This window comes from Streptomyces sp. CNH189, assembly GCF_000527195.1.
The window spans coordinates 56528-284631 of the sequence record NZ_AZUS01000006.1; the positions used below are offsets into that span (position 1 = coordinate 56528).

Consider the following 228104-nt stretch of genomic DNA (forward strand, 5'->3'; position numbering starts at 1 on the left):
CGCCGCGGGTCCCTGCTGGAGGCCGACCGCATCGGCCGCGACGGGCTCGCCGAACCCCTGACCCCCGGCGCGCTGCTCGCCGAGGAGCGCCGCCTGTTCTACGTCGCCGCCACCCGCGCGCGTGACCGCCTCGTGGTGACCGCCGTGAAGGCCCCGTCCGACGACGGCGACCAGCCCTCCCGATTCCTCACCGAGCTCGGCGTCGAACCGAAGGACGTCACCGGACGCCCGCGCCGCCCGCTGTCCGTCGCCGCGCTCGTCGCGGAACTGCGCGCCACCACGGTCGACCCCCGGGTCTCCGACGCCCTGCGCGAGGCCGCCGCCCGGCGGCTGGCCCGGCTCGCCGCGCTCGCCGACGAGGACGGCCGCCCCCTGGTGCCGTCCGCGCACCCCTACCGGTGGTGGGGCATGCACGACCCGACCCGCAGCAAGGTGCCGCTGCGCGACCGCGACCAGCCGGTCGTGCTCTCCGGCAGCGCCCTCGACCAGCTCGCCAACACCTGCGCCCTCCAGTGGTTCCTCGGCCGCGAGGTGAAGGCCGACGCGCCCGCCACCGCCGCCCAGGGTTTCGGCAACGTCGTCCACGTCCTGGCCGACGAGGTGGCCTCCGGGCACACCCCCGCCGACCTCGCGGTCCTCATGGAGCGCCTGGACTCCGTGTGGAACGCGCTCGCCTTCGACGCGCCGTGGAAGTCGGCCCAGGAGAAGGAGAACGCGCGCGTCGCGCTGGAACGCTTCCTGGAGTGGCACGTCATGGACCGCACCGGCCGCACCCCGGTGACCAGCGAGCACGACTTCGACGTCACGCTGGACTCCGGCGACCTGCGGGTCCGCATCCGGGGCCAGATGGACCGCGTCGAGGCCGACGCCGAGGGACGCGCCTACGTCGTCGACTTCAAGACCGGCAAGCAGGCGCCGAGCTCCAAGGAGGTGGAACGCCACCCCCAGCTCGCCGTCTACCAGCTCGCCGTCCGTGAGGGAGCCGTCGACGACGTCTTCGACGGGGTGCGCCCCGAACCGGGCGGCGCCGAGCTCGTGCAGCTGCGCCAGGGTGCCGCCAAGCGGGACGGCGGCGAGACCCTGCCGAAGGTGCAGGCGCAGGAGCCGCTGGAGGGGGAGTGGGTCGGCGACCTGCTGGCCACCGCCGCGGGCAAGGTCCTCGACGAACGGTTCACCCCGACCGCCGGCCAGCACTGCGCCCACTGCGCGTTCCGCGCCTCGTGCAGCGCCCGCCCCGAGGGCCGCCATGTCGTCGAGTGACGGGCGTGACGCATCGCACCACCCCGTCTGACCTGTGCTTTTCCTCTCCCGCCGGGCTCAGGACGCCCCCGGTGTCAGCGCCCGCCGCTAGATTCGGTGTGTGACCGCCCGTATCACCGATCCCGACCAGCTCAAGGAGCTCCTCGGGATCCCGTTCACCCCGGAGCAGACGGCCTGCATCACCGCGCCGCCCGCCCCGCAGGTGATCGTGGCCGGAGCCGGCTCCGGCAAGACGACGGTGATGGCGGCGCGCGTGGTCTGGCTGGTCGGCACCGGCCAGGTCGCCCCCGAACAGGTCCTCGGCCTCACCTTCACCAACAAGGCCGCCGGGGAGCTCGCCGAACGCGTCCGCACCGCCCTGATCAAGGCCGGCGTCACCGACCCGGATGCCCTCCCGTCACCCGACCACCACCCCTCATCGACGACGCTTCGCGCCGGCCCCTACCTGTCGGACCCGGACAACCCCCCGGGCGAGCCGGTGATCTCCACGTACCACGCCTTCGCCGGCCGTCTGCTCACCGACCACGGGCTGCGCATCGGGCTGGAGCCCACCTCCCGGCTGCTCGCCGACGCCACCCGCTACCAGCTCGCCGCGCGCGTACTGCGGGAGGCCCCCGGCCTCTACCCGGCCCTCACGCGCTCCTTCCCCGACCTGGTGGGCGACCTCCTCACCCTCGACGCGGAACTCTCCGAGCACCTGGTGCGGCCCGAGGACCTGCGCGCCCACGACGCCGAACTGCTCCGCGCCCTGGAGAACACCAAGCTCACCAACGCCGACCTGCGCAAGGTCCCCGAGGCCGCCGGCGCGCGCCGCGAACTCGCCGAGCTGGTGCTGCGATACCGGGACGCCAAGCGCGAGCGCGACCTGCTCGACTTCGGCGACCAGATCGCCCTGTCCGCGCGGCTCGCCACGCTCCCCGAGGTGGGCCGTGTGCTGCGCGACGAGTTCCGGGTCGTCCTCCTCGACGAGTACCAGGACACCTCCGTCGCCCAGCGCGTCCTCCTCGCCGGGCTCTTCGGGGGCGGCACCGGCCACCCGGTGACCGCCGTCGGCGACCCCTGCCAGGCGATCTACGGCTGGCGCGGCGCCTCCGTCGCCAACCTCGACGACTTCCCCGAGCACTTCCCGCATGCCGACGGCCGCCCCGCCACCCGCCAGTCGCTCAGCGAGAACCGCCGCAGCGGAGGCCGGCTGCTCGACCTCGCCAACGGCCTCGCCGAGCCGCTGCGCGCCATGCACGCGGGCGTGGAGGCGCTGCGCCCGGCACCCGGCGCCGAGCGCGACGGCACCGTGCGCTGCGCCCTGCTGTCCACCCACGCGGAGGAGATCGACTGGATCGCGGACTCGATCGCGCACCTCGTGAACACCGGCAAGGCGCCCGGCGAGATCGCCGTCCTGTGCCGCACGGCGACCGACTTCGCCGAGATCCAGTCCGCTCTGGTCGCCCGGGACGTCCCCGTCGAGGTCGTCGGACTGTCCGGGCTGCTGCACCTGCCCGAGATCGCCGACCTCGTCGCCGTCTGCGAGGTCCTCCAGGACCCCGGCGCGAACGCCTCCCTCGTCCGGCTGCTGACCGGCCCGCGCTGGCGCATCGGCCCCCGCGACCTCGCCCTGCTCGGCCGGCGCGCCCGCCGCCTGGTGTCCCACACGCGCGTGGACGGCGACGACGACCCCGACCGGCGGCTCGCCGAAGCCGTCGAGGGCGTCGACCCCGCCGAGGTGATCTCGCTCGCCGACGCCCTCGACACGTTCCTGGAGACCCCGCTGGAGGGCGGCGGGGACGAGGACGGGCTGCCCTTCTCACCGGACGCGCGCGTGCGTTTCGCCCGCCTCGCCGCCGAGCTGCGCGATCTGCGCCGGTCCCTCGCCGACCCCCTCATGGACGTCCTGCACCGCGTCCTCGCCGTCACCGGACTCGAGGTCGAGCTGTCCGCGTCCCCGCACGCCCTGGCCGCCCGGCGCCGCGAGACCCTGTCCAACTTCCTGGACATCGCCGCGTCCTTCGCTGCCGGCGACAACGAGGCCACCCTGCTCGCCTTCCTCGGTTTCCTGCGCACCGCCGCCCAGTACGAGAAGGGCCTGGACAACGCGCTGCCAGGAGGCGAGAACACCGTCAAGGTGCTCACCGCGCACAAGTCCAAGGGCCTGGAGTGGGACGTCGTCGCCGTGCCCGGGCTGGTCACCGGCACCTTCCCCAGCGACCGGGGCCGCGAGAAGTGGACCGCCCAGGGCAAGGTGCTGCCGCACCGGCTGCGCGGCGACGCCGACACCCTGCCCGACGTGCCCTCCTGGGACTCGCGGGGACTGAAGGCCTTCCACGAGGCCATGAAGGAGCACCAGCACACCGAGGAGCTGCGCCTCGGTTACGTCACCTTCACCCGCCCCCGCTCCCTGCTGCTCGGCTCCGGCCACTGGTGGGGCCCCAGCCAGAAGAAGCCCCGGGGGCCCTCCGCGTTCCTGCTCGCCCTGTACGAGCACTGCGCCGCCGGATACGGCGAGATCGAGGCGTGGGCGGACGAACCCGCCGAGGACGAGGAGAACCCGGCCCTGCGGCGGGCCGGCGACGACCAGGCCTGGCCGCTGCCCCTGGACGACGCGGCCCTCGCCCGGCGCCGTGCCGCCGCGGCGACCGTCCTCGCCCATCTGGACCGTCTCGCCGCCCACCCGGACGGCGGCGCGGCGGCCGTGCACGACCCGGAGACCTACGACGACCCCGACTGGCCGCCCCCGCCGGACGACGAGGAGTTCCTTCCGGAGGACCTCCCCGACGACTACCTCGACGACTCTGCCGACGACTTCGCCGAGGACGGGCCCGGTGCGGACGCCGACCCGGGCGACTGGGACGCGTGGACCACCGAACGCCCGGTCGTCCCGCACCAGGCGACGGCCCCTGACGCGCCCCGCGCGCAGCCCCGAGGCGTGCCCGGCGGCCCGGACCTGCCGGCGCCCGCGCCCGCGGAGCCTCGCGTCACGCCCCAAGAGCCCCGACTCACGCCCCCGGACGCCCGCCTCACCCCCGAGGAGGCCCGAACCGTCGCCTCCTGGGACCGCGACCTGGACGCCCTCACCGGGGAGCTGCTGCGCGCCCGCGACAGCGTCACCGAGGTCCGGCTGCCCGCCTCCCTCACCGCCTCCCAGCTGCTCCGGCTGGCTGAAGACCCCGACGGCTTCGCGCGGGAGCTGGCCCGTCCCATGCCCCGGCCGCCCCAGCCCGCCGCCCGCCGCGGCACCCGGTTCCACGCCTGGGTCGAGGCACGCTTCGAAGAGCTGACCCTGCCGATGCTCGACCCCGAGGAGCTGCCCGGAAGCGACGCCGAGATCGCCGACGAGCGCGACCTGGAGGCCCTCAAGGAAGCCTTCGAACGCACCGCGTACGCCCACCGCACCCCCCACCGCGTGGAGGCGCCGTTCCAGCTGTCGATCGCCGGACGCGTCGTCCGCGGCCGCATCGACGCCGTCTACCGGCACGAGGGCGGCGAGGGCGAGGACGGCGGCGCGGTCACGTACGAGATCGTCGACTGGAAGACCGGCCGGGGCCGCACCGCCGACCCGCTGCAGCTCGCCGTCTACCGGCTCGCCTGGGCCGAGCAGCAGGGCGTCCCGCTGGACGCCGTCAGCGCCGCCTTCCTCTACGTGCGCACCGGCGAAGTGGTGCGTCCCGAGCGCCTCCCCGGCCGCGCCGAACTGGAGCGACTGCTGCTGGAGGATCCGTACGGTGAGATTCCGCACTCCGAGGACACCCCCGCGGGCCGATAGGCTCGTAGGTATGAGCCAGCCCGTTGACAATGCCGTCGACGCCGTCCGTACCTATATCGCAGACCACCGCGCGGCGTTCCTCGACGACCTTTCCGCCTGGCTGCGTATCCCCTCCGTCTCGGCCCAGCCCGACCACGCCCCCGACGTGCGCCGCAGCGCCGACTGGCTCGTCGCCGCCCTCAAGGACACCGGCTTTCCCACGGCCGAGATCTGGGACACCCCCGGCGCCCCCGCCGTCTACGCCGAGTGGCCGGCCGACGACCCCTCCGCGCCGACCGTCCTGGTGTACGGCCACCACGACGTGCAGCCCGCCGCGCGCGAGGACGGCTGGGACAGCGACCCCTTCGAACCGGTCGTCCGCGGCAACCGCCTCTACGCGCGCGGTGCCGCCGACGACAAGGGCCAGGTCTTCTTCCATACCCTCGGCGTGCGCGCCCACCTCGCCGCCACCGGCCGCACCACCCCCGCCGTCCACCTGAAGCTGCTGATCGAGGGCGAGGAGGAGTCCGGCTCCCCGCACTTCCGGGCGCTCGTCGAACAGCACGCCGACCGGCTCGCCGCCGACGCCGTGATCGTCTCCGACACCGGCATGTGGTCCGAGGACACCCCGACCGTGTGCACCGGCATGCGCGGCCTCGCCGAGTGCGAGATCCGGCTGTACGGCCCCGACCAGGACATCCACTCCGGCTCCTTCGGCGGCGCGGTGCCCAACCCCGCCACCGCCGTGGCCCGGCTGGTGGCCGCCCTGCACGACGAGGACGGCCGGGTCGCGATCCCCGGCTTCTACGACGGCGTCGTCGAGCTCACCGACCGCGAGCGCGACCTCTTCGCCCGGCTGCCCTTCGACGAGGAGCGGTGGCTGCGCACCGCCCGGTCGCACGGCACCGGGGGCGAGGCCGGATACAGCACCCTGGAGCGCATCTGGGCGCGACCCACCGCCGAGGTCAACGGCATCGGCGGCGGCTACCAGGGCCCCGGCAGCAAGACGATCATCCCGTCCTCCGCCACGGTGAAGCTGTCCTTCCGGCTGGTCGCCGGCCAGGACCCCGCACAGGTACGGAACGCGGTCGGCGCCTGGGTGCCCGGGCGGCTGCCGGAGGGCATCCGGCACGAGATCACCTTCAGCCCCGCCACCCGTCCCTGCCTCACCCCACTCGACCACCCCGCTCTGCGGTCCGTGGTCCGGGCGATGGGGCGTGCCTTCGACAAACCCGTGCTCTTCACGCGCGAGGGAGGATCCGGCCCGGCCGCCGACCTCCAGGACGTCCTCGGGGCGCCGGTGCTCTTCCTCGGCATCTCCGTCCCCTCCGACGGCTGGCACGCCCCCGACGAGAAGGTCGAGCTGGACCTGCTGCTCAAGGGCGCCGAGACCAGCGCCCACCTCTGGGGCGACCTCGCCGAGCACTGGCGGCACGCCCCCTGACCACCCACGCCGTCCGGAAACGCCCGCCCGCGCGCGGCACACTGGAGAAGCCGCGCCTCGCGCCCGCCGGACCCGGTCCCTCCCGCTTTCGTCCGCCAGACCGCCCGCCGACCCGATCCGTTCCCCCGGGGGAGTTGGAAGCACCCGTGACCACCAGGACCGACCACACCGCCGACCGCCCCATCTCGCTCACCGCCCCGAGCGGCATCGACCGCGCCGCCCACCACCGGCTCGACGAGGCATGGCTCGCGGCGGCGTGGAGCCACCCCTCGACCCGCTGCTTCGTGGTCTCGGGCGGCCAGGTCCTCATCGACGAGACGTCCGACGGGCGCACCGAACTCGTCATGACCCCCTCCTTCGAGGCCCCGCTCACCGAGGCACACCGCTACTTCCTGGGCACCGACGAGGACGGCGTCAGCTACTTCGCGCTGCAGAAGGACGCCCTGCCCGGGCGCATGGACGACTCCGCCCGTCCCGCGGGCCTGCGCGAGGCGGGGCTGCTCCTGTCGCCGCGCGAAGCGGGCCTGATGGTGCACGCCGTCGCCCTGGAGAACTGGCAGCGGCTGCACCGCTTCTGCTCCCGCTGCGGCGAGCGCACCGTCATCGCCGCGGCCGGCCACATCCGCCGCTGCCCCGCCTGCGGTGCCGAGCACTACCCGCGCACCGACCCCGCGGTGATCATGGCCGTGATCGACGACCAGGACCGCATCCTGCTCGGCCGCCAGGTCCACTGGCCCGAGGGCCGCTTCTCCACGCTCGCCGGATTCGTCGAGCCGGGGGAGGCCATCGAGCAGTCGGTGCGCCGCGAGGTCCACGAGGAGGTCGGCATCGGCGTCGGCGAGGTCGAGTACGTCGCCAGCCAGCCCTGGCCCTTCCCCTCCAGCCTCATGCTCGGCTTCGTCGCCCACGCCACCTCACAAGAGATCAACGTGGACGGCGACGAGATCCACGAAGCCCGTTGGTTCTCCCGCGACGAGCTCCGCGCCGCCTTCGAGTCCGGCGAGGTGCTCCCGCCCTACGGCATCTCGATCGCGGCCCGGCTGATCGAACGCTGGTACGGCGAGGACCTGCCGATGCGCAACGCCTTCTGACCGCCGTCCGACACGACGGAGCGGGGTGGCCAATCCCGTGAGGGACAGCCACCCCGCTCCGTCGTGTGCGGGACGCTCGCTCAGGCGCCGATCTTCTGCTTGACCTGCGCCAGCGACGGGTTGGTGAGCGTCGAGCCGTCGGCGAAGAGGACGGTGGGCACCGTCTGGTTGCCGCCGTTGGCCTTCTCCACGAAGGCCGCGGACTCGGGGTCCTGCTCGATGTTGATCTCGGTGTACGCGATGCCCTCGCGGTCCATCTGGCTCTTCAGCCGGCGGCAGTAGCCGCACCACGTGGTGCTGTACATCGTCACAGTGCCCTGCATGCCTGTCGCGCTCCTTCGGCGGCTCGGGGAAGTCCTCGGTGTGGGGGGAACGTACTTGAAAGCGCAGGCATTCCCGCCGCCGGGCCCGTCGATCATGGTCCCGGGACGTGACGCTTGCCGCATTCGTACGACTGCGGGGCCTTCCCTGTGGACAACCGGCTCACCCGTCCCGGGCGACCTGGCAGCATGGCTGTGTGACAGCAGCAACGCACTCCACCCTCTTCCCGCAGGTACCGGACTCGGCCGACGCGGTGCTCGAAGGGCTCGACCCCGAGCAGCGCGCCGTGGCGACCGCGCTGCACGGACCGGTGTGCGTGCTGGCGGGCGCCGGCACCGGCAAGACCAGGGCGATCACCCACCGCATCGCCTACGGGGTGCGGGCGGGGATCCTCCAGCCCTCCAGTGTGCTCGCCGTCACCTTCACCAACCGCGCCGCGGGGGAGATGCGCGGCCGGCTGCGGCAGCTCGGCGCGGTGGGTGTGCAGGCGCGTACGTTCCACTCCGCGGCGCTGCGCCAGCTCCAGTACTTCTGGCCCAAGGCGGTCGGCGGCTCCCTGCCCCGCCTGGTCGACCGCAAGGTTCAGCTGGTCGCCGACGCGGCCGCCGCCTGCCGCATCCGGCTCGACCGGGGTGAGCTGCGGGACGTCACCGCCGAGATCGAGTGGTCCAAGGTCACCCAGACCGTCCCCGCGGACTACCTGGCCGCCGCGGCCAAGGCCGGCCGGGAGGCGCCCCGCGACCCCGCCGAGATCGCCCAGCTGTACGCCGCCTACGAGGAACTCAAGCGCGAGCGCTCCGTCATCGACTTCGAGGACGTACTGCTCCTCACGGTCGCCGTCCTCCAGGACCGGCAGGACGTCGCCGAGCAGGTCAGGGCCCAGTACCAGCACTTCGTCGTCGACGAGTACCAGGACGTCAGCCCGCTCCAGCAACGCCTGCTGGAGCTGTGGCTCGGCGACCGGGAGAACCTGTGCGTGGTCGGCGACGCCAGCCAGACGATCTACTCGTTCACGGGAGCAACCCCCGACCATCTGCTGGACTTCCGTATCCGTCACCCCGGGGCCACCGTCGTCAAGCTGGTCCGTGACTACCGCTCGACCCCCCAGGTGGTCCGCCTGGCCAACGGCCTGCTCGGCCAGGCCCGGGGCCGGGCCGCCGACCACCGCCTGGAGCTGGTCTCCCAGCGCGCCGCGGGGACCGACCCGGTCTTCGCCGAGTACACCGACGAGCCCGCCGAGGCCGAGGGCGCCGCGCGCCGCATCCGCGAACTGATCGACTCCGGGGTCCCGGCCGGCGAGATCGCCGTCCTGTTCCGCACCAACTCCCAGTCCGAGATCTACGAGCAGGCCCTCGCCGACGCGGGCGTGCCCTACCAGCTGCGCGGGGCCGAGCGGTTCTTCGACCGTCCCGAGGTGCGCAAGGCGATCACCGCCCTGCGCGCGGCGGCCCGCTTCGGCGGCAACGACGCGCTCCTCGACGACGCCCCCGACCTGCCCTCCCAGGTGCGAGCCGTGCTCTCGGGCGAGGGCTGGACGCCGCAGCCGCCGGCCGGTTCCGGCGCGGTCCGTGAGCGTTGGGAGTCCCTGGCCGCCCTGGTGCATCTCGCCCAGGACTTCACCGCCGCCCGGAGCGGCGCCACGCTCGCCGATCTCGTCGTCGAACTCGACGAGCGGGCCGGCGCCCAGCACGCGCCCACGGTCCAGGGCGTCACGCTCGCCTCACTGCACTCGGCCAAGGGCCTGGAGTGGGACGCCGTCTTCCTGGTCGGTGTCGCGGAGGGCATGATGCCGATCACCTACGCGAAGACCGACGAGCAGATCGAGGAGGAGCGCCGTCTCCTCTATGTCGGCGTCACCCGCGCTCGCGAGCGGCTCCACCTCTCCTGGGCGCTCGCCCGCTCGCCGGGCGGCCGGCCCAACCGGCGTCCCAGCCGGTTCCTCGACGGACTGCGCCCGGGGTCGAACACCCCCGCGGGCCGCGCGGGCACGGCCGGTGCGGGAAGCGTGGAGCGCGGCACCTACACCAGGACGCCCGCCGCGACCGAGCCGGCGCCGCGCCGCAGACAGCGCACCCCCGCCCGCTGCCGGGTCTGCGGCCGCACGCTGACCGACGGCGGCGAGATGAAACTGATGCGCTGCGAGGACTGCCCCTCCGACATGGACGAGGGACTGTACGAGCGGCTGCGCGACTGGCGCGCCGACCAGGCCCGGCGCAGCGGACAGCCCGCCTTCTGCGTCTTCACGGACAAGACACTGATCGCCATCGCGGAGGCCGTCCCCGACGACGAGCAGGAACTGGCCCGGATTCCCGGCGTGGGGATGCGCAAGCTACGCCGGTACGGCGACGACGTTCTGGCCCTCTGCGCGGGCGGCGACCTCGCCGAGGGACAAGATCAGGACTGATCCGAACTCGTCGGAAAAATAGTTTGCGCATGCCCCGGGAATCCCCATAGGTTCTTAGGCACGGGGACGGTGGCCTTCTCGGAGGCCCTGATTCCGTGTTGTACTTGCATATCCGCGGACCGGTTCGCCCGGTCCCCCAGACGCCGAGAGGAGGCGAGTCCAGTGATCAGCATCAACATCAGCACCAGCGTCAAACTGACCGATCGCTCGGCCGTCTCCCTGTGCATGCTCGGCGCCTCCAACCGGGGCACCGGTCTGTCCGGCATTCCTGCCGTGCGTCCGGCGTCCTCCCCCGCCTCCGCGGGCCTTGTGGTCCGTGAGCGCGATGAGCGACCGACCAAGGCACTGGAAGCAGCAGTAGCGGCACAGGCGCAGGCCTATGCCTTTGCGGCGGCCGGTGCCGGATTCCGGAAGCAGACGACGCAGCACCACCTGATGTGGGCCTTCCGTGGGCCAGAACCCTGGAGTGATCCAGCCTGATTCGATCAGGCCGGCGCCTTCAGGGCCGCGGAACCCCATCCGGGATCCGCGGCCCTTCTGTTTTCCCTGAACGGGGAGGCAGAGCAAGGCGCCTCGGGACAAGAAAAAAGAACCCGGTACCAGCCGCCACCCGGCCGACCGGCCGGACACGACCAGACGAGGAAGACGACCCGTGCAACTCGAAGCGCACGTCCCGTCCGTACCGCCTTCCGACACGATCCCCAAGCCCGGCTCCACGGAGGACCCGACCTTGACTCCGCTCACCGCGCTCACCGCGCTCGACGACGCCATCGAGAACCTCGGCGTACCCGTCCCGTGCCGCTCCTACGACCCGGAGGTCTTCTTCGCGGAGTCGCCCGCGGACGTCGAGTACGCCAAGTCCCTCTGCCGTACCTGCCCGCTGGTCGAGGCCTGCCTCGCCGGCGCCAAGGAGCGGCGTGAGCCCTGGGGCGTCTGGGGTGGCGAGCTGTTCGTCCAGGGCGTCGTCGTCGCCCGGAAGCGGCCGCGTGGCCGCCCGCGCAAGAACCCGGTCACGGCATGAACACCCCCGGAACGATCGACCGTCCCCTCACGCACGACCCCCAGAAGCAGGCCCCGATGACGCCGTCCACTCACGAGCCCGCAGGCTCCGCGACCGAAGACTTCACCACCAGCGGTGCGAACGACTCGCGCCAGAACAGGACCCGAGAGATGCAACTCATCCCAGAAGCCCTGGCCCGTGCGCATATGCACGAGCGACTGCAGGAGGCGCAGCGGGAACGTCAGGCCAGCGGCCTGGTGACCGCGCGCCGGATGCAGCGCCGGGCCGAGCGAGCCTCGCGGCGCGCCCGCCGCGCGCTCGCCATGGCGGTCATGCAGTAAGGCGTACGTCCGCCTGAAGCGACGGCCTCCCAGCCGGAGGCCCGATCTCCCGCGGGGGCCGGTCCGTGTGAACGGACCGGCCCCCGCGGTGCGTTGGCCGGACGGCGCCTTCCGCACGGGGTTATCGTCGCCGGGTGACGAGTCATCCCGGTGGCAGTGACGACGACGGCCCCGTGACGGAGCCCGAGCCGCTGGTCTGCGCCCGCTGCGGTCTGCGCGCAGCAGCCCCGCAGCCGGCCTGGACCCTCTCCGTGGAGGACGGCGCCCGCCTGCACTACTGCGAGCGCTGCTCCCGCGAGAACCTGCGCGCGATCGAGGGCCGGCTGGACCCGCAGTGGTGGTGACCCGGTTCGCCACGCCCGCCGCGTCCCGGTCACACCGGCCGCTCCGGTCGGTCAGGCCTGCGCCGCCTCGTCCTCCACGCCCGGCTCCTCGGGGAGGAACGACGGCAGCCAGTCCTCCAGCTCCTCCCGCAGCCGGACCGTGGCACCCAGCTGGCACAGCACGCCGATGGTGCTCAGCGTCACCCGGTGGATCAGCAGGTAGGCCGGCGGCAGATTGAGCTGCTTGGCCAGCTGGTACGCCGGGGAACGGGGATCCGCTATCCGGGCCGCCTGACTGCGCATCCAGCCGCGGGTGAAGGTGAACGTGTCGGCGCGCGCCGGTTCGATGATCGGCGAGAGGTAGTCGAGGACGGCGTCGGGGTCCAGCTCCACGGACTCCTTGACGAAGCCCTCCGCGCAGAGCATCTCGTAGACGGCCTCCGCCTCGCCGTCCAGCGTCATGCGCAGCGCCTCGCCGATGGGGGCGGGCAGCCCGTCGGGCAGCCGGTCGACGGTGCCGAAGTCCAGGACGCCCAGACGCCAGTCGTCCTCACCCCCCGGACCCCCGGGAAGCAGACGGAAGTTGCCCGGATGCGGGTCCGCGTGCAGCAGGCCGGTGCGGGCGGGACCGGAGAACAGGAAGCGGGCCAGGAGCTGTCCGGCCCGGTCGCGCTGCTCCTCGGTGCCGTCGGCGATGATCTCCGACAGCGGTGTGCCGTCGATCCACTCGGTGATCAGTACCTGCTCGCACTGGTGGACCACGTCCGGGACGACCACGTCGGGATCGCCGGCGAACTCCTCGGCGTGCGCCCGCTGTGCCTGCGCCTCCAGGCCGTAGTCCAGTTCCTCGGAGACACGGTCCTTGAGCTCTGTGATCAGCGGCTTCACGTCCATGCCGGGAACCAGGGGGCCCAGCAGACGGGCGAAGCGACTCAGCTGGTTGAGGTCGGACAGCAGCGCCTCGCCGGCGCCGGGGTACTGCACCTTGACCGCGACCTCGCGGCCGTCGTGCCACACCGCCCGGTGCACCTGGCCGATCGAGGCGGCCGCGGCCGGCTTGTCCTCGAACTCCTGGAACAGTTCCGGCCAGTCCTCACCCAGCCGCTCCTCGAGCACCGCGTGCACCGTGCGGGTCGGCATCGGCGGGGCGGCCTCCTGCAGCTTGGTCAGGGCCGCCCGGTAGGGACCGGCGACCTCCTCCGGCAGGGCCGACTCGAAGACGGACAGGGCCTGGCCGAACTTCATGGCGCCGCCCTTGAGCTCGCCCAGCACCTTGAAGAGCTGCTCGGCGGTGCGCTGCTGGAGTTCGCGGCCGACGAGCTCCGCGGACTCGCCCACGATCCGCTTGCCGAGTCCCCAGGTCGCCCGCCCGGCGAAGCCGAGCGGGAGAGCGGCCAGCTTGGCGGTCCGGGTGACCGCCTTGCGGGGAAGATCAGACATGCGCCCTCCAGGTCCTTGCCGGCCGCTCCGTGTCCGCCTGACGGCGGGACTCCTTCGACGACCCGTGCCCGGCCATTGTCTCGTGCGACCCCCCGTCGGCGGGGGTGTGTTCTCCCTTACCTTTGTCCGGGTCCGCGTCAGCGGCCCCGCACAGGCAGTGACGGTGCGGGGCCACCGGACGGGGCTGCCAGTGCAGCTGAGGGAGGGACACCTCCCAGCGCGCACCCGCACTGGACGGCATCCGCCCGTCGAGGAAGGCCAGCGCGTGCGCGGCGGCGAGCCCCGCCACGGTGGCGGCCAGCGCCAGATCGCAGGCACCCACTCTGCGCTGACGGCCCGAGCGCCACTGGGCCACCAGCCGCGGCCACGCCGGGTCCCGGTCGACGCGGCCCTGTTGGAAGCAGCCGGCGCAGCCGGTCTCGCCGGGCAGGACGAGCGGTCCGACCACACCGGTGCCCTCCACCACCCCGGCGTAGAGATGGGGCGTGCCCGACGACATGAGGGACTCGGCGGACGACGGGTCCGGCGCGTGCACGGCGACGTCGTCCCGCGGGGCGAGCACCACCAGGGAGTGGCCGGGATCACCCTGGGAGAGAGGGGTGCGGGCGGCGCGGCGCGGCGGCCGGTCCGGCGCGCACCGGCGCACGGCCCGCCGGGCCGCCACCTCCCGCCGCTCGCCGACCGCCTCCGCGGGCAGTCCGCCGGGCGCCACGTCCCACGGCTCGACCTGTCCGACGTCCCGCACCTCGACCTCGCCGACGCCCGCCCCGGACAGCAGCGACGCCAGTGCCGCCCCCACCCGGCCCGCTCCTCTGACCTGCACCCGCATGCTGCGACGCGCCGCCAGCACCAGGGGCGGCTCGCCCGGCTCGACGGTGGTCAGACCGAGCGAGGCCAGGTCCGGGCGGAGCCGGTCGAGGACGCCGGACTTCGCGCGCAGGGCGTCGGCGGCCGGGCCGCCACCCCGGGAGTCGTCCAGCAGCCCGGCACGGGACAGCCGCCGCACCAGCCGGTCGACGTGGCCGTCGGGCAGCTCCATGCGCCGGCCCTCCTCGCGCAGCAGATCCAGTCCCCGGGTGCCGTCGAGCAGGTCCAGCAGGCTGCCCGTGGCCGTGTCCACCGGCCCCAGCGTCAGCGCGTGCGCCGGTGTCATCCCGAACTGCACGGTGCTGCGATCGCGCCAGCCGCGCCGAAGGGCGGGCTTGATCATCGGATGCATGACGGACCCCCGTATGTCCTGGAACGTGCCTGTGACCGGGCCGGTCCGCTCGCGGTCCGGCCGGCGCTGCCAGCATGCCTGGGGTCGCCGAAAGGCGGCCGAAAGTTGTCCACAGGAGCCCGAATTCGTCGTACAAATCCGGCGCCCGGTGACGGGATCGCCGGAGAACCGTCCCGGAGCCGGGACTTCCCCGGGTGCAGCGGGTACGGTCGGGGCGTGCCCGCCGACCCACTGCACCGCGCCGGAACACCACAGCGCAGCGCGACGAGCCAGCCGACGGACGGCTCACGGGCGAGCGCGATCGAGGTCCGCAGGAGCTCCCGCAGACGTAGAACGGTCTCCGCGTACCGCGAGGGCGATCGCACCGTCGTGCTCATCCCCGCCCGGATGTCCGAGGCCGAGGAGCAGCGCTGGGTGAGCGTCATGCTCGACAAGCTCGCCGCCCAGGAGAGCAAACGCACCCTCGGCGACGCCGAGCTGGCCGAGCGCGCGCGGCGACTGTCGGAGCAGTACTTCGACGGCCGGGCCCGCCCCGACTCGGTGCGCTGGGTGACCAACCAGAACACGCGCTGGGGCTCGTGCACGCCGGCCGAGGGGAGCATCCGGCTGTCCCACCGGCTCCAGGGCATGCCGGAGTACGTCGTCGACTACGTGCTCTGCCACGAGCTGGCCCACCTCCTGGTCCCCGGGCACGGCCCCCGCTTCTGGCGGCTGCTGGAGGCCTACCCCCGCACCGAACGGGCCCGCGGCTACCTCGAGGGCGTGGTCGCGGCCGAGCGGCTGCCGCACGTCCCGGGCGCCCGGGACGAGTGACCCCCGCCCGAGGTGAACGCGGCGCGAGGGCGCCCGCGCGTTGTGTACCGGGTCTGTACCGACTGCTTCCGGTGTCCGGGATTGCCGTTAGCCTGGCGCGACGCACTCACATTCGGGATGGGGGACGGTCGTACGCATGGCCAGGGAATTCCAACGCGGCCACAAGGCCAGGATCAGTGACCTCACCGCGGGTACGGACCTGTACGTAGGAGTACAGGTCTCCGGCCCGGGGCTCAGCTTCGACATCAGCTGCTTCGGGCTCGACGCCGACGAACGGCTCTCCGACGACCGGTACTTCGTCTTCTACAACCAGCCGAAGTCCCCCGAGGAGTCCATCCAGCTCCTGGGTGCCCAGGCGGGCGACACGGAGTCCTTCCGCGTCACGCTGGACCAGATTCCGCAGCAGATCCGGAAGCTGTCCTTCACGGCGACGATCGACGGCGCCGGGCAGATGTCGCAGGTCGGGCCCGGGTACATCCGTATCGTCGCGGGCGGCGAGGAAGTGGCGCGGTACCCGTTCAGCGGCTCGGAGTTCTCCACCGAGCGGGCCGTGATGCTCGGCGACTTCTACTTCAAGGACGTGTGGCGGTTCGCCGCCGTCGGCCAGGGCTTCGACGGCGGGCTGGACGCGCTGCTGCGCAACTTCGGCGGCGAGGTGGCCGACGACGAGCCCGCTGCGCCCGAGCCGCAGCCGGCCCCGCAGCCGCAGGCCCGGCAGGCCGCGCCCGGATTCGCCCCGCCCGCGTTCGGCGTCCCCGGAGGCGCAGCTCCCGCCCCGGCCCCCGCGCCGCAGCCCGCCGCTCAGGGCTTCGCACCCCCGCCGGCCCCCGCGCCCGCCGCGCCGCCGCCGCCGGTGCATTCCGCGCCCACGATCGTCGCGCCCATGCACACGCCGCCCGGAGGCGCGCCGGTGCCGCCCCCGGCCCCGGCTCCCGCCCCCCTCGGCCAGACGCCCCCGGGCTACGGCCAGCCACCCGCGCCGCCGCAGGCCGCGCCGCCCCCGCCCGGCTACGGCCAGCCCGCGGCGCCTCCGGGAGCCCCCGCGCCGCCGCCGGGCTACGGTCAGCCGCCCGTCGCCCCCCAGGCTCCCGCCCCGCCGCCCGGTTACGGCCATCAGCCCCCGCCCGGCCAGGTGCCCCACCAGCAGGCCCCCTACGGCGCGCCCCAGGGCATGCCGCAAGGGATGCCGCAGGGTGCCCCGCAGGCCGCCGGTGTGCTCGGCGCGCTCCAGACGTACAAGGAGACGCCCACCGGACAGCGCTGGACCCAGCAGAACAAGAAGCTGGTCCGCGCCGACCTCGGCATCGGCGGCCAGCCCGTGCTCGCCCGGCAGGGCAGCATGGTGCTCTACCAGGGCAAGGTCGACTTCAGCTACAAGGGCGCCGGCTTCACCGGCCGCCTCGCGGGCAACGCCACCGGCCAGGAGATGCAGCTGATGCGCTGCACCGGCCAGGGACAGGTGTTCTTCGCCGAGAACTCCACGATGCTGCACCCGATCGAGCTCCAGGGCGACGCCGTGTGCGTCTCCGCGGAGAACGTCCTCGCCTTCGACGAGGGCCTCCAACACGAGATCCGCCGCATCGAGGGGCACGGCATCCCCGGCGGCGCGCTGTTCACGATGCAATTCCAGGGCACCGGCACGATCGTCGTGAAGACGCACGGCACGCCCGTGGTGCTGCCGGTGACACCCACCACGTTCGCCGACTGCAACGCCGTGGTCGCCTGGTCGGCCGCCGCCCAGGTGGTCGTCTCCAGCCAGGTGCGGATGCGCCGCAACTCCTACCCCGGCGACACCGGGGAAAGCGTGAACCTGCAGTTCCGGGGCGCCCCCGGCAACTTCATCGTCGTCCAGCCGTACGAGATCTGAGGGAGCCCGTCATGAACCAGCCACTCGCGGGCTACGCCCCCGCCCCCGTCACCGCCCGCATGGAGAACCACGGCAACCACATGCTGAAGGTCGCCATGCAGACCGGGAACGACCTCCTCGCGCGCGTCGGGTCGATGGTCGCCTACGAAGGGTTCGTCCAGTACGAGCCCAACCCGCCGGCCGTCCGCCAGATCGCGAAGGACTGGCTCACCGGTGAGGGCGCGCCCCTGATGAAGTGCTCCGGCGACGGCCTGCTCTACCTCGCCGACTACGGCGCCAACGTCGTCGTGATCAACCTCAACGGCGACGGCATCTCCGTCAACGCCACCAACCTGCTCGCCTTCGACGCCCACCTCACCTGGGGTGTGGAGCGGGTCAAGGGCCTGGCCAAGTTCGCCGGGCAGGGCCTGTGGAACACCAAGATCTCCGGCCAGGGCTGGGTCGCGCTGACCTCGCGCGGCAAGCCCATCGTCGTCGACTGCGGAGGCGGCGAGGACGAGACGTACGTCGACCCGGACGCCCTGGTCGCCTGGTCCCCGAACCTCAAGGTGAAGGGCAAGCGCAGCTTCCGCGCCCAGTCGCTGATCGGCCGCGGCAGCGGCGAGGCCTACCAGATGGCCTTCTCCGGTCAGGGCATCGTCGTCGTCCAGCCCAGTGAGGACAGCACCGACCGTCTTCGGTTCCGGGGCTGAGGGGGAGCAACCACACCATGCAGAGCCCAATTTTCGCCTACAACGACCAGCAGACCCAGGAGCGCTGGAGTCTGCAGAACCAGCAGATGCTGCGGGTCGGCCTCGAGGGCCACGACGACGTCCTCGCCCGCAAGGGCACCATGGTCGCCTACCAGGGACTCGTCGAGTTCGACGCCGAGTTCCAGGGCAACAGCGCCGCCCGCGCGCGAGCGCACACGGGTGAGGGCCTTGACCTGATGCGCTGCCACGGGCAGGGCACCGTCTACCTCGCCAACCTCGCCCAGCGTGTCCACATCATGGACGTGGACCAGGACGGCCTGACCGTCGACAGCAGTTACGTCCTGGCGATGGACTCCTCGCTGCACCACGAGGTCATCGCCGTCGACAGCCTGTACGGCATCTCGGGTTCCGGGAAGTACCAGCTCAACATCACCGGCCGCGGCAAGGTCGCGCTGATGACCTCGGGCATGCCGCTGCTGCTCCAGGTGACGCCGGACAAGTACGTCAACTGCGACGCCGACGCCATCGTCGCCTGGTCCACGTCACTGCGGGTGCAGATGCAGGCCCAGACGCACTCCTCCGGGGTGTGGCGCCGCCGCGGCAACACCGGCGAGGGCTGGGAGCTCAGCTTCATGGGCAACGGGTTCGCGTTGGTCCAGCCGAGTGAACTGCTGCCTCCGCAGAACGCCCAGATCGGCGGCGGCCTCGCCGCGCAGTACGGCATGGGCCAGCAGGGCGCCCGCGGCCAGAACCAGGGCAACGTCTGGAGCTGAGAGCCCCGGACACACGAGAAGGGCCGCGCCCAGGGAGGGGGCGGCCCTTCGTCCGTGTCAGGCCCCGAGTCTCGCGCGGGTCGCGTCGAGCAGCCGTACGACCGAGTCGTCCGCCACGGACGGCACCTCGTCGTACGGGAACCAGCGCACGTCGAGGGACTCGTCGCTGACCGCGTGGACGGCGTCCGGGGCGGCCAGGGCCGCGTACTGGACGTCGAAGTGGCAGTGGCAGGGCGGCGGGATGGGATGCCGGTCGAGCCGCACGGGACCGCCCGCGAGGAGCGTCAGCCCCGTCACGCCGGACTCCTCGGTCGCCTCCCGCAGGGCCGCCGCGGCCAGCGTGGCGTCGCCGGGCTCGCAGTGGCCGCCCATCTGCAGCCACATCCGCAGCTTGCGGTGCAGGGTCAGCAGGACCCGGCCGCGCTCAGGGTCGACCACCAGGGCGCTCGCCGTGACGTGACCCGCCCCGCACGCCTTCCACAGGCCGTCCGGATGCGCGGCGAGGTGCTCCAGGTAGGCGTCCCGCAGTTCGGGCTGGTCCTCGTACGCCTTGAGGACCAGCACCGCGTCGTCGTACAGGCTCACTCGGTGTCGTCGCCCTTGCTCTCGTCGCCCTTTCCGCCCTCGTCGCTCTGGTCCGTGGCGTCCGCGTCCGTGGCGTCTTCCGCGTCCTTCTTGCGCAGGTCGGGCTTGCCGGCGGCCTCACCGAGCATCTTGTCCAGCTCGGAGAAGTCGATCTGCTCCCGGTGCACGAAGCCGTCCGGGTCGTCCAGGTCGGTGGCCGTCGGCAGCATGTCCGGGTGGGCCCACAGGGCGTCCCGGCCGTCGACCCCGCGTGCGTCGGTGAGCGAGGCCCACAGGCGCGAGGCGTCGCGCAGCCGCCGCGGACGCAGCTCCAGACCGATCAGCGTGGCGAACGTCTGCTCGGCGGGACCGCCCGAGGCGCGCCGGCGGCGCAGGGTCTCCCGCAGGGCGTCCGCCGACGACAGCCGCGGCTTGGCCGCCGCGTGCACGACCGCGTCCACCCAGCCCTCGACGAGGGCCAGCGCCGTCTCCAGCCGGGCCAGGGCCGCCTTCTGCTCGGGCGTGTCCTCAGGCTGGAACATGCCCTGCTGAAGGGCCTCCTGCAGCTGCTCAGGGTTCTGCGGGTCGAACTGGCCGACCACGTCCTCCAGCTTGCCGGTGTCGACCTTGATGCCCCGGGCGTAACCGTCGACCGCGCCGAACAGATGCGACCGCAGCCACGGGACGTGCGCGAAGAGCCGCTGGTGGGCGGCCTCGCGCAGGGCGAGGTACAGCCGGACCTCCTCCTTCGGGACGCCCAGGTCCTTGCCGAAGGTCTCGATGTTCAGCGGCAGCAGCGCGGCCCGGCCGGCCGGACCCAGCGGCAGGCCGATGTCGGACGAGCCGACGACCTCACCGGCGAGCACGCCCACGGCCTGCCCGATCTGCGTGCCGAACATGGCGCCGCCCATGGAACGCATCATGCCGATCAGCGGGCCGGCCATGGCCTGCATCTCTTCCGGCAGGACGTCGCCCATGGCGTTGCCGACACGCTCGGCGACCGGGTCGACCAGCTCACGCCAGGCCGGCAGGGTCGCCTCGACCCACTCCGCGCGGCTCCAGGCCACGGCGGAGTTCGCGCCGGACGGCAGGGAGGTGGCGTCGTCCAGCCACAGGTCGGCCAGACGGACGGCGTCCTCCACGGCCTTGCGCTCGGCCGGGCCGACGCTGGCGTCCTTGGAACCCTGGGAGGTTCCCTGGGCGACCGTCTGCCGGGCGATCTGCTTGGCCATGTCCCAGTTCACCGGCCCGCCCTCGTAGGAGAGCATCTGGCCGAGCTGCTGGAACGCGGCTCCCAGGTCGCCAGGGTTCATCGACCCGAACATCGCGGCGAACGGATTGTCCGCGCCCGGGCCGCCAAAGCCGCCCGCTCCGGGCATGCCGAAGCCGAACGGGTTGGCCGGGCCCTGACCACCGCCGCTCTGCGGGTCCTTCTTCTTGCCTTCGTCGCCGTCGTCCGGCTCCTCCGGCGGAAGGCCGAATCCGAATGGGGTGTCACTCACGGGTTTCCTCGGCTTGTAGGGCCACCGGTTCTTTCCGGCGGCACGGCTGCCCGACAACACCACCCAGCGTAGACACCTGAAGCGGTTCGGGCCTCGGTGCTTCGCCGACAGAGGGCCTGCGGCAGGATGGATGCCACCTGGTACGTACGCGTCGCCCGCGCTCGTACTGAAGACAACCGCTGGAGACGCCCGGTGAGTTCCCCAGATCCGCAGGTTCGCGCAGCGCGAAACAAGTCAACCAGTCCTCCGCCCCGCGGGCCCGTCGTCGCGGTCACCGGAGCGGCTTCCGGCGTCGGCGCCCTGCTGACCGCGCGGCTCGCCGCGTCAGAGGAGGTCAAGCAGGTCGTCGCCATCGACGAGCGGCGCGGCGAGTGCGCCGAGGCCGAGTGGCACATCCTGGACGTCCGGGATCCCGCGATCGCGGACCGGCTGCGCGGGGCCGACGTGGTCGTCCACCTGGCCCTCGACCTGGACCTGGAGACCGACGCCGCCGCCCGGACGGCCTACAACGTGCGCGGCACGCAGACGGTGCTGACCGCCGCCGCGGCCGCCGGTGTGCACCGGGTGGTGCTCTGCACCTCGACCATGGTCTACGGCGCTCTGCCGGACAACGAGCTGCCGCTGGCGGAGGACGCGGAACTGCGCGCCACCGCGGAGGCCACCGGCGTCGGCGACCTCCTGGAGATCGAACGGCTGGCCCGCCGGGCGCCCCGCGCGCATCCCGGGCTCAATGTCACCGTGGTCCGCCCCGCCGTGCTGGTGGGCGGCACCGACACCGCGCTGACCAGGTACTTCGAGTCGCCCCGGCTGCTGGTGGTGGCGGGCTCGCGGCCCGCGTGGCAGTTCTGCCACGTCGACGACCTGTGCAGCGCCCTGGAGTACGCCGTGCTGGAGAAGGTCGACGGCGAGCTGGCCGTCGGCTGCGACGGCTGGCTGGAACAGGAAGAGGTCGAGGAGCTCAGCGGGATCCGCCGGATGGAGCTGCCGTCGGCGGTGGCGCTCGGCGCGGCGGCCCGGCTGCACCGCATCGGGCTCACCCCGTCCCCGGCCGGGGACCTGGCCTACACCATGTACCCCTGGGTGATCAGCGGCAGCAGGCTGCACGACGCCGGGTGGCGTCCGGCGTACACCAACGAGGAGGTGCTCGCGCAACTGCTCGACGAGGTCTCCGGGCGGCACACGGTCGCGGGCCGCCGGCTGGGCCGCAAGGACGCGACGGCCGCGGGCGCGGCGGGGGCCACGGTGGCGCTGCTCGGCGCCGCGGCGGTGGTGCGCCGGGCCCGGAAGGCGCGCCGGCGGATCTGACCCGACCGGCCCCCTCGCGGGAGCCTCCGCACCGCGCGTTCGGAGAACCCTCCGAAGCACCACGCGCGCGTACCGGGCGATCCGGCGGTTCCGCGCTGTCGGCGGGGTGGGGCACGATGGGGGCATGGCACCCGTGACGGACCACCCCGGTGAGCAGCCCGCCCAGGACCCGATCAAGCTGATCGCGATGCGCGACACCGCGCTGTCGGTGGACGAGATCCTGCGCGCGGTCGGCGACGACGCGGCCGGCGGCACGGCGCTCTTCGTGGGGACCGTGCGCAACCACGACGGCGGCGCCGACGTGGACGAGCTCGGCTACTCCTGCCATCCGAGCGCCGAGGACGAGATGCGGCGGATCGCGGAGAAGGTCGCCGCGGACTTCCCCGTGCGGGCCCTGGCCGCGGCCCACCGGGTGGGGGACCTGAGGATCGGGGACCTCGCCGTGGTCGCCGCCGTGTCGTGCGCGCACCGGGGTGAGGCGTTCGAGGCCTGCCGCCGGCTCGTCGACGACATCAAGCACGGGGTGCCCATCTGGAAGCACCAGCGTTTCTCCGACGGCACCGAGGAGTGGGTCGGCGTCTAGTACGCCCGTTCTGTGCGGTTGCGTAACCGCACCCCTGAGGTGAGCGTTGTCACTGCGGATGGTTAATCTGCTGATCAGTCAGTGTTGCGGACGCTCATGGGGTTGGGAGGTCGGCATGGCGGCGCTTGCCTGGTTGCTGATTCCGCTGGTGGCCGCGATAGGAGCGGGACTGTGGGGCAGTTGGGCCAACCGGACCCGCAAGGTACGCGGTGACGGCCCGGAACTCATCGGATATGCCCGTTTCCGGGAGGCCATGGAGAAGCCCCGCTCGGGCGGCTGAGCGAGGGAACGGCGGGTCGTGACCGGTGGCGTGGTCGGGGCCGCCCGTCCGGGCGGCCCTGACGGTGCGCTGACAGGTCCGTCCCGTACTGTCGAGGCATGCCACGCCGTACGGCGACGATGCTCGCCTCCACCCTGATGCTGATCGCGCTCCTGTGCGTGGGAGTCTTCATCCCGGTGCCCTACGCGGAGATGTCGCCGGGGCCGACGGTGAACACGCTGGGTGAGCACGACGGCGAGCCGGTGCTGCAGATCGCGGGGCACAAGACCTACCCGACGGACGGTCACCTCAACATGACCACCGTGCGGGTCACCAGCGCCGAGTACCGGATGAACCTCGTCGAGGCCGTCTACGGCTGGCTCGCGCACGACACCAAGGTCGTCCCCCACGACACCCTCTACCCGGACGGTAAGACGGAGGAGGAGTCGACCCAGGAGAACGCCGAGGAGTTCAGCCAGTCCCAGGAGAGCGCCAAGGTCGCGGCGCTGAAGGAACTCGGCGTCCCGGTGAAGTCCTGGGTGATCGTCTCGACCGTCGTCAAGGACGCGCCCGCCGAGGGCAGGCTGCACGCGGGCGACGTGATCAAGGCCGTCGACGGCAAGGCCGTGAAGGAGCCGACCGACGTCGCCGAGCTGGTGACCGAGCACCGGCCGGGCGAGGACGTGGTCTTCACGATCGTGCCGGCCAAGGAGCAGGCGGCCGCCGAGAAGGAGAAGCGGACGGCGACGCGGACCGAGAAGGTGACGATCACCACCCGCGCCTCCGACGACGCAGGCGAGAAGCGCGCCGTCGTCGGTATCTCGGCGGGTACCGACCACACCTTCCCGTTCTCCGTCGACATCAAGCTCGCCGACGTCGGCGGCCCGAGCGCCGGTCTGATGTTCGCCCTCGGCATCTACGACAAGCTCACCCCCGGCAGCTTGACCGGCGGTGAGTTCGTCGCGGGCACCGGCACGATCGACGACGACGGCAAGGTCGGGCCGATCGGCGGCATCGAGATGAAGACGGTCGGCGCGCGCAGCAAGGGCGCCGAGTACTTCCTCACGCCCGCCGAGAACTGCGCGTCCGCCGCCGAGGACACCCCCGAGGGCCTCACCCTGGTGAAGGTCGCCACCATCGACGACGCCCTGGGCGCCCTGAAGGACATCCGCGCGGGCGACACCGCCGACCTGCCGTCGTGCTCCGCGTCCTGACCGGACCGGCTACTCCTCGAACGTCGCCGTCAGGGCCTGCGCCAGACCCGGCACCAGATCGGAGCCGGTGAGCACCTCGGTGGGGGAGTCCTTCTCCCGCAGCCGCAGCGCCGACTCGCGCGCGCCGTCGCGCAGCACCGCGACCGTCATCCGCACCTCCTGCCGCTCCGGGTGCTCGGCCACCCACTTGGTGAGCGCGGCCTCGTCGAGGCCCTCGGGGACCTGGGCCTCTGCGGACGGCGGCAGCATCAGCCGCTCCACGGTGAGGGCGCAGCCGGTCACGGCGTCAGGCCAGGCGATGGTGCCGAGGAACTCGTCGAGGGGTTTGCCCGTCGGGATCTCGTCCTGCTCGATCGGGGTGAGGGCGGCGGACTCCTGCTCGCCGTCCAGGCCGAGCTTGCCCGCGAGGGAGGGCTGTTCCGCCCGAAGCCGGGCAGTGTCTACGAGTGCGAACAGGCGGGCGGGCTGGTCCCAGCCCAGTCCGGAGACGTACTCGTCGATCTCGAGTACGGCCCGGGTGAGCGGGTTCGCGGCCATGGGTGTGTTGGACATGGTCACAATCCTCTCTCGTTCCCGGCCGGAATCGGGAACCGAGTAAAGCGTGAGTAAGTTGCATAGGTGTGGGCCCACGATCACGGGGGGCCACGAACGGTCCGTGAAGACGCGGGCTCGACGAATCAACAGCGAACTTCGAGGTGCCTACCTTGGCTTTCCAGATGCCGGACCGCGGCGGAGGCCCGACGGGGCCACGGATCAGAGTGGGCCGGCCGTCCCGACGGGTCCGGACCTTGCTCATGACACTGGGCGTCCTTGCCGTCCTCGGCATGGTGTTCACCATGTTCGCGGGGTTCTGGACCGACTGGCTGTGGTACCGCTCGGTCAACTACTCGTCGGTGTTCACCACGACCCTGTGGACCAAGATCGGGCTTTTCCTCGTCTTCGGTCTGCTGATGGCCGTCGCGGTCGGCTTCAACATCTGGCTTGCACACCGCCTGCGGCCGCCGCTGAGCGCCATGTCGATGGAGCAGCAGAACCTCGACCGGTACCGCATGGGCATCGCCCCGTACAAGAAGTGGCTGCTGCTCGGCATCACCGCGCTGGTGGGCCTGATCGCGGGTGCCTCGGCGTCGAGCCAGTGGCGCACCTGGCTGATGTGGGTCAACGGCGTGTCCTTCGGGCAGAAGGACCCCCAGTTCCATCTGGACGTCTCCTTCTACGCCTTCGACCTGCCCTGGTACCGGTTCCTGCTCGGCTTCGGCTTCGCGGCCGCCATCCTGGGCCTGATCGCCGCCGCGCTCACCCACTACCTGTACGGCGGGCTGCGCATCACGAGCCCCGGCGCGCGCGCCACGGCCGCGGCCACCGGGCACCTGTCGGTGCTGCTCGGCATCTTCGTCGCGCTGAAGGCCGTCGCGTACTGGCTCGACCGGTACGGACTGGCCGTGAAGTCCAGTGACTTCAAGGCCACCGACAGTTGGACCGGCCTGCGGTACGTCGACGCCAACGCCTACCTGCCGGCCAAGACGATCCTGTTCTGCATCGCCGTGATCTGCGCGCTGCTGTTCTTCGCCACCCTGTGGCGGCGCACCTGGCAGCTGCCGGTCATCGGCTTCGGCCTGATGGTGCTGTCGGCGATCCTCATCGGTGGCCTGTACCCGGCGATCGTGCAGAAGTTCCAGGTCCAGCCCAACGAGCAGGCCAAGGAAGCGCCGTACGTCGAGAAGAACCTCGCGGCCACGCGTGAGGCCTACGGGATCGGCGACTCGCAGGTCACCGACTACCCGGGCACGGCCACCACCAAGGACCAGGCCAAGCTGCGGGACGACGTGGCGGGCGCGGCCAGCATCCGCATCATGGACCCGAACATCGTGTCCCCGACGTTCCAGCAGCTCCAGCAGATCAGGAACTACTACGCGTTCCCGACCAACCTGGACGTCGACCGCTACCCCAAGGACGGCAAGGAGCAGGACACCGTCATCGGCCTGCGCGAGCTGAACTACAACGGCATCCCGAAGCGGAACTGGATCAACGACCACTTCCGCTACACCCACGGCTACGGTGCCGTGGCCGCGGAGGGCACCAGTGCCGACTCCGGCGGGCGCCCGGCGTTCACCGAGTCCGACCTGCCGTCCAAGGGCGATCTCGGCACGTACGAGCAGCGCGTCTACTACGGCGAGCGGACGACCACGTACTCCATCGTCGGCGGTCCCCAGAAGGAGATCGACTACTCCGACGACAGCGGCGAGAAGACGTACAGCTACCAGGGCGACAGCGGCGTCAACCTCGACAACCCGGTCAACCGGGCCGCCTACGCGGTGGCGTTCAGCGAGCCGCAGATCCTCTACTCCGGTGCCATCGGCGAGGGTTCGCGGATCCTGTACAACCGCACGCCCAAGGAGCGCGTCGAGGCGATCGCGCCGTGGCTGACCATCGACGGCGACGCCTACCCGGCGGTCGTGGGCGGCCGGATCCAGTGGATCGTCGACGCCTACACGACCACCAACGGCTACCCGTACGCGTCCCGTACGACGCTGGGCGACACCACGGCCGACTCGCTGACCGCGACCAACGACCAGCGGACGGTGGTGGCCCAGCAGAACCAGGTCAACTACATCCGCAACTCGGTCAAGGCGACCGTCGACGCGTACAGCGGCGAGGTCAAGCTCTACCAGTGGGACACCCAGGACCCCGTCCTCAAGACGTGGATGAAGGCGTTCCCGGACACCGTGGAGCCGCGGAGCGAGATCTCCCGGGACCTGATGGACCACCTGCGGTACCCGCAGGACCTGTTCAAGGTCCAGCGTGAGCTGCTCACCCGCTACCACGTGAAGGACGCCAACACGTTCCTCTCCGGCAGCGAGGTCTGGCAGGTGCCGGACGACCCGACGAACAAGACGGGCGAGACGGTCCCGCCGTACTACCTGAGCATGCGGATGCCGGACCAGCAGGAACAGGTGTTCTCGCTCACCACGACGTTCACGCCGAACGGCCGTGACAACCTGAGCGCGTTCATGGCGGTCAACGCCGATCCGGGCACCGAGGACTACGGCAAGATCAGAATCCTGAAACTGCCGACCAGCACCACGGTCTCCGGACCCAAGCAGGTGCAGAGCCAGTTCAACTCCCAGCAGGACATCGCCGAGACGATCAGGCTGCTGAGAGGCGGCGACTCCGAGGTCGAGTACGGCAACCTGCTGACCGTCCCGCTCGACGGCGGACTGCTCTACGTGGAACCGGTCTACGTCCGCGGTGGCGGGCTGAAGTACCCGCTGCTGCGCAAGGTGCTGGTGACCTACGGCGGCCAGACGGCGTTCGAGGACACCCTGGAGCAGGCGCTCGACAAGGTCTTCGGCGGCGAGGGCACACCCGTCGAGCCGCCGGCCGACGAGGGCGAGGACGAAGGCACGGACGAGGGCACCACGCCCCCGCCGAGCACGGAACAGCCCTCGACGGTCCAGGAGGCCCTGAACGACGCGCAGAAGGCCTTCGAGGCCGGCCAGGAAGCCCTGAAGAACAACGACTGGGAGGCCTACGGCCGGGCGCAGAAGGACCTCGAGGACGCGCTGCGCAGGGCCGAGGAGGCGCAGCCCGGCGGGGCCGGAGGGGCCGGCGGCGCACGGAGCAGCCCGAGCGCGGACCCGGGCTCGGGTCCACGGGCGAACAGCTGACCAGGAGACCTGGTCACAGGCCCACCCCGCGCCGTGCTACGGTTGCAACACAACGGCGCGGGGTGGAGCAGCTCGGTAGCTCGCTGGGCTCATAACCCAGAGGTCGCAGGTTCAAATCCTGTCCCCGCTACTGAAGTCGCGGAAGCGACATCAAAGGCCCGGATTCCCAAGGGAATCCGGGCCTTTGTGGTGGGCGAACGCATGTGCCCGCCTCTTCGACGGCCCTGCCGCCGACGGGAGTTGAGCGATCTGTGTTTGACTTGTCTCTCTGTGGGCATGTCGACAAAACGCTGAAGTGACCTCACTGACTGCGGTATACCAGGTGTACCCAGGTTGCAGGTGGTGCGACGATGGATGGTATGGGGGACAAGGCAACTCTGTTCGAGTCAGGGCGTTTTGTGCAGTCCTCCCCCCGGGAGGAAACCCCTCGCGAGACGGGGGAAGCGGCCGACGAGGCGGCGGAGGAGCTGCGCCGCCGGCTCGCCGCCGAGGCCGGCGACGTCGAGGCGATGAGCGTCCTCGGCGCGATGCTGCTGCGCCGTGGTGACCTCGACGGTGCCGAACCCCATCTGCGTGCCGCCACCGCCGCGGGCGACCGCGCCGCCGCCAACAACCTGGGCGTCCTGCTGCATCAGCGGGGCTACCCCGACGAGGCAGCCGGATGGTGGCGGATCGCCGCCGTCGCCGGTTCCACGGCGGCGGCCCACGCGCTCGGCCGCCACCACCGCGAGCGCGGGGACGAACCCGCCGCCGAGTACTGGCTGCGTCAGTCCGCCGAGCAGGGCCACACCCTCGGCGCGTACGCCCTCGCCGACCTCCTGGAGCACCGGGGCGACGCGGAGGGCAGCGAGCGCTGGATGCGGGCCGCCGCGGAGCGCGGACACCGGGAGGGCGCCTACCGGCTCGCCCGGGCCCTGGACCGCCGGGCCACGCGCGAGTCCGCCGACGCCGGGGCCGTGCTGGTCGAGGAGGCCGAGCAGTGGTACCGGCAGGCCGCCGCACGCGGCCACCGCCGGGCCGCCCTGCACCTGGGCACGATCCTGGAGAACCGCGGCGAGCTGAAGGAGGCCGGGCGCTGGTACCTGACCTCCGCCAAGGACGGCGAGCCGCGCGCCGCGTGCGCGCTGGGCTTCCTGCTGCGCGACGCCGGGGACACCGAGAACGCCGCCGTGTGGTGGCTGCGGGCGGCGCAGGACGGCGACGGCAACGCCGCCAACGCGCTGGGCGCGCTGCACGCGGAGCGGGGCGAGACGCAGACCGCCGAGCGGTGGTACCGGGCCGCCATGGACGCCGGCGACATCAACGGCGCCTACAACCTCGGGCTGCTCTGCGCCGACCAGGGGCGCACCACCCAGGCCGAGCAGTGGTACCGCCGTGCCGCCTACGCCGGTCACCGCGAGGCGGCGAACGCGCTGGCGATCCTGCTGCTGCGCGCCGGGGACGAGACCGGCGCGGAGCCGTGGTTCTCCAAGGCCGCGGAGGCCGGCAGCGTCGACGCCGCCTTCAACCTCGGCATCCTGCACGCCGGGCGGGGCGAGGAGCGGGCCGCGCTGCGCTGGTACGAGCGGGCGGCGGGTGCCGGGCACACCGAGGCGGCGCTCCAGGTCGGCATGGCGCGGCTGCGGGACGGCGAGGAGGGCGAGGCCGAGCGGTTCCTGCGGTGCGCGGCGGGCGGCGGCAGCGCGGAGGCGGCGTACCGGCTGGCGACGGTGCTGGACGCCCGCCGGCCGCCGGAGCCCGCGCACGAGCTGGGGGAGCCGGTGCACCGGCGCAGCGAGTGCGAGGAGTGGTACGAGCGGGCGGCCACCCAGGGGCACCGGCGTGCCCAGGTGCGGGTCGGCATGCTGGCCGCGGCGCGCGGGGACGTCGTCGAGGCGGCCCGGTGGTACCGGGAGGCCGCGGAGGCGGGCTCGCGCAACGGCGCCTTCAATCTGGGGCTGCTGCTGGCCCGGGAGGGGAGCGAGCCGGAGGCGGCGGTGTGGTGGACGCGGGCGGCGGACGCGGGGCACGGGCGTGCGGCGCTGCGGCTGGCTCTGGTGTACGCCCGCCGTGGCGAACTGGCGGAGGGGCAGCGGTGGGCGGACCGGGCGGCTGAGCTGGGGCCTCAGGCGGTCAAGGAACGGGCGACGCGGTTGCGGGACGCGCTTCGGGAGGAGCTGTCCGCCTAGCGCGGGCGGTTTCGGGGGCTCCGCCCCCTTGACCCCCTTCGCGCAGTTCCCCGCCCCTGTGGGGCGCCGTCCCGGGCCCTTCGCGCGGTTCCCCGCACCCCTGGAGGACTGAGCTGCCGGCCCCCTTACGCATAGGCCCGCGCCCCATGGGTGCTCCCTCAGGTAATGGATTTGCTTCTGTCGGGCACCTTGACGTAGGTTTGAGACATCGCCGCGGGGTGGAGCAGCTCGGTAGCTCGCTGGGCTCATAACCCAGAGGTCGCAGGTTCAAATCCTGTCCCCGCTACTGAAGGCCGAGGGCCGGAATCCGAAAGGGTTCCGGCCCTCGGTCGTATGCGTACGACAGCGGAGCGCTCGGCGCGAGCCCGACGAAAAGCCCCGGCACCCTCAGGGGGCCGAGGCTTCGTGCGTCGGGTGCGGGCTAGGCCGCCGCGCAGTTCGGGCAGAGACCGCGGTACGTCACCTCGACGTCGGACACCGTGAAACCGAACCGCTCCGTGGCGGGGAGGTCGGCCAGCGGGTTGCCGGTCGGGTGGACGTCGCGGATCGCTCCGCACCGCGCGCACACCAGGTGGTGATGGGGGCGGTGCGCGTTCGGGTCGTAGCGCTTGGCCCGCTTGTCCGTGGCGACCTCCAACACCTCGCCGAGCGAGACCAGTTCGCCCAGGGTGTTGTAGACGGTCGCCCGGGAGATCTCGGGCAGCTTGGCGACAGCTCTGGCGTGCACCTCGTCGGCCGTCAGGTGGACGTGTTCGCCGTCGAGGACCTCGGCCACCACACGGCGCTGCGCGGTCATCCGCCAACCACGTCCGCGAAGCCGTTCCAGAAGGTCACTCATAGGCACCAGCCTAACAGCAGGGGGGAGTCGAACCCCGAACGGGTGTGACTTTGGAGCTTTACTTGACTTAGACAATGTCCATTGTAGGATCGAGCTCGGCTTTAGCCAAGGCACAAGTTGCAGTAATGACGCAGGAGGCGCACGTGACGCAGGGACCGCTTACGACGGAGGCCGGAGCTCCGGTCGCCGACAACCAGAACAGCGAGACCGCGGGCGTCGGCGGCCCGGTCCTCGTCCAGGACCAGCTCCTGCTCGAGAAGCTGGCCCACTTCAACCGTGAGCGCATCCCGGAGCGCGTGGTGCACGCCCGCGGCGCCGGCGCGTACGGCACCTTCAAGGTGACCGCCGACGTCACGAAGTACACCCGGGCCGCGTTCCTGTCCGAGGTGGGCAAGGAGACCGAGGTCTTCCTGCGCTTCTCGACCGTGGCGGGCAACCTGGGTGCCGCCGACGCCGTGCGTGACCCGCGCGGTTTCGCGCTGAAGTTCTACACCGAGGAGGGCAACTACGACCTCGTCGGCAACAACACCCCGGTGTTCTTCATCCGGGACGCCATCAAGTTCCCCGACTTCATCCACACCCAGAAGCGCGACCCGTACACCGGCTCGCAGGAGGCGGACAACGTCTTCGACTTCTGGGGTCTGTCGCCCGAGTCCACGCACCAGGTGACCTGGCTGTTCGGTGACCGCGGCATCCCGGCGTCCTACCGCCACATGGACGGCTTCGGCTCGCACACCTACCAGTGGAACAACGAGGCCGGCGAGGCCTTCTGGGTCAAGTACCACTTCAAGACGGACCAGGGCATCAAGAACCTGACCGCCGAGGAGGCCGAGGTCCTCGCGGGCAAGGACCCCGACTCCCACCAGCGCGACCTGCGCGAGGCCATCGAGCGGGGCGAGTTCCCGTCCTGGACCGTGTCCGTCCAGATCATGCCGGTGGCCGAGGCGGCGACCTACCGCTTCAACCCGTTCGACCTGACCAAGGTCTGGCCGCACGCGGACTACCCGCTGATCGAGTTCGGCAAGCTGGAGCTCAACCGCAACCCGGAGAACGTCTTCGCCGAGGTCGAGCAGTCGATCTTCAGCCCCGCCCACTTCGTGCCGGGCATCGGTCCCTCCCCGGACAAGATGCTCCAGGGCCGTCTCTTCGCGTACGGCGACGCCCACCGCTACCGCGTCGGCATCAACGCCGACCACCTGCCGGTGAACCGCCCGCACGCCACCGAGGCGCGCACCCACTCCCGTGACGGCTACCTGTACGACGGCCGTCACAAGGGCGCGAAGAACTACGAGCCGAACAGCTTCGGCGGCCCGTTCCAGACGGACCGCGCGCTGTGGCAGCCCGTCGCCCTCAACGGGGTCACCGGCGAGACGGTCACGCCCGTCCACGCCGAGGACAACGACTTCGTCCAGGCGGGCAACCTGTACCGGCTGATGACCGAGGACGAGAAGGAGCGCCTGGTCAACAACCTGGCGAACGCCATCTCGGGTGTGACACGCGACGACATCGCAGAGCGCGCGATCAATAACTTCCGTCAGGCGGACGAGGACTTCGGCAAGCGGCTGGAGGCCGCGGTGCAGGCCCTGCGCGGCTGATTTCCAGCGCTGGACCGCTTGTCGATCGACGGGCCGGACTCCCTTCGGGGGTCCGGCCCGTTCCGCGTGCGGTCAGGCCGGCACCTGCTGGGCCGGCTGCCGCGCCGGTGCCCAGAGCCGGATGATGTCCCGGACCGAGACGATGCCCGCGGGCTCACCCCGGTCGAGGACGATCAGATGACGGAAGCCTCCGTGGGCCATGGCGCCCGCCGCCTCCTCGACGGTCCAGGAGGGGGCGGCGAAGACGACGTCGGTGGTGGTGTGGGCGTGGGCGCGTTCGGCGTCCGGATCCTGGCCGAGGCCGACGGAGTTGAGGACGTCCCGTTCGGTGAGGATGCCGATGCCGATGCCGTCGGGATCGAGGACCACGGCCGCGCCCACCCGGCGCGCGGACATCAGGGCGGCGGCCTGGCGGAGCGTGTGGGCGGGGCCGATGGTCAGAACCACGGTGCTCATGGCGTCACGGACGAGCATGGATGGAGCCACCTCCTACCGGAAAACACGAGGTCACGGGCCAGGTGGCCCGCTCGTTCGTGAATTCACAAGTTCACAAGTGGGGGAACTCTCAGAGTGGCAGGCAAAGCGGGGGTCAACAAGAGGGCGCACGCGGCCGGTCGGGAGCGCGTGCGCGATCTCCGGCCTGCTCAGTAGCGCTGGTTGAGATACCCCAGCAGCTCGTCGTGCAGCAGGCCGTTCGACGCGGCGGCGTTGCCGCTGTGCGGGCCCGGGCGGCCGTCGAGCCCGGTGAAGGTGCCGCCGGCCTCCGTCACCACGATCGCCGTGGCCGCCATGTCCCACAGCGACAGCTCCGGCTCCGCGCACAGGTCGACCGACCCCTCGGCGACCATCATGTACGGCCAGAAGTCGCCGTACGCGCGCGTGCGCCATACCTCGCGGGTGAGGTCGAGGAAGCCGTCCAGCCGTCCCTGCTCCTCCCAGCCGGTGAGCGAGGAGTACGCGAAGGAGGCGTCGGAGATGCGGGACACCTGGGAGACCCGCAGCCGGGTGGCCGACGACAGGCTGCGCCCGGCGTAGGCGCCGTGCCCCTTCGCCGCCCACCAGCGGCGGCCCAGGGCGGGGGCGGAGACGACGCCCACGACCGGCTGGAACCCGCCCTCGCCGGCCTCCATCAGGGAGATCAGCGTGGCCCACACGGGGACGCCCCGCACGTAGTTCTTGGTGCCGTCGATCGGGTCGATCACCCAGCGCCGCGGTCCGGTGCCCTCGACGCCGTACTCCTCGCCCAGGACCGCGTCCCTCGGGCGGGCGCGCTTGAGGTGGCCGCGGATGAGCTCCTCGGCGGCCTTGTCCGCCTCGCTCACCGGCGTCATGTCGGGTTTGGTCTCCACCTTGAGGTCGAGAGCCTTGAACCGGTCCATGGTCGCGGCGTCGGCGGCGTCCGCGAGGACATGGGCGAGACGCAGGTCGTCGAGGTAGTCGGGCATGCCCCGAACGGTATCGGCCGAGATCGGTTCCGGGCCACCGGGGGCCGGTTCCGCGACCCCTTGACAGTGCCCGACGGCGCGTCAAATCTAACCGCAGGGTCGGCCGCTCGCCCCGAGGGAGGCGATGATGCCCGCAGCGCGGGAATCTCTGCTGGACGCCGCGTACACCGCCCTGGCCCGTCGGCCGTGGGCCGCGGTGCGGATGGTGGACGTGGCCGCCGCGGCCGGGGTCTCCCGCCAGACGCTCTACAACGAGTTCGGCAGCAAGGGCGGCCTCGCCCGCGCCCTGGTGCGCCGGGAGGCCGACGGCTACCTGGCCGGCGTCGACCGCGCCCTCACCGCCCACACCGACCCGCGCGACCGGCTCACCGCGACCGCAGAGTGGACCACGGCGAGCGCCCGCGGGAACGCCCTGGTGCGCGCCATGCTCACCGGCTGCTGGAGCGAACGCCTGCCCGCGCCGGCCCTCGCGGCCGTGCCGTCCGGGTCCGCCCTGCCCGCGCAGCGCCGCGCCGACGGGCCCCTGCCCTCACCCGCCGACCTCGTCCACCTGGTCCGCGACCGGGCCGTCGCCGTGCTCGCGGGGCCCGGGTACGCGCGGGGCGACACCGCCGACCTGGCGCGGTCCTGCGAGCTCGTGATCCGCCTCGCGCTGTCCTGCGTCGTCGCGCCCCCGCCGGACGACGGGGTCGCCGAGTTGGTCCGGGCCGCCCTGCACCGCCACCCGGTGCCGTAAGAGGCCCTGCGGACGAATCATGCCAAAACAGGGGCACCGCTCAGTGCGCGGAGCCCGAGAGCTGCAGTCCGATCACACCGAGGATCACCAGGCTGATCGAGACGATCTTCAGCGTCGACACCAGGTCGTCGAGGAACACCATCCCGTAGATGGCCGTCCCCGCCGCCCCGATACCCGTCCACACCGCGTACGCCGGTCCCACGTCCAGCTTCTTCAGTGCCAGGGTCAGCAGTCCGAAGCTGCCGAGCGCGAACGCGCAGAAGGCGATGGTGGGCCAGAGCCGGGTGAAGCCGTGCGACAGCTTCAGACACACGGCGAAACCGGTCTCGAGCAACCCGGCGACGATGACCAGCAGCCACGCCATGTGAAGTCCTCCCGCATTCCCCGCGTACAGTGACCGCTTCGTCAGGTTCGTGTCCGGCTCGGTGCGATTATGCACTTACCGGCGGCGGGGCAGGGCAAACCCGGCGGAGGTCATTCCCCGTCGGCGTGGTGCCGCGAGGCGAGCAGCCGTCGCAGCGAGTACAGCCGGGCCGGGTCCGCGTGACCCTCCTCCACCCAGGCGTCCAGTGCGCAGTCCGGCTCGTCGTGGCTGCACGCGCGCGGACAGCCCTCCGTGCCCGGCTCCAGGTCGGGGAAGGCGTGGATCACCCGTGACGGGTCGACGTGCGCCAGCCCGAAGGACCGCACGCCCGGGGTGTCGATCACCCAGCCGTCGTCACCCGCGAGCGGCAGCGCCAGCGCGGACGTGGTGGTGTGCCGGCCGCGTCCGGTCACCGCGTTGACGTGCCCGGTGATCCGCCGCCGGTCCTCCGGGACGAGCGCGTTCACCAGGGTCGTCTTGCCGACGCCGGAATGCCCCACGAACGCCGTGATCCGCCCGTCGAGCTGCTCGCGCACCCGCTCCACCGCCTCGCCGCTCTCCAGCTCCGCGCGGCTGGTGACGACGTACGGGATGTCGAGCGCGCCGTACAGCTCCAGCAGCTTGTCCGGGGGCGCGAGGTCGGACTTGGTGAGGACCAGCAGCGGCTCGAGTCCGCCGTCGAAGGCGGCGACCAGGCAGCGGTCGATCAGCCGCGGCCGGGGCTCGGGGTCGGCGAGGGCGGTGACCACCGCGAGCTGGTCGGCGTTGGCCACGACCACCCGCTCGTAGGGATCGTCGTCGTCGGCGGTACGGCGCAGCACCGACGAGCGCTCCTCGATCCGCACGATCCTGGCGAGGGTGTCCTTCTTGCCGGACAGGTCGCCGACGATGGCGACCCGGTCGCCCACCACGGCCGCCTTGCGGCCCAGTTCGCGGGCCTTCATCGCGGTGATGACCCGGTCCTCGACCAGGCACGTCAGCCGGCCCCGGTCGACCGTGAGGACCATGCCCTCGGCGGCGTCCTCGTGCTTGGGCCGGATGTGGGTGCGCGGCCGGTTGCCCTTGCGGTTGGGGCGGGAGCGGATGTCGTCCTCGTCGGTGTGCTTGCCGTAGCGGCGCATGGTGTACCCCTACGCCCCGAGCATCCCGGTCCACAGCTCGGGGAAGTCCGGAAGGGTCTTCGCCGTGGTCGCCACGTTCTCGATCTGCACTCCCTCGACCGCCAGGCCGATGATCGCACCGGCGGTGGCCATGCGGTGGTCCTCGTAGGTGTGGAAGACGCCGCCGTGCAGCCGCCGCGGGCGGATGTGCAGGCCGTCGGCCGTCTCGGTGACGTCGCCGCCCAGCTCGTTGATCTCCTTGGTGAGCGCGGCCAGCCGGTCCGTCTCGTGCAGCCGCAGATGGGCCACGCCCCGCAGGGTCGAGGGGGAGTCCGCGAGGGCCGCGACGGCCGCGACGCCAGGCGTCAGCTCGCCGACCTCGCCGAGGTCCACGTCGATGCCGTGCACCGCGCCGGAGCCGGTGAAGACCAGCCCGTACTCGGTCAGCTCGCAGGAGCCGCCCATCTCGGTGAAGATCTCCCGCAGCCGGTCACCGGGCTGGGTGGTCCGCGCGGGCCAGTCGGGGATCACCACCTTGCCGCCGGTGACCAGCGCGGCCGCGAGGAACGGCTGCGCGTTGGACAGGTCCGGCTCGACGGTCAGGTCCCGGCCCAGCAGGGCACCCGGCGTGACCCGCCAGACGTTCGGCTCACCGCCCGCCTCGGGGGTGTCGACCTGGGCGCCCACCGTGCGGAGCATGTCGACGGTCATCCGGATGTGTGGCATCGACGGCAGCGTCGCGCCCGTGTGCCGGACCTCCACGCCCTGGTTGAAGCGCGGCGCCGACAGCAGCAGCGCGCTGACGAACTGCGAGGACGAGGAGGCGTCGACCTCCACGGTCCCGCCCTCCAGCGCGCCCCCGCCGTGCACCGTCATCGGCAGCGCGCCGCGGTCGTCGTCGTCGATCCGGGCGCCGAGCGTGCGCAGCGCGTCGATGACGCCGTTCAGGGGACGCTCGTGCGAGCGCGGGTCGCCGTCGAAGCGGACGGGGCCGTCGGCCAGGGTGGCCACCGGCGGCAGGAACCGCATCACCGTGCCCGCGTTGCCCACGTCCACGGTGGCCGGGCCGTGCAGGCCGGCCGGGACGACCCGCCAGGCCTCGCCGGTCCCGTCGGGCCCGACCCCCTCCTCGATCTCCACACCCATGGCCCGCAGCGCGTCCGCCATCAGCAGCGTGTCGCGCGAGCGCAGCGGGCGGCGCAGCCAGCCCGGCTCGGAGGCGAGGGCGGCGAGGACCAGGGCGCGGTTCGTGACCGACTTGGACCCGGGCACGTGGACCGTCGCGTCGACGGCTCCGCTCGCGTGCGGGGCGGGCCAGAGGGCGGTGTGCGTGGGATTCGGGGCCATGGGGCCACTTTATAAGGAGGTAAGGAGACAGGCCGCGCCGTGCCCGCCACCCGGAACACGCCCCGCCCACCGGCCCCCGCCACCGACCGGACCGCCCACCGACCGCCCACACGCGGCCCCGCCCACCCGTCCGGCCCCGGGCGCCGGCCTGTGGCGTCCTTGGTCACAGGCCCAGGAGCCAGCGGCCTCCGCCCAGGAGTGCGGAGAGGGACACCGCGTGGAACAGGAACAGCCACAGGCCCGCCGGTACGTGTGTCAGCCGGGACAGCTGGTCCGCGTCCGAGTCGCCGGCGCCGCCGTGGGCCCGCTTGGACTGGAGCTCGAACGCGGGGCGTACGCCGCCGAGCAGCAGGAACCACACCACCGCGTACGCGAACGCCGCCTGCACCTGGGGGCCCGTCAGCCAGGACACCAGGACGAACGTGGCCCCGGTGACCAGCACCGACACCGCCCCGTAGGCGTTGCGGATCATCACCAGCACCGCCAGCAGCAGCACCGTGGCCAGCCACAGCAGCAGCGTGATGCGGCCGGCGCCGAGCAGCGCGGCCCCGCCGAGGCCCAGCAGCGGGGGAGCGGTGTAGCCGGCGGCGGCCGTGAGGATCATGCCGATGCCCGTCGGCTTGCCCCGGCTCACGGTCAGGCCGCTGGTGTCCGAGTGCAGGCGTATCCCGGTCAGCGTGCGGCCGGTGAGCAGTGCCACCAGGCCGTGGCCGCCCTCGTGGGCGATGGTGACGGCGTTGCGGGCCAGCCGCCAGGGCGCCTGCGGCACGACCACGGCAGCGGCGGCCACCAGCGTCACGACGATCACCCACAGGTCCGGATCGGGCTGGGTGCCCGAGACCTCGTCCCACAGGGAGCCGAGGGACATCAAGGACACGGACGCGGTGCTGACCATGCTTGCCATGTGTTTCGGATCGCTCCCTCTGCGCGTTCGGAGTCTGGCAGTGTTGCACGTATGTGCGGACGGTATGCAGCGAGTCGGAGGCCCGAGGATCTCGCCGGGATCTTCGAGATCGAGAACTGGGAGCCCGAGGAGACCCTGGAGGCGGACTACAACGTGGCGCCGACCAAGGAGGTCTACGCCGTCCTCGACCGTGCCGTGAAGGACGCCGAGGACCCGCGCCCGGTTCGGCAGCTGCGCAAGCTGAAGTGGGGACTGGTGCCGTCCTGGTCCAAGACCCCCGAGGGCGGCGCCCGGATGATCAACGCCCGCGCGGAGACCGTGCACGAGAAGCCGTCCTACCGCCGCGCCTTCTCCTCCCGCCGCTGCATCCTGCCCGCCGACGGCTACTACGAGTGGGTCACCGGCAAGCAGGAGCGGGACCTGGAGGTCGAGGGAAAGAAGAAGCGGCCCCGCAAGCAGCCGTACTTCGTGACGCCGGCCGACGGCTCGGTGTTCGCCATGGCCGGACTGTACGAGTTCTGGCGGGACGGCACGCTGCCCGACGACCACCCCCAGGCCTGGTGGGTGACCTGCTCCGTGATCACCACCGAGGCGGAGACGAGCCCGCTGGCCGTGGCCCCGGCGGACGGCCCGCACGCCCTCGCCGAGATCCACCCGCGGATGCCGCTGATGCTCACCCCGGACCGCTGGGACGCCTGGCTCGACCCGGCCAGGACCGACCCCGACGACCTGCGCGCGCTGCTGGCCCCGCCGCCGCCCGGACTGATGCGCGCCTACCCGGTCGGCACCGCCGTCAGCAACGTCCGCAACAACGGACCGGAGCTGCTGAAGGAGCTGGCCGCGCCCGAAGAGGGCACACTCTTCTGACGTGACCAACGACACCACCGCGCCGACCCAGGACGTCGAGACCGACACGGGCACCGCCCGGATCACCTGGCACCGCGCGCCCGGCCGCGCCCGGCTCGTCCTCGCCGTGAGCCACGGCGCGGGTGGCGGCATCGAGGCCCGCGACCTCGTGGCGCTCGCCGCCGTCCTGCCCGCCCGCGGCGTGACCGTCGCCCTCGTCGAACAGCCCTGGCGCGTGGCCGGCAAGAAGCTCGCCCCGGCGCCGAAGACCCTGGACACCGGCTGGCGCGGGATCTGGCCCGCGCTGGCCGAGCCGGGAGTGCCGGTGATCTCGGGCGGCCGCAGCGCCGGGGCCCGCGTCGCCTGCCGCACCGCCACCGAGCTGGGCGCCCACGCCGTGCTCGCGCTCAGCTTCCCCCTGCACCCGCCGGGCAAGCCGGAGAAGTCCCGCGCGCCGGAGCTGCTGGGCGCGGGCGTGCCCACGCTCGTCGTGCAGGGCGGCAACGACCCCTTCGGCAAGCCGGCCGAGTTCCCCGAGGGGCCCCACGAACTGGTCGAGGTGGCGCAGGCCGACCACGGATTCGCCGTGCCCCGGCGGGCGGACCTCACTCAGGAGGACGCCCTGCGGGTCGTCACGGACGCGGTCGTGCGCTGGACCGGTTCCCTGCGCTGAGGCGCCCGGGACACCGGGGGCGGCACGGACACCGGGAATGCGAAGGCGGCTTCCGCTGTTGGGACGGTCGTATGTGCCGGTGACGGCACCGCCGCCGTAGGAGAGGAAGTCCACCGCATGGGTTCCACGTTCTGCCCGAGCCGCAGTGCCCGCGCCGACCTGGACTGGACGGTGCTGCACGCGGCCAAGACCGCCCCCATTCGGGCGGCGGGCGGACCGGATCGTCGTCTATCCTCCGATTCGGGTGAGGCCGGTCTCGGTCTCGCGACGACATTCGAGGAGGTGGGTCCGGTTCCCGGTACCGACGCAGGGACCGAACACGGCCAGGCGGAGCAGCCCGAGGGCCAGGGCGACAAGGGCGCGGAGTCGACCGCGGAGCGCAGTGCGCGCTTCGAGAGGGACGCGCTCGAGTTCCTCGACCAGATGTACTCGGCCGCGCTGCGCATGACACGCAATCCGGCCGACGCCGAGGACCTGGTGCAGGAGACGTACGCCAAGGCATACGCGTCCTTCCACCAGTTCCGCGAGGGCACCAACCTCAAGGCCTGGCTGTACCGGATCCTCACCAACACCTTCATCAACTCGTACCGCAAGAAGCAGCGCGAACCCCAGCGCAGCGCGGCCGAGGAGATCGAGGACTGGCAGCTGGCGCGTGCCGAGTCGCACATGTCCACAGGTCTGCGCTCCGCCGAGTCGCAGGCGCTGGACCACCTGCCGGACTCGGACGTGAAGCAGGCGCTGCAGGCGATCCCGGAGGAGTTCCGCATCGCGGTGTATCTCGCCGATGTAGAGGGCTTTGCCTACAAGGAGATCGCCGACATCATGGGGACACCCATCGGTACGGTCATGTCCCGGCTGCACCGGGGACGTCGTCAGCTGCGCGGCATGCTCGAGGACTACGCGCGCGAGCGCGGACTGGTCCCGGCCGGTGCCGGAGAGTCGAACGAAGCGAAAGGCTCGGGGTCATGAGCTGCGGAGAGCCGCACGAGACGGATTGCAGCGAAATCCTCGATCATCTCTACGAGTTCCTCGACCGTGAGATGCCGGATTCCGACTGTGTGAAGTTCGAGCACCACTTCGAGGAGTGCTCGCCGTGCCTGGAGAAGTACGGGCTCGAGCAAGCCGTGAAGAAGCTCGTCAAGCGGTGTTGCGGACAGGACGACGTGCCGGGCGACCTGCGGTCCAAGGTCATGGGCCGGATCGAGCTGATCCGCTCGGGTGAGTCCGTGCCCGACCAGGACGTCGCGACGGCCCCGCAGGAGTCCTGACCCCACGTCCCTCCCCGGACGCCGCGTCACCCGATTGTGCTAATCCGCGAGCGGTCCGCCCGCGGCGGCAGCCCCGTCCCGCCTAGGCTCCGAGCCTGGCAGGCGGCACATCGCGCGCGGCGCGGTCGGGGGAGGGGCTCATGGAAGCGTTACCGGCGCGGGCCCGGGTGTATCTGGTCTGCGTCACCCTTCTGGGTCTGCTCTGTCTGCTCCCCCTGCCGGGCCTGCCCCGGCCGGGGGTGCTGTCGTCCCTGCCCGACCCGCGTTTCCCCTGGTGGCCGGTCGTCCTGCTCGCCGCCCTGTACGCCGGCTGCGAGCGCCTCGCCCGGTCCCGGATCGTCGCCGGCCCGCACCCGGGTGGCACCTTCCACCCCGTGCTCCTCGCCGGGGCCTTCCTGCTGCCGCCGACCGCCGCGGCCCTGGTCGCGCTGCCCGGCGCGCTGCTGCTCCCCGTCGAGCACCGCCCCCGCCTCGCCCGCCGGCTCTGGCGCACCGGGCAGTTGGTGGTCGCCGTCTGGGCCGCGAGCCTGGTCCACCTCAAGACCGGGGGCCGGGACGCGGTCGCGCACTGCGACATGCCCGGCGCCCTCGCGACGGCCGGCGCCGCCGTGCTCGCGTTCTGCCTGGTCCTCACCCTGCTCGACGGCGGCGTCCTGGCTCCGGCCCCCGGAGGCCTCCCGCGCGGCCGGGCCGCCGCCGCCCCGGCCGCCTGGTCGCGGCTGTTCCTCGGCTCCCTCGCGCCACTCACCGTGCACGGCCTCGCCGGACTGATGATGGCCCTGCTGTGGCGCAGCCCGTACGGCCCGGTGGCGGCGCTGCTGGTGCTGCTGCCGATGGGCGTCTCGTGGTGGGCGTTCGCCCAGTACCACCGGGAGCGCGCCGCCCACCAGGCCACGATCCGCGCGCTGGTGCAGGCCGTCGACATCAAGGACGGCTACACACGCGGCCACAGCGAACGCGTCGGCCGGGCCTCCATGCTGATCGCGCGGGAACTCGGCATGGACGACGACCGCGTCGAGACGCTCAGGTTCGCCGGCATCCTGCACGACGTCGGCAAGCTCGGCGTGCCCACCCGGCTGCTCACCAAGAACGGCCCGCTCACCCCCGAGGAACGGCGGATCATCGAACTGCACCCCGAGTACGGGCACGAGATGGTGCGCGGCATCTCCTTCCTCGGCGAGGCCCGCGCGGCGGTGCTGCACCACCACGAGCGGCTCGACGGCACCGGCTACCCCTACGGCCTGGCGGGCGGTCAGATCCCCGAGTCGGCCCGGGTGGTCGCCGTCGCCGACGCCTTCGACGCCATGACCTCCACCCGCAGCTACAGCCGGGCGCGCCCGGTGCCGGTGGCGCTGGAGGAGCTCCAGCGGTGCGCCGGGACCCACTTCGACCCGCGGATGGTGCGGGCGCTGGTCCGCGCGATCGGCCGTGCCGGCTGGCACCCGGCGGTGACCGCCGACGAACCCCGGCCGACGGCCGTCCCCGGACCCGCCGCACCGGCCACCGGCCGCCCCGGGGCGCGCCGGTGAGGCCCCGGCTGCACACCGTCGTGCACCTGTGCGCCGCCGTCCTCGCCGCCGGGGCGCTGGGGATGACGCTCCACGACGGCATCGAGGACCGCGGCACGGCCCTGGCCTTCGGCACGCTGGTCGCCGTCGGCGAGCTCACCCGGCGGGGCGGCCGGGGCATCCGGGAGGCCGCGCCGCTCGCCGCCGCCGGCTCACTGGCGTACGCGCTGCTCGGTGAGACCGCGGGGCACGGCACCCACCACGGCGCCGCCCAGGTCGTCACCGTGGTGCTCGCCGCGTCGCTGCTCGGCAGCGTCCCGCACGTGGGGCGCGGCGACGGGCCCGCCCTGGACCCCGTGACCCGGCGGGTGCTGACCGTCGGCTTCGTCGCCGTGTGCTTCCAGCCGCTGCACGCCCGCGGCGCCTTCGACGACTTCAGCGGACCGTCGCACGCGCTGCTGCTCCTCGTCCTGCTGTCGCTGACCGCGCTGTGCGACGCCGTGCTCGCCGCCGCGCTGTCCCACTCCCGCACCGGCTGGCCCTTCCCGCCGCTGCTGCGCGACGAACTGCGGGCCGTGCCCGGGATCGGCGCCGCCGTCGTCGCCACGGGTGCCGTGATGGCGCTGGGCGTGGCGGTCGTGGGGCTGTGGGCGCTGCCGGTGTTCTCCGTGCCGCTGCTGCTCGCCCAGCTGTCGCACCGGCGGTACACCGCGGTGCGGGCCACCTACCGGCAGACCATCGCCTCCCTGGCGCGGGCCACCGAGATCGCCGGATACACCCCGCACGGCCACTCACGCCGGGTCGCCGCGCTCAGTCAGGCGGTGGGCCGGGACCTGGGCCTGACCGAACCGGAGCTGACCGTGCTGGAGTACGCCGCGCTCATGCACGACATCGGCCAGCTCAGCCTCGTCGACGCGGTCCCCGCGGGCGCCACCGCCGAGCTGCCGGTCACCGAGCAGCGGCGGATCGCGCTCCTCGGCGGCGCGGTGGTGCGCCAGACCGGTGTGGACCCCCGGGTCGCCGTGATCGTGGAACGCCAGGCCGACCCGCACCACGAGCAGCCGCCGGCCGCCCGGATCGTCCGGGTGGTGAACGCTTACGACGAGAAGTCCCGGGAAAGAGGGCCCGGGGGGCCGCTGACCGCGCTGGAGGAACTGCGGCTCAAGGCCGCCGGGGAGTACGCGCCGGAGGTCGTGGAGGCCCTGGCGAGGGTGCTGTCCCGGAACACGGAGGGGGCGCGTGAGCAGGTCGACCGGTCGTGGTGAGGGACCCGGGCGAGGCGGTCTGGCGGCCTGCCATGCTGGGTAACCCATGGGTAATGAGCGGCCTCGCGGCCGCACGTGGTTGGATGCGAAGGAGAGGGTGTCCGGGGGCGCCGACCGCTGCGGCCGGCCCACCGAACGGAACTGGCAGGCGGGAATCGTGAGGATCTTCGGCAAGGGACGTCACCGGCCCTCCGCCTCCTGGCGGCAGGCCACGGACCGCGCGTTCACGCTCATCGGCGACGGCCGGTACGAGGACGCGGGCGCGCTGCTGACCCGGGCCGCCGATCTGGAGCCCTGGCTGTCGGAGTCCTGGTTCAACCTCGCGCTGCTGCACAAGTTCCGGCACGACTGGGAGCAGGCGCGCGCGGCGGGACTGCGCGCCGTGGCCCTGCTCGACCGGGACACCGGTGCGCCGGACTGGTGGAACGTGGGCATCGCCGCGACGGCCCTGCAGGACTGGCCGCTGGCCCGCCGGGCCTGGCAGGCGTACGGCCTCAAGGTGCCCGGCTCCGCCACCGGCTCCGGCGAGCCTCTCGGCATGGACCTGGGCAGCGCGGCCGTACGGCTGTCCCCGGAGGGGGAGGCCGAGGTGGTGTGGGGGCGGCGGCTCGACCCGGCCCGCATCGAGGTGCTGTCCATCCCGCTGCCGTCCTCCGGGCGCCGCTGGGGCGAGGTCGTCCTGCACGACGGGGTGCCGCACGGCGAGCGGAGCACCGCCGCCGGGCACACCTATCCGGTGTTCGACGAGATCGAGTTGTGGGCGCCCTCGCCGGTGCCCACCTGGGTGGTGCTGCTGGAAGCGGCGTCCGAGGCCGACCGGGACGCGCTGGAACAGCTCGCCTCCGACGCCGGGTTCGCGGCGGAGGACTGGTCGTCGTCGGTGCGGCTGCTGTGCCGCATGTGCTCGGAGTCGCGGATGCCCTCCGACGAGGGTGACGGCGAGCATCTCGATCCTCACGACCACAGTGAGCCGGGGCATCCCGGACCGCTCGGGCACCGCACCGACGGGCAGTTGTGGGTGCCGGAGAGGGAATGCGGCATCGCCGCGCCCGCGGCTCTGGTGCGGGGGTTGCTGGACGGGTGGGTCGCCGACAGTCCGGACTCCCGGGACTGGCGGGATCTCGAAGAGGTCTGCTGAGGGCCGCGGCCCGGCTGCGGGTCGGCTGTGGCTTGTCGCGCCCACGCGGCGGAGCCGCACATCGATGCTGCCCCGCGCCCCTTCCTGGGGCGTTGCACTTACCCTTGTCACAGCATTCTCGGTCATCTCAGGAAGGCACACGTCGGTCATGGCTCAGCAGGACACCGATCAGCAGCACGCGGGCGTGCTCCCCGTCGACGACGAGGGCTACGTCATCGACACGGAGGACTGCGAGGAGCGCGAGGCGGCCTGGCGGGAGCGTGGCACCTCCCGCCCGATCACCGTGGTCGGCAACCCGGTGCTGCACAAGGAGTGCCAGGACGTCACGGACTTCGGTGAGGAGTTGCAGCAGCTGGTCGCCGACATGTTCGCCAGCCAGCGCACCGCCGAGGGCGTGGGCCTGGCCGCGAACCAGATCGGTGTCGACCTCAAGGTCTTCGTGTACGACTGCCCGGACGACGAGGGCGTGCGTCACGTCGGCGTGGTCTGCAACCCCAAGCTGGTCGAACTGCCCGCCGAGCAGCGCCGGCTGGACGACAGCAGCGAGGGCTGCCTGTCCGTGCCGACCGCGTACGCGCCGCTGGCCCGGCCCGACTACGCCGAGGTGACCGGCCAGGACGAGAAGGGCAACCCGGTCCGCGTGCGCGGCACGGGCTACTTCGCACGCTGCCTGCAGCACGAGACGGACCACCTCTACGGCTACCTCTACATCGACCGGCTGTCGAAGCGGGAGCGCAAGGCCGCGCTCAAGCAGATGGCCGAGAACGAGCCGCGCTACCCCGTGGTCGCCAACGACTGACGGCCGTATCACGGCTCACTCCACCCCGCGCGCACGGCGCCCGATCCGGCACATCCCGGACGGGCGCCGTTCGTCTGTGCGCAACCAAAGGTAGTGAAAGAAGCAAATCCGTTCCCAGAACGGTCGCTTGTGGTGCTGAATGGAGGTGCGGGGATACGCACGGCGTGCGCCCGGCTCGGGGGGCGGGCGCTCAACTGGCGGCTGAGAGGGGATTGTTCGTGCATGCTTTGTCACACGGCACCACATCGACACCGACCACCATCGCAGTTCCACCGGCGCTGTCTCTTCCGGTGATCGAGGCGGCGTTTCCCCGGCAACTCCACCCGTATTGGCCGAAGCTCCAGAGGGCGACCCGGGCATGGCTGCTCGAAAAGCGGCTCATGACCCCGGAGAAGGTGGAGGAATATGCCGACGGCCTGTGCTACACGGACCTCATGGCGGGCTACTACATAGGCGCGCCCGACGAGGTCCTGCAGGCGATAGCGGACTACAGCGCCTGGTTCTTCGTCTGGGACGACCGTCACGACCGCGACATCGTGCACGGCCGTCCCGACTCCTGGCGGCGCCTGAAGGACCTGCTGCACAACGCCCTCGACCGTCCCGGTGACCACCTCGGTCACGAGGACCCCGTGGTCGCGGGGCTCGCCGACAGCGTGCAGCGGCTGTTCACCTTCCTGCCGGGCGGCTGGAACGCCCGCTTCGCGCGCCACTTCCACACCGTCATCGAGGCGTACGACCGGGAATTCCACAACCGTACGGAAGGGATCGTCCCGACCGTCGAGGAATACCTGGAACTGCGCCGCCTCACCTTCGCGCACTGGATCTGGACCGACCTTCTGGAGCCGAGCGCGGGATGCGAACTCCCGGACGAGGTGAGGAAGAACCAGGTCTACCGGAAAGCGGCCCTGCTCAGTCAGGAATTCGCCGCCTGGTACAACGACCTCTGTTCGTTGCCCAAGGAAATCGCAGGCAATGAGGTGCACAATCTCGGCATCAGTCTCGTCACCCACGAGGGAATGACCCTCGAAGAGGCGATCGCCGATGTGAGGCGCCGCGTTGAGGAATGCGTCAACGATTTCCTGGACGTCGAGAAGGAGGCATTACGGTTCGCCGACCGTCTCGACGACGGGACGGTGGGCGGAAAGGAGACGAGCGCCGCCGTGCGCGCCTGCGTCGGCAACATGCGGAACTGGTTCAGTTCCGTCTACTGGTTCCACCACGAGTCCGGCCGGTACCGGGTCGACAGCTGGGACGACCGGTCCACGCCCCCGTACGTCAACAACGCAACGGAAGGTGAGAAATGACCGTCGAGTCGGTAGGAACCCCGAACGCCCCGACGACCGAACTGCGCGAGCCGCCCGTGGCCGGCGGCACCGTCCCGCTCCTCGGCCACGGCTGGCGGCTGGTGCGCGATCCGCTGGCCTTCCTCTCGCAGCTGCGCGACCACGGAGACGTCGTCCGGCTGAAGCTCGGACCCAAGACCGTGTACGCCGTCACGACCCCCGCCCTCACCGGCGCCGTGGCGCTCAGCCCGGACTACATCATCGCCGGACCCCTGTGGGAGTCGCTGGAGAGCCTGCTCGGCAAGGAGGGCGTGGCCACCGCCAACGGACCGCTGCACCGGCGCCAGCGGCGCACCATACAGCCCGCGTTCCGGCTCGACGCGATCCCCGCCTACGGCCCGATCATGGCCGAGGAGGCCTACGCGCTGGTGGAGCGCTGGCGCGCCGGCAAGCCGCTGGACATCACGGCGGAGTCCTTCCGCGCGGCGGTGCGCGTCACCGCCCGCTGCCTCATGCGCGGCAGCTACATGGACGACCGGGCCGAGCGCATATGCACGGACCTGGCCACCCTGTTCAGCGGCATGTACCAGCGCATGGTGGTACCGCTCGGGCCGCTCTACAAGGTGCCCCTCCCGTCCAATCGGGAATTCAACCGGGCGCTGGCCGATTTGCATGTCCTGGTGGACGAGATCATCGCCGACCGACGGGCAAGCGGTCAAAAACCGGACGATTTGCTGACGGCTTTGCTGGACGCGAAGGACGACAATGGCGACCCCATCGGGGAACAGGAGATCCACGATCAGGTCATCGCCATCCTGACCCCCGGCGCCGAAACCGTCGGATCCACGGTCATGTCCCTGCTCCTGGTTCTCACAGAGCACCCGGAACTCGGCGACAAGATCCGCGACGAGGTGAAATCGGTCGTCGGTGACCGGCCGGTCGCATTCGAGGACGTGCGTAAGCTGACGTACACCGCGAATGTCGTCACGGAGACCCTGCGGCTGTATCCGGCCGTATGGATTCTGACCCGCCGCGCGGTGGCCGACACAGAACTCGGCGGTTACCGCATTCCGAAGGGCGCGGACCTGATCTACAGCCCGTTCGCGATCCAACGCGACCGGCGGTCGTACGAGCGGAACGATGACTTCGACCCCGACCGCTGGCTCCCGGGGCGGTCGAAGGACGTGCCCAAGTTCGCGATGAGCCCGTTCAGCGTGGGCAACCGCAAGTGCCCGAGCGACCACTTCTCGATGGCGGAGCTCACGCTCATCACCGCGGTGGTGGCCACCGCCTACCGCTTCGAGCACGCGTCCGGGTCCGACGCCCGGCCGCGCATCGGCATCACCCTGCGGCCCCGCCGGCTGATGCTGCGGGCGCTGCCCCGCTGACCGGCCGAGCGGCGCGCGTTCAGGCGGCCTCCGGGCCCCTGAACGCGCGCCGGTAGGACTGCGGCGTGGTCCCCACCGCGCGGACGAAGTGGTGGCGCAGCGCGGCCGCGTTGCCGAAACCGGTACGGCCGGCGATCGCGTCCACCGTCTCGTCCGTCCGCTCCAGCAGGTGCTGGGCCAGCAGCACCCGCTGCCCCAGGATCCAGCGGTAGGGCGTGGTGCCGGTCTCCTGCTGGAAGCGGCGGGCGAAGGTGCGCGGGGACATGTGGGCGCGGGCGGCGAGCTGCTCGACGGTGACCTCCTCGTCGAGGTGCCGCTCCATCCACACCAGCACCTCGGCGACGGAGTCGCCCCCGGGCTGCGGCAGCGGGCGCTCGATGTACTGGGCCTGCCCGCCGTCGCGGTGCGGGGGCACCACCATCCGCCGGGCGATCCGGTTGGCCACCTCGGACCCCTGCTCCTTGCGCACCAGGTGCAGGCAGGCGTCGATGCCGGCGGCGGTGCCCGCCGAGGTGAACACCGGGTCCTCGTCGACGTAGAGCACGTCGGGCTCCGCCGTCAGATGGGGGTGCCTGCGGCCCAGTTCCTCCGCGTGCTTCCAGTGGACGGCGGCGCGGCGGCCCTCCAGCAGTCCGGCGGCGGCCAGCACGAACACCCCCGAGCACACGCTCAGCACCCGCGCGCCCCGGTCCACGGCCCGGCGCAGCGCGTCCAGCAGCTCGGGCGGGAACTCCCGCGACACGAAGGAGGCGCCGGCCGGCACGGTGATCAGGTCCGCCGTCTCCAGACGTTCCAGACCGTGCTCGACCTGGAGCGAGAAGCCGGTACTGGCGCGCACCGACGGCCCGTCCGCAGAGGCGACGGCGAAGTCGTAGACCGGCAGCCCGTCGTCGCTGCGGTCGATGCCGAACACCTCGCACACCACGCCGAGTTCGAAGGGGTTCACGCCGTCGAGGAGGACGGCCGCCACATTCCGGAGCATGCCTTCAGTGTGCCCCACGACTGGCAGTAAATCGAGGGTGTACGGCAGTCCTGCCACTGCCGGTCAGGAGTGTCCGGCGCGACAGTGGTGTACATGAACACGACGCAGATGGAAGCACTGATCTCGATGGTGGCCGTTCTCGGCCTGTTCGTCCTGATGACCGCGCCCGCCGTGATCGGCATCCTGCGCGACCGCCGCATCGACCGGCAGATCCGCCAGGCCCAGGCGGCCCCCGCCACCGAGCCGCCCGACCCGGCCGCGTCCCGCCCGCAGCACCGGGCCGCCTCCCGCCGTCACGCACGCGCGGCGTGAGACGGACCCGGCGCCCGGGCCCTAGAAGTCCTCGTCCAGGTCGACCGTGCCCTCCACGGCGACCTGGTACGCGGACGGACGGCGCTCGAAGAAGTTGGTCAGCTCCTGGACGCCCTGCAGCTCCATGAAGGAGAACGGGTTCTCCGACCCGTACACCGGCGGGAAGCCCAGCCGCACCAGCCGCTGGTCGGCGACGCACTCCAGGTACTCCCGCATCGACGCGGTGTTCATGCCCGGCAGCCCTTCGCCGCACAGGTCCCGCGCGAACTGCAGTTCCGCCTCGACCGCCTCGCGCAGCATGTCGGTGACCTGCCGGCCGAGCTCCTCGTCGAACAGCTCCGGCTCCTCCTTGCGCACGGTGTCCACCACGTCGAACGCGAACGACATGTGCATGGTCTCGTCGCGGAACACCCAGTTGGTGCCGGTCGCCAGCCCGTGCAGCAGGCCCCGGCTGCGGAACCAGTAGACGTAGGCGAACGCGCCGTAGAAGAACAGGCCCTCGATGCACGCCGCGAAGCAGATCAGGTTGAGCAGGAAGCGGCGCCGGTCGGCCCGGGACTCCAGCCGGTCGATCTTCTCCACCGAGTCCATCCACCGGAAGCAGAACTCGGCCTTCTCCCGGATGGACGGGATGTTCTCCACGGCTGCGAAGGCCGCCGCCCGGTCGTCCGGGTCGGGCAGATAGGTGTCCAGCAGCGTCAGGTAGAACTGGACGTGCACGGCCTCCTCGAACAGCTGCCGCGACAGGTACAGCCGCGCCTCGGGCGAGTTGATGTGCTTGTACAGCGTCAGCACCAGGTTGTTCGCCACGATCGAGTCGCCGGTCGCGAAGAACGCCACGAGCCGACCGATCAGATGCTGCTCCTCGGGGGTCAGCTTCGCCAGGTCGGCGACGTCCGAATGCAGGTCCACCTCCTCGACGTGCCAGGTGTTCTTGATCGCGTCCCGGTAGCGCTCGTAGAAGTCGGGGTAGCGCATGGGGCGCAGGGTCAGCTCGAAGCCGGGGTCGAGCAGGTTCTTCGTCGCGCTGGTGGTCACTGGCAGGCCTCGCAGGATTCGGGGTTCTCGAGGGAGCAGGCGACGGCCTCGGGATCGGCCGGCTGCTGGACGGGGACGGGTACGGCGGCGCGGGCCGCGCGGGCGATCCGGGTCGCCGGGCGGGAGCGCAGGTAGTAGGTGGTCTTCAGCCCCTGCTTCCAGGCGTAGGCGTACATCGACGAGAGCTTGCCGATGGTCGGCGTCTCCAGGAACAGGTTCAGCGACTGCGCCTGGTCCAGGAACGGGGTGCGCGCGGCGGCCATGTCGATCAGGCCGCGCTGCGGGATCTCCCAGGCCGTGCGGTACAGCCGCCGGACGTCCTCCGGGATCCACGCGAAGTGCTGCACCGAGCCGCCCGCCTCGCGCAGCGCCTCCCGGGTGCGCGCGTCCCACACGCCGAGCCGCTTGAGGTCCTCCACCAGGTACGAGTTGACCTGGAGGAACTCCCCGGACAGCGTCTCGCGCTTGAACAGGTTGGACACCTGCGGCTCGATGCACTCGTACACGCCCGCGATGGACGCGATGGTGGCGGTCGGCGCGACGGCCAGCAGCAGCGCGTTGCGCATGCCCGTGGCCGCGATCCGGACGCGCAGCGCCTCCCAGCGCTCCGGCCAGGTGAGCTCGACACCGTAGTGGTCGGGGTGCAGCACGCCCCGGGCCGTACGGGTCTTCTCCCAGGCCGGCAGCGGGCCGTGCCGCTCGGCCAGCCCGGCGGACGTCTCGTACGCGGCGAGCATGATCCGCTCGGCGATCCGGGTGGAGAGCGCCTTCGCCTCGGGGGAGTCGAACGGCATGCGCAGCCGGAAGAAGACGTCCTGCAGCCCCATCACGCCCAGACCGACCGGGCGCCAGCGGCTGTTGGACCGGGACGCCTGCTCGGTCGGGTAGAAGTTGATGTCGACCACCCGGTCCAGGAACGTCACGGCGGTACGGACCGCCGCGTCCAGGCGCTCCCAGTCCATGCCGTCCGGGCCGGCGAAGGCCGCGAGGTTGACCGACCCCAGGTTGCAGACCGCGGTCTCCCCGTCGTCGGTGACCTCCAGGATCTCCGTGCACAGGTTCGAGGAGTGGACCACCTGGCCGGGCTCGGCGGTCTGGTTGGCGGTGCGGTTGGCGGTGTCCTTGAAGGTCATCCAGCCGTTGCCGGTCTGCGCGAGGGTGCGCATCATCCGGCCGTACAGCTCGCGGGCCGGGAGCGTCCTGCGGGCCAGGCCCCTCGCCTCGGCGGCGCGGTAGGCCGCGTCGAACTCCTCGCCCCACAGGTCGACCAGCTCGGGCACGTCGACGGGGGAGAACAGCGACCACTCGGCGTCGGCGTCGACCCGGCGCATGAACTCGTCCGGCACCCAGTGCGCCAGGTTCAGGTTGTGCGTACGGCGGGCGTCCTCACCGGTGTTGTCCCGCAGCTCCAGGAACTCCTCGACGTCCGCGTGCCACGTCTCCAGGTAGACGGCGGCGGCGCCCTTGCGCCGGCCGCCCTGGTTCACGGCGGCGACCGAGGCGTCCAGCGTCTTCAGGAACGGGACGATGCCGTTGGAGTGCCCGTTGGTGCCGCGGATCAGCGAGCCCCGGGCGCGGACGCGGGAGAAGGACAGGCCGATGCCGCCGGCGTGCTTCGAGAGGCGGGCGACCTGGTGGTAGCGGTCGTAGAGGGAGTCCAGCTCGTCCTTGGGGGAGTCCAGGAGGTAGCAGGACGACATCTGCGGGTGGCGGGTGCCGGAGTTGAACAGCGTGGGGGAGGAGGGCAGGTAGTCCAGCCGGCTCATCAGCCCGTACAGGGCGGCGACCTCGTCCAGCGCCCGCTCGCTGTCGTCCTCCGCGAGTCCGCAGGCCACCCGCAGCAGGAAGTGCTGGGGCGTCTCGACGACCTTGCGGGTGACCGGGTGGCGCAGCAGGTAGCGGCTGTGCAGGGTGCGCAGCCCGAAGTAGCCGAAGCGGTCGTCGGCCGTGGTGTCGACCAGGGCGTCCAGGCGGGCGGCGTGCAGCCGGACGAGGGCCGCGGTCCGGTCGCCGATCAGTCCCTCCCGGTGGCCGGTGGCGACCGACCCGGTGAAGGAGGTGACGCCCTGCGAGGCGGCCTCGGCGCGGATGCCGAGGGTCAGCAGCCGGGCGGCGAGCCGGGAGTAGGCGGGGTCCTCGGAGATCAGGCCGGCCGCCGCCTCGGTGGCCAGTTCCCGCAGCTCCGCCTCGTCGGCGGCGGCGGACCGGCCGCGCAGCGCGGCCGCGGCGACCCGGCCGGGGTCGGCGTCGGGCAGGTCGGTGGTCAGCTCGGTCAGGGTCCGCAGCAGCGCGGCTCCGGGGCCGTCGCCCTCCTCGGTCACGCGGGTCGCTGAAGCCGGATCGGCTGGCGCGATGGTCACGTGGGGCTCTCCCTCGCTCGGCACGGGGGCCTCGAAGAGCGCAGGGGGCAGCACACGAGCGCACGCGGCGCCGCGTCCACCGGCCCATTCCGCGAGGCCCGGACGTCAGGGCACCCGGACCGGACGGGCCGGGCGCACTGTCGGCAGGTCCTCGGACTGACTCCCGTGCGCGCCCGTGGGCAGGCAGGGGTACACCGTTGCGGGACAGTTCCGGATTCGCACCGGATTCCCCTGCGGCGACAGCGAGCATGAGCATACATCTTGTGCCGGGTGCCGCCAGCAAGCCCATATGTTGTGTCGAGTCGGTGTCAGAGTGTCAGCTCATAGGTGAGGAGCATGATGTCGTCCAGCTCCGGCAGCGGGTTCCAGTCCCGCTCCGGGGCGCGGGTGAAGCCCAGCCGCTCATAGACGCGGTGGGCGGCGCGCATGGTGCGCTGGGTCGACAGCACGACCCGCGCGCGGCCCTCGGTCGCCCGTGCCCGGTCGACGCAGGCGCGCACCAGTGCCTCCCCGGCGCCCCGTCCCCGGCCGGACGCGGCCACCGCCAGCATCCGGATCTCCGCCTCGTCCGGCCGCGCCATGTCGGCCATCGGTCCGGGCCCCGGCACGAAGGTCACCCCGCCCAGCAGCGTGCCGTGCTCCACCGCGACCAGCACCTCGGCGGCGGCCGCCCGCTTCGCCACGTCCCTGAGCTCACCGAGGTAGGCGTCGCTCTCCCCGAAGTCCAGCAGGCCGTCCTGGAGATAGGCCTGCGCGGTGATCTCACCGAGTTCCGCGTGCTCGCCGGGCGTCACCGGCCGGATGACGATGTCCATGCGGGGGAGTCTGCCGCACGGGCACGACAGCGGGCCGCCGGTTTTCCACCGGCGGCCCGCTGCCCTGTGTCCCGCGACGTCAGTGCGCGCTGCCCGCCGTGGCCGGCGGGAGCTCGGTCCGGACGCCGGGGTCGCCCGCGTCCGCCGTGTAGTCCTCCGGCTTCGTCTCGTCGACGCCCTCGGGCGCCTTGAGGGCCCGCATGACGAATGTGAGCACCACCGTGACCACCACGTTGATCACGAAGGCGGTGAGACCGATGTAGCCGATCTCGCCGATCCCCGGGATCTCCTTGGCCGAGCCGCCGAAGTGCTTCTGCGTCGGCGACGCCACCCCGTACGCGGCGACCGTGCCGTAGATCATGCCGACCGCCCAGCCGCCGATCAGCGCCCAGCGGTGGAACCAGCGGGTGAACAGGCCGCCCACCAGCGCCGGGAAGGTCTGCAGGATCCAGATGCCGCCCAGCAGCTGGAAGTTGATGGCGACCGTCTTGTCCATGGTCAGGACGAAGGCCAGCGCGCCCACCTTCACCAGCAGCGACACGGCCTTGGAGACGGCGGTCTCCTGCTTCGGGGTCGCGTCCGGCTTGATGAAGTCCTTGTAGATGTTGCGGGTGAACAGGTTCGCCGCCGCGATCGACATGATCGCCGCCGGCACCAGCGCGCCGATGCCGATCGCCGCGAAGGCCACACCGGCGAACCAGTCCGGGAACATGTTCTCGAACAGCTGCGGGATGGCCAGCTGGCCGTTCTGTACCTTGACCCCGGCCGCGATCGCCATGAAGCCGAGAAGCGCCAGGAGGCCCAGCATCAGCGAGTACAGCGGCAGGATCGTGGTGTTGCGGCGGATCACCTCACGGCTGCGCGAGGACAGCGTCGCCGTGATCGAGTGCGGGTACATGAACAGCGCGAGCGCCGAGCCCAGCGCCAGCGTGGCGTACGTCCACTGGCCCGCCTCGCCCGGCACCAGGGCGCCGCGCGGGGCACCGGTGGCCGGGTTGGTCTCGCTGTACGCCTCCTGCGCGGAGGCGAAGATCTCGTCGAACCCGCCCAGCTTGATCGGGATGTAGATGATCGCCACCGCGATCACGATGTAGATCAGCGTGTCCTTGACGAACGCGATCAGCGCCGGCGCCCGCAGACCCGACGAGTAGGTGTACGCGGCCAGCACACCGAAGGCGAGGAGCAGCGGCAGGTCCTTGACGAACCAGTTGGTGTTCTCGCCGCCGCCGCCGACGCCCATCACGTCCAGCACGGCCTGGATGCCGACCAGCTGCAGCGCGATGTACGGCATCGTCGCCAGGATGCCGGTGACCGCGACGGCCAGCGACAGCCCCTTCGAGCCGAACCGCCCGCGCACGAAGTCGGACGTCGTCACATAGCCGTGCTTGTGCGACACCGACCACAGCCGGGGCAGGAAGGTGAAGATCAGCGGGTACACCAGGATGGTGTACGGCACCGCGAAGAAGCCGGCCGCGCCCGCCGCGTAGATCGCCGCCGGGACGGCCACGAAGGTGTACGCGGTGTACAGGTCGCCGCCCAGCAGGAACCAGGTGACCCAGGTGCCGAACGAGCGCCCGCCCAGGCCCCATTCGTCGAGGGTGTGCTCGTTGGCGGCCCTGCGCCAGCGCGCGGCCAGGAAGCCCATCACCGTGACGAGCACGAAGAAGAAGATGAAGACGGCGAGTGCCACGCCGTTCACGCCGTCGTTCACTGCTCCGCACCGCCCTTCGTGGCCGTACGGCCGCGCTGGTCACGCTGCCAGAGCTTGTACGCGGTCATCGTCAGCACGGTCGAGAGCAGCACCCAGGCCATCTGGTACCAGTAGAAGAACGGGATACCGATGAAGGCCGGGTCGGTCTTGGCGTAGGACCCGACCCACAGCATGGCCACGAACGGTGCGACGAGACAGAGGCCGATGACGACGCGCACGGGCGTCACCACCGGCTCTCGTGTTGTTTCTGGGGCTTGTGACATCAGACGGCTCCCGTCCCCTCACTGATCGCCGACGTTGGCTCGCGGCAATGTAGGTGAGGGGGCGGGGCGGTCGTAACCCCCCGTTGGAGGGGCGGTACTCAGCAGCCGCCCAACCGAGAGGCAACAGCAACGAAAATCCTGTCAACCACCCGGTCTGTCGGGTTTTGCGGCCGCCCCAGGAGGCCGTCCGGCGCCCGTCCGGTCTCGGTCCTGGGGGCGCGGGAACTCGGTCTTGGGGGCGCTCGGGGCTCAGTCCTGGGGGCGCTTGAGGCGCGCGACGAACTTGTACCGGTCGCCCCGGTACACCGAACGCACCCACTCCACCGGCTGCCCGCCCCGGTCGAGCGAGTGCCGCGACAGCATCAGCATCGGCAGGCCGACGTCGGTGCCGAGCAGGCCCGCCTCGCGCGGAGTGGCCAGGGACGTCTCGATCGTCTCCTCCGCCTCCGCGAGATGGACGTCGTACACCTCGGCGAGGGCGGTGTAGAGCGACGTGTACTTGGTCAGGCTGCGGCGCAGCGCGGGGAAGCGCTTGGCGCTGAGGTGGGTGGTCTCGATGGCCATCGGCTCGCCGTTGGCCATGCGCAGCCGCTCGATGCGCAGCACGCGTCCGCCGGCCGTGATGTCCAGCAGGCCGGCGAGCCGGTCGTCGGCGGTGATGTACCCGAGGTCGAGCAGCTGCGACGTCGGCTCCAGGCCCTGGGCGCGCATGTCCTCGGTGTAGGAGGTCAGTTGGAGCGCCTGGGACACCTTGGGCTTGGCGACGAAGGTGCCCTTGCCCTGGATGCGCTCCAGACGCCCCTCGACCACCAGCTCCTGCAGCGCCTGGCGCACGGTGGTGCGTGAGGTGTCGAACTCGGCGGCCAGGGTGCGCTCGGGCGGGACCGGGGTGCCGGGAGGTGCCGTCTCGGTCATGTCGAGCAGGTGTTTCTTGAGCCGGTAGTACTTGGGCACACGCGCCGTACGGACCGCGGTCCCACCCTCGTTCTCCGCACTGCTGACGTCGGTGCTCATGCTCTGCCTTCCCGGCTCCGGCTGCCGAAGCGGCCGACAGACCGTCGGCCACGGCTGACATCGTGGCACGGCTCGGGACGGGGAGGTGTCCCCCGTACGCTCCGTGATCCCTTTTGTATACCCCTGGGGCTGGTGCTGGTCCAGACCACGGGCGGTGGTCAGATCCCCTGCCACTCCGGCTTGTTGGCGTAGGTGTGCCGGAAGTAGTCGGCGAGCTTCAGCTTGGAGGCGGCGGCCTCGTCGACGACCACGGTGGCGTGCGGGTGCAGCTGAAGCGCGGACGCCGGGCACACCGCCGCGACCGGTCCCTCGACGGTGGCGGCGACCGCGTCCGCCTTGCCCTCGCCGGTGGCCAGCAGGACCAGGTGCCGGGCCTCCAGGATGGTGCCGATGCCCTGGGTGATGACGTGGTGCGGCACCTGGTCGATGTCGCCGTCGAAGAAGCGGGCGTTGTCCACCCGGGTCTGCTCGGTCAGGGTCTTGATCCGGGTGCGCGAGGCGAGCGAGGAGCACGGCTCGTTGAACCCGATGTGCCCGTCCGTGCCGATCCCCAGCAGCTGCAGGTCCACGCCGCCGGCCTCGGCCAGCTCCCGGTCGTAGCGCTCGCAGGCGCCCTGCACGTCCTCGGCGGTTCCGTCCGGGCCCAGGAAGGACTCCATCGGGATGCCGAGCGGTTCGAGGACCTCGCGGCGCAGCACCGAGCGGTAGGACTCGGGGTGGTCGGCCGGCAGCCCCACGTACTCGTCGAGCTGGGCGACCCGCGCCCGGGAGATGTCGGTGGCGCCGGAGCGGACCTTCGCCGCCAGCGCCTCGTAGACGGGCAGCGGCGTGGATCCCGTGGCCACGCCCAACAGGGCGTCGGGCTTGGCCCGCAGCAGCTGGGCCATGGCCTCGGCGACGGTCTCGCCTCCCGCCTTGGCGTCCGCAACGATGACAACTTCCACGGTGGGCCTGCCGATCTTCCGGTGGACTCGACTGGGACGGGTCCCGGGGTGCGGGACCATGTGGTTTAGACCAATCTCAATCTAGCAGAGCGGGGCCCGCCGACCGAGGTGACACGGGCCGTCGGGCGCGGTCGCGCCGAAATTCCCGCCGCGGCCGCCCCCGCGAGCCACCCGCTCGGGTTAGGCTGCGGTGCGGACGCGCCTGCGTCCAAGTGGACGCGGAGCGACGACAAAAGAACGGTGTTCCACGCATTTACAGGGGCAGTGGTCTAGTCCACAATGCGTAGCAGGACACACAAGCCTGCCTTCCCCGCACAGGAAGGCGGACCGAGGATCCGGAGCTCTCTGCCCTGACTGCCCCGGCTCCTCATCCTTCGGCCGACCGGGACCGCACACCCCACGGCCGATATTGCTCCGGGCTGCGGTGCCGGGAGGGTTGAGGGTCCCTCCCAGGCGCCGCGGCCCGCGGGTGTTTCCGGGCCCGACGATCCCGCGGGTACGCTCGCTGACGTGCCCTCCATGAACGAACTCGTACGCCAGCACACCGCCCTCGACGACACCGATCTCGAGTGGCTCCACCTGCTGGTGTCGGAGTGGCAACTGCTCTCCGACCTCTCCTTCGCCGACCTGGTCCTGTGGGTCCCCACGCGCGACGGCACCCGCTACGTCTCCGTCGCCCAGATGCGGCCCAACACCGGCCCCACCTCCTACCAGGACGACATGGTCGGGCACCTCGTCCCGCGCGGCCGCCGGCCCATGCTGGACGCGGCCCTGGACGAGGGCCGCATCGTGCGCGAGGGCGACCCGGAGTGGCGCGAGGAGGTCCCCGTCCGGGTGGAGTCCATCCCGGTACGGCGCGAGGGGCGGGTCCTCGGCGTCATCGCGCGCAACACCAACCTGCTCACCGTGCGCACCCCCAGCCGGCTGGAGCTCACCTATCTGCAGAGCGCCTCGGACCTGGCCCAGATGATCGCGGCCGGCTCCTTCCCGTTCGCGAACCAGCAGCTGGAGATGGACGCCTCGCCGCGGGTCGGCGACGGGCTGATCCGGCTCGACGCCGACGGGGTCGTGCAGTACGCGTCCCCCAACGCCCTGTCCGCCTACCACCGGCTGGGCCTGGCCGCCGACCTGGTGGGCCATCACCTCGGGCAGACCACCGCCGAACTGGCGCCCTCGCGCGGGCCGGTGGACGAGGCGCTGGCCAAGGTCGCCAGCGGCTGGGCGCCCCGCGAGTTCGAGATCGAGTCCGACGACGGGGTGATCCAGTTCCGCGCGATCCCGCTCAAGCCGAAGGGCACCCGCATCGGGTCGCTGGTGCTGCTCCGTGACGTGACCGAACTGCGCCGCCGCGAGCGCGAGCTGATCACCAAGGACGCGACCATCCGGGAGATCCACCACCGGGTGAAGAACAACCTCCAGACGGTGGCCGCGCTGCTGCGGCTCCAGGCCCGCCGGATCGGCTCCGAGCGCGGCCGGGCGGCGCTGGAGGAGGCCGTGCGACGGGTGGGGTCCATCGCCATCGTCCATGAGACGCTGTCTCAGAACCTGGACGAACGGGTGGAGTTCGACGAGATCGCCGACCGGGTGCTCGCGATGGTCGCCGAGATCTCGCCCGGCAAGGTCGCCGGCCGGCGCTCGGGCCGCTTCGGCATACTCGACGCCGAGGTCGCCACACCGCTGTCGATGGTGCTGACCGAGGTGCTGCAGAACGCCCTGGAGCACGGTTTCCGTGAGGGTGAGACCGGCACCGTCGAGGTGTCCGCGGTCCGCGGCGGCACGTCCAGGGAGGCGCGCCTGCTGGTCACCGTGCAGGACGACGGGGTTGGCCTGCCCGAGGGCTTCGACCCGCACACCGCCGGCAACCTGGGCCTGCAGATCGTACGGACCCTGGTGGAGGGCGAGTTGGGCGGCACCTTCGACATGGTCCCGGCCCCGGGCCGGGGGACCCGGGTGATCCTCGACATCCCGGTCCAGGGGGACGCGTAATCCCCGGACCTTCTCGGGGCCGGGTCCGCCGTACATGGCCCCGGACAGCAAAAGACCCCGGACCGGGGTCCGGGGCTGATGCTCGTTCCTTCGGGTTCCCCTGCTCGAACGGGGTCGGGCTTCGGGGGGAACCGCGCGCTGCGGCTCGGGGCGGGAGATGCGTGTGCGCCGTCCACGGAATCTTCCGGACGGGCGCACACGCGCCGCCAAGCTCAGGCTGTCACCAGGGGTGGGGTCGTCAGGCGGAGGCCTGACGCGCCCGGTTGCGAGCCGCGCGGCGCTTCATCGCGCGACGCTCGTCCTCGCTGAGACCACCCCAGACGCCGGAGTCCTGACCGGACTCGAGCGCCCACTGCAGGCACTGCTCGATCACCGGGCAGCGGCGGCAGACGGCCTTGGCTTCCTCGATCTGCAGCAGCGCGGGACCGGTGTTGCCGATGGGGAAGAAGAGCTCGGGGTCTTCCTCGCGGCAAACGGCGTTGTGACGCCAGTCCATGGCTGCTACCTCTCCTTGGTATTACTGCAAGTGCTTGTGAATGTGAACGCTTTCACGAATCCCCCAACAAGGGAAGGGCCGACCGCCAGGTTCCCTGGCGTGGTCCTTGGGTTTGAAGAGGGGTTCCGGTGATCTGTGGAGGCCGATGTTGCGGGCCGTCCCGATCGCCAAGAAGAGACTCGCAAACCTCGGCGGCGGATACAACCCCTTCCGAAAAGTTTTTTTTGATTCTTCGGTGTCGACTAGGTCACAGCCGTACTTCCATGGGGTGGACCCTGGCCTAAACGTTCGACTGAAAGGACTTTGGCCCTTTCTGCTCACACAATCACACGCAGTGCACGGCGTACGCCTGTGAACGTCACGCTGGTTCGCAGCCCGAGGTGGTCACCGTCCATCTGAAGGGGCAGCGGCACCTTCGAATGCAAGGTGAAGCGTGTCAAGTCGTGGCGGGACACCGCGTGTCTGCCGCGAGGCCCGCGCTCCGGGGACGAAGTGAGCAACTGGGTGCCATACCGGGCAACCGCGGTGGCGGACATCCGGCTCAGACCGAAGAGATCGAGTCCCGTGTCGAACGACGCCTGGGGCGACGCGTAGATCGGGCGGTTGCCGAGGAACGTCCACGGTGAGGTGTTCGAGACTATGGACAGCACCAGGTCCTCGACCGGGTCCTCGCCCGGGTGCTCCAGCGTGATCACCCCGCGCCGGCGGTGCGGGTCGCCCAGCAGCTGACGCACCACCTGGCGCATGTACAGCGCGTGCGTCGACTTCCGGCCCCGCTCCCGCTGCTGCTCCACCCGGCCCACCACGCCCGCGTCGAAGCCCAGCCCCGCGTTGAAGGTGAACCAGCGGGCCGGCACCGCCTCGTCCTCCGTACCCGGCGTGCCCGAGGTCAGGCCCAGGCCCACGGTCCGCTCCCGGCCCTCGCGCAGGGCGTCCAGCAGCACGCCGGTCGCCTCCACGGGCTGGTTGGGCAGGCCCAGGGCGCGGGCGAAGACGTTGGTGGAGCCGCCGGGGACCACGGCGAGACCGGGCAGGTGCTCCGGATCGGGGCCCGCGTGCAGCAGGCCGTTGACGACCTCGTTCACCGTGCCGTCGCCGCCGAGCGCGACGACCAGGTCGACCTCGCCGCTCTCCGCCGCCTGCCGGCCCAGGTCGCGCGCGTGGCCGCGGTACTCGGTGGTCACCGCCTCCAGCTTCATCTCGCTGGCGAGCGCGTGGATCAGCACGTCGCGCGTGCGCGCACTGGTGGTGGTTGCCGCCGGGTTGACCACGAGAAGTGCACGCATGACGTGCAGGGTACCTACTGAGCGGTACCTGGCCCAGACCGAGGTCCATCCCGCGGACCGGGCGGGGCGTGAACCTCGACACGGGGCGGCTCCCCGGCGCGGGCTACCCTGCAGGGGTGAGCAGCGAGCAGACCTCCACCACCGCCCCCGACGACGCCGGCACCCGCCCGCGCCGTCTGACGTACGCGGCGGCCCTGGCCGCGCTGGAAGGCCTCGCGCTGGTGGCCGGCGGGGTGTGGATGCTGGTCCTCGGGCTCACGGGCGAGCCGGACGACCGGCAGCAGGCCGTCACCGGCGGGGTCACGCTGATCGTCCTGGCGCTGCTGCCGCTGCTGGCCGCTCGCGGCCTGTTGGCCCGGCGCGGCTGGAGCCGCGGGCCCGCCGTCGTCACGCAGGTCATGGCGCTGCCGGTGGCCTACAACATGCTGCGGTCCGACGGGGTGGCGATCCCCGCCGGGATCGTGCTCGCCGTGGTGGCGGTGACCGCGCTGGTGCTGCTGATCAACGCCGAGACGACCAGGGCCCTCGGCATCCGCGGACCCGGGAACGCCGACGACGCCGTGAAGTGACGCGCCCGCGCGCGCTCGTCGCGGGCGGTCTCCCGCCGGGCGGTCGGGCGCTCACTCCTCCACGAGCAGCTTCTCCCGCAGCTGGGCCAGGGTGCGGGCCAGCAGCCGGGAGACGTGCATCTGGGAGATGCCGACCTCCTGCGCGATCTGCGACTGGGTCATGTTGCCGAAGAAGCGCAGCAGCAGGATCCGCTTCTCGCGCGGCGGGAGGTCCTCCAGCAGCGGCTTGAGCGACTCCCGGTACTCCACGCCCTCCAGCGCCTCGTCCTCGGCGCCGAGGGTGTCGGCGACCGCCGGGGACTCGTCGTCGGTGTCGGGGACGTCCAGGGACAGCGTGGAGTAGGCGTTCGCCGACTCCAGGCCCTCCAGGACCTCCTCCTCGGAGATGGCCAGCTTCTCGGCCAGCTCGTGCACGGTGGGGGAGCGGCCGTGCAGCTGGGACAGCTCGGCCGTGGCCGTGGTGAGCGCCAGCCGCAGCTCCTGCAGCCGGCGCGGCACACGCACCGCCCAGCCCTTGTCGCGGAAGTGCCGCTTGATCTCACCGACGACCGTCGGGGTCGCGTAGGTGGAGAACTCCACGCCACGGTCCGGGTCGAAACGGTCGACGGACTTGATCAGTCCGATCGTGGCGACCTGCGTGAGATCGTCAAGCGGCTCGCCGCGGTTGCGGAACCGGCGCGCCAGGTGTTCGACGAGCGGCAGGTGCATGCGCACCAGCCGGTTGCGCAGCTCCGCGTACTCCGGACTGCCGTCCTGCAGTGCGCGCAGTTCGAGGAAGAGGGCGCGCGCCCCGCTGCGGTCGTGCGGGGCGTGGTGCGCGTGCGTGCCCGGCACACCCGGTGTGCTCCGCGCGCCGGTGGCCGGCGGCGCCGCCCGGTCCTCGGCCTGTCGCTCGTGCTCGCTCATCGTCCCGCCCGTCGCCCTTCCCCGAGCGCTCGCCTCGTCCCCCGCCACCGGCTCGGCCCGGGCGGGGGCGTCCCCGCCGGGTGCGGCCGGTCCGGCCGCGGACGTGCCCCGCGCGGCGCCGTCGCCCTGCCCGCCGCCCGGCGGGACGCCCTCCGCGGGGTCGTCCTCCGGATGCGGCCGGGCCTGCTCGGGGATGCCGTCGATGCCGTCCGGCACGCGCTCGGCCGGCAGCTCCCGTGTGCCGCGTTCTTCGTCCCGCACCGGCCCGTCCTCGCTCCTCACGCCGGCCCGGGTCCCGCGCCGCGCTGTTTGTAGAGGCTGATCGACACGGTCTTGTCCTCGTCGACGGCGGAGGAGACCTTCCCCGCGAGCGCGGACAGCACGGTCCAGGCGAAGGTGTCCCGGGACGGGGCATGGCCGTCCGTGGTGGGCGCCGAGACGGTGACCTCGAGCGAGTCGTCGACGAGCCGGAAGACGCAACTGAGCACCGAGCCCGGCACGGCCTGCTGGAGCAGGATCGCGCAGGCCTCGTCGACCGCGATGCGCAGGTCCTCGATCTCGTCGAGGGTGAAGTCCAAACGGGCCGCGAGACCGGCCGTGGCCGTACGCAGCACCGACAGGTAGGCCCCCGCGGCCGGCAGCCGGACTTCCACGAAGTCCTGGGTCGCGGGCTCGCCTGCGATCTGGGACACCCTCACCTCCAAGGTGGTACAAGCGTTTCAGGGCCTGGTTTCGCCCCCGGGCAACGCGCTACGTGGTTCAGCGGTGACGCTATCGCGCTCCCGGCAATCCTGTCGCCGGGACCCCGACCCCGTTGCTGTCACTCATAGTAAAACTGCGAACACGCTCCGTGGCTAGGGGTCTGCGGCCGCCAAATGGGAAGTGCGCGCGCCGCATTGACGTACCCAGGCGTAGGACCGTCGAACCGTCCGGCACCGGGGCCCGCCGCGTCACGCCAGTACGTGGTCGACGAAGCACCAGCGCCACTCCTCGCCGGGTTCATGCGTCCGCATCACGGGGTGGCCGGTTTCCTTGTGGTGCTGCGTCGCGTGCCGGTTCGGCGACGAGTCGCAGCAACCGACGTGGCCACAGGTCAGGCAGACACGCAGCTGCACCGGGTCCGTGCCGTCCCGCAGGCATTCCGGACACGTCGTGCCGAGCGGGGCCGGCTCCGGGTGCGGCAACGCGTCGAGGTGCGTGCACTGTTTCATGATTGCCAGATTACGACGGGCGCGCGGACGACCGCGCGGAAAAACGAGGGTGGGCCCGACATGGACGTGATGCCCCTGCTGCTGCTCGTGGCGGGCAGCGCCGCGATCGCCGCCGTCGGCCGGCGGACACCCGTACCGCCGCCGCTGCTGCTGGTGGCGGCCGGCCTGGTGGTCAGCTATGTCCCCGGCGTGCCCGATTACGCGCTGGACCCGCACATCGTGCTGCCGCTGATCCTTCCGCCGCTTCTCTACACGGCGGCCGTGGAGAGTTCCTACCTCGACCTGAGGGCGCAGCTGCGGCCGGTTGCCCTGCTGTCCGTCGGGTACGTGCTGTTCGCGACCCTCGCCGTGGGGTGGTTCGTGCACGTGCTGGTTCCGGCGCTGCCGCTGACCGCGGCGCTGGTGTTCGGGGCCGTGGTGGCCCCGCCGGACGCCGTCGCGGCGACGGCGGTGGCGCGCAGGGTCGGCCTGCCCTCGCGGATCACCACGATCCTGCAGGGCGAGTCCCTGTTCAACGACGCCACCGCCATCACCGCGTTCCGGGTGGCCGTCGCCGCGTCCGTCGGCGAGGGCGTGAGCTGGGCCGGGGGAGTCGGCGAGTTCCTGCTGGCGGCGATCGGCGGCACGGTGGTCGGCCTGGTGCTGATGGTGCCGCTGCACTGGCTGCGCACCCACCTCAGGGAGTCGCTGCTGCAGAACACCCTCTCACTGCTGATCCCGTTCGTCGCGTACGCCGTCGCGGAGCAGGTGGAGGCCTCCGGAGTCATCGCCGTCGTCGTGGTCGCCCTGTACCTGGGTCACCGCGCGTGGGAGGTCGACTTCGCCACCCGGCTCCAGGAGGAGGCGGTGTGGAAGATGGTGGCGTTCGTCCTGGAGTCCGCCGTCTTCGCCCTGATCGGACTGCAGCTGCCGGTCGTCATGCGCGGGCTCGGCGAGCACGAGGGCATCGCCTCCGCCTGGTACGCCGTCGTCGTCTTCGTGGTGGTCGTCGTCGTGCGGTTCATGTGGGTGTACCCCGCGATCTGGCTGCCGTGGCTGCTCTCGGCACGGGTCCGGGCGCGGGAGCGGCGGCCCGGCTGGAAGGGCCCGTTCGTGATCTCGTGGGCCGGCATGCGCGGGGTGGTCTCGCTGGCGATCGCCTTCTCGATCCCGGTCACCGCCGAGGGCGAGGACTTCCCGCACCGCTATCTGCTGCTGTTCCTGACCTTCACCACCGTCATCGGCACCCTCGTCGTGCAGGGGCTGACCCTGCCCCCGTTGATCCGGTTTCTGAAGCTCCCGGGACGCGATCAGCAGGCCGACACCCTGGCCGAGGCCAACGCGCAGGCGCAGGCGTCCCGGGTGGCCGAGGAACGCCTCGACGAGCTGCTCGCCGACGAGCGCAACGCCCTGCCGGAGCCGCTGGCCGACCGGCTGCGCGGCGTGATGGAGCGCCGCCGCAACGCCGTCTGGGAGCGGCTCGGGCAGGTCAACCCCGTTACGGGCGAGTCGGTGGACGACACCTACCGGCGGCTGTCCCGGGAGATGATCAGCGCCGAGCGGGACGTGTTCGTCAAACTGCGCGACGGTCGCTACATCGACGACGAGATGCTGCGGACGCTGCTGCGCCGGCTGGACCTGGAGGAGGCCGCCGCCTTCCGGGAGACGGAGTAGGCGCGCCGCCCGTCCCGGGAGAGCGTCAAGGGCGCCGCCCGGTGGGAAACGGCCGGCCGGTGATCACCGCGGCGACCGTGCTGCCACGCGGGAAGGCGCCCTCTCCCGCGAGGGTGACAAGGGCATGAAGCAACTTGGCGACATAGAGACGTTCCACGGGGACGCCGTGACGCTGTTCGAAGTCGGCGGCGAACGCCTCCAAGGGAGCCGGGACGCGCGCGAAGCCGCCCGCGTGGAAGCGCTCGTCCAGGCTCCAGTCCCCGCGCGGGCCACCGAACGCCTCGGTCTGCAGCGCCCGTATGTCCTCGGTGAGGAAGCCGCCCCGGAGCACCGGTATGCCCAGCGTGCGCCCGGCCCCGGTGAACCCGGCGGCCAGCCCCGCGAGCGTGCCGCCGGTGCCGCAGGCCACCGCGGCCACGTCCGCCTTACCCGCCAGCTCCCGGCCGAGGTCCCGGCACCCGCGCACGGCCGCCGCGTTGCTGCCGCCCTCGGGCACCACGTACGCGTCCCCGGCGTCCGCCGCGCGCAGGACGTCCGTGAGGGTGTCAGGGTCGGTCCTGCGGCGGTACACCGACCGCGGGACGAAGTGCAGCCGCATGCCGTCGGCCGCGCACCGGGCCAGCGACGGATTGAGCGGCCGGCCGGCGAGCTCCTCGCCGCGCACCACTCCGACCGTGCGCAGGCCGAGCAGCCGGCCGGCGGCGGCCGTGGCCCGCAGGTGGTTGGAGTACGCGCCGCCGAACGTGAGCACCGTGCGCCCGTCCGCTGCCGCAAGGTTCGGCGCGAGCTTGCGCCACTTGTTGCCGACCAGCTCGGGGTGGATGAGATCGTCCCGCTTCAGCAGCAGCCGGACGCCGTGCTGCTCGAACCGCCCGTCGACGACCTCCCGCAACGGCGAGGGCAGCCGCGGGCGCAGGCCGGTCAGAACGTCGTGGCGGGGAGCGTCGGAGCTGGTCACGGGGGCCATTGTCGCTCGGCGCGGCGCACGGCCGCTGCCGGGCGGCCGCGGGCGGGCGGCTCCGGTCGTCCGGTGGCCGCCGTGGCGCGGGGCGGCGCCGGTGTTCCGCGTGGGGGGTGTCCGGAGGGGCGGAACACCGGCGGCGGGGATCCGCGTCGCCGGGCGGACGTGTCACTTCAGGCGGTCGCGGATCCGGTTGCGCATCGCGTTCATGGTGAACCCGCGCGGGTCCACCTTGCCCGGCTGCCACTCGAGGTGGCCGATGACCGACCTCTCGTTCCAGCCGTGAAACCGGCAGACCGCGGCCGCGGCCCGCTCGATGGCCTCCAGCTGAGCCGCCGGCCACGGGTCCTTGCCGTCGCCGAGGTTCTCGCACTCGAAGCCGTAGAAGTGCCGGTTGCCGTCGGTGTTGGCCTCGTTGTCGGACGGGAACGTCTTCTTCTCGGCGATCACTGCCCGCAGTACGTCGTCGTCGCCGAGCCCCGCGTGGTTGGCTCTGCCGTAGCCGACGAGGTGGACCCGGCCGTCCTTGGTGATGACGCCGTGGCACAGCGGTCCGGGCAGGCCGGAATAGCCCTTGCGGCAGATGTCCACCGTCGCGGCGCTGCCCTTGGTCACGGTGTGATGGATCATCACGCCGTGCACCGGGCCCCACGGGCCCTTGTGGTTGCGGTTGTGGTCACGCCAGTCGCCGACCTCGACGACCGTGAGGCCCTCCGCCTTGAGAGCGCGCAGGAACGCGCTCGCGGACATGGGTGGGGCCATGACCGCCCTCCTTCGTGCCGGCGACGGCCGCCGTGCGCGGCCGTCTGGTACAGGGCCTATAGCCGAAAGTCGGGAGTTCAAGTACTCGTTCGGCTGCTGTGCGAGTCGATCCGGACAATTTCCCTCCGTTCGACGGCCGTTGGGCGGCGCCTGAGTGTGCCCACCCCTCTCAAGATCCAACCCCGCTCGTTCGTGTAATGGCGCGGGCACGGTGGGTGAGGAACCCTTGATCACGCAGTGCGAACGCCCGGCGCGGCCGGGCGGAGATCTATTGGGGAGGGCAATTTCCTATGTCGGTAGGCGAAGAGGTCCGCGCGGAGCAGGCCAGGCAGCAGCAGAGCCTCGGTACGGCGGCGGCGCGGAACCTGGCCACCACGACCAAGTCCGTGCCTCAGATGCAGGAGATCAGCTCCCGCTGGCTGCTGCGGATGCTGCCCTGGGTCGACGTGCAGGGCGGTACGTACCGGGTCAACAGGCGCCTGACCTACGCCGTGGGCGACGGCCGGCTGACGTTCGTGAAGACGGGCGACCGGGTGGAGATCATCCCCGCGGAGCTGGGGGAGCTTCCGGTCCTGCGGTCCTACGAGGACGAGGAGGTGCTGTCCGAGCTGGCGTCCCGCTGCCGGCAGCGGGAGATCGAGGCCGGTCAGGTGATCGCCTCCTTCGGCAGCCCGGCCGACGAGGTGTACCTGCTGGCGCACGGCCGGGTTGAGCGCGTCGGCACCGGCCCCTACGGCGACGACGAGTCCCTCGGGGTACTGGCCGACGGTGCCTACTTCGGTGAGCAGGCGCTCCAGGGCGAGGACGCCATCTGGGAGTACACGGCCCGCACCCTCACCGCCTGCACCGTACTGGTGCTGCCGCGCGACGCCGTCGAACAGGTCGCCGAGCGCTCGGAGTCGCTGCGCGAGCACCTGCGCCGGAGCCTCGTCCCGGACGAGCGCACCAACAAGTACGGCGAGAAGGAGATCGACCTCGCGGCCGGCCACAGCGGTGAGCCGGACATCCCGCACACGTTCGTCGACTACGAGGCGCGGCCCCGCGAGTACGAACTGAGCGTCGCCCAGACCGTGCTGCGCATCCACACCCGCGTGGCCGACCTCTACAACCAGCCCATGAACCAGACGGAACAGCAGATCCGGCTGACCGTGGAGGCCCTGAAGGAGCGCCAGGAGCACGAGCTCGTCAACAACCGCGACTTCGGCCTGCTGCACAACTGCGAGTACGACCAGCGGATCCAGCCGCACGACGGGGTGCCCGGCCCCGACGACATGGACGAACTGCTCAGCAGGCGCCGGGGCACCAGGCTGCTGCTCGCCCACCCGCGCGCGATCGCCGCGTTCGGCCGCGAGCTCAACAAGCGGGGACTCGTCCCGGAGACGGTCGACGTGGGCGGCAACCGCATCCCGACCTGGCGGGGCGTGCCGATCTACCCGTGCAACAAGATCCCGGTGACCGAGGCCCGTACGACCTCGATCATCGCGCTGCGTACCGGGGAGGAGGACCAGGGCGTCATCGGTCTGCGGGCGGCCGGCATCCCCGACGAGATCGAGCCGAGTCTGTCCGTGCGGTTCATGGGCCTCAACGAACAGGCCATCATCAAGTACCTGGTCACGGCCTACTACTCGGCAGCCGTCCTGGTACCGGACGCGCTCGGCGTCCTGGAGAACGTCGAGATCGGCCGGTGGCGGTGACCGACCGCCGGCTCCCGTCGCCCGCGTCGTGTCCCCGCCCGTCCGGGCGGGTACATCACGGAGGAACGTGCTCGACAGGGGCAAAAGCGCCACCTCTCCGCTCCTCCACCGAGTCGCTCCCAGGGGGAAGCCGATGACGGAGTCCATGATCCAGCCGAAGGCGGGCCGGCCGGAGCAGCGCACGGCCCGTACCGCGCCGGAGAGCACCACCGCGCCGGAGCCCCACCCCGCGGACGGACATGAGGCGACGACCCTGCTGGAGCGGACGAGGGCCGCGGTCGATCCGGTGCTGCGGACCGCCCTCGGCTCGCTGCCCGCCCCGCTGCGCCGGGTCGCGCTCTACCACTTCGGCTGGCAGAACGCGGACGGTACCCCGGCCGACGGGGGCGCGGGGAAGGCGATCAGGCCCGCCCTGGTGCTCGCCGCGGCCTCCGCGCTGGGCGGCCCCGCCGCCCGGACGGCGACCTTGCGGGCGGCGGCCGCGGTGGAACTGGTCCACAACTTCACGCTCGTCCACGACGACGTGATGGACCGGGACACCACCCGCCGCCACCGCCCCACGGTGTGGACGGTCTTCGGGGACGCCGACGCGATCCTCGTGGGGGACGCCCTCCAGGCGCTCGCCCTGCGGCTGCTCGCCGAGGACCCCCATCCGGCGGCCCCGGCCGCGGCGGCCCGGCTCGCCCAGTGTGTGGTCGAGCTGTGCGCGGGGCAGCACGCGGACACGGCCATGGAGCGGCGCGCCCCCGACGAGGTCACCCTCGCCGAGACGCTCGCCATGGCCGAGGCGAAGACCGGGGCCCTGCTCGGCTGCGCCTGCGCCGTCGGCGCGCTGTACGCGGACGCGGGTGACGCGGAGGTGTCGGCCATGGACGCGTTCGGCCGGGAGGCCGGACTGGCGTTCCAGCTGATCGACGACGTGATCGGCATATGGGGTGACCCGCGCCGCACCGGCAAGCCGGCCGGGGCGGACCTCGCCGCCCGCAAGAAGTCGCTGCCGGTCGTCGCCGCCCTGACCTCCGGCACCCCGGAGGCCGCGGAGCTCGCCATCGCGTACGCCGCTGCGCACCGGGAGGAGGACGTCGAACACCTCACCCGGCTGGTGGAGTCGGCCGGCGGCCGGGACTGGGCGCAGACCCAGGCGGCCGACCGGATGGCCCGCGCGATGCAGGAGGTGGCCCGTGCGGTGCCGGACCCGGAGGCGGCGGACGGGCTGCTGGCCCTGGCCGAGTTCGTGACCCGGCGCAGCACCTGACGGGGCGGCCCCGGCCGTCACCCCGACCCCGGAGCCACGCACCGCCGTGCGGCCCTGACCCTCACGGCGGCGTGGTCCCGGCCTGGCGGGTCCCGCACTTCCCCACGGTGTGCGGGGCCCGCCTCCCTTCCACCACCCGCCCCGGATAGTCTCAACGCCCGCACGGACAGCGATGGTTGGGATGAAGGGACGGACATGGGCGTGGCGATCCGGACGGCCGGCGGCGACGACCGGGAGCGGGTGGTCCGGCTGCTGGACGAGGCGTTCCAGGACGATCCGGTCAGCAGCTGGGTGTTTCCCGGCGAGGAGTACCGCCGTACGACGCACCACCGGCTGATGGCCGCCTTCACCGACGTCACGCTCGCCGAGGGACGCGTCGACCTCGCGGAGGACGGCTCGGCGTGCGCCCTGTGGATGTCCGTGCCGGCGGACGACCCCGGCCACGGTGACGAGGGGCCCGACGGCGGCGAGTTCGCGGAGCTGCGCCGGGCCGTCGACCCGGACAACGAGCGGGTGGAGCTGATCGGCCGGCTCACCGCTGGCATCCACCCCCAGGGGCGGGCCCACGAGTACCTGTGGATGATCGGCGTGGATCCCGGCCGGCAGGGCGAGGGACTGGGCACCGCGCTCATCGGCACCGTCCTCGACCGCTGCGACCGCGAGGGGCGTCCCGCGTACCTGGAGGCGAGCAGCGAGCGCAGCGCGCGGCTCTACCGGCGCCTCGGCTTCGCACCGTGCGGCGAGCCCCTGAGGCTCCCGGACGGCCCGCTCATGTACCCGCTGTGGCGTGAACCCCGGTCCTCCGGACCCCAGGACTGACTCTCCGTCCGGCGCCCCTCCCGCCGCGGTGGGCCCCTCACCGCGGCGCTCGCCTGCCTGACCGGCCGGGGCACCCGCGCGACGGTGGGCCTCGCGCTGCTCGTGGCGGGACACGAGCAGCCCGCAAGCCCGGGAGCCGTCCGCGCACGGCGGGCGTTCAGTCCGCCGGGCGTTCCAGGAAGCGCACCATGTTCCCCGCCGGGTCGCGGAACGCGCAGTCCCGCACCCCGTACGGCTGGTCCACCGGCTCCTGCAGCACATCGGCGCCGGACGCCTGTACGCGCTCGAAGAGGGCGTCGCAGTCGGTGGTGGTGAAGTTGACCCCACGCAGCATGCCCTTGGCCAGCAGCTCGGCCATCGCCTGCTTGTCGGCGGGAGAGGAGTCGGGGTTCGCGGCGGGCGGCTCCAGGACGATCTCCACGTCCGGCTGCTCCGGCGAGGCGACCGTCACCCAGCGCATCCCCTCGAATCCCACGTCGTTGCGCACCTCGAGCCCGAGGACGTCGCAGTAGAAGGCCAGCGCCTTGTCGTGGTCGTCGACCGCGACGAAGCACTGCGCGAGCCTCACGTCCGTTGCCATGTCCATACCGTCCATGCCGTCCACGCTAGAAGGTTCCGCTCGGATCGGCCCGCCTGCGGACCCGGAGGGGCCGGGTGTACATGCGCGCCACACACGGCGGGATGACCGCGCTCTCCTCGTGCGAGCGCGCCCGGTAGGCACTCGGCGTCTCCCCGACCAGCTCGGTGAACCGGGAGCTGAACGACCCGAGGGAGGTGCACCCGACCGCCATGCACACCTCCGTCACCGTGAGGTCGCCCTGCCGCAGCAGCGCCTTGGCACGCTCGATCCGCCGGGTCATGAGGTAGGCGTACGGCGTCTGCCCGTACGCCGCGCGGAAGCTGCGCTGGAAGTGGCCGGGGGACATCAGGGCCGTCCGCGCCAGTTCCGCGACGTCGAGCGGCTCGGCGTACTCCCGGTCCATCCGGTCCCGGGCCCGCCGCAGCCGGACCAGGTCCTCGAGCTCCATCCGCCCAGCATCCCACGCCCTCCCCGGGCGTTCCCGGGAAACGTCCGTACCCCGCCCGGGAAGCCCGAAGGGGACCCGCCGCACGCTGCGGCGGGCCCCCTTCGGAAGAGCCCACGACCTGCGATGGTGCACCGACCGCCGGCCGTAAGGATCAGTCGGGCCGGTCAGGCCTTCTTGGTCTCCCAGAAGATCTTGTCGATCTGGGCGATGTAGTCCAGCGCCTTCTGGCCGGTGGCCGGGTCCGTCGACGCCTTGGCGGCCGAGAGGGCCTTCAGGGTGTCGTTGACCAGCTGGTGCAGCTCCGGGTACTTCTCGAAGTGCGGCGGCTTGAAGTAGTCGCTCCACAGCACGGAGACGTGGTGCTTCGCCAGCTCGGCGCGCTGCTCCTTGATGACCGTGGCGCGGGCCTGGAAGTGCGGGTCGTCGTTGCCGGCCATCTTTTCCTGGACGGCCTTGACCGACTCCGCCTCGATGCGGGCCTGGGCGGGGTCGTACACACCGCAGGGCAGGTCGCAGTGCGCGCTGACCTTGACCCTGGGGGCAAACAGGCGGGAAAGCATGAAGCGTTCCTTCCTCGTGATCGTCTTCTCACAGGGGACATTACTCCGTGACGGACGGCTTTTCGCGAGTGCCCCCGGGGGCTTAGGACAAAAGTCCGGGGTCAGACTGAGACTGGTGGAGGAAGAACCGGGGAGGTGCCGGGAGATGCCGGAGCTGTCGCAGGACGCCGAGCGGGTGAGGGCGCCGCTGCCCTTCGGGGTGGCCGAGGTGACCGGTCCGTCGATGGTGCCCACGCTGCACCACGGGGACCGGCTCCTGGTGCACTACGGGGCGCGGGTGAAACGCGGCGACGTGGTCGTGCTGCGCCACCCGTTCCAGCAGGACCTGCTCGTCGTCAAGCGGGCGGCCGAGCGGCGCGACGGCGGCTGGTGGGTGCTCGGGGACAACGCGTACGCGGGCGGCGACAGCACCGACTACGGCGTCGTCCCCGACGAGCTGGTGCTGGGCCGGGTCCGCTTCCGCTACCGCCCGCGCGGCTCCGGCCGGCGCTCGCCGCTGGCCGCGGTGGTCTGGGCGCTCACCTCGGCGCGGCCGGTGCTCTCCGGACGCTCCGCCTCCAGGCGCTTGCGGGCCCGGTAGGCGGCCACGTTCGCACGGGTGGCGCAGCGGTCCGAGCAGTAGCGCCGGGAGCGGTTGGTCGAGGTGTCCAGGTAGGCGTTGCGGCAGGGCGCGGCCTCGCACAGGCCCAGGCGGTCCACGCCGTACTCGGTGAGGTGGAAGGCCAGGCCCATCGCGGCGGTCGCGGCGTAGCCGGCGGTCGCGTTGGACGGATGGTCGGCCAGGTGCATGTGCCACAGCGGGCGGCCGTCGTCGTCGCGGAAGTCGTGGCCGGAGATCTGCGGGCTCACCGGGAACTCCAGCAGCAGGGAGTTCAGCAGGTCCACCGCGAGGGTCTCGTCGCCGCCGTCGGCCGCCTCGAAGACCGAGCGGAGCCTGGCCCGGACCGAGCGGAACCGCGTCACGTCGGCGTCGGTGGCCCGCCGGGCGGCCGACTGGTTGCCGCCGAACAGCTCGCGGACGGCCTCGACCGAGGTCAGCGCGTCCGTGCCCCGGGCCGGTTCCTCGGTGTTCACAAGACGTACGGCGTAGTCCGAGTAATAGGCCAGTTCCACTTGTAGTCCTTACGCAGGGGCTCTATGGTCGTGCGTGCGGTCGGGTAACAGACGATCGTGCGTCCAGGGTATTACGTAGCGCTGCGAGGGAGGGGCTTGATGACGGACCCGCACACCACCACGGCCGGCACCGACTGGCAGGCCTGGCAGGAGAGCTGGGACCGGCAGCAGGAGGGGTACATGCCCGACCGGGAGGAACGCTTCCGGGTCATGCTCGACATGGTCGAGGCCCTCGTCGGCACCGCGCCGCGCGTCCTGGACCTGGCCTGCGGCACCGGCAGCATCACCGCCCGGCTGCTCGACCGGTTCCCGGACGCCACCAGCACCGGCGTCGACCTGGACCCGGCACTGCTCGCCATCGCCGAGGGCACGTTCGCCGGCGACGGCCGGGTCACCTTCGTCACCGCCGACCTGAAGGACCCCGGCTGGACGAAGCAGCTGCCGCACGGCTCCTACGACGCCGTACTGACCGCGACGGCCCTGCACTGGCTGCACCGGGAACCCCTCGCGGACCTCTACGGACACATCGCGGGCCTGGTCCGCGCCGGCGGTGTCTTCATGAACGCCGACCACATGATCGACGAGACCACGCCCCGGATCAACGCGGCCGAGCGCGCGCAGCGCCACGCCCGCATGGATCAGGCCAGGTCAGAGGGGGCCCTCGACTGGGCCGAGTGGTGGCAGCTCGCCGCGAAGGACCCCGTACTCGCCGGGCCGACGGCCCGCCGCTTCGAGATCTACGGGGAACACGCCGACGGCGACATGCCGTCCCCGGCGTGGCACGCGCGCGTGCTGCGCGAGGCGGGCTTCGCGGCGGCCCGCCCGGTGTGGTGCTCCCCGTCGGACACCCTGCTGCTGGCCCTGAAGTAGCACAGACGGAAGGGGCGGTACGGGAGTCCCGTACCGCCCCTTCGCCGTGCGTGGGTGCCGAGGTCAGAGCACCTTGGACAGGAACGACTGGGTGCGCTCGTGCTGCGGGTTGGTCAGCACGTCCCGGGGGTGGCCGGACTCGACCACCACACCGCCGTCCATGAACACCAGGCTGTCGCCCACCTCGCGGGCGAAGCCCATCTCGTGCGTGACGACGATCATCGTCATGCCCGACTCGGCCAGGTCGCGCATGACGTCGAGGACGTCACCGACCAGCTCCGGGTCGAGCGCCGAGGTCGGCTCGTCGAACAGCATCAGCTTGGGGTCCATGGCGAGCGCCCTCGCGATCGCCACGCGCTGCTGCTGGCCGCCGGAGAGCTGGGAGGGGTAGCTCCCGGCCTTGTCGGCCAGGCCCACCCGCTCCAGCAGTTCGAGCGCCCGCTGCCGTGCGCTCGCCCGGTTGACGCCCTTGACCTGGACCGGCGCCTCCATGACGTTCTCGACGGCCGTCATGTGCGGGAACAGGTTGAAGCGCTGGAAGACCATGCCGATGTCCCGGCGCTGCTGGGCGACCTCGCTGTCCTTCAGCTCGTAGAGCTTGTCACCCTTCTGGCGGTAACCCACCAGCTCGCCGTCGACGTACAGCCGGCCGGCGTTGATCTTCTCCAGGTGGTTGATGCACCGCAGGAAGGTCGACTTGCCCGAGCCGGAGGGGCCGATGAGGCAGAACACCTCGCCGGTCTTCACCTCCAGGTCGATGCCCTTGAGGACCTGCACCCCGCCGAAGGACTTGTGGACGCCCTCGGCCTTCACCATGGCCGTCATACCGTGCTGCTCCTCTCGCGGCTGAAGGCCATCAGGTTGACCTTGACTTTCTGCCACGGAGTCGCGGGCAGGTTCCGGGACGAGCCGCGCGCGAAGCGGCGCTCCAGGTAGTACTGGCCGACGCTGAACACGCTGGTGATGACCAGGTACCAGATGCACGCCACGAACAGCATCTCCATCACGGCGTACGACGTGGAGCCGATCGTCGAGGTGGCGCGCAGCAGTTCGTTGTAGGTCACCGCGTACACCAGCGACGAGGTCTTCAGCATGTTGATGAACTCGTTGCCGGTCGGCGGCACGATCACCCGCATCGCCTGCGGGATCACGATGCGCCGCAGCGTCTTGCCGTGGCTCATGCCCAGCGCGTGCGACGCCTCGGTCTGGCCTTCGTCGACGGACTGCAGACCGGCGCGGCAGATCTCCGCCATGTACGCCGCCTCGTTGAGGCCGAGGCCCAGCAGGGCCGCCATGAACGGCGTCATGACGTCGACCATCTCGTCCTTGTAGAAGGGGCCGAGGTTGAGCACCGGGAAGATCAGCGCCAGGTTGAACCACAGCAGGAGCTGCACGTACACCGGCGTGCCGCGGAAGAACCAGATGTAGACCCACGCCACCCAGCTGGTCACCGGGTTCTTCGACAGCCGCATCACGGCGAGGATCACACCGAGGACCACGCCCATGACCATCGCCAGGACGCTGATCAGCAGGGTGCGGCCGGCGCCGGCCAGGACGGTGCCGTCGAAGACGTAGTCGCCGACGGCCTGCCACTGGATCTTCTCAGCGGTGGCGAAGGCGTTGACGAGGAGGGCCACCAGGGCCAGCACCACCACGGCGCTGACCCACCGGCCGTAGTGGCGGACCGGGATGGCCTTGATCGCCGCGGGTGGCACGGGGGCCCCGTCGTCCTTGGAGACGGCGGCCGCCGGTCGGGCGTCGGCCGTCTCCTTGTCGAATTTGTCGCTCACTGTGACTGCCCTTCAGTACGTGCCCGAGCGCGTCACTTGCCGCCGTTGACCACGGCCTTGTCGACGGCGCCGGTCTCGGCGCCCCACTTCTCGAGGATCTTCGTGTAGGTGCCGTCCTCGATGATCGCGTTGACGGCGGCCTCCAGAGCCGCGGTGAGCTCCTTGTTGTCCTTGTTGACCGCGATGCCGAACGGACCGGCGTCCACCTGCTCGCCGACGATCTCGAACGCGTTGCCGTTGTCCGCCTTGCGGACCAGGTCGACCGCGACCGGGTAGTCGTTGACGCCCGCCACCGCGCCGCCCGACTTCACACGGGTCTGCGCCTCGGTGTCGTTCTCGAACGACTGGATCTTGACCGCCTTCTTGCCGGCGTCCGTGCACTTCTTGGACTGGTCCTGCAGCGCCTTCTCGTACGTGGTGCCGCGCTGCACGGCGGCCGGCTGCCCGCAGAGGTCCTCGATGGAGTTGATCCCCTTGGGGTTGCCCTTCTGGACGTACACGGCGGTGCCGGCGACGAAGTAGTCGACGAAGTCGACACCCGGGCCGAGCTTCTTGCCCTTGTCGTCCAGGCCCTCCTGACGCTGCTTGTTGTCCGTGATGGACGACATCGCGATGTCGTAGCGGCCCGAGTTCAGGGAGGTGATGAGACCGTCGAAGGAGCCCGAGGTGAACTCCACCTTGACGCCGAGCTTCTCACCCAGCGCGGCGGCGAGGTCGGGGTCGACGCCGACGATCTTGCCGCCCTCCTGGAACTCCATCGGAGCGTACTCGGCGTTGGTGCCGGCCTTCAGGACGCCCGCGTCCTGGATCTTCTTGGGCAGCTTGTCGAACAGCGGGGCCGAGCTGGTCTTGCCCGAGTCCTTGTCCTTGCCACTGCTGCCGCTGTCGTCGGTCTGGTCACCGCAGCCGGTGAGAAGCAGTGCGCCTGCGACCGCGATCGCGCCGACCGCTGCAATCCGTGAGCGCGCGGCGGTGGTACGACGGGTGGTGCTTGCGGTCATGGTGGGTTCCTCCGGCGGATGGGTGGAGTGCCGATGGGCCGGCGACTGCCTGTCGGCATCGCCTCGGGGTCGACGGGGGCACACACCTTCGAGTGCCGCGACCTCGTGTGATTACCGCATCTTGCCATTCGGATTGGACCGTTCAGGGGGCCTGTGATGTCAAAATCGGATAACGGAGGGTCCCCGAACCCGACCACTTGGGTACAACGTGACCGCAGACTCTTCGGGAATCCTTCATTCCGGCCGCAAGATCTTCTCCAATAGCCCGGTTACGCGAGCGACCCGCCGAGATGACGGGGTACTTGCGGGCTTGCTGGGACTTCGTCCAGGTCTTGTCCTGATATCGGACGATGCTTCATGGCGTCGGCATGTGACCTTCGCGTTATGGACTCGTCGCCGACCGCGTCCGTCCGGTAAGAAGGTTCTTTACACCCCTCATCCGGGGCTCAAGGGCGCGTGTGCGGCGCGCCCGTCGTGTTCGGCCCGTACGCATCATCCCTCCGGGCCTTGCGCGGTCCCGCCCACCCCTCACCAGGAGTGGCAACCCTCAAACAATGAACACTTAAGGGGTAAAACCAAGTGGCAGCGGAGATTGTGAATCCTCGCAGCGACAGCGAGAACCGGGACGCTTCCGAGCAGGGCGGAGGGGCGGCCGAGCCCCTGGAGTCCTTCGACCCGGCGTTCGCGCTGCACCGCGGAGGCAAGATGGCCGTGCAGGCCACCGTGCCCATCCGCGACAAGGACGATCTGTCCCTGGCGTACACGCCCGGCGTCGCGAAGGTGTGCAGCGCGATCGCCGAGCAGCCGGAACTCGTCCACGACTACACATGGAAGTCGTCGGTCGTCGCCGTCGTGACGGACGGTACGGCCGTGCTGGGGCTCGGCGACATCGGGCCCGAAGCCTCCCTCCCCGTGATGGAGGGCAAGGCCATCCTCTTCAAGCAGTTCGGTGGCGTCGACGCGGTCCCGATCGCGCTGGACTGCACCGACGTCGACGAGATCGTCGAGACCGTGGTCCGGCTCGCCCCGTCCTTCGGCGGGGTGAACCTCGAGGACATCTCGGCCCCCCGGTGCTTCGAGATCGAGCGGCGGCTCCAGGAGCGCCTGGACATCCCCGTCTTCCACGACGACCAGCACGGCACGGCCGTCGTGACGCTCGCGGCGCTGCGCAACGCGGCGCGGCTCAGCGGGCGCACCCTGGGCGAGCTGCGGGCGGTGATCTCCGGCGCGGGCGCGGCGGGTGTCGCCATCGCCAAGATGCTGGTCGAGGCCGGCATCGGCGACGTGGCGGTGGCCGACCGCAAGGGCGTCGTCTCGCGGGACCGCGAGGACCTCACGCCGATCAAGGCGGAGCTGGCGTCGTTCACCAACAAGGCCGGCATCTCCGGCCCGCTGGAGTCCGCGCTGGCGGGGGCCGACGTGTTCATCGGCGTCTCCGGCGGCACGGTGCCGGAGCCCGCGGTGGCGTCGATGGCGGAGGGCGCGTTCGTCTTCGCCATGGCCAACCCGAACCCGGAGGTGCACCCGGAGGTCGCGCACAAGTACGCGGCCGTCGTGGCCACCGGCCGGTCGGACTTCCCGAACCAGATCAACAACGTGCTGGCGTTCCCCGGCATCTTCGCGGGCGCGCTGCAGGTGCGGGCCTCGCGGATCACCGAGGGCATGAAGCTGGCCGCCGCCGAGGCGCTGGCCTCCGTCGTCGGTGACGACCTCGCCGCCGACTACGTCATCCCGTCCCCGTTCGACGAGCGGGTCGCCCCCGCGGTGACGGCCGCCGTGGCCGCCGCCGCCCGGGCGGAGGGCGTCGCCCGGCGCTGAGCGCACGTGAGAGGGGCCCCGCCACGCCTGTGGACGGGGCCCACGCGTTCTCCCGGGGCGTCAGGGCGCGCGACCCGGCCCGGGGAACGTCACCCGCCCCGGGGCAAGAGGGCGTGTGTCACAGGCGGGCACGGTTCCTTCGACGGGGCGCGGACCCTATCGTCAAGGTCATGTTCGCTGTCTACGCCGCCCGAATCGACCGCGACCAGCCGCTCACGGGACTGGAGTCGGGAGAGCGTCCCGCTCCCGAGTCCCGGCCGGGCTGGAGCACCGTCACGGTCAAGGCCGCCTCCCTCAACCACCACGACCTCTGGTCCCTGCGGGGCGTCGGCCTCGCGGAGGACAAGCTGCCGATGATCCTCGGCTGCGACGCAGCCGGTGTCGACGAGGACGGCAACGAGGTCGTCCTGCACTCGGTGATCGGCCAGACCGGTCACGGCGTGGGGCCCAGGGAGCCCCGCTCCATCCTGACCGAGCGCTACCAGGGCACCTTCGCCGAACAGGTCGCCGTGCCCACCTGGAACATCCTGCCCAAGCCCAAGGAGCTCTCCTTCGAGGAGGCGGCCTGCCTGCCCACGGCCTGGCTGACGGCCTACCGCATGCTGTTCACCAACGCCGGGGTACGGCCCGGCGACTCGGTGCTGGTGCAGGGCGCCGGCGGCGGCGTCGCCACCGCCGCGATCGTGCTCGGCAAGGCGGCGGGCCTGCGGGTCTTCGCCACCAGCCGGGACGAGGCCAAGCGCAAGCGGGCGCTGGAGCTGGGCGCCGTGGAGGCGGTGGAACCCGGTGCCCGGCTGCCGCAGCGGGTCGACGCGGTGATCGAGACCGTGGGCGCGGCCACCTGGTCGCACTCGGTGAAGTCGCTGCGCCCCGGCGGGACGCTGGTGATCTCCGGCGCCACCAGCGGTGACCGGCCCTCGCACGCGGAGCTGACCCGGGTCTTCTTCCTGGAACTGAAGATCGTGGGGTCGACGATGGGTACCAAGGACGAGCTGGAGGACCTGCTGTCCTTCTGCGCCGCGACCGGGGTGCGGCCCGTCATCGACGAGGCGCTGCCCCTGGACCGGGCCCGCGAGGGCTTCGAACGGATGGCGTCCGGCGAGCTCTTCGGCAAGATCGTGCTCACCAACCACTGAGGCGGAGCCTCTCCCTCCTCACGGCCGGTCCGGTGTTTCCGGGCCGGCCGTCGGCATGTCAACTATGGTTGACGCGACCGATGTGTCAATGTAAGTTGACGTCATGACTGAGGCAACCGATCTCGCCGAGCGGGCCGGTGACCGCGATCCGCGGGTCGGCCTGCGGGCCGTCGCCGCGCTGCGCAGGCTGCTCGAACAACTGGAAGCCGTGCAGGTGCGCAACGCGCGCAATCACGGCTGGTCGTGGCAGGAGATCGCGACCGAACTCGGGGTCAGCAGGCAGGCCGTGCACAAGAAGTACGGGAGGCATTGATGTTCGAGCGGTTCACCAAGGACGCCCGCGACGTGGTCAAAGGGGCCGTCGCCCAGGCGGAACGGGCGGGGGCCGGCCACGTCGGCACCGAGCACCTGCTCCTCGCCCTGCTCGACCGGGAGGGCAGCCGTGCCTCCTTCGCCCTGACCGCCCTCGGCCTCGGCGACCGCCGCGAGGCCGTACGGGAGGCGCTGGAGGAGGCGCGACGGCGGGGCGGGCTCACCCAGGCCGAGACCGACGCCCTCGCCGGACTGGGCATCGACGTACCGGAGATTGTCGCCCGGGTGGAGGAGGCCCACGGACCCGGGGCCCTGTCCGGGAGCCGGGTCCGCGGCCGGTGGCCCGGGCACCGGCCCTTCGACCGGGCGGCCAAGGACGTCCTCACCGGGGCGCTGCGCACCGCCACCGCCCGGCGCCACCGCCACATCGGCGACGAGCATCTGCTGCTCGCCCTCACCGCCCGCCCCGGCGTGCCCGCCGAGGTCCTCGCCGACCACGGGGTGACCCACGCGTCGGTGACCCGCGTGCTGTACGGCGACGGCGAGGCCAAGGCGAGCTGACGCGGGCTCAGGGCTTCGGCGCGCGCAGCAGCGCCCCGATCCGGGCGGCCGCCGTCGACAGATGACGGCGGGCGTCCTGGAGCTGGTCCGCGGTGACCCCGTGGTCCCGGGCGGCGTCCCTGACGTCGTCCCGGAAGCGGTCCAGCAGCCGCTCCAGGTCGCGCGCCGGATCATCGGTGGAGTCCGCGGCGCTCTCGTACCCCCAGGAGGGGGCGTAGTCGGCGGGGAAGTCCTCGGGGGTCGAGGAGTACGACGGCCGGGAGTCCGCCGGTCCGCCGGCGGCCGTGCGGCCGAAGGCGAAGTCCTTGCCGAAGTCGCTCATCTCCTTGACCAGGTCGCCCAGGCCCTCGCGCAGACCGGACGGCCAGTCGCCGCGGGTGAAGTGGTCCTGCACCTGCTCCTGCACCTGCCGGACGATGCGCTGCACCTGCTCCTGCGCCTTGTCCTGCGCCTCCTTGGCCTGGCGCCGGGCTCGCTGGGCCTCCTCACGGGAGCGCCGGCTCTCGTCCTTGGCGCGCCGGGCCTGCTCCTTCCACTCCTGCTTGGCGCGGCGCATCTCCTCCTTCGCGGCGCGCCAGGCGTCCTTGTCGCCGAACACCGAGAAGTCGCCGAAACCGTCGGCCACGCCCCCCTTGTCGCCGGAGGCGTCCCCGCCCCGGGACTGCCGGGCCCGGCCGGCCGCGGCCCGCATCTCGCGGCGCAGATCGCCCGCCGCGCCGCTGACGTCGGCCTTGATCTCCGCGGCCAGCTCGGCGACCGACTCGCGGATCTCCAGCTCCAGGTCGGCCAGCTCGCCGCTGCGGTCGGCCAGTTCGGCCCGGCCCGCGTCGGTGATCGAGTAGACCTTGCGGCCGCCCTCGGTGGTGTGGGTGACCAGCCCTTCCGCCTCCAGCTTGGCCAGGCGGGGGTAGACCGTGCCCGCCGACGGTGCGTACAGCCCCTGGAAGCGCTCCTCGAGGAGGCGTATCACCTCGTAGCCGTGGCGGGGGGCCTCGTCGAGCAGCTTCAGCAGGTACAGGCGGAGGCGTCCGTGGGCGAAGACGGGGGGCATGTCAGAGCACCTTCTTGTCGGTCGTACCGGCATTGTCTCCCGCGCCGTCCCGCCGGCCGGGCTCGTCCTCCCGGGGTGGGCGGCGCAGCAGGGCGATGGAGCCGGAGACGGTGGTGGCCCGCAGCTTGCCGCTGCCCGCGCCGAGCCGGCCGGTGAGCTTGTGGGCGCCCCACATGCCCTGCACCCGAAGGTCGTCGAAGGCGTTGGAGATGGCGCCGCTCGCGGTGTTGGCCTCCACCTCCGCGTCGGCGGGGTCGGGCAGCCGGACCGCTATCTCGCCCGAGACGCTGGTCAGCCGGATGTCGGTGGGGCCCTCGGGGTCGAGGTCCACGATCATCGAGCCGCTGACCGTGTCCGCCTTGACGGAGGGGCCGGAGCCCTCGACGACGGTGAGGTCGCCGGAGACGGAGGCGAAGTGGAGGTCGCCGGTGACGGACTGCGCCTCGACATTGCCGGAGACGGTGTCCGCGCGGACCGGGCCGGAGAGGGCGACGAGGGTGGTGTCGCCCGCGACGCCCTTCACCGCGGCGGGACCCCGGACGCCGGAGACGACGGCGGTGGCGCCGACGACCCCGACCTCGACCTTGGTGCGGGCCGGGACCGCCAGGGAGACGACCACGCTGCGGCGCCAGCCCTTGCGGTCGAGCCACTTGAGGAAGCCCTTCCAGGGGAGGTCGTCGTAGGCGACGGTCAGGACGCCGTCCTCGTGCGTGACGACGAGGGGTGGGCCCTCGATGTCGGAGACGTGGAGGCGGGCCTCGGTCTCGTCCGTCCCCACCACGTTCACCGTGCCGTTGACGATGCGGACGTTGAGGTGGGTCAGGGGGGCGTCGAAGGTGAGTTTGGCCGGGTCTGCGACGGACCACTCGGGCATGGGACGACCTCCTGATCGCGGGGGGTACCCGGGGCGCGCGGATCGCGCCATATCGCGTATTACTCGATTCACGATATATCGCGGCAGGCGAAAGTCAAGGCACTCGTTCTGGTGAACGGTGCCTTGGGAGGTTCGGTATGTCGTTGTGGTGAGCGTTCGTCGGGGGAGGCGAGGGCGTCGGTGCGGGGCGGCCGTGCCGCTGGGGGCACCTCAGCGGCCGTGCCGCTGGGGGCACCTCCCAGGCCCTTGAGGCATTGGGGGAGGCACGGCTGCCCGCGACCGGCGGCAGACGGGCCTACTCGTCCTCGTCCTCGTCGTCCAGGCGGGCCAGCCAGGTGGCGAGGCGTTCCACCGGGACCTCGAAGTCGGGGTTGAGGTCGACGAAGGTCCGCAGCTGCTCCGCGAGCCACTCGAAGGTGACCTCCTCCTCCCCGCGCCGCTTCTCCAGTTCCTCGATGCCACGGTCCGTGAAGTACATGAGGACAAGGATATGTGCCGGAAAACGGGGCGGGCCGCACCCCCGTGAAGGGGTGCGGCCCGGTCGCGTACCGCGTGGCGCCGCCGGTCAGGCGTCGAAGACCTCACGCACCAGCTGCTCCTGCTCGGCCTGGTGGCGCTTGGCGGAGCCGACCGCGGGCGACGAACCGTGCGGCCGCGAGATGCGGCGCAGGCGCTCGTCGTGCGGGAGGTCGGCACCGACCGCCAGGTCGAGGTGGTCGATCAGGTTGAGCGCGATGAACGGCCAGGCACCCTGGTTCGCCGGCTCCTCCTGGGCCCACAGGTACTTCTCGGCGTTCGGGTACTTCTTGATCTCCGCCTGGAGCTCGGCACCCGGCAGCGGGTACAGGCGCTCGATGCGGATGATCGCCGTGTCGTCCGCGCCGCGCTTCTTCTTCTCGGCGGCCAGGTCGTAGTAGACCTTGCCGGCGCAGAAGACGACCTTCTTCACGGCGGCCGGGTCGACCGTGTCGTCGCCGATGACCGGGCGGAACTGGCCCGTGGTGAACTCCTCCGCCTTCGACGCGGCGGCCTTCAGGCGCAGCATCGACTTCGGGGTGAAGACGACCAGCGGCTTGTGGTGCGGGTTGTGCACCTGCCACCGCAGGAGGTGGAAGTAGTTCGACGGCGAGGTCGGCATCGCGACCGTCATGTTGTTCTGGGCGCAGAGCTGCAGGAAGCGCTCCGGGCGGGCCGAGGAGTGGTCCGGGCCCTGGCCCTCGTAGCCGTGCGGGAGGAGCAGGACCACACCGGAGGTCTGGGCCCACTTCTGCTCGGCCGACGAGATGAACTCGTCCACGACCGTCTGCGCGCCGTTGACGAAGTCGCCGAACTGCGCCTCCCACAGCACGAGCGCGTCCGGGCGGGCCAGCGAGTAGCCGTACTCGAAGCCCATCGCCGCGTACTCGGACAGCAGGGAGTTGTAGACGTTCAGCCGCGACTGGTCCTCGGAGAGGTACTGCAGCGGCGTGTACTCCTCGCCCGTGCTGCGGTCGATGATGACCGCGTGGCGCTGGCCGAAGGTGCCGCGCTGGGAGTCCTGCCCCGCGAGGCGCACCGGGACGCCCTCCAGGAGCAGCGAGCCGAGGGCGAGGGTCTCGCCCATGCCCCAGTCGATCGTGCCGTCCTCGACCATCGCCGCCCGGCGCTGCAACTGCGGCAGCAGACGCGGGTGGACGGTGATGTGGTCGGGGATGTTCACCTGGGACTCGGCGATCCGCTTCACGGTCTCCGTGGTCACCGCGGTGTTCACGGCGACCGGGAACTCGGCCTGCGGGTCCGAGGGCGCCACCGTGGACGGCTGCGAGGTGGCCTCGCGGACCTCGGTGAAGACCTTCTCCAGCTGGCCCTGGTAGTCCTGCAGCGCCTGCTCGGCCTCTTCCAGGGTGATGTCGCCGCGACCGATGAGGGACTCGGTGTACAGCTTGCGCACCGAGCGCTTCTTGTCGATCAGGTCGTACATCAGCGGCTGGGTGAAGGCCGGGTTGTCGGTCTCGTTGTGACCGCGGCGGCGGTAGCAGATGAGGTCGATCACCACGTCCTTGTTGAACGCCTGGCGGAACTCGAAGGCGAGGCGCGCGACGCGCACCACGGCCTCCGGGTCGTCGCCGTTCACGTGGAAGATCGGGGCCTCGATCATGCGGGCCACGTCCGTGGCGTACATCGACGAGCGCGAGGACTCCGGGGCGGCGGTGAAGCCGACCTGGTTGTTGATGACGACGTGGACCGTGCCGCCGGTGCGGTAGCCGCGCAGCTGCGACATGTTCAGGGTCTCGGCCACCACGCCCTGGCCCGCGAAGGCCGCGTCGCCGTGGATCGCCACCGGCAGGACGGTGAAGTCCGTGCCGCCCTTGCCGATGATGTCCTGCTTGGCGCGGGCGACGCCCTCCAGGACCGGGTCCACCGCCTCCAGGTGCGAGGGGTTGGCTACCAGCGAGACCTTGATCTGCTCGCCGTCCAGGCCGGTGAAGGTGCCCTCGGCGCCCAGGTGGTACTTCACGTCGCCGGAGCCGTGCATCGACTTCGGGTCGAGATTGCCCTCGAACTCGCGGAAGATCTGCGCGTACGACTTGCCGACGATGTTCGCCAGCACGTTCAGCCGGCCGCGGTGGGCCATGCCGATGACGACCTCGTCCAGCCGGGACTCGGCCGCCGAGTCCAGCACCGCGTCGAGCAGCGGGATGACGGACTCGCTGCCCTCCAGGGAGAAGCGCTTCTGGCCGACGTACTTGGTCTGCAGGAACGTCTCGAAGGCTTCCGCCGCGTTCAGCCGGCGCAGGATGCGCAGCTGCTCCTCGCGCTCGGGCTTGGTGTGCGAGCGCTCGATGCGGTCCTGGATCCACTTGCGCTGCTTGGGGTCCTGGATGTGCATGAACTCGATGCCGGTGGTGCGGCAGTACGAGTCGCGGAGCACGCCGAGGATGTCGCGCAGCTTCATCATCGACTTGCCGGCGAAGCCGCCGACGGCGAACTCGCGCTCCAGGTCCCACAGGGTGAGGCCGTGCTCGACGATGTCCAGGTCGGGGTGCTTGCGCTGCTTGTACTCCAGCGGGTCGGTGTCGGCCATGACGTGGCCGCGGACCCGGTAGGAGTGGATCAGGTCGAAGACCCGGGCGGCCTTGGTGACGTCGTCGTCGTGGCTGGCGTCGATGTCCTTGAGCCAGCGGACCGGCTCGTAGGGGATGCGCAGCGCCTCGAAGATCTCGTCGTAGAAGCCGTTCTCGCCGAGCAGGAGGTTCGCGACCTGGCGGAGGAACTCGCCGGAGGCGGCGCCCTGGATCACCCGGTGGTCGTAGGTCGACGTGAGCGTCATGACCTTCGAGATGCCGAGCTTGTTCAGGGTGTCCTGGGAGGTGCCCTGGAACTCCGCCGGGTAGTCCATGGCGCCGACGCCCATGATGACCGACTGTCCGGGCATCAGGCGCGGCACGGAGTGGACGGTGCCGAGGCCGCCGGGGTTGGTCAGGGAGACCGTGACGCCGGTGAAGTCGTCCATCGTCAGCTTGTTGTCGCGGGCGCGACGGACGATGTCCTCGTAGGCCTGCCAGAACTCGAAGAAGTTCAGCGTCTCGGCCTTCTTGATGGCCGCTACGACGAGCTGGCGGTCGCCGTTGGGCTTGACCAGGTCGATGGCGAGGCCGAGGTTGATGTGCTCCGGCTTCACCAGGGTCGGCTTGCCGTCCACCTTCGCGAACGAGTGGTTCATCGACGGCATGGCCTTGATGGCCTGGACCATGGCGTAGCCGATGAGGTGCGTGAAGGAGATCTTCCCGCCACGCGCCCGCTTCAGGTGGTTGTTGATGACGATGCGGTTGTCGAACAGCAGCTTCACCGGGACGGCGCGCACGGACGTGGCCGTGGGCAGCTCCAGCGAGGCGTCCATGTTCTTCGCCACGGCGGCGGACGGACCGCGCAGGGTCACCCGCTCGGGTCCGCTCTTGGCCTCACCCGCGGGCTCGGCCTTCTTGGCCGGGGCCGGCTTCGCGGCGGGGGCGGCCGGAGCGGCCGCCTTCGCCGGGGCGGGAGCCTGGGCCTTGGCCGCCGGGGCGGCGGCAGCGGGCTGCGCGGCCGGGGCGGGCACGTCCGCCTTCGCGGGAGCGGCCGGCTGGGCCGGGGCGGTGGGGGTCACAGCGGCCCCCGCGGCCGCGTCACCCGTCGGAGCCGAGGTCGCAGGCGCGCCCGGCTTGTAGTCGGCGAAGAAGTCCCACCAGGCTCGGTCCACCGAGTTCGGGTCCTGGAGGTACTGCTGGTAGATCTCGTCGACGAGCCATTCGTTGGCACCGAAGGCCGCAGCGGGGTTCTTTCCCGCTTGGTCGGTGTCGGTCGAGATGCTCGAGTTACTGGGGGACTGTGGCGACACGGCGTCAACCGCCCTCTTCCGCTTCGCAAGATGATGGACAGCGGAAATAAAGGCTACGCCTCCGCGCGCGAGAAGGTCAGGCCGGGCCCTAGCAACGTCGTGCACATCACATCTCAACGGGTGTTTCGGCGCTGGAAATGGCGGGAAACAAGCGAGGTTCCGCTTCTCTTGACGTTATCAGGCATCGCTCGACCGGGGTCCGACGCGCCCCGCGCGCGGGCCTGTGCCTGATCACACGTGTCCGTCAGCGCGAACACTGATGGATCTTGAAGCTCGGCTTCGAACTTTACGTCAACTTGGGGTGGAGGTGGGCCCCGGAAGAGTGATCAGGATCCGGCAACCCCGCTCGGATTCCGCCACTCCGATCCGGCCGCCGTGCAGATCCACGGCCCAGCGGGCGATCGCCAGACCCAACCCGGTGCCGCCGTCGCTGCCGGGGCCGTGCGGACGGTTGACGCTGCCGCGGTTGAACCGCTCGAAGACCCGGTGCCACTCGGTCCGCGGGATGCCCGGACCCTCGTCCAGCACCTCCAGCTCCAGCGACTCCGGCTCGGCACCCCGGCGCGCCCGGACCGTCACCCGGCCGTGCGGCGGGCTGTGCTTGACCGCGTTGTCGATCAGGTTGGCCACCACCTGGTGGATCCGCTCCGGGTCGGCGTGCGCGGTGAGCTCGGGCGGGGTGACGTCGAGATGCAGATGGACGTCCGTACGGGTGTGACTGCCGGATCCGGAGGCCATGCCGGCGCGGGCCGAGGCGACCATGTTGGCCTCCTTGAGCACGCCCGACAGGTACGGCCACACCTCGAAGCGGCGCTTCTTCAGCGGGACCACGCCGTTGTCCAGGCGCGAGAGGTCCAGCAGCGTCTCCACCAGGCGGCCGAGCCGCTCGGTCTGCTTCAGGGCCGTGCGCATCGTCTCCGGGTCGGGCCGGGTGACGCCGTCGACGATGTTCTCCAGCACCGCGCGCAGGCCCGCGATGGGCGTGCGCAGCTCGTGCGAGACATTGGCCACAAGCTCCTTGCGCTGGCTGTCCTGGGCCTCCAGCTCGTCGGCCATGACGTTGATCGTCTGCGCCAGGTCACCCAGCTCGTCACGGCGGCTCTCGCGCACCCGGCGGGTGTAGTCGCCGTGCGAGATGGACCGGGCGACCGCGTTCATGTCGTCCAGCGGAGCGGTGAGGGAGTGCGCCACGAACTGGGTGATGAGCAGCGTGGCGATCATCGAGAACACCGTGATGAAGCGCAGCTCCGTCTTGGTGTTCACGGCGACCACCGACAGTCCGGTGGTGATCAGGACCGAGACGACGACCAGCGCGCCCAGTTTGGTCTTGATCGAGAACGGCCGCAGGCCGCCCCAGGGCTGTCCCGTGCGCCCGCCCTGTCGCCCCTGTCCGTGGCCCCCCGGACCCGCGCTCATGGCGTCGGCGTCTCCAGGGCGTAGCCCACGCCGTGCACCGTGCGGATGCGCTCGGCGCCGATCTTCCGGCGCAGCGCCTTGATGTGGCTGTCCACTGTCCGGGTGCCGGAGGCGTCCGCCCAGTCCCAGACCTCGGCCAGCAGCTGCTCGCGGGAGAGCACCGCGCGCGGGGTGTTGGCCAGGCACACCAGGAGGTCGAACTCGGTGGGCGTCAGGTGGACGTCCTCACTGCGCACGCGCACCCGGCGCTGGGCATGGTCGATCTCCAGTTCGCCCAGGCGCAGGATGCCGCTGCGCGGGGTGGTGGCCGCGAGGGCCGCGCGCTCCATGCGGCGCAGCAGCACGTGCACCCGGGCCGCCAGCTCCCGCATGGAGAACGGCTTGGTCATGTAGTCGTCGGCGCCGACACCGAGGCCGACCAGCATGTCGGTCTCGTCGTCGCGCGCGGTGAGCATCAGCACCGGCACCGGCCGCTGGGCCTGCACGCGCCGGCAGACCTCCAGGCCGTCGAAGCCGGGCAGCATGATGTCGAGGATCAGCAGATCGGGCTGCCAGGCCTCCGCCGTGTCCACTGCGGACGGGCCGTCGCCCGCCGTTTGCACCAGGAATCCCTCGGCACGAAGGCGGGTCGCGATGGCGTCCACGATCGTCGCGTCGTCCTCGACCACCAGGACCCTGCGCTGAGCGCCGGGGGTGGTCGTCGCCGTGCCGTTGTGGGAGGTGTGTGTCTGCTCCATCGCCCGCCCCTGAGGTGTGCTTTATCCGGAATCCGTGGGGTGATCCGTCGTCTGCGCATCACTGCGATTGACGCTTGAATGATCCGCGCCAAGGCAGCAGCGTACGGGGATTCACCACCCGTTTGCTATCCAGGGCGGACGCCGATGTGCACGACGTCCGGAACGCCCCGGGCAACGGGGATCTCTTCGGTACGCACCTGCCGGAACCCGGCATTCCGCAAGGTTCCCTCGAATTCCGGGGAAGGCCTGGCGGACCATACCGCGAGGACCCCGCGCGGCTTCAACACCCTTGCACATGCCGCGAGTCCGGTCGGCGAATAAAGGCCCTCGTTGTCCTCGGTGACGGTCCAGTCGGGCCCGTTGTCGATGTCGAGACACAGCGCGTCGAATGTGTCGGATGTCTCATTGACGTAGGTGATCAGATCCTGCTCGACGATCTCCGTGCGCGGGTCGGCGAGGGCCTGTCCGGAGAGCGCCGACAGCGGGCCCGCGCGGTGCCACTCGACGACCGCGGGCTCCCGCTCCACCACGGTGATCCGCCCCCAGCGGGACTGCCCGGCGGCGTGCGCGAGGGAGAAGCCGACGCCCAGCCCGCCGATCAGCACCCGCGGACCGTCCGCCTCCGGGTCGAGGGCGGTCAGGGCGGCGTCCACGAGCAGCCGCTCGGAACGCCCGTCGGAGGTGTCCATCAGGAAGCAGCCGTTGGCGATGATCTGCAGCAGGTCGCCGTGCCGGCGCAGCACCACCTCGCCGTACGGGCCCTCGCGGCGGTCCAGGACTTCAGGAGCTTCGGGAATGTCGTACGGGGTGGGCATGCGTTCATCCTGGCAGCTCGCCCTTCCCAGGGGCCGGGGACGGGGGACCCCCGTCCGGTGATCGCTGACAGCGAACGCGCGTCCGGGAACATTCGGCGGCGCTCCTGCATTGAGTCGGCATAGCTCAACTTGACTGCCGAAGGGGAGATCATGGCTGCTGAGTCCACACCGCTCGCCCTGCCCGTGCTGCCGCTCGACGACGAGGTCGTGCTGCCCGGGATGGTGGTTCCGCTGGACCTGAGCGATTCCGAGGTGCGCGCCGCGGTGGAGGCCGCCCAGGCCGCCGCCCGCGACGAACCGGGCAAGCCCCGGGTGCTCCTGGTGCCGCGCGTCGACGGGACCTACGCCGGGACCGGCGTGCTGGGCACCGTCGAGCAGGTCGGCCGGCTGGCCGACGGCGACCCGGGCGCCCTGATCCGCGGCCGGGGCCGGGTGCGCATCGGCGCCGGGACCACCGGGCCGGGCGCGGCGCTGTGGGTGGAGGGCACCCGCATCGACGAGAGCGTGCCCGAGCCGCTGCCGGGACACGTGTCCGAACTGGTCAAGGAGTACAAGGCGCTCGCCACCGCCTGGCTGCGCAAGCGCGGCGCCTGGCAGGTGGTGGACCGGGTCCAGGCCATCGACGACGTCTCCGCGCTCGCCGACAACTCCGGCTACTCGCCGTTCCTCACCACCGACCAGAAGGTCGCCCTGCTGGAGACCACCGACCCGGTGGCCCGGCTGAAGCTCGCCACCCAGCAGCTGCGCGACCACCTCGCCGAACAGGACGTCGCCGAGACCATTGCCAAGGACGTCCAGGAGGGCGTCGACAAGCAGCAGCGCGAGTTCCTGCTCCGCCGTCAGCTGGAGGCGGTCCGCAAGGAACTGCGCGAGCTGAACGGCGACCAGGAGGGCGAGGAGTCCGACGACTACCGCGCCCGCGTCGAGGCCGCCGACCTGCCGGAGAAGGTGCGCGAGGCCGCGCTCAAGGAGGTCGACAAGCTGGAGCGCTCTTCCGACCAGTCACCGGAGGGCTCCTGGATCCGCACCTGGCTCGACACGGTCCTGGAGATGCCGTGGAACGAGCGCACCGAGGACGCCTACGACATCCAGGGCGCCCAGTCCGTCCTGGACGCCGAGCACGCGGGTCTGCAGGACGTGAAGGAGCGCATCACCGAGTACCTGGCGGTGCGCAAGCGCCGCAGCGACCGGGGTCTCGGCGTGGTCGGCGGACGGCGCGGCGGTGCCGTGCTGGCCCTGGTGGGCCCGCCCGGCGTCGGCAAGACCTCGCTGGGCGAGTCCGTCGCCCACGCCATGGGCCGCAAGTTCGTCCGCGTCGCCCTCGGCGGCGTCCGCGACGAGGCCGAGATCCGCGGCCACCGCCGCACCTACGTCGGCGCGCTGCCCGGCCGGATCGTGCGGGCGATCAAGGAGGCCGGTTCGATGAACCCGGTCGTCCTGCTCGACGAGATCGACAAGGTGGGCTCGGACTTCCGGGGCGACCCGGCCGCCGCCCTCCTGGAGGTCCTCGACCCGGCGCAGAACCACACCTTCCGGGACCACTACCTGGAGGTCGAGCTCGACCTGTCCGACGTGGTGTTCCTCGCCACCGCCAACGTCCTCGAAGCCATCCCGGAGGCCCTGCTCGACCGTATGGAGCTGGTCCGCCTCGACGGCTACACCGAGGACGAGAAGATCGTCATCGCCCGTGACCACCTGCTCCCGCGCCAGCTGGAGCGCGCCGGTCTCGCGGCGGACGAGGTGACGATCGAGGAAGGGGCGCTGCGCAAGCTGGCCGGTGAGTACACGCGCGAGGCCGGCGTGCGCACCCTGGAGCGGTCGGTCGCGCGGCTGCTGCGCAAGATCGCCGCCCGTCACGAACTGGGCGAGCGGGAGCTGCCGTTCACCGTCACCGAGGGCGACCTGCGCGACCTGATCGGGCGGCCGCACCACGTGCCGGAGTCCGCCCAGGAACCGGCCGAGCGCCGTACCGCCGTCCCCGGTGTCGCCACCGGGCTCGCCGTGACCGGCGCCGGCGGGGACGTGCTCTACGTGGAGGCCTCCCTGGCCGACCCGGAGACGGGCGCGGCGGGGCTGACCCTGACCGGCCAGCTGGGCGACGTGATGAAGGAGTCCGCGCGGATCGCGCTGAGCTTCCTGCGCAGTCACGGCGCCGAGCTGGAGCTGCCGGTGGCCGACCTGAAGGACCGGGGCGTGCACATCCACTTCCCGGCGGGCGCCGTGCCCAAGGACGGCCCGAGCGCGGGCATCACGATGACCACCGCGCTGGCCTCGCTGCTCTCCGGCCGGCTGGTCCGTACGGACGTGGCGATGACCGGTGAGGTGTCGCTGACCGGGCGGGTGCTGCCGATCGGCGGGGTGAAGCAGAAGCTGCTCGCCGCGCACCGGGCGGGGATCACCACCGTGATCATCCCCAAGCGCAACGAGCCCGACCTGGACGACGTCCCGGCGGAGGTGCTGGAGAAGCTGGACGTGCACGCCGTCACCGACGTCCGCCAGGTGCTGGATCTGGCGCTGTCGCCCGCCACGAACGGGGCGGCGCCGGAGGTTCCGGTGGCCGCGTGACGGGGGTCGCCGGATGAGGGAGGCCCGGGTCCCGTGAGGGAAACCCGGGCCTTTCCCTTACCGCTTTGTGGCTCAGCTGCCGGCGGCGAAGGCCTGCACCCGGTCGAGGGTGCCGTTGAAGCGGTCGTGGTCGCCGACCGTCGGGCCGGTCGAGGTGTACTGCCACATCGTGTACGTGTCCCAGCCGGCGGGCAGGTCGCCCACGGTGGAGGCGTAGCGGGCGATCCACAGCGGGGTGGTGGAGGCGAAGCCCGCGTAGTCGCCGGTGCACTGCTGCCACCAGCTGGTGGCGGTGTAGATCACGGCGCCGCGGCCGGTACGGGCGCGGTACTGGTCGAGGAAGTCGCGGATCCAGCTCACCATCGAGCTCGCCGACTTGCCGTAGCAGGCGTCGCCGTACGGGTTCCACTCGATGTCCAGGACGCCCGGCAGGGTGCGGCCGTCGGCGGACCAGGCGCCGCCGCGGTCCACGAAGTAGTCCGCCTGGGCGGCGCCGCTCGCGGTGTCCGGCGTCGCGAAGTGGTAGGCGCCGCGCACCATGCCGACGTCGTAGGAGCCGTTGTACTGCTGGGAGTGGTACGGGTTGGTGTAGTACGTGCCCTCCGTGGCCTTGGCGTAGGCCCAGCGGACCCCGCTGCTCCACAGGGTCGGCCAGGCGACGTTGCCCTGGTGGCTGGAGACGTCCACCCCTTCCGTCTGGGTGGAGCGCGCGGTGGGCAGGCCGGCCCGGCCGTCGTGGGCGAGGACGCCCATGCCCATGTGGGCGGAGCCGCGCGGCGGGACGGTGGGGGCGGACTCGTCTGCGCCGGCCGCCGTCTGCGGGAGGACGAGGGCCGCGAGCAGGACGGCACCGGCGGCCCCGAGCGCGCGTATACGGACGAGCCGGGATCTGGGCACAGGCATGACGCATCTCCGAACGGTCGTGGGGCGAACCCGGAATGTGACCCACATCGCATGTAGTGGGCATGCCACGTATGGGGCTGGTAGAGACACTGCGGACGTCGACCACGGCGGGCGGGCGGACCGCCGCGCTGCCGTTGGTCTACGCCTGCGAAATACTTATGGAGCTGCGGCGACGCCGCCACCTGGCGCCAGACTTTCAGAACCGGAAACCGAGGCAGGGGCACACGTGCACGAAGACGTAAACGGCGGCGGGGAACACGCCGCCTCGCCGGAGCCCGCGTCCGGTGTGGAACAGCCCGGGTTCCTGGCCCTGGAACGGGAGTTGACGGTTCTGCTGCGCCGGGCGCGGGCCAGCCAGGGGGAGATGGCGCGCGAGGTCCACCCTGACCTGGAGCCGTCCGCGTACGGCCTGCTGGTCCGTCTGGATGAGTGCGGCCGGCAGCGGGCCACCGAACTCGCCGCCTACATCGGTGTGGGCAAGGCGACGATGTCCCGCCAGCTGCGTGCCCTCGAAGACCTGGGGCTCGTCGGGCGCGAGCCGGACCCCGCCGACGGGCGCGCCTGGCTCGTCACGCTCACGGACGAAGGGCGGCAGCGGGTGAGCAGGGTGCGCGAGGCCCGCCGCGCCCGCTACGCCGGCCGGTTCGCCGACTGGGACCCGACGGAGGTCACGGAACTCGCCCGCCTGCTCAACCGGCTGAACCGGGGGATGGAACGGTAGGGGGCGGCTCCGCCGCCCGGCCACGCGCGCGGGGACGGGCGGAAGGCCCGTGACCGTGACCCGGCGGGTGCGGGCCCCGCGGCGCGGGCGGGTGCCGGGCACCGTGCGTCCGGTTTCGCGGCGTGGGGGTCGGTTTCCGTGACCCGGGGGCGCCCCGAGCGCATCGGGGGGTGCGTGCCCCGCGGCGCGGGTGGGTGCGGGGCGCCGCGTGACCGGGTGGGGGCTGGTGCCCGTGTCTCCGGGCGGGCGCCCCGGGCGCATGCGTCAGTGGCGAGGGGCCGGCAGGTGTCCGCCGTGCGGGCGGTGCCCGGCCGTTCGGGCGAGGACAGTTCGCCGTCCGGACGACAGCTGCCCGTACGGGCAGCCCCTCAGGCGGGGGGCAGCTCGGTGTGGACGATCGTCGCGTCGTCGTGGGGCTTGCCCCGGCGGGGCGGGACCCGGGTCGCGTCCGCGCGCTCCAGGGACCGGACCCGGTCCACCAGCGCCCGCGCGCCCTCCTCGCGGATCAGGGCGAGGCAGTCCGCCCAGTCGCCCTCGCCGAACCGCTCCACCCACCGCGCCGCGCCGTCCGTCAGCGCCGCCAGCGCGCGCACCTCCCCGCGCGGGAGGGAGCCCGTGACCGCCCGTGAGGACACCGCCGGGTCCGCCGCCGCGGTGAAGAAGCCACCCTCCTTGTTGCGCAGCGTGGTGTCCACGACGGTGTGGCTGGCCAGGGCCGAGAGGGGCAGCCGGTCCAGCCGGTCGTCCCTGACCGCCGTGACCGTGCCGTCCGTCGACTCCACCAGCAGCACCGAGTCGGACAGCACGAGCCAGTCCACCGAGCCGGACGACCAGCGGGTCAGCACCACCGTCGCCTGCGGCGTTCGGGGGTGAGAAAGGTCACAGGTCGCCGCGTGGCTCCCGGCCGTGCGCGCGATGCCCCGGGACAGCAGCTCGGCCAGCGGAACATCCGGGAGGGAAACGGTCAGTTCGGTCAGCGCGCCGCCCAGCCGGGCGGTGAACCAGGGCACCGAATGCAGACAGCCGCCCCCGTCGGACGGCGGCGTGACGCCGTCCAGGACCACGAGCGAACCGCCCTGCCCGGAGGCCGGAAGTCCGACGCTCGCGAAGTCCTCGTTGGGGCGTCCCGGTTCACCGGGCTCCGAAACAAGTTCCGTGCGCATCCGGCCAGTCTGCACGAGTTCCCCACAACGCCCGCAAAAGCCGGGCAGGGTTCGTACGTTCTCCACAGGCGCGCAGGTCAGACGCCTGGTTTGGGAGGGAATGAAGGGCTCCGGGAAGGCGTGGCGGCGAATATTGCCACCGCCTGCCGCAGACGTCCAACCGGCGTGCCGCGCGGGCCCGCTGCGGGGCGCAACGGAACTTGCTCCTCAACTCGCCTCCGATGTTCACTCCTTCGAGTGGCGGGTCAGGTGATGCGCATCCACTGTCCACGGGCACTGGGAGGGTCGGGGAGCGATGGGGGCGCCTCGCTGTCCGAGCGCGGCCGGCGGCTCGCCAGGAGCGCCCGCGCCCGTTGACGGAGCGTCACGCGGGCCCACGGGTACACGAGTCAGGAATGCGAGCACCGGTGCAGAAGACGCGGCCTCGTCGCAAGGACAAGCAGGCGGCCCTCACGGGGGACGCGCAGCAGACGCCCACCGTGGGCAAAGGCCGCCCCACCCACGTACGCAACCGGCTCGTCGTCGCCGTGGCCGTGGTGGCCGCGGCGATCGCCGGGGCCGGCGCACCCTCCGTACTGGCGGCCTCCCAGCAGCTGAAGGACGCGCAGGAACTGGTCACGCTCGCCGAGCGGACCGAGGACGCGCTCGCCCTCGCCCACTCCCTCGCCGACGAGCGTGACGAGGTCGTCCCCTACATCGCGGCGGGCCGCCCCAAGTCGAAGGCGCCCTCCGAGGAGCACAGCGCCCGGGTGGACCGGCAGGTCGAGGAACTGCGCGCCGACACCGACACCTCGACGGCGCTGCGCGAGGAGCTCGACGCCGTCGGCACGGTGCGCCGGGCCGCCCTCACCGGCAAGAGCAGCGCGCTGGAGGCCCACCAGGCGTACTCCACCGCCATCTCCCAGCTGCACCGGCTCGCCGCGCGCCTGGCCGACGAGACCCCGCCCCGTGCCGGGTCCGGCGCGCACGCGCTCGCCGAGCTGGACACCGCCGTCCAGCAGGCCGCCGCCACCCGCGGGCTGCTGCTCGCCGTGCTGAACGTGCCGAGCACCACGGAGACCGTGATCGACCCGATCACGGGGCTGCCGGTCACCGCCACCAGCACCTCGGAGGCCGACGAGGAGCGGCGCGACGCGCTGTCCGCCGCCGCGCTCCAGGCGCGGGTGCGCTCCGACGCGGCCCTCGCCGACTTCCGGGACGCAGCGCCGAAGGCCGCCCGCGCCTCCTACGACTCGACGGTCACCGGCCCCGAGGTCGACACCGCCGAGAAGTACCTGGGGAAGCTCACCGACAAGCCGACCCTCTCCGACTCCGAGCTGAACACCAGCCCCAAGAAGCTGGCGGCGGCGCTCACCGCGCGCATCGAGACCATGCGCGGGGCAGAGTCCGCGCTGTTCGACCAGCGCACCAAGGAACTCGCCCAGCTGCGGGACGACGACGTCACCGAGCTGGAGATCCGGATCGCCGTCCTCGGCGCCCTCATGCTGCTCACCGTCGGCATCACCACGGCGATGGCCCGCACCCTCACCCGCCCGCTGTCGGTGCTGCGCCGGGGCTCGGCGCGCCTCGCGGAGGCGGAGGACCCCACCGTCGAGGAACCGGTCACCTTCACCGGCCGCAACGACGAGTTCGCCCAGGTCGTCCGCTCCGTCAACGCCCTGCACGCGCACGCCGCCGGACTCGCCCAGCGGATCGCCACGCTGGAGGCCGACCGCAAGCACCTGGTCGGGCAGCGCCAGAAGATGGCCGACGCCCGAGAGGAACTGCGCACCGAACTCGCCGAGGCCACCGCCCACATGGAGCGGCTGCGCACCAGCATCGGCGGTACGTTCGTCAACCTCGCGCTGCGCACGCTCGGCCTGGTCGAGCGGCAGCTCGGCGTGATCGAGGGACTGGAGGAGCGGGAGGACGACCCGGACCGCCTGGCCACCCTCTTCAAGCTCGACCACTTCGCCACGGTCATGCGCCGGCACAGCGAGAACCTGCTGGTCCTCGCCGGCACCGAGCACGGCCGGCACACGGCGGGCCCCGTCCCGCTGGTCGACGTCGTCCGCGCCGCGGTGAGCGAGATCGAGCGGTACGAGCGGGTGCGGATCGCGGCGCTGCCGCCGCACGCGCACATCGCCGGGTTCGCGGCGGACGACCTGTCCCACCTGCTGGCCGAACTCATGGAGAACGCCACCTCGTTCTCCCCGCCGGACATGCCCGTCGAGGTCTCCGGCTGGCTGCTGGAGAACGGCGAGGTCATGCTCTCCGTCCAGGACGAGGGCATCGGCATGGCCGCCGACCGGCTGGAGCGGCTCAACACCCGGCTGTCCGAGTTCGACCCGGAGGCGGCGTACGACGCGGAGTCCGACGAGGGTCTCGGCCTCGGTCTGTACGTCGTGGCCCGCCTCGCCCACCGGCACGGTGTCCGGGTGCAGCTGCGCAAGCAGAAGCAGGGCGGGATCGCGGCGGTCGTCGTCCTGCCCGACCCCCTGCTGGCGCCCGCGACGCCCACGGCGGTCCCCTCCTCGGTCCCCGGCGGCGCCCACGCGGTGTCCCTGCCGGGCGCGGACGCCGAGGCCAACTCCAACGTGCTGCCGGGGCGTTCGGCGACGGGCGACCCCCTGGTCGACCTGGCCGAGCGGTCCATCCAGGCCCACGCCACGACGGAGGCAGCGGCCCCGGGCGCCCCGCAGGCGTCCGGGCCCGCCCTCGCCGACGAGCGGGCGGCGGCCACCGCCGCGCCGGGCGACGTGGACCAGGCAGCCGCGAACGAGGCGGCCCTCACCGACGACCTCGACAACCCGGCCCGGGACGACTCCCGTCCGGCGGCCGTGCCGACGCGGGGCTGGGCCGCCCCGGCTCCGGCCGCCGCGCCCGACCTCGACGAAACCGTTCCGGCCGGCACCGAGCCGCCGGGTGCGGACGGGGCCGTGCCGGACGCCGTACGCGCGCCCGGTACCCCCGCGGCCGGGGAGGAGCCGCAGCCGGACGAGACCGCCGCCCCCGACCGCACGGACGAGCCCGCCGTCCGCCCCGCGCCGGACGCGACCGCGGAGACGCCCGTCGCACCGACCGCGGAGACGCCCGAAGAACCGGCCGTCGACGAGCCGGAGGCCACCGCCCCCGTCGAGCGGCCCGCCGAGACCACCATGGAGCTGTTCATCCCGGCCCAGCCGGACGGCCGTACCGCGTCCGGCGGCGAGGACGCCGACCGCCACGCGGCGGCCGGCGGACACGGAGCCGGAACCGCCCAGCTCCCCGACGAGGCCGTACGCCCGGGCGCCGGACACGAACCAGACCCGCGCACGCAGGACCCGGCCGGCACCCGGCCCGACGCCGACGCCGTACGTCCGGAAGCCGCTCGCGAAGCGGCACAGGCGCCCGGGGACACAGCCCCCGAACCCCCGGCCGCCCCGCAGGACCCCCGGAGCGGGCTGCCCGGCCGCCCCGTCGCCGACGACGCAGCCGGCGGGCACGAGCACACGCGTGTCGCGGACGGCCCCGCCGCCGACGAACCCGTCACCGCCAAGGGACTGCCGAAGCGGACGCCGAAGATCAGCGCACCGGCCGCGCCCCCGCGGCCGCGCTCCGGCTCCGTGGACGCCGAGGCGCTGCGCCGGCGGCTGGGCGGGTTCCGCCGCGGGGCGGACGCCGGAAGGCGGGACGTCGAGGCCGAGCTGGCGACCGGGCGCGGCCACGACCGGGCACCGGCCGGGGCGGACGCCACAACCGAAGAAGCCACGGGGGGCACTGTCGAGGAGGCAAGCAGTTGACCGCGCCCAGTACCTTCGGACCGAGCAGTGAGGCCCGCAACCTGCACTGGCTGCTGACGAACCTCGTCGAGGAGGTGCCCGGCATCCACTCCGTCGCGGTCGTCTCCTCCGACGGCCTGCTGCTCCTCTCCTCCGACGAGACGCTCGCCCGCGCCCGCAGCGGCCCGGACGGGACCGCCCCGGTCCGAGGGGAGCGGGGAGCGGCACGGCCCGGGCCGCGCGGTTCCTCCGCCGACCTGGCCACCGTCGTCTCCGGCATCGGCAGCCTCACCATCGGCGCCTCGAAGCTGATGGACTACGGGCCCGTGAAGCACACCATGGTCGCCATGGACGAGGGCAGCCTCTTCGTGATGTCGATCAGCGACGGCTCGCTGCTCGGCGTGCACGGCTCCGCGGACTGCGACATGAGCGTCGTGGCGTACCACATGGCCCTGTTCGTCGGCCGGGCCGGCCACGTCCTCACCCCCGAACTCCGCAGCGAACTGCGCAAGAACCTCGAGAGCGCGGGGAGCGCGGGGAGCACGGAGCACGAGTCCGCCGGGAGTCCCCGATGACCAGCGTCCCGAAGAAACATCTCCCGGTCCGCGGCGGGGACCGTAAACCCGCCCGCGTGCGCCCCTACTCGCTCACCGGCGGCCGTACCCGCTTCGGCCACGTGCTGCTGGTCGAGACGTTCGTCGGCGCCACCGCCGGCACGGCCGCGCTCGAGGCCGCCGAGGAGCGCCGGGAGCTCACCTCCGGCGGGTTCGGCACCCGGGTCATGCCCGAGGTGCGGGCCATCGTCGAACTGTGCCGCCGCATGCGCACGGTGGCCGAGATCGCCGCGCTGCTCAGGATGCCGCTCGGCGTGGTCCGCGTCCTGCTGAGCGACCTCGCGGACCAGGGAAAGATCCGTGTCTACGGGACGGGCACCGGCCACGGCACGGGCCGCCCGGACCGCGCGCTGCTGGAAAGGGTGCTGAGTGGACTCCGCCGTCTCTGACGTCGCGTACGGCGTCTCCCCGCTCGTCGAAGCGGACGAGCCCCTGCTGCCCTGGCAGACGGACCCCACCCGGGCACCGATCGCCACGAAGATAGTGGTCGCCGGCGGCTTCGGCGTCGGCAAGACCACCCTCGTCGGCGCCGTCTCCGAGATCACGCCCCTGCAGACCGAGGCGCTGATGACCGAGGCGAGCGAGGAGACCGACGACCTCACCGCCACACCGGGCAAACTGACCACCACCGTGGCCATGGACTTCGGGCGCATCACGCTCGACGACGACCTGGTGCTCTACCTCTTCGGCACGCCCGGCCAGCAGCGGTTCTGGTTCATGTGGGACGACTTGGTGCGCGGCGCGATCGGCGCGGTCGTGCTGGCCGACACCCGCCGTCTGAAGGACTGCTGGCCGGCGCTGGACTACTTCGAGAGCTGCGGGATGCCGTACGTCGTGGCCGTCAACCACTTCGACGGCACCGAGCGTTACGACCCGGAGGACGTGCGGGAGGCCCTCACGATCCCCGCGCACATACCTGTCATGATCATGGATGCGCGCCGCCGGATCTCGGTCATCGAGACCCTCTTGTCCCTCGTGGGCCACGCGCTCGACGAAACCCCCGAGTAGCCCCCTTAGGAGCGTCCCCCGTATGCGGAAGATACTCGTCGTCGGGGCCGGTCAGTCCGGTCTCCAGCTCGCCCTGGGACTCCAGTCGCACGGGTACGAGGTCACCCTCATGTCCAACCGGACCGCGGACGAGATCCGCACCGGACGGGTCATGTCGACGCAGTGCATGTTCCATACGGCCCTGCAGCACGAGCGCGACCTCCAGCTGAACTTCTGGGAGTCCCAGGCGCCGAAGATCCAGGGCCTCGGCGTCTCGGTCGCCGCCCCCGGCTCCTTCGACCCGGGCCCCTCGCAGCGCGCCATCGACTGGCTGGGCAGGCTCGACGGGTTCGCGCAGTCCGTGGACCAGCGCGTGAAGATGGCCGGCTGGATGGAGACCTTCGCCCAGCGCGGCGGACAGCTCGTCATCCACGGCGCCGCCGTCGGCGACCTCGACTACTTCTCCCGCACCTACGACCTGGTGCTCGTCTCGGCGGGCAAGGGCGAGCTGGTGCAGATGTTCGCCCGGGACGCCGAGCGCTCCCCGTACAGCGAGCCGCAGCGCGCCCTCGCCGTCGCCTACGTGCACGGCATGGGCCCGCGCCCGGAGCACCCGGACACCGAGGCGGTCCGCTGCAACCTGGTCCCCGGCGTCGGTGAGATGTTCATCATGCCGACGTACACCACTTCCGGCCGCGCCGACATCCTGTTCTGGGAGGGCATCCCCGGCGGCCCGCTGGACGCCTTCAAGGACGTCAAGGACCCGGCCGAGCACCTCTCCCTGACCCTGGAACTGATGGAGAAGTTCCTGCCCTGGGAGTACGCGCGCGCCACCAAGGTCGAGCTGACCGACGCCGGCGGCACCCTGGCCGGGCGCTACGCCCCGACCGTCCGCAACCCGATCGGGCGCCTCCCCGGCGGCGGTCTCGTCCTCGGCGTCGCCGACGTGGTCGTCGCCAACGACCCGATCACCGGCCAGGGCTCCAACTCCGCGTCCAAGTGCGCCGCCGCCTACCTCGCCTCCATCCTCGAGCACGGCGACAAGCCGTTCGACGAGGACTGGATGCGGCGGACCTTCGACCGCTACTGGGACACCGCGCAGCACGTCACCAAGTGGACGAACGCCATGCTGGCCCCGCCGCCGGAGCACATCCTGAACCTGATCGGCGCCGCCGGCCAGCTCCAGCCCGTCGCCGACCGCTTCGCCAACGGCTTCGACAACCCGGCCGACTTCGAGAACTTCTTCTACGAGCCGGAGAAGACGAACGCCTACCTGGCCGAGGTCTCCGGCGCGGCCGGCGCGTAGACGGCGCCGTACCCCTCGTCGGACCCGTCCGTCGCCCCCTCGGGGAGCTCCGGCGGCACATAGTGCTCCACGGGCTCCCCGCCGGGGTCGGGCCGCACCGCGCCCAGCACCGGGTTGGCCGCGATCGGCGACACCTTGATCCGCGCGCCGGGCCGGGGCGCCTGCACCACCATGCCGTCGCCCAGGTAGAGGGCGACATGTGTGGCCTCCGGGAAGTACACGACGAGGTCGCCGGGGCGCAGGTCCACCAGCTCGATCCGCTCCAGCCGCGCCCACTGCTCCTGGCTGGTCCGGGGGATCGGGGCGCCGGCGGAGTGCCACGCCTCGGAGGTCAGCCCCGAGCAGTCGTACGTCGCCGGGCCCTCCGCCCCCCATTCGTACGGCTTGCCGAGCTGCTCGACCGCGTACCGCACGGCCCGCTCGCCGGCCGCCGACGGCGCGCCCGTGCCGCTCAGCGCCCCGGACGCCACCAGTTCCCGCTGGGCGTCGGCGACCCGGGTCCGCTCCAGCTCGGCCAGCCGCGCCAGCTGGTCGGCGGTGAGCGAGGCCAGCAACTCCTCGACGTCGTGCAGCCGTTCGACGACCTGGTCGCGTTCCTTCTTGCGGCGTTCGGTCAGCGCGATCCGCTCGTCCAGCGCCTTGCGCGCCTTGCGCGCCAGCTCGCCGGCCTCCTTGGCGTCACCGGTCAGCCGGCCCACCGTCTGCGCCCGCTCCCGCGCCAGCTGCCCGATCACATGCCCCTGCTCCAGCGCCCGCTGCGGGTCGCGCGCCAGCAGCAGCCGCAGGTAGGGGGAGAGGCCGGTGACGCTCTGGTACTGCTGCCGGGCGAGCCGTCCGGCGGCGCCGCGGCTGTCGTGCAGGGAGAGCCGGGTGCGGGCGAGCGCCCGGTCCAGCCGCGCGGTCTCGGCGCGCTGCTCGGCCAGCGCCTCCTCGGTGGCGTTGTAGCGCTCGGTGGCCTTCTCCGCCTCGTGGTACAGGGTCTGAAGGTCCGTCAGCAGATCGGCGACGGAACGGCCGCCGGACGTGGCGGGGGAGCCGCCCGGTTCCGGTACGGCCATCGCGGGCACGGGTGCGAGGACGGTCCCGGCCGCCAGCGCCGCCGTACACACCAGACGCAGAAGCATTCCTGACACGCCATCACCTCCGACGCGGAGCGGCTCGTCCGCTCCGTACCGCGAGCATCGAGGCGGTGCGCGTGGTCCGCTCGCCGAGTGTGCGCGGTTCGGCGCAACCCGGTCACCCGTCCGCGTCGTCCGGCTTGCCCTGCGGCGTGGCGTCCGGGGCGGGGCGGGACTTCCGCCACGGCCACCGCGGTCCGTCGCCGGCCCGCCCGGTCGGGTCGTGGAGGTACTTCCAGCGGGCGGTCAGCCCGGTGAGCCTGCCCGTCCCGCGGGGCACCCGGCGGTAGACCAGCACCGTGGGCGGGCCGCCGTCCGGGGCCGGCACGGGGATGCGGTACGTCTTGGGCGGGTGCCCGGTGATGCCGAGCAGCACGGGCAGGACGCGCCCGTCCATGGGGCCGCCCTCGAAGGGGGTGTCTTCGCTCTTCACCCCACCAGTCTCGGCCATCGGCCGCGGGTCACAGCTCCGCGGCCAGCGCCCGCACCAGCGCGTCGGTCTGCGCGTCCCGCCGCGCGGTGACCGTCAGCACCGCCACGAACTGCTCCACCAGCCAGTCCCGCAGCTCCTCCAGGGGCGGCTGCTTGTCCTCGTCGAGCCAGATCAGGGAGGCGGCCTCCACGGCGGTGATCCACATCCGGATGGTCATCCGCAGCCGTGGTCCCGGATCGGTGACGTCGAGATGGCTGAGAATGTGCTCCGCGGCGGCCCGGCGCACCCCGTCCACCAGGGCGGTGGTGCGGGACGTCTCCACCACGCTGCCGCCCTGGAGCAGCGCGCTGAAGCCGGTGTCGTGCCGGCCGACGAATTCGAGGTAGCGCTCCACGGCCCGGGTCAGCCGGGGGAGCAGCGGCCCCTCGTGCGGCTCGTCGAAGCAGTCCCGCAGCTCGTCGGCGGCGGACTTCAGGGACGCCTCGTACAGCTGCTGCTTGCCGCCCGGGAAGTAGCGGTAGACCAGCGGCCGGGACACTCCGGCCGCCTCCGCCACGTCGTCCAGGGACACGTCCTCCGGGGCGCGGTGGGCGAACAGGGACAGCGCGGCCTCCAGCAGCTGGCTGCGGCGCTCCTCGACACTGAGGCGCCGGTAGGCGGGGGTGGGGGCCTGCGAGGTCATGCCCGCAGCGTAACCGCCCCTCCGCGCCGCCGGCCCGCCCCGGCAGGCCGATATCCGACCCCCGGAACGCACCGGTCCGGGCCCCGTCCGCAGGCCCCGGCCGCCTACGCCAGCAGGCCCGAGGACCGCCACAGCCGACGCCCCGCACCGCGCAGCACGCCGATGTCGTCCAGGAAGTCCGTGAGCTTCTTCGCCCCCTGCTGCATCACGTCCCGCCGGTGCCCGCTCGCCTTGACCTGGGCGACCGCCTCGCGCCGGTCCAGGCCGACGTTCGTGTAGACCTCCGGGTTCACGAACGCCACCGAGAACACCCGGGCGAACTCGCCCGAGGAGACGCGGGTGAACTCCTGCGACCACCGCGGCGCCGTCATCATCTGGCGCCGCAGCTCCTCACGCGCGTACCGGACGTGCCGCGCCTCCTCGACCACGTGGATCCGCGTGACGCCCCGGATCAGGGGCTGCACCCGCTCGTCCGGGAAGGTCAGCCGCTGCATCCAGTCCAGCACCTCCTCGCCGAGGAGGGTCGCGGTGAACGAGCCGGGGGTGGTGGAGACCGTCTTGAACAGCCGGCCCAGGTTCTGGTGGATCCGGCTCACCTGGTACCAGGGGGTGCCGCTCTGCTCGATCACCCGGGCGAACATCTTCGAGTGGCGGCACTCGTCCTCGATCTCGGTGAGGGCGTACCGCACGTGGGCGCTGGTCGCGGACTTGTCGTAGATGTGGCGGACCAGCAGCTGCATCAGGATCAGCTCGAACCAGATGCCGAGCGAGGCGAGCGCGGCCGCCTCGTGCCGGGAGAGCAGGATGCGCTGCTCCTCGCTCATCCGCCGCCACATCGGGGTGCCGTACAGCGAGACCAGCTCCGGCGGCCAGAACCACTTGCCGTCCTCGAAGGGGGCGTCCCAGTCCAGCTCCTTGTCCGGGTCGAAGGAGTGCTTCGCGGAGGACTCCAGCAGCCGCCGGGCCACCTGCTCCCGGTCCTTCAGCTGCCCGAGCGCGTCCCACAGGCCGTCGAGCGCGTCGGTTTCCGACAGGGTCGTCATGACGGTTCCACCTCGGGGGCGTCTCGGGTTACCGGCAGGTCACCTTTATGAGACTGCCTGTCAGCAAGCCCGTCAATCCCTCACGCACGACTTGTCGGCGAGCGGTGCGCCCGGTGCGTGCGGGCCCTCTCCGGGCGGGAAGGAGGTACGCAGGGTGAAGGCGTACGGCGTCGGCCCGTGGGTGCGCAGGTGCAGCAGACGGGACTCGGCCTCCGCGACAGCCGGACGATGCCCCTCCGGCACCCACCACAGGGCGGTCATCGCCTCCTGGACGCGCTCGAACCATTCCCGGCGCCGGCCCAGCATCTCCCGGTGCCGTCCCTGGTACATGAACGCCGTCAGGGCGTTCGCGTCCCGCCACACCGACATGTTGACGATCAGCCACCGGTCGCCGAAGACGGGGATGGCCGTCGCGTCGCCCTCCTCGTCCTGGAGCCGCCACACGAAACCGTCGGCGGCGTCCGCGTCCGCGTTGACCGGGCCGAGGTTGTCGACGAAGTCCTTCAGCAGGGGAGTGTCCAGAGGCGCCTTGAGCCGGGCGATGTTCACCTGGGCGAGTTCGTATGCGGTCATGTACCGAACGTTAGGTCGGGCGCTCCGGGGCTGGACACCCCCGTCTCACCAACCGGGCACCTGTGTCCGGGAGTTCGCCTCTTCCGTCACCCGGGCTTCAGCACCGCTTCCATCACCGCCCGGGCGACCGGCGCCGCCGTCCCGCCCCCGCTGATCTCCCGCCGGCTGCCCTCGGCGTCCTCCACCACCACGGCCACCGCCACCTTCGGCTCCAGCTCGTCCTCGCGCTGCGCCCAGGAGATGAACCAGGCGTACGGCGTCCCCGAGTTGCCCAGCCCGTGCTGGGCGGTGCCGGTCTTCCCGCCGACCACGGCACCGGGGATCGCCGCCTTCTTGCCGCTGCCGTCCTCCACGACACCGCGCATCAGCTCCCGGATGTGCGCCGCCGTCGCCGGCAGCATGGCCCGACGCACCGACCGCGACCCGGCCGCCGCCACCGTGCCGCCGCTCGCCCGCGTGGTCCGCTCCACCAGGTACGGCTCGCGCACCTGCCCGCCGCTCGCCACGGCCGCCGCGACCATCGCCATCTGCAACGGCGTGGCCCGCGTGTTGTACTGCCCGATCGACGACAGCGCGAGCTGCGCCGCGTCCACCGTGGTGTCGAAGGTGCTGGGCGCCACCCGGAACGGGATGCGCAGGTCCGGGTCGTTGAACCCGAAGCCCTCGGCCGTCTCCCGCATCCGCGCCACCCCGGCGGACGCCCCGAGCTGGGCGAACACCGTGTTGCAGGACCACACGAACGCCTCACGCAGCGTGGCGTCCTCGCAGTCGCCGGAGCCGTTGACCAGCCGGGTCGTCGTCCCCGGCAGGAGGTACGGGTCGGGAGAGCGGGTCGGCTTGTCGAGGTTCTTCACCGTGCCCGCGTCCAGCACCGCCGCCGCGGTGACCACCTTGAACGTCGACCCCGGGGGGTAGGTCCGCTGCACCGCCCGGTTCAGCATCGGCCGGTCCGGGTCGGCGTTCAGCCGCGCCCAGGCCTCCCGCGCCGTCCTGCCGTTCCCGGACAGCGGCTCGGGGTCGTACGACGGCATCGACACCAGCGCCAGGATGCGCCCGGTCGACGGCTCCACCGCCGCCACCGCGCCCTTACGCCCCCGCAGGCCGTCGAACGCCGCCTTCTGCGCCCGCGGGTCGATCGTGGTCAGCACGTCACCGCCCGCGCTGCGGGAGCGGGTGAACTCGTTCCACAGCGGCAGCGGCGCGAGCATCGGGGCGGCGCCGGACAGCACCCCGTCCTCGGTGTCCTCCAGCAGCGTCGTGCCGTACTCCTGCGAGGCGAAGCCCGTCACCGGCGCGTACAACGGCCCGTCGCTGTACGTCCGTTCGTAGCGCAGGTGCTCCCCGGTGTCCCGGGACCCGGTGACCGGGCGGCCGTCGACCCAGATGTCGCCGCGCGGCTGCTGGTACCGCACGATCGTGGCACGGCGGTTGGCCGGGTTGGCCTCGTAGTCCTCGGCGTGCAGCACCTGCACCCGGGCCGCGTTGACCAGCAGCGCGACCAGCAGCAGCGCGCAGAACAGCGCGGCGTGCCGGATGTGCCGGGTCACCGGAGTTCACCCGGGGCGGTCTGCCGCCGCGCGCTGTCGCTGAGCCTCACCAGCAGCGCCACGATCGCCCAGTTGGTCACCACCGACGAACCCCCCTGCGCCAGGAACGGCATGGCCATCCCGGTCAGCGGGATCAGCCCGGTCACCCCGCCCGCGATCACGAACACCTGGAGCGCCACCAGCGAGGCGAGGCCGACGGCGAGCAGCCGGCCGAACGGGTCGCGCAGCGCCAGCCCCGCCCGGTAGCCGCGCTCCACCAGCAGCCCGTACAGCAGGAAGATCGCGGACAGCCCGGCCAGGCCCAGTTCCTCGCCGGCCGTCGCCAGGATGAAGTCGGACTTGACCGCGAAGCCGATCAGCACGGAATGCCCGAGCCCGAGCCCGGAGCCCAGGACGCCGCCCTCCGCGAAGGCGAACAGCGACTGCGCGATCTGGTTGGGGCCCTCACCGGCCTCGATGGAGGCGAACGGGTGCAGCCAGGTCTCGATCCGGTGGTGCACGTGCGGCTCCAGCCGCCCCACCGCCACCGCGCCGAGCGACGCCAGCAGCAGCCCCAGGGCGATCCAGCCGGTGCGGCCGGTGGCGACGTACAGCAGGACCACGAACAGGCCGAAGAACAGCAGCGAGGTGCCGAGGTCCCGCTCCAGGACCAGCACACCCACGCTGACCAGCCACACGGAGACGATCGGGCCGAGCACCCGCCCGGTGGGCACCTGCATCCCCCAGACGTGGCGGCCCGCGTAGGTGAGGGCGCCGCGGTTCGCGGCGAGGTACGCGGCGAAGAACACCGCCAGCAGCACCTTCGCGAACTCGCCCGGCTGGATGGAGAATCCGGCCACCCGGATCCAGATCCGCGCCCCGTTCACCGCGGGGAAGAGGATCGGCACCGTCAGCAGGACCAGGGCGACGGTGACGCAGAGGTAGGTGTAGCGCTGGAGCACCCGGTGGTCGCGGAGCACCAGGATCACCGCGATGAACAGCGCCACCCCCAGCGTCGACCAGATCAGCTGGGTGGGGGCGCCCCGGGCGCCGGGCGCCTCCAGGTCGAGCCGGTAGATCAGCACCAGGCCCAGCCCGTTGAGCAGGACCCCGATCGGCAGCGGCAGCGGGTCGGCCAGCGGGGCGCGCCAGCGCACCGCAAGATGCGCCAGCAGGGCGAGCACACCGAGCCCGGCGCCGTAACCGGCGGCGCCGGGCGGGACGGTGCCGTTCCTGGCGAGGCCGACGGCGCAGTAGCCGTACACCGACAGTCCGACGGCCAGCACGATGAGGGCGAGTTCCACGCCGCGGCGCCCGGTGAGGGGGACGGTGGGCGCGGGCGGATCCGTCGTCGCCAGGGTGATGCCGGCCTTGCTCATGTCCGGAACTTACCCAGATGTGACGCTTCGTGTGGTGTGCTCATCAGCACCAGCGTGGCGCGGGACCGATGTTGTCGATGTGCCGGGCGGGCCCCCAGGCCCAGGTGCCGTCCGTGAGGAGGTACCAGAGGGGGTTTCCGTCCACCTTGTCGCCGGGGACCTTGCAGAAGATCGAGACGACCTCGCCCTTGTGGGCGTACCGGATGACCTGCGAACCGCGGTTGGGTGCGCTGCGCAGGGCCAGCTTCTGCGTGGTCACGACACCGCGGTACTCCCCCTGGTCGCCGTGGTTGCCGCCGGCCTGGTTGCCCCAGTCGCCGCCGTTGCCACCGCTCTGCTGGTTGCCGCCGGTCTGCTGGCTGTTGCCGCTCTGCTGGTTGCCGCTCTGCTGGTGGGAGCCCGAGCCGGTGTTGTTGCCCGAGCCGCCGTCGTTCCCGCTGTTGTTGCCGTAGCCGCTGCTGTTGCTGTTGCTGTTGCTGTTGCCGCTCTGCTGGCTCCAGTTCCCCTGGTTGCTCTGGCTCTGGTTGCTCTGGTTGTTCTGGCCGGGGTCGTCGGCGGCGAGGGCGGGGGTGACGGCGGTCGCGACCGCGAGGGCCCCGGCGGCGAGCGCTATGGGCAGACGGCGGGTGAGTGGGGGACGCGGTGACATGGCAGTACCTCCATGGGGGGAGACAACAGGTCGAAGGTGACTTGTCGCCACATTAGGAGCGCCCCCTGGCGCCCGCCCGCCCTGCTGCGCCATCGGGGACGGCGCTCCGCCCTCCGGGTCACCCGGCCCCGCCGCACCCCGGACGCGCCGCCCCGGTGCCGGTCACTCGCCTGGTGCGGGTGTCTGGCCCCGGTGCCGGTCAGTCCGTCAGCTCCTCGAGCAGCCGGGCGGTGGTCAGCCCGGCCCGCAGATAGTCGACGAACAGGTCGTTGTGCAGCGCCCAGGAGGAGCGGCGGAAGCGGATCAGCCGGATCGCCGCCTCGGCCGTCCTGCCCCGCCGCATCAGCGCGTGCGCGACGACCAGGCCCGAGCGGTTGTAGCCGTGGAAGCAGCGGACCAGGACCGTGCGCCCGGCGTCCAGCGCCTCGCACGCCGCTTCGGCCAGTCGGATCACGCCCGCCAGCTGGGTGCCGTCCAGCGGCCCGTCCGGGATCGGCCACACGTGGTGCTCCACCTCGGGATCCGGCCCGTGCCCCGGCAGCCGCAGCAGGGTCTGCACGAGGTCGAACTGCCGGTCCACCACCACGGACTCCAGCTGCCCGTCCGGCCCGCGGACCTGGTGCCCGCCCATCCACAGGCCGGGCACGATCTCGTCCCACGGGCTGTCCGGGGCCGGTACGTCGGGTTGACTCCTGCGGGTACGCACCGGCGTCCTCCCAGCCTCACGCCCAACTCGTGTCCAAGGTAACCGGCTTCTTGCCCCGGCAGCACCCCGCCTGGTCCCATGGATGCGGGGTGATGGCACATGGACCGACCGCGCGTCGTGCCGACCCGCCGGCACGGCAGGAACTGGCTGTACGTCTGCCTCCCGGACGGCAGGACCATCGCCTGGTACGACCGTGAGGCCGCCCGCGTGAACCTGCTCGGCGAGGAGTACGAGGAGGAGGCGCTCACCGCCCTGGACCCCTTCCTCACCGGCCCGGTCACCGTCGGCCCGCCCCCGGTCCCCACCTCCGCCGACCTGACCCGGCTCTCCCTGCACCCCGACGACGACCTCGCCCCGAACCGTCCCGGCGAGGCGCTGCTGGTCGGTCTCGACCGCGACCTCGGCCCGGTCCGCCGCCTGCGCCCCGACCCACGTCGCCGGGAGCTCGCAGCACAGCAGGCGGTGGGGGACGCCCTGGACCGTGTGGACGGCGCCGGCGTTCATGTCCTGCACTCGCTTCCGCTCCCCGGCGGCCACCGCGTCCACCACCTGCTGATCGGCCCCGGCGGGCTGTACGCCCTGCACACGCTGTACGCCGACAGGCGGCGCGTGACCGTCGCCGACCCTCTGGTGGGCCTCGGCCGCCGTGCCCCGGCACCCCTGCTGCACCGGGTCCGCGCCGACGCCGACCGGGCCGCCCATGCCCTGACGGCCGAGGTCCGCCCGGTGCTGGTGCTGGTCGGCGCCCAGCGGGTGACGGTCACCGGTCCGCCACGCGGGGTGCGCGTCATGACGGACGCGGACGTGCCAGGTCTGGCCCGCGGTGGAGGGGTGCTGAAGCCGGCGGACGTGGAGGCGCTGTACGCGGCGGCCCGTGACCGGCACACGTGGTCGCGGGTGTGAGGTGCTGCTTCGGTAGGCGGTGCGGCGCGTCCCGGGGGAGCGCCGGTCAGGGCAGTGTGCCCGCGCCGGCGCGTCCCGGGGGAGCGCCGGTCAGGGCAGTGTGCCCGCGTGGTCGGGGTCCAGCAGCGGGGCCAGCAGGTCGCCGTGGTCCTGCACCCGCGGGGGGATGTCCGGGGCGAGCAGGGCCATCCGGTCCGGGGAGCGGCACTCCTCGACCTCCTCCCACGTCACCGGCGCCGACACCAGCGGTGCGGCCCGCGCCCGCAGGGTGTAGGGGGTGGCCGTGGTCTTGCGGGCCGCGTTCTGGCTCCAGTCGACGAAGACCTTCCCCGGGCGCAGGCTGCGTTTCATCTGGTGCAGCACCAGCCGGGGCATCGCCCGCTCCGCCTCGACGGCCAGCGCCTTCGCATAGTCGGACACCTGTTCGGATGAGGCCCCGCGTACCGCCGCGAGCAGGTGCAGCCCCTTCGACCCCGACGTCTTCGCGTACGCCTCGATGCCGTCCTCCGCGAGTCGCTCCCGGAGCCACAGGGCGACCTCGCAGCAGTGCACCACAGTCGCGGGCGCCCCCGGGTCCAGGTCGAACACGATGCGGTCCGCCTGTCCGGGGTCGGTGATGCGCCACTGGTGGGTGTGGAACTCCGCGACCAGGTTCGCCGCCCACATCAGGCTCGGCAGGTCCTCCACCAGCACCATCCGGGCCGGCCCCTCGGACCTCGGCACCTCGGCGGTGGTGACCCAGTCGGGCGTACCCGGCGGCACGTTCTTGGTGAAGAAGACCTGGCCGTCGGGCCCGTCCGGATAGCGCAGGAAGGACACCGGCCGCTCCCGCAGATGCGGCAGCAGCACGTCGGCGACGGTGGCGTAGTAGTGCAGTACCTCCGCCTTGGTGAAGCCGGTGGCGGGATACAGCACCTTCTCCAGATTGCTGAGCGGGAGCCGTCGCCCCTCCACCTCGGTGATGGGAGCCATACGATGAGAATCTCACGCAAACTACGACAAATGCTCCGACACTGATCGGCAGACGACCGGAGAGGTGCTGCACGTGAGGTCCATCTGGAACGGCGCGATCTCGTTCGGGCTGGTCAGCATCCCGATCAAGCTGGTGAACGCCACCGAGAACCACTCGATCTCCTTCCGCCAGATCCACACGGAGGACGGCGGCCGAATCCGTTACCGGAAGTTCTGCGAGCTGGAGGACCGCGAGGTCACGGGCCAGGAGATCGGCAAGGGCTACGAGGACTCGGACGGCTCGATCATCCCGATCACCGACGAGGACCTGGCGGGGCTGCCGCTCCCGACCGCCAAGACGATCGAGATCGTCGCCTTCGTGCCCGAGGACCGTATCGACCCGCTCCAGATGGACGCCGCGTACTACCTCGCGGCGGGCGGCGCGCCCGCCGCGAAGCCGTACACACTGCTCCGGGAGGCGCTGAAGCGGAGCAAGAAGGTGGCCATCACGAAGTACGCCCTGCGCGGGCGGGAGCGGCTGGGCATGCTGCGCGTGGTCGGCGACGCGATCGCCATGCACGGGCTGCTGTGGCCGGACGAGGTCCGGGCCCCCGAGGGGGTCGCGCCGGACACGGACGTCACCGTGCGCGACAAGGAGCTGGATCTCGCGGACGCCCTGATGGACACGCTGGGTGAGGTGGACCTGGAGGACCTGCACGACGAGTACCGCGAGGCGGTGGAGGAGGTCGTCGCCGCGAAGGCGGCCGGCGAGGCCCCGCCGGAGGTGGCCGCTCCGGAGGGCGGCGGCAAGGTGCTGGACCTGATGGCGGCCCTGGAGAACAGCGTCCGGGCGGCCAAGGAGTCCCGTGGCGAGGACGCCGAGGTCAAGCAGCTCCCGCAGCGCGAGACGGCCCGTTCGTCGCCTAAGGAGACGGGCGGGAAGAAGTCGACGTCGACGGCGAAGAAGAAGACGGCGTCGTCGCCTCGGAAGTCGACGTCGAAGACGGCGAAGAGCTCGCAGGCCGAGAAGAAGGCGACGTCGAAGACGGCGAAGAAGACGCCCGCGAAGAAGACGCCGGCCAAGAAGACGGCGTCCCGCAAACGCTCGGCCTGACCCGCCTGCCTGTGCGGTGGGGGTGCGCGTCGCGCCCGCGGTGGGCGCGGCGGCTTCCCGTGAGCGCCGGGTTGCGCGCACACCCGCCGGTCCGCACCATCGGGCGGCGCCCCACAGGCGCCCGGCGCTAAGCCGCCCCCACCCGCCGCAGCGCCAGCACCGCGTTGTGCCCCCCGAAGCCGAACGAGTTGCTCAGGACCAGGTCACCTCCATCTGGCAGCCGCCGCGGAGCTCCCCGGACGACGTCCAGATCGACCCCGTCGTCCACCTCCCCGCACCCCACCGTCGCCGGAACCACCCCATGCCGCAGCGTCAACACCGCGGCCACCGCCTCGACCCCACCCGCGGCCCCCTGCAGATGTCCCAGGTTCCCCTTCGGCGCCGTCACCGGAACACCCCGCCCGCCCAGCACCCCCCGCAGGGCCCGCGCCTCCGCGAGATCCCCGTCGACCGTGGCGGTCGCATGGGCGTTCACGTGGACGACGTCCGTCACCTCACCGCCCGCGTCCCGCACCGCCCGTCGCAACGCGAACGCGATTCCGTCACCGGACGGGTCCGGAGCCGCCACATGGTGCGCGTCCGCCGACAGCCCCCACCCGGCCGCCTCGCAGTAGATCCGCGCCCCGCGGGCCCGCGCGTGCTCCTCGGACTCCAGCACCAGCACCCCCGCCCCCTCGCTGTTCACGAACCCGTCCCGGTCCTTGGCGAACGGCCGCGACGGTGACCCGGCGTTCGGGTCACCCTCCGCCAGCGCCCGCATCGCCGCGAACGACGCCATGATCGCGGGCGTGACGACCGCCTCGGCACCGCCCGCGAGGGCGATGTCCACCCGGCCGTACCGGATCCGGTCCACGGCCTGCCCGATCGCCTCGGTGCCCGAGGCGCACGCGCTGGTCACCGTGCGTGCCTCCCCGGTGATGTGCAGGTCGAGCGACACCTGGGAGGCCGCCTGCGAGGGCACGGTCATCGGCGTGGTGAGCGGGGAGACGCCCCGCGGCCCCCGCTCCCGCAGCCGACGGTCCCCGCCGACCAGCACCGACGCGTCCCCGAGGATCGCACCGAGGCTCACCCCGACCCGCTCCGGGTCCAGCCCGCTCTCACGGGTGCCGCCGTCGGCGTACCCGGCGTCGGACCACGCCTCCCGCGCGGCCAGCACCGCGAACTGGGCCGCCCGGTTCATCCGCCGCGCCGCCTGCCGGGGCAGCAGCCCGGCCGGGTCGACCGGCACCGTGCCGGCGATCCGCACCGGCAGCCCGTCGAACTCCTCACCCGTCAACTCCCGTATGCCGTGCCGTCCTTCGAGCAGCCCCTGCCACAACGCCCCGGTGCCGACGCCCAGCGGGGTGACGGCGCCGAGCCCGGTGACCACCACCCGGCGTGGCCCGGCCGCCTCCGCCGTCCGCGCGGGACGCGGCTCGTGCCGTACGACCCGCCCCTCCCGGTCGGCGTCGGCGGCCCAGCGCCGCACCTCCGTGTCGGTCGCGCCCGCGGCGGAGTCCTCCCCGGCGTCCCGGTGCCAGGCACCGAAGCGGCGGACGTACGTCACCTCGGCGGCCAGCGGATCCACCGCGCGCAGGACGACCAGCCGGTCGCCGTCGCGGAACTCCACGCCGTCCAGGGAGGGCGAGCTCACCCGCGGCACCGCGGCCACGTCCAGCCGCCGTCCGGCGACGGTCACCGTCTGCTCGCGCCGCAGCTCCTCCTCGCGGTCCACCCCGCCGAGCGGCGGCCGCAGCGTGACCCGGATCACCTCCGGGGAGACGGGCAGCGTGTGCGTGACGACGTACCAGTGCTGCCGCGCCGCGTCCTCGGGCGTCAGGGCGAACAGGTCACCGGGGACGACCTCCGCGGCGGTCACCGCGTAGGGACGTATCGGTACTTCAGGCGTTTCGGGGGAGTGGGTCATGGCCGCGCATGCTCTCTTTGATCCGAACTGTCGTACTCCGGGAGATTCCGAGTGTTCTGTACGAACTCCGAAGCGGCCATGACCGGCTCTGATCCATGTCCGTTTTGGCCTGGTCTACCACCTGGGTGATGCGGAACACATTCGCCAAGACGCCTACGGGAGGGAAGAGTTACCAAGGCGTAGTGGCACTGTGGAAAACGTCACGAAGCCCGGGCCGGCCGCCTTGTCCGCCCGGCGGAACGAGCCGTACGTCACACCCCGCGCGGCCCCGCACCGGGCCCAGCCCCACCGGCACGGCGGCCCGACTGATCCCGGCGCCCTAGTTCGGCGTCCTATCGGACGGGCGTGCTTCGATGTGCGCGACCTGCCGGGCCGGACCGCGAGGCGGTGGCGGACGGTCCACGACGGTGATCCGAGACTGCGGTGGAGGGCATGGACGAGGACGAGTTCGACGTTTTCTACGCGGCTGCCTTCCCCCGTCTGACCGGCCAGCTCTTCGCCTTCACCGGGGACCTCGGCGAGGCCCAGGACGTGGTGCAGGAGGCGTTCGTACGCGCCTGGGACCGGCGCCACCGGCTGCTGGCCAACGAGGCGCCGGAGGCATGGGTGCGCACCGTCGCCATGCGCCTCGCCGTGAGCCGCTGGCGCCGCGCCAAGCGCTGGCTGGAACTGGTGCGCCACTCCCCGCCGCCGGAGACGACCCCCGGCCCGGGACCCGACCGCACCGCCCTGGTCACCGCTCTCCGCCAACTCCCGGAAACCCAGCGGATGGCGGTCGTGCTGCACCATCTGTGCGACCTCAGTGTCGAGCAGGTAGCCTCCGAGACCGGCGCGCCGGTGGGGACGGTCAAGGCCCGGTTGTCCCGCGGCCGGGCGGCACTGGCCAGGCACCTGGCGGTGGACGAGGCCGAGGAGCCGGCCTGGGAGGAGGGCGGCCGTGTCGGATGAACTCCGCGGTGCCCTGCGGGAACTGGCCGCCCAGCACGAAAGGCCGCCCCGCCTGGCCGCCGCGGAGGTCAGGGACCACGCCCGGCGCCGCTCACGCCGCCGCAGGGCCGCCCTCGCCCTCGGTACGGCCGCCACGACGGCCTGCGCGGTGACGGTGGTGGCCCTCACCCTGCACACCGAACCCCCCGGCGGGAAACGGCACCTGCCCGGCACCACGCCGACCGCCTCGCCCTCGGCCGCGCGGTCCCCGAGCGTCTCGGCCCCCTCCCGGGCACCCCGTCCGTCGGCCGGCCGGCTGGACCTGGGCCTGCGCACCCTCACCCTCGCCGACCGCGTCCTGCGCGTCGACACACGGGCCGCGGGCCGGTTCCCGCCCGGTACCCGGCTCACCGTGACCGCCCGGACCGACGGCGGGGTACTGCCGTTGCGGACCACCAGGACCACGGTGCAGAGCGTCAAGGTCCCCTACCTGGTCCAGCTGCGCACCCCCGACGGCGAGCACGTCTACGCCGGCCCCCTCTCCTTCGACGCCCGGCTGCTGCGGGCCCTGTCCGGCACCACGGGGTGGGTGGGCATGAGCCTGACGGACGCCGAGTGGTTCCACGACCGGGTCCGGACGGGTGACGAGATCGAGCTGGCGTCCACGGCCGGGACCGGTGGTGGTGGGGCGATGGGGGCCCGGCCCGCGCCCGCGCAATCGACGGACCGCCTGGGGACCAGCCGGTCGGCGGGCAGGCCGGGGTTCGGTCCAACTCGCGTGGGCCGTTAGGTCGGTGGGGTCGCCAGCCATGACTGAGCCCACACGCACCCGGGCGTATCCCCATCTCGGTCCGGCCGACCCCCGCCCGCGCGGCAGCGCGTCAGCTCACCAGCCCCCGCCGGTACGCGTACACCACCGCCTGCACCCGGTCCCGGAGTTGCAGTTTCGACAGGATGCGCGACACGAACGTCTTCACCGTCTCCTGGCTGATCACCAGCGCCGCCGCGATCTCGCTGTTGGACAGCCCGTCCGCGATGAGCCGCAGCACCTCCAACTCGCGTGGGGTCAGCGGGATCTGCCGGGCGCCGTCCTCGCTGGGCCGGATGCGGGAGGCGTACCGGCCCACCAGCTGCCGGGTGACCTCCGGGTCGAGCAGCGCCGCGCCCGAAGCCACGGTCCGGATGCCCAGCAGCAGCCGGTCCGGCGGGGCGTCCTTCAGCAGGAAGCCGCTCGCCCCGGCGCGCAGCGCCTCGTACACGTACTCGTCGAGGTTGAACGTGGTCACCACGAGCACCTTGACCGGGTCCCGCACCCCGGAGCCGGCCAGCAGCCGGGTGGCCTCGATGCCGTCGAGCACCGGCATGCGGACGTCCATCACGACGACGTCCGGACGTACTTTCGCGGCGAGGTCGACGGCGGCCTGACCGTCGGCGCACTCGCCCGCCACCTCCATGTCGGGCTGCGCGCCGATGATCGTCACCAGCCCGGTGCGGACCAGTGTCTGGTCGTCGCACACGAGAACCCGGACGGGCGTGCCGCTCACGAGCCGCTCCCGTTGGGTATCCGCGCCCGTACGGCGAACCCCCCGCCGGGCCGCGGGCCCGCGTCGAACTCGCCGCCGAGGACGTCCACCCGCTCCCGCAGACCGGCCAGCCCCCGCCCGCCGCCGCCCGGCGAGGCACCGGCCGCCGTCCCGGGACCGTCCGTGCCGACCTCCACGGTGATGTCCCTTTCGCTGTGCTGCACCAGAACCGAAGTACGTCGCCCGTGAGCGTACTTGAGGGCGTTGGTGAGGGACTCCTGCACCACCCGGTAGGCCACCAGATCGGCGCTCCCCGTCGACGCGGCCGGGGTGCCCTTCTCCGTGAACTCCACCGGTTGCCCGGCCCGGCGGGTCTGCTCGACCAGGGTGAGCAGCCGGCCCACGGGCGGGGTGCGGGAGCCCACACCGTGGTCCGGGTTGAGCAGGTCCAGCAGATGCCGCAGGTCGGCGACGGCGCGGCGGCCGGTGTCGGTGACCGCGGTCAGGGTCTCGTCGAGCCGGTCGGGTGCGGCGGTCAGGTAGCGGGCCGCCTCCGCCTGGACCACCATCGCGGTCACGTGGTGGGTCACCACGTCGTGCAACTCCCGTGCGATGCGCGCCCGTTCGGCAGCCCGGGTCTGCTCCGCGACCTGGTGACGCCGCTCCGCCTCGGCGAGCCGGTTGGAGCGCAGCCACACCCCGCCGCCCCACAGCAGACACAGGGCCACGTAGAACGACACGAACTCGGCCGCCGGCTCCCCCGTCCCGCGCCGCACGAACTCGGCGACCAGGACGACGTACGCCAGCGACAGGCCGGCCACCACCGTGCGCCGGTACCGCTCCAGATGGGCACCCGTGCTGAGCAGCGCCAAGGGCAGCGCGCTCGCGGCGACCGAGTGGTAGCCGCGCAGCTGGTCCAGGGCGAAGCCGCCCGCCACCAGGATCACGCAGATCAGCGGCCACCGCCGCCGCAGGGCGAGCGGAAGGCACTGCACACCGATCGCCACGACGGCCACCGCGTCGAACGGCCGGTCCACCGTGGAGCCGATCTCGGTGCCGCTCCCGTGGAAATCCGGGACGAACGCCGTGGCGAACAGCAGCACGGCGAACGGGAGGTCCCGGACCGTGACATGCAGCCGGCCCCAGACCTCCCGCAACCCCCGCAGACGAGTCACCGGGCGAGCACCACGGGGTCGACACGCTTGGAGCGGCGGACCGTGATCGTGCCCCGCCGGCGGGCCAGCCACAGGAACCCGGCGGTGACGAGCAGGCAGAACACCAGGGTGTACAGGCTGCCCTCGGGACCGAACTCACCGCCGCTGATCAGGGTCGGCCCGGACGTGGAGGCGTCCAGCAGGCCCTGCTGGGTGTCGTTGCCGGAGACCTCGGTGCTGAAGATGCCGGACGCGGCGTAGTTCCATCCGAAGTGCAGCCCCATCGGCACCCACAGGTTGCGGGTGGCGACGTACGCGGCGCCCAGCATCGGTCCTGCCGACAGCGCGATGACGGCCATGCCCCACAGGCTCGCGTCGGGGTTCGCCAGATGCCACGCGCCGAACAGCACACTGGTCACGATCAGCACGGCCCAGGTGCCGGCACGCTCTTCCATGATCCTGAACACTACGCCGCGGAACATGAGTTCCTCGGTGACGGAGGCCGCGGCCATGAACCCGGCCAGCCCCACGGCGCCCGTGGCCGACCCCCAGCCGTCCACCTCGTAGTGCCCGAGGAAGGCGATGTTCGCCACCACGGACCCGAACACCAGCACACCGATCAGCAGCCCCCGGAAGAGCGCCCCCGCCGCGCCCTTCCGGGCCACCTCCGTGACCGTCCGCCGCTCGGTCCGCCCCACGACCCACGCGTAGACGTACACGGCCAGCACCGCCGTCACCAGGCCGAGGCCGAGCGTGAGCCACGGATTGTCCTCGGCGGCGGCGACGCTCTGTCCCCCGATCAGGGACACCACCACCACGGCCAGCAACTGCCACACGACGCGCACGACTCAGCTCCTCGACGAACGGGGTTGTAGAGGGCGGCAGTTGACCGCCGCACCGACCGCCCCGACGTTACGGATCCGCCGCGCGGAAGGCGTCACCTCCCGGTGGACACCTCACGTAGCTCGCACGGGGGACACGCGGCACGGTGCCCCCCGCCGGTGCGCGGCACGCCGCGTCCCACGGCAGCAGGGCGGCGTGCCGCGTCCCACGGCTTCACGGCGCGCCGCGTCCCACCCCCGCACGGCGAGCCGCGTCCTACCCCTTCACGGCCCCCGAGGTGAGCCCCCGGATGAACGACCGCTGGAGCGCCAGGAACGCCAGCACCGACGGCAGCATCGCCAGGAACGCGCCCATCAGCAGCACCCCGATGCCCACCTGGTCGTCCGAGCGCAGGGAGCGCAGCGCCAGCGGCAGGGTGTACTGCGCCGGGTCGGTGGCGACCAGCAGCGGCAGCATGTACTGGTCCCAGATCATCGTGAACCCGAAGATGCCGATCACACCCAGCGCGGGCCGGCACAACGGCAGAACGACCTGCCAGAACACGCGGAACTCGCCCGCGCCGTCCAGCCGTGCCGACTCCTCCAGTTCCTTGGGGATCTCCTTCATGAACTCGGTCATCACCAGGATGGAGAAACCCCAGGCGGCCACCGGCACGATCATGCCGACCAGCGAGCCCACCAGGCTGATGTGCAGCACGGGCAGGTCCGCCAGCAGCACCGACAGCGGAACGGCCAGCACCTCCTCCGGCAGCATCATCGTCGCCAGGATGAGCACCAGCACCGCCGCCGACCCCCGGAACCGCTTCCGGGCCAGCGCGTACCCGGCGAACACGCTCACCAGCACCTGGAGCGCCAGCCCGCCGCCCACCACGACGAAGGAGTTGAGCAGGTAGTCCAGCACGTTGCGGTCGATCGCCCGCTCCAGGTTGTCCAGGGACAGCCGGTCGGGCAGCAGGGTGAACTGCGTGGGGTCCACGGTCGGGGTGAACGCGCCGATCATCAGCGCCAGCAGCGGCCCGGCGAAGACCATGAACAGGGCGGTGTACAGCACGAACCGCAGCACCCGGGCCCACGGCCCGCGCGCCTCCGCCAGGCCGAGCGCGGTCTCGTTCCTCATCGGACCTCCCTCCGGCGCAGGCGCGACGCCACGGTCAGCACCAGCAGCACCAGGAACAGCAGCACGGTCCCGGCCGCGGCGACCCCCAACTCGTTCCGTTCTAGGCCGAGTTTGTACGTGAGTGTCAGCAGCACCTCGGTGGAGCCGTCGGGCCCGCCGTTGGTCAGCAGGAACACCTCGGTGAAGATGCGCAGCCCCCGGATCGCCGCGAGCGTCAGCAGAATGGCGAACACCGGCCGCAGCCCCGGCAGGGTGACGTGCCAGATCCGCCGCCACCGTGAGGCACCGTCGACCGCGGAGGCCTCGTAGAGCACCCGGTCCACCCCCGCCAACCCGGCAAGGAAGATCATCATGTCGTACGGGGCCCCGCGCCAGATGCCGACGAAGGCGATGGACGCCAGGGAGCTGTCGGGGGAGTTGAGGAACTCGCTCGGCCCCAGTCCGAGCACCCCGAGCACCGAGTTCAGCGCGCCGCCCTCCGCCGGGTAGTACATGACCCGCCACACCTCGGCCACCACCGCCATGGCCGTGACGACCGGCAGGAAGATCGCGGAGCGGATGAACCACAGTGAGCGGGTCTGGCCCTCCAGCAGCAGCGCCAGCGCCAGCCCCAGCACGATCGAACCGGCGGTTGTCGCCACCGCCAGCACGACCGTGTGCCACACGGCGGCGCCGAAGTCGGAACTGCCCGCGATCTCGGCGTAGTTCTCGCCCCCGACGTAGGTGTTGCCGAGGAACGGCCGCACCTCCTCGAAGCTCATCCGCACGGCCTGCGCCATGGGGATGAACTTGAAGTACAGGAACAGCAGCAGGGCAGGCGCCAGGAACAGCCACGGTGCCGCGGCGCGCCGCAGCCGCGCCCGCACCGGCGGAGCCGTACGGGACGGGCGTCGGGCCTCCGGCTTCCGCGACGCCGCCCGCGCCTCGGTCACCGTCATCAGCCCTTGGCCTCCTGCTTCTCCAGCTCGGCGTCGATCTCGTCGGCGAGCTCACCCATCGCCCCGGCGACGTCGCGCGAGCACTGGGAGACCACGCCGTTCAGCCCCTCGGACGAGACCTGGCGAACGGTGGCCCAGTTGGGCAGGGCGGGGGCGTTGCGGCCGTGGCCGTCGTAGACCTTCTGGAAGACGTCCCAGCGCGGGTCGTTGCGCTCCGCGGCGCCGTCGACCTTGGTGTTGACCGGCAGCCGGACGATGATGCCGCCGTTGTCGATGCCGAGGCCGATCTTCTGCCCGGCGGGGGAGGCGGCGAACTCGGCGTACTCCTGCTGGCCCTTCTCGTTGCCGGAGCCGGCCATCAGGTAGACGTTCTCGCCCTCGGCCAGGGCCGCTTCGCCGCCGCTGCCGGGCGGGGCGGCGACGACCTCGTACTTGTCCTTGCCCAGCGAGCCGTCGAAGCGCGGCAGCATGTACGGCCCGGTCAGGTAGATGCCGCCCTTGCCGCTCTCGAACACGGTGTGGGTGGTGGCGGAGTCGGCGGTGCTGGCGCCGGGCTGCACGACCTTGGAGTCGCAGAACATCGCCTGGAGCTTCTCGACGGCCTTGACGGAGGCGGGGTCGTCGACAGCGGCGCTGTACCCGTCGCCGTCCTTCTTGACGAAGTCACCGCCCTCCGACCACAGCATGGTGGAGAACCACCAGGTCAGATACCCGCGGGTGGTGCTGCCGGGTACGACCATGCCGGCGGTGTCGTTCTTCCCGTTGCCGTCCGGGTCCTCCTTGGTGAACTTGTCGGCGAGCTCGATCAGTTCATTCCAGGAGGAGGGCAGTTCGGCGCCCACCTTCTCCCGCCAGTCCTTGCGTATCAGCAGCGCGAACGCCTGCGAGTTGAAGGGCACCCCGTAGTACTTGCCGTCGTACCCCTGCGCCGCCTCCCAGGCGCGGTCGGCGATGTCACCGCTCCCGGCGACGCCCTTCCGGTCCACCTCACGGACCAGCCCCTGGGTCACCAGGTTGCCCAGCTGGCCGGTGTCGTTGATGACGATGTCGGGGAGGTCCTTCTGCGCGGTGCGCTGCTGGAGCTTGGTCTCGAAGTCGTTCACGCCGACGGCCACCAGCTTCGCCTCGATGCCGCTCTCCTCGGAGAACGCCTTGGTGAGCGCCTCCGCCGACTCGGCGGGGGGACTGCCGGCGTCCTGCCGGATCCAGACCTCCAACGGCGCGGAGTCGTCCTGCTGTTGACCGGAGGAGCCCGAGGAACACCCGGTGGCGGTGACGGCGGCGGCGACAACCACGGCGGCAAGCGCGCCGAGCCGCCGCGTTCGTACTGGCTTGCGGAGTTGCTTCGACACGGGAAGCTCCGTCCATTCCGTACGGGCGAGGTGGCGGGACTCTATGCAGAGAGGCTCGCCTGAATCAATACAATGAACAGAATTTACATACATGAACGCAGCGTGCTCGCCCCACAGTCCTCACGGGACGCGGCTGCAGCAACGCACCCCTGGAACCGGCCCCGGAACCGGCCCCGGAACCGGCCCCGGAACCGACCCCCGCAGGGCACGATGACCCCATGGCGGACACCCCCATCGCGAACACGCACCAGTTCGAGGCCTGGAACGGCTACGAGGGCCGGCACTGGGCCGAACACCAGGCGCGCTACGACGCCTTGAACGACTCCCTGAACGGCCCGCTCCTCGACGCGGCCGCACTCCGCGGCACCGACACGGTCCTCGACATCGGCTGCGGCAACGGCCACCTGACCCGGCTGGCCGCACGCAGCGCGCACCGGGCGGTGGGCATCGACCTGTCGACCCCCATGCTGGAGCGTGCCCGCGCGACCGCCGAGACCGAAGGCCTCACCCATGTGACCCACGTCCAGGGCGACGCCCAGGTTCACCCCTTCGAACCGGCGACCTTCGACGTCGCCCTGAGCCGCTACGGCGTCATGTTCTTCGCGGACCCGGTGGCGGCGTTCACGAACATCGCCGGCGCCCTGCGCCCCGGTGGCCGCCTGGCCTTCGTGTGCCCGCAGTCCTTCGACCGCCTGGACCAGGCGAGGATCTTCGAGGCGGTGGCGGAACACGCTCCGCTGCCGGACCTGACGGAGGTGTCGAAGACGGGCCCGGCCTCATTCGCGGACCCGGCGCGGTCGAGGGACGTGCTCTCCAGGGCGGGCTACACGTCGATCGAGGTGGAACCCCTGGAAACCCAGCAACTCTGGGGCACGGACCCCGCCGACGCGTCGGCGTTTCTCTTCGGCTGGGGCCCGATGCGCCACTGGCTCCGAGACACACCGGCTGACGCTGTCGCCCGCGCACGGGGGGCGGCAACGGAGGCATTCACGGCGTACGCGACGGAGGCGGGGGTGCGGCTGAGGTCGCGGAGCTGGCTGGTGAGGGCGACGCGTGGCTGAGGAAGGCGGACGGCTCGCCGAGAAGTGGGCGAACTCGGACTACAGAGTGTGCGGCATCCTGCACGGCCACCGGGACGGCCACTCCATGGCGGAACGCCTCGGCTGCCTGGGCTGGCGATCCGAATCGTCGTCCTGGAACGGCTATGAGGTGGGCACGGACTGGTGCGAGTTCGCACTCGAGCCCGACGACCAGGACGTCCTCCTGAACGGAGTGGTAGCCCCCCACCGCTTCGACGACCTGGCCGCCCTCCTCACCCGCTTCGGAGTGACGTACACGCTGGAGCTGTACGACGAGAACGGCAACCAGGTCAGGGAAACACATGGGTGACGACCGCATTTGGGTGGAATCAATGGGCGGCCCGCTGATCGTTGTCCCCGTCTCCGCCCTGCCCGCATGGCACGGATGCACGCAGATCGGAGTGATGGCCGGAGACGCCACGGCCGCCGTGGACGACTACGACAGGGCCTGCGAGGTGGACGACCTGGCGGGGGTGATCGCCGTGGGCGACAAAGGCGCCCAGACCCTGGTCCTGGCAGACGAACCGGCCACAACGCGCTACGTACGCGAGCACAACCTCTTCCTGCGCTGGCTGGCAGCGGACCACGAGGCCGAACTGGCCGCCACCGCACAGGCGGCCTCGCGGACCCGACGACCCCCTGGGAGGAGTACGGCCCCTGGACGACCGACGGCCCAGCAGTTCTGATGGACTCAGCCGAAGCGGGCTCGGATCTGAAGCAGGAATACCCCGACGGCGGCACCCCGTCCTACGCCCCACTGCCCCTCCCGCCAGGCACCTGGCGAGTCCGAGCGGCGCACACGGAGGCGCAGGACGGAACCCGTGCAGGCCTGGTCCAACTCGTACCCACGGACGCGCACCCGACGCTGCCACCCCACGCGTAGGTCACGGCGCCAGCTCCGGGTGCTCGTGCCGGTCAATCTTCCAGCCGTGGAGCATGACGGGGGCCGCGCGGACAGTGCGACGGCACCTGGCCACGCCAGGCAGGCACGCTGGACTGCCGCATCCAGGCGCAGCCGCCGACGAACGGCCCGCCGTGGCCGCCCCCGCTGCGACAGCTGATTCCGGCGTCGAGGGCTGAGCGCCGCCGTCAGACCTTGATCACGGTGATACGTCCGCCGCCGAGCGCTGTGAGGTCGTCCGGGTCGGAGGTGAGAACCGTGACCGGACCGGGCGCGGCGAGGGCGGTGGCGCACAGCATGGCGTCGATGGCGTACTTGTGGCCGTGCAGGCCGGCTTCGGCAAGGAGCGTGGCCGCCTGCCGGGCGATCGGCTCGCTGACTGGTTCGACGACCAGACGCGAAAGGGTCCACTCCAGAGCCGGGCGGCTGATGCGGGAATGTACCACTTCGACGAGGGTGGCTGCCGATGTGATCACACGCAGGTCATCGGCGCGAGCCAGAGCGAGCCAGCCGGTCACTGCGCGGTCACGCAGGACGGCCTTGGCCAGCCCTTCGCTGTCGAGGACCAGGGTGCCGCTCGGGGTGGCGGGGGTGTGCGTCACGCCGCGTCCGCCCCGCGCCGGTTCTGCTGTTCGCGGGCTTGATGGAGCTGATCACGCAGCGCCTGGATCTCTTCGTCAGTGATGGGGCCGTGCGCAGCCTCGGCGACCTGGATGAGGTCATTGAGGTTGTCGCGCTCGATCTGGCGGGCGACGGCCGCGGCGACGTAGGACGACAGGCCGGAAGGGCCACCGCGCGCACGAGCGGCCTCGGCAATGTCACGGGGCATAGTGATCGAGTACTTCTGAGTAGGCTCGCTCATGCTCCATATGCTACTCCTGATGCCACCACCGCGGGCGGTATGCAGGTCCAGTAGTCATTAGAGCGAGCGAGTCGGTGCCAAGGACGCCAGGCGGGCGAGCAGCCCTGGGGACACCGACGACCTCGTCGCCGTCTGGACCGGCCGCCCCACTCCACACGCGGCACGTCCATCTCGCCGGCCGCTCATACCGGCGAGACGGTTGACCCGGCGCAGCGTGCGACTGGGCTGGTTTGGCAACACGGACCTCACCGCGCTGTCAGGCCGACCGCCCCAACTCAACGGGAGCGGAGTCGTCGAGCGCCACTACCGCCCAGGCGCGGATTACTGGCAGTGAACTCTCCTCTCACCTTGACCGCCCGCCACTACATTTCGGTCCGCCGGGCTCCGCGCGGCTTGGGGCGCAGGCTTCGACAGAAGACCGGGAAACGGAGAGCCCCCGGGACGAACTCACTCCGCCGACTGGCCGACCACCCATCTCCGTCAGGGCCCCCCAGGATTTCGTCCCCGCCACCATTGGCTCTGCACAGTGCACCACTCCATGCCCCATTCGCCCTGCGCATACGCGAAGACCCCGCTCCCAGCGTTTCCGCTGGTGACGGGGTCTTTGGGCACCTAATCCATGGTGCCCCCGGCAGGATTCGAACCTGCGCACACGGCTCCGGAGGCCTTTTCGCCCCGCTGACAACATGCTGGTCACGGGCCTCGTCGATGTGGACCGGCTGGTTCCCGTCCACGGATGGTCCACAAGCTAGCGGTCCCCCTGGTGGACCCCTGCAGGCCTGATGCGGTTTTGGGACGCCTAGTGCGTTTCATGAGATCCAGCAGGTCAGGGCCCTGTGGACGCCGAATAGCATCGTGCCGGCCCACGAAGGAGCCAGCACTTACGCACTGTCAGGTTCCTCATGATCATCCACATCGATAACTCATCCTTCAGGCACTCGCCGAGGCTTGCTGCCGAGGGGAGGAATTGCTGCTGGTCCGCCAGGCCTTCCTCGCAGCCTGCCAGACCAGCACCAGCGCAGTGCCATCCCCGTCAGGGAGACTCTCGACCTCGGCGCGGCGATCGAAGAGTTCTTCGACAGCCGAAGGCGTAGTCATTGGTGGTCCTTGTCAGGAGCAGTCGGGAATGCAGGGTCAGGACAGGCCGGAGAACCGGTCGAAGAAGGCCTTGAGCTTCTCCAGCACGACAGCTTTCTTGGCCCCGTGGTTGTTGCCGCGGGTGAACCGGGACACCGGAGGCAGGATCTTGGTGATCGCGGTGCCGCCGGTGGGAATCTCGCCGTTGCGGAAGGCATCCTCAACGAAGGCGCGAGCGGGCTCAGGCTTCAGGTTCTCCTCGTTGATGATTTGCTCGAGCTCGTTTTGCTTCTTCTGGGCGATGTATGCCTGCCAGGCGTCGTCGGTGTCGGCGTCAGCGGAGATGGAGTCGACGAACTCCATGACCAAGTCCTTCTTGTTGCGCAAAGACGCGCTGGCGTCCAAGGCACGGGCGATGTCCTCTCGGACCTCGATCTCCTTGTCAATGCCGTTGCCCTTCTGCCTCTGGTACTCGCGCACCAGCATCAGGATGTAGTCAACGCCAACCTCGATCTGCTTGACCAGTTCGATCTCGAAAACAACGTCCTCACTTATCGATTCCTTGTCCCCGTCAGCGGTTCGGCGGAAATTTTCATACAGGTCCAAGTAAACTGACTGGTAGTCCTGTATTTGTCGCGGCGTGAGGATATCGTTGTCGGCGAACTCGTCGAAAGCGACCAGGATGTTGCGAAGGTTCAGTACTGCGCCGAATAGCGAGATGAAGTCCTTCTGAGCCTGCTCGCCAACGATTTCCATGCCCAGAGGGAAGCGGTCAAGTATGGCAGCAACCTTCTGCTCGTACTTGACGTAGTACTCCTCGTAGGGGGCCATCTTCACAATGCTGGCGGCGTCCTTATTTCCGAACAGTGCCAGGGCGTCGTCCACTTCGTCCTCCAGGTCGCGGAAGCAGACGATGTTGCCGTAGCTTTTGACTGAGTTGAGGATGCGGTTGGTGCGAGAGAACGCCTGAATCAGGCCGTGCTGCTTGAGATTCTTGTCTACCCACAAGGTGTTAAGGGTGGTGGCGTCGAATCCCGTTAGGAACATGTTGACCACGATGACCAGGTCGACTTCACGGTCCTTGAGTCGACCGGACAGATCCTTGTAATAATTCTGGAACTTCACCGAAGATGTGTCGTACGAGGTGCCGAACATGTTGTTGTAGTCCTGGATCGCGTCCTCCAGGAAGTCGCGGGAGACATTGTCCAGGCTATTGGGCTCGAAGTCCTCTTCGCCCAGCAGGCCGTCGGGCGCGTCCTCGTTGGGGGCGAAGGAGTAGATCAGCGCAACTTTAAGGCGCTCGTACCGCTTGCCTGCGGCCTGAGCTGCCCACTCCCGCTCACGCTGTAGCGTCTCGATAGCGTTGTAGTACCGCTTGGCTGCGTCGATAGATGCGGTGGCGAACATTGAGTTGAACCCGCGTACGCGCTTGTCCTTGAGCACGTACCCTTCGCCACGGCGGGTCTTCTGGTCGAAGTGGTCCAGGATGTATCCGGCCACCATGCGCACTCGGTCGGGGTGCAACAGTGCGGACTCGGTGTTGATCGCGGTCACCCGCTCGTCGGTGGCCTGTGAGGCGACCTTTATGGTGTTGACATAATCGATGCGGAACGGCAGGACGTTCTTGTCGCTGATAGCGTCCACGATCGTGTATGTGTGTAGCTTGTCCCCGAAGGCCTGCGCGGTGGTGCGGCGTTTCGGATTTCCGGTAGCGCCGGCATTATCGGCGAAGATCGGCGTTCCGGTGAACCCGAACAGGTGGTAGTGCTTGAACGCCTTGGTGATCGCGGTGTGCATGTCGCCGAACTGGGAGCGGTGGCATTCGTCGAACACGATCACCACATGCTTGCCGTAGATTGGGTGCTTCTTATTGCGCTCTACGAAGATTGACAGCTTCTGGATTGTAGTGATGATGATCCGGGAGTCGGCATCCTCCATCTGCTTTTTAAGCACGGCAGTGGAGGTGTTGGAGTTGGCCGCGCCCTTCTCGAAGCGCTCGTATTCGCGCATGGTCTGGTAGTCGAGGTCCTTGCGGTCCACGACGAACAAGACCTTGTCGATGCTGTCCATACGGGTCGCCTGCTGGGCGGTCTTAAAGCTGGTCAGGGTCTTGCCCGACCCAGTGGTGTGCCATACGTATCCGCCGGCGTCTATAGTGCCAGTGCGCTTGTAGTTCGTAGACGTCTCGATCCGCTGCAGGATTCGCTCAGTCGCTACGATCTGGTAGGGCCGCATGACTAGCAGGTTGCGGTCGACGTCGAACACGCAGTACCGGGTCAGGACGTTTAGCAAGGTGCGCTTGGACAGAAAAGTTCGGGTGAAACCTGGCAAATCCGCGATCCGATTGTTGTTGGCATCGGCCCACCAGCTGGTGAATTCGAACGAGTTTGAGGTCTGCTTACGGCGTCGCCTACCCGCAGTCTCGTCCACGTGCCGGTCGCGAGTGGTATTCGAGTAGTACTTCGTCAAGGTGCCATTGCTGATGATGAACAACTGCACGTACTCGAACAGGCCCGAGCCGGCCCAGAAAGAGTCGCGCTGGTACCGGTTGATCTGGTTGAACGCCTCGCGGATGTCCACGCCACGCCGCTTGAGCTCGACGTGGACCATAGGCAGGCCGTTGACCAGGATCGTCACGTCGTACCGGGTGGCGCGCTTGCCTTCGGACTCATACTGGTTGATGACTTGTAGCCGGTTGTTGTGGATATTGGTCTTGTCGATCAGCGTGATGTTCTCGAAGGACCCGTCCTCGCGGTTGAGAATCTGAACGTGATCCTCTTGCATGCGGGCGGTCTTCTCCACTATGCCGTCGTTGGCACTGGCGATCTTCTCGGAGAAGAATTTTCTCCACTCGGTTTCAGTGAACGTGATACCGTTCAGCGCCTCCAGTTGAGCGCGCAGGTTGGCAATGAGGTCGGCCTCGCTGGTGATGGTCAGGTACTCATAGGCCTGTCCACGCAGCTGCTTGATGAATTCTTTTTCGAGATCGGACTCGCTCTGGTACCGCTCCGACGTTGCAAGATCGGGTTCGTACTCGGCGACGACGGTCGATTCCTCGCTGACCGCGATCGGGTCGATGTGGCCAGCGGTACTAGAGCGGGCACTCATGCGACGGTCTTCTCCTCGAAGGTCAGGAGGCGGTCATGGTAGTAGGCATACTGCTGACGACGTGCAACGATCTCCGCCGACAGACTGGCCGAGAGGCTCTTAACGAATTCGTTGAACTTTTCCAATTCTGCGACAATCCGCTTCTGCTCATCAAGAGGCGGGATCTGAACCTTGATCTTGGCCATATTGGCGCCAGACATTCGGGCCACTTTGGCGTCGTTCGCGTACTTAGCCTTCTGCTCCTGGAAAGCGGAAGACTGGAATAGGTAGGAGGCGAACTTCGGGTCAAGGGAGTGACGGAAGATATAGCAGTCGTCGTGGACCGCGACTTCTTCCTCACCGAGCCACGCCACGGCTTTACAGATGTCCTCAACGGTTTCTCCGGTTGCCGCGATGACAAGATCACCCTTGCGAGCGAATCGGAGGGAGCTTCGAAGGCTGGGGTCAAGAAAGGTGACCGTCGTGTCTGCTGTGGTGCCGTAATCGGTGTAGATCTGCCCGTAGTGGATGCACCCCAAGCCTGATTCGACATAGTCGTTCTTGGTGAACCGGCGGCCACGGATGAACTCACCGACCTCACTCAAGGTTACCCACCGGGTATGTCCTGCCTGAGGGGAATTCAATAGAGCGTCGCGATAGTGCGCGTACTGGTATCGCCGAGCCTTCAATTCGGCCTTCAGAGACTCCTCCAACTGTCCCTGCAGGGAAGTGAAAGAGTCCAGAAGGAGTGCGACTTCCCGCTGCACAGAGATTGGGGGGACGGAGATCGCAATCTGCTTGATCTTGCCGACAGAAATTCCAGGCTGGGCAGACTTAGTTGCATATTGGTTGAGGTTCATTGCCGTCAACTTGTGATACGCCCAGTCGATATTCACCCCCTCGTGCGCTTTTGTCACAACAGCGTGCTCGGTCGCGTAAAATTTTCCGGAAGCTCGTGTCACGTTTCCACACAGGGCTCCCTGACGCCCGATGAGCAGATACTCCCCGTCATGACTGTATGTCGACACGTACCCACGATGGCCATTCGCCCCGTAACACGGGTAAGGTGTTTCACTTGATGCAACCTCGGAGATTTTCGAGGCGGGGATGTGCACCCCGGCCTTCATGTCGAAGAAATCTCCGAGAGTCTTTGTTGTGAAATCTTCAGAACAAGCGCTGGTGATAAATTCTTTAAAGCCGATCACTTCAGGCTCCCCTGGAGTTCGGCAACGATGGCGTTGATCTGGGTACGTAGGGCGTACTGGCGGGCCACGATTTGCTCGATGTCGACGTTCAGTGTCGTGATGTCGACGACCTCCCGGGTATCCTCCTCCTCGACATAAGAGGACACCGAGATGTTGTAGTCGTGCTGGTTTGCGATCTCGGAGTTGTCGACTAGGCGGGAGAAGTGCTCGACGTCCTGGCGGGCGACGTAGGCGTCCAGGATCTTGGTCTGATTGGCCTCGGATAGCTTGTTCTTGTTGCCCGGACGTACAAACTTGGTAGAGGCATCGATGAACAGCGTCTTGTTGTCCTTCTTGGCCTTTTTAAGCACGATGATGCAGGTGGCGATCGGGGTGCCGAAGAAGAGGTCCGGGGGCAGTTGGATGACCGCATCGACGAAGTTGTTGTCGATGAGGTACTTTCGGATCTTTTTTTCGGCGCCGCCGCGGTAGAGCACGCCAGGGAACTCGACGATCGCTGCGGTACCGTTCTCGGCCAGCCATGACAGGATGTGCATGGTGAAGGCCAGGTCAGCCTTGGACTTGGGAGCCAGCACACCAGCCGGCTTATACCGCTCGTCATTGATCAGTAGCGGGTTGGAGTCGCCTTCCCACCTAGTGGAGTAGGGCGGGTTGGACACGATGGCCTCGAAGGGCTCGTCGTCCATGTGCGCGGGGTCGGTGAGGGTGTCGCCATGGGCAATATCGAACTTCTCGTAATTGATGTCGTGCAGGAACATGTTGATCCGACACAGGTTGTAAGTGGTCAGGTTGATCTCCTGGCCATAGAACCCCTGACGGACCTTGTCCTTGCCGAGCACCTTGGCAAACTTCAGCAGTAGCGAACCCGACCCGCAGGCAGGGTCGTAGACCTTGTTAACCTCACTCTTGCCAACCACGGTGATACGTGCCAACAACTCGGAGACTTCCTGTGGGGTGAAGAATTCACCGCCAGATTTGCCCGCGTTGGAGGCATACATCGTCATGAGATACTCATAGGCATCGCCGAATGCGTCAATGGTGTTGTCGGCGAACGAGCCCAGGTTCAGGTCGCCGATGGCATTTAGCAGCTTGCGGAGCTTCTCGTTGCGCTTGGCCACGGTCGGGCCAAGCTTGGGGCTGTTTACGTCCAGGTCGGCAAACAGGCCCTTGAGATCGTCTTCGCTGGCGGTGCCCTGAGCCGAGGCTTCGATGTCCTTGAAGACCTCGTGCAGAGTCTTGTTGAGGTTCTCGTCCTTAGCGGCACGCTTGCGCACGTTGGTGAACAGGTCCGAGGGCAGGATGTAGAAGCCCTTCTCCTCGACCGTTCCGTCACGGCCGAATTCGGCTTCAGCGTCGGACAGGTCGGCGTAGTCGAAGGATGGATCTCCATTGGCCTGGCGCTCTTGCTCGTTGATGTAGGCCGTCAGGTTCTCGGAGATGTATCGGTAGAAGAGCATCCCCAAGACATACGCCTTGAAGTCCCAGCCATCGACGCTACCGCGCAGGTCGGTAGCAATCCGCCAGATGGTCCGGTGCAGCTCAGCCCGCTGGGCTTCCTTGTTGTCGTGCGTCACGTGCACATTCTTCCAGGTGGAACTGACATTTTGGTCGAGGTTCGATGCTGATGGTCTCGCGCCCCTGTAACAGAAGGGGGTAAATCGGTCAATTCGGGCAGCATGGGTGTCGAGAGCTGGCTTTCGAAGGTGCCCGAGTCGAATACTTCGTCCGCGATGAGACCGACCTGTAGTCAGGCGACCTCGCGGGCCGTGGGGCGGGTCACGCGCAGCGCGCCGAGGGTGCTCGAGCCGATGCCGGCCAGCAGTCATCAGGCGGTCGGAGTGGAGGCGGCCGAATCGCACAGCTTGGGCTGGTCGCCTAGCAGAGTCAGTTGACGATCGCCTCGCCGTCGTTGGTAGGCAGCCAGGACCCTGCTTGGCTGACCATTCCTACGCCTGCCGGTGGAGACGGTGAGCCGGGGAAGCGATTCGGTAGGCTATGCGTAGAAAGTACCTTCCTGTTGAACTGGAGCAGACCTTCGGTGATTCCCATCACCCCGGCTCAGAAGGTACTTTCGCGTACCTGATCACGATGTGGGCACAGTCGCAAGTGGAGCGCACAGGTTAGACCTGCAAGCTTCTGGCTACAGCCTGATTGCAACCCCGGAGGCGCCCATAGACTCGGCTGCATGCGTTCCTATCTGCTCGTTCTTGGAGAGCGCCAGGCCCTCGCCTGGGTTCTGCGTCATCAGCGAATGGCCTTCCCTGCCCGTCGGTGGACCGAAGCGCGACGGCTCGAACTCGGGGACGAGTTGTTGCTATATACGACGCGCAGCTGCTGGCACAACCCCAACCGGGACCGCGGGCGGGTCATTGGTCGCGCGTACGTCACCTCTCAGGTGACGCTCCTTGACGAACCAATCGAGATCGCAGGCCGGGCGTTCATGTCTGGCTGTGCCCTCGATGTCCGAACGCTGACTGCATATCGCACGGGTGTGGAACTGGCCCCGCTGGTCGACTGCCTCGCAGCTTTCCCTAAGAAAGAGACCTGGAATATCTGGCTCCGGCGGCCTCTGTTGAAACTGTCGTCTGCCGACGCAACTTTGGTGCGCAATAGACTGGCAGAGGAGGAATTCCCTGCAGTCGAGCAGGTGCCCATTTATTTGGAAAACATTAGGTCGGTAGCAGCAGGAGGCTTGACTCAGAGCTAAAGCTTTAGCCTTTTATGTGAGACCGATCGCGGATCCAGTAAGACGTCCGAGGCACGCGGCGGCTTACTGCCGCTTAGCCTGTGACCTGCGTGGATGCCGGGACTAGTTGTCATCATCTGTCAACGCCGGTTCGCCTCGGGCGGCCCAGAGAAGGCCCCGGAGCCGGTGTCACGTCTGACGCCTGCGGCGCTTGCGCTTTGAGGGCTTGGACTGCTCCGACGTGACGTCATGGGCCCAGAGAGTGCCGACCGACGCGACCGGCGGCCTACCAACCGGCACCCGGCGCTTTCGACGCTTGGGCTCAGCCTTGCTCAGCGGCATCGGTTCGGAAGGCGGCCTGGGCTTGTTGGCCCTCAGGCACGGTATGCACCACCACTTCCCTGCGATGGAGCTGGTCGCCTCCCCTAAACATTCATGTCCTTTGCGGCCTCGATGGCTCTGGCTGCACTGACACTTCATGTTGCCCCCAACATCGAGACCAGTAGCCGCAACGGAAGCTTACTTGTACCACCGGCCGTGCTCGCGCGGAACGAGGTCGGCGGAGCGGCTTTTGGGCTGGAGCTGCTTTGGCGCGAGTGATCATGGCCCCGTAAGCTTTCGGCGCGTCGGGCAGTCAGTGGACCTGCCCGGTAAAGCACGACGTTGGGGCCATGATCTTCGAGGCTCGCGCCAAAGTGGCTGCCTAAAAGCCGTGGAGCCGACCGCCCCAGCCACGACGTGTTCTGACCTCATGCCCCGTGTGCCTGCCTCTTGGCGGGCGTGGGCGGCCGGCGGTGCCGAGCGGGGCGGAGACATGAGCGCGGGCGCCGCCGGCCGCCCGCGCCGCCCGGAGGAGCGAAGCGACGACGGGTGCTTGAATCCGTAGAGAAGGTTGTAACTCAGTGGGATTCAGGCGTCGGTTGACTAGTCGGCGGGCTGGCTGCTGTGATCCTGCGCGCCTGTTCCGCGGCACGTTGAAGTGCCTGGGCCACCTGATCGGCGTCGTCGGCGCTCAGCAGGATCTCTTGTGTCCAGGGGATCGAGAGCCTGACCGTGCCGTCGTGCAGGTGTACGGCTACGTCGACTTCTGTGTCGTGGCCTGCTGCGTCCCGGATGTCGTCCAGGCCTGGGTCGCTTGCGAACGCGCTCATGCTCCGATGTTCCACAGCGGGGCGTCGTACTGGTCCGGTCGGCTGTGGATGAGGAGCCGGCGTAGCTCGTCGCGCTGGGAGCCGTTGAGGTTCAGTGCCTCGGTGAGGTGGCGGAACGTGGTGTGGGTGATGCCGCGGGCGCGGGCGTCTGCCTGGAACCGGTCGAGCTGGGAGAGGACGTCTTCGGGGGTGAGGGGGACCGGTGGCTGGTCCTTGAGCCAGGCCGCCTTGTTGCGTTCGTAGTCGATTTCCGAGAAGCCGCAGATCTCGCGGCTGTACGCCTCGGCCTCGTCCAGGGTGGCGGTCGTCATGATGGCGCGGGCCAGGCTGTTGCGGCTGACCGCTTCGTCCAGGTCGACTTCGTGGACCGCGGGACCTTCGTCGGTGAGGGGGACGGGGAGGCCGGCGTCGCGCACCTCGCAGATGCCGCGGGCTCCTCGGGCTGTTGCGGCGAGCATGGCGGTGGCCTCTGAGGGGTGCCATTCCAGAATGTTGCCGATCGTCTCTACGTCCTCGGCCGTGAAGGTGTGGACGAGGGTGCCGAGCAGGGGGCGCAGGTCGGCGGGGGAGATCTCGCCGTCCAGCCCGGGGCCAGCGACCAGGAGCCGGATCGGGGCGTTTACCTGGCAGCAGGCGGCGAGTGTGAGGGCGTCGGCGAGTGGGCTCTTGAGAGTGGGTTCGTCGCCCTGGGCGAGGATGTCGCCGCCGACGTCGAGCAGATCGATCGATGCCGGCGTCAGATGAGAGACCAGATCTTCGAGCTGACGAGTGATGCCCTCGGCGCCGTGGTGCGGGTCGAGCAGAGCCAGTGTGTGCGGGATCTCTGCCGCGAGCCGGGGGAGTGTGGAGCCGGCCGGGGCGATCGGCTGGGCCTCGGCCGCCACCGACCAGACGGACTGAGTGACGGGTTCGAGTCCCGTGAAGCTGTCGGCTCCTCGCGGTCCCGGGAGTGGGTCGATCAGGAGGCGGTCCCACGCGTACGTGAGGATCACCGCCTGGTCCTCGTCGCCGTAGAGGGCGGCGTGAAGCATGGCGGCGGCGACTGCGTCGCCCCCTCCTCCTGCTGCGACGATCAACCGCGTCATGCGATCAGAGTACGGGTTCACGGGTTGGCCACTCACCCTATAGTGGCCAAAGGCCATAGCCACTTGGACGAGGAAGGGAGGGGAGATGCCGCAGATCGAAGAGGCCCAGCCGAAGTATCTCCAGATCGCCCACTACATCCGTGACCAGATCCTTCGGGGTGACCTGCGGCCGGGGGACGAGGTTCCCTCGGAACGGCAGCTCGCGGCGGACTGGAAGGTGTCCCGGCCCACGGCCGCGCGGTCGTTGGAGGCGCTGAGTCATCAGGGCCTGGTCGAGAAGCGTCAAGGCTCGGGGACGTACGTGCGCAGTCTCGAAGTGAACCGGCGCGCACGGGAGTTGTACGGACGCGCACGGCAGACCGGGAAGATCTACACGCCCGGGGAGTATGCGGTGATCACCTCGACCGGTTGGCTGGAGGCTCCGGACTACGTCGCCGAGGCGCTGGGGCTGGTGAGGGATCGCCGAGCAGTGCACCGCCGGCGGGTGACGAACAACCAGGACGGCCCGATCAACCTGTCCACTTCGTGGTTCGCTGCGGATGTCGGCCAGCGGGCACCCAAGCTCCTGGACCCCGAGCGGATCCAGGAGGGGACGCTCATGTACGTCGAGCGGATGACCGGGCGTCAAGGCAGCTACGCGGAAGACCGGATGTGCGCTCGTGCTGCCACGGACGAGGAGGCGGACGACTTGCAGTTAGAGCCGGGGTCCGCGGTCCTCATCGTCCATCACGTCGTCTTTGACCTCCAGGACCGTCCCCTGGAGTTCGCCGAAGCCACCTACCCGCCGCACCGCTGGGCGTTCGAGCAGGGCTACCCGCTCACCTGACGACGACTCGCCAGTTCCGGCGAACCGCTTGCACCTCTCAAGTGGCTAATGCCACTGTCCAAAAAGTGGCTAAGGCCACTTGAGGAGAAGGGGGCACGACGTGACGAGTCGGCGGCCGGTACAGGGCGCGCGGTTAGCTTGCCGGGGGTGTCGGGGGCGTGGATGGAAGCGCGTCGGCTCCCGAACGGCGCTGGCGCTCTCCACGGCCAACGACCGCGACCGTGCCACGTCGAAGCGGCGCTGCCTCGACTGCGACGGCAGCGGCAAGGAGTGAGCACGCATGGCCTACACGATCGACCGCCACCCCTGTGAGGACTCGCCGCGGCTCGGAGCGATGACCTTGCATCCGGAGCCTGAGTCCGTGTCTCGTGCGCGGCGCTGGTTCCGGAAGTTCATCGCGCCGTTCAACCCGGCCTGCTCGATCGACGACTGCACGCTGATGATCTCGGAACTGGTGACCAACGCCATCTGCTATGGGAAATCGGATGACCCGTGGTTGGTGCGGGTCGAGTGGTACCGCGAGGGAACCTCGCTCCGCGTCGACGTGCACAACCCCGGCTTCCCGGCGAACGTGCGGCTGAGGCATCCGGAGGCGAACGACGCTCACGGACGGGGGCTGCTCCTGGTCGACTCCATCGCGGATTCCTGGCGCTCCGGGCCCAGCCACCTCGGCGGAACGGTCGTCTCCTTCGTGGTCGCTGATGCCTGGCCGGCGTGACGGGATAGCTCACCTCTCCTACTGTCACTGTGAAAGTGTCGCTAGGCTGGTTGACCAGTTGACTTGGCCAATCCCGACGGGCGGCGTTCATGGCGTATGAAGTGGAGCCACCGAAGTACGTGCGCCTCGCGCAGACGCTTCAGCAGCGCATCGAGGACGGCACGTACGCGCCCGGCACCCGCGTACCGAGTGAGAACCAGCTGGTGCAGGCCTTCGGGATGTCCCGCCCGACCGTCGTCCGGGCGCTGGAGCTGCTGAAGCGGGACGGCTGGCTCGAGTCCCGGCAGGGGTACGGCACGATCGTCCGCGGTCGACCGGAAGTCGTCGAGCAGAAGGACCGGCGGGGGCGTGAGGCGCTGGAGCGCGATGAGACGCAGGGTGCGGGGCGGCTGATCGAAGTCGGGCGTGTACCTGTCCCGGCTCGGGTCGCCTCGGCGCTCGGCCTGCCGAAGAAGACCGAAGTCCTCATGCGTCGCTTCCTGGTCGAGGAGGACGGTGAAGCTGTCGAGTTGGTCTCGTCGTACTTCCCCGCCGCCCTGGTCGAGGGAACTGAGCTGGGGACCGACGAGCCTCTGAGTGGGAGTGTTCGCGAACATCTCGAAACGCGGAAGAAGGTCCGCTTCGACCACGTGGTCGAGCGTGTGTCGGCCCGGTTGCCCGAAGCGAGTGAAGCCGAACTGCTGGATCTGCCGGACGGTATGCCCGTGCTGAGTGTCCTGGTCGTCGCCTGTGACGCCTCCGGCCGGTCCTTGCAGGTCGCTGACGTGCTCCTGCCTGCTGACCGGCAGGGACTCGAAGACACCTACCGCCTGAGCTGAGCCCCGTCCGGGAGTGAAACCTCGCGATAGCAGCTTGACAAGTCAACCTGGCATCCTTAGCTTCGAGCTTGCTAAGTCAACTTGTCAGGTCGATGAGTTGATCAACCTTCAGAAGGAGCAATCCCTGTGCGTGTGATCCGCGTTGACGCCTCGGCCGCCACGATCCTGCTCACCGAAGCTCCGGCGCCGAAGGTGCGCGACCGGCAGACCGGTGAGATCGCCAAAGACGCGATGACCGGTGAGGCGCTGATGACCGTCGGCGTCGTCTACATCGACGAGGGCGAGTCGTCACTGATCCAGGTCACCGTCCCGGAGAGCGGCGTGACCGAGGGCCTGACGGTCGGTGCTCCGGTCTCGCTTCCGGGGCTGGTGGCACGACCTTGGCAGAGCGTCTTCAACGGCCGGGAGCGGCACGGCATCGCCTACCGGGCGACCGCCGTCGCTCCGGGCGCCTTCTCGATGGCACAGGCGGGCTGACCGCCATGACGGATCTGTTGACGTGGGCCGAGCTGGGCGGTTCGCTCGCTGCGATAGGCGGCGCCGCCTACGCCCGGCACGCCCACCCGGCGGCGTACTGGTCCACGGTCGGGCTGCCGCTCTCGGTGGTCCGGCTGCTGGCCTCGTACTCCTCGACCATGGACGCCTGCGGCCTGACCGTCGAGCCGTCCCGATGGCGGGCGTTGGCTGTCCGGGCGACCACCCGCCGTGAGGTCCGGCCGGTGTCTCCTCGCCGCGGCGTCATCCGTCCCACCACGACCGGCCTGCGCATGCGGCTGCGGCTGGCTCCGGGGCAGGAGCCGGCGGACGTGGCGGCCTCCGCCGAACGCCTCCGGCACGCCTGGGGCGTCCACGCCGTCCACGTGCGGGACGTCAAGCCGGGCGTCGTTGAACTGCGGCTCGTCGGCTTCGACGTGCTGCGGAAGGTGCGGATGCCCCGTCATCTCGACGGCGGCCCGCTTCGGATCCCGGTGGCGTTACGAGAGGACGCGACCGCGTTCGTACGGGACTACCAGGCCGTGCCGCATGAACTGGTGCTCGGCGCAACGCTCTCGGGCAAGTCCATGTACCTGCGGAACCTGCTGACCGGGCTCGCTGCTCAGCCGGTGGCCCTGGTCGGCATCGACTGCAAGCGCGGGGTCGAGCTGGCGCCCTTCGCGCCCCGGCTCTCCGCCCTGGCGACCGACCCGGACCAGGCCGCCGAGCTGCTTCCCGCGCTCGTGAAGGAAATGGAGGACCGATACGACCTGATCAAGGACCGGCAGGGCATCGCGCCCGGCACTCCGGGAGAACTGATCACCTCGGACGTCTGGGGACTGCCGAAGGACGAACGCCCGGCCCCGATCGTGCTGTTCATCGACGAGGTGGCCGAACTCTTCCTCGTCGCCACGCGGAAGGGGGAGGAGCGGCGGGACGAGATGGTCACCCAGCTCATCCGGCTCGCCCAACTCGGCCGGGCCGCCGGGATCTACCTCGAAGTCTGCGGCCAGCGCTTCGGCTCCGAGCTGGGCAAGGGCGCGACCATGCTCCGCGCTCAGCTCACCGGCCGCGTCTGCCACCGTGTGAACGATGAAGCCTCGGCCAAGATGGCGCTCGGCGACATCGCCCCTGAGGCGGTCCTCGCGGCCTGCGCCATCGCCGCCGAGCTGCCCGGCCTGGCCGTCGTCGGCGACACCTCCGGCGGCTGGTCCCGCATCCGTACCCCCTACCTCTCCCTCGCCGACGCCGCGGCCACCTGCCGTGCGACGGCTGACCTCGCCCCCGACGTACCGGCACTCCACCCCTTCCGGCCGTACGTCCTGCCGATGCCGGTGGAGGCGTCCGGGCCCGTAGCCACGGCCCGCCCGGTCACCGAGTAAGCGCACCCACCCATGGCCGGCACGGCCGTTCCGTGCCACGTCCCTACCCCTCCATGCCTGGAACCGGAAGGAGCTGCGCTGTGCGTGCCCTGTCCGTCCGCATCGACGCCGTACTCGTCCAAGCGCTGATCGCTGCCGCGCTGTCCTTCGCCCACCTGCACGACCTGGCGCTGGCCGCCGGACAGGACGGTTGGAAGGCCTGGGCCTACCCGGTCTCCGTCGACCTGCTGTTGGTCGCAGCCTGGCGGCGGCTGCGCTCCGGTGAGGCGAAAACGGCCGGGTGGTGCTGGTTCCTCGTCGCCCTGACCGCCTCGCTCGGCGCCAACGTCGCCACGGCCGGACTCCTCGACCTCGACGACGTGCCGGACTGGCTGCGCATCCTCGTCGCCGGATGGCCCGCGATCGCCTTCCTAGGCGGAACGCTGCTCGCCCACGGAGCAACCGCGGACGCCTCGACGGGGGAACGCGAGTCGGCCCCGGAGCCCAGCGCGCCCGAAGCGCCCGCCTCTGCACCTGAGTTGCCCGCTGCGAAGCCGGAACCGGCTCCGCCCTCCACGCCCCCGGTCCCGCCGGCGCTCGTCACGCTCGCACGCAAGGTCGCCGACGAACACCGCGCCCGCACCGGAACGCCCATCGACACCTCGACCCTTCGCGCCCGGCTCGGCGTCCCGCTGCCGCTGGCCGAAGCCATCTCCGCCCACCTGACCTGACCCGGAGGACTTTCCCCGTGCGCCCGTCCACGCTCCGAGCGCTGAAGCGCGCCGCCGAGCTGACCCGACAGAACCGCATCACCGAAGCGGTGCTCATCGCCGAGCCCGTGATCCTCGCCGCCGACGAGTACGAGGGCGACGAAATCTTGCGCTGGCTGGCCGAACACGTCACCGACTTCACCGGCGAAGACCCGAAGGAGACCCTCTGATGACCACCAACCGCCGCTTCCGCCGCGTCGTCCGCATCGGCCCCGTGCAGGTCGCCACCTACTACGACGGCCGCGGACGTGAGAAGCACACCGCCGCCTGCACGGCTCCGCGCTGTGGCTTCGCCACGGACTACGACAGCCGCGCCGCCGCCGAGCTGGCCGCCCGTACCCACCGCTGCGCCATCCGCTGAGGGAGCTCCCGTGACCGTCTCGCTGCCGCTCGTCTTCGTCCTGGGCGTCATCGCCCGGGCCGCGATCAAATTCCTCGGCGTCCGGCTCTGGGTCGCCGTCGTGATCGCGCTCTTCGGCTTCTGGCTCTCACACACCTTCCTCGCCCCCGCCATCGAGTCCGGCACCCGCTCCGGGGTCGACGTCGTCAACGGCACCCACGAGTGACAAGGAGATCCGCCGTGTTCCGTCCCAAGCTGCCCGACGTCCCGACTCCGCCGACGACCACCGTCACGCATCAGCAACCGCAAGCTCTGGTTGCCTCGGCCGGTCGTCCGATCGCCCCGTACGTGGGCATCGGTGCCGGCGCGGTCGCCGCCGTGGTCGTCGTCGGGATCGTGCTCACCGCGCTCCTGGCGGCGGTCGCTGTCTCGGCCGTTTCCGTGGCCATCGCCGCCGTGGTCCTGCGCTCGCTCGTCAACGGCGCACACAAGCGCTGACCGGCCGCCGGGGCGGCAACAAGCCGCCAAGCATCCCGCCGCCTCGGGGCCGTCCCTTCCGAACCGTCACGACAGCCGAAAGGAACTCCCATCATCACCCGGCAGACTCCGCCTCCGCTGGCGGAACTCTCCATGCTGGCCTCCCTCGGCACCCTGCCCGAGCTGGGCCGTCAACTGTCCGGCCTGGGCGGCTGCACCCGCCCGGTACGTCTCGACGGCCACCGCACCGAATACGCGGTGGACCGGACGACCGGGGAGATCGGCCGCGTCCTGCACCATCTGGACTCCTCCGCCCTCCCGGCCGGCCAGCTCCTCGTCCGCTGCAACAACCGCCGCGCCACCCGGTGCGCGGCCTGCGCCGAGACCTACCGCCGCGACACCTACCACCTGATCACCGCCGGACTCCGCGGCGGCAAGGGCACCCCCGAACGGGTCGCCACCCACCCGCGCGTCTTCGCCACCTTCACCGCCCCCGGCTTCGGCCCGGTCCACAACCGCCCCTCCGGTGATCGCCCCTGCCGCTGCGGCATCCGCCACGACGGCCAGGACCCGGCCCTGGGCACGCCCCTCGACCCGGACACGTACGACTACGAAGCGGCCGTGCTGTGGAACGCGCACGCCGGGGCTCTCTGGCAACGCTTCTCGATCTACCTCCGCCGGGAAGTCGCCAAGCGAGCCGGCCTCACCCAGCGGGCCTTCCGCGACCATGCCCGGGTCTCCTTCGCCAAGGTGGCCGAGTACCAGAAGCGTGGCGCCGTCCACTTCCACGCGGTAATCCGCCTCGACGGCCCGGAAGGCGGTGAGACCGCGCCCCCGGCCTGGGCGACGGCCGAGCTGTTGACCGACGCCATCCGTGCTGCCGCCGCTGCCGCTCGCGTCGACGGCCCGGAGGTCGACGGCCGGCCGCACACCTTCGTCTTCGGCCGACAGCTCGACGTCCGTACGATCCGCTCTGCCGACTTCGGCGACGGCCAGGACCTGACCGAGCGGGCCGTAGCGGCGTACGTCGCCAAGTACGCCACCAAAGGCGCCGAGAGAGCGACCGGCACCCTCGACCGGCCGATCCGCTTCCTCGCCGAGCTGGCACAAGCGAGGATCACTGACCACGCCCGGCGCATGGTCCGCACCGCCTGGACCCTGGGCGCACGCACCGACCTGTCAGACCTCCGCCTGCGGGCCTGGGCCCACATGCTCGGCTTCCGCGGCCACTTCTCCACCAAGTCCCGCCGCTACTCCACCACCCTCGGCGCCCTCCGGGATGCCCGCGCCGCATGGCGCCGCGCCCAAGCCGATCCGGCCGTCGACACCGCCCAGGAAACGACTCTCGTCCTCGCGCACTGGGTTTTCGCCGGAACCGGCCTCTCCGGCGCTGAAAGCTGGCTCGCCGCCACCCTCGAACCCGCTCCCGGAACGGAAGGAGAACCGACATGGACCGCCGACGCGACGAACTCATGACCGTTCCGCAGATCCTTGCCGAGCTGGGTGGGGTGTCCCGGCGCACCTTCTACCGCTGGCGCGAATTGGGCCAGGGCCCCGCTGCGTTCAAGTTGCCCAATGGGGAGCTCCGGGTGTGGCGGAGTGACTTCACCATGTGGCTGCGGCAGTTGGAGGCGGCGGCGTGAAGTCCCTCGACGTGAAGGTCTGGAGCGTCCGTAAGCGGGACACCAAGACGCCCTCGTACGGGGTTCGCTGGTCTGTTGCGGGCAACGTCTTCTCGGAGTCCTTCCGGACGAAGGCGCTTGCCGACCACTACCGCACGAAGCTCATGCGCGCGATGCGCGACGGCGAGGAGTTCGACACGGAGTCGGGCCTTCCGGCTTCGATGGAAGAGAAGAAGTCGGCCGTGTCGTGGTACGCCTTCGCTCTCAGGTACCTCGCCATGAAGTGGCCCCATGCCGCCCCCAACACACGGGACGGCATCAACGAAGCCCTTACCAGCGTGACGCTGGGGCTCCTCGACGAGCGCGCCGGACGGCCGTCCGACGAGGTGATTCGCAGAGCACTGCGCAACTGGGCCTTCGTGCTGCCTGGGCCCGATGACCGGGAAGTCCCGGACGACGTGCGGAACGTTCTCCACTGGGTGTCCAAAGCGTCCCGGCCGCTCGCCGATCTTGCAGAACCGGCCACGGCTCGCGCGGTCCTCGATTCGCTGAAGCTCAAGCTCGACGGCACGGCGGCAGCGGCGGAGACGGTGCGGCGCAAGCGTCGGACGCTCGTCAACGCCGCGAATTACGCCGTCGACCTGGGGGAGTTGCGGGAGAACCCGATCACGGCTGTCCGCTGGCAGAAGCCGAAGGTGTCCAACCAGGTCGATCCGCGGGTCGTCGCCAACCCGGAGCAAGCACGAAACCTGCTGGCGGCGGTTTCCTACGTGGGCGGGTACCGGCGTGCCCGTGGTCGTCGCCTCGTGGGTCTGTTCGCCGCCATGTACTTCGGCGGTCTCCGGCCGGCGGAAGCGGTCGGCCTCGTCGAGACGGACCTGAACCTTCCCGGGCAGGGCTGGGGCTCGGCGCTGCTCCACCGGACCCGTCCGTCCGTCGGCAAGCAGTGGACCGACTCGGGGGAGACCCATGACGACCGCGGGCTGAAGAACCGGCCGACCGAGGACGTGAGGCGGGTGCCGATCCCGCCCCACCTCGTCGCCGTGCTCCGCGAGCACCTGGCCACCTTCGGCACGGCGGACGACGGGCGGCTGTTCTTCAGCGAGAAGGGCTCGGTCGTCCCGTCCTCGACCTACTACCGCGTGTGGCAGGAGGCCCGGCTCCTCGCGCTTCCGCCGGCCGTCGCGGCCTCGCCGCTCGCGAGTCGGCCGTACGACCTCCGGCACTCGGCGCTGTCGACGTGGCTCAACGCCGGCGTCGACCCGACCGAGGTGGCCGAACGCGCCGGCAACAACGTCGAGGTCCTGCTGACCCGCTACGCGAAGTGCCTCGACGGACGGCAGGACGTCGCCAACCGGCGTATCGAGGATCTTCTGCGCGAGTACGAGTAAGACGGACTGCACCGACACTGAGGCCCCGGGCATCCCGCCCGGGGCCTCCCTCGTGCCGAGTTTTATGTGTGGTGCGGTTCCAAGCGAGGGAGCCAAGTCGCCGCGTCGCGCGCTTCGCAGTTCTGTGGTCTCATGCTCCTGCGATGGGGATTTCGCCAGTGTTGCTGCAGGAGCAGGGGGCGTCTTGTGGGAGCTGAGTTTCACGCGCTGGAAGTGGTACAGGAATGATCGCCTGTGTGCGCACCGGCCTGGTGAAACCGCGGTCACGACGTGCTTCCCGGCAGGACTCGGCGTAAGTCACGGTAGTTGCCTGCTGACTTCCGTCCATGCCTGAGCCGCGCTTGCATACCTGTCTTCTCGCGCCGGATTTGTCATTTTTAGCAGGATTTTTGAGAGGTCGATAGACAATTCCTCCTTGGCTGCCAGGCGCAAGTCGTCTGCCGCCCCTTCAAAATATTCAGACCCAAGAGCGGCCTGCAGCATCGTGACTCCGAGTTGATAGAGATCCACGTCAACGTCCCACGTGACCCCCAAGCCGTCCGGCGGATGATAGCCGGGGGTGGCACTGCGGGTGAGAATCTGCTCCGAAGCCCGCACGGAGATGTTGAAGTCAATCAGAACCGCGCCGCGTTCTGAAATGATGACGTTCTCCGGCTTAATGTCTCGGTGAATGAACCCGTGTCTGGCTTCCTCGAGACGGATGAGGTCACGGGCGCTGATTTCGTTATGCCGCCGAAGTTGCTGTACCAGGACATCATCTGGGTGGAACTCTCTCATTGCTGACAACATGTCTCTGAGCCACTTCATGCAATCATTTTCACTAGCCCTGGTGGACCTTGTGCAGAAGTGCCTAAGAGGCTTGCCGCTCAGCAACTCCATCGCCATGTAGACGGCGCCGTCATCGCTCTTCCCGTGGTCAATGACACGCACCACGTTCGGATGGTCGATCTCTTGGAGAGGTTCAACTTCACGCTGCAGAGCGCTGAGTAGGCCGTTGTCGAACACCTTGAGAGCAACTCTTTCGCCGCCGGTGGACGTACGGGCCTCGTAAACCTTCGCGAATCCTCCTGGAGAACCAATTGAGGAAATGATCTCATAGCTGTCAACCCTGGAGCCAGGGGGCAAATGCTTACTCGTCGGCTCCGCGGCTCTGCGCTCCTTTTGCTTCTGCAGGAATGTCTGCAGAATTTCAATCTGTAGACTTGTGCAACTTTCAGGGTTTACGCAAATCCCGTAACCCACCAAGTGGGCTGTATCCTTAGGGAACGCCGTCACACATTCTCTGAATTCTCCAATCCTTCCGTGAGCCAGGAGCTCCAGCAGGTAGTACTCGTCCTCGTACTGCTCCTCAAGAATCGCCACGATCTGACTGAGTAGTGAACTCTTCTCTACGAGAAACCTGTCGATGGCGGATACGACATCCGCCTGTGTGACACTGAATTTTACGTCTCCCTCGGGCCGGGCGGAATGAATGATCGAGCCTAGCGACCTAACCAGGGCAGGGTGTCCGCCTGTTGCGCTAGCCAGCCTCTCCAACGCTGCGGTTTCCCAGCTGAGTCCCATTTTGTGCCCGAGGGTAATGAGGAGGGCATCCACCTCATCCTTTGCCAATGGGTGCAAATATTGCACCTTGAAGTAATTGTATACCGGGTTCTCGCGCCCTCCGATAGTGCTCACCTCGAACGCGCTGGGGTTGGTTCCGGTCACAAAGTAACTCAGCCTGTTAGGGAATTGCTGATCCAATCCGCGTAGCAACCGCCAGATCCGCACGAAGGAAGAGCCCCATTCCGATCCCGGGGTGGATGGAGAGAGTAGCTCGACCTCGTCGAGCATCATGACGATGGATCGGCTCGTCTTTTGGACGATCTCCCTAATGTCGTGATCAAACAACTCGAATACCGCACTCTTGTCTGGAATCGACGAGAAAAGTCTGTATCGTCCAAAAAGTTGGAGCGTGGTGATGTTCCGAATGTGGCGATGGGAATCGTAGATCGACTCTCCGAGACTCCACAGGAGATTTTCTGCGGACGGTTCGATGGCGTCGATTCGCTCGATGTCGACGTGCCCGATGTAGGAATCTCCAGTTGTTTGCAGCGTAGAGCGGAGCTTGTAAAGCATAGAAGTCTTGCCGATCTTACGCAGACCGAATAGTCCTACGTGTCGGCCACCGCGCCGCAGGCTGGTTGCGATCTCGCTCACCATTCCGCGACGGCCAAAGAAGTCTTCAGCCCTTGTGACGGCCGACGGTAGGTCGTAAAGATCTCGCACGTAAAGTCTACGCTGCATGGCTTCGATGAAGCTAGACGGCCCGTACGGTGAGTAAGAGGAAAAATCTTCTGCGTCAAATCCGAGGAAAATTGTGTCCAGAGTTTCTGCCGTCTCCGATACGTGACGCATCGTGTTGGAGTCCAGGGTTACGATGATCGCGAAATCTTCGCAGAGTCGAGGCCGCTCTTCGCTGATGATTTGCTCTGCTTGCGTGACAGTTCTGGCCTGAAACTCGGAGGATTCTACTACCCACACCAAGACCTCCCTTGCAGTTCCAAAGAGGTCCCTCAAGCGTTGGGGCAGTTTCAGAAAAAGAGACCAACGCTTCCCTTCGGCCTCTTCGTTGACCCACACGATATTGAAGCCTGCGGCCCGAAGCACGTTTGCGATCTTGGTGCGCAGTTCGCTCCGGCTGAGGAACCGAGCGATCCTCTGCTGGTCGACGGCCATAGTCCCCCCTGTGGACTCCAGTGGCACAAGCCAGATGTATGCAGATTCTTGCCCATCCAAGAGCCTTTGACCACAGCCTCTCTGCAGGAAGGATTTATGGCCTGGGCTCCGGTTGCCGAGGCCGGCGGCGAGGTCCGCGGGGGGAGGGGCGCCGAACGCACGGCAGCATGCTCGACGGAGGGTCCACGACTATGGGGCTGACCACATCCGGTGAACGGTCGCACTCCGGTGCTCTCGGAAAACTAGGCCGAGCGAGCAGGACGTGAACGTTCAGTTCGTCACCGATCTCCTCGGTGAGGTGCTGTGGGTCTCGTCCGCGCTACCGGGCCGAGCGCACGAGTTCACCTCGGTCCGCACCCACCACGTGCTACGGATCGAAGAGCGACAAGGTGTATCGGCTCGCCCGTTGCCGAGGTCCCTCGCACCCTGTCTAAGGTCCTTCCAGTTCCCAGGCCTACCTGCGGCGATGCGCCAAGATCCCGTCCACGCCTCGTCCACAGATCCCGGCATACGCCCGCTCCGGGCCGCACATGCCTGCACATACGCGAAGACCCCGCTCTCAGCGTTTCCGCTGGTGACGGGGTCTTTGGGCACCTAATCCGTGGTGCCCCCGGCAGGATTCGAACCTGCGCACACGGCTCCGGAGGCCGTTGCTCTATCCCCTGAGCTACGGGGGCGTGTCGGTCGCGGTGATCGCGGCGACGGGTAGAACACTACCAGTTCCGCGGGGGTGGTCATGAACCACTTTCCGCGCCGGCCGAGGTCGGTCCGGTGTGCAGCCGGTCGCCCTGCCGACGGCGGTCCGACGTGCGGCGCGTCGCCCGGACGGGGTGGAAGTGGGGAAACGCCGGACGCGGTGGCCGGTCCCGACCTACTCTCGAGTCGTGCCGAGCACTTCGGGCCGGGTTCTTGTGGTCGACGACAACAAGGTCATCCGGCAGTTGATCAGGGTCAACCTCGAGCTGGAGGGCTTCGAGGTGGTGACCGCGGCCGATGGTGCCGAGTGTCTGGAAGTCGTGCATCAGGTGCGGCCCGACCTCATCACCCTGGACGTCGTCATGCCCCGCCTCGACGGGCTCAGAACCGCCGGGCGCCTGCGGTCCGATCCCCGTACCGCCCACGTCCCCCTCGTCGTCGTCAGTGCCTGCACCCAGCACGAGGTCGAGGGCGGGCTCGACGTCGGCGTCGACGCTTTTCTCGCCAAGCCCTTCGATCCGCAGGAGCTTGTCCGGCTCGTCCGCGCGCTCGTCGCAGATCCTTTCGGGCGCGTGCGCGGGCCCGGTGACGCCGAGGCCGCCGCCGGGCACGCCGGCAGCTGAGAACCGCAGGTCCGGCCGTGTCCACGTGCGTCCACATCCCGGGACAGGCGCCAAACCTGTTCGCCTACCCACCCCCCTCCTCGCCTACGCTGGTCCCGTGACCCCCGTCGAGCTCTCCCGCACCGTGCTGCACGCGGTGCGCCGTGCCGTCGACGAGGGAGACCTCGCCGTGGCCGTGCCCGAGCGGGTCGTCGTCACGCCCCCCGGGCCCGGAGGCTGCGGCGACTACGCCACCAACGTCGCCCTCCAGCTCGCCCGCCCCGCCGGGCAGCCCGCCCCCGCCGTCGCCGAGCTGCTACGCACCCGACTGCTCCGTACCGACGGGATCAGCGACGTCGTCGTCTCCGGGCCAGGGTTCCTCAACATCTCCCTCGGGAGCGCCGCGTCCGTCGAGGTCGTGCGTGAGGTGCTGAGGTGCGGGGGCCGGTACGGGCACGGAGACTCCCTCGCCGGGGAGGGAGTCGTACGGCTGGTCGCGGCCCGCGAAGTGCGCGCTGTCGTTCAGCTCGATGCCATCGCCCGGGTCCTCCGGTCGCAGGGCGCCCTCGTGCACACCGAGTGCGTGGGGCCGCTCCCGGCCGAGTGGGGGAGCGTGCTGGACGTACATGTCGACGGCGTCCGCGGCGAGAACGCCGCGGTCGGTGTCCGGCCCGTTCCCGCGCCCTCCGATCCGCTCCCCCTCGGTCGTGACGCCGCCCGCTGGGCCCTGCTGCATCCCGCGCCGCACGACCGGCCCCGCATCGGGGACGAGCATCTGGTGCAGCGTGAGAGCAACCCTCTGTTCCGGGTGCGGTACGCGCATGCCCGGAGCCGGGCGGTTGTGCGTAATGCCGCCGATCTCGGGTTCGGGGCAGAGCCGGGCGTCGTGGCGGACCAGCCGGCGCTGTACCAGGCCCTCGCCGACCACCCCCGCGTCCTCGCCGCCACCGCCGCGCACCGCGCCCCCGACCGGCTCGCCCGGCATCTCGTCGCCGTCGCCGACGCCCTCGCGCCGCTGCTGCCCGTCATGCTGCCCCTCGGTGAGGAGAAACCCTCGGCCGCCCACCGTGCCCGGCTCGCCCTCGCCGAAGCCGCCGGGACGGTGCTGGCCGGCGGCCTGTCCCTGCTCGGCATCGACGCACCCGAACATCTCTAGGAAGCCCAAGACCTGCCATGAGCCGTTCCGCACACCCCGCCGGGCCCCGTCACGCCGACGTCCTCCCCGAGGGGCACTACTCCGCGCCGCCCGCCGACCTCAACGCCCTCGACCCCAAGGTGTGGGCGCAGACCGTCACCCGTGACGCCGACGGCGTGCTCACCGTCGGCGGGATCGACGTCAAGCGGATCGCCGAGGAGTACGGCACCCCCGCCTACGTCCTCGACGAGGACGACTTCCGCTCCCGGGCGCGCGCCTGGAGCACCGCCTTCGGCGAGAACGCCGACGTGTTCTACGCGGGCAAGGCGTTCCTGTCCCGCGCCGTCGTGCGGTGGCTGAACGAGGAGGGGCTGAACCTCGACGTCTGCTCCGGCGGCGAGCTGGCCACCGCCCTGTCCGCCGGCATGCCCGCCGAGCGCATCGCCTTCCACGGCAACAACAAGTCCGTCGCCGAGATCCGCCGGGCCGTCGAGGCCGGCGTCGGGCGGATCGTCCTCGACTCCTTCCAGGAGATCGTCCGCGTCGCCCACATCGCCCGCGAGCTGGGCACCCGGCAGCGGGTGCAGATCCGTATCACCGTCGGTGTCGAGGCGCACACCCACGAGTTCATCGCCACCGCCCACGAGGACCAGAAGTTCGGCATCCCGCTGGCCGGCGGGCAGGCCGCGGAGGCCGTGCGGCGGGCGCTCCAGCTCGACGGGCTCGAGGTCATCGGCATCCACTCGCACATCGGGTCGCAGATCTTCGACATGTCCGGCTTCGAGGTCGCCGCGCACCGCGTGGTCGGGCTGCTCAAGGACATCCGCGACGAGCACGGCGTCGAGCTGCCGGAGATCGACCTCGGCGGCGGCCTCGGCATCGCCTACACCAGCGACGACGACCCCCGCGAGCCGCACGAGATCGCCAAGGCGCTCACCGAGATCGTCACCCGCGAGTGCGAGGCCGCGAAGCTGCGCACCCCCCGTATCTCCGTCGAGCCGGGGCGCGCGATCGTCGGCCCGACCGCGTTCACGCTCTACGAGGTGGGCACCGTCAAGCAGCTCGACGGGCTGCGGACGTACGTCTCCGTCGACGGCGGCATGTCGGACAACATCCGCACCGCCCTGTACGACGCCGAGTACAGCGTCTCCCTCGTCTCCCGCTCCTCCGACGCCGAGCCCATGCTCACCCGGGTCGTCGGCAAGCACTGCGAGAGCGGTGACATCGTGGTGAAGGACGCGTTCCTGCCGGGTGACCTGGCACCGGGTGACCTGATCGCCGTGCCGGCGACCGGGGCGTACTGCCGGTCCATGGCCAGCAACTACAACCACGTGCTGCGGCCGCCGGTGGTCGCCGTCAAGGACGGTCAGGCGCGGATCATCGTGCGGCGGGAGACGGAGGAGGACCTGCTCCGGCTCGACGTCGGCTGAGACGCCCCCGAACGGGGCCCCGAACAGGGCGTCCGCGCCGGCGGAAGATCTTTCGCCGGCGCGGTCATGGAAATGAAATAGATGTCTCACGATCCGGACTTCGCGCAGAAAGTCCCGTTCGGTGAGTGAGACTGGTGCAACCGAGACGGTAATCAGGAAACGAGGTCGGATGATGCGTACGCGTCCGCTGAAGGTGGCGCTGCTGGGCTGTGGAGTGGTCGGCTCAGAGGTGGCGCGCATCATGACGACGCACGCCGACGACCTCGCCGCCCGCATCGGGGCCCCGGTGGAGCTCGCCGGGGTCGCCGTACGGCGCCCGGACAAGGTGCGCGAGGGCATCGACCCCTCCCTGGTCACCACCGACGCCACCGCCCTGGTCAAACGCGGCGACCTCGACATCGTCGTGGAGGTCATCGGCGGCATCGAGCCCGCCCGGACCCTCATCACCACCGCCTTCGAGCACGGCGCCTCCGTCGTCTCCGCCAACAAGGCCCTCCTCGCCCAGGACGGCGCCGCGCTGCACGCCGCCGCCGAGGAGCAGGGCAAGGACCTCTACTACGAGGCCGCCGTGGCCGGCGCCATCCCGCTGATCCGCCCGCTGCGCGAGTCCCTCGCCGGCGACAAGGTCAACCGGGTGCTCGGCATCGTCAACGGCACCACCAACTTCATCCTCGACAAGATGGACAGCACGGGGGCGGGGTATCAGGAGGCCCTCGACGAGGCCACCGCGCTCGGGTACGCCGAGGCCGACCCGACCGCCGACGTCGAGGGCTTCGACGCCGCCGCCAAGGCCGCCATCCTCGCCGGGATCGCCTTCCACACCCGCGTGCGCCTCGACGACGTCCACCGCGAGGGCATGACCGAGGTGACGGCCGCGGACTTCGCCTCCGCCAAGGAGATGGGCTGCACCATCAAGCTGCTCGCCATCTGCGAGCGGGCCGAGGACGGCGCGTCCGTCACCGCGCGCGTGCACCCGGCGATGATCCCGCTCAGCCACCCCCTGGCCTCCGTGCGGGGCGCCTACAACGCCGTGTTCGTCGAGTCGGACGCCTCCGGCCAGCTGATGTTCTACGGCCCCGGCGCCGGCGGCGCGCCGACCGCCTCCGCGGTGCTCGGCGACCTGGTCGCCGTCGCCCGCCACCGGATCAACGGGACCACCGGTCCCGGCGAGTCCGCGTACGCGGCGCTGCCCGTCTCGCCGATGGGCGAGGTCGTCACGCGCTACCACATCAGCCTGGACGTGGCCGACAAACCGGGTGTGCTCGCCCAGGTCGCCACCGTGTTCGCGGAGCACGGTGTCTCGATCGACACGGTCCGCCAGCAAGGCAAGGACGGGGAGGCGTCGCTCGTCGTCGTCACCCACCGTGCGTCCGACGCGGCCCTCGGCGGGACCGTGGAGGCGTTGCGCAAGCTCGACACCGTGCGTGGTGTCGCCAGCATCATGCGGGTTGAAGGAGAGTAACCAGCAATGACCCACCAGTGGCGCGGAATCATCGAGGAGTACCGGGACCGGCTTCCGGTGTCGGACACCACGCCGGTCGTGACGCTCCGTGAGGGCGGTACGCCGCTCGTGCCCGCGCAGGTGCTCTCCGAGCGCACCGGCTGCGAGGTCCACCTCAAGGTCGAGGGCGCGAACCCGACCGGGTCCTTCAAGGACCGCGGCATGACCATGGCCATCTCGCGGGCGAAGGAGGAGGGCGCCAAGGCGGTCATCTGCGCCTCCACCGGCAACACCTCCGCCTCCGCCGCCGCGTACGGCGTGCGCGCCGGCATGGTCTCCGCCGTGCTGGTGCCGCAGGGCAAGATCGCGCTGGGCAAGATGGGCCAGGCCCTGGTGCACGGCGCGAAGATCCTCCAGGTCGACGGCAACTTCGACGACTGCCTCACGCTGGCCCGCGCGCTGAGCGACAACTACCCGGTGGCGCTGGTCAATTCGGTCAATCCGGTGCGCATCGAGGGGCAGAAGACGGCCGCCTTCGAGATCGTGGACATGCTGGGCGACGCCCCCGACATCCACGTCCTGCCGGTGGGCAACGCGGGCAACATCACCGCGTACTGGAAGGGCTACAAGGAGTACGCCGTCGACGGCGTCAGCACCCGGACCCCGCGTATGTGGGGCTACCAGGCGTCCGGCAGCGCGCCGATCGTGCGCGGCGAGGTGGTCAAGGACCCGTCGACCATCGCCACGGCCATCCGCATCGGCAACCCCGCCTCGTGGGACTTCGCGCTCGCCGCTCGCGACGAGTCGGGCGGTCACATCGAGGAGGTGACGGACCGTGAGATCCTGCGCGCCTACCGGCTGCTGGCCTCCCAGGAGGGCGTCTTCGTGGAGCCCGCGTCCGCCGCGTCGGTGGCCGGTCTGCTGAAGGCGGCCGAGCAGGGCAAGGTCGATCCCGGACAGAGGATCGTCTGCACCGTCACCGGCAACGGTCTGAAGGACCCCGACTGGGCCGTCGCCGGCGCCCCGCAGCCGGTCACCGTCCCGGTCGACGCCGCCACGGCCGCCCAGCGGCTCGGTCTCGCCTGACCCACGGCGGCCCTGGCTCGTCCCGCCCACGGCGACTTGCCTCGTGCGGCCCACGGCGGCCCGGGCTCGTCCGGCCCGTGCGAATCCGCGCGCTCCCGGCGACGCGGATCCGCGCAACCGGCGTAAGGACGCGCCTGCCTGGGGACGCTCACCACAGGGGGTGCACAGGGGGCTTTCGACACGCATCGTGCGCCTCCTGTGCGCCCTATGTCGCAGGTGAACCTTCCTTCGATAGGCTGTACTGAACCCGCCCGCCGCATATGCCGCGGTAGTGCGTCGTCCCCGTGGTCCCCGCCAGTGACCCGGGGCGGCCCGCAAGCGGCCGGCCAGCCCGGCCGGCGGCGGCCCCAGGGTTCTCGTACGCCATCGAATGTCCATCGAACGTCATTCGACAGTCCACGCAGCTCAAGGAGAGTCTTCGAGCGATGGCCGGTCCCGCGTTCCGCGCCGCCGCCGTCCGGGTGCGCGTCCCCGCCACCAGCGCCAACCTCGGCCCGGGCTTCGACGCCCTCGGCCTCGCGCTGGGCCTCTACGACGACGTCGTCGTCCGGGTGGCGGACTCCGGGCTGCACATCGACATCGCCGGTGAGGGCAGTGAGACCCTCCCGCGGGACGAGCGCCACCTTCTCGTACGCTCCCTGCGCACCGCCTTCGACCTGCTCGGCGGACAGCCGCGCGGGCTGGAGATCGTCTGCGCCAACCGCATCCCGCACGGCCGGGGCCTCGGCTCCTCGTCGGCCGCCATCTGCGCCGGGATCGTCGCCGCGCGCGCCGTCACGATAGGCGCCGACGCCAAGCTCGACGACACCGCGCTGCTGGAGCTGGCCACCGAGATCGAGGGCCACCCCGACAACGTCGCGGCCTGCCTGCTCGGCGGGTTCACCCTGTCCTGGCTGGAGGGCGGCGCCGCCCGGGCGATCAGGATGGAGCCCGCCGAATCCATCGTTCCGGTGGTCTTCGTGCCCGCGAAGCCGGTCCTCACCGAGACCGCGCGCGGACTGCTCCCGCGCACCGTGCCGCATGTCGACGCCGCCGCCAACGCGGGCCGGGCGGCCCTGCTCGTCGAGGCGCTGACCCGGCGCCCCGAACTGCTGCTGCCCGCCACCGAGGACCGTCTGCACCAGGAGTACCGCGCCCCGGCCATGCCGGAGAGCGCCGCACTGGTGGAGCGGCTGCGCGGGGACGGAATCCCCGCCGTGATCTCCGGCGCCGGACCCACGGTGATGGCGCTGGCCGACGCGGGCACGGCCGACAAGGTCGAAGCACTGGCCGGCACCGACTGGGCCGCGAACCGGCTCGGGCTCGACGTCCAGGGAGCGAGCGTCCTTCCGCTCGCCACCTGACACGGTTGCCGGATTTGGAGAGGGGGAATGTTTGTTGGATCCGGTAGTGTTAACCTCAGGTCTGCACCCGACCCCACCATGGCGAGGTGCCTCGTGTCCCCGTCCGGGACAGACATTCTTCCGGGAGCCCCCCAAGCCGCACTGTGCTCACTGCGACGTACGCAGGCCGTACGTGGTACGCGAACACTGAACGGCCCGCCAGTGGGGGTACCCCCTCTGGGGGAGCTTCGGAACCGGTGCGACCGCGCCACGTGACACTGGGTGCCACGGCTCGAGGTAGCGCCATCACCAGATATCTCTTCCGCCGCTGAGGCGGACCACCGCCCCGGCACGGTCCACACACCAGGGAACGATGCCGGACAGCACAACCGGTCGCCGAGCCAGACAGGCCGACGTCCGCTCCAGGGAAGGACCCTTCGTGAGCGACACCACCGATCTGATGGGCGCACGTGTCGAGGAGACCGCTGCCGCGCCCGCCACGGACGCTTCCGCGCCTGCCACCGGTGCCGGCTCCCGGCGGCGCCGCGGTACCGGCCTCGAGGGCATGGTGCTGGCCGAGCTGCAGCAGGTCGCATCCGGCCTCGGTATCAGGGGCACCGCGCGGATGCGCAAGAGCCAGCTGATCGAGGTCATCAAGGAGGCGCAGGCCGCGGGTTCGGGTGCCCCCTCCGCGGACGCCCCGGCCAAGGCCGAGGCCGCCGGCGAGACCAAGCCCAAGCGCCGCGCCACCTCCCGCACCCGCACGGGCGACACGGCCGAGAAGGCGGAGAAGGCCGGCAAGAAGGCCGAGGCCAAGGACGAGCAGGCGCCCGCCGACAAGGCCGCGGCCCAGCAGCAGATCGACATCCCCGGCCAGCCCTCGCCGAAGGCCTCCGACACCGAGCAGGCCGCCGAGAGCGCCCCCGCCGAGCGTCGCCGCCGTCGCGCCACCGCCGAGGCCGGCGCCCCGTCCGCCGCGACCGAGACGATCACGGCCGAGGCGAAGACCGACACCAAGAACGACAGCCCGGCGCAGCAGCAGGGTGAGGGCAAGTCCGACCAGGACGGCGGCGAGGGCCGCCGCCGCGACCGGCGCGACCGCGGCCGCGACCGTGACCGCGGCGACCGAGGTGACCGCGGCGACCGAGGTGACCGCGGCGACCGAGGTGACCGCGGCGACCGAGGTGACCGCGGCGACCGAGGTGACCGCGGCGACCGTGGTGACCGTGGTGACCGCGGCGACCGCCGGGGCAAGGGCGACGACCAGCAGCAGAGCCAGGGCGGCGGCCGTCAGCAGAACCAGCAGGGTGGCGGGGGCCGTCAGGACGACGGGTACGACGACGACGGAAGCGGCCGCCGTGGCCGTCGTGGCCGCTACCGCGACCGCCGTGGCCGCCGTGGCCGCGACGAGGTGCAGGAGCCGCAGATCAACGAGGACGACGTCCTGATCCCGGTCGCGGGCATCCTGGACATCCTCGACAACTACGCCTTCATCCGGACCTCCGGCTACCTGCCCGGCCCGAACGACGTGTACGTCTCCCTCGCCCAGGTCCGCAAGAACGGTCTGCGCAAGGGCGACCACATCACCGGTGCGGTCCGCCAGCCCAAGGAAGGCGAGCGGCGCGAGAAGTTCAACGCGCTGGTCCGCCTGGACTCCGTCAACGGCATGGCGCCCGAACACGGCCGTGGCCGCCCGGAGTTCAACAAGCTGACCCCGCTGTACCCGCAGGACCGGCTCCGTCTGGAGACCGACCCGGGCGTGCTGACCACGCGGATCATCGACCTCGTGTCGCCGATCGGCAAGGGCCAGCGCGGTCTGATCGTGGCCCCGCCGAAGACCGGCAAGACCATGATCATGCAGGCGGTCGCCAACGCGATCACCCACAACAACCCCGAGTGCCACCTGATGGTCGTCCTCGTCGACGAGCGTCCGGAAGAGGTCACCGACATGCAGCGGTCGGTGAAGGGCGAGGTCATCTCCTCGACCTTCGACCGCCCGGCCGAGGACCACACCACGGTCGCCGAGCTCGCCATCGAGCGCGCCAAGCGCCTGGTGGAGCTGGGTCACGACGTCGTCGTGCTGCTCGACTCGATCACGCGCCTGGGCCGTGCGTACAACCTCGCCGCCCCGGCCTCCGGCCGCATCCTGTCCGGTGGTGTCGACTCGACCGCCCTGTACCCGCCGAAGCGCTTCTTCGGTGCGGCCCGCAACATCGAGGACGGCGGCTCGCTGACCATCCTCGCCACCGCCCTGGTGGACACCGGGTCCCGCATGGACGAGGTGATCTTCGAGGAGTTCAAGGGCACCGGCAACATGGAGCTCAAGCTCGACCGGAAGCTCGCCGACAAGCGCATCTTCCCCGCGGTGGACGTCGACGCGTCCGGCACCCGTAAGGAAGAGATCCTGCTCGGCAGCGACGAGCTGGCCATCACCTGGAAGCTGCGCCGGGTGCTGCACGCGCTCGACTCGCAGCAGGCGATCGAACTGCTTCTCGACAAGATGAAGCAGACCAAGTCGAACGCCGAGTTCCTGATGCAGATCCAGAAGACGACGCCGACGCCGGGCAACGGCGACTGACGTCACCCCTTCTCGGGCCCTCGCGCGGGCACGACGAACGGCCGTCCCTTCACGGGACGGCCGTTTTTCGTGCACAGATGTGGTCGGACAGGTGTACGATCACGCTGCTCCGGGCTCTCCTTGAACAGGATTTAGAGCCCGAACTCAGCATCCCGAGGGGGGAATTGCATGGATACACCCATGTCCGGACCCGGCCGTCGCAGACGCCGGTTCGCCGTCGTCGCGGCCGGTGCCGCCGCGGCCGTCGGCGCGGCGCTGCTGTCGGCGCCGGCCGCCCAGGCCGCACCCGCGCCGCCGCGGCCGACGGTCGCTCCGGCGATGGAGTCGCCGTCCCAGGCCGAACTGGTCCGCCGCATCGTCGGCTCGATGGCGGCTGACGAGGCCGCGCGCGCGAAGGACAAGGCGCCGCTCACCACGAGCGGCAAGACCGGGTCCGGCATCGACGCGAAGATCATCGGTGGCACCACCACCACGATCGCCTCCGCGCCCTGGATGGCGCAGCTGCACTACTACGACCCGGTCAACGGCATCAGCTTCTTCTGCGGCGGCACCGTCGTCGCGCCGACGAAGATCCTCACCGCCGCGCACTGCGTCAAGGGCTACAACTGGTACCAGAACGGCGCCGTCGTCACGGGCACCGCCCAGCTGCCGTCCGCGGGCGGCGACCTGCACGGCGGCACCGCCACCGGTGTCTGGCGGCAGTGGAACAACCCGGCCTACAACGCGGACACCATCGACAACGACATCGCGCTGCTCACGCTGCCGGTGCCGGTGAAGGCGACCCCGCTGCGCATGACGACCGCGGGCGACACCGCCTCGTACGCGGCCGGCACCACCGCCCGGGTCTACGGCTGGGGGCGCACCACCTCCACCAACGACGAGATCTCCGAGGTCCTGAAGACGGCGTCGCTGCCGATCCAGTCGGACGCCACCTGCGGCGGCGCCTGGGGCAGCGACTACGTCCGCGGCCACATGGTCTGCGCGGGCAACCCGGCCACCGGCAGCGACGCCGGTACGACGACGGCCTGCAACGGCGACTCCGGCGGCCCGCTGGTGGTCAACAACCGGATCGTCGGCGTCGTCTCCTGGGGCGTCGAGGACTGCGTGGCGAGCGGCGCCTACGGCGTCTTCACCAAGGTGACCAGCTACGTCGGCGTCACCTACCCGCGCATCGACGACACCGACATCAACGGTGACCACCGCGCGGACCTGTGGGCCCGCAAGAAGTCCACGGGTGTCGGCTACTCACGGAACTCGCTGACCTCCAAGTTCGCCGCCCAGGAGGAGTGGGGGGACTGGAGGGGCGTCAACGTCGTCCTGCAGACCGACCTCGACCGCGACGGCTACCAGGACCTCGTCTACCGCGCCACCGACGGGACCCTGTACTGGGCGCACTACGTGATCTCCAGCAACAGCTGGGCCACCAAGCGGCTCAGCACCGGCTGGAAGTCCGTCCGCCAGATCGTCACCCCCGGTGACGTGACCGGCGACTACGTGCCCGATCTGCTGATGGTGGACTCCGCGGGCGTCCTGTGGACGTACCCGGGCAAGGGCAACGGCACCTTCTCGGCCCGTCTGAAGACGGGCACGGGCTGGGCCGGGTTCGACGTCCTGCGCGGTCACGGTGACTTCACCGGCGACGGCCGCACGGACCTCGTGGCCCGTGTCCGCAGCACCGGCGACCTGTACCTGTACAAGGGCACCGGCAAGGCCGGCTCCGGCTCCTTCACCGGCCGGACCAAGCTGGCCACGTGGAAGAGCACCACGTACAACGCGATCGTCACGGTCGGCGACGTCAGCGGCGACGGCAAGGCGGACCTGCTGGCCCGCACGCCGAGCGGCACGCTGTACGCCTACCGCGGCACCGGCCGCAACGCCGCGCCGTTCTTCTCGGCGCGGGTCTCCATGGGCACCGGCTACCAGAATTACGACCTGCTGGGCTGAGCCTCCGCCCGTCCGTGAGCACCACGGGGGTGGCCCCGGGAATGATCCCGGGGCCACCCCCGTTTTGGGAGACGGCGCCAGTCCTGGCAGACTGGTACGTCGGCCCCGGTTCACGCCCCGCATCCCGCGGATGCGACCCGGTGCCCTCCCGGAATTTAGGAGACACCTTGAAGCGCGACATCCACCCCGAGTACGTCGAGACGCAGGTCAGCTGCACCTGTGGCGCGTCGTTCACCACCCGCAGCACGATCACCGGCGGCAACATCCGCGCCGAGGTCTGCTCCGAGTGCCACCCGTTCTACACGGGCAAGCAGAAGATCCTCGACACCGGTGGCCGTGTGGCCCGCTTCGAGGCCCGCTTCGGCAAGGCTGCCGGCTCCAAGAAGTAGCGAGCCTCCAATCGCCGGTCCACGGCCACGCCCCCCGCCCGGGGGCAGGCCGGGACCGGCGTTTTTGGTCGCCCGCCCTTCACCCACGTACCAGCAGGAGCCCAAGATGTTCGAGGCCGTCGAGGAACTCGTCGCCGAGCACGCCGACCTGGAGAAGAAGCTCGCCGACCCGTCGGTCCACGCCGATCAGGCCAACGCGCGCAAGCTGAACAAGCGCTACGCCGAGCTCACCCCGATCGTCGCCACGTACCGCTCCTGGAAGCAGCACGGCGACGACATCGAGACCGCGCGCGAACTGGGCGCCGACGACCCGGAGTTCGCCGCCGAGGTCAAGGACCTTGAGGCGCGGCGCGAGGAGCTCACCGAGAAGCTGCGGCTGCTGCTGGTCCCGCGCGACCCCAGCGACGACAAGGACGTCATCCTCGAGATCAAGGCGGGCGCGGGAGGCGACGAGTCCGCCCTGTTCGCCGGTGACCTGCTGCGCATGTACCTGCGCTACGCCGAGCGCGTCGGCTGGAAGACCGAGATCATCGACGCCACCGAGTCCGAGCTGGGCGGCTACAAGGACGTCCAGGTCGCCGTGAAGTCCCGCGGCCAGATCGAACCCGGCCAGGGCGTGTGGGCCCGGATGAAGTACGAGGGCGGGGTGCACCGCGTGCAGCGGGTGCCCGCCACCGAGTCGCAGGGCCGCATCCACACCTCGGCCGCGGGCGTCCTGGTGACCCCCGAGGCGGAGGAGGTCGACGTCGAGATCAACCCGAACGACCTGCGCATCGACGTCTACCGCTCGTCCGGCCCCGGCGGGCAGTCGGTCAACACCACCGACTCCGCCGTGCGCATCACGCACCTGCCGACCGGTGTCGTCGCCTCCTGCCAGAACGAGAAGAGCCAGTTGCAGAACAAGGAGCAGGCACTGCGTATCCTGCGCTCCAGGCTCCTCGCCGCGGCGCAGGAGGAGGCGGAGCGGGAGGCCGCCGACGCCCGCCGAAGCCAGGTCCGCACCGTCGACCGCTCCGAGAAGATCCGCACGTACAACTACCCGGAGAACCGCATCTCGGACCACCGCGTCGGCTTCAAGGCGTACAACCTGGACCAGGTCCTGGACGGCGACCTCGACTCGGTGATCCAGGCCTGCGTCGACGCGGACTCGGCCGCCAAGCTCGCCGCCGCGTAAGAACCCGAAGACAGTCCGGAGGACCAGCGTGCAGCAACACATTGGGGGGCGACCCCCAAACCCCCGCGGCGTGCTGCTCGCCGAGGTGGCCCAGGCCACCCAGCGGCTCGCCGACGCGGGCGTGCCCTCGCCGCGCACCGACGCGGAGGAGCTCGCCGCGTTCGTGCACGGCGTCAAGCGCGGCGAGCTGCACACGGTGAAGGACTCCGACTTCGACGCCCGGTACTGGGAGGTCATCGCCCGCCGTGAGGCCCGCGAGCCGCTCCAGCACATCACCGGCCGGGCGTACTTCCGCTACCTGGAGCTCCAGGTCGGTCCCGGGGTGTTCGTGCCCCGCCCGGAGACCGAGTCGGTGGTCGGGTGGGCCATAGACGCCGTGCGCGCGATGGACGTCGTCGAGCCGTGCATCGTCGACCTGTGCACCGGCTCCGGCGCGATCGCCCTCGCGCTCGCCCAGGAGGTGCCCCGGTCCCGCGTGTACGCCGTGGAGCTGTCCGAGGACGCCCTCAGGTGGACCCGCAGGAACATGGAGGGGTCCAGGGTCGAACTGCGCCAGGGCGACGCCCTGACGGCCTTCCCGGACCTGGACGGCCAGGTCGACCTGGTGGTCTCCAACCCGCCCTACATCCCGCTCACCGAGTGGGAGTACGTCGCCCCCGAGGCCCGTGACTACGACCCCGAGCTCGCGCTGTTCTCCGGTGAGGACGGCCTGGAGCTGATCCGGGGCCTGGAACGCACCGCGCACCGGCTGCTGCGCCCCGGCGGGGTGGTCGTCGTCGAGCACGCCGACACGCAGGGCGGCCAGGTGCCGTGGATCTTCGCCGAGGACCGCGGCTGGACCGACGCGGCCGACCACCCCGACCTGAACAACCGCCCCCGGTTCGCCACCGCACGCAAGGCGCTGCCGTGACCGGCACGGCGCATACTTCTTCCCCCCAGCAGCACGTGTACGAGGAGGCCCGCTAGATGGCTCGGCGATACGACACCAACGACGCGACCGACCGCACGACCGGTCTGCGCGAGGCCGCGTCCGCCGTGCGCCGGGGCGAGCTCGTGGTGCTGCCGACCGACACGGTGTACGGCATCGGCGCCGACGCGTTCAGCTCCGAGGCCGTCGGCGACCTGCTGCAGGCCAAGGGCCGCGGCCGCAACATGCCGAGCCCCGTCCTCATCGGCTCCCCGAACACCTTGCACGGCTTGGTCACCGACTTCTCGGAGATGGCCTGGGAACTGGTCGACGCGTTCTGGCCGGGCGCGCTGACGCTGGTCGCCCGCCACCAGCCGTCGCTCCAGTGGGACCTCGGCGACACCCGCGGCACCGTCGCGGTGCGCATGCCACTGCACCCCGTGGCCATCGAACTGCTCACCGAGGTCGGCCCGATGGCCGTCTCCTCCGCCAACCTCAGCGGCCACCCGGCGCCGGAGAACTGCGACGCCGCGCAGGAGATGCTCGGCGACTCCGTCTCCGTCTACCTGGACGGCGGGCCCACCCCGGGCAACGTGCCGTCGTCCATCGTCGACGTGACCCGCCCGGTGCCGGTGCTGCTGCGCGAGGGCGCCCTCTCGCCCGACGAACTGCGCAAGGTGGTACCCGACCTCGAGGTGGCGAATTGACGGCCCCTGAGGCGGGGCGTGGCATAGGCAACGGGGAATCCGACGCGGAGGTGACGACGACCTTCGGGTTTCCGCGCGACAGCTTCCGCATCCTCCACGTCAGCACCGGAAACGTGTGCCGCTCGCCCATCACCGAGCGGCTGACCCGGCATTTCGTGCACCAGCGCCTCGGTGTCCTGGGCGGCGGGCTGATCGTCGAGAGCGCCGGCACCTGGGGGCACGAGGGCGCGCCGATGGAGTCCCACGCGGAGACCGTGCTGGGGGAGTACGGCGCGGACGCCTCCGGCTTCACGGGCCGGGAGCTGCTCGACGAGCACGTCATCCGCGCCGACCTCGTGCTGACCGCGACCCGCGACCACCGCGCCCAGGTCATCTCCATGGGCCACTCGGCGGGGCTGCGCACCTTCACGCTGAAGGAGTTCACCCGCCTGGTCGACGCGATCGACCCGGCGACCCTGCCGCCCCTGGAGGACGGGCTGGTCATGCGCGCCCGCGCCCTGGTCCGCGCCGCCGCCGCCCTGCGCGGCTGGCTCCTGGCGCCCACGGCCGAGGCGGACGAGGTCCACGACCCGTACGGCGCCCCGCTGTCCTTCTTCCGCTCCATCGGCGACGAGATACACCAGGCGCTGGACCCGGTGGTGACGGCGCTGACCGGAGTGCCGGCGCGGACCTGAGCGGCCGGCCGCCTCCCGGACGAAGCGACGGGCCGCCTCCGACGACGGGTGCAGGAACACGGGCGCACCGGGACGGGCGGGCCTACATTGGTCGTACGTCAGTGCCGACGTCCGGGAGTCCACGATGACGGTCACCCATGCGCTCGAGGCCGATGTCCTGCGCCGGCAGGACCCCGAGCTCGCCGAGGTGCTGCTCGGCGAGCGCGAGCGGCAGGCGGCCACGCTGCAGCTGATCGCCGCCGAGAACTTCATGTCACCGGCCGTGCTGGCCGCCCTCGGCTCGCCGCTGGCCAACAAGTACGCCGAGGGCTACCCGGGCAACCGCCACCACGGCGGCTGCGAGATCGTCGACGTCGCCGAGCGCCTCGCCGTGGACCGCGCCAAGGCGCTGTTCGGGGCCGCCCACGCCAACGTGCAGGCGCACTCCGGCTCCTCCGCCGTGCTCGCCGCCTACGCCGCCCTGCTGCGCCCCGGCGACACCGTCCTCGCCCTCGGCCTGCCGTACGGCGGTCACCTCACCCACGGCTCGCCGGTGAACTTCTCCGGCCGCTGGTTCGACTTCGTCGGCTACGGGGTGGACGCGGAGAGCGGCCTGATCGACCACGAGCAGGTGCGCACCCTCGCCCGCGCCCACCGCCCCAAGGCGATCGTGTGCGGCTCCATCGCCTACCCCCGCCACATCGATTACGCGTTCTTCCGCGAGATCGCCGACGACGTGGGCGCCTACCTCATCGCGGACGCGGCGCACCCGATGGGGCTGATCGCCGGGGGAGCGGCGCCCAGTCCGGTGCCGTACGCGGACATCGTGTGCGCGACCACGCACAAGGTGCTGCGGGGGCCGCGCGGCGGGATGATCCTCTGCGGCGAGGAGCTGGCCGAGCGCGTGGACCGGGCGGTGTTCCCCTTCACCCAGGGCGGCGCGCAGATGAACACCATCGCCGCCAAGGCGGTCGCCTTCGGCGAGGCGGCGACCCCGGCGTTCGCCGCGTACGCCCACCAGGTGGTGACCAACGCGCGGGCGCTGGCCGCCGGGCTCGCCGCCGAGGGGCTGGTGGTCACCACCGGCGGCACCGACACCCACCTGATCACCGCCGACCCGTCCCCGCTCGGCGTCGACGGACGCACCGCGCGGGGCCGGCTGGCGGCGGCGGGCCTGGTCCTTGACTGCTGCGCCCTGCCGCACGACGACGACCGCGGGCTGCGCCTGGGCACGGCGGCGGTCACCACACAGGGCATGGGCACCCGCGAGATGACGCTGGTCGCCGGGCTGCTGGCGAGCGTGCTGCGCGGCGGTACGGATCCGGCGCGGGCCCGGGAGGACGTGCGGGAGCTGGTGGCGGCCTTCCCGCCGTACCCCCGCTGAGCGGGGCCGGACGGGGGGAGCGGCCGCGGGCACGGCCGTCCGTGCAACCATCGTCGGTACCCGGAAGTCCCCACTCCTATGCGCCCCTCGCTAGGGTGTGGGGCTGTGAAGGCCAGCGAGATCTGTGGGGAAGCCCGTGCGTGAATACCTGCTGACGCTCTGCATCACGGCCGCGGTGACGTACCTCCTGACGGGACCGGTGCGGAAGTTCGCGATCGTGGCGGGGGCGATGCCGGAGATCCGGGCACGTGACGTGCACCGGGAGCCCACTCCGCGGCTCGGCGGGATCGCGATGTTCTTCGGTCTGTGCGCGGGCCTGCTGGTCGCCGACCACCTCACCAACCTCGACCAGCTCTTCGAGAACTCCAACGAGCCACGCGCGCTGCTCTCCGGGGCCGCGTTGATCTGGCTGATCGGTGTGCTGGACGACAAGTTCGAGATCGACGCCCTGATCAAGCTGGGCGGGCAGATGATCGCCGCCGGCGTGATGGTCATGCAGGGTCTGACGATCCTGTGGCTGCCGATCCCGGGTGTCGGCTCGGTCGCGCTCACCCAGTGGCAGGGCACGCTCCTCACCGTCGCCCTGGTCGTCATCACCATCAACGCGGTCAACTTCGTGGACGGGCTGGACGGTCTCGCGGCCGGCATGGTGTGCATCGCGGCGGCCGCGTTCTTCCTGTACGCCTACCGCATCTGGTACTCGTACGGCATCGAGGCGGCCGCCCCGGCGACGCTGTTCGCGGCCATCCTGATGGGCATGTGCCTGGGCTTCCTGCCGCACAACATGCACCCGGCGCGGATCTTCATGGGTGACTCCGGCTCGATGCTGATCGGCCTGGTGCTGGCGGCCGGCGCGATCTCCGTCACGGGCCAGGTGGACCCGGACGCGCTGAAGCTGTTCGCCGGTTCGGAGAAGGAGGCCGTGCACCAGACGGTGCCGGTCTACATCCCGCTGCTGCTGCCGCTGACCATCATCGCGGTGCCGGCGGCCGACCTGATCCTGGCGATCGTCCGGCGCACCTGGCGCGGGCAGTCGCCGTTCGCGGCGGACCGCGGGCACCTGCACCACCGGCTGCTGGAGATCGGCCACTCGCACAGCCGGGCGGTGCTGATCATGTACTTCTGGTCGGCGCTGATCGCCTTCGGCGCGCTCACCTACTCGGTGAACTCCGCGTCGATGTGGATCGTGCTGAGTGTGGTGATCCTCTCCACCCTCGGGCTGGTGCTGCTTCTGCTGCCCCGCTTCACCCCGCGTGCCCCGCGCTGGGCGGAGGCCGTCGTGCCGCCGCGCTACCGGCGCAGGAGGACGGCCGGGACCGAGGGGAGCGAGGACGCCCCGGAGCCGGGCGGAGAGCCCGCCCAGGGCCCGGAGGAGGCCTCCGAGGCCCGTACGCCGGTGGCGGCGGGTGTCGCCGGTGTCAACGGCGCGAGTGCCGTGGGACCCCGCGCACGCCTGGCCGACCGTTCACGGGCAAGGTAAGAATCCGACTAGAGCATTGCCAAGTCGTGGTGCTTCGATGGGGCGGCGTTGGGGTCACGAATCGCGCCAATATCAGACATTCGGTTGCCTGTCGCGCTCAGACGCGCACGTTGCCCCTCATGTGTGACTCCACGCACACCTTTCAGGTAAAGACTGCATCAAATAGTTTGTGATACCGTTCACGAGAACCCCGGAAAGAGCCGACGAGCCGCCCTGCGACGGCTCACCGGTGCGGTGAATTCGCACCCGGCCCGGGGGTTTACGCTCGTCCATGACGACACACTGCCCCCTGTGAATTGCGGAGTTGCCGCCATGCCGTCCAATGACGTCCGGATCCTGGCCCAGGCCGCCGTGCCCACGGCTGCCGTTGGTGCTGTCGCCGCCGTCATCAGCGCTGTGGTGGCCGGCGGCAAGGGGGCGGTCGGAGCCGTCGTCGCGACCGTGGTGGCGATGCTCTTCATGGGGATCGGTCTCTACGTCCTGCAGCGCACCGCCAAATCGCTTCCGCATCTTTTCCAGGCGATGGGCCTGATGCTCTACGCGGCACAGATCCTGCTGCTGTTCGTCTTCCTCGCCGTCTTCAAGAACACGACGCTGTTCAACCCCCGGGCCTTCGCGATCACCTTGGTCGCCGTCACGCTGGCATGGATCGCGGCGCAGACGCGGGCCCACATGAAGTCCAAGATTCTCTACGTCGAACCCGAGTCGACGACGGACACGAAGTCCGAAAAATCGGGGCACTCGTCGTGACGGGTAGGGGCGGGATAAAGAGGCCGGCAAGACCCTGCTATCGTCCGGTGCCAACTGCGGCATCGCGGGCGCGGGCATCCCTGCTGACGCCTGCTCAATCGCGAGGCGAGATGCCCCCCAGCCGCCCCCACATCCGTAACACCAGTCCCGTGCCGAACCGCGGCTCAGCGCCGCGCCGACACAACGAGGTTGCCGTACCTATGCGCCACGCTGAAGGAGCCCGCGGTGAGTGCTGACCCGACGCAGGTGCTCGCCTTCGAGACCGACTGCCACATCTTCGACGGCTGTGGCTTCCCGGCTCCCGGCCTGCACTCGTTCCTGTTCGAGCCCCTCTGGGGCGACGCGGACAGCAACCTGTACTTCAACAAGCCGATGCTGCTGGCCCTGCTCGGCTCGCTCGTCATCATCGGCTTCTTCTGGGCCGCCTTCCGTAAGCCGAAGGTCGTCCCGGGCAAGCTCCAGATGGTCGCCGAGGCCGGATACGACTTCATCCGGCGCGGCGTCGTGTACGAGACCATCGGCAAGAAGGAAGGGGAGAAGTACGTTCCGCTGATCGTCTCCCTCTTCTTCTTCATCTGGATGATGAACCTCTGGTCGATCATCCCGGTCGCCCAGTTCCCGGTCACCTCGATCATCGCCTACCCGGCGGTCCTCGCGGCTGTCGTGTACATCCTGTGGGTCTCGCTGACGTTCAAGCGGCACGGCTTCGTCGGCTTCTTCAAGAACGTCACGGGTTACGACAAGTCTCTCGGCCCGGTGCTGCCGCTGGCCATGCTCATCGAGTTCTTCTCGAACCTGCTGGTGCGGCCCTTCACGCACGCCGTGCGTCTCTTCGCGAACATGTTCGCGGGCCACACCCTGCTGCTGCTCTTCACGATCGCCAGCTGGTACCTGCTGAACGGCGTCGGCATCGCTTACGCGGGCGTCAGCTTCATCATGACGATCGTCATGACGGCCTTCGAACTTTTCATCCAGGCCCTTCAGGCGTACGTCTTCGTGCTCCTCACGTGCACGTACATCCAGGGCGCGCTCGCCGAGCACCACTGAGCGCACCCCGCACCACCACCCCCTGATCGTCCGGTGGCCAACCCCCACCGGTCCGTAAAGAAAAGGAAGAACTGGCATGTCCCAGACCCTTGCCGCTGTTTCCGGCTCGCTCGGCTCCATCGGTTACGGCCTCGCTGCCATCGGCCCCGGCGTCGGCGTCGGCATCATCTTCGGTAACGGCACCCAGGCCCTCGCCCGCCAGCCCGAGGCGGCCGGCCTGATCCGCGCCAACCAGATCCTGGGCTTCGCGTTCTGTGAGGCGCTCGCCCTGATCGGTCTGGTCATGCCGTTCGTCTACGGCAAGTGATCGCGGATCAACTTCCCGCCGACTAGACGAAAGGCAAACCCATGAGCCCGATGCTCACGATCGCGGCCGAGGAGATGGAGAATCCCCTCGTCCCGCCGATCCCCGAGCTCGTCATCGGCCTGATCGCCTTCGTCATCGTCTTCGGCTTCCTCGCCAAGAAGCTCCTCCCGAACATCAACAAGGTTCTGGAAGAGCGGCGCGAGGCCATCGAGGGCGGTATCGAGAAGGCTGAGGCCGCGCAGACCGAGGCCCAGAGCGTCCTCGAGCAGTACAAGGCCCAGCTCGCCGAGGCCCGGCACGAGGCCGCGCGTCTGCGCCAGGAGGCGCAGGAGCAGGGCGCCACGCTCATCGCCGAGATGCGCGCGGAAGGCCAGCGGCAGCGCGAGGAGATCGTCGCCGCCGGTCACGCCCAGATCGAGGCCGACCGCAAGGCCGCCGCGTCCGCGCTGCGCCAGGACGTCGGCAAGCTCGCCACCGAACTGGCCGGCAAGCTCGTCGGCGAGTCCCTCGAGGACCACGCCCGGCAGAGCCGCGTGATCGACCGCTTCCTCGACGAGCTCGACCAGAAGGCCGAGGCCGCACGATGAACGGAGCGAGCCGCGACGCCCTGGCAGCCGCACGCGAGCGTCTCGACGCGCTGACGGACTCCACGTCCATGGACGCCGGCTCGCTCGCCGGTGAGCTGGCCGCCGTCACCGCGCTGCTCCACCGCGAGGTGTCGCTGCGTCGGGTCCTCACCGACCCGGCGCAGGCCGGTGACGCCAAGGCCGACCTGGCCCGGCGCCTCCTCGGCTCGCAGGTCAGCGGTCCGGCCGCCGACCTGGTGGCCGGCATGGTGCGCTCCCGCTGGTCGCAGTCCCGCGACCTGGTGGACGCACTGGAGGAGCTGGCGAACACCGCCGACCTCACCGCCGCCCAGAAGGCCGGTGCGCTCGACGACGTCGAGGACGAGCTGTTCCGGTTCGGCCGGATCGTCTCCTCCAGCACCGAGCTGCGCGCCGCGCTCACCAACCGCAGCGCGCCCGCCTCCTCCAAGAGCGAGCTGCTGCGCAGCCTGCTCGGCGGCAGGGCGAACGCGGCCACCGAGCGTCTGGTGACGCGACTGGTGACCGCGCCGCGTGGACGTAGCCTGGAGACGGGGCTCGAGTCCCTGTCCAAGCTCGCCGCCGACCGCCGGGACCGCATGGTGGCCGTCGTCACCTCCGCGGTACCGCTGAGCGACAGCCAGAAGCAGCGCCTGGGCGACGCCCTCGCGAAGCTCTACGGCCGGCGGATGCACCTCAACCTCGACGTCGACCCCTCGGTCGTCGGCGGGATCCGGGTGCAGGTCGGTGACGAGGTCATCAACGGCTCCCTGTCGGACCGGCTCGAGGACGCGAGCCGCCGGCTGGCGAGCTAGGCACCACATTCTTCATAAGCAGTAAGCAGTAAGCAGTACGCACTTACGGCCCTGGTTGGGCCGTGAAGAGGATTCACCTCATATTGGGGGGAGTCCCCATACCCCCCAAGTGAAACTTCGGGCCCAACAAGGAGAGCAGGGAACTCAGATGGCGGAGCTCACGATCCGGCCGGAGGAGATCCGGGACGCGCTGGAGAACTTCGTCCAGTCGTACAAGCCGGACGCGGCCTCGCGCGAGGAGGTCGGTACGGTCACCCTGGCCGGTGACGGCATCGCGAAGGTCGAGGGCCTGCCCTCGGCCATGGCCAACGAGCTGCTGAAGTTCGAGGACGGCACCCTCGGCCTCGCCCTCAACCTCGAGGAGCGCGAGATCGGTGCCATCGTCCTCGGTGAGTTCAGCGGCATCGAGGAGGGCCAGCCGGTCACCCGCACCGGCGAGGTGCTGTCCGTCGCCGTCGGCGAGGGCTACCTCGGCCGTGTGGTCGACCCGCTCGGCAACCCGATCGACGGCCTCGGCGAGATCGAGACCGAGGGCCGCCGCGCCCTCGAACTGCAGGCCCCCACGGTCATGCAGCGCAAGTCGGTGCACGAGCCGATGGAGACGGGCTACAAGGCCGTCGACGCCATGACCCCGATCGGCCGTGGTCAGCGTCAGCTGATCATCGGCGACCGTCAGACCGGCAAGACCGCGCTGGCCGTCGACACGATCATCAACCAGCGTGACAACTGGCGCTCCGGCGACCCGAAGAAGCAGGTCCGCTGCATCTACGTCGCCATCGGCCAGAAGGGCTCCACCATCGCGTCGGTCCGCCGCGCGCTGGAGGAGAACGGCGCGCTGGAGTACACGACCATCGTCGCCGCCCCGGCGTCCGACCCGGCCGGCTTCAAGTACCTGGCGCCGTACACCGGCTCGGCCATCGGCCAGCAGTGGATGTACGACGGCAAGCACGTCCTGATCATCTTCGACGACCTGTCGAAGCAGGCCGACGCCTACCGCGCCGTTTCGCTGCTGCTGCGCCGCCCGCCGGGCCGCGAGGCCTACCCGGGTGACGTCTTCTACCTGCACTCCCGTCTGCTGGAGCGCTGCGCGAAGCTCTCCGACGAGATGGGCGCCGGTTCGATGACCGGTCTGCCGATCGTCGAGACCAAGGCCAACGACGTCTCGGCGTTCATCCCGACCAACGTCATCTCCATCACCGACGGCCAGTGCTTCCTGGAGTCGGACCTGTTCAACGCCGGTCAGCGCCCCGCGCTGAACGTCGGTATCTCCGTCTCCCGAGTCGGTGGTTCCGCGCAGCACAAGGCGATGAAGCAGGTCTCCGGCCGTCTGCGCGTGGACCTCGCCCAGTTCCGTGAGCTGGAGGCGTTCGCCGCCTTCGGTTCCGACCTGGACGCCGCGTCGAAGGCTCAGCTGGAGCGCGGTCAGCGCATGGTCGAGCTGCTGAAGCAGGACCAGTACCAGCCGATGTCGACCGAGGACCAGGTCGTCTCCGTCTGGGCCGGCACCACCGGCAAGATGGACGAGGTGCCGGTCGTCGACATCCGTCGCTTCGAGAAGGAGCTCCTGGAGTACCTGCACCGCAAGGAGCAGGGCCTCATGACCTCCATCCGCGAGGGCGGCAAGATGTCGGACGACACCCTGCAGGCCGCGGCCGACGCGATCGCCGAGTTCAAGAAGCAGTTCGAGACGAGCGACGGCAAGCTGCTCGGCGAGGACGCCCCGTCCGCCGCCAAGTGACGTAAGGAAGGGACCTGACTCATGGGAGCTCAGCTCCGGGTCTACAAGCGTCGCATCCGATCCGTCACCGCGACCAAGAAGATCACCAAGGCGATGGAGATGATCGCCGCCTCGCGCGTCGTCAAGGCGCAGCGCAAGGTGGCGGCCTCCACGCCGTACGCGCAGGAACTCACCCGCGCGGTCACGGCGGTCGGAACCGGGTCGAACACCAAGCACCCGCTCACCACGGAGGCGGACAACCCGAGCCGTGCCGCGGTCCTGCTCCTCACGAGCGACCGCGGTCTGGCCGGCGCCTTCAACGCCAACGCCATCAAGGCGGCGGAGCAGCTGACCGAGCGCCTGGAGCGCGAGGGCAAGCAGGTCGACACGTACATCGTCGGCCGGCGCGGTGTGGCCCACTACAACTTCCGTGAGCGCACGATCGCGGAGACGTTCACCGGCTTCACCGACGAGCCCTCGTACGCGGACGCCAAGAAGGTCGCGGCTCCGCTGATCGAGGCGCTGCAGTCGGAGACCGCGGACGGCGGCGTGGACGAACTCCACATCGTCTACACCGAGTTCGTGTCGATGATGACGCAGACGGCGGTCGGCTCCCGGCTGCTGCCGCTGCGCCTCGAGGAAGTGGCCCAGGAGAACGCCGTCAAGGGCGAGATCCTGCCGCTGTACGACTTCGAGCCCTCGGCGGAAGACGTCCTCGACGCGCTGCTGCCGCGGTACGTGGAGAGCCGTATCTACAACGCGCTGCTCCAGTCGGCCGCTTCGAAGCACGCCGCCACGCGGCGCGCGATGAAGTCGGCCACCGACAACGCGGGCGAGCTGATCAACACGCTCTCCCGTCTTGCCAACGCGGCCCGCCAGGCCGAAATCACCCAGGAAATCAGCGAGATCGTCGGTGGCGCCAGTGCCCTGGCCGACGCGACCGCGGGGAGTGACAACTAATGACCACCACTGTTGAGACCGCGACGGCTACGGGCCGCGTCGCCCGGGTCATCGGCCCGGTCGTCGACGTGGAGTTCCCCGTCGACGCCATGCCGGAGATCTACAACGCCCTGCACGTCGAGGTCGCCGACCCGGCGAACGAGGGCCAGCTCAAGACGCTGACCCTGGAGGTCGCGCAGCACCTGGGCGACGGCCTGGTCCGCACCATCTCCATGCAGCCCACCGACGGTCTGGTCCGCCAGGCCCCGGTGACCGACACGGGTGCCGCCATCTCCGTGCCGGTCGGTGACTTCACCACGGGCAAGGTGTTCAACACCCTCGGTGAGGTGCTGAACACCGACGAGGAGTACACGGGCGAGCGCTGGCCGATCCACCGCAAGGCGCCGAACTTCGACGAGCTCGAGTCGAAGACCGAGATGTTCGAGACCGGCGTCAAGGTCATCGACCTTCTCACCCCGTACGTCAAGGGTGGAAAGATCGGCCTGTTCGGCGGTGCCGGCGTCGGCAAGACGGTGCTCATCCAGGAGATGATCTACCGCGTCGCCAACAACCACGACGGTGTGTCGGTGTTCGCCGGTGTCGGTGAGCGCACCCGTGAGGGCAACGACCTCATCGACGAGATGAGCGAGAGCGGTGTCATCGACAAGACCGCGCTCGTCTTCGGCCAGATGGACGAGCCCCCGGGCACCCGTCTGCGCGTGGCCCTCGCCGGCCTGACCATGGCGGAGTACTTCCGCGATGTGCAGAAGCAGGACGTGCTGTTCTTCATCGACAACATCTTCCGCTTCACCCAGGCCGGTTCCGAGGTGTCGACCCTGCTCGGCCGTATGCCCTCCGCGGTGGGTTACCAGCCGAACCTGGCCGACGAGATGGGTCTCCTCCAGGAGCGCATCACCTCGACCCGTGGTCACTCGATCACCTCGATGCAGGCGATCTACGTCCCCGCGGACGACCTGACCGACCCGGCCCCGGCCACCACCTTCGCCCACCTCGACGCGACGACGGTGCTCTCCCGTCCGATCTCCGAGAAGGGCATCTACCCGGCCGTGGACCCGCTGGACTCGACGTCCCGGATCCTGGACCCGCGCTACATCGCGCGGGAGCACTACGACGCGGCCATGCGCGTGAAGAACATCCTGCAGAAGTACAAGGACCTGCAGGACATCATCGCGATCCTCGGTATCGACGAGCTCGGCGAGGAGGACAAGCTCGTCGTCCACCGTGCCCGTCGCGTGGAGCGCTTCCTGTCCCAGAACACCCACGTCGCCAAGCAGTTCACCGGCGTCGACGGGTCGGACGTCCCGCTGGACGAGTCGATCGCGGCCTTCAACGCGATCTGCGACGGCGAGTACGACCACTTCCCGGAGCAGGCGTTCTTCATGTGCGGTGGCATCGAGGACCTGAAGAAGAACGCGAAGGAGCTGGGCGTCTCCTGACCCCCGCGCTCTGACGTGAGCCGAACGGCTCACCCTTGAGGGGGCGGGCACGTCCCGCCCCCTCTGCCACGCCCACTAGACTTGTAACCAACACCCGGCACAACCGCCGGGTGGTGACCCGAGGAGCCACCTTGGCTGCTGAGCTGCACGTCGCGCTGGTCGCGGCCGACCGAGAGGTCTGGTCCGGCGAGGCCACCCTGGTCGTCGCGCGCACCACGTCCGGCGACATCGGCGTCATGCCCGGTCACCAGCCGCTGCTCGGTGTGCTGGAGTCGGGCCCGGTGACCATCCGTACGCCCGAGGGCGGCACGATCGTCGCCGCGGTGCACGGCGGATTCATCTCGTTCGCGGACAACAAGCTGTCCCTGCTGGCCGAGATCGCCGAGCTGTCGGACGAGATCGACGTCCAGCGCGCGGAGCAGGAGCTCGCCCGCGCGAAGGCGGAGGACGACGCCGAGGCCCAGCGCGCCGCGGACGTCCGTCTGCGGGCGGCGACGGCGGGGCGCTGATCCCGGCGCGGTGAGATGACGTCACTCAGCCGCGGCCGGCACCGGAGCGATCCGGAGCCGGTCGCGGCTGAGGCAGATCTGGATGATTTTTCCGTTCCGTTACCTAGGAGACGAGGAGGTCGGTGTCGATGGTCCTCGCTCTGACTGTGTGCGGAATCGTCGTGGCCCTCGTGGTGGTGGGGCTCTTCGTCTTCGGCCTGCGGCGCCGCCTCATCCAGCGCTCCGGCGGCACCTTCGACTGCAGCCTGCGCTGGGACGCCCCCGAGAAGAGCGACACCGGCGGCAAGGGCTGGGCGTACGGGGTGGCCCGCTACAACGGCGACCGGGTCGAGTGGTACCGGGTCTTCTCCTACGCCCCCCGTCCCCGCCGTGTCCTGGAGCGCTCCGCGATCGAGGTGGCCGGCCGCCGCGTCCCCGAGGGCGAGGAGGAGCTGGCGCTGCTGTCGGACGCGGTGATCCTCGCCTGTCTGCACCGGGGGACGCGACTGGAGCTCGCGATGAGCGAGGACGCGCTGACCGGTTTCCTCGCCTGGCTGGAGGCGGCGCCTCCGGGGCAGAGGGTGAACGTCGCCTGATCGTCCGACGTCCGTGAAGCACATCGCCCCTCCTCCCGGCCGGGAGGAGGGGCGATGTGCGTTGCCGGTAGGGGGAGTGGTTACCGCAGTCCGGCGTCGACGGCGCTCGCCAGCTCACCGTTGCTGGTGTCGCCGCTGAACTCCCAGTAGAAGGCGCCGCCGAGGCCCTGGGCCTTGGCCCACGCCATCTTGGAGTTGATGGTGGCGGGGGTGTCGTAGGACCACCAGTTGGTGCCGCAGTGGGCGTACGCGGTGCCGGCGATCGTGCCGGTGGCCGGGCAGCTGTTCTTGAGGACCTTGTAGTCCTCGATGCCCGCCTCGTACGTGCCGGGCGCGGCGCCCGTCGCGGTGCCGCCGGGGGCGGACTGGGTGACGCCGGTCCAGCCGCGGCCGTAGAAGCCGATGCCGAGCAGCAGCTTCTTGGACGGGACGCCCTTCGCCTTCAGCTTGGCGATGGCGTCGGCGGAGTTGAAGCCGGCCTGTGGGATGCCCGCGTACGACGTGAGCGGCGAGTGCGGGGCCGTCGGGCCCTGCGCGTTGAAGGCGCCGAAGTAGTCGTAGGTCATCACGTTGTACCAGTCGAGGTACTGGGAGGCGCCGCCGTAGTCGGCCGCGTCGATCTTGCCGCCGTTGGAGCCGTCGGCGGTGATGGCCGCGGTCACCAGGTAGTTCTGGCCGAACTCGTTGCGCAGCGCCTGGGAGAGGTTCTTGAACGCCGCCGGGCCGGAGCTGTCACAGGTCAGGCCGCAGGCGTTGGGGTACTCCCAGTCGATGTCGATGCCGTCGAAGACGTCGGCCCAGCGCGGGTCCTCCACGACCTGCTTGCAGGACCGGGCGAACGCGGCGGGGTTCTGCGCGGCCTGGCCGAAGCCGCCGGAGTAGGTCCAGCCGCCGAAGGAGTACAGCACCTTGATGTGCGGGTACTTCGCCTTCAGCTGGCGCAGCTGGTTGAAGTTGCCGCGCAGCGGCTGGTCCCAGGTGTCGGCCTGGCCGCTGACCGACTGGTCGGCGGTGTAGGCCTTGTCGTAGGCGGCGTACGTGTCGTCGACGGTGCACTGCCCGTTCTTCACGTTGCCGAAGGCGTAGTTGATGTGCGTGATCTTCGAGGCGGTGCCCGAGGTCACCAGGTTCTTGACGTGGTAGTTGCGGCCGTAGACGCCCCACTCGGTGAAGTAGCCGAGCTTGACCTTGTCGCCGGTGGGCGGCGGCTCCTCGGTGTTGCCGGTGGTGCGGACCCGCACCGCGCCGCCGGCCGGGCCGGTCTGGTCGGCGGTGTCCCGGGCCTGCACGGTGTAGGAGTAGTCCGTGCCCTTGGCCAGGCCGCTGTCCGTGTACGAGGTGCCGGTCACGGTGGCGACGCGGGAGCCGTCGCGCAGCACGTCGTAGTTCTTGACGCCCTTGTCGTCGGTGGCCGCGGACCAGGACAGGCGCACCGAGGTGTCGGTGACGTTCGAGGCGGTGGGGGTGCCGGGGGCGCTCGGCGGGTTGTCGCCGGGGTTGGTGGTGCCGCCGTCACAACTGCCGCCGTTGAGCTTGCAGTTGGCGGGGGAGCCGGAGCCGCTGCCGTTGAAGCCGAAGCTGATGGAGGCACCGGGGGCGAGCGTGCCGTTCCAGGACTTGTTCTTGGCGGTCCAGTGGGTGCCGGAGGAGGTGACGTCGGCGTCCCAGGCGGAGGTGACCGAGGTGCCGGAGGGGAAGTCCCACTCGACGGTCCAGGAGCTGAGGCTGGTGGTGCCGGTGTTCTTGACGGTCCACTTGCCCTCGAAGCCGGAGCCCCAGTCCTGGGTCTTGACGTAGGTCGCGGTCGCCGACGTCGCCGCCTGGGCGTTGCTCGCGAGGCCTACGAGGCCGGCGAAGGGGAGCACGAGGGTCGCGATCCCTGCCGCGACTCTGTGTCTGAAGCGCATACCGCGCCTCCTTCTGGGGGATGGGGGCACGACTGAGCCTTCGTGCCCACGGTGCGGCGAGAATAGAAAGGTCTGGACCACGGGTCAATAGGTCTGGACCACTGAGCGCAGTTGTTTGTGAATAAACCTTTACAGCCCCAACTCCTGGGCCAGAACCGCCGCTTGCACCCGGCTGCGCAGCTCCAGCTTGCCCAACAGGCGGCTGACGTGCGTCTTCACCGTGGCCTCGGCCATGTCCAGGCGCTGGGCGACGGCGGCGTTGGACAGTCCTTCCCCGAGGCAGGACAGCACCTCCCGCTCGCGCCGGGTGAGCGCGTCCAGCACCGACGGGTCGGCCGTCACCGGCCGGGCCGGCTTCGCCGCGAACTCGGCGATCAGCCGCCGGGTCACGGCCGGGGCGACTATCCCCTCACCGCCCGCCACCGTGCGCACCGCCTCGATCAGGTCCTTCGCCTCCGTGTTCTTCAGCAGGAACCCGGCCGCGCCGGCCCGCAGCGCCCCGAACACGTACTCGTCGAGGTCGAACGTGGTCAGCACCAGCACGTCCGCGAGGTTCTCCGCGACCACCTTCCGGGTCGCCGACACCCCGTCGAGACGCGGCATCTGCACGTCCATCAGCACGAGGTCGGGCCGCAGTTCACGGGCGAGTTCGACCGCCCGCTCACCGTCCTCCGCCTCTCCCACCACCTCGATGTCCGGCGCGCTGCGCAGGATCAGGACCAGTCCCGCACGCACGGCGGACTGGTCCTCGGCGACCAGGACGCGGATCATCAGGCTTCTCCTTGTTCGACGTCGGTGACGGGAAGGGTGGCACGTACCACCCACAGCGTGCCGTCCGGGCCGCTCTCCGGCCCGGCCTCGAAGGTGCCGTCCAGCAGGGCGGCCCGCTCCCGCATGCCGACCAGTCCGGCCCCCGACCCCGGCGCGCGCGGGGTGTCCCGGTCTCCGTGGACGCTGGTCACCCGGATCTCCAGGGCGTCGGCCGGGCGCCGCAGGCACACGGTGACCGGACCCGCCGAGGCGTGCTTCAGCGCGTTGGTCAGCGACTCCTGCACGATCCTGTACGCGGCCAGCTCGACCGGCGCGGGCACGGCGCCGTGCCCTGCGTCCAGGGTGACGTCGAGGCCGTTGGCGCGGGCGCCCGCCACCAGGGCACCCAGACCGTCGAGGGTGGGCGTCGCGGACGGCTCCCGGTCGTCGGCGCCGTCGCGCAGGATCCCGATGAGCCGCCGCATCTCGGCCAGCCCCTGCACGCTGTTCCGCCGGATCACCGTCAGCGCCTCCCGGGAGGTGCCGGGGTCGTCCAGGGAGAGGGCGGCGGTGGAGTGGATGGCGATCGCGGAGAGGTGGTTGGCGACCATGTCGTGCAACTCGCGGGCCATCCGGGCGCGTTCCGCGGTCACCGCCTGGACCCGGTCCATCTCTGCCAGCAGCGCGGTCTGTTCGGCCCGCAGCCGGGCCGCGTCGGCGGCGTCCCGGTGGTTGCGCACGATCAGGCCGGTCGACGCGGGCGCGAACGTCACCGCGCCCGCCACCAGCCCGAACAGCAGGGCCTCGGGCACCCGCCACACCGCGTACGGCACCAGCGTCGCCATGACGGTCACGACGCCGGTGATCCACGGCAGCCGGCGTGCGGTGGCGGGCGTGCCGTAGACGACGGCGGCGTACACCAGGTCGGTGTACATCACGATGGTGGCGATGCTGCCCTGCGTCACCGTGTCCGCGGCCAGCGCCAGCGTGCCGGCCAGCACCGCGGTACGCGGGGCACTGCGGCGCAGCAGTTCGCAGCAGGCCATCACGGCGAGCGGCACCAGGAGCGCCCACCGGCCGTCGAACAGCACGATCGGGTCGTCGCCCGGCCGCACCCCCAGCCCGAAGCCCCACAGCAGCAGTCCGCCCAGGAGCCCGGCGAGCGCCACCGACACGTCGAAACGGGGCGGACGGAGCTGTCGTAGGGCCATGCCCCCATCTAAGCCGACCCGCCGGACGGTCCGAAGGGGCGCGGGGGCGCGTCGACCGCGGGGCACCGCCCCCTTCGGGTCCTGGTCCGCCTCAGCCGGCGAGCGCCTGGATGCCGAGCGTGGTGATCAGCTCGCCACCGGGCCGCCTGGGCCGCCACGGTCGCCGGCCCGGACCGGGGACTGCGACTTTCGATGTACCGCGGGTTCGTCGTCGGCGACGACGCGACGGGCCGCTCCGCACGGAAGCCTGGAAGGGTGACCGAGAGGAGCGAACCGTGATCGTCGCCTTGATCATCGCCTGCGAGGTCGGGTTCTGGGTGCTGCTGGCGGCCGGACTGGCCTTCCGGTACCTGCTGCGGATGCGGCGCACCGGCATGGCGCTGCTGTTGTGCGAGCCGCTGCTGGAGCTCGTGCTGCTGGCCGCCACCGTATGGGACCTGAAGAACGGCGCGGAGCCGGACTGGACCCACGGGCTCGCCGCGCTCTACATCGGCTACACGGTCGGCCACGGCCACCGCACGGTGAAGTGGCTCGACGGGCACGCGGCGCACCGCTTCGACGGCCGCCCCCTGGTGCGGCCGCCGCGCTACGGACTGGCGCGCGCCCGTCACGAGACCACGGTGTGGCTCGGCACCCTGGTGGCCGCCGCCGTGGCGACCGCGCTGCTCCAACTCGCCATCTGGTACGTCGACGACCCGGGCCGCTCCACCTCCCTGGAGGTTTGGCGCTTCACCGCCTGGCGGGCGGCCGGCATCCACGGGCTGGTGGCGCTGGCCTACTGGGTCTGGCCGAAGAAGGCCCCCAAGGGCGGTGACGAGAGTGTGCGGGACACCGCCGGCGCCGAGGAGCGGGAGCGGGTGGGCCGGTGAGCACGGCGTACGGCACCCTGCTCGCGGGCGTCCTCACGGCGCTCGCCGGGCTGCTGCTGTGGCGGTACGCCGGGGGAGTGGACCTGCCGGTCGTCACGCCCTCCAAGGCGGGCGTGGCGCTGGTGTGCGTCGGGGCCGCCGAGGCACTGCTCGGAGCGTTCCGCGCGGTGCGCGGCACGCAGGGGCGGCGGCCCCGCTGAGTGCTGGGGTCTTCGCTCAGCGCTCGCCGCCCGGCACCCACAGCACGTCGCCGGTCTCCTTGTTCGCGATGCGGGCCAGGATGAACAGCAGGTCGGAGAGGCGGTTGAGGTAGGTGGCGGTGAGCGGGTTCATCGTCTCACCGTGCACCTCCAGCGCGGCCCAGGTGGAGCGCTCGGCCCGGCGCACCACCGTGCAGGCCTGGTGCAGCAGCGCCGCGCCCGCCGTGCCGCCCGGCAGGATGAAGGAGCGCAGCTTCTCCAGCTGTTCGTTGAAGCGGTCGCAGTCCTCCTCCAGCCGGTCGACGTAGAACTGCTCGACCCGCAGCGGCGGGTACTTCGGGTCCTCCACCACCGGCGTCGACAGGTCGGCGCCCACGTCGAACAGGTCGTTCTGCACGCGCGTGAGGACCGTGACGACCTCCTCCGGGAGCCCGCCCAGGGCCAGCGCCGTACCGATGACCGCGTTCGCCTCGTTGGCGTCGGCGTAGGCGGAGATGCGCAGATCGGTCTTGGCGACCCGGCTCATGTCACCGAGATGGGTGGTGCCCTTGTCGCCGGTCCGTGTGTAGATGCGTGTCAGGTTGACCATGAGGTCAGCCTAGTGACGCCCCGGCGGCCCGGGGCACGCGTGTGCGGACCGTCACGGCGCGGTCCCGGACGGCACGGCACCGTTACGGGTGCGGCGGGCACGGCGCGGCACCCGCGCGGTCCCGCACGGCACGGCACCGTCACGGGCGCGGCGGGCACGGCACCGTCACGGGCGCGGTCCCGCACGGCACGACGTTCACCGGGCGGTCCCCTACGGGGCGGGCGGCGGCGTGAGCAGCAGCACCATGAGCCCCTGGACGCGGGTGCCGTCCTCCGCCTCCCAGGCCCCGGCGACATGGCCCGCCGCGCCCGGCTCCGCCTGCGGTGTGCCGTCCGGAGCGGGGTGCAGGATGCGCAGCACCCGCAACACCGTGCCGTCCGGGGCGGTGAGCTCGGTGTGCTCCCCGGTGTCCGTGACGGCCGGGAACTCCGCCGGCACCGGGCCCTCGCCCGCCAGAGCGCGGGTGACCTCCCGGTCGGGGGTGTCGCTCGCGCTCTGTGCCTGCGGCTCCGCCCGGCCCTCGACCAGCGCCGCCAACTCGGCGACGGCCACCGGGTCGTGGCAGGCGTCGTAGACCCAGCGGCGGCCCAGCACGCCGTGTTCCGTGGTGCCGACGAGCCCCGCGTCCGCCCCGTCGAGCGGTGCGCCGCGGTAGGTGAGCGGCACGAGGTAGGCGGCCGGCGCGGAGCCGGAGGCGTCCGTGGCGACCAGGAACTCGATCCCCACCTCGCCCTGGGGGTCGTCGAGGCGGAAACCGCCCGCCCTGGTGAGCCGCGGGCCCTCCGGGGCGCCGTGGTACCAGGGGCGCGACGGCAGCCAGGCCGTCAGGAGCTCCAGTTTGGTCGGCTCGAGGGTGGTGCGGTGGATCACGGCCATGCCGGGCTTCTCCTTCGTCGAGCGGGCACCGGGACCCCTACCCTCGCACCCGCCCGCGACGCGGCGCGACGGCTTCGCGCCCGCAGTCCCCGCCGCCTGACGGTCCGTCGGCTCTCCGTGCGTGTGCCGCCGGTGTGATGTCCGTCATGTGAGACGTGACGCGCGTTACTTACCGGTCACAGGGCCCCTCACGCCCGCTAATGTCCGCTCCTGGAGAACATGGACAGCGCGTATCAGGGGAGTCGCACAGTGGCACGCAAGCTCGCCGTCATCGGGGCCGGTCTCATGGGGTCCGGCATCGCCCAGGTCTCCGCACAGGCGGGCTGGGAGGTCGTCCTGCGTGACGTCACCGACGAGGCGCTGACGCGGGGCACGGACGGGATCAAGGCGTCGTACGACAAGTTCGTCGCCAAGGGGAAGCTGGGGGCCGAGGACGCCGAGGCGGCCCTCGCCCGCATCACCACGACCACCGACCTCGACGCCTGCGCGGACGCGGACGTCGTCGTCGAGGCCGTGTTCGAGAAGCTCGAGGTCAAGCACGAGATCTTCCGCACGCTCGACAAGCTGGTGCGCGAGGACGCCGTGCTCGCCTCCAACACCTCCGCCATCCCGATCACCAAGATCGCGGCCGTGACGGAGCGCCCGGAGCGGGTCGTCGGCACGCACTTCTTCTCGCCGGTGCCGATGATGCAGCTCTGCGAGCTGGTCCGCGGCTACAAGACCAGCGACGAAACCCTCGCCAAGGCACGGGAGTTCGCCGAGTCGGTCGGCAAGACCTGCATCGTGGTCAATCGCGACGTCGCCGGCTTCGTCACCACCCGCCTCATCTGCGCCCTCGTCGTCGAGGCCGCCAAGCTGTACGAGTCGGGCGTGGCGAGCGCCGAGGACATCGACCTGGCCTGCAAGCTGGGCTTCGGCCACGCCATGGGCCCGCTGGCCACCGCCGACCTCACCGGCGTGGACATCCTGCTGCACGCCACGGGCAACATCTACACCGAGTCGCAGGACGAGAAGTTCGCAGCTCCCGAGCTGATGCGCCGGATGGTTGACGCCGGTGACATCGGGCGCAAGAGCGGGCAGGGCTTCTACGAGCACTGAGACCGCGATCACCCCGGCGTGCGTCACACGCCGGGGTGAATTCGGTATCGGTTCGCTCACAGGTAGCAACCTCCACGGTCGTTATGCAGTCAGAGGTTGCAATACCGGCCGACAGAACACCGCGGAGCACGAGACGCATCACGGGGAGCGCATATGCACATCAGGGGCGACCACGCCGAGCTGGTCGTCGGGGGCCGCCTCGACGTCCGCAGCGCGGCGGACGCCCGTACGGTCCTTCATTCGGCCGTCGACGACGGCGCCGGCGACCTGGTGCTGGACCTGTCCGAACTGGACTCCTGGGACGCCACCGGACTCGGGGTGATCATGGGGGCCCACCGACGAGCCGGCCGCTGCGGCCGACGCCTGGTGCTGCGCGACGTACCGCCGCAGATGCAGCGCCTGTTGGTGGCCACCCGGCTGCACCGGATCCTGGCGATCGAGGGGGGCATCGGGGTGGACACGCTGCCCCGCGTGTAGGGGCGTACGGGGGCGCAAAGGACGAGCGGAAGGACCCGGGCCGACGCCCGCGAACCCCTCCCCGCGCGCACAATCCTCACGAGACCGTGACCACTCGGACGCCGTGGTACCCCGGACTGTCGTGGATACTGACCGAAGGTTTAGGGTTCGGCTGCCCGCTGCCTTGCAACCCTCGAGCGGGCCCGGACCAGAAGCGACAGCGCGGTGTGCAGCGAGGCCGGGGAGGGCTTCAGCCACGACGCTTTTGGGGGGCTAGGACCTATGGACCCGAACCACACGGGACCCGAGGAGTACGGCCACGGCGGTGACGGCGACGCGCCGCGCCAGCGCCCTCCCAGGGAATCCCTCACGTCCGACTTCGGACAGCACACGCCCGTGCCCGCCCGCACGGTGCAGCTCGTCTCCGGCGACTTCCTGCTGACCGTCAACCCCGTCGACGGCAGCGAGATCGAGCCCTGCCCGCCCGCGGAGCGACCGGACCGGCCCGCGAAGCTCACCGAGGCCGAACGCGCCGAGGTGGAGCGCGCCGCGACCCCGCCCGTCCCCCCTGGCCCGGCGCAGCCCGCGCTGCCGCTGCTGGCCCGGCAGGACGAGCGGGAGAACCTGGTGCGGCTGCTCGCCCGGGGCCGCTCGGTGCGCCTGGTGGGTCCCGGAGGCTCGGGCCGCACCCGGCTCCTCGACGTCGTCGCCGAGGACTGCGCCGACCTGGCACCCGACGGCGTCGTCCGCCTGAGCGGCCACCGGCGCTCCTCCGACGACGTGCTGTACGACCTCTTCCACGCCGTCCACGACGCCCCCCTGCACCGCCCGGACCGCGACGAACTGCTCACCCTGGTGCGCGAGATCGGCGCCGTCGTCGTCCTGGACGACCTGGAGTTCGGCGGGGCCGCGCTCGACCAGCTGCTGGACGCCACCCCCGAGTGCGCCTTCCTGTTCGCCGTCACCCCGGACGTGGCCGACCCCTCCGCCGACGCCGGCGTCGAGGACGTCGAGCTGTCCGGGCTCGACCGCGCGGCCGGCCTCGACCTGCTCGGCCACGCCGTCGGCCGCGGCCTCACCGACGAGGAGGCCACCTGGGCGGGCGACCTGTGGTTCGAGTCCGAGGGGCTGCCGCTGCGCTTCGTCCAGGCCGGCGCCCTGCTGCGGCAGCGCGACCGGCTGCGGGCCGGCGCCGGTGCCGTCGACGAGTTCGGCGTCTTCGAGGACGTACGGCCCGACGAGGCGCCCTACGACCCGGTCGACGAGGACGAGGTGCCGCTGCCCGCGCTCGGCGAGGCCGCGGCCCCCGCGCCGCTGCTCGCCTCCCGGCTCAGCGCCTCCGCCCGCGCCACCCTGCGGTTCGCCGTCGCGCTCGGCGGCGAGGTGCCCCACCAGGCGCACCTGCCCGCCCTGGTGGGCGACACCCACGCCGACGCCGCCCTCGGCGAGCTGGTCGCCTGCGGACTGGTCTCCCCGGTCGGCGCCCGCTACCGGCTGGCCGCCGGTGTGCCGGCCCAGCTGGAGGCCGCCGGGTACGCCGACGACGCCGACGAGCAGGCCCGCGCCGCCGCACAGCACTACGCCTGGTGGACCGGTCATCCCTCGGTCACCCCGGAACGGGTCAGCGCCGAGTCCGACGCGGTCCTCGCCGCGCTCACCGCCCTCTCCCCGCTCGCCCCGGGCTCCGCCGAGGGCGAGCCGAGCACGGCCGTGCAGCTCGCCCGCACCGCCGCGCCCGCCTTCGCCGCGGGCATGCACTGGAGTGCCTGGGAGCGGGCGCTGCGGGCCGGTGCGGAGGCGGCGCGGACCGCCGGGGACGTGGCGGAACAGGCCTACTTCCACCACGAGCTCGGCATCCACGCCCTGTGCGCCGGACAGCTCGACCGGGCGCGCGCCGAACTTGAGGCCTCCATCGGCCTGCGCGGCGCCCTCGCCGACAAGCGCGGCACGGTCGCGGGCCGCAGGGCGCTGGCCCTGGTCGCCGACCGCTCCGGCGTCCCGCTCGCGATCGCGCCGACCGCGGGGGAGGAGGTGCCCGAGGCCCATGTCGAGGAGTCGGCGTCCCCGCCCCGCGGTGTGCCGATGGCGTTCCCCGACCTCCAGCCCCCGGCCGACGCCGGCCTGGTCGTCACCCGCGGGGTGCCGGCCTCGGTGCCCCCGCCGGCGGACAAGGCGGGCGTCGGCGGCGGGCTGAAGGGGCTGGCCCGGCGCAACCTGGTCGCGGCCGGCGCGGGCGCGCTGCTGGTCGCCGTGCTGGGCACCGTCGTCACCCTCGGCGCCACCTCCGGGAACGACCCGGCGACCCCGTCCGAGAACGTGGGCGTCAACCCGTCAGCCAGCCAGGGCGCCGACGACGACGGCAGCCTCGACGCGGACCCGGCGTCCGGAAACAAGGGCGACACCGGGCCGGCCACCAGCCGGCCGTCCGACCCGGGCCCGGACGGCACGCTCGGCACCGCGGACGACCCGACGCCGACGGCGACCGAGGCCGAGCCGACGGACGAGGAGACCGGCACCAAGAAGCCGGGGGAGCCGACGAAGTCCACCTCGCCGGGCACCAGGCCGACCAAGACGCAGAAGCCGCCCACGTCGAACTCGCCCGACCCGACGGAGTCGGAGACGGAGGAGCCCACCGGCTCGCCGTCGTCCCCCGACACCGAGGAGCCGACGGACCCGGGCACCACCCCGGGCGAGCCGACCACCAGCGACTCCGCCAGTGGTCCCGCCTCCTCCGCCCCCATCGAGACCTCCGCGAGCGCGGACGAGAGCACAGACCCGGGCACGCCCGGCGATGACGAGACGCTGATCTGACCCGCCTGACCCGCCTGACAGGCCGGGGGGCCGGGGTCCTGTACGGAACCCGGCCCCCCGGCCTGTCGTCGTGGCCCGCGGCTCAGAACAGGCGGAGCTTGTCGTCCTCGATGCCGCGCAGGGCGTTGTAGTCGAGGACCTGGCAGCCGATGCCCCGGTCGGTGGCGAGCACCCGGGCCTGCGGCTTGATCTCCTGGGCGGCGAAGACGCCGCGCACCGGCGCGAGGTGCGGGTCGCGGTTCAGCAGCTCCAGGTAGCGGGTGAGCTGTTCCACGCCGTCGATCTCGCCGCGCCGCTTGATCTCCACCGCGACGGTCTGCCCCTCGGCGTCCCGGCACAGGATGTCGACCGGTCCGATCGCGGTCATGTACTCGCGGCGGATCAGGGTGTAGCCCTCGCCGAGGGTCTCGATGCGGTCGGCGAGCAGCTCCTGAAGGTGTGCTTCCACGCCGTCCTTGATCAGGCCGGGATCGACGCCGAGTTCGTGCGAGGAGTCGTGGAGAACTTCCTCCATCGTGATGATGAGCTTCTCGCCCGCCTTGTTGACGACGGTCCAGACGCCCTCCTCATCGCCGGTGCCCTCCTTCAGGGTGCAGGGCGGCGACATCCAGTTGAGGGGCTTGTAGGCCCGGTCGTCGGCATGGATCGAGACGCTGCCGTCCGCCTTGACCAGGATCAGACGGGGTGCCGACGGCAGGTGCGCGGTGAGCCGCCCGGCGTAGTCCACGGAGCAGCGGGCAATGACGAGACGCATGGTCGGCAACGCTACTCGACCGGCCGGGGTCTTCGCGATCCGCCCTCACAGGCGCCCCGCCGGGCTCGCGGGGCGCGTCCTGTATCTCCTGGAAAACGCGTGTTGTGCGGTGGCCGATTACCGGCCTACAGGAAGTTCCGCATCCGAGCATTCTCCTGGTGCGGTCACGGTCCGTTGCTTACGGTATTGAACGGGAGGTCGCGAACTGTGTACGCAGCGTGCCCGTTTTCGCGCACTCCCTTATCTGTCAGGCAACCCCTGTGCGTTGGGGGTGCGAGAGGAGAACCCATGTCGCTCGACGTCTCACCGGCCCTACTCGAACAGGCCGAGCGAGGCGAGGTCGACGAAGCTGACTTCGTCGACTGCGTCCGGACCTCCCTGCCCTATGCGTGGGAGATGATCAGCTCCCTGGTGGCCCAGCTGAAGGTCGACGGCGGAGCCTTCGCCGACAACCAGACGCCCCCGCCGGACGAGCAGGCACGCGGTCAGCTGCTGCGTGCGCTCGCGAGTGACGCGATACGCGGCGCGCTGCAACGGCACTTCGGTGTTCGGCTGGCCTTCCAGAACTGCCACCGGGTGGCCGTGTTCCCGCTTGACTCCTCGGTCGACGAGACGCTGGCCCGCTTCACCTCGGTGCGCAACCAACTGCTCAACCAGTCGCCGGAACTTCGCGACTGCTGACGCTCCATCGACAGCTTGCCGCTCCGTACGCGGGAGGTGCGGTCTGTACCGGGGCGGCAAGCGTCCCTGGAACGTCCATGATCGTCAGGCGAGCTGGGGGAGCACCTCGGCCCCCAGCCGCCGTACGTTCTCCTCGGTCGCCGCCAGGTCGCCGGAGCCCTCGACGAGCAGGGCGAAGCGGGAGATCCCGGTCCGCTCGCTGGTCGCGGCGAGCCGGTCCGCGCACAGCCGCGGGGTGCCCACCGGGTGCAGCCCGCAGAGGAGTTCGGTGTACGCCAGCGGGTCGCGCATCCGGCGCTCCCGCCCGTCCACCGTCACATGCGCCTCCAGCCCCTGCTTCAGCCAGCCCGGCATCGCCTTCATCAGGGCCTCCGCCGCGTCCGTGCGCCGGTCCGCGATCTGGCAGACCCCGGCCGAGACGTGGGCCGCGGCGTCGATCTGCGCGGCCGGCCGCCCGCAGGCGCGCGCGTGGCGCCGCCACAGGGCGACCATCTCGGCCTTCTCCTCGTCCCCGACGTGCATGCCGAGCAGCATCGGAAGCCCGCGCTCGGCGGCCAGCCGCACGCTCGACGGGGAGGTGCAGGCGACCACCACCTCCGGGCCCTCGGTCTCCGTGAGCGCCTCCGACGGGCGGGGGACCACGGGCACCTCACGGAACCGGTACCGCTCGCCGTCCGCCCCGACGGACGGTTCGCGCAGCCAGCGCATCAGCAGATCGAGCGCTTCCGGGAACCCCTTCTCGTACGCCTCCAGGCCCGCCCCGAACACCTCCAGGTCCACCCACGGCCCGCCCCGGCCGAGGCCGAGGGAGAACCGTCCGCCGCTGGCGACGTGCAGCAGCGCGGCCTGTTCGCCGAGCGCGACGGGATGGACGGTGGGCAGCACGCTGACCGCCGTGCCGACGCGCAGCCTGCGGGTGCGGCCGAGCAGCATCGCCGCCAGGGTGACGGCGGACGGACAGGTGCCGTAAGGCACGAAGTGGTGCTCGGCCAGCCAGACCGTGTCGAGCCCCGACTCCTCGGCCACCTCGGCCGAACGGACCGCGCGGTGCAGCGCCTCCCCCTCGCCCTGCCCGGGGAACTGGGCGGCCAACACGAAACTTCCAACGCGCATTGCTTTTTCCTGCTTCCTTGGCTCCGACGCGGAGCTCCCCCGCAGGGCATAACCGCCCGACACGTGCCGAGGACACGGTCGGGCGAGCGATTTTGCGGATTGTCTGCAGAATGGGCCGCTCACGAGGGGCCGCCACATGCCAGGGAGTGACTTGTGGCGAATGGTGCCGTACGGGTACCCCGGCGTCCGCCGCGTAGGCTGGACGCGGTCCGTGCATCCTGTATAGCCCCGTGAGGTGTCCTGTGTCCCCGCGTCGCAACCGACCCAAGGGAGCCGGTTCGTCCGGCCGGAGCGCCGAGGACGACCGCTCCGGGCGCTACGGCGGCTGGCAGTCCTCGGAGGACTGGCACGGCGAGTCCTGGAGCGTGCGGCACGTGGCCGGCGCCAGCGCCCAGGGGAAGGCCTACCGCTGCCCGGGCTGCGACCAGTTGATCCCGGACGGGGTGCCGCACGTGGTGGCCTGGCCGGAGCACTCGGGTGTCGACGAGCGCCGGCACTGGCACAAGGCCTGCTGGAACGCGAAGGACCGCCGCACCACGCGGGTGCAGCGGTCCCGTAACGCGCCGAGGTTCTGAGCGGTTCCTAGACGTCCCGCTTCTGCAGCAGGGCGAAGGCCCCGCCGAGCGCGGCCGCCGTGACGACCAGCATGATCCACAGCGGGTCCCACCCCGACGGACCGGAGTCCGACAGGGAGTTGGCGTAGAAGATGCTCATCTGGTTCGGGATGGAGTACTCGAACAGCGCCTGCTGCACGTCCTGCAGCGAGGTGGAGAACATGAACAGCGCGATCACCAGCGGGGCGAGCACCGCGCCGATCATGATGGTGATGGCGCCCGCCGAGTGCCGCACGATCGACCCGATGGCAAGCGACAGGGTGCCCAGCAGCGCCAAGTAGAGCGAGATGCCGACCGTGCCCTTCAGCCATTCCTCGCCGGAGGGGGACTTGCCGTTGTACCCCTCCAGCAGCGACACGTGCACCAGGCCGACGAGCGTGGCGCACACCAGCGTCACCACGAAGGCGAGCCCGAAGAACACCAGGGCCTTCGCCGCGAGCACCCGGCCGCGCGTGGGGCAGGCGACCATCGTCGTGCGGATCATGCCGGTGCCGTACTCGGAGGCGGTGGTGAGCACGCCGAGCGTGATGAGGCACATCGAGCCCAGCAGCAGTCCGAAGAAGCCGAGCGACAGCGGGCTCTCGCCGCCCAGGTCGGGGTCGGCGCTCGCGACCACCAGGCCTGTGAGCGCACCGATGCCGACCACGAGCGCGACGAACACGCCCGTCGTCCACAGGGTCGAGCGCACGGACTTGATCTTCGTCCACTCGGAGGCGAGCGCGTGCCCCAGGTGGGTGCGCACCACCGGGATCGGCGAGGTGTAGCCGGGATACGCGGGCGCGGACGGTGCGGTACCGGGGGCCGCCTGCCACGCGGGTGCGGCGCTCTGCGGCATCGGGGGCTGGGGCGTGCTCATCGGGCGTCCTCGGACTCGGTCGGCTCGGCGGAGGGGGCGGACTGGGGAGCGGCGGCCGGGGGAGCGGCCGGAGCCGGGCCCTGGGGCGCCTGCGCGTACGGGTTCGGCGCGGCGGCGCCCGGAGCGGCTCCCGGGGCCGCCGGTGCGCCGTAGGGGCCCGCGGGGGCGCCCTGCGGCGGGGCGAACGGCTGCCCGCCCTGCTGGGGCGGCGGCGGGGCGTACCAGCCGGGCTGTCCCTGCCCCGGCACCGGCAGCGGCGGCTGCGCGCCGGGCGGCAGCGGCTGCTGCAGCCCCTCCTTCTGGTCGATGGTGGAGCGGTAGTCGACGGCGCCCTGCGTCATCCGCATGTACGCCTCCTCCAGGGAGGCCTGGTGCGGCGACAGCTCCCACAGCCGTACGTCGTGCTCGTGGGCGAGGTCGCTGATCCGCGGCAGCGCCAGTCCCGTCACCCGCAGCGCGCCGTCCTGCTCCGGCAGCACATGACCGCCGGCCTCGGTGATCGCCGCCGACAGCTTCTCCCGCAGCTGCGGCTCGCTGTCGGGGGTGCGCACCCGCGCGAAGCCGGCGGAGTTGGCGGAGATGAAGTCCTTCACGCTCATGTCGGCCATCAGCTGCCCGCGGCCGATCACGATGAGGTGGTCCGCGGTCAGCGCCATCTCGCTCATCAGATGCGAGGAGACGAAGACGGTGCGGCCCTCGGCGGCGAGCGACTTCATCAGGTTGCGCACCCAGAGGATGCCCTCGGGGTCGAGACCGTTGACCGGCTCGTCGAACAGCAGCACCTGCGGGTCGCCGAGCAGCGCGGCGGCGATGCCGAGGCGCTGGCCCATGCCGAGGGAGAAGCCCTTGGACCGGCGGCGGGCGACCTCGTGCAGGCCGACCACGCCCAGCACCTCGTCCACCCGGCGGGCCGGGATGCCCGACAGCTGGGCCAGGCTCAGCAGGTGGTTGCGGGCGGTCCGGCCGCCGTGCACCGCCTTGGCGTCCAGCAGCGCGCCGACCTGACGGGGGGCGTTGGGCAGCTTGCGGTAGGGGTAGCCGCCGATCGTGACCCGGCCCGCCGTGGGGTTGTCCAGACCGAGGATCATCCGCATCGTCGTCGACTTGCCCGAGCCGTTGGGGCCCAGGAAGCCGGTGACGGCACCGGGACGCACCTGGAAGGAAAGGTTGTACACAGCGGTCTTGTCGCCGTACTGCTTGGTCAGGCCGACTGCCTCGATCATGCTCCGCACCCATCGAAAGGTTCAGGACAGCAGGGCGCACGCCCCCGTAAGGGTTAGGAGCTTATCGGGACACTGACGGTTCCGCTCAAGGCCGGACGAGAACCGGTCCGGTGCGGTCGCTCACTGGGCGTCGCGCCGCTTCAGCAGCACGTAACCGCCGGCGACCGACGCGATCACCCACAGTGCCATGATCCCGAGGCCGCCCCAGGGGCCGTACGGGGTGTCGTCGTCCACCGGGGTCACCACCCGCATGATCCGGCTGCCCGCCTGGTCGGGCAGGAACCGGCCGACCTTCTCCGTGGCGCTGACGTTGCCGAGGATGTTGGAGATCAGGAAGAAGAATGGCATCAGGATGCCCAGCGACAGCAGGGGGGAGCGCAGCATCGCGGCGACGCCCATGGAGAACAGCGCGATGAGCGTCATGTAGAGCCCGCCGCCGATGACCGCGCGCAGCACCCCGTCGTCGCCGATCGACGTGCCGAGGTCGCCGAGCATCAGCTGGCCCAGGAAGAAGGTGGCGAAGCTGGTGGCCATGCCCACCACGAACGCCAGCGCGGTGGCCACGGCCAGCTTGCTGAACAGGAACGTGCCGCGCTTCGGCACGGCCGCCAGCGAGGCACGGATCATCCCGGTGCTGTACTCGTTCGACACCACCAGCACACCGAACACGATCATCGCGAGCTGGCCGAGGCTGGTGCCGGCGAAGCTGATGAACGTCGGGTCGAAGGAGAGCCGCTCCCGCTCGCTCAGGTTGCCGAACTCGTTCTTCGACAGGGCCGAGATCAGCATGCCGAGGGCGATGGTGACGACCACCGCGGTCGACAGCGTCCACACGGTGGACGCCACCGACCGGATCTTGGTCCACTCCGACCGTACGGCCTGGGTCGTCGCCATGCTCAGTCCTTCGTCCAGGTCGTGCCCCACTGCTGCGGGGGAACGGGCGCGCCCGTGTGGGCGTGGTACTCCACCGACTCGGCCGTCAGCTGCATGAACGCCTCCTCCAGGGACGCCTGTTGCGGGCTCAGCTCGTGCAGCACGACGCCGCTGCGGGCGGCCAGTTCCCCGACGGTCTCCGCGCTGGAGCCGTCCACCTCCAGCGTTCCGTCCGTGCCGTCCACGGCGGTGATGCCGGCCCCGTGCAGCAGGTCCAGCAGCAGTTCCCGCTGCGGGCTGCGCACCCGGACGTAGGAGCGGGAGTTGCGCTCGATGAACTCCGCCATCGAGGTGTCGGCGAGCAGCCGGCCCTGGCCGATGACAACGAGGTGGTCGGCGGTCAGCGCCATCTCGCTCATCAGGTGGGAGGAGACGAAGACCGTGCGGCCCTGGGCGGCGAGCGACTTCATCAGCGTGCGGATCCAGTGGATGCCCTCGGGGTCGAGCCCGTTGACCGGCTCGTCGAACATCAGGATCCGCGGGTCGCCGAGCAGCGCGGCGGCGATGCCGAGGCGCTGGCCCATGCCGAGCGAGAACCCCTTGGCCTTCTTCCGCGCCACCGCCGTCAGGCCGACCTCGTCCAGCACCTCGTGGACCCGCCGTTCGGGGATGCCGTTGCTCTGCGCGAGCCACAGCAGATGGTTGTAGGCGCTGCGCCCCGGGTGCACGCCCTTGGCCTCCAGCAGGGCGCCGATGTTCGTCAGCGGGTCCTTCAGCCGGTCGTAGTGCGCGCCGTCGACGCGCACGTCCCCGGACGTGGGGTGGTCGAGGCCCAGGATCATCCGCATGGTGGTCGACTTGCCGGCGCCGTTCGGACCGAGGAAGCCCGTGACGATGCCAGGCCTGACGGTGAAGGTCAGGCTGTCCACCGCCACCTTCTCGCCGTACCGCTTGGTCAGCCCCTCGAGCTCGATCATGCGGCAACGCTAAAACGGGACAAAGCCCTCTGCCACCTCAGTGGCAGAGGGCTTCGCCGGGGTCCGGTCGCCCTGTCCGGGGGTGTTACCGGGACTGCTGGGCCGGGACGCCGCGGGAGATCGGCTCGTCCTCGGTGGCGGGCGCGCCGGTGGCGGCGACCGCGGCACCCGTGAGGGTCGCCAGCATCTCGCGGACGTTCGTCAGCTGGGCGTTGATCGAGTCGCGGCGGTTGGTCAGCGCGGCGAGCTCACGCTCGGACTCCGAACGGATCCGGTCGGCCTTGGCGTTGGCGTCGGCCACGATGTCCTCGGCCTGGCGCTGGGCGGTCTCCACCGTCTGGCGGGCCCGGCGCTCGGCGTCGGTGCGCAGCTTCTCGGCCTCCAGGCGCAGCTGCTCCGCGCGGTGCTCGATCTCCGCGAGGCGCTTCTCCGCCTTGGCCTGACGCGAGGCGAGGTCGCGCTCGGACTGCTCGCGCCGCTTGGCCAGGTTCGTCTCGAAGTCGGCCGCGGCCTGGGCGGCCTTGGCGCGGGTCTCCTCGAAGAGGGCGTCCGCCTCCTCGCGCTTGGACTGGGCGTCCTTCTGCGCATCGGAACGCAGCTGGGAGGCCTCGCCCTGGGCCTTCTCGACGATCCGGACGCCCTCGTCCTCCGCCTTGGACTTACGCTCGGCGGCGTAGGCCTCGGCGTCGTTCCGCACCTGCTGGGCGGCCGACTCGGCGAGCTCGCGGTGCTGCTCGGCCGCGCGCCGGGCCTCCTCGCGCAGGTCCTTCGCCTCCTCCTCGGCGAGGCGGAGGATCTTCTCCACGCGCGCGCCGAGACCCGCGTACGACGGCTCCGCGTCGTTGACCTGGGCCTGGGCGTTCTGCGTCTCGAGGTGGAGCTCTTCGATGCGCTTTTCCAGAGCGGTGATGCGGGCGAGAGCGCTGTCACGGTCGGAGACGAGCTTGGAGATACGTTCGTCCACCTGAGCGCGGTCGTACCCACGCCGCACAAGCTCGAAGCCGTAGGGGGAAGTGTCGCTCATGGGGTTCCTGTCGAATGAGACCGGTGAGGTGATAGGTGGAATCCTAGGGGCCGAAGCGCTGTGTCATCGAGCGGATGCACGTTTGATACGGAAGATGACACCCCTTTTGAGTGGCTCGCCGCCGGAAGCCTTGCCAAAGTCATGGTCAAAGCCCTCACCGTACAAGGGAATTCGCCCGGTTTGCTAGCTGTCGCCTGACTTGCCACCCGTACGGGTAGCGCCCGCCGCGGCCCCCGCCTTGACGCCGTTGTCCTTGCCGCCGCCCGGGGCCTCGAAGGACTCCAGGGCCTCCAGGACGTCCTGGACGCGCGAGATCTCCGCGTTGATGTCCTCCCGGCGCCGCACGAGGACCTCCAGCTCGCGCTTGCCCTCCTCGACCGTGCGCCGTGCCTCGCGCACCGCCTCGGCCTTCAGCTCCTCGGCCTCCTTCACGAGCGTGGCCTTCTTCTGCTCCGCCTCCTTCAGAAGACCCTCGGCCTTCTTCACGGCGGCGATCCGCACCTTGCCCGCCTCGGAGTTGGCCTCGGAGACGATCTCCTTCGCCTTGGCCTCCGCCTTCGCCAGCTGCTCCTCGGCCGCCTTGATCAGCGCGTCGCAGCGGTCGCCGGCGGACTTCATCGTCTCCGCCGACTCACGGCGGGCCCGCTGGTGCAGCTCCTCGATCTCGTTCGTGATGCGGTCGCGCAGCTCCTCGGCGCGCTCTCGGATCTGCGTCGCGTCCCGGCGCGCGCCGACCAGCAGCTCGTCGGCGTCCGTACGCGCCTTCTCCACCAGCGAGTTGCCCTCGATCCGGGCCTCGGACACCACCCGGTCGGCCTCGCTGCGGGCCGCGCCGACCATGGTGTCGGCCTGCGACTCGGCGTCGGCCGTGGTCTTCAGCGCCTGCTGCTGCGCCTCGGTGAGCAGCTTGTCCGCCTCGGCGGTGGTCTCCGTGATGAGGGTGTCGACCTGCTCGGCCGCCTCCGAACGCCGCTTGTTGGCCTCCTTGCGGGCCTCGTCCAGCGTCCGCTCGGCCTCCTCGCGCGCACCGGACACCAGCCGCTCGGCCTCCGTCTCCGCGTCCGTCTTGACCCGCTCGGCGTCCCGCCGGATCCGCTCCGCGTGCTGCTGCGCCGACCCGACCGTCTCCGCGGCCTCGGCCCGCAGCCGCTCCGCGTCACCGGTGGCGTCCGCGATCAGCTTCTCCGCCTTGGCGACCGACTCCGACCGCACCCGCTCGGCCTCGGCGACCGTCTCGGTACGCAGCCGGTCGGTCTCCGTGATCGTGTCCTCGGTGAGCCGCTCCGCCTCGCTGCGCGCCTCGGTGATGAGCCTGTCCGCCTGCGTCGCCGCGTCCGAACGGATCCGGTTGGCGTCCTCGCGGGCGTCCGCCCGGGTGCGCGCGGCGGCCTGCTCGGCCTCGGCGACCGCGTCGGACGCCTCGGTACGCATCCGCTGCGCGTGCTCGGAGACCTCGGAACGGATCCGGTCGGCCTCCGTGATCGCCTCCGAGACGGTCCGCTCGGCGAGCGCCTTGGCGTCCTCCGTCTCCTCCTGCGCCTCGCGCCGCAGCCGGCTCGCGTCCTCGCTCGCCCGCTCCCGCTCCGCGTAGGCGTCGGTGCGGACCCGGTCCGCCTCCTCCTCGGCCTCGCGACGGGTGCGGTCCGCCGCGTGCTCGGCGGCGCTGCGCAGCCCGGCGATCTCCTCCTGCGCCTGCTCGTGCAGCCCCGCGACGGAGTCCCGCACCTGCTGCGCGTGCTGCTCGGCCGCCGACACCATCTCCGTGGCGCGCCGGTCCGCCTCCTCGACCAGCCGTACGGCCTCGGCCTGCGCCTCCTCGACGCGGGTACGCGCCGACGCCAGCAGCTCCTCGCTCTGCTCCCGGGCCCGCCCGCGCTCCTGGTCGGCCTCCTCGCGGGCCGCACCGAGGAGCTCCTCGGCCTCCCGGCGCCGCCGGGCCGCCTCCTCCTGCGCCGCCGCCAGCGTCTCGGACGCCTCCGTGCCGATCCGCTCGGCGGCCGCCTGCGCCTCCGCGCGCACCCGGTCGGCGCTGTCCTGCGCCTCCGACTTCAGCCGCTCCGCCTCCGCCGCGGCCTCCGACCGCAGCCGCACGGCGACGGCCTCACCCTCCGCGCGGGACGCCGAGGCGTCCGCGGCGGCCTCGTCGCGCAGCCGCTCGGCCTCCTGCTCGGCCTGCTGACGGAGCGTACGGATCCGCTCGGCGGCCTCGGTGCGCAGCCGCTCGCTCTCCTCGGACGCCTCGCGGCGGATCCGCTCGGCCTCCTCGCGCGCGTCGCTCAGCGCCTGCTCGGCGGTGGCGAGCCGCTCCTCCGCCTCGGTGTGCAGCCGCGTCAGTTCCTCGGCCGCCTCCGCGCGGCGCGCCTCGACGGCCCGCTCGGTCTCCTCGCGCAGCTCGCGGGCGGCCCGCTCGGCGTCCTCCTTGAGGGCGTCGGCCTGCTCCGACGCCTCCGCGCGGTGCCGCTCGGCCTCCTTGCGGGTGCGCTCCAGGGTCTCCTCGGCCTGCCGGCGCAGCGTCGTGGCGCGCTCGATGGCCTCGGTGCGGACCTTCTCGCTGTCCGTCTGCGCGGTGGAGCGCAGCTCGTCGGCGTCCGCCTTGGCCTTGGCGAGCAGCTCCTCGGCGGACTTGGCCGCCTCCTCGATCTGCGCCACGGCCTCCTTGCGGGCCTCCGCGCGGATCTTCTCGCCCTCGGCGACCGCGTCGGCGCGCAGCTGCTCGGCCTCGCCGCGCAGCCGGCGCGCCTCCTCCTGCAGCTCGACCGTCTTGGCGCGGTACTCCTTGGTGTCGTCCTTCGCCGCGCCCTTGAGCTGCTCGGCGATGTCGTGCGCCTCGGCGCGCAGCCGGTCCGCCTCGGCCTCGGCCTCCCGGCGGATCCGCTCGGCCTCCTCGGCCGCCGCGCGGGTGGTCTGCTTGGCCTCCTCCGAGGCCTTGTTGAGCACGTCCTCCGCGGTCTTGGCCGCCTTGGACAGCTGGGTGGCGGACTCCTCCGCGGTGAGCGTGCGGGCCTTCTCGGCGGCCTCCGCGACGATCTTCTCGGCCTCGGCGCGGGCGTCGGCGACCAGCTGCTCGGCGTCCGCCTTGGTGGACTCGGCCTCCTTGGTGGCCTCGCTGACCAGCCGCGCCACCTGCTCCTTGGCGGTGCGCGTACGCGTCTCGTTGGCGGCCTCGGCGGAGGAGAGCGCCTTGGCGGCGGCCTCCTTCGCCTCGGTGAGGACCTTCTCCGCCTCGGAGCGCGCCTCGCGCAGCGCGGTCTCGGCCTCGGCCATCCGCTCCTCGGCGGTCCGGCTGAGCTCCTGCGCCTGACGGCGCGCCGACTCCGACTCGCTGACCGTGGAGGTGCGCAGCTGCTCGGCGTGCTCGGTGGCCTCCTGCGCCTGCGTGGACGCGGCGTTCAGCAGGCGCTCGGCGTCCGCGCGGGCCCGGCGCAGCAGCTGCTCGGCCTCGCTGCGGGCAGCCTCCGCGTCGCTCTGCAGCCGGCGGCGGGCCTCGGCGGTCAGCCGCTCCGCCTCCTCGCGGGCCGCGGTCAGCGCCTGCTCCCGCTCGGCGCGGGTCTCCTCCATCAGACGGCGGGCCTGCTCCTCGGTGCGGGCCCGCAACTGCTCCGCCCACGCCACGTTCTCGTTGACGTGCGACTCGACGGTCTGCCGGCGCTCCGCCAGCTCCTGGTCGAGCTGCTGGCGCCGGGTCACCGCCTCCTGGTGCAGCTCCGCCTGGAGACGGGCCGCCTGCTCGGCGTGCTCCTGGAGGATGCGCTGGGTCTGCGCCCGCGCCTGGCTCAGCTCCCGCTCGGCGTCCGCGCGCAGCTGGTCGGCCTGCAGCTGCGCGTTGCGGAGCAACTGCTCGGCCTGGTAGCCGATGTCGCCGCCGTCGTAGGCGGGCCGGGACATGATGGTGCGCCGCGCCTCGTGCAGCTTGGCGCGCAGCACCTCGACCTGGTAGCCGAGGTCCTCGGCGTGCTGGATCGCCTTTTCCCGCTCGGTCTTCAGCCGCTTCATCTCGGCTTCGAACCGAGAGAGGTGGTCGACGTCAGCCGCCGGCTCTCGCTCCTGGCTCTCGTAGCCCCGCACTGCGCGGTCCCATCCGTCCCCTGGTCGCAAGTCTGGCCGAGCTCCGCCCATCCCGAACGGAGCCCCCGGGGAATGGTGTCAGATCATCGGCGGAGCATGGGCTGCTGCCCCGCGCTCGCCCCCCGCCACCCGGACCCCGGCGATCCCGTCGCCGAACACGACGGGACTCGGTCACCACGCATGGAGCGGCGACCAGACCCAACCCTACCGGCCCTTATGTACGTGGGTCAGTGCTCGGACGACTCAACGGGCGCGGAAGTGACCAGTTCTGTCAGTACGCCGTGGCAGTCCTTCGGATGCAGGAAGGTGATCCGTGACCCCATGGAGCCGCGCCGGGGCTCTTCGTACAGAACGCGTACGCCCTTCTCCTTGACGTCGGCCGCGTCCGCGTCCACATCCGCCGTACCGAAAGCGATGTGGTGGACGCCCTCGCCGTTCTTCGCGAGCCACTTGGCGACGGTGGAGTCCTCGCGGGTCGGCTCGAGGAGCTGCAGGTAGGAGGCCCCGCCGTCCGAGGTTTCGTTGATCTTGAGCATGGCCTCGCGCACGCCCTGCTCCTCGTTGACCTCCGAGTGGAACACCTCGAAGCCGTAGGTGGAGCGGTAGAACTCCACGGTCTTGTCGAGGTCGAAGCAGGCGATCCCGATGTGGTCGATTCGCGTCAGCATGAAATCAGTGCAGCGCCCCCGCGGCGGTTACGCAACGTGCGCGCGATCACACCGAAAGGCCGATGACGGGGTCCACCGCACGTCAGTACATTCGAAGTAAACCCTCGTTCACTCCTCGGCTGTGCAGCCGGAAGGGGACCGCAGCTCATGACTTCTGCATCTTCTGCATCATCCGCAACGAACGGCACGACGTCCGTCATCGTCGCGGGCGCCCGCACCCCGATGGGTCGGCTGCTCGGTTCGCTGAAGTCGTTCTCCGGAGCCGACCTCGGCGGCTTCGCGATCAAGGCCGCCCTCGACCGTGCGGGGATCGGCGGCGACCAGGTCCAGTACGTGATCATGGGGCAGGTGCTCCAGGCCGGCGCGGGCCAGATCCCGGCGCGCCAGGCCGCCGTGAAGGCCGGCATCCCGATGAACGTCCCGGCGCTCACCATCAACAAGGTGTGCCTCTCCGGCCTCGACGCCATCGCGCTGGCCGACCAGCTCATCCGCGCGGGCGAGTTCGACGTGGTCGTGGCCGGCGGCCAGGAGTCCATGACCAACGCCCCCCACCTGCTGCCGAAGTCCCGCGAGGGCTACAAGTACGGCGCGGTGCAGGTGCTCGACGCGATGGCGCACGACGGTCTGACCGACTCCTTCGAGAACATCGCCATGGGCGAGTCGACCGAGAAGCACAACACCCGCCTCGGTATCGCCCGCCCCGAGCAGGACGAGATCGCCGCCCTGTCCCACCAGCGGGCCGCCGCCGCACAGAAGAACGGCATCTACGAGGCCGAGATCACCCCCGTCGAGATCCCGCAGCGCAAGGGCGACCCGGTGCTGTTCAGCAAGGACGAGGGCATCCGCGGCGACACCACGGCGGAGTCCCTCGGCAAGCTGCGCCCGGCGTTCGCCAAGGACGGCACCATCACCGCCGGCTCCTCCTCGCAGATCTCCGACGGCGCCGCCGCCGTGGTCGTGATGAGCAAGGCCAAGGCGCAGGAGCTGGGCCTGGAGTGGATCGCCGAGATCGGCGCCCACGGCAACGTGGCCGGCCCCGACAACTCGCTCCAGTCGCAGCCGTCGAACGCCATCCGCCACGCCCTGAAGAAGGAGGGCCTGGAGGTCTCCGACCTCGACCTGATCGAGATCAACGAGGCTTTCGCCGCGGTTGCCGTCCAGTCAATGAAGGACCTGGGCGTTTCCACCGAAAAGGTGAACGTCAACGGTGGCGCCATCGCCCTCGGCCACCCGATCGGGATGTCCGGCGCGCGGCTGGTGCTGCACCTGGCGCTGGAGCTGAAGCGGCGGGGCGGCGGCGTCGGCGCCGCGGCCCTGTGCGGTGGCGGCGGCCAGGGTGACGCACTGATCGTGCGGGTACCCAAGGCCTGAACCGGTTGTTGCCGACTTCCCTTACGTGAACGGAGCTGTGATGCAGGACGTCTCCACTCTGGTGGCCCAGGCCAGAGAGGGCAGGCCACGGGCCGTGGCCCGGCTGATCTCCCTGGTGGAGGGGGCGTCCCCGCAGCTCAGGGAGGTCATGGCGGCACTCGCGCCGCTCACCGGCAACGCCTACGTGGTCGGCCTCACCGGCTCCCCGGGCGTCGGCAAGTCGACGTCCACCTCGGCGCTGGTGACCGCGTACCGCAAACAGGGCAAGCGGGTCGGCGTCCTGGCCGTCGACCCGTCCTCCCCCTTCTCCGGGGGCGCCCTTCTGGGTGACCGCGTCCGGATGTCGGAGCACGCCTCCGACCCGGGCGTCTACATCCGCTCCATGGCCACCCGCGGCCACCTCGGCGGCCTCGCCTGGGCCGCGCCGCAGGCCATCCGCGTCCTGGACGCGGCCGGCTGCGAGGTGATCCTGGTGGAGACGGTGGGCGTCGGCCAGTCGGAGGTGGAGATCGCCTCCCAGGCCGACACCTCCGTGGTCCTCCTCGCCCCCGGCATGGGCGACGGCATCCAGGCGGCCAAGGCCGGAATCCTGGAGATCGGTGACGTCTACGTCGTCAACAAGGCCGACCGTGACGGGGCGGACGCCACCGCCCGCGAGCTGAACCACATGCTGGGCCTCGGTGAGTCCCGTGGCCCCGGCGACTGGCGCCCCCCGATCGTCAAGACGGTCGCCGCCCGCCAGGAGGGCGTCGACGAGGTCGTCGAGGCGCTGGAGAAGCACCGTGCCTGGATGGAGGAGCGGGGGGTCCTCGCGGAGCGCCGCCAGGCGCGCGCCGCCCGCGAGGTCGAGACCATCGCGGTCACGGCCCTCCGCGAACGCATCGGCGACCTCCACGGCGACCGCCGCCTGGGGGCGCTCGCCGAGCGCATCGTCACGGGTCAGCTGGACCCGTACCGGGCGGCGGACGAACTGGTCGAGGGCCTGACGGGCAACTGACCCCCTTGTCGGCCCTGGCGGGCCTCGTCCTCAAACGCCGGACGGGCTGAAATGAGCCCCTCCGGCGTTTGGGGAGCGGGGCCCGGGCCGGAGCCCCGTGTCAGTCGTCGTCCCGGTCGGTCATCACCGCGCCGGAGCGCAGGTCCACCGTCCACTCCCGCTCGCCACCGCCGGAGGCGCGCGTCTCCGTGTCCCAGCCGCGGTCGTCGCCGTCGTCGTCCAGGTCGACGGAGACCACCGTGCCCTTGGAGGCGGCGGCCTTGGCGGCGTCCTCGGCCGTGACCGTGGCGTTCTTCAGCGCGGCGCGCACCTCGGCGGCGTCGTCCTCGTCGTCCTGGTGGGCGCCCAGCACCTTTCCGCTGTCCGGGGCGATCCTGACGCTCTGCCAGGTGCCGCCGTCCGCGAGTACCTCCACCTCCCAGGAGCCGTCGTCCAGTTCGGCGGAGACGGCCGTGCCCGGCGTGTGCTTCAGCGCGGCGGCGATGGCCTCGGCGGCGGTCACGTCACCGGGGGCGGCGGCGCGGTCCACGTCGTCGTCACGGTCGTCGGAGCGGTCCTCACCGCGGTCCTCCGTCCGCGTCACCGACGTCGAGTCGTCGTCGTCCCCCGCGACCGCGAGGGCCGTCGCCGTACCTCCGCCCACCAGAGCCGCGGCCGTGACGACGGCGATCAGGATGTTGCGCTTCATGTACGTTCCTCCCGAGTCGGTGTGCTTCGCGCTGTACGACATCAATGTCGCCCACCGACGCTGAGCGGAAGCTGAAGCAGCCTGAAGTGATCTTCAGCTTCCCTTTGCGACCCTGGACCGCATGAGACTCCTGATCGTCGAGGACGAAAAGCGCCTCGCTCTCTCCCTCGCCAAGGGCCTCACCGCCGAGGGCTACGCCGTCGACGTCGTGCACGACGGCCGGGAGGGGCTGGAGCGGGCCACGGTGGAACCGTACGACCTGGTCATCCTCGACATCATGCTGCCCGGCCTCAACGGCTACCGGGTCTGCGCCGCCCTGCGCGCCGCCGGACACGACGTGCCGATCCTCATGCTCACCGCCAAGGACGGCGAGTACGACGAGGCCGAGGGCCTGGACACCGGCGCCGACGACTACCTCACCAAGCCCTTCTCCTACGTGGTCCTCGTCGCCCGGGTGAAGGCGCTGCTGCGCCGCCGGCCGGCCGCGGGCGCCTCCCCGGTCCATGTGCACGGCGACCTCAAGGTGGACACCGCCGCCCGCCGGGTCTGGCTCGGCGGCGACGAGGTCGAGCTGACGGCCAAGGAGTTCTCGGTGCTCGAGCATTTGGTGCTGCGGGCCGGCGAGGTGGTGTCCAAGGCGGACATCCTGGAGCACGTCTGGGACTTCGCCTACGAGGGTGACCCCAACATCGTCGAGGTCTACGTCAGCGCCCTGCGCCGCAAACTGCGCGCGGACCTCATCCGCACCGTGCGTGGCGCCGGTTACCGGCTGGAGACGGCGCCGTGAGCCGCCTGTTCGGCTCGGTCCGCTCCCGGGCGACGCTCGGCGCCACCCTCGTCGTCGCCGTGGCCCTGGTCGCCGCCGGCACCGCCGTCCTGCTGTCCCTGCGGGCCAACCTGACCGGTGAGGCGGGCACCCGGGCGGAGCGTTCCGCGCAGGCCGTCGCCTCCGAACTGGCCGTCCGCACACCGCTGGACAAGCTCTCCGGTCTGGACGCCGAGGACGCGCCGGTGCAGATCGTCGACGAGGACGGCACCCTGGTCGCCGCCTCGGAGGACCTGGAGCGGATCACCGGGACGGGCACCGCCGAGGTGACGCCCGCGCCGACAAGGTCCGCGGGGGGCGACGCCCGCGACGACGACGGTGACGACGCCCGCGACGCCCGCGCCGACGACTCCGGCCGCTCCCACGGCGACTTGGGCCGTTCCGACGACGATGACGACGACGACCCCCTCGCCCCCGGCGAGATCGACCGTGGGACGACCTTCGTCAACGGCTCCGCCACCATCGACGGCGACACCGAGGACTACCGCTTCGCCGCCGTGGAGGTGGAGACCCCCGACCGGGGCCGGCTCACCGTGCACGCGGGCGCCCCGCTCGCCGCCGAGCACAGCGCCGTGGACACCGCGCTGACCGCCATGCTCATCGGCTTCCCGCTGCTGCTCGGCGTCGTCGCCGCGGTGACCTGGCTGGTCACCGGCCGCGCCCTGCGCCCGGTGGAGGGCATCCGCCGCGAGCTGGCCGCGATCACCGCCTCCGAGGACCTGCGCCGCCGCGTCCCCGAACCGGCGACACACGACGAGGTCGCCCGGCTCGCCCGCACCACCAACGCCACGCTCACCGCCCTGGAGGCGTCCGTGGAGCGGCAGCGCAGGTTCGTCGCCGACGCCTCGCACGAGCTGCGCAGCCCCATCGCCTCGCTGCGCACCCAGCTGGAGGTGGCCGCCGCCCACCCCGAACTGCTCGACCTGGACGGCGCGGTCGAGGACACCGTACGGCTGCAGAACCTCGCTGCCGACCTGCTGCTGCTCGCCCGCCTCGACGCGGGGGAGCGGCCCGCCGGCACCCGGGTGGACCTGGCCGCGCTGGCCCGGGAGAAGGCCGCGGGGCGCGCGGGCGTGACGGTGGACGCGGAGTCCGCGGAGGTGTCCGGGTCGCCCGGCCAGCTCGGGCGGGTGCTCGGCAACCTGCTCGACAACGCCGCGCGGCACGCCCGCGCACGGGTCACGGTGACCGTGCGCCGTGAGGGCGCCTGGGCGGTGCTCGCGGTCGCCGACGACGGCGAGGGCGTGGCCGAGGCCGACCGGGAGCGGATCTTCGAGCGGTTCGTACGGCTGGACGCGGCGCGCAGCCGGGACGACGGCGGGGCCGGTCTGGGCCTGGCCATCGCACGGGACGTCGCCGTACGGCACGGCGGCACACTCACCGCGGGCGCGGCGCCGACGGGCGGAGCCCTCTTCGAACTCCGCCTGCCGCTCGCCGGCGCGGACCGGGGCACGCCCCGGGCGTAGGCGTCAGGGGGAGGTCAGAGCCGTCCCCGCTGGCCCCGCAGGTGCTCGGCGATGGGCTTGAGGGCCTTGTCGAGCTCGATCAGCGCCTCGGGGGAGAGCAGGTCGATGAAGTGCCGGCGCACCGACGCCACGTGGTGCGGCGCGACCTTCAGCATCGTCTCCATGCCGTGCTCGGTGAGGACGGCGTACAGTCCGCGGCGGTCGGACTCGCAGTTCTCCCGGCGGACCAGGTGGGCGTTCTCCATCCGGGTGATCTGGTGGGAGAGCCTGCTCTTGGACTGCATGGTGGCGGAGGCCAGGTCGCTCATGCGCATCCGCCGGTCCTCCGACTCGGACAGGTTCACCAGGATCTCGTAGTCGTTCATTGTCAGGCCGAACGGCTGCAGATCCTTCTCGAGCTGGTAGGTCAACAGCTTGTTGACCTCCAGGTGGGTGCGCCAGGCGCACTGCTCCGCATTGGTCAGCCAGCGGGTGGCCGTCTCGGTCTCCATGAATGAAGTCTACCTAAGGAAGTTGAAAGGCGAACTAATAGGGCTTCCGTGTGACGTCACGTGCAGGCGTTCGATGTCACACCCCGCACATTACCGCTCACAGCCCGAAGCGACGCTGGAGGTCCCCCAGCTGTCCGGGAAGCCGCTGTCCGCTTCCGGCCGGTCCGGACCGCGCAGGTCCGCCCCCTCCGGGCACCCCCGGCTGCTGCGGAGGCGCCCCGACGGCCTGCTCCGCCATCAGCGTCTCGGACGACTGCAGCAGCACCGTGCCGGCGCCGACGAACTCGAACTGGTGCTCCTCGCCGGACGCTCCGCCCAGGCCCGTCATCGCACGTAGACCGCCCAGGAGGCCGGTCATGTAGGTGTGGTCGTAGTGGTGGCACGGGGACGGGCAGTCCGCCCAGCCGACCAGCGCCTGCGGGTCCACCCTGATCGGCGGTTCCATGAACACCACCGGTCCGTTGGACGCCGCCACGAACTTTCCGGTTCCGATCAGTGTCAGAAAACCCGGCACGATCGACTGCTTCAGCGACAGACTTGGCTGGAAAGCGAGCAAGTTGCCCGAGCGAATGGTCAGATTGCCGTCGTCCAAGTCGTACGAATTGACGTCGAAGGCCCGGTCGGCGAGCAGCATCTTGCCCGAGCCCTCGGCCACCACCCAGTCGCTCGCGTGCAGTGGCGAATGGAACGCCGTACGGACAAGTCGGTCGAGTCGCCCGTGTCCGATGCCGTTGAACTCGATGGCGCCGTAGTAGGCGATCATCTTCCCCTTCTGCATGAACCACTGGGTGCCCTTGAGCTCCACGCAGAAGGTGTAGTCGTTCACCTTGTCGTCGGAGGGCAGCGTCATCGGGTCGAAGGCCGCCGTGCCGGTGCCCGGCGTTCCGTAGGTGCTCACAGCTTCTCCTCCGAGGCCTGGACGTAGACCGCGCCGCTGCCGCTCAGTTCCAGCTGGAAGGCCTCGCCGGAGCCCCGGCCCACCATGTCCCGCCAGCCGAGCGCCGTCGACAGCTTGTTGCGGACGTCGCCGTGGTGGGCGACGTACGCCTGCGGGTCGACGTACACCGGGCGCTGCGGGGTGATGGGCACCTCGATCACCCCGCCGTGGGCCATCACGGCGACCGCGCCGTGCCCCTTGAGCGTGGTGGTGAACAGGCCCTGACCGGAGACCTGGCCCCGGACCATGCCCATCACCCCGCCCTGGGAGCCGAGGAACACCGTGCCCTGCTCCAGGGTCCCCTCGAAGGCCAGCAGCCGGTCCGCCTCGACGTAGAGGGTGTCCCCGGAGAGGTTGATCACCTGGATGTGGTGGCCGCCGTGTCCGAACAGCACGGTGCCGTTGCCCTCGACGGTCATCAGGGGCGTGTCCTCGTTCGCCACGCGCCGGCCGATCATCGACATCACCCCGCCCTGGCCGCCGCGCAGGTTCGGGGTGAAGCCGACCTCGCCCTTGTACGCGAGCATCGCGCCGCGCTGGCTGAACAGCCGTTGGCCGGGCGCGACCGTCGCCTCGATCATCTTGGAGTTGATCTCCCGGAAGCCCATGTCAGACGTCCCCCGCGACGGTGTTGCGCTCACTGGGCTGGACGTAGACCACCCCGTCGCCCTCGAAGCGGATCTGGAACGCCTCGCCGCCGCCCTCGCCCATGAACGTGCGGAAGGTCACGCCCGACTGGAAGGACTGGCGCAGGTTGCCCTGGTGCGCGACGTACGCGCCGGGGTCGACCGTCAGCGGGTACTGCGGACCGACCCGCAGCAGCACGGCGGGGCCGTCCGACATGATCGCGGCCTGGCCGTGCCCCTCGATCGTGGTCGTGAACAGCCCGTTGCCCTGGGAGGCGCCGCGCAGGCCCGTGAACGTGGTCCCCGTGCGCAGGCCGCCGTCGGTGGCCAGCAGGTTGCTGGACTCGACGTACAGCTTCTCGCCGTTCAGGGTCACGAGGTTGATCTCGGAGGCCCGGTCGGCGAAGAAACAGGTGCCGTGCCCCTTCACCTCCATGAGTGTCATCTGCTCGCCCGTGAGCCGCCGGGTCACCATCCCCCGGAGGCCCTCACCGCCACCCGTCAGCTTCTTGAAGGCCATCTGCCCGTCGTACGCGACCATGGAGCCGTTCTTCGCCTTCACGGCGTCCCCGGTCATGTCGACGGCGAGCACCTTGCTGCTCTGAAGTCGGAACATCGCCACGTGTGAGACGGTAGCGGCCCTTTTGCCCGGCGCACAGATCCCGAAGGGGGAGTCGCACCCTGATCCGCCCCTGACCCGCGCTCCGCGTCCCCTACGGGCGGCCCCGACCCGCTGCGGTGATCGCCCACGGGGTTTGCCACAATGGCTACGCTTGTGCGCGCGTTCACAAGCCGACCGCACCGTCGACGCCGACGTCTCTCCCTTCCGAAGGTGACCCGTGGACATCAAGACCGCCTCCGCCCTCCGCCGCCTGCGCCTGGTCTCGGGCCCCGAAGCGATCTCGTTCCTGCTGCTGCTCGTCTGCTCGGTCCTGAAGCGGACCACCGACTTCAACGCCGTCCCGGTCATGGGCGCGGTTCACGGCTTCCTCTTCGTTCTCTACGTGATCTTCTGGGCGGACGCCTGGAACCGCGCGAAGTGGTCGCTGGGCACCGCGGCGTACTACGCCGTCATGTCCGTCCTCCCGACCGGCGGCTTCTTCGCCGAGCGGCGGCTGAGGCGTGAGGCCGAGGACGCGGTGATCGCGTCCCGCGCCCGCAAGGAAGGGGTCGTGAACGCGTGATCGTCGCTTTTTCCGTGACGCCGCTGGGCGTCGGCGAGGACGTGGGGGAGTACGTCGCCGACGCCGTGCGCGTGGTGCGCGAGTCCGGGCTGCCGAACCGCACCGACGCGATGTTCACCTCGGTCGAGGGGGAGTGGGACGAGGTCATGGACGTGGTCAAGCGCGCCGTGGCCGCCGTGGAGGCCCGCGCGCCGCGTGTCTCCCTCGTCCTCAAGGCGGACATCCGCCCGGGCGTGGAGGACGGCCTGACGTCCAAGGTGGAAACCGTCGAACGGCACCTGGCCGGCTGATCCTCCGTGCGGGGCGGGCGGCAGCGGTGCGACCGCGTGTGCCGTCCGTCCCGCGGACCGAAGGGCGAGACGGGGCTGACCGGCATCTGACCCGCCGGTAGGGTCTGGTCCGTGCCGAAGCCGCTCAGTCTCTCGTTCGATCCCATCGCCCGTGCCGACGAGCTCTGGAAGCAGCGCTGGGGAAGCGTGCCGTCGATGGCCGCGATCACCTCGGTCATGCGGGCCCACCAGATCCTGCTGGCCCAGGTGGACGCGGTGGTCAAGCCGTACGGGCTCACGTTCGCGCGGTACGAGGCGCTGGTCCTGCTGACCTTCTCCAAGTCCGGCGAGCTGCCGATGTCCAAGATCGGCGAGCGGCTCATGGTGCATCCGACGTCGGTGACCAACACCGTGGACCGGCTGGTCAGGTCGGGTCTGGTGGCCAAGCGCCCCAACCCCAACGACGGCCGCGGCACCCTCGCGTCCATCACCGACAAGGGCCGCGAGGTCGTCGAGTCGGCCACCCGCGACCTGATGGCGATGGACTTCGGCCTGAGCGCCTACGACGCCGAGGAGTGCTCGGAACTCTTCGCCATCCTCCGCCCGCTGCGGCTGGCCGCGGGCGACTTCGAGGGGGAGTGACCCCCCGGAAGATCGCCCGGAACGGGCCGTTACGCTCGATGCCATGAAGAAGAGCGTGCTGACCCGCTACCGGGTCATGGCCTACGTCACCGCGGTGATGCTGCTGGTGCTCAGCACCTGCATGGTGTTCAAGTACGGCTTCGGCAAGGGCGAGGACGTCACGCTGGTCGTCTCCCAGGTGCACGGCTTCCTGTACATCATCTACCTGATCTTCGCGTTCGACCTCGGCTCCAAGGCGAAGTGGCCCTTCGGTAAGCTGCTGTGGGTGCTGCTCTCCGGGACGATCCCCTTCGCCGCCTTCTTCGTCGAGCGCAAGGTGACACAGCAGGTGGAGCCCCTCATGGAAAGCCCGGCGCCGGCCGTCGCCAAGGCCTGACGCCCCGCGTCGCACCGCCGTACGGACGAGCGTACGGCGGTCTCCCATCGACATTTACTTGGACGTCCTAGTAAATTCGTGGGTATGGACGCTGACGCCATCGAGGAGGGCCGCCGTCGCTGGCAGGCCCGGTACGACGCCGCGCGCAAGCGCGACGCAGACTTCACCACGCTCTCCGGCGACCCCGTGGAGCCGGTGTACGGGCCCCGGCCCGGGGACAGCTACGAGGGGTTCGAGCGGATCGGCTGGCCGGGGGAGTATCCCTTCACCCGCGGGCTGTACCCGACCGGCTACCGGGGGCGGACGTGGACCATCCGGCAGTTCGCCGGGTTCGGGAACGCCGAGCAGACCAACGAGCGCTACAAGATGATCCTCGGCAACGGCGGCGGCGGTCTCTCCGTCGCCTTCGACATGCCGACGCTCATGGGCCGCGACTCCGACGACCCGCGCTCGCTGGGCGAGGTCGGCCACTGCGGGGTGGCGATCGACTCGGCGGCCGACATGGAGGTCCTGTTCAAGGACATCCCGCTCGGTGACGTCACCACCTCGATGACCATCAGCGGGCCCGCCGTGCCCGTCTTCTGCATGTACCTCGTCGCCGCCGAGCGCCAGGGCGTCGACCCTGGCGTGCTCAACGGCACCCTGCAGACGGACATCTTCAAGGAGTACATCGCGCAGAAGGAGTGGCTCTTCCAGCCCGAGCCGCACCTGCGCCTGATCGGCGACCTGATGGAGCACTGCGCGGCCGGCATCCCCGCCTACAAGCCGCTGTCGGTCTCCGGCTACCACATCCGCGAGGCCGGCTCGACGGCCGCGCAGGAGCTGGCGTACACCCTCGCCGACGGCTTCGGCTACGTCGAGCTGGGCCTCAGCCGCGGACTCGACGTCGACGTGTTCGCACCGGGACTGTCCTTCTTCTTCGACGCGCACCTCGACTTCTTCGAGGAGATCGCCAAGTTCCGCGCCGCCCGCCGCATCTGGGCGCGCTGGATGCGGGACGTCTACGGCGCGAAGTCCGAGAAGGCGCAGTGGCTGCGGTTCCACACCCAGACCGCCGGCGTCTCGCTGACCGCGCAGCAGCCGTACAACAACGTCGTACGGACCGCCGTGGAGGCGCTCGCGGCGGTGCTCGGCGGCACCAACTCCCTGCACACCAACGCCCTCGACGAGACCCTCGCGCTGCCCAGCGAGCAGGCCGCCGAGATCGCCCTGCGCACCCAGCAGGTGCTCATGGAGGAGACCGGCGTCGCCAACGTCGCCGACCCGCTGGGCGGTTCCTGGTACATCGAGCAGCTGACGGACAGGATCGAGGCGGACGCCGAGAAGATCTTCGAGCAGATCAAGGAGCGGGGCCTGCGCGCCCACCCGGACGGGAAGCATCCGATCGGCCCGATCACCTCCGGTATCCTGCGCGGCATCGAGGACGGCTGGTTCACCGGCGAGATCGCCGAGTCGGCGTTCCGCTACCAGCAGGCGCTGGAGAAGGGCGACAAGAAGGTCGTCGGGGTGAACGTCAACACCGGGTCCGTCACCGGCGACCTGGAGATCCTGCGGGTCAGCCACGAGGTCGAGCGCGAGCAGGTACGGCTGCTCGGCGAGCGCAAGGCCGCCCGTGACGACGCGAAGGTACGCGGCGCCCTCGACGCCATGGTCGCGGCGGCCCGCTCCGGCGCCAACATGATCGAGCCGATGCTCGACGCCGTGCGCGCGGAGGCGACCCTCGGCGAGATCTGCGGTGTCCTGCGCGACGAGTGGGGCGTGTACACGGAGCCCGCCGGCTTCTGACCCACCCGGAGACCGGTACCGCCCCGGACGACCGCACCGCCCCGGCAGGCTCCGCGCCTGCCGGGGCGTGGCGCGTTCACGGCTTGCGGGCGACCGCCCCGTACAGGGAGACGACCGCGTGCTCGTCGACGGTTTCCCCGACCGCGAGTTCCGGGTGCCAGTCGGTCAGCCGGACCACCCCCGGCTCGACGGGCTCGAGCCCCTCGAAGAAGCGGGCGATCTCCGCGCGGGAGCGGGGCGCCAGGGTGACGCCGCCCGCCCGGTACATCTCGACCCCGCGGGCCACGGCCTCCGGGTCGAAGTCCGCCGTGAGCTGTGACAGCACCAGATAGCTGCCGGAGGGGAGGGCGTCGACGAGACCGGCCACCAGGGCGTGCGGGTCGTCCCCGTCGCCGAGGAAGTGCGTCAGCGCCACCAGGGACAGCGCCACCGGACGTCCGAAGTCCAGGCTCCGCCGGGCCTCCTCGAGGATCCGGCCGGGCTCACGCACGTCCGCCTGGACATAGTCGGTGGAGCCCTCGGGCGTGCTGCGCAGCAGCGCCTCGGCGTGCTTCAGCACGATGGGGTCGTTGTCCGTGTAGACCACCCGCGCCTGGGGCGCGATGCCCTGCGCGACCTGGTGCAGGTTGGGCTCGGTCGGTATGCCGGTGCCGATGTCCAGGAACTGCCGTACGCCTCCCGGGCCGGCCAGCCACCGGGTGACGCGCTGCATGAACCAGCGGTTGGTACGGGCCACGTGCCGGGCCGTGCCGTCGACCCCCATGATCCGCCGGCCCAGCTCCTCGTCCACGGGGTAGTTGTCCTTGCCGCCGAGGAACCAGTCGTAGACCCGGGCCGGGTGCGGCGTCGACGTGTCGATCCGTGCGGCGACGAATCCGCTCCCGTTCATGCGTGTCTCCCCTGCTGCTCGCGTCCCGTACGTCCCGGCGTGATCAGGATCATCGCAGCGCGTGACAGGAGGGTGACAGACGACTATCGGCCGACCGTGGCGCAATCGGGGCTCTCGCGTCCCGCCCGGCACGGGTTCGGCGGGAGCTGGCCCGGGGTGACCCTCGCGCTCCGCCCGGGTCGGGTTCGGCGAGCGTTGGTCCGGGATGGACCCAGGGGTACCGGGGCCTGGCACACGCTCAGCCCCGCCGGCTCGGCACACGCTCAGCGAGGCGGGCCCGGCACACGCTCAGCCCCGCCCGCTCGGCACACGCTCAGCGGGCGCTCGCGGCGAGGCCCGACAGCAGCACCCGGGTCAGCCCGTGCACCCACTCCTCGTCGGCCGGCTGGTTGCTGACCAGGGTCCGGTGCACCACCGCGCCCGCCACCATGTCGAAGATCAGGTCGACCGCGCGGGCGGACCGCAGCGCGTCGGACTCGGGCGGCAGCTCCCCCCGCTCCTGGGCGCGGGCCCGCCCCGCCACCACCAGCCGCTTCTGCCGGTCGACGATCGACGCCCGGATCCGCGCGCGCAGCGCCTCGTCCCGGGTGGCCTCGGCGACCACCGCCATCAGCCCGCTCCGGGCCTCGGGACGCGCCAGGATCGCGGCGAACTGCAGCACCACGCCCTCCATGTCGGCGGCCAGCGACCCCAGGTCGGGCAGCGTCAGCTCGTCGAACAGCTCCGCGACGGCGTCCACGACGAGTTCGTTCTTGCCGGACCAGCGCCGGTACAGCGTGGTCTTGGCGACGCCGGCGCGCACCGCGACGTCCGACAGGGTGAGCTTGGACCAGCCGAGGTCCACCAGCGCCTGCCGGGTCGCGTCGAGGATCGCGGCGTCGGCCGTGGCGCTGCGGGGGCGCCCGGTGCGGCTGGCTGGATTGCGGCGCTGCATGGCACGACCATAACCGGCGGATTCCGTGCGCTGGTGAGGGAGATCACCGGAAAGCGGTGCCTCGTACCGGCCCCTTGCCATTACGCTACGACTCGTAGCGAAAGCACGCGGGAAACCCGGCGTGCCCGAGCGACGACCACCGCGCCGGGTGGGGACCCGGCGCACCGCACCACACGTACGCCTGGCTTTCCCGGGCGCTTTTCACACTCGCGCGGAGTACGGGGGAGGATAGACGCATGCAGCCACGGAACATGTCCATGAGCGGAGTCGTCGACCTCGCCGCGGTGAAGGCGGCCCAGGAGGCCAAGGCGAAGGCGGAGCAGGCGCGCGCCGAAGCGGCCCGGCAGGGCGGCGGAGGCGCCGTCTCCCCGGCCGATCTCGTCATCGACGTCGACGAAGCCGGCTTCGAGCGCGACGTCCTGCAGCGGTCCACCGAGGTCCCGGTCGTCATCGACTTCTGGGCCGAGTGGTGCGAGCCCTGCAAGCAGTTGAGTCCCGTCCTGGAGCGGCTCGCCGTCGAGTACAACGGGCGCTTCCTCCTCGCCAAGGTCGACGTCGACGCCAATCAGATGCTGATGCAGCAGTTCGGGATCCAGGGGATCCCGGCGGTCTTCGCGGTGGTGGCCGGACAGGCCCTGCCGCTCTTCCAGGGCGCCGCGGGCGAGGCGCAGATCCGTCAGACCCTCGACCAGCTGGTGCAGGTCGCCGAGGAGCGCTTCGGCCTGACCGGACTCGTCGTCGACCCCGACGCCGAGCCGGGCGGCGGCGCTCCGGCCGCCGCCGAGGTCCCCGTCGGCCCTTACGACGCCCTCCTCGAGGCCGCCGCCCGCGCGCTGGACGCCGACGACCTGGACGGCGCCGTGCAGGCCTACAAGAACGTGCTCGCCGACGACCCGGGCAACCCCGAGGCCAAGTTGGGGCTGGCCCAGGCCGAACTGCTGCGCCGGGTGCGGGGCATGGACCCGCAGCAGGTGCGCAAGGACGCCGCCGAGAAGCCGAAGGACGTCGACGCGCAGATCGCCGCCGCCGACCTGGATCTGGCGGGCGGTCATGTCGAGGACGCCTTTGGCCGGCTCATCGACACCGTCGCCCGCACGGCGGGCGACGAGCGGGACACCGTACGTCTGCGGCTGCTGGAGCTGTTCGAGGTGGTGGGCGCCGACCACCCGGCCGTGGTCGCCGCGCGCCGGGCCCTGGCGCGGGCCCTGTTCTGAACCACCCGCACCCAGGCGCCCGTTAACGCCCGTTCTGCCCGTTCCGGGGATCGGTGGGGCCCGAGGTGCCTCTTGGCCGACGGAGGCCGAAGCGGCCGCGCTTTACCAAATCTTGGTAATCGCGGCCGCTGTTACTGCTAGTAAGTCGCAGGCGTTGTTCTGTCTGGTTCTGTCCAGCGATCAACAGATATGCACCCCCCTGTCGTTGCACCCAGCGTCGCCGCTCGGGTCCGGCGGGTCGCCCCGTGGTTATCCGGCCGTTACTAGCGAGTAACGAACCCCCTTGTGCGGGCGGCGAGAATGCACCACGATCGGCGACGCTCGGTCCATTACCCGCACCCCGACAGCCGGTCGGGCCACGGGAACTCCTGGGTCCCCACCGAGCAGGAGCGCCGGCAAGGACGGCGTTCCTTGGACAGGGGGGTCTTCGCCCGCGGGTGAAGCCTGTCCAGCAGGGTTGTGCGTGATGCGTGTCAGGCGCGACCAGTGGTTGTCGCTCGGGGGTGATCGCCGGTGATTCGGGCGCGGTCTCCGCGCCGCCGAGTGCGGGCGCTCTCCTTCCCGAGGACGTAGCACTTCTCCCATCCCTGCCCGACTCGGCCGCCGGTCAAGGCGGCGAGCCAGGACAGGAGATGTACGTCCGAGAAGGAGGAAATATGGAGTCCCAGGTGCGTGGCGGGACCAGATGGAAGCGGTTCGCTGTGGTCATGGTGCCCAGCGTGGCCGCCACGGCGTGCATAGGTGTCGCTCTCGCGCAGGGCGCCCTCGCGGCGTCGTTCAGCGTTTCCGGCCAGTCGTTCAAGGTGACCACGAAGGAGCTCGTCGGCGAGGGCTTCTCGCAGTACGGCGCCATCGACGAGGGTTACACCGCGGACGGCAAGAAGACGGCTCACCCCGTCGCGGTCTCGGCGTTCAAGTCGGCGACCATCAAGAGCCTGTGCCAGTCGGTCGTCACCCCGAACATTCCGGTGTTCGGTAACGTCAGCCTGATCCTGCGGGCCGGCGACGGCGCGCAGCCGGTCGAGGCCAAGAACCTGTACATCGACGTCGCCGAACTGAACGCCGATGCGACGTTCACGAACATCGACATCGGTGTTGCCGCCAAGGACGCCACCAAGGGTCCGGGCATGAAGGGCGGCGGCGAGCAGTCCAACCCCTTCGGGTTCGCGCAGCAGGCCGACAAGGCCGTGCTGAAGGACGTGAAGCAGACGGCGTGGGCGACCACCGCCGGAACCTTCAAGCTCAGCGGCCTGAAGATGTCGCTCTCGACGGGCGTCAAGGAGTGCTACTAAGCACTCGCTGACGGGCGGGGGAGCCGGTGGCGCCCCCGCCCGTCCACCTTCCCGCCGCGCTTTCACGCGCGGCGCACATCACCACCACAGCAACGCCATCCAGGGAGCTGTTTCTCATGAGCGCCGAGACTCCTGCCGCCTCCGGCCAGTTCACTCGCCGACGGCTGCAGTTCCGCGCCTGGCGTGGCCAGCGGCCGTTCTGGGCCGGTCTGTTCATCATGTTCGGCGGACTCCCCATCGCCTACTTCCCGTACGCGAACCTGCGGATCGGTCATCTGACCCTGGCGATGGCGACGACCGCGGGCGCCGGGTCCCTGATCATCGGCGTGCTGCTCGTCGTCCTCGGCATCAGCCTCTGGTTCCAGAAGCACATCCGGGTGTTCGCGGGTGTGGCGGCGATTCTGCTGGCGTTGGTGTCCATCCCCGTGTCCAACCTCGGTGGCTTCCTCATCGGCTTCCTCTTCGCCCTTGTGGGCGGGGCGATGGCGGTGTCGTGGGTGCCGGGCGACCCGCCGGCGCAGGAGCCGCCGGCGGACGAGGCCGGGTACGGCGGCGCACCCGAGGGCGCCCTCCCCGACACCACGGTCACCGGCCCCGCAGAGGGCGCCGCGGCGACGGGTGAGCCGAAGGATCTGTCAGGAACGAGCCCGGCGAACGGGGCGAACGGGAGGCACAGTGCCGGCTGACGAGGTGACCCACGGGGCTGATGTGGAGGCATCCCGTGTGAGAACCGGGCCGCGACACGCGGCACCCAAGAAGCCGCTGTTCACCAGGTTCCACATGCCCGCGGGGAAGGCGATAGCCCTCGCGGCGATGCCGACCGCGGTGCTGATGGGGATGGGCTTCACCCCGACACTCGCCCAGGCCGACGACCAGCCGTCGTCGAGGAATCTCACGGCCGACGAGTTCAAGGAGTGCCTGGAGGCCATCGAGAAGGCGGAGAAGGGGGAGGACGCGAGCGCGTCGCCCACACCGTCCGCCACCCCGAGCGGGACCGCCTCCGAGGACGACGAGCCCTCGGCGGACCCGACCGGTTCGGCCCCCGGCCAGCAGGCCCCGGACAAGGGCACGGACAAGGGCTCGGACTCTTCGCCGGATTCAGGTTCCGACGACAAGGCCGACCCCACGCCGACGCCGTCCGCGACCGCCGGCGGACAGGCCGCGGAGCGGACCGAGCCCACGCCCTCCCCCTCCGAGACCGACCGGAATCTGCTGGAGCAGATCGGGGACGCCATCAAGGACGTCTTCACCCCCGGCGACAAGGAGGAGGAGACCCCGAGTCCCACGCCGTCCGCGTCCGAGTCCGCTCCCGCGAGCGGGTCGGAGGAGAAGGACGACAAGGGCGAGGAGTCCCCGCAGAAGCCTTCCAAGGCCGCGGAGACCGCCGGCACCGGCGAGAAGGCCGGCGAGGCGGTCGAGGACGCCACGGAGAAGGCCGAGGAGGCCGTCGAGGAGGAGTCCGAGGAGCCGGAGGCCACCGCGTCACCGAGCCCGTCGGAGTCGTCCGGGGTCGACCTGGAGGACTGCCCGGTCGCCACCGACGCCGAGGGCGGGGTCGACAACAACGTCCCGCTGCCCGACGACCCGTGGTTCCTGAACGCCAGCTCGCTGCTGCTGAAGGGCGCCGACTACAAGGGCGTCGTCGAGGTGCGGACCGCCAACGGCACCACCAAGAAGGTGCTGAAGTACGTCATATCCGACGGCACCGACATCGGCGACCTGCACCAGACGGTCAAGGACGAGCAGTCCGGCAAGACGTACCACGTCCAGGCCGCCAAGGGGTCGACGTCCACCATCCGCGACGGCGACACGGTGATGTACACCGAGAGCATCTCCGGCAATCTGCTCGGACTGATCCCGATCACGTTCGACCCGGAGCACCCGCCGCCGCTGAACATCCCGCTGATCTACTTCACCAAGGTGACGGTGCAGCAGGCGGGCCAGTTCGGCGGAACCCTGCACATCCCGGGCCTGCACCAGTACGTCACCGGCTGACCGGCTGACCGGCTGACCGGCTGACCGGCCGTCAGGCCGCACACCGGACCCTTCCGGGAGCCGCGACACACCGAGGGCGCCCCCTGCTCGCAGGGGGCGCCCTCGGGCGTGTGGTGGGTGCCGGGTCAGGCGGTCGCCTCGCCGAGGTGGTGGACGCGGACCATGTTCGTGGTGCCGGGGACGCCGGGCGGGGAGCCGGCGGTGATGACCACGATGTCGCCCTCGTTGAAGCGGCTCAGACGGACCAGCTCCTGCTCCACCAGCGCGACCATCTCGTCGGTGCTGTTCACGAACGGCACCACGTGCGGCTCGACGCCCCAGCTGAGGGTCATCTGGTTGCGCGTGGACTCGTCCGTCGTGAACGCGATGATCTGCTGCGCCGCCCGGTAGCGGCTCAGGCGGCGGGCGGTGTCGCCGGACTGGGTGAAGGCGACCAGGCCCTTGCCGCCGAGGAAGTCGGCGATCTCGCAGGCGGCGCGGGCGACCGAACCGCCCTGGGTACGGGGCTTCTTGCCCGGCACCAGCGGCTGGAGGCCCTTGGAGAGCAGCTCCTGCTCAGCCGCCTGGACGATCTTCGACATCGTCCGCACGGTCTCGATCGGGTACGCGCCCACGCTGGACTCGGCGGACAGCATGACCGCGTCGGCGCCGTCCAGGATCGCGTTGGCCACGTCGGAGGCCTCGGCGCGGGTCGGACGGGAGTTGGTGATCATCGACTCCATCATCTGGGTCGCCACGATCACCGGCTTGGCGTTGCGCCGGCACAGCTCGATCAGGCGCTTCTGCACCATGGGGACCTTCTCGAGCGGGTACTCGACGGCCAGGTCGCCACGCGCGACCATCACGCCGTCGAACGCCATCACGACGTCCTCCATGTTCTCCACCGCCTGCGGCTTCTCCACCTTGGCGATGACGGGGACGCGGCGCCCCTCCTCGTCCATCACGCGGTGGACGTCCGCGACGTCCTTGGCGTCCCGGACGAAGGACAGGGCGACCAGGTCGCAGCCCATCCGCAGGGCGAACCGCAGGTCCTCGACGTCCTTCTCGGACAGCGCGGGCACGTTCACGGCGGTGCCGGGCAGGTTGATGCCCTTGTGGTCGGAGATGACGCCGCCCTCGATGACGATCGTCTTGACCCGGGTGCCCTCGACGTCCAGCACCTTCAGCTCGACGTTGCCGTCGTTGATCAGGACCTGGTCGCCGCGGGAGACGTCGCCCGGGAGCCCCTTGTAGGTGGTCCCGCAGATCGTCTTGTCGCCCGGGACGTCCTCGGTGGTGATGGTGAACTCGTCACCGCGCACCAGCTCGACGGGGCCCTCGGCGAAGGTCTCCAGGCGGATCTTGGGGCCCTGGAGGTCGGCGAGGACACCGATGGCCCTGCCCGTCTCCTTGGCGGCGGCCCGGACCCGGTCGTACCGGCCCTGGTGCTCGGCGTGCGAGCCGTGGCTGAAGTTGAAGCGGGCCACGTTCATGCCGGCTTCGATCAGGGCGACAAGCTGCTCGTGGGAGTCGACCGCGGGGCCGAGAGTACAGACGATTTTCGAACGGCGCATGGGGCGATCCTATCGGTTTGTTTCGCTCCGGAATATTCCGTCTGGCGGAATGTACACATGAGGAAGTCGCTGCTCAGTTGTTCTTTCCGACCAGTGCGTATGTCTGCTGTGCGATCTCCATTTCCTCGTCCGTGGGTACCACCGCGACGGCTACCTTCGCCCCCTCGGGCGAGACCAGCCGCGCCCCGCCGCCGCGCACCGCGTTGCGCTCGCCGTCGACCGCCAGGCCTAGCCCCTCCAGGCCCGCCACGGCGGCCTCCCGCACCTCGGCCGCGTTCTCGCCGACCCCGGCGGTGAAGGCCACCGCGTCCACCCGTCCGAGAACGGCGTAATAGGCGCCGATGTACTTCTTCAGACGGTGAATGTAGATGTCGAAGGCGAGCTTCGCCCGTTCGTCACCCTCGGAGATCCGGCGCCGGATCTCCCGCATGTCGTTGTCCCCGCACAGTCCGACCAGACCGCTCTTCTTGTTCAGAAGGGTGTCGACGTCGTCGGCGGACATTCCGCCGACGCGCATCAAATGGAAGATGACGGCCGGGTCCATGTCACCGGACCGCGTACCCATCACGAGGCCCTCCAAGGGGGTGAGCCCCATGGAGGTGTCCACGCAGCGGCCCGCCCGCACGGCCGAGGCGGACGCCCCGTTGCCCAGGTGCAGCACGATCACGTTCACCTCCTCGGGCGCCTTCCCCAGCAGCCGGGCCGTGGCCCGCGAGACGTACGCGTGCGAGGTGCCGTGGAAGCCGTAGCGGCGCACCCGGTGCGCGTCGGCGGTCTCCACGTCGATCGCGTAACGGGCCGCGGACTCCGGCATCGTGGTGTGGAACGCGGTGTCGAAGACGGCGACCTGAGGCAGGTCCGGGCGCAGCGTCGTCGCCGTGCGGATGCCGGTGAGGTTGGCCGGGTTGTGCAGCGGCGCGACCGGGATCAGCCGCTCGATCTCGGCGAGCACCCGCTCGTCGATCACCGTCGGCTCGGTGAAGTACTTGCCGCCGTGCACCACCCGGTGGCCGATCGCGAGGAGCTCGGGGGAGTCGAGGCCCAGCCCGTCCGCCGCCAGCTCCTCGGCCATCGCCTTCAGCGCGGCGTCGTGGTGGGCGACCGGGCCGGTCCGCTCCCGGGTCTCCCCGCCGGACGCCAGCGGGGTGTGCCGCACCAGGGAGGTGCGCTCGCCGATCCGCTCGACCAGGCCGGAGGCCAGCCGGCTGCTGTCGCCCATGTCCAGCAGCTGGTACTTCACGGACGAGGAACCGGAGTTGAGGACGAGGACACGGGAGGGGCTCACTGGGCGGCTGCCTTCTCGCTCGGGGCCGGGGACTGGGCCTGGATCGCGGTGATCGCGACCGTGTTGACGATGTCCTGCACCAGGGCGCCCCGGGACAGGTCGTTGACCGGCTTGCGCAGCCCCTGGAGGACCGGGCCGACGGCGATCGCGCCGGCCGAACGCTGCACGGCCTTGTAGGTGTTGTTGCCGGTGTTCAGGTCCGGGAAGATCAGCACGGTCGCCTGGCCGGCCACCTCGGAGCCGGGCAGCTTGGTCGCCGCGACCGACGGTTCCACGGCCGCGTCGTACTGGATCGGCCCCTCGATCCGCAGGTCGGGCCGGCGCTCGCGCACCAGCTCGGTCGCGGTGCGCACCTTGTCCACGTCGGCACCGGAGCCGGAGGTCCCGGTCGAGTACGACAGCATCGCGATCCGCGGCTCCACGCCGAACCGCGCGGCGGTCACCGCCGACTGCACCGCGATGTCGGCGAGCTGCTCGGCGTCCGGGTCGGGGTTGACCGCGCAGTCGCCGTACACCAGCACCTTGTCGGCCAGGCACATGAAGAACACCGAGGAGACGATGTCCGCGTCCGGGCGGGTCTTGATGATCTCGAACGCCGGGCGGATGGTCGCCGCCGTGGAGTGCACCGAGCCGGAGACCATGCCGTCGGCGAGGCCCTCCTCGACCATCAGCGTGCCGAAGTAGTTCACGTCGGAGACGACGTCGTAGGCCAGCTCCACGGTCACGCCCCGGTGCGCGCGCAGCGCCGCGTACTTCTCCGCGAAGGAGTCGCGCAGCTCGGAGGTGGCCGGGTCGATCAGCTGGGTGTCGCCGAGGTCGATGCCCAGGTCGGCGGCCTTCTTGCGGATCAGGTCGACGTCGCCGAGCAGGGTCAGCTCGCACACGCCCCGGCGCAGCAGCACCTCCGCCGCGTGCAGCACCCGCTCCTCGGCGCCCTCGGGGAGCACCACCCGGCGCAGGCCGGAGCGGGCCTGTTCGAGCAGCTTGTGCTCGAACATCATCGGGGTGACGCGGTCGCTGCTGGGCGCGGACACCGTGCGGGTGAGCTCGGCGGTGTCGGTGTACCGCTCGAACAGGCCGAGCGCCCGCTCCGCCTTGCGCGGGGTGGCCGCGTTCAGCTTGCCCTCCAGGGAGAACAGCTGCTCGGCGGTGGGGAAGCTGTTGCTGGGCACCGACAGCACCGGCGTGCCGGGCGCCAGCCGGTCGGCGAGGGTGAGGATGCGCTCGCCGGGCACCTCGTCCAGGGTCAGCAGCACCCCCGCTATCGGCGGGGTGCCGGCGCTGTGCGCGGCCAGCGAGCCCACCACCAGGTCGGCCCGGTCGCCGGGGGTGATCACCAGGCAGCCCGGCGTCAAAGCGGCGAGCAGGTTCGGCAGCATCGCGCCGCCGAAGACGAAGTCCAGGGCGTCGCGGGCGAGCCCCGAGTCGTCGCCGAGCACCACCTTCGCGCCGAGGGTGTGGGCGATCTGGGACACCGTGGGCGCGGACAGCGCGGGCTCGTCGGGCAGCACGTAGCAGGGCACGGGCAGCCGGGTGGCGAGCCGCTCGGCGATCTCGTCCCGGTCCTCGCGCGCCACCCGGTTGACGACCATGGCGAGCACGTCGCAGCCGAGGGTGTCGTAGGCGCGGAAGGCGTTGCGGGTCTCCGCGCGGACCGCCTCGGCGGTCTGCTTGCGGCCGCCCACCACGGGGATCACGGAGGCGCCGAACTCGTTGGCGAGACGGGCGTTCAGCGACAGTTCGTCCGGGAACTGGGTGTCCGCGTAGTCGGTGCCGAGGACCAGGACGACGTCGTAGTCACGGGCGACCAGGTGGAACCGGTCCACGAGGGTGGACACCAGCTCGTCGGTGCCGCTCTCGGCCTGGAGCGTGGACGCCTCCGCGTAGTCCATGCCGTACACGGTCGCGGGGTCCTGGGTGAGCCGGTAGCGGGCCCGCAGCAGTTCGAAGAGCCGGTCGGGCCCGTCGTGCACCAGGGGACGGAACACACCCACCCGGTCGACCTGGCGGGTCAGCAGCTCCATGACCCCGAGTTCGACGACCTGACGGCCGTCGCCGCGGTCGATGCCGGTCACGTACACGCTGCGGGTCACGCGCGCTCTCCGTTTCGTCGGGGGCTCGTCGGGGGCCGCGAAGGCGACGGCGGGGCCGACGGCCGGGCCACGAAACCGCTCACACAAGTGAGCGGATCCCTCTTGACAATACCTTCGCCGCTGGTTAAGACGCCCGCGTATCCGGCGTCGGCGGTGCCCTGGGGGACGTGAAAGAATCGGCAGTGGCTCACCGGTATCGACAGCGACCAGGAGACACAGCACGATGCGTATAGGAGTCCTCACCGCAGGCGGCGACTGCCCTGGGCTGAACGCAGTGATCCGGTCGGTCGTGCACCGAGCGGTGGACAACTACGGCGACGAGGTCATCGGCTTCGAGGACGGCTACTCCGGTCTGCTGGACGGCCGCTACCGCACCCTCGACCTCAACGCGGTCAGCGGCATCCTGGCCCGCGGCGGGACCATACTGGGCTCCTCCCGGCTGGAGCGCGACCGGCTCCGCGAGGCCTGCGAGAACGCCTCCGACATGATCCACGAGTTCGGCATCGACGCGCTGATCCCGATCGGCGGCGAGGGCACCCTGACGGCGGCCCGCATGCTGTCCGACGCCGGTCTGCCCGTGGTCGGCGTCCCCAAGACGATCGACAACGACATCTCCTCCACCGACCGCACCTTCGGCTTCGACACCGCCGTCGGTGTCGCCACCGAGGCGATGGACCGCCTGAAGACCACCGCCGAGTCCCACCAGCGCGTGATGGTCGTCGAGGTCATGGGCCGGCACGCGGGCTGGATCGCCCTGGAGTCCGGCATGGCCGCCGGCGCCCACGGCATCTGCCTGCCCGAGCGGCCCTTCGACCCGGCCCAGCTGGTCAAGATGGTCGAGGAGCGCTTCGACCGCGGCAAGAAGTTCGCGGTGATCTGTGTCGCCGAGGGCGCCCACCCGGCCGAGGGCACCATGGACTACGGCAAGGGCGAGATCGACAAGTTCGGCCACGAGCGCTTCCAGGGCATCGGCACGGCGCTGGCCTACGAGCTGGAGCGCCGGCTCGGCAAGGAGGCCAAGCCGGTCATCCTGGGCCACGTCCAGCGCGGCGGCGTGCCGACGGCGTACGACCGCGTCCTCGCCACCCGCTTCGGCTGGCACGCGGTGGAGGCCGCCCACCGGGGCGACTTCGGCAGGATGACCGCGCTGCGCGGCACGGACGTCGTGATGGTGCCGCTCGCGGAGGCGGTCACGGAACTGAAGACGGTCCCGAAGGAGCGCATGGACGAGGCGGAGTCGGTCTTCTAGACCGGTCCGTCGCCCCGCAGAGGGTCGCGCCGCGGGCCCTTGGCCCGCGGCGGCCGGGGCGCGCGGCGGCCTTCGCCGCGAGGCCGTCGGCCGTAGGCTGCGGCCTCGCGTGCGGCGAATCGGCCCACCAGGGCCGCCGGCCTCCGAGTGCTTCCCACCGGCCCGAACCGCCGCTTCCGCCGCCGCCCGCACCGTCTGACCGGGCCGCGCCTCCCTGTCCGGTGACGGAGGCCCGCCGCGCCGCCCGGCCGGGTCGGGTCGCTACACCTGCGCCGGGCCGCCCTCCGCCGACGCCGTGTGCCAGAAGTGGTCGACGATGCCGGCGAGGAAGTCGCGGCCCGTGTCGCCCGCGTCGCCGGGGCCGCCGCCCCAGCTGAGGGTGGCGGCCATGTGGCCCTGGTAGTCCTGCTGGAGCCGGTGCAGCACCGTCTCCAGCAGCCGCCGCTCCAGCGGGGCGATCCTCGACACCGGCCGGACATACGCCTGCCAGCGTGTGGTCGCCGCGCCGCGCAGCAGTTCCGCGAGCTGGTCCTCCCGGCCGGTGACGGCGATGACGTCGGCCAGGGACAGGCCGAGTATCCGGGCCAGGGCGGCCGACTGGCGCTCGGTGCCGCGCCACTGACCCGTCTCCTCCATCCGCAGATACGTGTGGAGTTCGTGACCGACGGTGCGGGCGACGTCCTCGGGAGCCAGGCCCCGCGCCACCCGATGTTCCCGCAAGGTGCGCGGGCGCCCGATGAGTTCGCCCGGTGAGCACCACAACACGCCCGCGAGCGCGGTCAGTTCGGGGTGGGAGGGGGACGCCATCCCGCGTTCCCACGCGGCGACGAGGGCCGGAGTGACGTACGGCAGGTCGTAGGAGACGCGTAACGCCTGGGCCACGTGGTCCGGGTCCAGGCCCAGCGCGGCACGCAGCCGCCGTGCGGCGGGGGCGTTGAACGGCGGGGGCGGATGGCGGTCGCTGCGAGGGGGAGGTCGGCGCACGGCCCACAAGCTAGGCCCGTACGCAGGGGCTGACTACGGTCTGTTCGGCCAGGATCACTCGTTGTAGGAACGTACGGCTACCGGCCGGTCGGGTTTCGGTGTCACGGGGCGATCGCGCCGCCCGGGAAACGCCTCGGCACGCGAACGGCAAGCTCAAAAGGCATATGCGTAAGCCCGCGTTGACGGCCCGTGCGCTCCCGGGAGGGAACGCGCACCTGTCACTCGCATCGGCGTACGAGACAGGGGCCCCCTCAGCCCCGCCGCCGGCCCGCGGACCGACGGCGCAAACCCGCCCCATCGCTGCACCGCCTCGTCCGGCGAACCTGCGCTCCGAACCTCACGGACGGGCTCACCGGTCGGTCAGGCTTGGAGAGGGGCGCCACCTACCCCTACCGGTTCTCGCACAGAGTGGAAGTGCACATGCCTTCCCGGTGCCAGGATAAGGGTTGCGGGTGGAGCACCCATGACGAGCACCGGCGGCAGGAGCTCCGCCACTAGTGGCGATCCGTGCTGCATGGGGGATGGCCGAAGTGGCCCTGTGTGGGCTCCGGGGTGTGCGGGACCACAGAAGGAATCGTCATTCCGGTAGTGCGGCGGCCCAGTCGCGGGCTTGGGCGGCTTCGGTGGAGGCGTTGGCGCGGGTGTAGGCGTCGGCAGACCGGAGATAAGCGGCGCGGGCCTCGGCGGGACGATCGACGTCCTTGAGAGTGTGGGCCAGGTTACGAAGGGTCTGTCCCTCGCCGTACCAGTCCTCGAACTCCTTGAATATCTCCAGACCTCTGTCGTAGGCCTCGATCGTCTCGTCCACCCGGCCTACCGCCCGCAGGGCGTTGCCGAGGTTGTGCCAGGCCCGACCTTCGCCGTGGCGGTCTCCGGCGGCCTGCAACAGGTCGCGGGCCCGGGTGTGGGCGTCGATCGCCGTCTCCGCCCGGCTCGCCTCCTGCAGGGCACTACCGAGGTTGTTCCACGCCATGGCCTCGCGGTGGCGATCTTCGGCGGCCTGGTACAGGTCGCGGGCCCGGGTGTGGGCGTCGATCGCTTTCCCAGCTCGGCCCTTCACCAGCAGGGCGTTACCGAGGTTGTTCCACGCCATGGCCTCGTCCAGTCGGCTCCCGGTGAGCTGCGCGGCCTCGAGCGCAGCTTGCGCGACGGCGATCAAGTCATCGAAATGCCGTCGCCAGTCTAGGTACACCCCGAGACGCCAGGCCAGTCGCACAGCCGCGCCTGCGAACCGTTTCGCTCGTCCCCACCCCACCGCCGCGATCAGACCGGCTCGCTCACCGTCCAGCCACGCCAACGCCTCCCCCCGGTCCCCGAATCGCTCCGGTTCATCCATTCCCGGCAGCCACCGCAACCGGAGATCAGCCGCGTCCGCCCACCGCACGTAGAACTCCAGCACCCGCCCCCGCGCCGCCTCCCCCTCCTCCCGCAACCCCGTATCTCCCGCTACCACACCCGCCCCGAACACCCGCACCAAGTCGTGCAACCGCCACTGCATGCCGGAAGCTGTCCCGTTGTCGCCCTTCACCGGGGTGACGAGATATCTCGCGGCCAAATCTTCCATCAGCGCCGGCACCGACTCAGCGCCGTGACCGACAAGAGCGGCGACCGCTTCGGTGCCGATCTCCGTGCCTGGCGCCAGGCAGAGCAGACGCAGCAACCGGGCCTGGCCGGGCGGCAGCCGGCGATACGAGGTCTCCAGAACAGGCCGCAGGACGAGTGGGCGTCCGTACTGGTCGGTTCCGGGACTGCCATGGTCGAGGACAGTGGTCGCGTCCCCGACCTCCCGGATCTCGGCCACCAGAGAGGCGATGTTCCGGTGACGGCGTCGACGCAGCATGCCCGCCGCGATCTGAAGGGCCAAAGGCAAGCGCCCACAAAGGTCGGCCAGCTCGCTCAGCGCCCCGGGTTCACGTGCCGGACGGTCGTCCCGTTCGTCGCTGTCGTGCAGGGCACGGGTCAGAAGGGCGACAGAGTCGTCTGGGGCGAGCGTTTCCACATCGATCAGGCGTACCGGAATGGAGTCGGGGCGGTCCCGGGAGGTAATGAGTACCCGGTGGTGGTCCGTGCCGGGCAGGAGCGGCAGATACTGAGCGGGATGCGAGGCGTTGTCGAGGATCAGCAGCATCCGGCCCCGCCGCGCCGTAAGGAGCGCGCGATATGCGTCGTACTGGCGGTCCGCCGTCGGTGGCAGATCCCCGTCCCGTACCCCCAGCGCGTCGAGCAGCGCCAGGACTGCCTGGTCAGCCGTAACCGGGTCTTCGTCGTATCCACGCAGGTCCACGAAGAGTGTGCCGCCCGGGAACCAGCCCTGCGCACGCGCCCGGTGTGCCGCCTCCACCGCCAGAGCCGTCTTGCCGACGCCGCCCATGCCTGTGACGGCGAAGATGAGGAGCGGCAGCGCGGCCGTGTCGGCCTCGTCGGGGGAGAGGTGCGGGAGCAAGCGGTCCAGTTCCATCGACCGGCCGGTGAAGCCCAGCGGGCGGGGCGGGAGGGTGGCGGTCGCTCGCGGGACCGGGCCGTGGACTGTGCCCCTACCGCTGCCCTCCGCCCTGCTTGCCGGTGACGGGGCCGTAGAAGGTGCCGCCCCAGAAGTCGATGTGGTCTCCGCCGTACGCCGCTCCGCCGTCCCCGCGCCGATGGGGACCCTCCTCGAAGTCGGAGGGAACGGAGGAACTCTCACGGGGCCGGTGCTTGTGCAGGACCGCCACCGTCACCTCCGCAGCTTGCTCGGCGGCGCGCTTCTGCGAACCCTCGCCATCGGCCTTGTGCTTCCCGGCGTCGGCGCGGTCGCTGATGCCCCGGATCACGAGGGCATTCACCTGCCCGTTCAGATGCGCCGCCTGAAGCGCGCCGGAGCCTTCCATCTCGATCGCACCCGCGTCGTTGTAGTTCCCGCGGAGGAATCCGGCGATCTCGGACTCGGCGTCCGCCAGGACCACGTCGCCCGTGGCGATCGGCAGGAAGTGCGTCCGTACGCCGGGCATGTCCCGCACGGCGGAACGGGCCGCCTGTTCGAGCGCGTGCGAGCCGGGCAGGGCATTCGGCCGGACCCTGAAGCCTTCCGGCGTCTGCTTCCCGCCGTGGATCTCGTACACCTTGGTGCCCACGACGACGTCGCCGATCCCGACGTCGTCCTTCAGGCTGCCGGCGACGCCGACGAAGAAGACGGCCTCGGGGCGCAGCCAGTTGATCAGCTGGGCGGTGAGGGCCGCTGCCCGCTCGGCGCCCATGCCGAGCTCGGCGAGCGCGACGTGCCAGGAAGTGCCGGG

213 protein-coding genes, 3 tRNA genes, 1 pseudogene and 1 riboswitch (2 of these 218 running past the window's edge) are annotated in these 228104 nt (G+C 70.9%); of the genes and pseudogenes, 120 read left to right on the forward strand and 97 right to left on the reverse strand.

Annotated features, from left to right (window positions below):
- The 4 genes from B100_RS0110390 to nudC form a co-directional block, all read left to right on the forward strand.
- On the forward strand, positions 1 to 1260 hold the 3' end of the coding sequence (locus tag B100_RS0110390) for an ATP-dependent DNA helicase (RefSeq protein WP_024884370.1). Its footprint begins 2190 nt before the window's first position; the window shows 1260 of its 3450 coding nt (coding positions 2191-3450); the start codon falls outside the window, past its left edge; its stop codon occupies positions 1258 to 1260.
- A gap of 100 nt (positions 1261 to 1360) precedes the next feature.
- Positions 1361 to 5017 carry a UvrD-helicase domain-containing protein gene (locus tag B100_RS0110395; RefSeq protein ID WP_024884371.1) on the forward strand — a complete coding sequence of 1219 codons (3657 nt, stop codon included), beginning with the start codon at positions 1361 to 1363 and terminating at the stop codon, positions 5015 to 5017.
- Between the two features lie 10 nt (positions 5018 to 5027).
- Positions 5028 to 6440: a dipeptidase gene (locus tag B100_RS0110400; RefSeq protein ID WP_024884372.1), complete on the forward strand. Its 1413-nt coding sequence runs from the start codon at positions 5028 to 5030 to the stop codon at positions 6438 to 6440.
- A 146-nt stretch (positions 6441 to 6586) separates the two neighbouring features.
- On the forward strand, positions 6587 to 7531 hold the full coding sequence (nudC, locus tag B100_RS0110405; protein ID WP_024884373.1) for an NAD(+) diphosphatase: 945 nt from the start codon (positions 6587 to 6589) through the stop codon (positions 7529 to 7531).
- An 80-nt stretch (positions 7532 to 7611) separates the two neighbouring features.
- Here the strand turns inward: nudC and B100_RS0110410 are convergent, their stop codons facing one another.
- On the reverse strand, positions 7612 to 7854 hold the full coding sequence (locus tag B100_RS0110410; RefSeq protein ID WP_024884374.1) for a mycoredoxin: 243 nt from the start codon (positions 7852 to 7854) through the stop codon (positions 7612 to 7614).
- 194 nt (positions 7855 to 8048) lie between these two features.
- Here B100_RS0110410 and B100_RS0110415 point away from each other — a divergent pair, with 194 nt between their 5' ends.
- The 5 genes from B100_RS0110415 to B100_RS0110435 all read left to right on the forward strand — a co-directional run bounded on the left by B100_RS0110415 (position 8049) and on the right by B100_RS0110435 (position 11941).
- Positions 8049 to 10256 (forward strand): ATP-dependent DNA helicase UvrD2, encoded by a 2208-nt coding sequence (locus tag B100_RS0110415; RefSeq protein WP_199785231.1) that lies wholly within the window; start codon positions 8049 to 8051, stop codon positions 10254 to 10256.
- Positions 10257 to 10418: 162 nt separating this feature from the next.
- Positions 10419 to 10736 (forward strand): hypothetical protein, encoded by a 318-nt coding sequence (locus tag B100_RS35420; protein ID WP_078540821.1) that lies wholly within the window; start codon positions 10419 to 10421, stop codon positions 10734 to 10736.
- Between the two features lie 172 nt (positions 10737 to 10908).
- Positions 10909 to 11277 carry a WhiB family transcriptional regulator gene (locus tag B100_RS0110425; protein WP_024884377.1) on the forward strand — a complete coding sequence of 123 codons (369 nt, stop codon included), beginning with the start codon at positions 10909 to 10911 and terminating at the stop codon, positions 11275 to 11277.
- Positions 11274 to 11597, forward strand: a complete 324-nt coding sequence (locus B100_RS0110430; protein ID WP_024884378.1) for a hypothetical protein — start codon at positions 11274 to 11276, stop codon at positions 11595 to 11597. The genes B100_RS0110425 and B100_RS0110430 overlap by 4 nt, the downstream gene beginning before the upstream one ends.
- A gap of 134 nt (positions 11598 to 11731) precedes the next feature.
- Complete coding sequence (locus B100_RS0110435) at positions 11732 to 11941, forward strand: hypothetical protein (RefSeq protein WP_024884379.1); 210 nt, start codon at positions 11732 to 11734, stop codon at positions 11939 to 11941.
- Between the two features lie 51 nt (positions 11942 to 11992).
- Here the strand turns inward: B100_RS0110435 and B100_RS0110440 are convergent, their stop codons facing one another.
- Positions 11993 to 13360, reverse strand: a complete 1368-nt coding sequence (locus tag B100_RS0110440) for an ABC1 kinase family protein (protein WP_024884380.1) — start codon at positions 13358 to 13360, stop codon at positions 11993 to 11995.
- The gene (locus B100_RS0110445) at positions 13353 to 14579 is read right to left on the reverse strand and encodes a TOMM precursor leader peptide-binding protein (protein WP_024884381.1); all 1227 of its coding nucleotides are present in this window, start codon (positions 14577 to 14579) and stop codon (positions 13353 to 13355) included. The genes B100_RS0110440 and B100_RS0110445 overlap by 8 nt, the downstream gene beginning before the upstream one ends.
- A gap of 216 nt (positions 14580 to 14795) precedes the next feature.
- Between B100_RS0110445 and B100_RS33860 the strand changes: the two genes are divergently transcribed.
- The 4 genes from B100_RS33860 (at position 14796) to B100_RS0110465 (ending at position 18724) form a co-directional block, all read left to right on the forward strand.
- Positions 14796 to 15392, forward strand: coding sequence for a M48 metallopeptidase family protein (locus B100_RS33860; RefSeq protein ID WP_037722577.1), 597 nt, complete (start codon positions 14796 to 14798; stop codon positions 15390 to 15392).
- 136 nt (positions 15393 to 15528) lie between these two features.
- The gene (locus tag B100_RS0110455; protein ID WP_024884383.1) at positions 15529 to 17259 is read left to right on the forward strand and encodes a TerD family protein; all 1731 of its coding nucleotides are present in this window, start codon (positions 15529 to 15531) and stop codon (positions 17257 to 17259) included.
- Between the two features lie 11 nt (positions 17260 to 17270).
- Positions 17271 to 17951, forward strand: a complete 681-nt coding sequence (locus B100_RS0110460) for an AIM24 family protein (protein WP_024884384.1) — start codon at positions 17271 to 17273, stop codon at positions 17949 to 17951.
- A 17-nt stretch (positions 17952 to 17968) separates the two neighbouring features.
- Positions 17969 to 18724 (forward strand): AIM24 family protein, encoded by a 756-nt coding sequence (locus B100_RS0110465; RefSeq protein ID WP_024884385.1) that lies wholly within the window; start codon positions 17969 to 17971, stop codon positions 18722 to 18724.
- 57 nt (positions 18725 to 18781) lie between these two features.
- Here the strand turns inward: B100_RS0110465 and B100_RS0110470 are convergent, their stop codons facing one another.
- Both B100_RS0110470 and B100_RS0110475 read right to left on the reverse strand, forming a co-directional pair.
- Complete coding sequence (locus B100_RS0110470) at positions 18782 to 19309, reverse strand: NUDIX hydrolase (protein WP_024884386.1); 528 nt, start codon at positions 19307 to 19309, stop codon at positions 18782 to 18784.
- The gene (locus B100_RS0110475) at positions 19306 to 20790 is read right to left on the reverse strand and encodes a zinc-dependent metalloprotease (protein ID WP_024884387.1); all 1485 of its coding nucleotides are present in this window, start codon (positions 20788 to 20790) and stop codon (positions 19306 to 19308) included. Before B100_RS0110475 ends, B100_RS0110470 begins: the two co-directional genes overlap by 4 nt.
- Positions 20791 to 20982: 192 nt before the next feature.
- Here B100_RS0110475 and B100_RS0110480 point away from each other — a divergent pair, with 192 nt between their 5' ends.
- The 4 genes from B100_RS0110480 (at position 20983) to B100_RS0110490 (ending at position 24151) form a co-directional block, all read left to right on the forward strand.
- Complete coding sequence (locus B100_RS0110480; protein WP_024884388.1) at positions 20983 to 22095, forward strand: SDR family oxidoreductase; 1113 nt, start codon at positions 20983 to 20985, stop codon at positions 22093 to 22095.
- A 124-nt stretch (positions 22096 to 22219) separates the two neighbouring features.
- Positions 22220 to 22678, forward strand: a complete 459-nt coding sequence (locus B100_RS0110485; protein ID WP_024884389.1) for a molybdopterin synthase catalytic subunit — start codon at positions 22220 to 22222, stop codon at positions 22676 to 22678.
- A gap of 115 nt (positions 22679 to 22793) precedes the next feature.
- On the forward strand, positions 22794 to 22958 hold the full coding sequence (locus tag B100_RS37230) for a hypothetical protein (protein ID WP_199785232.1): 165 nt from the start codon (positions 22794 to 22796) through the stop codon (positions 22956 to 22958).
- 98 nt (positions 22959 to 23056) lie between these two features.
- Positions 23057 to 24151, forward strand: a complete 1095-nt coding sequence (locus B100_RS0110490) for a YlbL family protein (protein ID WP_024884390.1) — start codon at positions 23057 to 23059, stop codon at positions 24149 to 24151.
- Between the two features lie 9 nt (positions 24152 to 24160).
- Here the strand turns inward: B100_RS0110490 and B100_RS0110495 are convergent, their stop codons facing one another.
- On the reverse strand, positions 24161 to 24703 hold the full coding sequence (locus B100_RS0110495) for a PPA1309 family protein (protein ID WP_024884391.1): 543 nt from the start codon (positions 24701 to 24703) through the stop codon (positions 24161 to 24163).
- A 164-nt stretch (positions 24704 to 24867) separates the two neighbouring features.
- Here B100_RS0110495 and B100_RS0110500 point away from each other — a divergent pair, with 164 nt between their 5' ends.
- The 4 genes from B100_RS0110500 to B100_RS0110515 all read left to right on the forward strand — a co-directional run bounded on the left by B100_RS0110500 (position 24868) and on the right by B100_RS0110515 (position 30273).
- Positions 24868 to 27819, forward strand: a complete 2952-nt coding sequence (locus B100_RS0110500) for a UPF0182 family membrane protein (protein ID WP_486585622.1) — start codon at positions 24868 to 24870, stop codon at positions 27817 to 27819.
- A gap of 56 nt (positions 27820 to 27875) precedes the next feature.
- Positions 27876 to 27949, forward strand: a tRNA-Met gene (locus B100_RS0110505).
- Positions 27950 to 28169: 220 nt separating this feature from the next.
- Positions 28170 to 29987 carry a tetratricopeptide repeat protein gene (locus B100_RS0110510; RefSeq protein ID WP_199785233.1) on the forward strand — a complete coding sequence of 606 codons (1818 nt, stop codon included), beginning with the start codon at positions 28170 to 28172 and terminating at the stop codon, positions 29985 to 29987.
- Positions 29988 to 30199: 212 nt separating this feature from the next.
- Positions 30200 to 30273: transfer RNA gene (locus B100_RS0110515), tRNA-Met, on the forward strand.
- Between the two features lie 135 nt (positions 30274 to 30408).
- On the opposite strand, the gene B100_RS0110520 is transcribed toward B100_RS0110515, so the two are convergent.
- Positions 30409 to 30825 carry a Fur family transcriptional regulator gene (locus B100_RS0110520; protein ID WP_024884394.1) on the reverse strand — a complete coding sequence of 139 codons (417 nt, stop codon included), beginning with the start codon at positions 30823 to 30825 and terminating at the stop codon, positions 30409 to 30411.
- 143 nt (positions 30826 to 30968) lie between these two features.
- Here B100_RS0110520 and B100_RS0110525 point away from each other — a divergent pair, with 143 nt between their 5' ends.
- Positions 30969 to 32420, forward strand: coding sequence for a catalase (locus B100_RS0110525; protein WP_024884395.1), 1452 nt, complete (start codon positions 30969 to 30971; stop codon positions 32418 to 32420).
- A 72-nt stretch (positions 32421 to 32492) separates the two neighbouring features.
- On the opposite strand, the gene B100_RS0110530 is transcribed toward B100_RS0110525, so the two are convergent.
- Both B100_RS0110530 and hisN read right to left on the reverse strand, forming a co-directional pair.
- The gene (locus B100_RS0110530) at positions 32493 to 32894 is read right to left on the reverse strand and encodes a CBS domain-containing protein (RefSeq protein ID WP_024884396.1); all 402 of its coding nucleotides are present in this window, start codon (positions 32892 to 32894) and stop codon (positions 32493 to 32495) included.
- Positions 32895 to 33064: 170 nt separating this feature from the next.
- Positions 33065 to 33865, reverse strand: a complete 801-nt coding sequence (hisN, locus tag B100_RS0110535; RefSeq protein ID WP_024884397.1) for a histidinol-phosphatase — start codon at positions 33863 to 33865, stop codon at positions 33065 to 33067.
- A 124-nt stretch (positions 33866 to 33989) separates the two neighbouring features.
- On the opposite strand from hisN, the gene B100_RS0110540 reads away from it, so the two are divergent.
- The gene (locus B100_RS0110540) at positions 33990 to 34601 is read left to right on the forward strand and encodes a TetR/AcrR family transcriptional regulator (protein ID WP_024884398.1); all 612 of its coding nucleotides are present in this window, start codon (positions 33990 to 33992) and stop codon (positions 34599 to 34601) included.
- Positions 34602 to 34641: 40 nt separating this feature from the next.
- Here the strand turns inward: B100_RS0110540 and B100_RS0110545 are convergent, their stop codons facing one another.
- The 4 genes from B100_RS0110545 to B100_RS0110560 all read right to left on the reverse strand — a co-directional run bounded on the left by B100_RS0110545 (position 34642) and on the right by B100_RS0110560 (position 38307).
- The gene (locus B100_RS0110545) at positions 34642 to 34965 is read right to left on the reverse strand and encodes a DMT family transporter (RefSeq protein WP_024884399.1); all 324 of its coding nucleotides are present in this window, start codon (positions 34963 to 34965) and stop codon (positions 34642 to 34644) included.
- A 110-nt stretch (positions 34966 to 35075) separates the two neighbouring features.
- Entirely contained in the window at positions 35076 to 36086 is a 1011-nt protein-coding gene (gene rsgA / locus B100_RS0110550; protein WP_024884400.1) for a ribosome small subunit-dependent GTPase A, read from the reverse strand.
- Between the two features lie 9 nt (positions 36087 to 36095).
- Entirely contained in the window at positions 36096 to 37412 is a 1317-nt protein-coding gene (aroA, locus tag B100_RS0110555; RefSeq protein ID WP_024884401.1) for a 3-phosphoshikimate 1-carboxyvinyltransferase, read from the reverse strand.
- Between the two features lie 163 nt (positions 37413 to 37575).
- Complete coding sequence (locus B100_RS0110560) at positions 37576 to 38307, reverse strand: M50 family metallopeptidase (protein ID WP_024884402.1); 732 nt, start codon at positions 38305 to 38307, stop codon at positions 37576 to 37578.
- Positions 38308 to 38367: 60 nt separating this feature from the next.
- Here B100_RS0110560 and B100_RS0110565 point away from each other — a divergent pair, with 60 nt between their 5' ends.
- From B100_RS0110565 to B100_RS0110610, 10 genes are all read left to right on the forward strand, one after another.
- Positions 38368 to 39183 carry an SOS response-associated peptidase gene (locus B100_RS0110565; protein ID WP_024884403.1) on the forward strand — a complete coding sequence of 272 codons (816 nt, stop codon included), beginning with the start codon at positions 38368 to 38370 and terminating at the stop codon, positions 39181 to 39183.
- 1 nt (position 39184) lies between these two features.
- Entirely contained in the window at positions 39185 to 39835 is a 651-nt protein-coding gene (locus B100_RS0110570) for an alpha/beta family hydrolase (RefSeq protein ID WP_024884404.1), read from the forward strand.
- A 282-nt stretch (positions 39836 to 40117) separates the two neighbouring features.
- Positions 40118 to 40804, forward strand: coding sequence for an RNA polymerase sigma factor SigR (gene sigR / locus B100_RS0110575; protein ID WP_024884405.1), 687 nt, complete (start codon positions 40118 to 40120; stop codon positions 40802 to 40804).
- Positions 40801 to 41103 carry a mycothiol system anti-sigma-R factor gene (gene rsrA / locus B100_RS0110580; protein WP_024884406.1) on the forward strand — a complete coding sequence of 101 codons (303 nt, stop codon included), beginning with the start codon at positions 40801 to 40803 and terminating at the stop codon, positions 41101 to 41103. The genes sigR and rsrA overlap by 4 nt, the downstream gene beginning before the upstream one ends.
- Positions 41104 to 41243: 140 nt before the next feature.
- Positions 41244 to 42632, forward strand: a complete 1389-nt coding sequence (locus tag B100_RS0110585; protein ID WP_024884407.1) for an HD-GYP domain-containing protein — start codon at positions 41244 to 41246, stop codon at positions 42630 to 42632.
- Entirely contained in the window at positions 42629 to 43876 is a 1248-nt protein-coding gene (locus B100_RS0110590; RefSeq protein ID WP_024884408.1) for an HD domain-containing protein, read from the forward strand. Before B100_RS0110585 ends, B100_RS0110590 begins: the two co-directional genes overlap by 4 nt.
- Positions 43877 to 44033: 157 nt before the next feature.
- Positions 44034 to 45014, forward strand: coding sequence for a tetratricopeptide repeat protein (locus B100_RS0110595; protein ID WP_024884409.1), 981 nt, complete (start codon positions 44034 to 44036; stop codon positions 45012 to 45014).
- A 148-nt stretch (positions 45015 to 45162) separates the two neighbouring features.
- Positions 45163 to 45813 (forward strand): peptide deformylase, encoded by a 651-nt coding sequence (gene def, locus B100_RS0110600; protein ID WP_024884410.1) that lies wholly within the window; start codon positions 45163 to 45165, stop codon positions 45811 to 45813.
- 218 nt (positions 45814 to 46031) lie between these two features.
- Positions 46032 to 47117 (forward strand): epi-isozizaene synthase, encoded by a 1086-nt coding sequence (gene cyc1 / locus B100_RS0110605; protein ID WP_051489968.1) that lies wholly within the window; start codon positions 46032 to 46034, stop codon positions 47115 to 47117.
- Complete coding sequence (locus B100_RS0110610; RefSeq protein ID WP_024884412.1) at positions 47114 to 48484, forward strand: bifunctional albaflavenone monooxygenase/terpene synthase; 1371 nt, start codon at positions 47114 to 47116, stop codon at positions 48482 to 48484. Before cyc1 ends, B100_RS0110610 begins: the two co-directional genes overlap by 4 nt.
- A 19-nt stretch (positions 48485 to 48503) precedes the next feature.
- On the opposite strand, the gene B100_RS0110615 is transcribed toward B100_RS0110610, so the two are convergent.
- The gene (locus tag B100_RS0110615; protein ID WP_024884413.1) at positions 48504 to 49466 is read right to left on the reverse strand and encodes a helix-turn-helix domain-containing protein; all 963 of its coding nucleotides are present in this window, start codon (positions 49464 to 49466) and stop codon (positions 48504 to 48506) included.
- Positions 49467 to 49559: 93 nt separating this feature from the next.
- On the opposite strand from B100_RS0110615, the gene B100_RS0110620 reads away from it, so the two are divergent.
- Positions 49560 to 49778 (forward strand): hypothetical protein, encoded by a 219-nt coding sequence (locus tag B100_RS0110620; protein ID WP_051489969.1) that lies wholly within the window; start codon positions 49560 to 49562, stop codon positions 49776 to 49778.
- Positions 49779 to 49799: 21 nt separating this feature from the next.
- Here B100_RS0110620 and B100_RS0110625 read toward each other — a convergent pair whose 3' ends face one another.
- The 7 genes from B100_RS0110625 to nagB form a co-directional block, all read right to left on the reverse strand.
- The gene (locus tag B100_RS0110625) at positions 49800 to 50756 is read right to left on the reverse strand and encodes a ribonucleotide-diphosphate reductase subunit beta (RefSeq protein WP_486585623.1); all 957 of its coding nucleotides are present in this window, start codon (positions 50754 to 50756) and stop codon (positions 49800 to 49802) included.
- 56 nt (positions 50757 to 50812) lie between these two features.
- The gene (locus tag B100_RS0110630; protein ID WP_024884416.1) at positions 50813 to 53176 is read right to left on the reverse strand and encodes a ribonucleoside-diphosphate reductase subunit alpha; all 2364 of its coding nucleotides are present in this window, start codon (positions 53174 to 53176) and stop codon (positions 50813 to 50815) included.
- Positions 53177 to 53301: 125 nt separating this feature from the next.
- Positions 53302 to 53469: riboswitch (cobalamin riboswitch) on the reverse strand.
- A gap of 15 nt (positions 53470 to 53484) precedes the next feature.
- Positions 53485 to 53991, reverse strand: a complete 507-nt coding sequence (locus B100_RS0110635) for a GNAT family N-acetyltransferase (RefSeq protein ID WP_024884417.1) — start codon at positions 53989 to 53991, stop codon at positions 53485 to 53487.
- A gap of 79 nt (positions 53992 to 54070) precedes the next feature.
- Positions 54071 to 55702 carry a monocarboxylate uptake permease MctP gene (mctP, locus tag B100_RS0110640; RefSeq protein WP_024884418.1) on the reverse strand — a complete coding sequence of 544 codons (1632 nt, stop codon included), beginning with the start codon at positions 55700 to 55702 and terminating at the stop codon, positions 54071 to 54073.
- The gene (locus B100_RS0110645) at positions 55699 to 55965 is read right to left on the reverse strand and encodes a DUF3311 domain-containing protein (protein WP_024884419.1); all 267 of its coding nucleotides are present in this window, start codon (positions 55963 to 55965) and stop codon (positions 55699 to 55701) included. Before B100_RS0110645 ends, mctP begins: the two co-directional genes overlap by 4 nt.
- Before the next feature lie 249 nt (positions 55966 to 56214).
- Entirely contained in the window at positions 56215 to 56979 is a 765-nt protein-coding gene (locus tag B100_RS0110650) for a GntR family transcriptional regulator (protein ID WP_024884420.1), read from the reverse strand.
- Between the two features lie 158 nt (positions 56980 to 57137).
- On the reverse strand, positions 57138 to 57923 hold the full coding sequence (gene nagB / locus B100_RS0110655) for a glucosamine-6-phosphate deaminase (RefSeq protein WP_024884421.1): 786 nt from the start codon (positions 57921 to 57923) through the stop codon (positions 57138 to 57140).
- Between the two features lie 519 nt (positions 57924 to 58442).
- On the opposite strand from nagB, the gene B100_RS0110660 reads away from it, so the two are divergent.
- Positions 58443 to 59909: a PAS domain-containing sensor histidine kinase gene (locus B100_RS0110660; protein ID WP_024884422.1), complete on the forward strand. Its 1467-nt coding sequence runs from the start codon at positions 58443 to 58445 to the stop codon at positions 59907 to 59909.
- A gap of 238 nt (positions 59910 to 60147) precedes the next feature.
- Here the strand turns inward: B100_RS0110660 and B100_RS0110665 are convergent, their stop codons facing one another.
- Positions 60148 to 60405, reverse strand: coding sequence for a WhiB family transcriptional regulator (locus B100_RS0110665; RefSeq protein ID WP_003992873.1), 258 nt, complete (start codon positions 60403 to 60405; stop codon positions 60148 to 60150).
- A 317-nt stretch (positions 60406 to 60722) separates the two neighbouring features.
- On the reverse strand, positions 60723 to 61691 hold the full coding sequence (locus tag B100_RS0110670; protein ID WP_024884423.1) for a diacylglycerol kinase family protein: 969 nt from the start codon (positions 61689 to 61691) through the stop codon (positions 60723 to 60725).
- Between the two features lie 116 nt (positions 61692 to 61807).
- Between B100_RS0110670 and B100_RS0110675 the strand changes: the two genes are divergently transcribed.
- On the forward strand, positions 61808 to 62260 hold the full coding sequence (locus B100_RS0110675) for a hypothetical protein (protein ID WP_024884424.1): 453 nt from the start codon (positions 61808 to 61810) through the stop codon (positions 62258 to 62260).
- Between the two features lie 51 nt (positions 62261 to 62311).
- Here the strand turns inward: B100_RS0110675 and B100_RS0110680 are convergent, their stop codons facing one another.
- From B100_RS0110680 to B100_RS0110690, 3 genes are all read right to left on the reverse strand, one after another.
- Positions 62312 to 63427 carry a SigB/SigF/SigG family RNA polymerase sigma factor gene (locus B100_RS0110680; RefSeq protein ID WP_078540827.1) on the reverse strand — a complete coding sequence of 372 codons (1116 nt, stop codon included), beginning with the start codon at positions 63425 to 63427 and terminating at the stop codon, positions 62312 to 62314.
- Positions 63428 to 63444: 17 nt separating this feature from the next.
- A complete protein-coding gene (locus B100_RS0110685; RefSeq protein ID WP_004925829.1) occupies positions 63445 to 63858 on the reverse strand; it encodes an ATP-binding protein in 414 nt (137 codons plus the stop codon).
- Positions 63859 to 64116: 258 nt separating this feature from the next.
- On the reverse strand, positions 64117 to 64377 hold the full coding sequence (locus tag B100_RS0110690; RefSeq protein WP_024884426.1) for a UBP-type zinc finger domain-containing protein: 261 nt from the start codon (positions 64375 to 64377) through the stop codon (positions 64117 to 64119).
- A 60-nt stretch (positions 64378 to 64437) separates the two neighbouring features.
- On the opposite strand from B100_RS0110690, the gene B100_RS0110695 reads away from it, so the two are divergent.
- Entirely contained in the window at positions 64438 to 66030 is a 1593-nt protein-coding gene (locus B100_RS0110695; protein WP_024884427.1) for a Na+/H+ antiporter, read from the forward strand.
- A 25-nt stretch (positions 66031 to 66055) separates the two neighbouring features.
- On the opposite strand, the gene B100_RS0110700 is transcribed toward B100_RS0110695, so the two are convergent.
- Both B100_RS0110700 and B100_RS0110705 read right to left on the reverse strand, forming a co-directional pair.
- On the reverse strand, positions 66056 to 66997 hold the full coding sequence (locus B100_RS0110700; protein ID WP_106966983.1) for a pyridoxal-phosphate dependent enzyme: 942 nt from the start codon (positions 66995 to 66997) through the stop codon (positions 66056 to 66058).
- A gap of 162 nt (positions 66998 to 67159) precedes the next feature.
- Positions 67160 to 67741: a peptidoglycan recognition protein family protein gene (locus B100_RS0110705; RefSeq protein WP_037722581.1), complete on the reverse strand. Its 582-nt coding sequence runs from the start codon at positions 67739 to 67741 to the stop codon at positions 67160 to 67162.
- A 302-nt stretch (positions 67742 to 68043) separates the two neighbouring features.
- Here B100_RS0110705 and B100_RS0110710 point away from each other — a divergent pair, with 302 nt between their 5' ends.
- The 3 genes from B100_RS0110710 (at position 68044) to B100_RS0110720 (ending at position 71521) form a co-directional block, all read left to right on the forward strand.
- Complete coding sequence (locus B100_RS0110710; protein WP_024884430.1) at positions 68044 to 69447, forward strand: family 2B encapsulin nanocompartment shell protein; 1404 nt, start codon at positions 68044 to 68046, stop codon at positions 69445 to 69447.
- Positions 69448 to 69580: 133 nt separating this feature from the next.
- Positions 69581 to 70702 (forward strand): family 2 encapsulin nanocompartment cargo protein polyprenyl transferase, encoded by a 1122-nt coding sequence (locus B100_RS0110715; protein ID WP_024884431.1) that lies wholly within the window; start codon positions 69581 to 69583, stop codon positions 70700 to 70702.
- 195 nt (positions 70703 to 70897) lie between these two features.
- Positions 70898 to 71521, forward strand: a complete 624-nt coding sequence (locus tag B100_RS0110720; RefSeq protein ID WP_024884432.1) for a GNAT family N-acetyltransferase — start codon at positions 70898 to 70900, stop codon at positions 71519 to 71521.
- A 157-nt stretch (positions 71522 to 71678) separates the two neighbouring features.
- Here the strand turns inward: B100_RS0110720 and B100_RS0110725 are convergent, their stop codons facing one another.
- The 3 genes from B100_RS0110725 to sodN form a co-directional block, all read right to left on the reverse strand.
- A complete protein-coding gene (locus B100_RS0110725; RefSeq protein WP_024884433.1) occupies positions 71679 to 72107 on the reverse strand; it encodes a VOC family protein in 429 nt (142 codons plus the stop codon).
- A 19-nt stretch (positions 72108 to 72126) separates the two neighbouring features.
- On the reverse strand, positions 72127 to 72549 hold the full coding sequence (locus B100_RS0110730; protein WP_024884434.1) for a helix-turn-helix domain-containing protein: 423 nt from the start codon (positions 72547 to 72549) through the stop codon (positions 72127 to 72129).
- Between the two features lie 164 nt (positions 72550 to 72713).
- Positions 72714 to 73109 carry a superoxide dismutase, Ni gene (gene sodN / locus B100_RS0110735; RefSeq protein WP_006136256.1) on the reverse strand — a complete coding sequence of 132 codons (396 nt, stop codon included), beginning with the start codon at positions 73107 to 73109 and terminating at the stop codon, positions 72714 to 72716.
- A gap of 145 nt (positions 73110 to 73254) precedes the next feature.
- Here sodN and sodX point away from each other — a divergent pair, with 145 nt between their 5' ends.
- Complete coding sequence (gene sodX, locus B100_RS36945; protein ID WP_024884435.1) at positions 73255 to 73689, forward strand: nickel-type superoxide dismutase maturation protease; 435 nt, start codon at positions 73255 to 73257, stop codon at positions 73687 to 73689.
- Here the strand turns inward: sodX and B100_RS0110745 are convergent.
- Positions 73572 to 74222, reverse strand: coding sequence for a CGNR zinc finger domain-containing protein (locus tag B100_RS0110745; protein WP_024884436.1), 651 nt, complete (start codon positions 74220 to 74222; stop codon positions 73572 to 73574). The two genes, sodX and B100_RS0110745, sit on opposite strands and share 118 nt — an antisense overlap.
- A 99-nt stretch (positions 74223 to 74321) precedes the next feature.
- Between B100_RS0110745 and B100_RS0110750 the strand changes: the two genes are divergently transcribed.
- Entirely contained in the window at positions 74322 to 75092 is a 771-nt protein-coding gene (locus tag B100_RS0110750) for a class I SAM-dependent methyltransferase (protein ID WP_024884437.1), read from the forward strand.
- A 63-nt stretch (positions 75093 to 75155) separates the two neighbouring features.
- Here B100_RS0110750 and B100_RS0110755 read toward each other — a convergent pair whose 3' ends face one another.
- From B100_RS0110755 to B100_RS0110765, 3 genes are read right to left on the reverse strand one after another with little or no spacing between them, the layout of a single operon-like run.
- Positions 75156 to 75917, reverse strand: a complete 762-nt coding sequence (locus B100_RS0110755) for an amino acid ABC transporter ATP-binding protein (RefSeq protein ID WP_024884438.1) — start codon at positions 75915 to 75917, stop codon at positions 75156 to 75158.
- Positions 75914 to 76882, reverse strand: a complete 969-nt coding sequence (locus tag B100_RS0110760; RefSeq protein ID WP_024884439.1) for an amino acid ABC transporter permease — start codon at positions 76880 to 76882, stop codon at positions 75914 to 75916. Before B100_RS0110760 ends, B100_RS0110755 begins: the two co-directional genes overlap by 4 nt.
- A 32-nt stretch (positions 76883 to 76914) precedes the next feature.
- The gene (locus tag B100_RS0110765) at positions 76915 to 77883 is read right to left on the reverse strand and encodes an ABC transporter substrate-binding protein (protein ID WP_024884440.1); all 969 of its coding nucleotides are present in this window, start codon (positions 77881 to 77883) and stop codon (positions 76915 to 76917) included.
- A 579-nt stretch (positions 77884 to 78462) separates the two neighbouring features.
- Between B100_RS0110765 and B100_RS0110770 the strand changes: the two genes are divergently transcribed.
- The 4 genes from B100_RS0110770 to B100_RS0110785 all read left to right on the forward strand — a co-directional run bounded on the left by B100_RS0110770 (position 78463) and on the right by B100_RS0110785 (position 81710).
- Positions 78463 to 79701, forward strand: a complete 1239-nt coding sequence (locus B100_RS0110770) for an NAD(P)-dependent malic enzyme (RefSeq protein ID WP_024884441.1) — start codon at positions 78463 to 78465, stop codon at positions 79699 to 79701.
- Between the two features lie 170 nt (positions 79702 to 79871).
- The gene (locus B100_RS0110775) at positions 79872 to 80837 is read left to right on the forward strand and encodes a zinc-binding dehydrogenase (protein WP_024884442.1); all 966 of its coding nucleotides are present in this window, start codon (positions 79872 to 79874) and stop codon (positions 80835 to 80837) included.
- A gap of 103 nt (positions 80838 to 80940) precedes the next feature.
- The gene (locus B100_RS0110780) at positions 80941 to 81150 is read left to right on the forward strand and encodes an HTH domain-containing protein (protein WP_024884443.1); all 210 of its coding nucleotides are present in this window, start codon (positions 80941 to 80943) and stop codon (positions 81148 to 81150) included.
- Positions 81150 to 81710 (forward strand): Clp protease N-terminal domain-containing protein, encoded by a 561-nt coding sequence (locus tag B100_RS0110785; protein WP_024884444.1) that lies wholly within the window; start codon positions 81150 to 81152, stop codon positions 81708 to 81710. The genes B100_RS0110780 and B100_RS0110785 overlap by 1 nt, the downstream gene beginning before the upstream one ends.
- Positions 81711 to 81717: 7 nt before the next feature.
- Here B100_RS0110785 and B100_RS0110790 read toward each other — a convergent pair whose 3' ends face one another.
- The 7 genes from B100_RS0110790 to B100_RS0110820 all read right to left on the reverse strand — a co-directional run bounded on the left by B100_RS0110790 (position 81718) and on the right by B100_RS0110820 (position 90960).
- Positions 81718 to 82761 (reverse strand): helix-turn-helix transcriptional regulator, encoded by a 1044-nt coding sequence (locus B100_RS0110790; RefSeq protein WP_024884445.1) that lies wholly within the window; start codon positions 82759 to 82761, stop codon positions 81718 to 81720.
- 1 nt (position 82762) lies between these two features.
- Positions 82763 to 83635, reverse strand: a complete 873-nt coding sequence (locus B100_RS0110795) for a DUF4097 family beta strand repeat-containing protein (RefSeq protein ID WP_024884446.1) — start codon at positions 83633 to 83635, stop codon at positions 82763 to 82765.
- A 295-nt stretch (positions 83636 to 83930) separates the two neighbouring features.
- Positions 83931 to 84113, reverse strand: a complete 183-nt coding sequence (locus tag B100_RS0110800) for a DUF6104 family protein (protein ID WP_003961784.1) — start codon at positions 84111 to 84113, stop codon at positions 83931 to 83933.
- Positions 84114 to 84200: 87 nt separating this feature from the next.
- Positions 84201 to 87992, reverse strand: coding sequence for a multifunctional oxoglutarate decarboxylase/oxoglutarate dehydrogenase thiamine pyrophosphate-binding subunit/dihydrolipoyllysine-residue succinyltransferase subunit (locus B100_RS0110805; RefSeq protein WP_024884447.1), 3792 nt, complete (start codon positions 87990 to 87992; stop codon positions 84201 to 84203).
- Between the two features lie 291 nt (positions 87993 to 88283).
- Positions 88284 to 89408: a sensor histidine kinase gene (locus tag B100_RS0110810; protein ID WP_024884448.1), complete on the reverse strand. Its 1125-nt coding sequence runs from the start codon at positions 89406 to 89408 to the stop codon at positions 88284 to 88286.
- Positions 89405 to 90145 (reverse strand): response regulator transcription factor, encoded by a 741-nt coding sequence (locus B100_RS0110815; RefSeq protein ID WP_019522934.1) that lies wholly within the window; start codon positions 90143 to 90145, stop codon positions 89405 to 89407. The genes B100_RS0110810 and B100_RS0110815 overlap by 4 nt, the downstream gene beginning before the upstream one ends.
- Before the next feature lie 125 nt (positions 90146 to 90270).
- Positions 90271 to 90960 carry a spermine/spermidine synthase domain-containing protein gene (locus B100_RS0110820; protein ID WP_024884449.1) on the reverse strand — a complete coding sequence of 230 codons (690 nt, stop codon included), beginning with the start codon at positions 90958 to 90960 and terminating at the stop codon, positions 90271 to 90273.
- A gap of 150 nt (positions 90961 to 91110) precedes the next feature.
- On the opposite strand from B100_RS0110820, the gene lon reads away from it, so the two are divergent.
- The gene (gene lon / locus B100_RS0110825) at positions 91111 to 93525 is read left to right on the forward strand and encodes an endopeptidase La (RefSeq protein WP_024884450.1); all 2415 of its coding nucleotides are present in this window, start codon (positions 91111 to 91113) and stop codon (positions 93523 to 93525) included.
- A 72-nt stretch (positions 93526 to 93597) separates the two neighbouring features.
- Here the strand turns inward: lon and B100_RS0110830 are convergent, their stop codons facing one another.
- Positions 93598 to 94428 (reverse strand): lysozyme, encoded by an 831-nt coding sequence (locus tag B100_RS0110830; protein ID WP_024884451.1) that lies wholly within the window; start codon positions 94426 to 94428, stop codon positions 93598 to 93600.
- 226 nt (positions 94429 to 94654) lie between these two features.
- Between B100_RS0110830 and B100_RS0110835 the strand changes: the two genes are divergently transcribed.
- Positions 94655 to 95149 carry a MarR family transcriptional regulator gene (locus B100_RS0110835; RefSeq protein ID WP_024884452.1) on the forward strand — a complete coding sequence of 165 codons (495 nt, stop codon included), beginning with the start codon at positions 94655 to 94657 and terminating at the stop codon, positions 95147 to 95149.
- A 368-nt stretch (positions 95150 to 95517) separates the two neighbouring features.
- Here B100_RS0110835 and B100_RS0110840 read toward each other — a convergent pair whose 3' ends face one another.
- Positions 95518 to 96312 carry a protein phosphatase 2C domain-containing protein gene (locus tag B100_RS0110840; protein ID WP_024884453.1) on the reverse strand — a complete coding sequence of 265 codons (795 nt, stop codon included), beginning with the start codon at positions 96310 to 96312 and terminating at the stop codon, positions 95518 to 95520.
- A 407-nt stretch (positions 96313 to 96719) separates the two neighbouring features.
- Here B100_RS0110840 and B100_RS0110845 point away from each other — a divergent pair, with 407 nt between their 5' ends.
- Genes B100_RS0110845 through B100_RS0110865 form a run of 5 tightly spaced genes read left to right on the forward strand, consistent with a single transcriptional unit; the run spans position 96720 to position 102959 of the window.
- Positions 96720 to 100073, forward strand: a complete 3354-nt coding sequence (locus tag B100_RS0110845; RefSeq protein WP_024884454.1) for a sensor histidine kinase — start codon at positions 96720 to 96722, stop codon at positions 100071 to 100073.
- Positions 100070 to 100627 carry a hypothetical protein gene (locus tag B100_RS0110850; protein ID WP_024884455.1) on the forward strand — a complete coding sequence of 186 codons (558 nt, stop codon included), beginning with the start codon at positions 100070 to 100072 and terminating at the stop codon, positions 100625 to 100627. The genes B100_RS0110845 and B100_RS0110850 overlap by 4 nt, the downstream gene beginning before the upstream one ends.
- Entirely contained in the window at positions 100624 to 101055 is a 432-nt protein-coding gene (locus B100_RS0110855; protein ID WP_024884456.1) for a DUF742 domain-containing protein, read from the forward strand. The genes B100_RS0110850 and B100_RS0110855 overlap by 4 nt, the downstream gene beginning before the upstream one ends.
- Entirely contained in the window at positions 101036 to 101674 is a 639-nt protein-coding gene (locus tag B100_RS0110860) for a GTP-binding protein (protein WP_024884457.1), read from the forward strand. Before B100_RS0110855 ends, B100_RS0110860 begins: the two co-directional genes overlap by 20 nt.
- 22 nt (positions 101675 to 101696) lie before the next feature.
- The gene (locus B100_RS0110865; protein ID WP_024884458.1) at positions 101697 to 102959 is read left to right on the forward strand and encodes a styrene monooxygenase/indole monooxygenase family protein; all 1263 of its coding nucleotides are present in this window, start codon (positions 101697 to 101699) and stop codon (positions 102957 to 102959) included.
- Here the strand turns inward: B100_RS0110865 and B100_RS0110870 are convergent.
- The 9 genes from B100_RS0110870 to B100_RS0110910 all read right to left on the reverse strand — a co-directional run bounded on the left by B100_RS0110870 (position 102923) and on the right by B100_RS0110910 (position 111068).
- Positions 102923 to 104092, reverse strand: coding sequence for a C40 family peptidase (locus B100_RS0110870; protein ID WP_024884459.1), 1170 nt, complete (start codon positions 104090 to 104092; stop codon positions 102923 to 102925). The two genes, B100_RS0110865 and B100_RS0110870, sit on opposite strands and share 37 nt — an antisense overlap.
- Positions 104093 to 104195: 103 nt before the next feature.
- Positions 104196 to 104510, reverse strand: a complete 315-nt coding sequence (locus tag B100_RS0110875; protein WP_024884460.1) for a hypothetical protein — start codon at positions 104508 to 104510, stop codon at positions 104196 to 104198.
- 28 nt (positions 104511 to 104538) lie between these two features.
- Positions 104539 to 105192 (reverse strand): TetR/AcrR family transcriptional regulator, encoded by a 654-nt coding sequence (locus B100_RS0110880; RefSeq protein ID WP_024884461.1) that lies wholly within the window; start codon positions 105190 to 105192, stop codon positions 104539 to 104541.
- A 104-nt stretch (positions 105193 to 105296) separates the two neighbouring features.
- Entirely contained in the window at positions 105297 to 106235 is a 939-nt protein-coding gene (locus tag B100_RS0110885) for an AurF N-oxygenase family protein (protein WP_024884462.1), read from the reverse strand.
- Positions 106236 to 106307: 72 nt separating this feature from the next.
- Positions 106308 to 106808, reverse strand: a complete 501-nt coding sequence (locus B100_RS0110890) for a DUF3291 domain-containing protein (RefSeq protein ID WP_024884463.1) — start codon at positions 106806 to 106808, stop codon at positions 106308 to 106310.
- Positions 106809 to 106894: 86 nt separating this feature from the next.
- The gene (locus tag B100_RS0110895; RefSeq protein ID WP_024884464.1) at positions 106895 to 108355 is read right to left on the reverse strand and encodes a penicillin-binding transpeptidase domain-containing protein; all 1461 of its coding nucleotides are present in this window, start codon (positions 108353 to 108355) and stop codon (positions 106895 to 106897) included.
- The gene (locus tag B100_RS0110900; RefSeq protein WP_024884465.1) at positions 108352 to 109713 is read right to left on the reverse strand and encodes an FtsW/RodA/SpoVE family cell cycle protein; all 1362 of its coding nucleotides are present in this window, start codon (positions 109711 to 109713) and stop codon (positions 108352 to 108354) included. The genes B100_RS0110895 and B100_RS0110900 overlap by 4 nt, the downstream gene beginning before the upstream one ends.
- A gap of 43 nt (positions 109714 to 109756) precedes the next feature.
- Positions 109757 to 110362 (reverse strand): SH3 domain-containing protein, encoded by a 606-nt coding sequence (locus B100_RS36435; protein ID WP_024884466.1) that lies wholly within the window; start codon positions 110360 to 110362, stop codon positions 109757 to 109759.
- A 199-nt stretch (positions 110363 to 110561) separates the two neighbouring features.
- Positions 110562 to 111068, reverse strand: a complete 507-nt coding sequence (locus tag B100_RS0110910) for a dual specificity protein phosphatase family protein (RefSeq protein WP_024884467.1) — start codon at positions 111066 to 111068, stop codon at positions 110562 to 110564.
- Positions 111069 to 111167: 99 nt separating this feature from the next.
- Between B100_RS0110910 and B100_RS0110915 the strand changes: the two genes are divergently transcribed.
- Positions 111168 to 111971: a hypothetical protein gene (locus B100_RS0110915; RefSeq protein ID WP_024884468.1), complete on the forward strand. Its 804-nt coding sequence runs from the start codon at positions 111168 to 111170 to the stop codon at positions 111969 to 111971.
- 90 nt (positions 111972 to 112061) lie between these two features.
- Here B100_RS0110915 and ligD read toward each other — a convergent pair whose 3' ends face one another.
- Positions 112062 to 112943, reverse strand: a complete 882-nt coding sequence (gene ligD, locus B100_RS0110920; protein ID WP_024884469.1) for a non-homologous end-joining DNA ligase — start codon at positions 112941 to 112943, stop codon at positions 112062 to 112064.
- A gap of 73 nt (positions 112944 to 113016) precedes the next feature.
- On the opposite strand from ligD, the gene ku reads away from it, so the two are divergent.
- Entirely contained in the window at positions 113017 to 114036 is a 1020-nt protein-coding gene (ku, locus tag B100_RS0110925; protein ID WP_486585618.1) for a non-homologous end joining protein Ku, read from the forward strand.
- 127 nt (positions 114037 to 114163) lie between these two features.
- Here the strand turns inward: ku and B100_RS0110930 are convergent, their stop codons facing one another.
- Positions 114164 to 115942, reverse strand: coding sequence for a beta-ketoacyl-[acyl-carrier-protein] synthase family protein (locus B100_RS0110930; RefSeq protein ID WP_037722582.1), 1779 nt, complete (start codon positions 115940 to 115942; stop codon positions 114164 to 114166).
- Positions 115943 to 116374: 432 nt separating this feature from the next.
- Between B100_RS0110930 and B100_RS0110935 the strand changes: the two genes are divergently transcribed.
- Both B100_RS0110935 and B100_RS0110940 read left to right on the forward strand, forming a co-directional pair.
- Positions 116375 to 116890, forward strand: a complete 516-nt coding sequence (locus B100_RS0110935; RefSeq protein ID WP_024884472.1) for a SigE family RNA polymerase sigma factor — start codon at positions 116375 to 116377, stop codon at positions 116888 to 116890.
- Complete coding sequence (locus tag B100_RS0110940) at positions 116880 to 117659, forward strand: hypothetical protein (protein ID WP_024884473.1); 780 nt, start codon at positions 116880 to 116882, stop codon at positions 117657 to 117659. The genes B100_RS0110935 and B100_RS0110940 overlap by 11 nt, the downstream gene beginning before the upstream one ends.
- Before the next feature lie 91 nt (positions 117660 to 117750).
- Here B100_RS0110940 and B100_RS0110945 read toward each other — a convergent pair whose 3' ends face one another.
- From B100_RS0110945 to B100_RS0110970, 6 genes are all read right to left on the reverse strand, one after another.
- Positions 117751 to 118413: a response regulator transcription factor gene (locus B100_RS0110945; RefSeq protein WP_024884474.1), complete on the reverse strand. Its 663-nt coding sequence runs from the start codon at positions 118411 to 118413 to the stop codon at positions 117751 to 117753.
- Entirely contained in the window at positions 118410 to 119567 is a 1158-nt protein-coding gene (locus B100_RS0110950) for a sensor histidine kinase (protein WP_024884475.1), read from the reverse strand. The genes B100_RS0110945 and B100_RS0110950 overlap by 4 nt, the downstream gene beginning before the upstream one ends.
- Positions 119564 to 120391: a type II CAAX endopeptidase family protein gene (locus B100_RS0110955; protein WP_024884476.1), complete on the reverse strand. Its 828-nt coding sequence runs from the start codon at positions 120389 to 120391 to the stop codon at positions 119564 to 119566. The genes B100_RS0110950 and B100_RS0110955 overlap by 4 nt, the downstream gene beginning before the upstream one ends.
- Before the next feature lie 253 nt (positions 120392 to 120644).
- A complete protein-coding gene (locus B100_RS0110960) occupies positions 120645 to 121505 on the reverse strand; it encodes a carbohydrate ABC transporter permease (RefSeq protein ID WP_024884477.1) in 861 nt (286 codons plus the stop codon).
- Positions 121502 to 122443 (reverse strand): carbohydrate ABC transporter permease, encoded by a 942-nt coding sequence (locus tag B100_RS0110965; protein WP_024884478.1) that lies wholly within the window; start codon positions 122441 to 122443, stop codon positions 121502 to 121504. Before B100_RS0110965 ends, B100_RS0110960 begins: the two co-directional genes overlap by 4 nt.
- Complete coding sequence (locus B100_RS0110970; protein WP_486585619.1) at positions 122443 to 123795, reverse strand: sugar ABC transporter substrate-binding protein; 1353 nt, start codon at positions 123793 to 123795, stop codon at positions 122443 to 122445. Before B100_RS0110970 ends, B100_RS0110965 begins: the two co-directional genes overlap by 1 nt.
- Before the next feature lie 218 nt (positions 123796 to 124013).
- Here B100_RS0110970 and B100_RS0110975 point away from each other — a divergent pair, with 218 nt between their 5' ends.
- The 3 genes and pseudogenes from B100_RS0110975 (at position 124014) to B100_RS33865 (ending at position 125757) form a co-directional block, all read left to right on the forward strand.
- Positions 124014 to 124856 (forward strand): class I SAM-dependent methyltransferase, encoded by an 843-nt coding sequence (locus B100_RS0110975; protein ID WP_024884480.1) that lies wholly within the window; start codon positions 124014 to 124016, stop codon positions 124854 to 124856.
- Complete coding sequence (locus tag B100_RS0110980) at positions 124849 to 125184, forward strand: hypothetical protein (protein WP_024884481.1); 336 nt, start codon at positions 124849 to 124851, stop codon at positions 125182 to 125184. Before B100_RS0110975 ends, B100_RS0110980 begins: the two co-directional genes overlap by 8 nt.
- A 22-nt stretch (positions 125185 to 125206) precedes the next feature.
- Positions 125207 to 125757 (forward strand): annotated as a pseudogene (locus B100_RS33865) (Imm21 family immunity protein).
- A gap of 206 nt (positions 125758 to 125963) precedes the next feature.
- On the opposite strand, the gene B100_RS0110990 reads toward B100_RS33865, so the two are convergent.
- From B100_RS0110990 to B100_RS0111010, 5 genes are all read right to left on the reverse strand, one after another.
- Positions 125964 to 126377 carry a PIN domain-containing protein gene (locus B100_RS0110990; protein WP_024884482.1) on the reverse strand — a complete coding sequence of 138 codons (414 nt, stop codon included), beginning with the start codon at positions 126375 to 126377 and terminating at the stop codon, positions 125964 to 125966.
- Entirely contained in the window at positions 126374 to 126637 is a 264-nt protein-coding gene (locus tag B100_RS0110995; protein ID WP_024884483.1) for a hypothetical protein, read from the reverse strand. Before B100_RS0110995 ends, B100_RS0110990 begins: the two co-directional genes overlap by 4 nt.
- Positions 126638 to 127771: 1134 nt before the next feature.
- Positions 127772 to 130822: a type I restriction endonuclease subunit R gene (locus tag B100_RS0111000; RefSeq protein ID WP_024884484.1), complete on the reverse strand. Its 3051-nt coding sequence runs from the start codon at positions 130820 to 130822 to the stop codon at positions 127772 to 127774.
- On the reverse strand, positions 130819 to 132006 hold the full coding sequence (locus B100_RS0111005) for a restriction endonuclease subunit S (RefSeq protein ID WP_078540829.1): 1188 nt from the start codon (positions 132004 to 132006) through the stop codon (positions 130819 to 130821). The genes B100_RS0111000 and B100_RS0111005 overlap by 4 nt, the downstream gene beginning before the upstream one ends.
- Positions 132003 to 133580: a type I restriction-modification system subunit M gene (locus B100_RS0111010; protein WP_024884486.1), complete on the reverse strand. Its 1578-nt coding sequence runs from the start codon at positions 133578 to 133580 to the stop codon at positions 132003 to 132005. The genes B100_RS0111005 and B100_RS0111010 overlap by 4 nt, the downstream gene beginning before the upstream one ends.
- Positions 133581 to 134191: 611 nt before the next feature.
- On the opposite strand from B100_RS0111010, the gene B100_RS35435 reads away from it, so the two are divergent.
- Positions 134192 to 134713 carry a hypothetical protein gene (locus tag B100_RS35435; protein WP_078540841.1) on the forward strand — a complete coding sequence of 174 codons (522 nt, stop codon included), beginning with the start codon at positions 134192 to 134194 and terminating at the stop codon, positions 134711 to 134713.
- 878 nt (positions 134714 to 135591) lie between these two features.
- Here B100_RS35435 and B100_RS0111015 read toward each other — a convergent pair.
- Positions 135592 to 135843: a hypothetical protein gene (locus B100_RS0111015; protein ID WP_024884487.1), complete on the reverse strand. Its 252-nt coding sequence runs from the start codon at positions 135841 to 135843 to the stop codon at positions 135592 to 135594.
- Positions 135840 to 136928 (reverse strand): DUF1152 domain-containing protein, encoded by a 1089-nt coding sequence (locus B100_RS0111020; RefSeq protein WP_078540843.1) that lies wholly within the window; start codon positions 136926 to 136928, stop codon positions 135840 to 135842. Before B100_RS0111020 ends, B100_RS0111015 begins: the two co-directional genes overlap by 4 nt.
- A gap of 85 nt (positions 136929 to 137013) precedes the next feature.
- On the opposite strand from B100_RS0111020, the gene B100_RS0111025 reads away from it, so the two are divergent.
- The 13 genes from B100_RS0111025 to B100_RS0111085 all read left to right on the forward strand — a co-directional run bounded on the left by B100_RS0111025 (position 137014) and on the right by B100_RS0111085 (position 145725).
- Positions 137014 to 137754 (forward strand): GntR family transcriptional regulator, encoded by a 741-nt coding sequence (locus B100_RS0111025; protein ID WP_024884489.1) that lies wholly within the window; start codon positions 137014 to 137016, stop codon positions 137752 to 137754.
- Between the two features lie 280 nt (positions 137755 to 138034).
- Positions 138035 to 138472: an ATP-binding protein gene (locus B100_RS0111030; RefSeq protein WP_024884490.1), complete on the forward strand. Its 438-nt coding sequence runs from the start codon at positions 138035 to 138037 to the stop codon at positions 138470 to 138472.
- A gap of 89 nt (positions 138473 to 138561) precedes the next feature.
- On the forward strand, positions 138562 to 139290 hold the full coding sequence (locus B100_RS0111035; RefSeq protein WP_024884491.1) for a GntR family transcriptional regulator: 729 nt from the start codon (positions 138562 to 138564) through the stop codon (positions 139288 to 139290).
- A gap of 126 nt (positions 139291 to 139416) precedes the next feature.
- Complete coding sequence (locus B100_RS0111040; RefSeq protein WP_024884492.1) at positions 139417 to 139767, forward strand: SCO3933 family regulatory protein; 351 nt, start codon at positions 139417 to 139419, stop codon at positions 139765 to 139767.
- A gap of 5 nt (positions 139768 to 139772) precedes the next feature.
- Entirely contained in the window at positions 139773 to 141146 is a 1374-nt protein-coding gene (locus B100_RS0111045) for an FtsK/SpoIIIE domain-containing protein (RefSeq protein WP_024884493.1), read from the forward strand.
- An 80-nt stretch (positions 141147 to 141226) separates the two neighbouring features.
- On the forward strand, positions 141227 to 141856 hold the full coding sequence (locus B100_RS0111050; RefSeq protein WP_024884494.1) for a DUF2637 domain-containing protein: 630 nt from the start codon (positions 141227 to 141229) through the stop codon (positions 141854 to 141856).
- 17 nt (positions 141857 to 141873) lie between these two features.
- Positions 141874 to 142065 carry a hypothetical protein gene (locus tag B100_RS0111055; protein ID WP_024884495.1) on the forward strand — a complete coding sequence of 64 codons (192 nt, stop codon included), beginning with the start codon at positions 141874 to 141876 and terminating at the stop codon, positions 142063 to 142065.
- Positions 142065 to 142256: a mobile element transfer protein gene (locus tag B100_RS0111060; protein ID WP_024884496.1), complete on the forward strand. Its 192-nt coding sequence runs from the start codon at positions 142065 to 142067 to the stop codon at positions 142254 to 142256. The genes B100_RS0111055 and B100_RS0111060 overlap by 1 nt, the downstream gene beginning before the upstream one ends.
- 10 nt (positions 142257 to 142266) lie before the next feature.
- A complete protein-coding gene (locus B100_RS0111065; RefSeq protein ID WP_024884497.1) occupies positions 142267 to 142461 on the forward strand; it encodes a hypothetical protein in 195 nt (64 codons plus the stop codon).
- Between the two features lie 14 nt (positions 142462 to 142475).
- On the forward strand, positions 142476 to 142733 hold the full coding sequence (locus tag B100_RS0111070; protein WP_024884498.1) for a hypothetical protein: 258 nt from the start codon (positions 142476 to 142478) through the stop codon (positions 142731 to 142733).
- A 132-nt stretch (positions 142734 to 142865) separates the two neighbouring features.
- Complete coding sequence (locus B100_RS0111075; protein WP_024884499.1) at positions 142866 to 144188, forward strand: replication initiator; 1323 nt, start codon at positions 142866 to 142868, stop codon at positions 144186 to 144188.
- Entirely contained in the window at positions 144161 to 144355 is a 195-nt protein-coding gene (locus tag B100_RS0111080) for a helix-turn-helix domain-containing protein (protein WP_024884500.1), read from the forward strand. The genes B100_RS0111075 and B100_RS0111080 overlap by 28 nt, the downstream gene beginning before the upstream one ends.
- Positions 144352 to 145725 (forward strand): tyrosine-type recombinase/integrase, encoded by a 1374-nt coding sequence (locus tag B100_RS0111085; protein ID WP_024884501.1) that lies wholly within the window; start codon positions 144352 to 144354, stop codon positions 145723 to 145725. The genes B100_RS0111080 and B100_RS0111085 overlap by 4 nt, the downstream gene beginning before the upstream one ends.
- A 297-nt stretch (positions 145726 to 146022) precedes the next feature.
- Here B100_RS0111085 and B100_RS0111090 read toward each other — a convergent pair whose 3' ends face one another.
- Both B100_RS0111090 and B100_RS0111095 read right to left on the reverse strand, forming a co-directional pair.
- Positions 146023 to 148443, reverse strand: coding sequence for a serine/threonine-protein kinase (locus tag B100_RS0111090; RefSeq protein WP_024884502.1), 2421 nt, complete (start codon positions 148441 to 148443; stop codon positions 146023 to 146025).
- Positions 148444 to 149045: 602 nt separating this feature from the next.
- Positions 149046 to 149120, reverse strand: a tRNA-Arg gene (locus B100_RS0111095).
- Positions 149121 to 149273: 153 nt separating this feature from the next.
- On the opposite strand from B100_RS0111095, the gene B100_RS0111100 reads away from it, so the two are divergent.
- The 25 genes from B100_RS0111100 (at position 149274) to B100_RS0111220 (ending at position 176071) form a co-directional block, all read left to right on the forward strand.
- On the forward strand, positions 149274 to 149762 hold the full coding sequence (locus B100_RS0111100) for a response regulator (RefSeq protein WP_486585624.1): 489 nt from the start codon (positions 149274 to 149276) through the stop codon (positions 149760 to 149762).
- 97 nt (positions 149763 to 149859) lie between these two features.
- Positions 149860 to 150897, forward strand: a complete 1038-nt coding sequence (nrtL, locus tag B100_RS0111105) for an ArgS-related anticodon-binding protein NrtL (RefSeq protein WP_024884504.1) — start codon at positions 149860 to 149862, stop codon at positions 150895 to 150897.
- A 17-nt stretch (positions 150898 to 150914) separates the two neighbouring features.
- Complete coding sequence (lysA, locus tag B100_RS0111110; RefSeq protein WP_024884505.1) at positions 150915 to 152306, forward strand: diaminopimelate decarboxylase; 1392 nt, start codon at positions 150915 to 150917, stop codon at positions 152304 to 152306.
- Positions 152307 to 152475: 169 nt separating this feature from the next.
- A complete protein-coding gene (locus tag B100_RS0111115; protein WP_024884506.1) occupies positions 152476 to 153768 on the forward strand; it encodes a homoserine dehydrogenase in 1293 nt (430 codons plus the stop codon).
- Between the two features lie 6 nt (positions 153769 to 153774).
- The gene (thrC, locus tag B100_RS0111120) at positions 153775 to 154833 is read left to right on the forward strand and encodes a threonine synthase (protein ID WP_024884507.1); all 1059 of its coding nucleotides are present in this window, start codon (positions 153775 to 153777) and stop codon (positions 154831 to 154833) included.
- Positions 154834 to 155258: 425 nt separating this feature from the next.
- Positions 155259 to 156176 (forward strand): homoserine kinase, encoded by a 918-nt coding sequence (thrB, locus tag B100_RS0111125; RefSeq protein ID WP_024884508.1) that lies wholly within the window; start codon positions 155259 to 155261, stop codon positions 156174 to 156176.
- Between the two features lie 418 nt (positions 156177 to 156594).
- The gene (rho, locus tag B100_RS0111130) at positions 156595 to 158733 is read left to right on the forward strand and encodes a transcription termination factor Rho (RefSeq protein ID WP_024884509.1); all 2139 of its coding nucleotides are present in this window, start codon (positions 156595 to 156597) and stop codon (positions 158731 to 158733) included.
- A gap of 180 nt (positions 158734 to 158913) precedes the next feature.
- Positions 158914 to 160677 carry a trypsin-like serine protease gene (locus tag B100_RS0111135; protein ID WP_024884510.1) on the forward strand — a complete coding sequence of 588 codons (1764 nt, stop codon included), beginning with the start codon at positions 158914 to 158916 and terminating at the stop codon, positions 160675 to 160677.
- A 167-nt stretch (positions 160678 to 160844) separates the two neighbouring features.
- Complete coding sequence (gene rpmE, locus B100_RS0111140; RefSeq protein ID WP_024884511.1) at positions 160845 to 161066, forward strand: 50S ribosomal protein L31; 222 nt, start codon at positions 160845 to 160847, stop codon at positions 161064 to 161066.
- A gap of 106 nt (positions 161067 to 161172) precedes the next feature.
- On the forward strand, positions 161173 to 162240 hold the full coding sequence (gene prfA, locus B100_RS0111145) for a peptide chain release factor 1 (RefSeq protein WP_024884512.1): 1068 nt from the start codon (positions 161173 to 161175) through the stop codon (positions 162238 to 162240).
- 70 nt (positions 162241 to 162310) lie between these two features.
- Positions 162311 to 163150, forward strand: coding sequence for a peptide chain release factor N(5)-glutamine methyltransferase (gene prmC / locus B100_RS0111150; RefSeq protein ID WP_024884513.1), 840 nt, complete (start codon positions 162311 to 162313; stop codon positions 163148 to 163150).
- A gap of 56 nt (positions 163151 to 163206) precedes the next feature.
- Positions 163207 to 163854, forward strand: a complete 648-nt coding sequence (locus B100_RS0111155) for an L-threonylcarbamoyladenylate synthase (RefSeq protein WP_024884514.1) — start codon at positions 163207 to 163209, stop codon at positions 163852 to 163854.
- Complete coding sequence (locus B100_RS0111160; protein WP_024884515.1) at positions 163851 to 164528, forward strand: low molecular weight phosphatase family protein; 678 nt, start codon at positions 163851 to 163853, stop codon at positions 164526 to 164528. The genes B100_RS0111155 and B100_RS0111160 overlap by 4 nt, the downstream gene beginning before the upstream one ends.
- Before the next feature lie 124 nt (positions 164529 to 164652).
- A complete protein-coding gene (locus B100_RS0111165) occupies positions 164653 to 165891 on the forward strand; it encodes a serine hydroxymethyltransferase (RefSeq protein ID WP_024884516.1) in 1239 nt (412 codons plus the stop codon).
- 136 nt (positions 165892 to 166027) lie between these two features.
- Positions 166028 to 167371, forward strand: coding sequence for an undecaprenyl/decaprenyl-phosphate alpha-N-acetylglucosaminyl 1-phosphate transferase (locus B100_RS0111170; protein ID WP_024884517.1), 1344 nt, complete (start codon positions 166028 to 166030; stop codon positions 167369 to 167371).
- 312 nt (positions 167372 to 167683) lie between these two features.
- Positions 167684 to 168121, forward strand: coding sequence for a Cg1360 family ATP-synthase-associated protein (locus B100_RS0111175; RefSeq protein WP_024884518.1), 438 nt, complete (start codon positions 167684 to 167686; stop codon positions 168119 to 168121).
- 225 nt (positions 168122 to 168346) lie between these two features.
- A complete protein-coding gene (gene atpB, locus B100_RS0111180; protein ID WP_024884519.1) occupies positions 168347 to 169168 on the forward strand; it encodes a F0F1 ATP synthase subunit A in 822 nt (273 codons plus the stop codon).
- A 76-nt stretch (positions 169169 to 169244) separates the two neighbouring features.
- Positions 169245 to 169475, forward strand: a complete 231-nt coding sequence (atpE, locus tag B100_RS0111185; protein WP_024884520.1) for an ATP synthase F0 subunit C — start codon at positions 169245 to 169247, stop codon at positions 169473 to 169475.
- Positions 169476 to 169516: 41 nt separating this feature from the next.
- A complete protein-coding gene (locus tag B100_RS0111190; protein ID WP_024884521.1) occupies positions 169517 to 170062 on the forward strand; it encodes a F0F1 ATP synthase subunit B in 546 nt (181 codons plus the stop codon).
- Complete coding sequence (locus B100_RS0111195) at positions 170059 to 170874, forward strand: F0F1 ATP synthase subunit delta (RefSeq protein WP_024884522.1); 816 nt, start codon at positions 170059 to 170061, stop codon at positions 170872 to 170874. The genes B100_RS0111190 and B100_RS0111195 overlap by 4 nt, the downstream gene beginning before the upstream one ends.
- A 148-nt stretch (positions 170875 to 171022) precedes the next feature.
- The gene (gene atpA, locus B100_RS0111200; RefSeq protein WP_024884523.1) at positions 171023 to 172612 is read left to right on the forward strand and encodes a F0F1 ATP synthase subunit alpha; all 1590 of its coding nucleotides are present in this window, start codon (positions 171023 to 171025) and stop codon (positions 172610 to 172612) included.
- A 21-nt stretch (positions 172613 to 172633) separates the two neighbouring features.
- Positions 172634 to 173551, forward strand: coding sequence for a F0F1 ATP synthase subunit gamma (locus B100_RS0111205; protein WP_024884524.1), 918 nt, complete (start codon positions 172634 to 172636; stop codon positions 173549 to 173551).
- Positions 173551 to 174987 carry a F0F1 ATP synthase subunit beta gene (gene atpD, locus B100_RS0111210; RefSeq protein WP_024884525.1) on the forward strand — a complete coding sequence of 479 codons (1437 nt, stop codon included), beginning with the start codon at positions 173551 to 173553 and terminating at the stop codon, positions 174985 to 174987. Before B100_RS0111205 ends, atpD begins: the two co-directional genes overlap by 1 nt.
- A gap of 131 nt (positions 174988 to 175118) precedes the next feature.
- Positions 175119 to 175496, forward strand: coding sequence for a F0F1 ATP synthase subunit epsilon (locus tag B100_RS0111215; protein WP_024884526.1), 378 nt, complete (start codon positions 175119 to 175121; stop codon positions 175494 to 175496).
- Between the two features lie 128 nt (positions 175497 to 175624).
- Positions 175625 to 176071 carry a DUF2550 domain-containing protein gene (locus tag B100_RS0111220; RefSeq protein ID WP_024884527.1) on the forward strand — a complete coding sequence of 149 codons (447 nt, stop codon included), beginning with the start codon at positions 175625 to 175627 and terminating at the stop codon, positions 176069 to 176071.
- Positions 176072 to 176151: 80 nt separating this feature from the next.
- Here the strand turns inward: B100_RS0111220 and B100_RS0111225 are convergent, their stop codons facing one another.
- From B100_RS0111225 to B100_RS0111235, 3 genes are all read right to left on the reverse strand, one after another.
- On the reverse strand, positions 176152 to 177978 hold the full coding sequence (locus tag B100_RS0111225; RefSeq protein ID WP_024884528.1) for a glycoside hydrolase family 18 chitinase: 1827 nt from the start codon (positions 177976 to 177978) through the stop codon (positions 176152 to 176154).
- A 129-nt stretch (positions 177979 to 178107) separates the two neighbouring features.
- Positions 178108 to 178749, reverse strand: a complete 642-nt coding sequence (locus B100_RS0111230) for a response regulator transcription factor (protein ID WP_024884529.1) — start codon at positions 178747 to 178749, stop codon at positions 178108 to 178110.
- The gene (locus B100_RS0111235) at positions 178749 to 179939 is read right to left on the reverse strand and encodes a histidine kinase (protein WP_024884530.1); all 1191 of its coding nucleotides are present in this window, start codon (positions 179937 to 179939) and stop codon (positions 178749 to 178751) included. The genes B100_RS0111230 and B100_RS0111235 overlap by 1 nt, the downstream gene beginning before the upstream one ends.
- Before the next feature lie 275 nt (positions 179940 to 180214).
- Here B100_RS0111235 and B100_RS0111240 point away from each other — a divergent pair, with 275 nt between their 5' ends.
- Both B100_RS0111240 and B100_RS0111245 read left to right on the forward strand, forming a co-directional pair.
- Entirely contained in the window at positions 180215 to 180808 is a 594-nt protein-coding gene (locus B100_RS0111240) for a hypothetical protein (RefSeq protein ID WP_024884531.1), read from the forward strand.
- Positions 180805 to 181008, forward strand: coding sequence for a DUF5708 family protein (locus B100_RS0111245; RefSeq protein WP_024884532.1), 204 nt, complete (start codon positions 180805 to 180807; stop codon positions 181006 to 181008). The genes B100_RS0111240 and B100_RS0111245 overlap by 4 nt, the downstream gene beginning before the upstream one ends.
- A gap of 16 nt (positions 181009 to 181024) precedes the next feature.
- Here B100_RS0111245 and B100_RS0111250 read toward each other — a convergent pair whose 3' ends face one another.
- Both B100_RS0111250 and B100_RS0111255 read right to left on the reverse strand, forming a co-directional pair.
- Positions 181025 to 181597, reverse strand: a complete 573-nt coding sequence (locus B100_RS0111250; protein WP_024884533.1) for a cob(I)yrinic acid a,c-diamide adenosyltransferase — start codon at positions 181595 to 181597, stop codon at positions 181025 to 181027.
- Between the two features lie 210 nt (positions 181598 to 181807).
- Positions 181808 to 182473 carry a maltokinase N-terminal cap-like domain-containing protein gene (locus B100_RS0111255; RefSeq protein WP_024884534.1) on the reverse strand — a complete coding sequence of 222 codons (666 nt, stop codon included), beginning with the start codon at positions 182471 to 182473 and terminating at the stop codon, positions 181808 to 181810.
- A 249-nt stretch (positions 182474 to 182722) separates the two neighbouring features.
- Here B100_RS0111255 and B100_RS0111260 point away from each other — a divergent pair, with 249 nt between their 5' ends.
- From B100_RS0111260 to B100_RS0111270, 3 genes are all read left to right on the forward strand, one after another.
- The gene (locus tag B100_RS0111260) at positions 182723 to 183571 is read left to right on the forward strand and encodes a 3-hydroxyacyl-CoA dehydrogenase family protein (protein ID WP_024884535.1); all 849 of its coding nucleotides are present in this window, start codon (positions 182723 to 182725) and stop codon (positions 183569 to 183571) included.
- 153 nt (positions 183572 to 183724) lie between these two features.
- A complete protein-coding gene (locus B100_RS0111265; protein ID WP_024884536.1) occupies positions 183725 to 184048 on the forward strand; it encodes an STAS domain-containing protein in 324 nt (107 codons plus the stop codon).
- A 261-nt stretch (positions 184049 to 184309) separates the two neighbouring features.
- The gene (locus tag B100_RS0111270; protein WP_024884537.1) at positions 184310 to 186838 is read left to right on the forward strand and encodes an ATPase AAA; all 2529 of its coding nucleotides are present in this window, start codon (positions 184310 to 184312) and stop codon (positions 186836 to 186838) included.
- Positions 186839 to 186920: 82 nt separating this feature from the next.
- On the opposite strand, the gene nucS is transcribed toward B100_RS0111270, so the two are convergent.
- Entirely contained in the window at positions 186921 to 187592 is a 672-nt protein-coding gene (nucS, locus tag B100_RS0111275) for an endonuclease NucS (protein ID WP_024884538.1), read from the reverse strand.
- A gap of 288 nt (positions 187593 to 187880) precedes the next feature.
- Between nucS and B100_RS0111280 the strand changes: the two genes are divergently transcribed.
- A complete protein-coding gene (locus B100_RS0111280; RefSeq protein ID WP_024884539.1) occupies positions 187881 to 188273 on the forward strand; it encodes an SCO5389 family protein in 393 nt (130 codons plus the stop codon).
- An 84-nt stretch (positions 188274 to 188357) separates the two neighbouring features.
- Here B100_RS0111280 and B100_RS0111285 read toward each other — a convergent pair whose 3' ends face one another.
- Positions 188358 to 189386 carry an LLM class flavin-dependent oxidoreductase gene (locus B100_RS0111285; RefSeq protein WP_024884540.1) on the reverse strand — a complete coding sequence of 343 codons (1029 nt, stop codon included), beginning with the start codon at positions 189384 to 189386 and terminating at the stop codon, positions 188358 to 188360.
- Positions 189387 to 189628: 242 nt separating this feature from the next.
- Between B100_RS0111285 and B100_RS0111290 the strand changes: the two genes are divergently transcribed.
- Positions 189629 to 189961 carry a hypothetical protein gene (locus B100_RS0111290; RefSeq protein ID WP_024884541.1) on the forward strand — a complete coding sequence of 111 codons (333 nt, stop codon included), beginning with the start codon at positions 189629 to 189631 and terminating at the stop codon, positions 189959 to 189961.
- 7 nt (positions 189962 to 189968) lie between these two features.
- Here B100_RS0111290 and B100_RS0111295 read toward each other — a convergent pair whose 3' ends face one another.
- The 7 genes from B100_RS0111295 to mce all read right to left on the reverse strand — a co-directional run bounded on the left by B100_RS0111295 (position 189969) and on the right by mce (position 199686).
- Positions 189969 to 190856: an ABC transporter permease subunit gene (locus B100_RS0111295; protein ID WP_024884542.1), complete on the reverse strand. Its 888-nt coding sequence runs from the start codon at positions 190854 to 190856 to the stop codon at positions 189969 to 189971.
- Positions 190853 to 192079: an ABC transporter ATP-binding protein gene (locus B100_RS0111300; RefSeq protein ID WP_024884543.1), complete on the reverse strand. Its 1227-nt coding sequence runs from the start codon at positions 192077 to 192079 to the stop codon at positions 190853 to 190855. The genes B100_RS0111295 and B100_RS0111300 overlap by 4 nt, the downstream gene beginning before the upstream one ends.
- A gap of 120 nt (positions 192080 to 192199) precedes the next feature.
- On the reverse strand, positions 192200 to 192973 hold the full coding sequence (locus tag B100_RS0111305; RefSeq protein ID WP_024884544.1) for an ABC transporter permease: 774 nt from the start codon (positions 192971 to 192973) through the stop codon (positions 192200 to 192202).
- Between the two features lie 2 nt (positions 192974 to 192975).
- Positions 192976 to 193929, reverse strand: coding sequence for an ABC transporter ATP-binding protein (locus tag B100_RS0111310; protein WP_024884545.1), 954 nt, complete (start codon positions 193927 to 193929; stop codon positions 192976 to 192978).
- Between the two features lie 85 nt (positions 193930 to 194014).
- Positions 194015 to 194953 (reverse strand): coiled-coil domain-containing protein, encoded by a 939-nt coding sequence (locus B100_RS0111315; RefSeq protein WP_024884546.1) that lies wholly within the window; start codon positions 194951 to 194953, stop codon positions 194015 to 194017.
- A 183-nt stretch (positions 194954 to 195136) separates the two neighbouring features.
- On the reverse strand, positions 195137 to 199018 hold the full coding sequence (gene scy / locus B100_RS0111320) for a polarized growth protein Scy (RefSeq protein ID WP_024884547.1): 3882 nt from the start codon (positions 199016 to 199018) through the stop codon (positions 195137 to 195139).
- 227 nt (positions 199019 to 199245) lie between these two features.
- Positions 199246 to 199686 (reverse strand): methylmalonyl-CoA epimerase, encoded by a 441-nt coding sequence (gene mce / locus B100_RS0111325; protein WP_024884548.1) that lies wholly within the window; start codon positions 199684 to 199686, stop codon positions 199246 to 199248.
- A gap of 147 nt (positions 199687 to 199833) precedes the next feature.
- On the opposite strand from mce, the gene B100_RS0111330 reads away from it, so the two are divergent.
- Together B100_RS0111330 and meaB are read left to right on the forward strand one after the other, a co-directional pair.
- Positions 199834 to 201057 (forward strand): acetyl-CoA C-acetyltransferase, encoded by a 1224-nt coding sequence (locus tag B100_RS0111330; RefSeq protein WP_078540845.1) that lies wholly within the window; start codon positions 199834 to 199836, stop codon positions 201055 to 201057.
- Positions 201058 to 201097: 40 nt separating this feature from the next.
- The gene (gene meaB / locus B100_RS0111335) at positions 201098 to 202054 is read left to right on the forward strand and encodes a methylmalonyl Co-A mutase-associated GTPase MeaB (protein WP_024884550.1); all 957 of its coding nucleotides are present in this window, start codon (positions 201098 to 201100) and stop codon (positions 202052 to 202054) included.
- Positions 202055 to 202154: 100 nt separating this feature from the next.
- Here the strand turns inward: meaB and B100_RS0111340 are convergent, their stop codons facing one another.
- Positions 202155 to 202742, reverse strand: a complete 588-nt coding sequence (locus B100_RS0111340; protein ID WP_024884551.1) for a PepSY domain-containing protein — start codon at positions 202740 to 202742, stop codon at positions 202155 to 202157.
- Positions 202743 to 202863: 121 nt separating this feature from the next.
- On the opposite strand from B100_RS0111340, the gene B100_RS0111345 reads away from it, so the two are divergent.
- Entirely contained in the window at positions 202864 to 203529 is a 666-nt protein-coding gene (locus B100_RS0111345) for a response regulator transcription factor (protein ID WP_024884552.1), read from the forward strand.
- The gene (locus B100_RS0111350) at positions 203526 to 205034 is read left to right on the forward strand and encodes a sensor histidine kinase (protein WP_024884553.1); all 1509 of its coding nucleotides are present in this window, start codon (positions 203526 to 203528) and stop codon (positions 205032 to 205034) included. The genes B100_RS0111345 and B100_RS0111350 overlap by 4 nt, the downstream gene beginning before the upstream one ends.
- 14 nt (positions 205035 to 205048) lie before the next feature.
- Here the strand turns inward: B100_RS0111350 and B100_RS0111355 are convergent, their stop codons facing one another.
- The 4 genes from B100_RS0111355 to B100_RS0111370 all read right to left on the reverse strand — a co-directional run bounded on the left by B100_RS0111355 (position 205049) and on the right by B100_RS0111370 (position 207704).
- On the reverse strand, positions 205049 to 205525 hold the full coding sequence (locus B100_RS0111355) for a MarR family winged helix-turn-helix transcriptional regulator (RefSeq protein WP_024884554.1): 477 nt from the start codon (positions 205523 to 205525) through the stop codon (positions 205049 to 205051).
- Positions 205526 to 205622: 97 nt separating this feature from the next.
- Entirely contained in the window at positions 205623 to 206423 is an 801-nt protein-coding gene (locus B100_RS0111360) for an AIM24 family protein (RefSeq protein WP_024884555.1), read from the reverse strand.
- Positions 206420 to 207070 (reverse strand): AIM24 family protein, encoded by a 651-nt coding sequence (locus B100_RS0111365; RefSeq protein WP_024884556.1) that lies wholly within the window; start codon positions 207068 to 207070, stop codon positions 206420 to 206422. Before B100_RS0111365 ends, B100_RS0111360 begins: the two co-directional genes overlap by 4 nt.
- Before the next feature lies 1 nt (position 207071).
- Positions 207072 to 207704, reverse strand: coding sequence for an AIM24 family protein (locus B100_RS0111370; protein ID WP_037722584.1), 633 nt, complete (start codon positions 207702 to 207704; stop codon positions 207072 to 207074).
- 223 nt (positions 207705 to 207927) lie between these two features.
- Here B100_RS0111370 and B100_RS0111375 point away from each other — a divergent pair, with 223 nt between their 5' ends.
- From B100_RS0111375 to icmA, 5 genes are all read left to right on the forward strand, one after another.
- Positions 207928 to 208272, forward strand: a complete 345-nt coding sequence (locus B100_RS0111375; RefSeq protein ID WP_024884558.1) for a DUF3817 domain-containing protein — start codon at positions 207928 to 207930, stop codon at positions 208270 to 208272.
- On the forward strand, positions 208269 to 208562 hold the full coding sequence (locus B100_RS0111380) for an MTH1187 family thiamine-binding protein (protein ID WP_006130194.1): 294 nt from the start codon (positions 208269 to 208271) through the stop codon (positions 208560 to 208562). Before B100_RS0111375 ends, B100_RS0111380 begins: the two co-directional genes overlap by 4 nt.
- 111 nt (positions 208563 to 208673) lie before the next feature.
- Positions 208674 to 209183: a MarR family transcriptional regulator gene (locus tag B100_RS0111385; RefSeq protein WP_024884559.1), complete on the forward strand. Its 510-nt coding sequence runs from the start codon at positions 208674 to 208676 to the stop codon at positions 209181 to 209183.
- Positions 209184 to 209226: 43 nt separating this feature from the next.
- The gene (locus B100_RS0111390; protein WP_024884560.1) at positions 209227 to 209559 is read left to right on the forward strand and encodes a DUF3817 domain-containing protein; all 333 of its coding nucleotides are present in this window, start codon (positions 209227 to 209229) and stop codon (positions 209557 to 209559) included.
- Between the two features lie 84 nt (positions 209560 to 209643).
- Positions 209644 to 211344, forward strand: coding sequence for a coenzyme B12-dependent isobutyryl-CoA mutase large subunit (icmA, locus tag B100_RS0111395; RefSeq protein ID WP_024884561.1), 1701 nt, complete (start codon positions 209644 to 209646; stop codon positions 211342 to 211344).
- 76 nt (positions 211345 to 211420) lie between these two features.
- On the opposite strand, the gene B100_RS0111400 is transcribed toward icmA, so the two are convergent.
- Positions 211421 to 212233, reverse strand: a complete 813-nt coding sequence (locus B100_RS0111400) for an SAM-dependent methyltransferase (RefSeq protein WP_024884562.1) — start codon at positions 212231 to 212233, stop codon at positions 211421 to 211423.
- Between the two features lie 313 nt (positions 212234 to 212546).
- The gene (locus B100_RS0111405) at positions 212547 to 213167 is read right to left on the reverse strand and encodes a TetR/AcrR family transcriptional regulator (RefSeq protein ID WP_024884563.1); all 621 of its coding nucleotides are present in this window, start codon (positions 213165 to 213167) and stop codon (positions 212547 to 212549) included.
- 236 nt (positions 213168 to 213403) lie between these two features.
- Here B100_RS0111405 and B100_RS0111410 point away from each other — a divergent pair, with 236 nt between their 5' ends.
- From B100_RS0111410 to B100_RS0111425, 4 genes are all read left to right on the forward strand, one after another.
- Positions 213404 to 214381 (forward strand): tetratricopeptide repeat protein, encoded by a 978-nt coding sequence (locus B100_RS0111410; RefSeq protein ID WP_037722585.1) that lies wholly within the window; start codon positions 213404 to 213406, stop codon positions 214379 to 214381.
- Positions 214382 to 215037: 656 nt separating this feature from the next.
- Positions 215038 to 215673: a DUF6230 family protein gene (locus tag B100_RS0111415; RefSeq protein WP_024884565.1), complete on the forward strand. Its 636-nt coding sequence runs from the start codon at positions 215038 to 215040 to the stop codon at positions 215671 to 215673.
- A gap of 116 nt (positions 215674 to 215789) precedes the next feature.
- Complete coding sequence (locus B100_RS0111420; protein ID WP_024884566.1) at positions 215790 to 216359, forward strand: DUF6114 domain-containing protein; 570 nt, start codon at positions 215790 to 215792, stop codon at positions 216357 to 216359.
- Positions 216349 to 217668 carry a hypothetical protein gene (locus B100_RS0111425; RefSeq protein ID WP_024884567.1) on the forward strand — a complete coding sequence of 440 codons (1320 nt, stop codon included), beginning with the start codon at positions 216349 to 216351 and terminating at the stop codon, positions 217666 to 217668. Before B100_RS0111420 ends, B100_RS0111425 begins: the two co-directional genes overlap by 11 nt.
- Before the next feature lie 125 nt (positions 217669 to 217793).
- On the opposite strand, the gene pyk is transcribed toward B100_RS0111425, so the two are convergent.
- The 3 genes from pyk to pta all read right to left on the reverse strand — a co-directional run bounded on the left by pyk (position 217794) and on the right by pta (position 222599).
- Complete coding sequence (gene pyk, locus B100_RS0111430; RefSeq protein ID WP_024884568.1) at positions 217794 to 219221, reverse strand: pyruvate kinase; 1428 nt, start codon at positions 219219 to 219221, stop codon at positions 217794 to 217796.
- 73 nt (positions 219222 to 219294) lie between these two features.
- Entirely contained in the window at positions 219295 to 220506 is a 1212-nt protein-coding gene (locus B100_RS0111435) for an acetate kinase (RefSeq protein WP_024884569.1), read from the reverse strand.
- Complete coding sequence (pta, locus tag B100_RS0111440; protein WP_024884570.1) at positions 220503 to 222599, reverse strand: phosphate acetyltransferase; 2097 nt, start codon at positions 222597 to 222599, stop codon at positions 220503 to 220505. The genes B100_RS0111435 and pta overlap by 4 nt, the downstream gene beginning before the upstream one ends.
- Positions 222600 to 222822: 223 nt before the next feature.
- Between pta and B100_RS0111445 the strand changes: the two genes are divergently transcribed.
- Positions 222823 to 223848: an ATP-dependent 6-phosphofructokinase gene (locus B100_RS0111445; protein ID WP_024884571.1), complete on the forward strand. Its 1026-nt coding sequence runs from the start codon at positions 222823 to 222825 to the stop codon at positions 223846 to 223848.
- Positions 223849 to 224109: 261 nt separating this feature from the next.
- Here the strand turns inward: B100_RS0111445 and B100_RS0111450 are convergent, their stop codons facing one another.
- From B100_RS0111450 to B100_RS0111460, 3 genes are all read right to left on the reverse strand, one after another.
- Positions 224110 to 224841 (reverse strand): helix-turn-helix domain-containing protein, encoded by a 732-nt coding sequence (locus tag B100_RS0111450; RefSeq protein ID WP_078540847.1) that lies wholly within the window; start codon positions 224839 to 224841, stop codon positions 224110 to 224112.
- Positions 224842 to 225409: 568 nt separating this feature from the next.
- Entirely contained in the window at positions 225410 to 227290 is a 1881-nt protein-coding gene (locus tag B100_RS0111455) for a tetratricopeptide repeat protein (protein WP_051489966.1), read from the reverse strand.
- 76 nt (positions 227291 to 227366) lie between these two features.
- Positions 227367 to 228104 carry the 3' portion of a 5'-methylthioadenosine/S-adenosylhomocysteine nucleosidase family protein gene (locus B100_RS0111460; RefSeq protein ID WP_486585620.1) on the reverse strand. Its footprint extends 132 nt past the window's final position, so only the last 738 of its 870 coding nucleotides appear in the window; its start codon lies off the right edge, out of view; it ends in the stop codon at positions 227367 to 227369.

Excerpts from the sequence above, each read along its gene's own strand:
- B100_RS0110400 (WP_024884372.1), top strand. The coding sequence starts at position 5,028 with ATGAGCCAGCCCGTTGACAATGCCGTCGACGCCGTCCGTACCTATATC.
- B100_RS0110410 (WP_024884374.1), bottom strand. The coding sequence starts at position 7,854 with ATGCAGGGCACTGTGACGATGTACAGCACCACGTGGTGCGGCTACTGC.
- B100_RS0110430 (WP_024884378.1), top strand. The coding sequence starts at position 11,274 with ATGAACACCCCCGGAACGATCGACCGTCCCCTCACGCACGACCCCCAG.
- B100_RS0110440 (WP_024884380.1), bottom strand. The coding sequence starts at position 13,360 with ATGTCTGATCTTCCCCGCAAGGCGGTCACCCGGACCGCCAAGCTGGCC.
- B100_RS0110445 (WP_024884381.1), bottom strand. The coding sequence starts at position 14,579 with ATGCATCCGATGATCAAGCCCGCCCTTCGGCGCGGCTGGCGCGATCGC.
- B100_RS0110455 (WP_024884383.1), top strand. The coding sequence starts at position 15,529 with ATGGCCAGGGAATTCCAACGCGGCCACAAGGCCAGGATCAGTGACCTC.
- B100_RS0110460 (WP_024884384.1), top strand. The coding sequence starts at position 17,271 with ATGAACCAGCCACTCGCGGGCTACGCCCCCGCCCCCGTCACCGCCCGC.
- B100_RS0110465 (WP_024884385.1), top strand. The coding sequence starts at position 17,969 with ATGCAGAGCCCAATTTTCGCCTACAACGACCAGCAGACCCAGGAGCGC.
- B100_RS0110485 (WP_024884389.1), top strand. The coding sequence starts at position 22,220 with ATGGCACCCGTGACGGACCACCCCGGTGAGCAGCCCGCCCAGGACCCG.
- B100_RS37230 (WP_199785232.1), top strand. The coding sequence starts at position 22,794 with ATGGCGGCGCTTGCCTGGTTGCTGATTCCGCTGGTGGCCGCGATAGGA.
- B100_RS0110490 (WP_024884390.1), top strand. The coding sequence starts at position 23,057 with ATGCCACGCCGTACGGCGACGATGCTCGCCTCCACCCTGATGCTGATC.
- B100_RS0110495 (WP_024884391.1), bottom strand. The coding sequence starts at position 24,703 with ATGTCCAACACACCCATGGCCGCGAACCCGCTCACCCGGGCCGTACTC.
- B100_RS0110500 (WP_486585622.1), top strand. The coding sequence starts at position 24,868 with ATGCCGGACCGCGGCGGAGGCCCGACGGGGCCACGGATCAGAGTGGGC.
- B100_RS0110510 (WP_199785233.1), top strand. The coding sequence starts at position 28,170 with ATGGATGGTATGGGGGACAAGGCAACTCTGTTCGAGTCAGGGCGTTTT.
- B100_RS0110520 (WP_024884394.1), bottom strand. The coding sequence starts at position 30,825 with ATGAGTGACCTTCTGGAACGGCTTCGCGGACGTGGTTGGCGGATGACC.
- B100_RS0110530 (WP_024884396.1), bottom strand. The coding sequence starts at position 32,894 with ATGCTCGTCCGTGACGCCATGAGCACCGTGGTTCTGACCATCGGCCCC.
- hisN (WP_024884397.1), bottom strand. The coding sequence starts at position 33,865 with ATGCCCGACTACCTCGACGACCTGCGTCTCGCCCATGTCCTCGCGGAC.
- B100_RS0110540 (WP_024884398.1), top strand. The coding sequence starts at position 33,990 with ATGATGCCCGCAGCGCGGGAATCTCTGCTGGACGCCGCGTACACCGCC.
- B100_RS0110545 (WP_024884399.1), bottom strand. The coding sequence starts at position 34,965 with ATGGCGTGGCTGCTGGTCATCGTCGCCGGGTTGCTCGAGACCGGTTTC.
- rsgA (WP_024884400.1), bottom strand. The coding sequence starts at position 36,086 with ATGCGCCGCTACGGCAAGCACACCGACGAGGACGACATCCGCTCCCGC.
- aroA (WP_024884401.1), bottom strand. The coding sequence starts at position 37,412 with ATGGCCCCGAATCCCACGCACACCGCCCTCTGGCCCGCCCCGCACGCG.
- B100_RS0110560 (WP_024884402.1), bottom strand. The coding sequence starts at position 38,307 with ATGGTCAGCACCGCGTCCGTGTCCTTGATGTCCCTCGGCTCCCTGTGG.
- B100_RS0110565 (WP_024884403.1), top strand. The coding sequence starts at position 38,368 with ATGTGCGGACGGTATGCAGCGAGTCGGAGGCCCGAGGATCTCGCCGGG.
- rsrA (WP_024884406.1), top strand. The coding sequence starts at position 40,801 with ATGAGCTGCGGAGAGCCGCACGAGACGGATTGCAGCGAAATCCTCGAT.
- B100_RS0110585 (WP_024884407.1), top strand. The coding sequence starts at position 41,244 with ATGGAAGCGTTACCGGCGCGGGCCCGGGTGTATCTGGTCTGCGTCACC.
- def (WP_024884410.1), top strand. The coding sequence starts at position 45,163 with ATGGCTCAGCAGGACACCGATCAGCAGCACGCGGGCGTGCTCCCCGTC.
- B100_RS0110610 (WP_024884412.1), top strand. The coding sequence starts at position 47,114 with ATGACCGTCGAGTCGGTAGGAACCCCGAACGCCCCGACGACCGAACTG.
- B100_RS0110615 (WP_024884413.1), bottom strand. The coding sequence starts at position 49,466 with ATGCTCCGGAATGTGGCGGCCGTCCTCCTCGACGGCGTGAACCCCTTC.
- B100_RS0110620 (WP_051489969.1), top strand. The coding sequence starts at position 49,560 with ATGAACACGACGCAGATGGAAGCACTGATCTCGATGGTGGCCGTTCTC.
- B100_RS0110625 (WP_486585623.1), bottom strand. The coding sequence starts at position 50,756 with ATGCGCTACCCCGACTTCTACGAGCGCTACCGGGACGCGATCAAGAAC.
- B100_RS0110635 (WP_024884417.1), bottom strand. The coding sequence starts at position 53,991 with ATGGACATCGTCATCCGGCCGGTGACGCCCGGCGAGCACGCGGAACTC.
- B100_RS0110645 (WP_024884419.1), bottom strand. The coding sequence starts at position 55,965 with ATGTCACAAGCCCCAGAAACAACACGAGAGCCGGTGGTGACGCCCGTG.
- B100_RS0110650 (WP_024884420.1), bottom strand. The coding sequence starts at position 56,979 with ATGAGCACCGACGTCAGCAGTGCGGAGAACGAGGGTGGGACCGCGGTC.
- B100_RS0110660 (WP_024884422.1), top strand. The coding sequence starts at position 58,443 with ATGAACGAACTCGTACGCCAGCACACCGCCCTCGACGACACCGATCTC.
- B100_RS0110665 (WP_003992873.1), bottom strand. The coding sequence starts at position 60,405 with ATGGACTGGCGTCACAACGCCGTTTGCCGCGAGGAAGACCCCGAGCTC.
- B100_RS0110670 (WP_024884423.1), bottom strand. The coding sequence starts at position 61,691 with ATGCGTGCACTTCTCGTGGTCAACCCGGCGGCAACCACCACCAGTGCG.
- B100_RS0110690 (WP_024884426.1), bottom strand. The coding sequence starts at position 64,377 with ATGAAACAGTGCACGCACCTCGACGCGTTGCCGCACCCGGAGCCGGCC.
- B100_RS0110695 (WP_024884427.1), top strand. The coding sequence starts at position 64,438 with ATGGACGTGATGCCCCTGCTGCTGCTCGTGGCGGGCAGCGCCGCGATC.
- B100_RS0110700 (WP_106966983.1), bottom strand. The coding sequence starts at position 66,997 with ATGGCCCCCGTGACCAGCTCCGACGCTCCCCGCCACGACGTTCTGACC.
- B100_RS0110705 (WP_037722581.1), bottom strand. The coding sequence starts at position 67,741 with ATGTCCGCGAGCGCGTTCCTGCGCGCTCTCAAGGCGGAGGGCCTCACG.
- B100_RS0110710 (WP_024884430.1), top strand. The coding sequence starts at position 68,044 with ATGTCGGTAGGCGAAGAGGTCCGCGCGGAGCAGGCCAGGCAGCAGCAG.
- B100_RS0110715 (WP_024884431.1), top strand. The coding sequence starts at position 69,581 with ATGACGGAGTCCATGATCCAGCCGAAGGCGGGCCGGCCGGAGCAGCGC.
- B100_RS0110720 (WP_024884432.1), top strand. The coding sequence starts at position 70,898 with ATGGGCGTGGCGATCCGGACGGCCGGCGGCGACGACCGGGAGCGGGTG.
- B100_RS0110725 (WP_024884433.1), bottom strand. The coding sequence starts at position 72,107 with ATGGACATGGCAACGGACGTGAGGCTCGCGCAGTGCTTCGTCGCGGTC.
- B100_RS0110730 (WP_024884434.1), bottom strand. The coding sequence starts at position 72,549 with ATGGAGCTCGAGGACCTGGTCCGGCTGCGGCGGGCCCGGGACCGGATG.
- sodN (WP_006136256.1), bottom strand. The coding sequence starts at position 73,109 with ATGCTTTCCCGCCTGTTTGCCCCCAGGGTCAAGGTCAGCGCGCACTGC.
- sodX (WP_024884435.1), top strand. The coding sequence starts at position 73,255 with ATGCCGGAGCTGTCGCAGGACGCCGAGCGGGTGAGGGCGCCGCTGCCC.
- B100_RS0110750 (WP_024884437.1), top strand. The coding sequence starts at position 74,322 with ATGACGGACCCGCACACCACCACGGCCGGCACCGACTGGCAGGCCTGG.
- B100_RS0110755 (WP_024884438.1), bottom strand. The coding sequence starts at position 75,917 with ATGACGGCCATGGTGAAGGCCGAGGGCGTCCACAAGTCCTTCGGCGGG.
- B100_RS0110765 (WP_024884440.1), bottom strand. The coding sequence starts at position 77,883 with ATGACCGCAAGCACCACCCGTCGTACCACCGCCGCGCGCTCACGGATT.
- B100_RS0110775 (WP_024884442.1), top strand. The coding sequence starts at position 79,872 with ATGTTCGCTGTCTACGCCGCCCGAATCGACCGCGACCAGCCGCTCACG.
- B100_RS0110780 (WP_024884443.1), top strand. The coding sequence starts at position 80,941 with ATGACTGAGGCAACCGATCTCGCCGAGCGGGCCGGTGACCGCGATCCG.
- B100_RS0110785 (WP_024884444.1), top strand. The coding sequence starts at position 81,150 with ATGTTCGAGCGGTTCACCAAGGACGCCCGCGACGTGGTCAAAGGGGCC.
- B100_RS0110790 (WP_024884445.1), bottom strand. The coding sequence starts at position 82,761 with ATGCCCCCCGTCTTCGCCCACGGACGCCTCCGCCTGTACCTGCTGAAG.
- B100_RS0110795 (WP_024884446.1), bottom strand. The coding sequence starts at position 83,635 with ATGCCCGAGTGGTCCGTCGCAGACCCGGCCAAACTCACCTTCGACGCC.
- B100_RS0110800 (WP_003961784.1), bottom strand. The coding sequence starts at position 84,113 with ATGTACTTCACGGACCGTGGCATCGAGGAACTGGAGAAGCGGCGCGGG.
- B100_RS0110810 (WP_024884448.1), bottom strand. The coding sequence starts at position 89,408 with ATGAGCGCGGGTCCGGGGGGCCACGGACAGGGGCGACAGGGCGGGCGC.
- B100_RS0110815 (WP_019522934.1), bottom strand. The coding sequence starts at position 90,145 with ATGGAGCAGACACACACCTCCCACAACGGCACGGCGACGACCACCCCC.
- B100_RS0110820 (WP_024884449.1), bottom strand. The coding sequence starts at position 90,960 with ATGCCCACCCCGTACGACATTCCCGAAGCTCCTGAAGTCCTGGACCGC.
- lon (WP_024884450.1), top strand. The coding sequence starts at position 91,111 with ATGGCTGCTGAGTCCACACCGCTCGCCCTGCCCGTGCTGCCGCTCGAC.
- B100_RS0110830 (WP_024884451.1), bottom strand. The coding sequence starts at position 94,428 with ATGCCTGTGCCCAGATCCCGGCTCGTCCGTATACGCGCGCTCGGGGCC.
- B100_RS0110840 (WP_024884453.1), bottom strand. The coding sequence starts at position 96,312 with ATGCGCACGGAACTTGTTTCGGAGCCCGGTGAACCGGGACGCCCCAAC.
- B100_RS0110855 (WP_024884456.1), top strand. The coding sequence starts at position 100,624 with ATGACCAGCGTCCCGAAGAAACATCTCCCGGTCCGCGGCGGGGACCGT.
- B100_RS0110865 (WP_024884458.1), top strand. The coding sequence starts at position 101,697 with ATGCGGAAGATACTCGTCGTCGGGGCCGGTCAGTCCGGTCTCCAGCTC.
- B100_RS0110880 (WP_024884461.1), bottom strand. The coding sequence starts at position 105,192 with ATGACCTCGCAGGCCCCCACCCCCGCCTACCGGCGCCTCAGTGTCGAG.
- B100_RS0110885 (WP_024884462.1), bottom strand. The coding sequence starts at position 106,235 with ATGACGACCCTGTCGGAAACCGACGCGCTCGACGGCCTGTGGGACGCG.
- B100_RS0110890 (WP_024884463.1), bottom strand. The coding sequence starts at position 106,808 with ATGACCGCATACGAACTCGCCCAGGTGAACATCGCCCGGCTCAAGGCG.
- B100_RS0110900 (WP_024884465.1), bottom strand. The coding sequence starts at position 109,713 with ATGAGCAAGGCCGGCATCACCCTGGCGACGACGGATCCGCCCGCGCCC.
- B100_RS36435 (WP_024884466.1), bottom strand. The coding sequence starts at position 110,362 with ATGTCACCGCGTCCCCCACTCACCCGCCGTCTGCCCATAGCGCTCGCC.
- B100_RS0110915 (WP_024884468.1), top strand. The coding sequence starts at position 111,168 with ATGGACCGACCGCGCGTCGTGCCGACCCGCCGGCACGGCAGGAACTGG.
- ligD (WP_024884469.1), bottom strand. The coding sequence starts at position 112,943 with ATGGCTCCCATCACCGAGGTGGAGGGGCGACGGCTCCCGCTCAGCAAT.
- B100_RS0110930 (WP_037722582.1), bottom strand. The coding sequence starts at position 115,942 with ATGACCCACTCCCCCGAAACGCCTGAAGTACCGATACGTCCCTACGCG.
- B100_RS0110935 (WP_024884472.1), top strand. The coding sequence starts at position 116,375 with ATGGACGAGGACGAGTTCGACGTTTTCTACGCGGCTGCCTTCCCCCGT.
- B100_RS0110960 (WP_024884477.1), bottom strand. The coding sequence starts at position 121,505 with ATGAGGAACGAGACCGCGCTCGGCCTGGCGGAGGCGCGCGGGCCGTGG.
- B100_RS0110965 (WP_024884478.1), bottom strand. The coding sequence starts at position 122,443 with ATGACGGTGACCGAGGCGCGGGCGGCGTCGCGGAAGCCGGAGGCCCGA.
- B100_RS0110975 (WP_024884480.1), top strand. The coding sequence starts at position 124,014 with ATGGCGGACACCCCCATCGCGAACACGCACCAGTTCGAGGCCTGGAAC.
- B100_RS0110995 (WP_024884483.1), bottom strand. The coding sequence starts at position 126,637 with ATGAGCGAGCCTACTCAGAAGTACTCGATCACTATGCCCCGTGACATT.
- B100_RS0111000 (WP_024884484.1), bottom strand. The coding sequence starts at position 130,822 with ATGAGTGCCCGCTCTAGTACCGCTGGCCACATCGACCCGATCGCGGTC.
- B100_RS35435 (WP_078540841.1), top strand. The coding sequence starts at position 134,192 with ATGCGTTCCTATCTGCTCGTTCTTGGAGAGCGCCAGGCCCTCGCCTGG.
- B100_RS0111015 (WP_024884487.1), bottom strand. The coding sequence starts at position 135,843 with ATGAGCGCGTTCGCAAGCGACCCAGGCCTGGACGACATCCGGGACGCA.
- B100_RS0111020 (WP_078540843.1), bottom strand. The coding sequence starts at position 136,928 with ATGACGCGGTTGATCGTCGCAGCAGGAGGAGGGGGCGACGCAGTCGCC.
- B100_RS0111025 (WP_024884489.1), top strand. The coding sequence starts at position 137,014 with ATGCCGCAGATCGAAGAGGCCCAGCCGAAGTATCTCCAGATCGCCCAC.
- B100_RS0111030 (WP_024884490.1), top strand. The coding sequence starts at position 138,035 with ATGGCCTACACGATCGACCGCCACCCCTGTGAGGACTCGCCGCGGCTC.
- B100_RS0111035 (WP_024884491.1), top strand. The coding sequence starts at position 138,562 with ATGGCGTATGAAGTGGAGCCACCGAAGTACGTGCGCCTCGCGCAGACG.
- B100_RS0111045 (WP_024884493.1), top strand. The coding sequence starts at position 139,773 with ATGACGGATCTGTTGACGTGGGCCGAGCTGGGCGGTTCGCTCGCTGCG.
- B100_RS0111060 (WP_024884496.1), top strand. The coding sequence starts at position 142,065 with ATGACCACCAACCGCCGCTTCCGCCGCGTCGTCCGCATCGGCCCCGTG.
- B100_RS0111075 (WP_024884499.1), top strand. The coding sequence starts at position 142,866 with ATGCTGGCCTCCCTCGGCACCCTGCCCGAGCTGGGCCGTCAACTGTCC.
- B100_RS0111080 (WP_024884500.1), top strand. The coding sequence starts at position 144,161 with ATGGACCGCCGACGCGACGAACTCATGACCGTTCCGCAGATCCTTGCC.
- B100_RS0111090 (WP_024884502.1), bottom strand. The coding sequence starts at position 148,443 with ATGGCCGTCGACCAGCAGAGGATCGCTCGGTTCCTCAGCCGGAGCGAA.
- lysA (WP_024884505.1), top strand. The coding sequence starts at position 150,915 with ATGAGCCGTTCCGCACACCCCGCCGGGCCCCGTCACGCCGACGTCCTC.
- B100_RS0111115 (WP_024884506.1), top strand. The coding sequence starts at position 152,476 with ATGATGCGTACGCGTCCGCTGAAGGTGGCGCTGCTGGGCTGTGGAGTG.
- thrC (WP_024884507.1), top strand. The coding sequence starts at position 153,775 with ATGACCCACCAGTGGCGCGGAATCATCGAGGAGTACCGGGACCGGCTT.
- thrB (WP_024884508.1), top strand. The coding sequence starts at position 155,259 with ATGGCCGGTCCCGCGTTCCGCGCCGCCGCCGTCCGGGTGCGCGTCCCC.
- B100_RS0111135 (WP_024884510.1), top strand. The coding sequence starts at position 158,914 with ATGTCCGGACCCGGCCGTCGCAGACGCCGGTTCGCCGTCGTCGCGGCC.
- prfA (WP_024884512.1), top strand. The coding sequence starts at position 161,173 with ATGTTCGAGGCCGTCGAGGAACTCGTCGCCGAGCACGCCGACCTGGAG.
- B100_RS0111155 (WP_024884514.1), top strand. The coding sequence starts at position 163,207 with ATGGCTCGGCGATACGACACCAACGACGCGACCGACCGCACGACCGGT.
- B100_RS0111165 (WP_024884516.1), top strand. The coding sequence starts at position 164,653 with ATGACGGTCACCCATGCGCTCGAGGCCGATGTCCTGCGCCGGCAGGAC.
- B100_RS0111175 (WP_024884518.1), top strand. The coding sequence starts at position 167,684 with ATGCCGTCCAATGACGTCCGGATCCTGGCCCAGGCCGCCGTGCCCACG.
- atpE (WP_024884520.1), top strand. The coding sequence starts at position 169,245 with ATGTCCCAGACCCTTGCCGCTGTTTCCGGCTCGCTCGGCTCCATCGGT.
- B100_RS0111190 (WP_024884521.1), top strand. The coding sequence starts at position 169,517 with ATGAGCCCGATGCTCACGATCGCGGCCGAGGAGATGGAGAATCCCCTC.
- B100_RS0111195 (WP_024884522.1), top strand. The coding sequence starts at position 170,059 with ATGAACGGAGCGAGCCGCGACGCCCTGGCAGCCGCACGCGAGCGTCTC.
- atpA (WP_024884523.1), top strand. The coding sequence starts at position 171,023 with ATGGCGGAGCTCACGATCCGGCCGGAGGAGATCCGGGACGCGCTGGAG.
- B100_RS0111205 (WP_024884524.1), top strand. The coding sequence starts at position 172,634 with ATGGGAGCTCAGCTCCGGGTCTACAAGCGTCGCATCCGATCCGTCACC.
- atpD (WP_024884525.1), top strand. The coding sequence starts at position 173,551 with ATGACCACCACTGTTGAGACCGCGACGGCTACGGGCCGCGTCGCCCGG.
- B100_RS0111220 (WP_024884527.1), top strand. The coding sequence starts at position 175,625 with ATGGTCCTCGCTCTGACTGTGTGCGGAATCGTCGTGGCCCTCGTGGTG.
- B100_RS0111225 (WP_024884528.1), bottom strand. The coding sequence starts at position 177,978 with ATGCGCTTCAGACACAGAGTCGCGGCAGGGATCGCGACCCTCGTGCTC.
- B100_RS0111230 (WP_024884529.1), bottom strand. The coding sequence starts at position 178,749 with ATGATCCGCGTCCTGGTCGCCGAGGACCAGTCCGCCGTGCGTGCGGGA.
- B100_RS0111235 (WP_024884530.1), bottom strand. The coding sequence starts at position 179,939 with ATGGCCCTACGACAGCTCCGTCCGCCCCGTTTCGACGTGTCGGTGGCG.
- B100_RS0111250 (WP_024884533.1), bottom strand. The coding sequence starts at position 181,597 with ATGGTCAACCTGACACGCATCTACACACGGACCGGCGACAAGGGCACC.
- B100_RS0111255 (WP_024884534.1), bottom strand. The coding sequence starts at position 182,473 with ATGGCCGTGATCCACCGCACCACCCTCGAGCCGACCAAACTGGAGCTC.
- B100_RS0111265 (WP_024884536.1), top strand. The coding sequence starts at position 183,725 with ATGCACATCAGGGGCGACCACGCCGAGCTGGTCGTCGGGGGCCGCCTC.
- B100_RS0111270 (WP_024884537.1), top strand. The coding sequence starts at position 184,310 with ATGGACCCGAACCACACGGGACCCGAGGAGTACGGCCACGGCGGTGAC.
- nucS (WP_024884538.1), bottom strand. The coding sequence starts at position 187,592 with ATGCGTCTCGTCATTGCCCGCTGCTCCGTGGACTACGCCGGGCGGCTC.
- B100_RS0111280 (WP_024884539.1), top strand. The coding sequence starts at position 187,881 with ATGTCGCTCGACGTCTCACCGGCCCTACTCGAACAGGCCGAGCGAGGC.
- B100_RS0111285 (WP_024884540.1), bottom strand. The coding sequence starts at position 189,386 with ATGCGCGTTGGAAGTTTCGTGTTGGCCGCCCAGTTCCCCGGGCAGGGC.
- B100_RS0111295 (WP_024884542.1), bottom strand. The coding sequence starts at position 190,856 with ATGAGCACGCCCCAGCCCCCGATGCCGCAGAGCGCCGCACCCGCGTGG.
- B100_RS0111300 (WP_024884543.1), bottom strand. The coding sequence starts at position 192,079 with ATGATCGAGGCAGTCGGCCTGACCAAGCAGTACGGCGACAAGACCGCT.
- B100_RS0111305 (WP_024884544.1), bottom strand. The coding sequence starts at position 192,973 with ATGGCGACGACCCAGGCCGTACGGTCGGAGTGGACCAAGATCCGGTCG.
- B100_RS0111310 (WP_024884545.1), bottom strand. The coding sequence starts at position 193,929 with ATGATCGAGCTCGAGGGGCTGACCAAGCGGTACGGCGAGAAGGTGGCG.
- B100_RS0111315 (WP_024884546.1), bottom strand. The coding sequence starts at position 194,953 with ATGAGCGACACTTCCCCCTACGGCTTCGAGCTTGTGCGGCGTGGGTAC.
- mce (WP_024884548.1), bottom strand. The coding sequence starts at position 199,686 with ATGCTGACGCGAATCGACCACATCGGGATCGCCTGCTTCGACCTCGAC.
- B100_RS0111330 (WP_078540845.1), top strand. The coding sequence starts at position 199,834 with ATGACTTCTGCATCTTCTGCATCATCCGCAACGAACGGCACGACGTCC.
- meaB (WP_024884550.1), top strand. The coding sequence starts at position 201,098 with ATGCAGGACGTCTCCACTCTGGTGGCCCAGGCCAGAGAGGGCAGGCCA.
- B100_RS0111340 (WP_024884551.1), bottom strand. The coding sequence starts at position 202,742 with ATGAAGCGCAACATCCTGATCGCCGTCGTCACGGCCGCGGCTCTGGTG.
- B100_RS0111345 (WP_024884552.1), top strand. The coding sequence starts at position 202,864 with ATGAGACTCCTGATCGTCGAGGACGAAAAGCGCCTCGCTCTCTCCCTC.
- B100_RS0111355 (WP_024884554.1), bottom strand. The coding sequence starts at position 205,525 with ATGGAGACCGAGACGGCCACCCGCTGGCTGACCAATGCGGAGCAGTGC.
- B100_RS0111365 (WP_024884556.1), bottom strand. The coding sequence starts at position 207,070 with ATGGGCTTCCGGGAGATCAACTCCAAGATGATCGAGGCGACGGTCGCG.
- B100_RS0111370 (WP_037722584.1), bottom strand. The coding sequence starts at position 207,704 with ATGTTCCGACTTCAGAGCAGCAAGGTGCTCGCCGTCGACATGACCGGG.
- B100_RS0111390 (WP_024884560.1), top strand. The coding sequence starts at position 209,227 with ATGAAGAAGAGCGTGCTGACCCGCTACCGGGTCATGGCCTACGTCACC.
- icmA (WP_024884561.1), top strand. The coding sequence starts at position 209,644 with ATGGACGCTGACGCCATCGAGGAGGGCCGCCGTCGCTGGCAGGCCCGG.
- B100_RS0111400 (WP_024884562.1), bottom strand. The coding sequence starts at position 212,233 with ATGAACGGGAGCGGATTCGTCGCCGCACGGATCGACACGTCGACGCCG.
- B100_RS0111405 (WP_024884563.1), bottom strand. The coding sequence starts at position 213,167 with ATGCAGCGCCGCAATCCAGCCAGCCGCACCGGGCGCCCCCGCAGCGCC.
- B100_RS0111410 (WP_037722585.1), top strand. The coding sequence starts at position 213,404 with ATGCAGCCACGGAACATGTCCATGAGCGGAGTCGTCGACCTCGCCGCG.
- B100_RS0111415 (WP_024884565.1), top strand. The coding sequence starts at position 215,038 with ATGGAGTCCCAGGTGCGTGGCGGGACCAGATGGAAGCGGTTCGCTGTG.
- B100_RS0111420 (WP_024884566.1), top strand. The coding sequence starts at position 215,790 with ATGAGCGCCGAGACTCCTGCCGCCTCCGGCCAGTTCACTCGCCGACGG.
- pyk (WP_024884568.1), bottom strand. The coding sequence starts at position 219,221 with ATGCGCCGTTCGAAAATCGTCTGTACTCTCGGCCCCGCGGTCGACTCC.
- B100_RS0111445 (WP_024884571.1), top strand. The coding sequence starts at position 222,823 with ATGCGTATAGGAGTCCTCACCGCAGGCGGCGACTGCCCTGGGCTGAAC.
- B100_RS0111455 (WP_051489966.1), bottom strand. The coding sequence starts at position 227,290 with ATGGAACTGGACCGCTTGCTCCCGCACCTCTCCCCCGACGAGGCCGAC.